The sequence below is a fragment of the Paenibacillus sp. JNUCC32 genome, from assembly GCF_014863545.1.
Classification (GTDB): domain Bacteria; phylum Bacillota; class Bacilli; order Paenibacillales; family Paenibacillaceae; genus Paenibacillus_AQ; species Paenibacillus_AQ lautus_A.
The window spans coordinates 3,171,250-3,400,156 of sequence record NZ_CP062260.1 but is presented as its reverse complement, the minus strand read 5'-3'; the positions used below and the strand labels follow the sequence as shown (position 1 = coordinate 3,400,156).

The window sequence follows — 228,907 nt, the reverse complement described above, 5'->3', positions numbered from 1 at the left end:
ACACCTTCTTCTTGAAATACAGCATGACCACGCTGAGCGTGCAAGTGAGCAGCACGAACAGCAGCATAATAAGCAGCTGGGCGATCATGATGGTCTCGAACACGCCGAACTGGATGACCAGCTGCACGTTGAAGGAGGCATTCGAGAATCCCTCAGTGACCGTAGTCCGCGGCTGTGACAGGCTGAACAAGGAAGCCTTGGCTCCTTCGAGCGGCTTGGCCCCCGCCTCTCCGGCACCTGGGCTCGTAAGGGCGGCTCCTTGGGCATCCACCAGAGAGACGAACCCGTCCTCGCCCAAATCCAGTTCCTGGAGCGGCCGGACCAGGTCGTCTGCGGAGATGAGGCAGATCAAGTAACGGTTGTGATAGGGCACGATGTTGATGACGTAGTGCGTGTCCTGCACAAGGATCGGGTTCCAGTTCGAGTAGAACGTTTCGTATACGTTTTTGGAATCCGTGAGGGAGACGATCTGTTCCTTTAGCTCCTGGAACTCCGTATACGATAGGGACATGGGGGCATAGTTCTGGAAGAAATCCTGATCTTTTAAATAGAAGAAGAAGTTGTATTCCTGGCCATAGTTTTTTTGAAGCTCATTAAACCGTTTATGCACTCTTTCGCTCGACTTAATGTAATCCACGTAATCGGTGCCGGGGGTATCCATGATCTTGACGCTTTCGTCGTTCGCGAGCGTCCAGCCCATATAATGGTTGATATACGAGAAGTCATGATTGATCTGCCGGATGTACAGATTCGCCGTATCCTGCAAATAGCGGGTGGATTGCTGCTTCACGATGAAGATGGAGGCGAAGCTGATCACCAGATCCACCACCAGGGCAAAGATCGAGATGAAGAGCATGATTTTCACATAGTGACGGATGGGATAAGGCTTGTTATTCAGTGCTTTAACCATAGGGATGCCGTGATTCCTTTCAGTTCGCCTATATTATGAAAGCGTTTTTATATCGGTAAGGATATTATAAATGGAAACGTCGAAAAAAACAGGAGCGAACGCTCGGGCATTATCCATAAAGTCCGGATAACACATCGTAAAGTCCGAATACCGGCATGTTTGAGCGGAGGACGCGGGGACGGCGGTGAAATGGACAAGGCAAAGGTCCGGATAGCGCATCATGAGGTCCAAATCATGTCGCCGGATCGCAGTATACTGAAATTGCTTACGTGACATACCGGATTCACGACGACGCGAACAGAAAGGGGAATCGATTTGAAAGCAGGCCAACTGAATAGAACCACACACCCAACCCTCGGGCGGATCGGAAAGAATTGGGGCCTGTATTTGCTGCTGTTGCCTGCGGTAGTGCTGGTTTTGTTGTTTTCTTACGTGCCGATGTACGGCATTTTGATCGCATTCAAGGACTACAGTCCCGCTCTCGGGATTATGGACAGCCCCTGGGCCGGCCTGAAGTATTTCGAGAAGTTTTTTAACTCCTATCAATTCTCGACCACCATCACGAATACGCTGGTCATCAGCTTATACAGCGTTGCGACGTTCCCGATTCCGATCATGCTGGCCTTGATGGTCAATCAAATGCGCCAGAATTGGTTCAAGCGCTTCTTCCAGACCGTAACCTACATGCCGCATTTTATATCGACGGTCGTGATGGTGGGACTCATGCTGATTCTGTTCTCGCCGGGCTCGGGATTGATCGGGAATATCTTCCGGCTCTTCGGTGCGGAAGCGCCGAATCTGATGGGATCGGCCGGCCTGTTCAGCAGCGTGTACGTATGGTCGGACGTGTGGCAGCATACGGGCTGGGACAGCATTATCTATATCGCGGCGTTGTCTGCGGTGAGCCCCAGCTTGTACGAGGCGGCCACCATGGACGGGGCAAGCAGATGGCAAAAAATCCGGTTCATCGACATCCCGATGCTTATGCCAACGGTCGTAACGCTGCTTATTTTGCGGATCGGGAGCTTGCTTGGCGTCGGCTTCGAGAAGGTTTATCTCATGCAAAACAGTCTCAATATTACCTCCAGCGAGGTCATCTCCACGTATGTGTACAAAATCGGGATGCTGAGCAGCCAATACAGCTTCTCGTCGGCCATCAATTTGTTTAATACGGTCATCAATTTTGTTCTGCTGATTCTGGTCAACCAGATTTCGAAAAAATACAGCGAAAACAGTTTGTGGTAACGCAAGAGAGGAAGGGTTCTATGGGCGTAGTGGAAGTAAGAGAGAAGACGGGGCCGCGGCAGAGGCATACCCGATCTTCCGACAGGGTGCTGGAAATCGGCCTGTATGTATTCGCCGTCTTGATGCTGATCGTGCTGATTTACCCGCTGTACTTCATCATCATCGCTTCGTTCAGCGAGCCGGCGGCGGTCGCGAATGGACAGGTATGGCTGTGGCCTAAGGATTTTACGCTGGCAGGCTATCAAGAATTGCTGAAGCACTCTAATATATGGATTGGGTACCGAAATACGATTGTGTATACGATCGTGGGTACAGCCATCGGCCTGGTGGTTAACATATCCGCAGCTTACGCGCTGTCCCGCAAAGACCTCGTGGGCCGCAAGTATATATCGCTGCTCTTTATTTTTACGATGTTCTTTAACGGCGGCTTGATTCCGACCTTCATGACGATCCGCGATTTCCAGCTGTACGATACGTTTCTTGTCATGGTGCTGCCGTTCTCGGTTGCCGCCTTCAACATCATCGTGGCGCGGACCTTTTTCCAGAGCAGCATCCCGGAGGATTTATGGGAGGCGGCACAGCTGGATGGCTGCGGAAATCTCAGATATTTCGTGACCATCGTGATTCCGCTTTCGAAAGCGGTCATCTCGGTCATCGCCTTATGGACGGCCGTGAGTCATTGGAATTCTTATTTCAACGCCCTGATCTATTTAAAAGATACGAACCTGTACCCGCTGCAGCTCATTCTGCGCAATATTCTGGTCACCAACCAGATGCAGTCCGCCATGGGTACCGGGGAAGCCGCGGCCATTGCGCTGCGTCTGGCCAATATTATGCGTTATGCGGTCATTATCGTCGCCACGGTGCCGATCATGTGCATCTACCCGTTTGTGCAAAAGTATTTCAATCAGGGGGTGATGATCGGAGCCGTCAAGTCGTAACACCGCGATGGATTGATGAAAAATAAGTATTGGGGGAATGGTGGAATGGGAACAAACAATGCAAAGAGGAGACATCGCCTCAAGCTGGCTGCCGTCATCATATTGACCGCAATCCTGCTGTTGAACCTGGCGGGCTGCAGCGGCGGCAAGAAGGAGGACGCCAAGCCGAATGCCGAAGCCGCTTTTAACAAAGAAGGCCTGCCGATCGTGAATGAACCGATTACGCTGGACGTGCTGACCGTTCGCTGGGGCAACATGGGGGATACGTTCCTCCAGAACCAGTGGCTCAAGGATTTGGAGAAGGAAACCAACGTCAAAATCAATTGGCAGATCATGTCCTCCAATGATTGGGGCGAGCAAAAATCGATCATGCTGGCGAGCGGTACGCTGCCGGATATCATTTTCGGGGATATCGTATTCAGCGATTCCGATATCGTCAACAACCTGTCGTATTTCCGTCCGCTCGACGACTACATCGATCAATACATGCCGAACCTGAAGGCGGCGCTGGAAGAAACGCCCGAGATGAAAAAGATGAGCACCTTCCCGGACGGGAAAATCTATTCCTTGCCGGCGCGGCTGCCGTCAAGGCCGAAAGCATCGATCCAGCCGATCATCAACAAAGCCTGGCTGGATCAGCTCGGGCTGGACGTTCCGGACAACACGGACGAATTGTATAACGTATTCAAAGCGTTCAAAGAAGGGGATCCGAACGGCAACGGCAAGGCCGACGAAATTCCGGTCAGCGGATCGGGGAACATCAGCATCGATTTGCTGAATCCGTTCGGCATCACCGACATCAACGGAAACAGCATGATGGTCATCGATAACGAGCCCGTGTTCTATCCTGTAACGGAGAACTACAAAGAAGCGATCAAGTGGGCCCATAAGCTGTACGCCGAAGGCCTCATAGACCAAGAGATCTTCACGCAGGACAGCACCATGTCCACGGCAAAACATCAGAACCCGGATGCGGCGCTGATCGGTTTCTCCAACCAATGGGTGCCGGACGCGGTATTCGGAAAATGGAAGGATCAATACATCGCGATTCCATCCATTGCCGGTCCTGACGGAAAACGGTACCAGGGCGGCGAGCCTGAGGGCATGAGCCTGCGCAGAAACGAGTTTCTCATCACCACGTCGAACAAGCATCCGGAAATTTCGGCCCGCTGGGCGGATCAGTTCTACACCAATGAAGCAAGCATCCAGAATTTCTGGGGAGCCATCGGCACGGTGATTCAGAAGAACGACGACGGAACGTTTACGCTCATGAGTCCGCCGGAGGGAACGAGTGCGGATGCCTGGTACTGGGAGCAATCCGTAAGGGATTTCGGTCCCAAGTACGTAAGCCCGAGCTTCGAGAAAAACATCATACTGGATGAGACCACGGGCGACGGGTTGAAGCTGGTCATCGACAAGCTGGGCAGCGATTACGTGACGACGCCGTTCCCGAACGTCATGTACAGCGCCGAAGAATTCCAGGAGCTGCCTACGTTGACTACGGATATCGATGGCTTTGTCGGCACGACCCGCGCAAAATGGATATCCGAAGGCAACATCGATGCGGAATGGGACGCGTACGTCAAGAAGCTGAACGATATGGGACTGGAGCGGCTGGTACAGATCCGCAAGGAAGCTTATCAGCGGTATATCAGCGTCAAATAAGGATTGAGGCCAACGTCATGAGCTGCCCCGCAGATCGAAATGCTGCGGGGCAGCGCGATTTCGAACGGTGACGAAAGGCTTTATTCATACGATCAGCTTCAACGGAGAAACAATCCGAATTCGTAGTGATGAATGTACAACTATAAACCAACAGGAGGCAGCAATCATGGGAAACATCAAAGTCACGGTATGGAATGAATACCGGCATGAGAGACATAATGAACAGGTAGCCGGCATATATCCGAATGGGATTCATCGTGCGATAGCGGATCATCTCGAACAGGTGGAAGGTTTGGAAGCAGCCACCGCCGTACTGGATGAGCCGGATCACGGATTGACCGATGAGCGGTTGGCGAACACGGATGTACTGCTGTGGTGGGGCCATCTGGCACATGACGAGGTCCGCGACGACATCGTCGAGAAGGTTCGGCAGCGGGTGCTGGACGGCATGGGATTGATCGTGCTGCATTCCGGTCACGGCTCCAAAATCTTCTCCAGGCTCCTTGGCACGAACACCGGGATGCTGAAATGGCGCGACGACGGCGAGATCGAGCGTTTATGGGTCGTTGAACCGAGCCATCCGATTGCGCAGGGGCTGGGTGAATATATCGAGATTCCGCGGGAAGAAATGTATGGAGAGCGGTTCGAAATTCCGGCGCCGGATGAGCTTGTGTTCGTCTCCTGGTTTGAAGGCGGGGAAGTGTTCCGAAGCGGGTGTTGTTACAGGCGCGGCAGAGGGAAGCTGTTTTATTTCCGTCCGGGCCACGAAATGTTTCCGGTCTACCACCAGCCCGAAATTCTGCAGGTGATTACCAATGGCGTGTTCTGGGCCGCTCCAGTTGAAGGAGCTAAAACGGCTTACGGGCGGGTGGCGCCCATCGCTCCTGTCGCACAATCCTAATGAGAGACCTAATATGAGGAGTGTTCTAACGATGAATAAATTTCGAATCGGCTTAATCGGTTTGGGCGGGATGGCGCAGGAGCACATCCGCTGGATGAATGCAGAGAATGTCTATCAGTTTGTGGCCGTGAGCGACGTCAACGGGGAAGCGGTGGCCAGAGTGGGCGATCAGCTGGGGATCGAAGAAGGGAAACGCTATACGGATTTCAAGGATTTAATTGATGATCCTGACGTCGATGCCGTCATTTCGGTCACGCCCAACAACGTGCACGCTGATATCATCAGCGCATGCTTGCAAGCCGGCAAGCCTTTTCTGGCGGAAAAACCATTCACGCGAGTCTTCGAAGAAGCCATCTCCTTGCTGGAGCTGTATGAGAAACAGCCCGTTCCCGCCATGATCGGATTTACGTACCGATATACGCCCGCATTTCGTTATGCCAGGGAACTTATCCGTACGGGCAAGCTGGGGACGATCCGTCATTTCTCCATTCAGTATTTGCAGGGGTTTGGCGTGCCGAACCAGCAGGTTCCCTACATGTGGAGATACAACAAAGCCATCACGGGGACGGGAACGCTGGGAGATCTCGGTTCGCATATGATTGATATGGCCCGTTTTCTGTTTGGAGAGTTCGAAGAAATCACGGCCCAGCTACATACCATCATCCCGGAACGCCGGGACCCGGTGACGGGAGCCATGGCCAAGATCGAGGTCGATGATTTTGCCAGCTTCCAGGCCCGGATGACCGATGATATTATGGGCGTATTCCAGACGTCACGCAATGCATTCGGTTCAGGCAATCAGCATGAAGTGTCCATTTATGGCGACCACGGCACAGTCCACGCGAGCACATTGGATCCGGAGCGGGTGGTGTGGATTTGCGAAGAAGAGCCCGGGCAGCTCGCCAGAACGGCAATGGAAGTGCCGCAGCATTGCAAAGTCAAGCAGTATGCCGATTTTGCCGCGATATTGCGGGGAGCGCCTGCCGACGGAGTGCCCGGGTTCATGGACGGATACCGGAATCAAGAGGTGCTGGATGCAGTCGTCAGGTCAAGCGAGACCAAAACGGTGGTTGAGCTGGGCAAATCCATCGGCCAACGGATTCAGAGTTTGTCATAACGTCTTGCCCATCCAAATATAGAGCGCCATCAAACTGAACAGAAACAGGCAGAAGTTAACGCCCACAAACAATCCGCGTTTAACGGGCGAGCGATGGAACTGAAAAGGGGTACGCAGTTCCCCCGTGCCTTCGATCAGGAACAGGATCAGCACCGTGTGAATGATCATATGGCCGATCACTTCTTTGTAACCGAATACAAGGCTTGTCATAATAAAAATGCCGGATACCAGCAGTGCCGTGAACCGGTTCATGATGCCTACGATGAATGCCCATGCCAGTCCGATTTCAACAAAAGCGCTAATCATGACAAAATGCTCAATGGTAAAACCGAAGGTAGGAAGTCCATAGCTGCCCATAACCGTGCAAGCGAGCTCGGGAATGGTCAGCTTTTCCATGGCAAGCCAAGCGAGGGACATGCCTGTGCATATATACAAGACCGGGGCTGCCGATCTTTTGATGGGAGTGCCGCACACAAACAGATAATAAACAATGCCGAGATAGAGCAAATAATCGATGGAATGAAACAGACCGTAGGATAAGGACGCCTGAATATAGAGCAGGAATAGGATGGCGCCGCTCACCGGCAAGGTGCGTTTATAGAGAAGGCACGCTGCGGCTGCGGATAGGCCGAGGATGATCCACATGGAATTGGTTCGGAATTCGGGGGCGAGGTACGAGCCGCTCAGTAGCTGCAGTATCAGCCCGATGGCCAGCCCAATACGCAGAATCACCTCGGTGTGGGGCCTAAGCCTGTGCAGCCATCCGTGGATTCGCACGACGGGCCGCATCTTTCCCAAGGGATCGTGCAATGCGCATGTGAGCAACAAGATCAGCAATGTAAACGCTAACCAAAACAGGAACGTCAGCGTAACGATACGGGGAAAGGGCAGAGGGACCCATTCAAAATTGTCCGTGAACCATTTGACATGAATATAGATGTTGCTAATCTTGGAGAAATGCATTACCATTCAATAAGTTCCTCCCTTAACCAACTCTAGTCACCTATCCAAGATAATACATATTTAACTAAAAAAGTATATTGTTGGATGAATATATCCCTGATAATGATAATATTATCCCTTAGCGAGCATACCTGGGCAGCGTCTGATTTTACAGGCATAACAAACAAGCCGATCCTACCGGATCGGCTTGTTTGTTATGCAACTATTCAATATGCAACTATTCAATATGCAACTATTCAATATGCAACTATTCAATATGCAACTATTCAATATGCAACTATTCAATATGCAACTATTCAATATGCAGCTTGCATGTTCAGGCTGTTAAAGTTCAAGGGGGTTTATCTGATTTCATGAGGTAGAACTCCTTCAACAAACGGTTTGCTATAATGATGTAAGTAAACGGCTTAAGTAAGGGAAAAGGGTGAAAATGATGAATGAAACAGAATACATAAGGGATACACCCGCGAAGATCGGGAAAGGACAAGGAGCGGTGCTTATGCTGCAGGGCACGGCTTCGGATGTTGGCAAGAGCATCGTAACGACAGCACTGTGCCGTATTTTTCTGCAGGATGGTTATCGTACGGCTCCATACAAATCGCAAAATATGGCACTTAACTCCTACGTGACGCTCGATGGCAAGGAGATCGGCAGAGCGCAGGGCGTGCAGGCCGAAGCCTGCGGCATAGCCGCAACAACGGACATGAATCCGATCCTGATCAAGCCGATTAAAGATATGCATTCCCAAATCGTGATCCACGGCGTGCCCGAAATGCAGATGAGCGCGATGGATTACCGGACGGAATTTCTGCCGAAGGCCAAGGGGATTGTATTGGATGCGCTGGACCGGCTCCGGGAGAAGTACGATATCGTGGTCATGGAAGGCGCGGGAAGTCCGGCAGAGATCAATCTCAAGGATCGGGATATCGTGAACATGAATTTGGCTGGATGGGCGGATTCGCCTGTCATTCTGGTTGCGGATATCGACCGCGGTGGCGTGTTCGCCTCGATTGTAGGAACGCTCGAACTCCTGGAGCCCCATGAGGCGGCCAGGGTCAGAGGGTTCATCATCAACAAATTCCGCGGGGATTTGGCGCTGTTGAAGCCGGGACTGGACTGGCTTGAAGAACGGACAGGCATACCGGTGCTTGGCGTCCTTCCTTACATTCAGGACATGCGAATCGAGGCCGAGGATTCCGTAGTGCTGGATGAGCTTCAATATCAAAGACAGGAAAAACGCGACCTTGATATTGTCGTTATCCGGTATCCGCGCATTTCGAATTTTACGGATTTCGATGCGCTTCGCTGGGAGCAGGATGTCGTCGTTCGCTTCGTCCAATCGGTGGATGAGCTCGGCACGCCGGACGTCATCATTTTGCCCGGTACGAAGGATACGATCGGCGATTTGGGGTTCATCCGGGATCGGGGCCTGGCGGAGGCGATTTTAAGGTTGACGCAGACGCGGGATGTGCAGCTGGTTGGCATCTGCGGAGGATATCAAATGCTGGGCGAGCGGTTGTCGGATCCGCATGCGGTGGAAGGCAGCGCCCGGGAAGCGGCGGGACTTGGACTGCTGCCGATGCGGACAGCTTTTTCAAAACAAAAAAAGACCGTTCGCGTAAGAGGGGAATTATCACAGGACCATCCTTTGCAGTTCGTTTTATCGGATGCGAAGGCTCATTCCGCAATAGGGGCCTACGAAATCCATATGGGCGTCACCGAAAGGAGCACGGAGCCTGGCGGATCAGAACACCGAAAATTGTTTTCGATTGAAGCAGATTCCGCGGATTCTTTGGAAGCCGGAGAAGATATTCAAGCACATCCTGAAGGTTTAGCCACCGCCGATGGACGCATCTGGGGGTGTTATCTGCACGGCTTGTTTGACAACGATGCCTTTCGCAGGTCCTGGCTGAACGGCATTCGGGTAAATAAGGGACTGGATGCCATTTGTGAAACGTTCCAAGCGGAAGAACGCAAACTCGCAGAATACGACCGTGTGGCGGACATCGTGCGGAATCATGTGGATATGGAGAAGATTTATGAAATCATCGGCTGTACGCACCGAAAGCCATAGGGAATAGATCCTTTAGTTTGGGCGATAGTGAAGAATAGGAGGATAACACCATGCGGGCGGCATGGTGTTATTTGCGTGGAGAGCGTAAATGGATCAGGTGCTATTTTAGAAAAAAGTTGATTAATTATAGGATAGGGGGGTATACTAATTACAGAAGCGGATGATAAGTCATCTTACAGCATATCCAATGAATGGAGTGATAGCGCATGTTGAATAAGAAGGGTACTGTGCTAACCTTAACGAGCATACTTGCAATTGGATTAATGACATCATGCGATAATGCGAAGCAGGCCCCGGATACAGGCGGCCACGGCCACGGCGGGAACCATAATCAGGAAGCCGTAAATCCGGAAGAGAACGGGCACAGTGGCCACGGAGGCGGGCATGAGACGGCCTCGAACAACTACCAGGCTGAATTTACATGGAATGAACCGGCAAGCGCGGGCACCGAAACAGAGTTAACGATTCAGATTACGGACAACAACGGTGGACCCGTCCAGGAATTTGATGTCAATCATGAGAAGCTGCTGCATCTGATCATCGTGAATCGCGATTTGTCATTTTTCAACCATATCCATCCCGATTACAAGGAGAACGGCGAGTTTACCGTGAACACCACGTTTCCCGCCGGCGGCGAATATAAATTAATTGCGGATTTCGTGCCGAAGGGCGCTGGAGGGAGCACGCTCAGCGAATGGGTTCAGGTGGAGGGAGAAGAAGGAGAACCTTCGGCCATTGAGCCTGACTCCAGCCTGATCAAACAAGTCAACGGCAAGGAAATCGAACTGAGCCTGAGCAATGCCTTATCGAATGAAGAGGTCGTGCTCACCTATCATATTCAGGATGCGCAGACGAAGCAGGGAATCAGCAATCTGGAGCCTTACCTAGGCGCGGTCGGTCATGTTGTCATTCTGTCCGCAGACGCCGAGAAGTACATCCATGTGCATCCTCTTGACGAATCGAGCACCGGTCCCAAAGCGGAGTTTGCGACTACCTTTCCGCATAGCGGCATCTACAAAATCTGGGGACAATTTCAGCATCAAGGTGAGGTGATGACCGTGCCTTTTGTTGTTGAAATCAAATAATTTTTGTTTAAGGAGTGATCGACATGACAGAGCCATTGAAAATCTACACCATACCCACTTGCAGCGATTGCCATCATGCCAAGCGTTACTTCAAGGAGCAGCAGGTTCCGTACACGGAATATGATTGCACGCAGAATCCGGAATATCCGGAAGAAGTGAGACGTCTGACGGGAAAACAGATCGTGCCTACGATCGTTATCGGCGACAACGTATTTATCGGATTTGCCGATAACTTTCAGGAAATCAGGGAATTGATTAAATAAGCTAGGTTCATGGATATAAAAAAAATGAAGCATGGATCGGTCCTCGGCGGATGATCCATGCTTCTTTTGTATGGAGGATAAAGAATCGCTGCGCATGAGTTACCAAAGTTCGACGCAGGTCAGGTCGTACGTCGTCGCCAGTTCCTGCCGATGCCGATAATAGCTCTCTTCTTCCTGTTAAGACGATGGACGCTTACGGATCAGCTCAATCACGCTGGCGAAGTCGTCCCCGCCATAACCTTCCTCTACCCGTCGTTTCATCAGTTCGAAGATCGGCGCGAATGTTTCGGCGCTGACGCCTTGTACCCTGCTGACCTCCCCGATGGTGTCATGAGCGGCTTGCATCGCCAGACTCGCATCCTTGGCGGAATAATCTCCGGTATCGATCTGCTTCGCCATTTCCGGCATGGTGGAGATCATGGCTTGCAGAAACGGAATCAGCAGCGTTGTCGTGAAATCCGCTGCCTTCGTGCCTTCGGAACCCGCAAGCGCCACGGCATGGATGAAGCCGCCGAACATGCCGTACATGCCGCTTAGCAGTGCCAGGTCATTCAGTGGAGCGAGAGCAGGGTCGGAGCCTAAATAGTGACTAGTCCCTAAGCTTTCTAAGACCTGTTTATATGTTTCGTAAGCAGTTTGAGAACCGCTGTAGAGTATGACGGCATGAGGCGTGGCGATCAGGGAAGGCACGGCCATGATGCCGCCATCCAGATATTCGGCGCCGTGGGTCCTCATCCAGGTCCCCATCGTGCGGGCTTCTTCGGGAGTGCCGGTTGTCAGATTTACGACAACCTTGCCGGAAAGCTTCTCCCTCATGGGTTCAAGAATATGGCGGGCGGCATCATAATCAAGTACGCATACAATCAAGAGGGGACTGGCGGCGATGGCATCCGCGATGTTCGTAGTGCCGGAGGCACCCAAGCCTACAAGTTCAGCGGCTTTTTCAGGCGTGCGGTTCCAGACGGTGGTGACATATCCGTTGTTCACGAAGGTGCGGGCCAGTTTGGAGCCCATGGCGCCTAATCCGATCACGGTTACCGGACCAAGGATAGAGCCGTCCGCCTGCGCATCGTAAGGATGATTACCATTAGAAAATTTCTTTGGATTTGTATTCATCGGTATAACCCCTTTCTGGGTTTGGGATGATACCCATCCTAAAGTATGACACTAGTGATAATGTCAAGAGAGACGATGGTCATGAAAATGGATGCTACACCTTATAAAACGTAAATAATCAGGCATTGCGCGTCTAGAATGTTCGTTTTCAAGAGTTTTTTAATGGTAATTCGAAGGTGTAAATAATCAGTAGCGATGTTATTATATGGATTGTGTCTTTTTGCAGCAAATTTTTCGTCCAAGCGCCGATAGCCCATCATAGATTTTTGAAACGATTCCCAATATAATGCGTAACAATACTCACTGCTTTAAATGGAAGGGGTTGTCATCATGGATTATGGAATGAACGTTATTTTGTTTGAAAAAAGACCGGACGGTGAGCTGGTGCAGATTGAAGAGCGGGCATGGACGATGAACATGGTCGCTGCGCTGGAGCACGTGAATTATATCGTCGCGGGCGGCAGGGAATATGAAACGATCGAAGGCAGATTAAACGTGGACACGGGCAAACTGGAGCTTCTGCTCGTTCCGATGCGGAACGATTAATTCTGTCCGAAAGGAGACATCATCTTGAGTAATGAAAAAGACAAAAAAGACCAGCCCGCTTCCAAATGGCTGACGCCGGAAGGCAAACCGATTCGAGTCTTGTCAAGCTCGCTCGGCATCGCCTTGTTGGCGAATGCGTTTCTGGTGTCGGGCGCGGCAGCGAAGGATCTCGCTTCGGAAGCGGTTACCTCATCCGAAGAGCCGCAGCTGGTATCCTGGTCGACGGAAGAAGTAAAGAAGTATTTTGACAAGAACGTGGACTGGAACATCCCGTTCCCTAGCGCAGAAGAATTCGAGGAAGAGCCGGCGGAAGGAGCATCCGCAGGATCAGGCGGGGGAACGACGGTAATCAATAACTATGGCGGCTACAATTCCGGTTTCGGCTGGGATGATCTGCTGCTCTACCACATGCTGTTCAACAACGGCTCCTACTATTCCTCCAGCGGATGGTACAACAATCATCGCGGATATTACGCGAATAACGGCAAGCCTTACAAACCCCGCACGTATTCGAGCGGTACGTTCCAGAACAAACCGGTGGTGAACTCCAATGTCCGTCCCAAGACCTCAACGTCCTCTTCGGGAACGATAACGCGCCGCTCCACATCGTCCAAGTCCGGCGGCATTGGCGGCAATTCCAGCGGCTTCAGCTCCTCGGGTTCGAAATCCAGCTCCAGATCCGGCGGTTTTGGCGGATGAGCCGCGAAAGCGTGTTTACCGTTTCGGGACAGCCTGACCCCAATCGGGATGAGCGGGTATCGAAGCTCGCCGAGCTTGGCTTTACCTGGGCGAATCTGGAAGGGGAAGCCTACTGGATAGACCAAATCGTCACCATACGTCAAGAGACCTATCGCGAGCTGGAAGAAGCCGCTGCGGTACTGTGGGCGACGCTGGACAAAACCGTACGTTACGTCCATCGCAACCATCATATTTACAGCTTGATCGGCATTCCGCCGATTCTGTGGCAGATGCTGGACGAATGTCCGCTGCCGGAGGAAGGGTTGATCAGCCGGTATGCCAGATTTGACTTTGCGATTGCCCATGACGGCAGCATCAAGCTTCTGGAGCTGAATGCGGACACACCCACAGGGTATGTTGAGGCTTCCATTGCAACGCCGTGGATGTGCGCTCAGGCCGGCATCTATTCTCCCAATGAGCGGATGCAAGAGCTGGTGGCACAAGCGTGGGCGGCAGAGCGTCCGGATACGGCCGCATGCATTGCTTACGGCGAACATCTGGAGGACTCCGGCACGATCGAAGCATTGGTCCGGCACAGCGGGCTGGATATCAAGCTGGTGGATTGTCTGGATCTATGGGTGGACGAAGGCATGCTGAAGGACGGAGAAGGCCGGGAGATTCACCGGATGTTTGCTCTTTATCCGAAGGAATGGATGTCCGTCGATGATGGCGGAGATGCGCTTGCCTATGCCATCGAGACGGGGCGACTCCAGCTGTTCAACTCTCCGCACAGCATTCTGCTGCAGTCCAAAGGCTTGCTGGCCGCCATGTGGGGCATGTATGAGCTGGGCCTATTGTTCGATGAGCAAGAACGTGAAGCGATCGTTAAATATATGCTGCCGACATACAACAAACCGGTGTTCTCCGGCAATTTCGTATCAAAGTCGATGTTCGGCCGAGAGGGTGGTTCTGTCAAACTGTACGACCAGACAGGACAAATCGAGGTAGAGGATCAGGATGGATATGATACTAGCGTCATGTTTCCGACGGTCTATCAGAGGAGGGCCGAGCTGGCTCGCGTCGAGACGGCGGAAGGGGAATTTCATTTGCTGACGGGGTTGTTCGTCCTTAATGGTATCCCATGCGGTTTGCTGGGACGGGCGGGCGGTTTGATTACGGGCAATTCGAGCCATTTTATCGCAATGGGAGTGAAATAAATGCAGTTGAAACAAGAGAAAAGGCAGCAAAGCGGTGCTCCGAAGGGAAAGAGGAAACCTCCGGTCGTCCTGGCGGTGCTTATCTTATCCCTTTTGGTTTTAGCGCTGAGCGCATGCTCCGGCGGCAGCTCCACCGTGTTCCATACCGGATCGGAGGAAGTATCTTCAACCTCTAGCCGCGTGCCTTGGGACTATCGCATCATTGAAGGGACCGTCGGCGATTTGATTGGCGGCGACATGACCGTCCTGCCGGATAACGAGCTCCTGCCTAACGATAACAACTATGCTACAGGCGACAAAATTTGGACGCTGCAATTCATGGACGCCGAGCTGACCACGGATGCGAATCAGCGCAACGATATCCGGTTATCGTCCTGGCAGACCATTAAGTCGTTCAAGGATAAAAAGACCGCGGAATCGGATTTGGCCAACCTGAAAGTGACCGTCAAAACCGACGTGAAGCTGGTTGGGGTATATAAAACAACGTACAAGAAAGACACCAGGCATTTTGCCGTCGTTGAGCTGCCGACGGGCAACCGGATCAAGCAGCCGATCGACGAGAAGCGTTATGCCGCAATGGAGAAGAAGGACACGGTTGATGTTGTATTGGAGGAAGTGCATGATTTCGCCGATTACGACTTGGCCTATGCAAAATTTCGGGGGTGGGCGGATTGACGGTCGTCATTAATATTGTTATAAGTGTGATCTGCATTATCGTGCTTCAATTGCTGGGCATGCTGATTTTCAGCTGGATGACCCGGTTTAACGACATGGAAGAGCTGAAGAAAGGTAATGTCGCGGTTGGTCTGGCATTCGGCGGCAAGTTTATGGCAACGGCCATTATTTTGGGCATATCGGCATATACGAATTCATCGATATGGCATATGATACTGTGGTTTGCCGTTGGATATGTATGCTTGATCGTTGCCTATTGGGTATTCGAGCTGGCGACGCCGGGTCTTCGAATTTCCGAGCACCTGCAAAAGGGCAACGTAGCGATCGGCATCCTGCTGGCGATGGTGTTCATCGGCACAGCCTTTGCGATCAGCAGCCTGATCATTTAGGCCGATTTGCACCCATGGGGAGAGGAGCAGGAGCGTGCACTTTTTTCTGAGATTATCTTTGAAAATGATGCGTCTGCGTAAAACAACGATCAGCGTGATCGTGGTGCTGTTTGTGGTGCTTTGCTCGACCCTGGCATTCCTGCTGGAGCCGGAAACGTTTCACCATTGGTTTAACGCCCTTTACTGGGTGCTTACCACGATGGCCACCGTTGGTTATGGCGATTATTATGCAGCTACCGTGCCGGGCAAGATATTAACGATATTCATCTATATCTTCGGTATCGGGCTGCTCAGTTTAGTGATCGGTAAAGTGATCGAATCGTTTGGAAGCATGCAGCGGCAGAGAGGAGCGGGCAGGTTGAACTTTAAGGGCAGCGGCCATGTCATCATTATCAATTGGAGCAAAAAAGCGATGTCCGCGATCGACGAGATTCTGTCGTATTCGCCGCAGTCCGAGATCGTGGTCATCGACGATTCCAGCCGGCATCCCGTGGAGCATCTCGAACAGGTGCATTTTGTAAGCGGCGATCCTGCATCGGATGACGTGCTGATGAGAGCCAACATTCTGGAGGCCAAGTCGGCCATTGTCTTCGCGGACGCCCGGATCGACGAATCGGCGCTGGTGGACGGCAAGTCGCTCCTGATTGTTTCGAGCATCGAGCGGATAGCGCCGGACGTACATACCACGGTGGAGATCATGCAGGAGAAGCATGTGCAGAATTTCCGCCACAATCAAGTAAACGAGTTTGTCCTCTCGCACGATGCCGTTTCCCGATTGGCGGTGCGGGCAGCGCTGCAGGAAGGAAACTCGGATGTGCTGATGCAGCTGCTCAGCCGCCAGCACGGCGACGATATTTACGAAGTGGCATTAAACCCCGCATGGAAGACCTACGGGGATGCATTTCAGGATCTGCTGCGGCAAGGAGCGACGCTGATCTCCGATCGCAGTGACCTCAGCATCAACCGCAAGCTCGATTTGCCGATTCCGCGGGATGCGAGGCTGTATGTGGTTTCGGACGAAGCGACCATGAACCGGATTGCCGGTAAGCTTGTTTGAGGGGCTGCGAACATTTCATTAAAAGACCATGCTGTCTCACGTGAACGGGTGAGGCAGCATTTTTTATTGCGAAGCTGCCAATTACGAATTGACGTTTCGAAATCATATGCGTTAATCTGCTTGTTCCAGGTGGTCGGTGTAAATCGACTGCTTGACCTGCTGGATTCTCGGAAATGACACTTGGGTCAGCGGTCGGATGTCATGGGTAACGGCAGCTGACTCCTCGTTTGAGGGCTGTCGGCAGCCAAAGTATGGGACATCCGTCGCGGATGCATGGATATTTTCCAAAGTGAAAACGCCCCTGTTTAAACAGTGGGCGTTTTTTCCTATGGGCCTCAGATCATGTCTCTTAGCATGTTCACGCTGCTCTTCTCCAGTGCCATGGGAAACAGCTTCACCTTGCCGGGAGCTAACGATCGAACCTCTTCATATACGGCATCAGAGGCATACACCTGATCGGATTGCTCGATCCGCTGCAGCAGGTCTTCCCGATGATCCAGACCGGCCAGGCTGGCACGGACCCCATCGATACCGGCTTCTTGAACGCGGCCGGCCATCCACTGCGCACCTGCCTTCCCCAGGCAGACAAAACTGAGATGGCTGCCAGGTGTCAGCCGGGCAATATCAAGCAGGACCGACGTTTCCGCATTCGCGCCAATAACGAAAGCTTTTTTGTCGTATTTGCTGCACAGGGCTTTGACTTCGGAATCATGATTAAGCGTCGTGACAATGAGGCTCGAATAGTCGAAAGCTTTGAGCAGCGCTTGTTCTCCCGCCAACAAATCCTCCAGAAACACCGTTTTGACTTTCGCGCCCGTAATTTCCTCAATCGCTTTCTGATAGAAGGGGAAATCATGCCCTTTACATTCGATGAACAGAATTCGCCGCTCTGCGTTCAGGACAGGCTCCTGCAGCAGCGTATAGGCAAGGGATGCGGCAAAGAACTCGCTCGCCGGGATATGAAGGGAGCCCAGCTCCTCCGTCGTTCGCTCTGCGAGCTCATGCATCAGCTTTCTGCGATTTCGAAGCTCTTCTACCTGAGGGTTGTTCAGAACCTGCGTTCCTTTGCCTTTATGCATGGAGACGATCCCCTCGTCCTTCAACTGGTTGTACACCAGGTTTACGGTGTTGCGGTTCAGCCCGAGGTTGTCCGCGAGCGCGCCCGCCGGGGGCAGCATATCGAATGGTTCGATCTGTCCAATACCAATCAGCCACTTTAGCTGTTCCTTGACTTGCGTGCTTACATTCATGGGAGCGTGCGGGTCGACTCGAAGCATGAGCTTGTGCGCCATATCGAGACCTTCTTTCCTAGTCAACTAGTAATTTAACTTTACACAATAAACGGAAAATATACAACAAAGGTATTGACATGTATAGTTTTAAATCGTTATTTTATATATAACTAAATAACTAGTTAATTATGAATATGGAGGGTTAATATGAAGGATCAAGCTGATTCTTATTTGCAGAAAATGAAAGGGGGGGCTAGAAGTCCGTTGACCGTTCGTCCCATGAATCTCGCCGTTGGCTTTATCGGGGGTGCCGTTTCGATTGGCTTACTGGCCCTTCTCTCCTCGCTCGCAGGAAGTCCATGGATCATGGCGCCCTTTGGGGCGAGCTGCGTGCTGGCGTTTGCAGTCTGGGATGCGCCGTTATCACAACCAAGAAACCTGGTCGGAGGGCATCTTATTTCCACGCTTACGGGACTTGTCGCGCTGGAGGTCCTGGGTGACGGAATATGGGCCATGGCGATCGGGGTGGGAGCCGCGATCAGCCTGATGGGAATGACCAAGACGACCCATCCTCCCGCCGGCGCAGACCCCTTGGTCGTTATTATGGCTGGCAGCGGCTGGTCATTCCTGTTCACGCCTGTGCTCGTCGGATCGGTCATGATCGTGGTGGTGGCTCTGCTTGTCAATAATGCGGTAAAGGAACGAAGATATCCGACTTTTTGGTGGTGAAGGCAGTTTTTTCTTTGATGAATAAACGGTAATCATGGCAAGTTCTTCAATCTCATATCGTCAACAACAGACCCGGACCGACAATGGACCGGGTCTGATTTATGTTGTCGCACCGCAGATTTGAACATTAACCAAACTAATTTATATAACGCAATGAGGGGAAATCCAAACCGAAATCCCGAAAAATAGGCGATACTTACCACTTGATCCTGGTTATCAAATCTATAGAATATTACACAATCCCGGTACAGGACTCTATTCTCATTTTGGATAAAAGGTTAATATTGCCAAACCTTTACAGAATGCGGTTCTCAGCCGTTTTTTTATACGACTTTGGTATCAAATTTGTCATAACTATGGATAATGATGTAAAAATGACCGGAACTTTAGCAATTTTTTTGCGTTTAACATTACGATTCGCGAAAATTTTCTGAAAATATTCGTAAATCTCGCTGTATCTCACGGATGGGATGAAGTCGTTCGGTTCCAGCCTTGTCAGGGCAAATGCACATTGGTTTCACACAACTAACATCAGGCTGTGAAGTTGTCAATGAACAGGCAGGAAGGAGCAGCGATTTGATTTATCGGGGGAAAATTATGGAAGAAGTTTGTTTTACTTCTTTTTGACTACTATCGAGATCGGAAAAGTTGGTAAAGAAGGAATATGGTATCGGGAGCGCATCGGCTATAGAATGACGAGTATGGCTCAGTCGTCATATGTCGGTGCAGCAACAAGCATGTCAAAGAAAGGGCAGGTGAGCAACGAAGACGATGAGCAGGCGAAAATGGTGGGTGGTCGCAGCATTTTGCACTATAGTGCTTCTCTGCGGTGCCGCTGTAATCTTAGGATATCTACGGCCGTCATTAAAAACGTATGCGGATGCGGACGGCGTGAAAATGAAATTCAAAACAGAGGGAACCTCCTTTCTGGTATATGAGGATGAAGAGGTTTGGAAAGAGGTTTTTGCCAAGGGCGTGAACCTGGGCGCAACCGTACCCGGGCACTTTCCCGGCGAGCTGCCGGCCACCGAGGAAGATTATCTGCGCTGGTTCAAACAGATCGATGATATGGGAGCAAACGTCATTAGGGTCTACACGGTGCATAATCCGGTCTTTTATTCCGCGCTGGTGAAATACAACCGGGATAAAGGCGATGATCCCCTGTACTTCATGCAGGGCATCTGGTCGCCGGAGGAGCAGCTAATCGAGCGTCGGGATGCGTATGACGAAGAAATCGTCCAAACGTTTAAAGCGGAGATCTCGAAGGCTGTCGCTGCAGTTTACGGGGATATCAACGTTGAGCCCAAGCATGGGCAGTCGAGCGGCAAGTATAAGGTCAATGCGGGCAAGTACCTCATGGCCTGGCATGTGGGTACGGAATGGGACCCAGCCATGGTTGATAACACCAACAAGGTACATAAGGGTGTCCCTCAGTATAAGGGGTCCTATTTCTCGGGGACGAAGGACGCAAGTCCCTTCGAGAATTGGCTGGCATCTTTATTGGACTACACGGCTGCCGAGGAGCAGAAGTACGGATGGCAGCATCCGATGACATTTACCAATTGGGTCACGACGGATGTGCTTGAGCATCCGGGGGAACCGCTGTTTGAAGAAGACCTGGTGTCCGTCGATGCAAGGCATGTCGAACCGGTGAACTGGGATGCGGGATATTTTGCGGCATACCATGTGTACCCGTACTATCCGGATTTTTTCCGGACGGACAAAACATTGCAGACCCTTCCCGACGGGGACGGTGGCTACAACACGTACAAAGCCTATTTGCGAAAATTGAAGGCAGAGTTCGAGGATATGCCGATCATGGTTACCGAGTACGGCGTGCCTTCCTCCATCGGTATTTCCCACCACGGTCCTGGAGGGAAGGATCAAGGAGGACATGACGAGGCGGAGCAAGGCGAAGTAAATGTCTCGCTGACCCAGGATATTTACGACGAAGGCTATTCCGGAGCGATCTTGTTCATGTGGCAGGACGAATGGTTCAAGAAAACATGGAACACGATGCCTTTTGAAATACCGGCAGACCGCCGGGCATTCTGGTTGAATGTGCTGACCAACGAAAAGATGTTCGGCGTTCTGGCGATGCAGCCGGGTAAAGCGGAACAAATTACGATCGACGGGGATTTGACCGACTGGGATAAGGTTCCTGAAGGGGAAGTCAAAACCTGGTCCGGTACGGCTCCGGGCGTAAAGAACATGAAGTTGACGCATGACGAGGCTTATCTGTATATCGGCATGGAGCTGGACGAAGCATTTGATCCGAAACGTTCCAAACTCTTCGTCGGAGCGGACACCATCCCTGGCGGCGATATACCGAAGAAAGAGCTGGCGGGACGAACGCTCACCGGCGGGGCTTTGGAAACGTTGATTCAGGTAGGTCAAGAGGACGAATCCCAGGTAACCATAGCGCCATCTTACGATTTCCACAGCCGGCTGTACGGCAAGGAAGGCTATTGGATGCTGCCGGGAGAGGAAGCCAAAGGAACGAAGGACGATCCCGTCGTACCGGACGGCTCGTTCCATTCCTGGAAGCTGGCCATCAGCCTGCTGATGAATCCGCCGGACACCCGATTCTCCCATCCGTTTGTGGATGAGACGGTGGGGACGCTGAAACGGGGAACCAGCGATCCGGAATCTCCGGATTTCAACTCCCTTACGGCATGGCAGTATCAAGACAGCTTCGTCGAGATGAGGATTCCGTGGATGCTTCTAGGATTCGGAGATCCGAGCTCGCTGCAGGTGCTGGACTACGGTCCGCTTCAAGACAAGCGCACGTTCAGCACGACCACGGCGGACGGTATCCGGCTGGTTCCATGGATCACGGAAAGATCCGAGAACACCGGCAAACCAGCTTCAGGATCGGGGCAGTCCATTAATCTGCAGGACATCGAGCCTTATACATGGGAGCTGTGGGAAGCAACCCAATACAGTGAACGCTTGAAGCAAAGCTATTACGATATGCAGGAAATATTCACGCGTCTCCCTGAAACGGGGCGGCAGCCAGATGCTAAATAAAAGGAGGAGCCATCGGAGATGTTTTCAAATTTAGAAATGGCATACGTTTTTGTCTATGTATGCCTCGGCCTGATTGCAGCCGGCATTATCCTGTTGTTCCAAATGAAGATCAAGCATAATGCCATACAAAGAGAAACGGAACGATTTACGGAAAAACACCATGATTACTTTGTGTATGTGCAGAGTCATCTGCATGATGATACCACGCTGGAGCTGCCGCCAGGCAAATTGACGTCGGCCGAACGCCGGGTCATCCAAGCCAAGTTTATGGAGTGGATCGAGCAATTCAAAGGTGACGCCAGAGAGAAGCTCCTGCGTTTGTGCCGGGACGCCGGGTTTGTGGAACAGGAAATTCGGGCATTATCCAGCATGAGGAAAGACCGCCGCATTGAAGCGGTCTACCGCCTCGGCGGGATGCGGGCGGAAGAGGCCGTTCCCCAGCTCCAGCAGCTGATGAACCGGACGAAATACGGTCCGATGACCATCATCATTGCCCGGGCAATTGCCAAGAGCGCGGTTTCGTCCCAGCAGATTCGGGAAATGTTGTCCAAGCTGCTGTCTTACGATAAAGCCATTCACCATATGGCTGCCGATATTTTGCTGGAGACCCGGCTGGATTCGGCCAGCCTCATGCGCAAGCTTCTGGACGATCCCGATCCAGGACTGGTCAAGGTTTCGCTTGTTGCCATGTGGGGACAGGCCATTCCGGCCGTCGTGCCGGCACTCGACCGATTGGTCGGATCCGAGGAGAAGGACGTGCGTGCCGAGGCCGTCAAGCTGTATCTTGGCTCGAACCCGGCCCTGAAGGATGACACTATTGTGGCACTCATGAATGATCATGAGTGGGAAGTGCGGGCGGCAGCGGCGAAAGCGCTCGGACGGCTTCATGCCGCAGGCAGCATTCCGCTCCTGGCTTCAGCCCTGAAGGACGAGAATTGGCATGTGCGGAACAACAGCGCGGAGAGTCTTGCCATGTTGGGAGAACAAGGCTTCGAGACCTTGTGCCAAGCCGCGCTTACAGGAGAAGGTCCAGCCAGGGAAACGGCCCTGTACCGGATCGAACGGATCATGTCCAACGAAGGCGAATACGAGCAAGTGGAGCAAATGGTGGCATTTAATAAAAGAAAACTGGTGTACGATCGTTATTTCGGCGTTCAAACGAACAAACGGATCGGCACGGTTGCAGGAGTAGGAGGAGATTACACTGCTTAGAGATATCCTGCTCACTTACGGGATGGTGGCGATTTATTACGTCATGATCGTTAGCGCGCTTTATTTTGTAATTCTGATGTTTTCTTTCAGAAATATTAAGGATATTTTCAGACGCGCGACGTATTCGAAATACAATACGCTTTCGGGCTCGGAACTGGTACCATCGGTATCCTTGCTGGTCCCGGCCTATAACGAAGAGCTGACGATCGCGGAGAATGTCCGCTGCCTCATGACGCTGAACTATCCAACCTACGAGGTCATCGTCATCAATGACGGATCCTCCGACGAAACGCTGAAGGTGCTGATTGAGGAGTATGGTTTGACACTGCTGCCCAATCCGGAGATCCGAGGCAACATCAGCACGAACAAGGTGCGGGGCATTTATTATAATCCGCAGTACCCGCAGCTATACCTCATCGACAAGGAGAACGGCGGTAAGGCGGATTCCTTGAACGCGGGCATCAACCTGTCCCGTTATCCGCTGATTTCTTCCATCGATGCGGATTCATTGCTGGAGAAGGATGCGCTGATCCGGATGGCCCGGATGTACATGGAGAATCCCGAGGAGACGGTGGCGATCGGCGGCGACGTCCGGATTGCCAATGGCTGCGTGATCGAGAACGGTGAGGTTAAGGACGTATCCTTGCCGCGTCGGATGTGGCCGATGTTTCAATCGATCGAATATTTGAAAGCTTTTCTGGGGGGCCGAATCGGGTGGAGCCATTTCAACGGGCTCATCATCGTCTCCGGGGCCTTCGGTTTGTTCCGGAAAGACTATGTCATTGCGGTTGGCGGCTATCGCGGCGGTTACCCCGGCGAAGATATGAACATCATTATCAAGCTGCACCGCTATATGCTGGAAAATAAAATCAAATACCGCGTTTCCTTTTGTCCGGAAGCGGTGTGCTGGACGCAGGCGCCGGACAGCTACAACATTTTGTCCAATCAGCGCAAGCGTTGGGGACGCGGAAACTTGAAGAACATGATCGAGAACCGGGATATGGTGTTCAATCCGAAATATAAAGTCATGGGCTTGTTGACAATGCCCTACAACGTTATTTTCGAAGCGCTAAACCCTTACTTCAGAATTACGGGCCTTCTGGCTCTGCTTGGATATGTTTTGCTGGATATGACAAATTGGCATGTGCTGGTCGTGTTCGGGCTCGTCAATTTTTTAAGCGGGTACCTGCTCAGTGTGGGAGCCCTCATCCTGGAGGAGATGGCCTTCCGCCGGTATACCAAATTGTCCGACCTGGTGAAAATGCTCCTCTTCTCGGCGCTCAAGTTTGTGGGTTACCATCAGCTTGGCGTGCTGTGGAGAGTACAGGGACATATTCAATATTTGCAAAACAACAATTCATGGGGCACCATGACCCGGCAGAGCTGGAAAGATAAGAACGAGGCGGCTTGACTTCAAGGCCCGGTTCAAATGCAGCATCAAAATATAAAGAGAGGTGGGACTTACTGTTATGTCTCAATCGGCAACATTGCAACGCGTGCAGGCCGTTGATTTTTACGGCCGCGTGGAGGAGGAAGTGAGAGAACATCCCAATGGAACAGCATTGCTGTTTCTGTACTGTGCTGGCAATCCGTCCGGGACGGAGGCTGAGCTGGCGGAGGTTCAGAGCTTTATGGACCAGCTGACCGGCGTAAACGGCGAGGTTCTGCACGACGCCAATACCGGCGTATCGGCTGTTACCCTGCCTGGCTACACGCTGGATGCCGCCCATTATCAGGCACTGCTCCTGAAGCAGCATCTGCAGGGCCGTTTCGAGCAAGCGGACCCGCGTATTACGCTTGCAGCGCTTACGGAAGCGCCGCCTCGGCAGACGTTGAAGCAGATGGCGGAAACCGCCAGGCTCAGCACCTCTTCGGATATTCATATATTTACGCAGGAGGAAGCGGACAGCGGCCAAAACCGCATTCTCATTGTGGACCAAGATGCCACGGTGAGGGAATTTTTACAGATTCGCTTGGCCATGCAGGGTTACGAAACGCTGGAAGCGGTGGATGGTTTGGAGGCACTGGAGCTCATCCCGAAATGGGAGCCGGATCTTGTCCTGACCGAGCTGAACCTGCATGGCATCGACGGCCTGCCGTTCATTCATCATATCCAGCAGCTGGACGTGAAGGAGCCGCCGAAAATTGTCGTGTTAACCGAGAAGCGGGTAGAGCAAACCATCAGCCAATGTTTCCAAAACGGGGTCGATGACTACGTAACCAAACCGTTCTCGCCGGTGGAGCTGGATGCCCGCATCCGACGCTGCCTTCATTAAACACATGGTTATTAAAGCTTTTAGTTAGATGAGATTCAGGATTGATACGTGATTAGTTGAGCTGAAGAGGTTCTTTAATCGCAAGGAAAGAGTTCAACAAACAAGTCTGTCTTTTGGCCGACGAACAAAAGAAATAGACGAATAGACTATACATCCGATGGAGGTTGAATACTTGTGAATGAGGAATATGAAACTTTATTGAGTGCCATTGAAAATAAGAAAGCTGTACTGGGTGTTGTGGGACTAGGTTATGTAGGTTTGCCGCTGGCTGTGGAAATGGTGAAACAAGGATTTACGGTCATCGGCATCGATCTGGATTCCGACAAAATCGACCGCATTTACCGCGGCGAGTCCTACATTACGGACATCTCGTCCGAAGAGCTTGCGGCATGCATGGAGACCGGACGCTTTAAGCCGACAACGGATTACAGCATGATCGCCGTCATTGACGCGGTCAGCATCTGCGTGCCGACGCCGCTTAGCGAGAATCAGGACCCGGATACTTCCTACATTACAATGGTAGTCGATCAGCTCAAACGCTTCATGAAGCCTAATCTGTTAATTACGCTGGAGAGCACGACATATCCGGGAACCACGGAGGAACTGATTCAACAACCGATCGAGAAGCTCGGTTACAAGGTCGGCCAGAACTTCTATCTGTGCTTCTCGCCGGAGCGCGTCGATCCGTCCAACAGCCGCTTTAATACGCGGAACACGCCGAAGGTGATCGGCGGAACGACGGATGCCTGCCTGAAGCTGGGCGAAGCGCTGTACAAACAGTACGTGGAGACGGTTGTACCTGTCAGCAATCCGAAAGTTGCGGAAATGTCGAAGCTGCTGGAAAATACGTTCCGCAGCGTGAATATCGCCTTCGTCAACGAGATGGCGATGATGTGCGACCGTATGGGCATCGATGTATGGGAAGTGATCAATGCGGCGGCCACCAAGCCGTTCGGTTTCATGCCGTTCTATCCGGGGCCAGGCATCGGCGGCCACTGCATCCCGCTGGATCCCATGTACTTATCGTGGAAGGCCAAGGGCTTCCGCTTTTACAGCAAATTCATTGAGCTGGCACAATCCACCAATGACAACATGCCTTACTACGTGATCAACAAAACGGCGACGATTCTGAATGAATATGCCAAATCGATCAAACGCTCCAATATCCTGTTGTTAGGCATGGCCTACAAACCGGACATCAGCGATTTGCGCGAATCCCCGGGCCTCGAAGTTTACGAACAGTTCAAGGAGAACGGCGCTTATGTGGATTACTACGATCCGTATGCCAACAGTTTCGTGGATAAGCAAGGCGAAACGATTCGCAGCGTGGAGTATGATCTCGCGAAATTCAGCCGGTACGATTGCATCGTCCTCATTACGAACCACAGCAATCTGGATTATCATTCGATCGCTTCGGCCGGCGTGCCGATCTTGGACACGCGGAATGCATTTAAAGCGTATGCCGAGCCTCATATTTACAAGATCGGCCATTCTGTTCAGCATGTGCCTGAGCCGGGCGAGGCTGTCTTGATCTGATGAAATGGACGAGAAGACTGAGGCATATCGATGCAAAAGCGAAGTGGATCATCTTGGCTGCCGGCATCTGTCTTTTGCTGCTGATCCTTTTTCTTCTTCCGTCAGGCAAGGTGAATCAAAACAAGGCTACCTGGCTGTGGGATGCAAGTCTGATCCGAAGTGAAACGGAGGAGATTGTAGCCTTTAGCGGCAGGGAAGGCATTACAACGATCTTTTTGCAAATTCAGCAAGAGGTTACGGACGAGGAGTACCGCCATTTCGTGGCTGCGGCACATCGGCAGGGCATCAGCGTCCATGCTTTGAACGGCCACCCCGACTGGGCTTATGAGGAAGGCCGGCAAAAAGGGATGGACCTGCTGGCCTGGCTGGAAGAGTACAACCAGGCTTCCGCCCCCGAGGAGAAATTCGAGGGCGTGCAGTTCGATGTGGAGCCTTACGTGCTTCGCAGGTGGGATCGCGAACAGGAACGGGTGGTGGAAGAATGGAGCGCCAATACGGAAGTCTGGGTCCAGGAGGCCAAGCGTCAGGGTCTCCCGTTCAGTGCCGCGGTTCCGTTCTGGCTTGATTCGATACCTGGACCGAGCCGAGCGGATACCGATTCGTTCAGCCGCTGGATGATCCAAAATACGGATGCGATTGCCGTTATGGCATACCGCGATAGCGGGGAGCAGATGTATGAATTGTCCAAGGAGGAGCTGGAGCAGGCCGACGAACTTGGCAAATCCGTGTGGATCGGCATGGAGCTCGGGGATACGGACGAAGGCGAGCATTTGACCTTTTATTCCAAGAGCGAGCAGGAGATGGAGGACGAAGCCCTGCGCGCCGCCAAGCTTGGCAGCGACCATTCCTCCTTTGCGGGATTGGCCGTCCATCACTATCAGGCCTGGGTCCACAAACGAACCGCGATGGGCGGGGAAGAGCGGTGATATTGCCATAATGGCCTGCCGCCCCTGCTCCGTGTTAAAAGGAAACAACTTCATATCATTCACTCATTCAACGTACCTCCGAAGGTCTCCAAGAGACTTTCGGGGGTATTTTTTTGTCCAAGGAAGGGAAGAGAAATCGGGTCTGCGCGGTATTGTCTAGAAATTGTAGAGAACCGAATTCTATAATGGGAATCATTGAGCGGCAGGCAGAGGAACATGCTTTGAATCAAAAGGCAAACATTGACATAAGGTGGAAGACGATTCCTAAGCTCTTAAATTATTGATTTTTGAAAAAGGTGGAATTTTATGAATTTTTTCAAAAAAGCATAGCAATTACGTCAGGTTGGTGTTAAATTCTAATGGTTTGTTCAGGAGGGGCTCAACAATAAGCCCTGTTTGAAATGTTAAAGGAGTATTCAAATGAAGAGAGTTTCTAGTAGTAACCGAGTGTTTTGCATGCTTTCCCGAATGACCGCTTTGCTGGCGATCCTGGCGTTTTTGGGCGGCTGCGGTTTTTTTGGCGGTAAGGCAGCCTCCAGCGATGAAGCGGGAGGTCCGATAGCGCCTGCTCAAAAGGTGGAGCGGTATACGGGGGAGAAGAGCAGGGAAATTCCGTACGTGTATACGGCCAGGAAGGAATTGGCGCTTACCTTTAACGGCATGGGGGATAAAGCCACCATGACGGCACTGATCGATGAACTCGAAACGTACGGAATCAAGGCGACCTTCTTTCTTCCGGGCATCCGAGTGGCGGAGGAGCCGGACATTGCGGGGGCAATCTTGGCCGGAGGCCATGAAATCGAGAACAATACGCTCAATCAGCTGGATATGAACAAGCTGGATTACGATCAGATCTATAAGGAGATCAAGCTGGCAAACGACGTTATTGAACGGGAGACCGGCGCCCAGCCCCGCTATGTCCGGACGCGTTCGGGCGATTACCCGGAAGATGTGCCGCTGGCGGCAGCGCATCTTGGAATGAAGGCGGTTGTCAGCTATAACATCAATCCGAAGGACCGCGATATGCAGAGTGCCGAAGCCATCGGAGAATACGTGGCGAGGTTCGTCTCCAGAGGCGGCATCATCTCCATGAACACCGACGTCAATCCGGAAGTGGTCTCTTCTATAAAATACATTGCCAAGGCCGTGGACGATATCGGATATCGTCTGGTTACGCTGGATGAGCTGGTGCAGAACGGGGGCGAGCGAAAGCCGCTCGAGCAAATTCCGGGATATGACGCTGCCCGCATCAATCCGGATTATCAACGGGCGAAGTATGAGCTGGTATATCAAGTCGATACCGACAAAAAAGAAGTCGCCCTGACGTTTGACGATTTCGGAAGCGATAAAACGGTGACCCGCATACTCGATATTTTGGCCGAGCATGATGTCAAAGCGACCTTCTTCCTGAGGGCCAAAGGCGTGGAAAGCAATCCGAATTTGGCGCGGGCGATGGTGGAAGGCGGGCATGACGTGGCCAACCATTCCTACAGCCATCCCGTCGTTACATCGCTGACGCCCGAAGAGCTTCAGCAGGATGTCGTCAAGGCGCATCAGGTCATTACCGAAGCCATCCAGCAGCAGCCTGTCATGCTGTTTCGTCCGCCGACCGGCGTGGTCGACGATAAACGGGCCAAAGCGTTGGCGGCAGTCGGTTACCCGGTGATTGCCATGTACGACGTGACGACGCTGGATTGGGATATTTCCAATAGTGCCGACGATATTGTGAACGGGGTTATGACCAAGACGCAGCCGGGAAGCGTCATCTTGCTGCATATGCTGGATGACATTCATACCATTGAGGCGCTGCCGCGCGTGCTGGAAGGCCTCAAGGATAAAGGATACACGTTTGTAAAAATGGCGGACATGATGCAGTTGCAGGACCAGGCCGCAATGGAGATGGAGTAAAATGGAATTATATGAAAACATGCTGGACCGCGTGAATAAATTGGCGGTCGTCGGACTGGGTTATGTCGGACTGCCGCTAGCGGTCGCGTTCTCGAAAAGGCTGGATGTCATCGGCTTTGATCTGAGCGAGGCGAAGGTGTCTCAGTATCGCAGCGGATTCGATGCTACCGGTGAGATCGGAGATGCCCTGCTTGCGGGCAGTGCGGCCGATTTCACCTCGGATCCGGACAAGCTGAAGGAGGCTCGCTGCTTTATCGTGGCCGTTCCGACACCCGTAAAAAGCGGCAATGTGCCGGACCTGAAATTCGTGCGGAATGCCAGCCGTTTGGTCGGCCGCGCCTTGACGCGGGGAGCGGTGGTTGTCTATGAGTCAACGGTCTATCCGGGCGTTACGGAGGAAGTCTGCATTCCGATTCTCGAAGAGGAGTCGGGCCTGCGGCTGGGCGAGGATTTCAAGGTGGGGTATTCCCCGGAACGGATTAACCCCGGAGACCAGGTCCACCGGCTGGAGACCATCGTGAAAATCGTGTCCGGCAATGATCAGGAGGCGCTGGAGACGGTTGCCAGACTGTATGAGCTGATTATCGAGGCAGGCGTTCACCGGGCGGAATCCATCCGGGTGGCGGAAGCGGCAAAGGTCATCGAGAATGCGCAGCGCGACATCAACATTGCCTTTATGAACGAGCTTTCGATGCTGTTCAACCAGATGGACATCGATACGAATGCCGTGCTGCGCGCAGCGGAAACGAAATGGAATTTCCTCCCGTTCCGCCCTGGCCTCGTCGGCGGGCATTGCATCGGAATCGACCCGTATTATCTGACGTATAAGGCCGAGGAAACGGGGTATCATTCCAAGATTATTTTGGCAGGACGGCATATCAATGACGGAATGGGAAAATACGTCGCCCAGCACGTCATTAAACTTGCGATTCGCCAAGGGATAGATCTGATGAAGGCGAAGGTGGCCGTCATGGGCCTTTCGTTCAAGGAGGACTGCCGGGATATCCGCAATTCCAAGGTCATCGATATTATTCGGGAGCTGCAGGATTACGGAATCCGGCCGATGGTGGCGGACCCGCACGTAGACCCGAAGCAGGCTTATGAGGAATACGGCATCGAGCTGTCGGACATGAGCGAGCTGAGCGGAATCCAGATTGCGGTTGTGGCGGTCGCTCACCGGGAGTTCAAGCAGCTCGGGATTGCGGCATTCAAGGAGATGTTCAGTTCGGAACAGGCGAAGCTTCTGATCGACGTGAAGGGAGCTTATCCAAAAACCGAATGCGAAGCCCATGGCTTTCATTATTGGAGTTTGTAAGATAACGATGGGAGAAGGCAATGAGGATTATAAAAAGAAAGCAACCGAAGAGCACCAAGGAAGTGCTAACGCTTCCGCGCACGGACAGGCGGACTCTTTCCTATGTGCCCGATCCGGAGCAGATCCGGATGAACGCGGACCGAAGAGGCAACCGGGCGCAGAAGCCCGGGGAGGATTTGTCCAGCTCTGAGTACGTCAACAAGCTGCGGATGCTCAGCCTGCGTTACGAGGCGGATTTTGAAGTTTTGCTTGTCCCGAACGGGAAAAAGAAAAAAGCCGGGATTAAGGGCGTGGCTGCCGATATTTCGGCCACGGGCCTTCTGCTCAGGCTGCCGGATGACTCTTCAAGCCTCGAAGTCGGCGACAAAGTGAAGGCGCGATTCCGCATCCCGCCGGGGGCTATGCCCGAGGGCTTCGAATCGAGCGTCAGAATCGATGCAGCCGTTGTCCGCAGGGCCCTGAATTCGACGGAAGCCGGCGAAGAGCATCTGCTTGCCTTGGAGTTCGAGAAACCGCTCACGGATTATTTTCAGCGCAAACGGTGGGGGTATTCCGTATATTCCGCCAGCGCATTGCTGTTCATGGCGGTGCTCTTCATCATGCTGATGCGGGCAGAGAGCATCATTTATTTCAAATACAACATGGTGCTGTATTTATACAGCCTGATCGCGGCCCTGTTTCTGCTGACGCGCTACCTGTTCGGAGCGTTGTACCGCGATGTGCCGATCAATCCGGATTATACGCCGGGAGTATCCATTATTATCCCCTGTTTCAATGAAGCAGAATGGATCAAGCGCACGATACTCAGCTGCATGAATCAGGACTATCCCGTAGACAAGCTGGAGGTCATTGTGGTGGATGACCGATCGACGGACCAGTCGGTACAGCAGATCCAAGACATGATCGAGTTGATTCATTCCGAGGCGGAGCGTTACGCTACCCGGGAGCGTTTGTCCTATATGGTGCTGCCCGAGAATGCGGGCAAGCGGGCCGCTCTGGTCAAAGGCGTCGAGATGGCCAAGCATGATCTGGTGGTCTTCGTGGATTCGGACAGCTTCCTGGATCCGACGGCGATTCGCCACCTCGTCCAGCCCTTTCAGGATCCTAAGATGGGCGGCGTTGCCGGACGGACGGACGTCGAGAACAAATATACCAATAACATGACGAAGCTGCAGACCGTCCGTTATTATATCGCCTTTCGGATCATGAAAGCGGCAGAGTCCTGGTTTGACAGCGTGACCTGCCTGTCGGGTCCGTTATCCTGCTATCGGAAAGAGCTGATCGTGCAGCATGCGGACGCTTGGCTGAACCAGAAGTTTCTGGGCAGGCCCGCCACCTTCGGAGACGACCGGAGCATGACGAACTTTATTTTGAAAACGCACCGGACCGCTTACCAGGATTCTGCCATTTGCTCGACGATCGTGCCTTCGCAGATGAAGGTGTTTCTGAAGCAGCAGATGCGGTGGAAGCGCTCCTGGCTGCGCGAATCGCTGCGGGCCGGAAGTTTCATATGGCGCAAAGAGCCGTTTATGGCGTTGTTTTTTTACATAGGCCTGATCGTGCCGATTGCCGCGCCTGTCGTGGTTGCCTACAACCTCATGTACGTGCCGATCGTTCACGGCATTTTCCCGGGGACCTTCCTGATGGGATTGCTGCTGATGGCGCTGCTGATGAGCCTGGCCCACCTGCTGTTCCGGAAGAGCAGACTTTGGGTGTTCGGCTTCGTATTCTGTCTCTTCTATGAATTCGTCCTGTTATGGCAGATGCCGGTGGCTTGGTTTACCTTCTGGAAATCGACGTGGGGGACCCGGGAAACGCCGCAGGATATCGAAGCCAGGGAGAAGAAGGAAGCCCGCAAGCGCAAAGGCAAAAAATTCGGATTACCGTTCTAATCGTGTCAAAGCGGTTGAAGTGAGGATTGAAGTGAGGATGACATATGGCTAAAAAACAAAAAACAGCCCTCAATGTTCGGCGAAAAAATCGCAGGAAAATCATCAAAGTAACGGCACAGGTCATTGTATTGGCCGTTGCAGCCGTCCTGTTGGCCAATGCGATTTTCGATTTTCGAACATATAAGGAGCCGGACAGATCCGCCTGGCGTCAGGATCAGGGCTTTATTGCCCTGTCCTATTTCGGGGTCGGCCGCACCGGGACGTCCAAGCTCGTATCCAAGGCCCAGCTGGATGCCCAGCTGAAGGCCTTATACGAACAGGGCTATACGACGATTTCGCAGCAGGATATCATCGATTATTACAGCCATGGCAAGAAGCTGCCCGACAAGGCGCTGTACCTGTCCTTTGAAGACGGGCGGAATGATTCCGCGCTGTTCGCGCAGCCGCTGCTTGAAAAATATAATTATAAGGCTACCTTTTTGTCCTATGCCAACAAAATGGGCAACAGCGAACGGAAATTTCTGCAGCCGAAGGACATGCTGAAGATGACCCGCACCGGGTATTGGGAGCTTGGGACTAACGGCAACCGGCTGACCTATATCAATATTTTCGATGATGAGGGCCGTTATGTCGGCGTTAAAGACGAGCGCGAGCTGACGGTCAAATCCAACGTGGAATATTACAACCACTATTTGATGGATTTCATCCGCGACGAGAACATGATTCCGCTCGAGAACCGCGCCGAGATGGAAAAGCGGATCCGGGCCGACTATGCGGCAATGGACAAGGTTTACACGGAATCGCTCGGTTACGTTCCGCTCACGTATATGATCATGCACGCCAATGCGCTCGGCGGAGGAATGAATCAGCTTGTGGCGAATGCCAATTCGGATCAGATTCAGAAGCTGTTCGGGATGAATTTCAACCGGGAAGGCGTTGCCTTCAATTCGAAGGATAGCGATCTGTATAATCTGACCCGGGTCCAGCCCGCGCCGTATTGGTCTACCAATCACCTGTTAATGAAGCTGCATAAGGACCAAGGGCAGCCTATGCAGTTTGTACGGGGCGACACGGAGCAGGCTGACAAGTGGGAGCTGCTTGGCGGAGCGGCAGAATTTACGGATAACCGGATGGTGGTCACATCGCCCCCGTCCCAGGCAGGAACCGTGTATTTGAAGGGCAGCGGGGAGCAAGACGTCACCGTCTCGGCCAAAGCGCTCGGCAATGTGGTAGGACGGCAGTCGGTTTATGTCCGTTACGACCGAACGAAGGGTTCGTATCTCAGGCTTCTGCTGGAGAACAACCACGTGGTGGTGGAACAGAAGATAGCGGGCCAAGCTCCCGAGGAGCTGTTCACGTACGCCTTGCCGAAGGTGGCATGGGGCGAAGAGGATCTGCAATTCGATAAGGCTTCGGTCTATACAAAGGAGCAGACGCTGTCCGGAGACCGGGATGATGAGAATGAGTACCCTGTCAACATACTCGGAAATCGGTGGCTGGAGATTTCGGTGAAAGGCGATGCCCTGTCCGTGAGCGTTGATCGGCAGGTGCTTTTGGACCGGCAGCCTGTGGATGCATCGATCGGCGCAGGAGGCGTGGCGCTAGAATCGGAGTATCATGAGCAGAACGAGAAGGATGATATTTACGACGCCGTCTTTGAAGATGTCACGATTATGTCGGCGCCACCGGGTGCCGAACGTAAGCTGCTGTTCACGAACAAGCCGACCGGACTTGCCGGTGTCCTGACCGGCGTGCAGCGAAGCATGAACCGCGCGGTCGACTGGGCTGTCGAGACTTTCTAAAAATTGGGTAGCGTAGGGCGTGAACAACGAATGAAGAATCGCAGGAAGAAATGGGCGGCAGCTGCGGGGGTTGCGGTATTGTGCGCTGCCGTCTCCTTCTGGTGGTTGGAGGATCAAAAGAAGGAGCCATCGATGCTGCCTCAGCCGCTCCAGGCGCAAGTCAAGCTGTCTGCCTGGATTACGGATTGGCAGTGGGAAACGGGCATGACAGATTGGAAGCAGCTTGGTGGTGAGTTTGAAGAAATCAAGCTGTTTGCAGCCTATTTCAATCATAAAGACGAGCTTTACTTGACGTCGGATTTTCGGGAGGCGCTGCCTGCGTTCCTGGAGGCGTCCAAGGAAGGGGAGCCGGCTCGCGGCGTCCTGACGATCGTCAATGATCGTTTCCATCCCGATGGAACGGCCAAACAGAAGGATCCGGAGCTGATATCCCGGCTCGTCGCTACTCCCGAAAGCCGCAGCCAACATATCAGGCAGATTCTGGACATGGCATCCCAGCACGGCTTCGACGGCGTGGAATTGGATTACGAGAAGGTCCGCAAGGAGGATGGGGCCAACCTCTCCGCGCTGTACGAGGAACTGTATGAGCGTCTCCGGGCGGAAGGCTTCTCGCTCCGAATCGTGCTGGAGCCGGGCGTATCCCTGTCATCGCTTAAGCTGCCGGAGGGGCCGGATTATGTCCTGATGGCATACAACCTGTACGGGGGGCATAGCGGACCCGGACCGAAGGCGGATTATGCCATGATCAAGGAGCTGGGGGGCAAACTGCGGCAGCTGCCGGGAGACCATGCCATCGCGCTGTCGGTTGGCGGGTTTGACTGGGCGAAGAATGGCAAGGCGGTTTCTTTAACGGAGAAGCGTGCGGTAGAGCTGGCGCGTGCCAGCCCGGACGAACCGAAGCGGGATCCGGACAGCGGGGCCCTATACTTCGAGTACACGGACGACCAAGGCATCGGGCATACCGTATGGTATGCGGACGGAACGACCCTTGCCGGATGGATGAATGCGGCGGGGGAGGCGGGCATTTCGAAGATTGCGATCTGGCGGCTCGGCGAAATGGATGCCAATACGCTGCAGAAGTTGAGCGAAATTCGACATCAATCCCATCATGAATGATTTGGCATAACCCAAAAGGACACCCCGCGGCTTCAATAAGAAGTCGCTCGGGGTGTCCTTTCACGTATGGGAACATTCGGGGGGCAGTCCGCTCCTCATTCTGTCCGTCCCCATCGAAAGGGGAGTCAATGGATGAGCTTTGAAGCTTTCGCTTTGCGGATCAGCCCGCTGCTGGCCCGGTTGATCGGCTTCTTGAGCACGATCCCGATCACAAGCGCGATCGCCGCGAAGACCAGCATGAGCAGCATATCGCGGATGACGATATCCCACAGGATGCCGCCGACGGCTTCCCGCATCATGCTGATGGCATAGGTGAACGGCAAATACGGATGTAATGCCTGGAAGAACGGCGGCGTCATCTGGATCGGAAAGGTCCCGCCAGCGCCCGCCAGCTGCAGCACGAGCAGAACGATCGCCATCGCTTTTCCGACATTGCCGAACACGGACACCAGCGTATAGACGATCAGCATGAAAACGCAGCTGATCAGCAGCGCAAACAGAATGAACCAGCCGGGGTTCACCACGTAGGTTCCCAGCAAATAAATATCGCCTAGGGTAACGAACAGCGCCTGGAACAGGGCAATGGTCAGAAAGGTGAGATAGCGTCCGAAGTAAACCTCGATGCTGCGGAAGCTTCTCTCCTCATCATGTACGTCAACGGAGAGCAGGGAAACGAGCAGCAGGGCGCCAACCCACAAGGACAAGGTCGTGAAGAAGGGCGACATCGCGGAGCCGTAGTTCGGGATGGGGTACAGGCGATTCTCTTCCAGCGTAACCGGCTCGGCAAAAAACTGGCTCTCGAGCTCGAAATTGTTTTGGAGAAGATCGATGATCTCTTGAATATCCCCTTCCGCTTCCATCTCGCGCAGCCGGTTGGCCAGCTGCGTAATCCGAAGCTCCGCCTCCGGCAGACGATTTTGGGCGAGCTGCACTTCTTGGCCTCCCACTTTGAGCCCTTTCCGTGCATCTTGAAGCAAACGCTGGATGTCGGGGACGCTGGCAAGCGCCTGGGTCAATTCCTGCTGAACGCGCTTGGCCGTATCGGAGCCCTTGGTGAAGGCCTTGCTTATCGCCGGGCCGATTTCGCTGTCGTACCGGCTTAGCAGCGCGTCGGTCAGCCCCGTAATGTCATCGGTCAGCTTCTTCAGCTTATCGATGGAATCCGCAGGAGCTTCCTCCCCCCGTTCCACGGCTTGGGCAATGGTTTGGAGCGCGGCTTGAGCCGAGGTCCATCGTGCCGCAATGTCCTCGAGCTTGGCCGCCGCGGAAGCCGCCGCCGGGGAGATCGAGCCCAGCCGCTTGAACAATTGCCCCAGCCGGGCCGAGGCTTGCGCTGCAGTCTGAGCGCGCTCCTTCGCAGCGGTCAGGCGGCTGGCCAGCTCCTTCGGGTCGATGCCTTTTTGCCCTAGCGCGTCCAGCACTTGCGAAAGCGCTCCGGTGGCTGCACCCAGCACCTCCAAGTCCTGCCGCAGCGCAGGCTCCAGCGATTTCGAGGCCCCTGCGGCCTGATTCGCGAACTCCGCCAGCGCACCGGCCATTTCCTTGCCGTCCGTGGCAATCCCTTCAAGGCGGGGCAGAGCGGCATCGGCCTGCTGAACCAACCGGTTGGCCAGCTTGATATCCTGCTGGGCCGTGCTCACCGCCTCGTTGAGCTCGGGAAAGCTTTTTTCGAGCCGGAACAGCAAGCTTCGTACTTTGTTGATCGCAGGGAGCTGGTTCTCGATCTCGATCCCGAGCGTGTTGAAAATCTCGAAGATGGTGCCGTTGGCGGTTTTGATGAAATTTTTGCTGACTTCCTCCACGACGGCAGATGCCCCCTGGGCCGTCACCTTGGGCGAAATGGCGTTGATTTTTTCGTTCGTGTAATAGAGGATCTGTGCCTTGACGGGCTCATTGGTCAGTACGGTGCCGATCCGGGCGGAGAAGTTCTCCGGAATGACGATAGCGGCATAATCGGTGCCGCGCCGCACCCCCTGTATCGCATTCTCGCTGTCCTCCGTAAACCGCCACCCCAGCTTCTCATTGCGATGCAGGGACTCCACGATTTCTTTGCCCAGGTTAATGGGCTGGTCGCGAAGGGTGGTGCCTTTATCCAGGTTGGCAACGGCAATGGATACACCTGAGGTTTGGCCGTAGGGATCCCAGGAAGCTTCGATGTTAAACCAGGCATATAGAGAAGGAAGGAGGGCAAGACCCCCGATGATAACGGCTGCAGCCCAATTGCGGACGATTCTACGGATATCGGCAGAATATATATGGATAATATTCTTCATGAGCGCTCCTGTCTTGTACGTAGTTGGAGCTAGTATGCCGCCAAATCCGTGCCAAGATACGAAACGAGCCGCTCCTTTATCTCTTCCTTGAGAGAGGGCCGATCGCAGAGCAGGCTGCCTTCATACCCGCGGCACAGATAATGCACCTGCAGCCCTTCCTCGGGGGTACGGCCCTGGCTTTGAATCCGGATGCCGCGCCGCTTCATCTGCTGTTGAATGGACCAGGCGCGTGCCGAAATCCCTTTTTGGATATGCTGCAGATTTAAAATATAGATTTCGGCCATTTTGAGCTTGAGGGTCTTGAGGATTCCAATATCCCGTTCGAGAACAGACTGAAGCAGGTCATGCAGCAGATAATCTTTGATCAGGGCTTCGTCTTCGACCGAAGGCGGAGGAGGAGTGGAAGGTTTCATCATAAGAGACACATCCCCGGACATGAAAAAAATATAAGAACGCACGTTCTATTATATACATGGTATGCCATCCTTATTCGGCCTGCAACCATTAATTTCTGGCATTTGTGATCACCTCAGTGGATTCATGGCGGCATATCGTTTACACTCCTGATAACTGCATTTTTTCTGGAGGAGATTAACCATGATACTGCATAAAGGCGAAATATTGTTCCGGCAAGGGGATAGCGGGGATCATTTATATCACATTCGGAGCGGATTGTTTAAGGTGACCCGTCTGCATGCCAACGGCAATATGGTGCTTTTCAATATTTTATATCCCGGCGAAACGGTACCCCATCACTCGCTGATCAGCCCGAAGGAAACGCATGGAACCGCGATCGCGCTGATTCAGAGCGAAGTGGAGGTAATATCGGCTGAAACTTGGTATCGACAGCTGGAGGAGGATCCGCGAAAACCGCTCGAGGTTGCCAGATTGCTGCAGGAAAAGGTGAGGTTCATGCAGATGAGGCTGGATCACTTAACCGTGGGCGGGCCGGCGGAGCGGCTGGAGCTGCTGATTCAATGGCTGGATGAGTATTCCCAAGGGATACATTTGACCGAATATTTGACTCAGGAAGAGATCGGACAACTGATCGGGGTAAGGAGAGAAACGGTAAACCGGCTGCTGCGGGAGCACGGCAAGCACGTTTAGCCCATATCCCTTTGCCGACGCCTGAACCGGCTTTATACATCGGTTTATAAAACCCTGTACGAGCATGCGCCGGACAAAGCAATGAGTCGATGCACCCTTCACGGCTGATCGATGCTGCCGGAAGGCGCCAAACCCAAAAAGATGCCCCTCTTCTGCAAAAGGGGCATCTTTTTGGGTTTTGAGATACGGTTTAACCTAATATTAACTTTCCAGCGAACCGGCCGGACCAAAGAATTCATAGTGGATCCGGTCAGCAGGCACCTCCATCGCTTTCAAATGGCCGTTCACGGCACGCATGAACGGAACCGGCCCGCAGAAATAGAAGTCGGCTTTCGGATCGACCGTTTTGCGAAGGAACTCCAGATCGATGTAGCCGGTTTGGTGGCAAGTGTCTTCCATTTCCGGCTGTTCATAAATGACGTACGTGCTTAGCTGCGGATGCTTCGAGGCGAGCTCATCGATATGCAGCTTCATTGCATGCTGACTGCCGCATTTGGCCGCATGGATAAAGCTTACTTTCCGTTCCGGCTGATTCAGCAGCACGGATTCCAGCATGGCCACCATCGGAGTCAAACCGACGCCGCCGCTGATCAAGGCAAGCGGAAGATCGGAGTCCGTATCCAGCGTAAAGGTACCGGCCGGAGCCGTGACCTCGAGAACGGTCCCGACCTCTGCATGACGGTGCAGCCAGTTGGAGACGATGCCGGCAGGCTTTCCATCCAGCTCGTCTTCTCGTTTCACCGTAATTCTGTAGTAAGGATGTCCGGGTGCGGACGAGAGGCTGTAATGACGATTATGATAATAGGCTTCGCCCTCAGGTTTTACCCGAAGCGTGATGTATTGGCCGGGCAGATAATCGGAAATTTCCCCGCCGTCCTGCGGTTCCAGATAAAAGGAAGTAATGACGGAGCTTTCCTCCACCTTCCGGTCAATGACGAAATTACGGTATCCGCTCCAGCCGCCGGCTTTGTTTGCGGCTTGCTGGTACATATCCGCCTCGATGCCGATAAAGACATCGGCAATGACGCCATAAGCTTCGGCCCAAGCCTCGATAATTTCGGGCGTTGCGGCATCGCCCAGCACATCCTTCATGGCGCCGAGCAGCGTTTCGCCGACGATCGGATAGTGCTCCGGCAAAATGTTTAATGCCCGGTGCTTGTGTCCGATTTGTTTAACAACCGGGACGATGGCTTCAAGACGGTCGATATGGGCCGCGGCTGCGTATACGGCATTGGCCAGGGCAAAGGGCTGTTTGCCTTCTCTTTGATTCGCATGGTTGAATATGTTAAGAAGTTCCGGGTGATGATGAAACAATTTTTGGTAAAATGCGCTTGTGATTGCCGTGCCGTGGGTTTCCAGAACCGGCACGGTCGATTTAACGACCTCGATCGTACGTTGGCTTAACATGCAGACTCCCCCTTGATTCATATGATACTTAGTCGAGTTGGTGTTCCCTTTAAGTATAGACAGGCGATGGAGGGGCTCTTGTGATTAAGATCACATCGGATTCAGCGAATATGTGAACAACATTTTTACGCGCAGGAGGTTCTTAAAGCTGGATTTTTTACATATTCCATATAGAGATTCCAATTCATTCTAGCCAGCTGTTTAGCTTGTATGCCAACTGTGTTATAATAATGTTAGCACTCTAACTAAAACGAGAAAGGATCAGGATACCATGTGTCCCCGAAGGACGAATCCCCAAAGGACGATTTGGAAACGTTATGATCTCTCATACACATAGCTTCCTTTGTAGAGCGAAGTCGGACGTCTGAAGACAAGGACGGTCTCTACGAAAGGATGGGAACTATGGTTCGAAGGATGAACTCCTCCAGGTTGCCTCAAGGTAGAGATTGGCCTATGTCTGACCAATCTACTACGACAAGAGGGATCCTGTATGAGGAAAAGACAAAACACATTTATCACCATGTCGGCGATGTTGTTCGGAACGTTTTTAATGGCTTTTACGTATTATCACATTAATTTTCACAATCATTTGACCGAAGGCGGCTTTGTCGGCCTTGCGCTGCTTGGCAAATATGCGCTTGATATTCCGCCCGCATTGAGTATGGTCCTTATGGACATACCGGTACTGCTGATTGCCTTGTTCATCAAGGGTCGGAAATTCATATTCAATACCGTTGTTGCGGCGAGCATGTTTACCTTGTTCTACGCATTGATCGAGCGGTATTCCACGCTGGTTATCGATCTGAATCATAACTTGCTGGCAGCCGCGCTGCTGTCCGGATTATTGACGGGCTTTGGAGCCGGCATCGTGCTCCGCTATGGCGGGGCGACAGGCGGTGACGACGTAATCTCCGTACTGTTCAGCGAGTGGAGCGGGCTTAAGGTAGGGACGGTGTTTTTCCTGATGGATGCCGTAGTACTGCTATTATCGCTATTCTATATGCCATTGGTTGAAACCTTATATACTATATTAGCCGTATCGATTGCCGGGCAAGTGATCACCATCACAGTGACATACGGTACCGAGAAAGCGGAAAAGAAACCGGTTCGGAAGGCGGTCCGTGCCCCAAGCACTCCGGTTACTCCGAAAACAGCGCAGCATACCGTTAGCGGCCGTTCGTAATGCGGTCCCAATAAGAGAAGCTCACCCGCATGCAGGGTGAGCTTCTTTCATGTGCTTTAAATCGATTACTTCTCGTCCTTGGGGTGGTTCTCGTCCCACTCCTGTGCCTTGGCGGTGGCGATGGCGATGGCACGTCCCTCATCGTAGTTCTCCTCCAGCAAGGCATTGGCAATTTCCACGGCTTTATTCCTCACCCGGGGCTCCAGATTTTTCATGGATGGCGGATAATCATTTTTGCTCCAAGGCATGGTACGATCCCTCCAATTCAACTGTTCATGGCATGTACTGTATATTACCCCGTGCAACCAAATTGAATAAACGGGTTCAACCGCACAAAAAAATGCATTACCCCTGAGGGGCAATGCATTTGGAAATTTGGATTTATTCGAACAGCTGCAAATACTCGCCGTAGCCTTCCCTCTGCATTTCTTCCTTCGGCACAAACCGGAGCGCAGCGGAATTGATGCAGTAACGGAGCCCGTTCGGTCCGGGCCCGTCGTCGAACACATGGCCGAGGTGAGAGTCGCCTTTTTTGCTTCGTACCTCGGTGCGGACCATCATGTGGGTAAGATCCATTTTTTCCTTGATGTTGTATTCGCGAATCGGACGGGTGAAGCTCGGCCATCCGCAGCCGGCGTCGTATTTGTCCGTAGAACTGAAGAGCGGCTCGCCGGACACGATATCGACGTAAATGCCTTCCCCATGATGGTCCCAATACTCATTGTGGAACGGGGGTTCGGTGGCGTTGTTCTGCGTCACTTCATATTGTATCGGCGTCAGGCGCTGCTTAAGCTCGGCGGTATCCACAGGCTCCGACCAGTGCTGCTCAATGAAATCCTCCCGTCCGGAGCCTTTGCGATAGCGTTTGTAATGGCTCGGATTTTTCTTGTGGTAATCCTGATGGTATTCCTCGGCTTCATAGAAGGTGCTCGCCGGGATGATCGGCGTCACGATCGGTCCGTCGAAACGTCCGCTGGCCGCCACGGCCTGCTTGGATTGCTCCGCAAGCACGCGCTGCTCCTCCGTATGGTAAAAAATAGCGGTGCGGTAGGATGTCCCGCGGTCATGGAATTGTCCGCCCTCATCCGTAGGATCGATTTGCTGCCAGAAAAGCTCGAGCAGCTTCTCATATGGGAAAACTTCCGGGTTATAGGTGATTTGAACGGCCTCATAATGGCCTGTGGTATCGGAGCATACCTCTTCATAGGTTGGATTTTCCTTGTGGCCGCCAGTATAACCGGAAACGACCTTCAGAATGCCCGGCAGCTCGTCAAAAGGAGAGACCATACACCAGAAGCAGCCTCCCGCAAAGGTAGCCAATTCGCTTGGGGTTGAACGATTATTCATATATTATCCCTCCATCGTTTGATAACAATATAAAATGTAAGTCTTATTGTTATTATAATCATTTTGGTCAAGGAAACCAAAATATTGCTCCGATTATGTCGTTCTCCCCTTATACCACCGGAAAGCGGCCATGAACAAAGCGGTTAGCAGCATAAGTCCTGCCGCAACAGCCGCGAAGATGACCGGATGATCGGCCAATCCGCTGCCAAGCCAGGCGTACAGGAGGATGGCTGGAATTTTGCCGATGGCGGAAGCGGCGGTGTACGTCCAGAATGGGATGGAGGCGACGCCGGCATATAAATTGACGGCCATTTGGGGTATCACGGGCAGCAGGCGGGCGAGCAGGATCGACTGAAAGGGGCGCCGTTCGACCGCGGTCGTAAACCTATGTATAGCCGTGTATTTCCCAAGCAGCCGTCTGCCGGACTCCTGGTATAAAGACCGCACAGCCGCATACAGGATGACGGCGGCGATCGTCGTTCCGAACCACGATATGGCTGCCGCCCAGACGGTGCCGTATGCATACCCGAGAATAGCGATGACTACTTTGTAGGGGGCAATGGGAAATAAGGCAAGCAGGGCTGCCAGCAGGATCATGAGGAAGAGCGGGGGATCGCTCTCCAGCCACTCCGTGATATCATGCCTGTATGAAAAAGCAAGTGCCAGTACTGCCGCATATAGGATGGGGATGATCCATCTCTTCATGTAGAATCCTCACTTTGCATCGTTGACTTGAATAGCACCATGATAGCAAAAAAACAGGCATGCTGCCCGTTTTTCGAAGACTCTCGCAATCGATACTATGGAAAAATTTGAATATACAAGCGGTTTTTCGTATGTTATAATATGTCCAACCGAATAGTTCCCAAAGGGGAGTAGCTTCATAAGAAAACCTCTGTCGTGGCCTTATCAAGGATGAACAACCGCGACTTCAACGGTAGGTTTTCTTGCGATATAGAATCTCATGGGCTCTGCCGATGACTTATAAATTCTATATCGTAAGTAAAGTCGTCATTACGGGACTAACCATCCCCGGCTTTATTGGCAACGATGAGTTGTTTAGCGAGACCTTTGCCTGATTGTTTCATGATGAGGTGGAGGTCTATTTTTGCGCCCAAAAAACGCTGTAGACCCTACCGATGAAGGGAACAGCGTTTTTTTGGGTGGAGGACATCGGTAGGTGAAAGCCTAATCAGAACATGAAGAAAGGGTGGGGAATCATGGATTTGCTTTCGATGGAATTTTGGACCGCGCTGCTGTCGATTGTCCTCATTGACCTCGTGCTGGCAGGCGATAATGCTATCGTTATCGGTCTCGCCGCTCGCAATGTCCAGAAAGAGGACCAGAAGAAGGTCATCCTGTGGGGAACCGTCGGTGCGATCATCATACGGATCGTAGCCACGCTGCTCGTTGTCCAGCTCTTGATGATCCCCGGCTTGCGCTTGATCGGCGGCATCGCGCTGCTGTGGATCGCCTACAAGCTGCTGGTCGATGAGAAGCAGCATGAAATTTCCGCGGGCAACCAAATGTGGGCGGCTATCCGTACGATCATCATCGCGGATGCCATGATGGGACTGGATAACGTTCTTGCCGTAGCAGGCGCTGCCGGTGAAAGCTTCATGCTCGTTATTGTCGGACTTGCGATTTCCGTTCCGATCATGGTGTGGGGCAGTACCATTATCCTGAAGCTGACGGATCGCTTCCCGATTATCATCACGATCGGCGCTGCGGTGTTAGCCTGGACCGCATCGAAGATGGTGGTGGAAGAGCCGATGATTCACGGCTGGTTCGCAAATGGCGTCGTGAAGTACGGGTTTGAGGTTATCGTCATTGCCATCGTCATCGGCATCGGAACCTGGATGAAGAAGAAGAATGAGCACAAAGCGAAGAGCAACCCGGTACAGGTAAAGATGGTCGACTAGTTTAAGACTTTGTCTGAACGGGAACCAAGCGGTATAATGTCTTCATGAACGAACAGAGCCCATAAAACCCTGTTCGCATGAGGAGGAGTAATGCATGGAATCTGCGGGGAAGTCCGTAGAAGAACGGATAGCGGAATCGTACCGTCAGGATGAGGATATGATGATCCTCGTATTTGCCCAGTGGTGTGTGAATCACGGTCTGGATCCGGCTGAGCTGTACCGTAAAGCCTATCCGGATCAACCGGACAATGAGCGGTTGACGCGCGTGCTTGAACTGACGGTGCCCAAAGAAGAGGCTGGGGAAATACAGGATCAGACCCTGCTTGGCGTCCTGTCGATGTTCGGTAATGAAGACTTGGCTATCGTTGTTGCCGAGGCAGCGGCCACCCTTGGACCTGACAAGAAGTAACGGAATCATGGAATATCTTACATCCGATTCAAAGAAGGAGCGGGTCGATCAAGGAAAAACCTTGGTCGGCCCGCTTTTTTACCGTGGAAGTATGACCATTAATTGGAGGTTCGGCTGGACATGCGGAATTGCTTAGGCGAAACGCCGAATCGGGAACGGAAAACGCGGTGAAAATAAGTGTAGTTCGCAAAGCCGGAGGTTTCGGCGACATCCTCCAGGGAGAGGGGGCTGAAAACGATCCGTTCCTTTGCCATGCTCAGTCGCACGTCCATGGTGTACTGCATGATGGTGGTGCCGAATGCTTCCTTGAACAGATGGACTGCCCGGGAAACGCTGATGCCGACATGGGCGGCGACATCCTCCAGCTTGAACATGGAGGAGGCATTCTCCTCAATGTAGTTCTTCATGCGGTAGGCGAGATACGTCTTGGGGGTTGTTGACGGCTGCTCCGATAACAGGCGGTCCACCTCAAGGCACAGAATCCGCACGGTGTAATCCGAAATCTCGGGATAAGGATCCGATACGCGCCGCTGCTCGAGCAGAATTTGCCGAAACAGACTCAGGTAACGCTCCTCCAGCGGCACCCTGATTTTGGTCGGGCGTTTCTTGGAATTCCACCACGCGTCCGCCCAAGGCCCTTTGAAAAAAATATGATAATCGCCGCTTTCGATGGTCAATTCACCCAATGCGTTGTATTCGTCATCGATTCGAAGTTCATAAGGCTGTCCGGGCGTGAAGATCAACAGATCCCCTGCCTCGACGAGCGACAGCTTGCCGTCGATTTTGGCGCGGCATTTGCCGTCGGTCTGCCAACGCATCAAATAGGTGTCGAAACCGTCCGCCAGGGACATCTTGAAAGGTTTGCGATGAAATGAGAAATCCGCTGCTACGACTTGGTTGGAAAGATTTGAATCCATTGCTAAAGTCCCCTTTGAAGAATAAGAAAATAATGACCAGATTGTTCATGTTTTAATCATATTCTTCATTTTAAACGAAAGCATAAAAGAATACCATTGTACTAGTCCGAGCACATCTATTGGTTCAAGGAGTGACATCAATGAAAAAAATGAGAGCAGGTATAATTGGCTGCGGAACCATCAGCGGCGTATACTTCACGAACTTGAAAAACAGCCCTTGGGTTGAAATCGTGGCATGTGCCGATCTCATTCCGGACAACGCCAAAGCGAAAGCGGAAGAGTTCAACATCCCGAACGTATACACGGTTGAGGAGATGCTCGCACAGACGGATATTGAATTTATTATTAATTTGACCATTCCGGCCAGCCATGCCAATGTCGATATCGCCTCCCTGGAAGCAGGAAAGCATGTCTATAGTGAAAAACCGCTGGCCATAACCCTTGACGAAGCCCGCCGCGTTCTGAATATCGCGGATCAGAAGGGGCTTCGCGTCGGCTGCGCACCGGATACGTTCCTAGGCTCCGGCGTACAGACGGCCAAAGCGGCCATTGAATCCGGGCTGATCGGCAGACCTGTTGCCGCAACGGCGTTTATGATGGGGGCTGGACCGGAAGCATGGCATCCCAATCCCGAATTTTTTTACGCGTCGGGCGGAGGTCCAATGATGGACATGGGACCTTATTATGTGTCGGCCCTGGTAGAGCTGCTGGGTCCCGCAAGCCGGATCAGCGCATCCACAGGCATCCAGATCCCGGACCGTTCCGTCGGCTCCGGCCCGCTTCAAGGAAAGCCGATCACGGTTCAGACGCCGACGCATTTGGCAGGGACGCTGGATTTTGAGAACGGTGCCATTGCAACCATGATTACCAGTTTCGATATCTTTGGCGGGTCCAATCTGCCCTGGATCGAAATCTACGGCACGCAGGGCAGCCTGAGTCTCGGCGATCCGAACTACTTCAACGGGGAAGTGAAGCTGCGCAAGCACGGCTCCGAGGAATGGGAATTGCTTGAGCCCGCCTTCGAATGCGGGAAGAACGAGCGGGGTCTGGGCATCCATGATATGATCCAATCGATTCATGAGCAGAAGGACCATCGCGTAAGCGGGCGCTTGGCTTATCACGTGCTGGAGATCATGCAGTCCTTTCAGCAGTCTTCGCTGGAGGGCAGGCATATCGTTCTGCAAAGCACGTACCGTTATGGCAAACTTCCGGCACCTCAGCAGGCCGAATCGGCAGAATAGGGAACTGGAAGCCTGGTCCATATTCTTGTAAACTGGTTATGAACAACAGGCAAACCAGCTTCTGACGGATCTGGCAGGATGATGAGCTCTTGCCCGGCGATCCGCATGAAAGCGTTGCACTAATATTGGGACAGCTCCAATAAGATCAACAGTATGGGGAGGAAATGGACATGTCGAACACGTTGAAAATCGGAATTATCGGCTGCGGTGGAATCGCCAACGGCAAGCATATGCCGAGCTTGAAGAAGCAGGCGCAGGCTGAATTGGTCGCTTTTTGCGACATCGTGGAAGAGCGTGCGCAGAAGGCAGCAGCCGAATATGGGGTTGAAGGCGCTAAAGTGTACACGGATTTCAGGGAATTGCTGAAAGACGGCAGCATTGACGTCATCCATGTATGTACGCCGAACGATTCGCACTCCGAAATCACGGTAGCATCCCTGGAAGCCGGCAAGCACGTGATGTGCGAGAAGCCGATGGCAAAAACGGTTTCCGAAGCACAGGCCATGCTGGACGCCGCAAAGCGCACAGGCAAAAAACTGACCATCGGTTATAACAACCGTTTCCGGGACGACAGCATGTATTTGAAGGGGATCTGCGAGGAAGGCGAGCTGGGCGAGATCTACTACGGTAAAGCCTTGGCCATCCGCCGCCGTGCCGTTCCGACTTGGGGCGTATTCCTTGACGAGGAGAAGCAAGGCGGAGGTCCGTTGATCGATATCGGAACCCATGCGCTGGATTTGACCTTGTGGCTGATGGACAATTACAAGCCGAAAAGCGTGCTGGGATCCACGTTCCATAAATTGGGTCAGCGCGAGAATGCGGCGAATGCGTTCGGTCCGTGGGATCCGAAGGAATTCACGGTAGAGGATTCGGCATTCGGATTTATTACGATGGAGAACGGCGCTACGATCGTTCTGGAATCCAGCTGGGCGCTTAACGTCCTGGAGATCGGCGAAGCGAAAGCCGTTCTGGCGGGAACCGAAGGCGGAGCCGACATGAAAGACGGCTTGCGCATCAACGGCGAGAAAATGAGCAGACTGTATGAAACCAAAGTGGATCTGAACGCCGGCGGTGTAGCTTTCTATTCGGGCTCCAAGGAAAACGACTCGGACCGTGAAGCAAGAATGTGGCTTGAAGCGATTATAGAGGATAAGGATCCGGTCGTTAAGCCGGAGCAGGCGTTTGTGGTGACGCAAATCCTGGAAGCGATCTATGAATCGGCGAAGACGGGTAAAGCGGTTTATTTCGACAACTAAATCTTGCAATCAATATGATGACTAAGCCAAACCAGGAGGTTATACAATGAAATTAGGCGTATTTATGGTATTGCTGAGTGGACGTAAACTGGAGGATGCATTGGACTACGTGGCATCCAAGGGCCTTAAAGCAGTTGAAATCGGAACAGGCGGTTATCCCGGAAATGCACATTGCAACCCGGTCGAGCTGCTGGAGAATGAAACCGCGCTGAAAAACTTCAAAAACGCGGTGGAATCCCGCGGGCTGATCATTAGCGCACTGAGCTGCCACGGCAATCCGCTTCATCCGCAAAAGGCAATCGCTAAAGAATTCCATGACACATACGTAAAAACGGTGGAGCTTGCCGAAAAGCTTGAAGTACCTGTTGTCAACACATTCTCCGGCTGCCCAGGCGACCACGAGGATGCCAAATACCCGAACTGGCCGGTAGCGCCTTGGCCTAACGACTATCAAGAGATCCTGACTTGGCAGTGGGATAACAAGGTCATTCCTTATTGGACCGAGTGGGGTAAATTTGCGGCAGACCGCAATGTCAAAATTGGTTTGGAACTGCACGGCGGCTTCTCCGTTCACACGCCGGGCACGCTGCTCCGTTTGCGCGAAGCCGCAGGCGAAGTGATCGGTGCCAACCTGGATCCGAGCCACATGTGGTGGCAAGGGATTGACCCTGTTCAAGCGATTCAAATTTTGGGCCGCGAAGGAGCGATCCACCACTTCCATGCGAAGGATACTAGCATTGATCCGATTAACGTGAACAAACACGGTCTCACGGATATGCAGTCGTATGCGAACATGCTGGATCGCGCTTGGCAGTTCCGCAGCGTAGGTTACGGACACGATGTGAAGGAATGGGCGGATATGATGAGTGCTCTTCGCCTGGTTGGATATGACTATGTCGTGAGCATTGAACATGAAGACGGACTGATGTCCGTTGAAGAAGGCTTCTCCAAAGCGGTGCAAAACCTTCAGCAAGTGCTGATCGAAGAGCCGCTCGGAGAAATGTGGTGGGTCTAACAGCGTAGAGAATAACGAATAAGCAATTAGGGGGAACAGCAACATGCTTAACGTAACCATATGGAATGAATTCGTGCACGAGAAAATCCATGATGAGGTTCGGAGCGTTTATCCGACGGGCATTCACACAGCTTTGGCGGAGGGTCTGCAAAATCCGGATTTCATCATTAGAACGGCAACGCTCGACCAGCCGGAGCATGGATTGACGGACGATGTACTGGATTCAACCGATGTGCTGTTGTGGTGGGGGCATATGGCTCATGACCAGGTAAGTGACGAAATCGTAAGCAAGGTCGTAAAACGCGTGCAGGATGGTATGGGACTGATCGTTCTCCATTCCGGACATTTTTCCAAACCGTTCAAAGCTTTGATGGGCACGAGCTGCGATTTGAAGTGGCGCGAAGCAGGAGAACAGGAAATTATTTGGAGCGTGAATCCGACGCATCCGATTGCGGCGGGAATTACGGGACCGATCATCATCGAGCACGAGGAAATGTACGGGGAGTTCTTTGACATTCCGGCCCCCGATGAGCTGGTATTCGTCAGCAATTTCGAGGGCGGGGAAGTGTTCCGCAGCGGATGCACATTCAAACGCGGGCATGGGAACATTTTTTACTTCCGTCCAGGGCATGAGACCTATCCAACCTACTACAACCCCGAAGTGCTGAAAGTGATCTCCAATGCGATTAACTGGGCTCATTCCACGGCAGGCAAGCAAACGTTCGGCAACAGTCAGCCGGTTCGCGCGCTTCCCGTTTTAGTCTAAGCTATAAACAGCGCATTATCTTAATCATCAACGAACGAGCCGTTCAAGGTACAGTCCTTGTTCGGCTCGTTTTTTTGGTATGTTGGGGCTGCTTTTTCGAAATGTTTTTGCCGGCTGGGGATAGAATATACGTGAATATGGGGTATTGTATGATATAGGAGAGGGGGGCTGTACACATGAACGAAGTACAAAGCGCACCTGTAGATCCCGCAATCATCGCCATATGCCGGGCCAGGCTCGTCCATCAACCCGTTGAGGGCTTCCTGCTCGGAAGGGGAGTCCGCTTTGCGAAAATCATGTTCATCGGGGAAGCGCCCGGGGCTCATGAAGTTTTGGAAGGCAAACCTTTCGTAGGGCAGGCCGGACAAGAGATGAACGCGTACCTGGAACGTCTGAAACTGACGCGGGACCAGGTATATATTACCAGTGCCATGCGAAGCAGGCCCTACAAGGATAAAGTGCTCGTGAGGCCTTCGGGCGAGAATGTCATCAGCCGATCGAATCGCACGCCGACCAAGGCGGAAATTTTGGCGCATGCGCCTTTGCTTGATGAAGAGATCCGATGGGTCCGCCCGGACATCCTGGCACCGATGGGAAATACGGCGCTGCACCGGTTAATCGGAAGCCATGAAACGGTGACGTCGCTGCACGGCAAGCTGATGGAGGGCCCGGTTCAGCAAGCGGCAGATCCGGAAAATCCCGGAGCAGGCTATGTTTTTTCACCGGAGACCTATAAGATATTCCCTCTGTTCCATCCAGCGGCGGTGCTGTATAATAGGAAATTATCCACTTTGATTGAGGACGATTTGGATATTTTGGCTCGGATATTAGGGGGATAAGCGCTGATTTTCTGGGAAAAAGGGGCTAGGAGGTTTTCAGCTTCTCGAAAATATGCTAAAATGAAACATACTTACAATTCGTAAGTTTTCTAGATTTTTGGGTAAGCTTATGAGTTTCTATAAACAAGGTGACTTCGTAAAGAGGTGAAGGGATATGGAAGTTACAAATGTTACGATGTGTCCCCGTTTCGAATCGGCCTTTTCTTTTCTGGGCAAACGGTGGAATGGCTTGATTATTCAAACGCTGATGAGCGGGCCTAAGCGCTTTAAGGATATTTCGAATTTGATTCCGTCCATGAGCGATAAAATGCTCTCCGAGCGGATGAAGGATTTGGAATGCGAAGGCATACTGATTCGTCATGTCTATCCGGAAACTCCGGTACGTATTGAATATGAACTGACTGAAAAAGGCAAAGCACTGCGTCCGGTGATGGAGCAAATTTCATCCTGGGCAGAACAATGGGTCGACAGATGAGTCATCTTAAGACTCCCGTTGACGATTAAACCCTGGCATGAGATATCCTCATTTCAGGGTTTTTTTTCTAACCAGAATGGCTGATTTTTCGTTTCGTCCTGCAAAAATATCCGGACATGCACCAAGCTGACGCACCTTCTATATGATGTAATAATCCAGGCGGCATATCAAGGAGGCGAGCCCATGATCAAGCGAACGAATATCTCCCGGTTCCATTATGGACAAGAGGACATCTCAGAGCTTGAAAACGCTTCATTACAAGTGCTTCATATATTTGAGAAAACCAAGCGGGTGCTGAGCCAGTATGTACCGGAAACACTATGGTCGGCCGTGTGTGGAACAAGCCCAGACGCTGTAGCATCCCTTAGCCAAGACGGCACAGCTCGGGTCGACATGTTCCAGAAGTGGGTCAAGGCTCCCGGCGGATGGAAGTTCATTGGTTATGAAACCGAAACATTGAATTCGTCTTCCGAGCAAAATAAGGGACGGATGGGAAGATTCCTGCATATGATCATCTGGTCGCTCTACGAGAAAATCGTGATGCTGCATCCCTTCCTCGGCAGCGAAGCGTTCTTCGACGGGGAGGAGCTGGACGTGATCGCCCATTATTTTGTGCCTACGTATATTAGTGCCTTACCTTTGGTGCAGCAAGGAAAAGCCTATAAGACCATTCAGGCCGGCATCGTACTGTACCAGGAGCATATCGAGGCGCCTGCCGTCATCATGCAGTCGGAAGGAGGCCTTTTGGAGGGGAATTGGATGACCGGGGTGAACCTGGATGCGGGGGGATTTGCCGGAATTCGTCCCTATTTAAAAGTGCCCGGCGGCGAACGAGCCTATATGGAAGCCGAAATCATATAGCATGCGGCTTTTTAGGATAACCTTGTTCCAATCGGACAGGGTTATTTGGTATTTTTATTTAAATTTTAAAGATCAATGTGAAATAAATCACAAAAATATATGCCTTTACACGATATAATTTACTTGTAAGCAGTGGAATACACGAGCACAAGATCACGTGTTGGGGAGGAATCAAACGATGTCCAATATAAAGAGAGATAAGTTGGTTGTCATTGGCAACGGTATTGCAGGCATAAGCACGGTCGAGCAAATCATTAAATTGGGTGGGAAATTTGACATCACCGTCATTGGACAGGAGCCTCACCCGAACTACAATCGCATTATGCTGTCCTATGTGCTGGAAGGCAGCAAAACCTTGGACGACATTGTATTGAATGACTGGAAATGGTACGAGGACAATCAGATCACCCTGCATACGGGGGTGACCGTCACCGCCATCGACGGGGAGCGCAAGGTAGTGACGGCCGATAACGGATTGACGGTTCCTTATGACAAAGTGATTATAGCTACAGGTTCGAAACCTTTTATATTGCCTGTACCGGGCAGTGATAAAGAGGGAGTTATCGGATTTCGAAACATCGCCGACTGCACGCAGATGCTTCAAGCCGCCAAGGCATACAAGAAAGCGGCCGTCATCGGCGGAGGGCTGCTGGGTCTGGAAGCCGCTAAGGGATTGGTCAGCCTGGGCATGGAGGTGACGGTGGTTCATCTCATGCAGGATTTGATGGAGAGCCAGCTGGATTCCATGGCATCGGGGATGCTGCAAAGGGAGCTGGAGCGGCAGGGCATCCGGTTCTTATTAGGCAAACAAACCACGGAAATCATGGGCGATGAGAGGGTCACGGGGCTGCGGTTCAAAGATGGGGATGAGCTTGAAGCGGAACTCGTGGTCATGGCCGTGGGGATCAGAGCGAACGTTGCTGCCGCCCAAGCGAGCGGTATCGAAGTGAACCGGGGAATCGTAGTCAACGATTATCTTCAGACCTCCTGGCCGGATGTGTATGCGGTCGGCGAATGCTGCGAGCATCGGGGGGCATGCTACGGCCTGGTTGCGCCGTTGTTCGAGCAGGGACAGGTTCTTGCCAAGCATCTCTGCGGCGTGGACGGCCAGCCTTACGAGGGCAGCATCGTATCGACGAAACTGAAAATCAGCGGCGTTGATGTATTCTCCGCAGGAGAATTCATGGAGCAGGCTGAGCACTCGGTGATCGCGGCAAAGGACGATTGGCGCAAGACTTATAAGAAAATCCTGCTGCGCGACAATATCATCGTCGGCGCGATATTGTTCGGGGATGTCAGCGATTCGGCCAGCCTTCAATCCATGATACGCAAAAAGACGGCCATGACCGAGGAGATCTATCAGTCGATCATGGGCACCGAATGTGCAGGGAAAGGAAGCGGCAAGGCCTTCTCGCTGGATAAGATGCCCGACGATGAAATCGTCTGCGGCTGCAACGGCGTAACCAAAAAGGCCATTGTGGATGCCGTGACGCTTCAAGGCCTCACGACGGTGGACGAAATCAAAGCTTGCACGGGAGCGACCCGTTCTTGCGGAGGCTGCAAGCCAGTCGTGGAGCAAATCCTTCAGAGCGTACTGGGCGATGGCTTTAAGACGGCAGGCAAACAAGGCATATGTTCGTGCACCACGCTCGACCGGGACGAAATCGTCGCCGAAATCAGCGCCAAGGGGCTGACTACGACGAAGGAAGTCATGCATGTTCTGAACTTCAGCAACCCTGAGGGCTGCTCGAAATGCCGTCCCGCCATCCATTATTATCTGGCGATGCTGAATCCGGTGACCCATCAGGAGGAGAGGGAGTCCCGCTTCGTCAACGAGCGGATGAACGCCAACATTCAGAAAGACGGCACTTACACGGTAGTGCCAAGAATGTACGGCGGCGTTACCACGCCGGAGGATTTGAAGAAAATTGCGGACGTATCGCTTAAGTACAATGTTAAGGTCGTTAAGGTAACCGGCGGACAGCGACTGGATCTGATCGGCGTGAAGAAGGAAGATCTGCCAAGCGTATGGGAAGAGCTGGATATGCCGTCCGGTTATGCTTATGCCAAATCGCTGCGGACCGTCAAGACCTGCGTAGGCTCCCAATTCTGCCGCTTCGGCACGCAGGATTCGATGGGCATGGGTGCATTCCTCGAGGAGAAATTCGAGCGGCTGGATTTTCCGGCGAAGTTTAAAATGGCGGTCAACGGATGTCCGCGAAATTGTGCCGAATCGTGCACGAAGGACATCGGGATCGTCGGCAATAACGGCGGATGGGAGATATTCGTCGGAGGCAACGGCGGAACGAAGGCACGCCTGGCCGATTCGTACTGTAAAGTGAAAACGGACGAGGAGCTGATCGAGATCTGCGGCGCCTTGATGCAGTACTACCGTGAAACCGGCAAGTACCTCGAGAGAACGTCGGAATGGGTAGAGCGTCTGGGACTGGAACAAATCCGTGCGGCGGTCCTTGATGATGCTAAACAGCGTAAGGAGCTGGTGGAAAGAATTGAGCTGGCCCTGCAGCAAGTGGAAGATCCGTGGAAGAAAGTGCTGAACGACGATAAGCTGCGCAATACGCTGTTCCAGGACGCAAGACCGGTCGGCAGCAAGTAATCGAGGGGGAGAACGGTTCCCCCCTCGGCTGCCGGATTATAGAGAGCTAATTGCTTGGATAGGAATCGAACAAGAGAAGTGGAGGCTGCGCATTATGGAAACCGGAACTTATATCACGGTAGGGAATGAACATGAATTTCTGTCGCAACTCGGAAGGGTGGTCCAAATCGGTGACCGGGAGATTGCCGTCTTCCGGACCTCGGATCATCAATGGTTTGCTTTGGAGAATAAAAGCCCGCATCCAAAAGGAGGTCCGTTAGCCGAAGCCATCGTATCCGGGCATTACATTTACGATCCGTTATACGATTGGAAGATCGAGCTTTCGACAGGGCTTGTGCAGGCTCCGGATAAGGGCCAAGTTCGGATATATCCGGTTCGCGCCGTGGACGGAAAGGTTGAGGTAGGTGTATAAGGCCGTAATAAGCAGCTTCAACAGACGAAACCAAGAGGTGGTAACCCATGTTTAACAATGATGTGGAAGCCGTCGTCAATGCCGCGGTCGCCAAAAAAGAGCAGATGAACAACAACTTGCTGCGCTACATGGTATCGGCCATGCTGGCCGGCGCTTATGTCGGCATTGGGATCGTATTAATCTTTAAGCTGGGCGCGCCGCTGGCAGCCGCCGGTTCGCCTTTCCAGTCCCTCGTCATGGGAGCCGCATTCGGGATTGCGCTCACGTTGGTTGTGTTTGCCGGTTCAGAGCTGTTCACCGGAAATCATATGTTTTTTACGATAAGCACGTTATCCAAACGAACGACGATGGGGGACACGCTGAAAAACTGGGGCCTTGTGTTTATCGGCAATTTGGCGGGAGCGATCCTGCTCAGCTATCTGGTTTACGCTTCCGGCCTGTTCAAAGGGCTGCCGCCCGATCATCTCATCTTCACGGCAGCGGCCAAGAAAATGAACGATCCGTTCATGGAGCTGTTTTTTAGAGGCATATTATGTAACTGGCTTGTATGTCTGGCCCTGTGGATGGGGATTCGGGCCAAAGGAGAAACCACGAAACTGATTTTAATATGGTGGTGCCTGTTTGCCTTCATTGCGACAGGGTATGAGCATAGCGTAGCGAACATGTCGCTTCTGACGCTGGCGACGATATTGCCGGGACATCCCGAGACGGTATCCATCGGCGGCTGGATCAACAACATGGTGCCGGTCACGCTGGGGAATATCATTGGCGGCGGGTTGTTTGTAGGCATGGCTTACTGGTTTATCTCTTCGGGAAAAGGGAACAAGCAAAAGTAAGCTGTGATAGGCGGTGAAACGGAGGAATTCCATCCTTCTAGTTCATTGCCAGAGAAAGTCCAACCTGGTGAATAAACAAAGAAACCGTTCTTGGTTAAATGGTCTGTCATTCGTCCATTCGCCAAGCAACGGTTTCTTTTTTTGTATACGATACAACCATTCCAAGAAATTTGGGACAAAGGCAATGGGAGGAACGATGCGCACACGGAACGTCCCCAAACAGAAATAGTGGGCTCCCCGTCAGATGTAATGTTCTTTTGGGAAATCCGCTTTTTTTGGAGATGTCATCGCTGAAGGGAGCAGGAGGGCAACAGCATAAATAAGCTGTCCTCCTCAGTCATTGAACTGAAAGGACAGCCGTGAGAATCTTGCCTTCCAAATCGTTTACCGATGTTCCACCAGGTCGATCGCACCAAGCACCATATGAGCCAGTCCGAAGCCTAGAATACCGGTTGCAGCGAATTTATACCTGCTGCAAAGCAGAGCGGCACCCGAAGCAGAAACCACGGTTCCAAGAACTGCAGGAATCAAACCTTCACGCATGCTGAGCACTCCCTTTGATTTGGATTGGAAAGACAAGGCTTATTGTAAGCAGATGCCCATATATTATGCACCGAAGGGGCTTTAGGCGGATCAAATCCGGCAGATTTCGTTCGGACACAGCTCGCAGTGGCATATTTCCTGCAGCATCGGCAGATCTTTGATAACAATCATGCCGCCGGCATATTCGATGGCGTCCTTTTTGCGAAGGTCGCTTAGCATCCGGTTCACGCTTTCGCGGGTGGCCCCGATCATGTTCGAAAGATCGGTGTGGGTGATCTTTTTGTTGATGAGAATGGTGCCATCCTCTTGATGCTGCCCGTAGGTATTGCCCAGACGAATCAGCGTCGACGTTAATGCGCCGGGCTTGCCGTACATCATGAGATCACGGAATTTGGTCTGCGTGATGCGGTGGTGTATACCCATCCACTTCATGAAATCAATCGCGAAGTCGCAATGCTGGCAGATCAATAGCTCAAGGTCCTTGTGCTCGATGACCCCGACTACGCTGTCCTCAAGCACCTCTGCCGAAAAACTGTGGTTGTTGCTGAAGAATGGATCGGCTTGCCCGACCATGTCTCCTGGATGGTACATATATAGAATAAGCTCTTTGCCTTCATCCGTCGATTTGGTTAATTTAATTCTTCCTTGTTTAACGAAGTACAGCTTGTCGGCGAAGTCGCCTTCCCAGAACAAATGCGATCCTTCAGGGAGTACCCTTTCCTTCATGGTGACCAGCAGACGGTTGCGGTTTTGTTCCGAGAAGCACTGGGTGTTCCCTAAGTTTTCGATTTCCATTACATGGTCTACAGTTTTCATGGTGGTATCCCCTAACATCCTAAAATTTGATCTGTTTAATCTTTAAATACATTATAACGTGAAAACATTCACTTGTGGGGCGGAACAAGAGGGAAATCATGGCGAATTTTCAAACATTGTGATCTCTTTCACTTGAAAGAGGGAAAAGACAGGTATAAATCACACAGAAAAGATAAATTTTAATATTGTGAAATATTTCACATGATTTAAGGAGCGTCTGTGTTACGATCGAAGCGTAGACAAAAAAGAACATGAACCATGGGAGGATGAGAGATATGGCTGTGAGCAAAGGAACAACGGTTGAAGTGAAGGGACAAACGGCAGCAGAGTACATTCAAGGTCTGATCGACAAGGCGAATCGGGCAAAAGAAAAGTTTATGAAACTCGATCAGGAACAAGTCGACGGAATTGTGCAGGCCATGGCCATGGCCGGACTTGAGAAGCACATGCAGCTGGCGAAAATGGCGGTTGAAGAAACGGGCCGCGGCGTGTATGAAGACAAAATCATCAAAAACCTGTTTGCCACGGAGTATATCCACAACAGCATCAAGTACGACAAAACGGTAGGTATCATCGAAGACAATGCCTATGACAGCTTCCAAAAAATTGCGGAGCCGATCGGGATCATCATGGGGATCACACCGGTAACCAATCCGACCTCGACCACCATATTCAAGGCGCTGATCTCCATCAAAACAAGAAATCCGATCATCTTCGGCTTCCATCCATCCGCGCAGGCATGCAGCAGGGAAGCCGCGCTCATCCTGCGGGACGCCGCCGTGAAACAAGGCGCTCCGGCCGACTGCATCCAGTGGATCGAGGCTCCTTCCATGGATAAAACCAATACACTCATGAACCATCCTGACGTTGCCTGCATTCTGGCTACGGGCGGATCGGCGATGGTCAAAGCAGCATACAGCTGCGGCAAGCCTGCCCTCGGCGTAGGTCCCGGCAACGTGCCGTGCTTCATCGAGAAAAGCGCGGACCTCGATCAAGCGGTGAACGACTTGATTCTATCCAAGACGTTTGATAACGGCATGATCTGCGCATCCGAGCAAGCCGTCATTATAGAGGAGCCGATCTATCATACCGTGAAGAAAAAAATGATCGCCAGCGGCTGTTATTTCGTGAACAAGGAAGAGCTGGCGAAGCTGACTGCGCATGCCATGGTAGCGGATAAATGCGCCGTCAATCCTACCATCGTCGGACAGCCGGCAGCCAAGATTGCCGAGGCTTGCGGCTTTGAGGTACCGGAAAGCACCAAGATCCTGGTCGCCGAGCTGGAGGGAGTCGGTCCTGCTTATCCGTTGTCCGCCGAGAAGCTGAGCCCGGTGCTGGCCTGCTATAAAGTGAAAGATGCGGAAGAGGGCATCGCGCGCGCCGAAGAGATGGTAGCTTTTGGCGGCATGGGCCACTCGTCGGTCATCCACTCGCACAATGAGGACGTCATCCTGAAATTTTCGGATCGTATGAAGACCTGCCGCATCCTGGTCAACCAGCCTTCCTCGCAAGGCGGCATCGGGGATATCTACAACACGAACCTGCCATCGCTGACGCTCGGCTGCGGTTCGTATGGCCGGAATTCCACGTCGTCGAACGTGACGGCCGTCAATCTCATCAACGTGAAAAGGGTGAACCGCAGAACCGTGAATATGCAGTGGTTTAAAGTGCCGGACAAAATTTACTTTGAAAAAGGCTCGACGCAGTATCTCGCCAAAATGCCTGACATCACCCGCGTCGCGATCGTAACCGACCCCATGATGGTGAAGCTGGGATATGTGGAGCGGGTAGAGCATTACCTGCGTCAGCGCAGACTGCCGGTAGCCATCGAGGTGTTCTCGGAAGTCGAGCCGGATCCATCGACAACGACCGTAGAACGGGGTACGGAGATGCTGGAACGGTTTCAGCCGGACTGCATCATCGCCCTCGGCGGCGGATCGCCTATGGATGCCGCAAAAGCGATGTGGCTGTTCTATGAATATCCGGATACGGATTTCAACAACCTGAAGCAAAAATTCATGGATATCCGAAAACGGGTCTATAAATATCCGAAGCTGGGACGAAAGGCGAAATTCGTAGCCATTCCGACAACGTCGGGAACGGGCTCGGAAGTAACTTCGTTTGCCGTCATCACGGACAAAGTGCAGGGAAATACCAAATACCCGCTGGCAGACTATGAGCTGACGCCGGACGTGGCGATCATCGATCCGGAATTCGTGTACACCTTGCCTAAAACGGCGGTGGCCGATACCGGCATGGACGTCCTGACGCATGCGATTGAAGCCTACGTATCGGTGATGGCCAGCGATTACACGGATGGGCTTGCCATCAAAGCCATACAGCTGGTGTTCCAGTATCTTGAGCAATCGGCGCTGACCGGCGACAAACTCGCCCGCGAGAAAATGCATAATGCTTCGACGCTTGCAGGCATGGCCTTTGCGAACGCGTTCCTGGGCATCAACCATAGTCTGGCGCATAAATGGGGCGGACAGTACCATACGGCGCACGGACGGACCAATGCCATACTGATGCCGCACGTCATTCGCTACAATGCCAAGAAGCCGACGAAATTCGCGGCATGGCCGAAGTACACCCACTTCGTGGCCGATGAAAGATATGCCGAGATCGCACGGATTCTTGGACTGCCTGCAAGAACGACGGAGGAGGGCGTAAACAGCCTGATCGCCGCCATCCGCGAGCTGAACAGCAAGCTCGGCATCGAGGAATCGTTCCAGCAGTTGGGCATCGATCCACAGGACTTCGAGAGAAACGTCGAGCATTTGGCGGACCGGGCTTTCGAAGATCAGTGCACGACCAGCAATCCGAAGCTGCCGCTGGTGACAGAGCTTGCAGAAGTATATCGCAACGCCTTCTATGGACGTTTCTAAACAGGAATGGGACAGAAGGCTGATCCTAAATTCCATTAAAAATGGTGGTAGAAGCCAGGGGAGCCCGGAATCAGAGTGATAAAAATCACGGATAACCACAACTTTGTGATTTTTATCACAGATGCTGCGGATCAACAGGACTACAATAAAGGTGTAGCAGAAAGCTGAATCTCAGATCTTTGATATAGAAGCTTGAAGGCACATGGCGGGGCAGAGATGCCATTGATCGTGAAAATAATCACATTTAAGATCTGAGATAGATCAATGTGTGGCCCCGCCAGTCCCTGCAAGCTGCAGCATAATCTAGGAGGGATTCAATATGTCGGTGATTGAAAAAGAAGTTGGCTGGAAAGGTTTTAAATCAGGTAAATGGACCAAGCGCGTTGACGTTAACGATTTTATTGCAGAAAATATTACTCCATATTATGGCTCTGATGATTTCTTGGCGGGACCTACGGACAACACCAAGGCACTGTGGGATATCGTATCGGATTTAACCAAGAAGGAGCGGGATAACGGCGGGGTTTTGGACGTGGATGTCCATACGCCTTCGACCATCACCTCCCACCGGCCCGGCTACTTGGATAAGGATAAAGAACAGATCGTCGGCGTGCAGACCGACGAGCCGTTCAAACGCTCGATTCAGCCTTTCGGGGGCATCCGGATGATGATTGATGCGTGCAACGCATACGGCTTCGAAATGCCGCAGGCGGTTGTGGATATCTTCAACGGCATCCGCAAAACGCATAACCAGGGCGTATTCGATGCCTATACTCCGGAGATGAGAGCAGCGCGCAAAGCCGGGATTATTACGGGGCTTCCCGATGCATACGGCCGCGGCCGCATCATCGGCGACTACCGCAGAGTATCGTTATACGGCGTGGACGCTCTGATCCAGGACAAACTGAGAGAACTCGGCGAGCTTGAAGTGGACGCCATGGACGAGCCGGTGATCCGTCTGCGGGAAGAGCTGTCCGAACAAATGCGCGCCCTCAAGGAACTGAAAGAAATGGCCGGCATGCACGGCTTTGACATTTCCAAACCTGCGAATACGGCGAAGGAAGCATTCCAATGGCTGTATTTCGGTTATTTGGCCGCGATCAAGGAGCAAAACGGCGCTGCCATGTCGCTTGGCCGGGTATCTTCTTTCCTCGATATTTATATCCAGCGGGATTTGGCTGAAGGCATCCTGACGGAAGAGAAAGCCCAGGAGCTGGTGGACCATTTTGTCATGAAGCTGCGGATCGTGAAGTTCCTGCGTACGCCGGATTACAACGAGCTGTTCAGCGGCGATCCGACGTGGGTGACCGAATCCATCGGCGGCATGTCGTTGAACGGTGAAACGAGAGTAACCAAGAACAGCTTCCGTTTCCTGCATACCTTGTACAATCTGGGACCTGCACCGGAACCGAACTTGACGGTGCTGTGGTCGGAGAAGCTTCCGGAGGCCTTCAAAAAATACTGTTCGAAGGTATCGATCGAAACGAGCTCGATCCAATATGAGAATGACGATCTCATGCGTCCGATCTATGGGGACGATTACGGCATCGCCTGCTGCGTATCCGCCATGCGCATCGGGAAGCAGATGCAGTTCTTCGGAGCCAGAGCGAACCTGGCCAAAGCGCTGCTGTATGCAATCAACGGCGGAAAGGATGAGAAATCCGGCGCCCAGGTCGGACCGGAATATCCGGCGATCACCGCTGAGGTTCTGAGTTATGACGAGGTCATGAAGCGCTTCAAGCCGATGATGGAATGGCTCGCGAAGCTCTACATGAATACCCTCAACGTGATTCACTACATGCATGACAAATACAGCTACGAGCGGATTGAAATGGCGCTTCACGACCGCGATATCCTGCGGACGATGGCATGCGGCATAGCGGGCCTGTCCGTAGCAGCGGATTCGCTGAGCGCGATTAAATATGCGAAGGTGAAGCCGGTACGCAATGAGCAAGGGATTGCGGTGGATTTTGAAATCGAAGGCGATTTCCCGTGCTACGGCAACAACGACGACCGCGTGGACGGCATCGCCGTTGAACTGGTCGAGGCCTTCATGAGCATGATCCGCAAGCACAAAGCCTACCGCGATGCCATGCCGACCCAATCGGTGCTCACGATTACGTCGAACGTGGTATACGGCAAGAAGACAGGAACCACGCCGGATGGACGCAAAGCAGGCGAGCCGTTTGCGCCGGGCGCAAACCCGATGCACGGACGCGATAAGAAGGGAGCCCTCGCTTCGCTGACTTCAGTAGCCAAGCTGCCTTATGAGGACAGCCTGGACGGCATCTCGAATACGTTCTCGATCGTGCCGAAAGCCCTGGGCAAAGAAAGCGACATTCGGGTAAACAATCTGGTTGCCATGCTGGACGGATACTTTGGCAGCAAGGCCCACCATTTGAACGTGAACGTGTTTGACCGTGAGCAGCTGATCGATGCGATGGAGCATCCGGAGAATTATCCGCAGTTAACCATCCGGGTATCCGGCTATGCGGTCAACTTCGTCAAACTGACGCGCGAACAGCAGCTCGATGTCATTAACCGTACCTTCCACGGATCGATGTAAGGATGGAAGACAACCATAGCGGATACAGAAAGGATGACGCACCATGCTAAAAGGTCATGTACACTCCATAGAAACGTTCGGAACGGTGGACGGTCCGGGTATCCGCTTTGTGCTCTTCATGCAGGGCTGCCTCCTGAAGTGTCAATACTGCCACAACCCGGATACCTGGGGACTTCATGAAGGACATGAAATGACGGTGGATGACGTCCTCCGAGAGATTGAGCCTTATCTGAGCTACTACCGGTCATCGGGTGGAGGACTCACCGTTTCGGGCGGTGAGCCGACGCTGCAGTATCCTTTTGTCACGGAGCTGTTCAAGGAAGTGAAGCGCCGCTGGAATTTGCATACGACCCTGGACAGCAACGGGTATAACGAGCCGGATAAAATATCGGAATTGCTCGAGCATACCGACTTGGTCCTCCTTGATCTGAAGCATATCAACGACGAGAAGCACATCAAGCTGACAGGCAAGTCCAATGAAAGGACGCTGAAGACCGCCCGCTGGCTGTCCGACCATGGTCGGAACATGTGGATCCGGCACGTCTACGTGCCGGGCATCCATGACAGCGAGGACGATTTGGTGGCGCTCGGTCAATTCATCCGCACGCTGCACGGCGTGGAGAAGTTCGAGATCCTGCCATACCATCAAATGGGCGTGTACAAATGGAAGGAGCTCGGTATGGCCTATCCGTTGGAGGGCGTACCTTCACCGTCCGAGGAAGAAGTCGCACGCGCCTACCGGTTGATTGGCGAAAATCCCGAGAAATAGCCGTCGGCTCTGAACTCATTTTAGTTGTATAATATTAAACATAATATGTTATCATTAGTAACAATAACCTTTCCTCAAAATGGAAGGGTTATTGTTTTTTGTAGAGGATATTATCCCTTGGATAGAAAAATATCGACCTATCGTAAAGTGGAATCGCTTTCTATAATGAAGATGTAAGGAAAGCGCCTATCAATATACAAACACTTCGGGAGGGTCAAAGACAATGAAGAAAAAGGGTCTGGCATTATTCATGTCGCTTTTGTTCGTCTCATCCACGCTTTTGTCTGCATGCGGCGGCGGTGACAAGGCGGCAGAAAAGCCGACAGGCGGCTCGGAAGGAACGGTGAGCAATGAGCCGTTTGAAATCACCATTCGCCATACGCAAGTAGGCGAATCCAAGAAGTTCCGTCTCGCATTGCTGAACGATGTGGTCAGCAAAACCGAAGAAGCGGTGCCCGGGCTTAAAATCAAGCTGGACGCCGTAGACTCTGAAGTGAATCGTAAAGAGAAGCTGAGAGGCGAGATGGCTGCCGGCAAGCCGCCGGAAGTATTCGACGTATTCGGAAGCCCCGATGCAGGCGTATATTCCAAAGAAGGCTTGATGCTCGATTTGACCCCAATCTTGGATGAGCTCGGCATAAAGGACAAATTTACGACACTGGACCCGTTCACGCATGACGGCAAGATCTATGGTTTGCCGATCGGCGGTTCCATCGAAGGTATTTTCTATAACAAGGATTACTTCGCCCAGAAAGGTCTGAGCGTACCGAAAACGTTGGCGGAACTTGAGCAGATCGCCGAAGCCATCAAGGCCGACGGCAAAATTCCGTTCGCGCAATCTTCCAAGGATGCATGGATTCCGCTCATGACCACGAATAACCTGTGGAGTTATTATGCAGGAGCGGAGGTGACTTACGGCTTCAAGACCGGGGAAACCAAATGGACCGATCCGAAAGTCGTGGAAGGCGTGAAGAAACATCAGGAATGGGTGGAGAAAGGGTACTTCAAAAAAGGCGAGCTCGGCTTTGAATACGCGGACATGAGAAATCAAATCATCACCGGGGAAGCCGTCATGATGATGGACGGATCGTGGGCGAACTCCGTATTTAGAGATCCGGCGCAAGCGGGCGACATGGTCGGCAAGATCGGATATTTCAATTTGCCTCCGGTGAATGAAGGCGACCCTGTCATCGTCATGCAGGACGCTAACAACGGATATGGCTTCTCGGCGGCGGTAGCAGAGGATCCTCGCAAGCTTCAAGCGGTTAAAGAATTCATCAAAAACATGTGGACGGATGAAATGCAGCTGCGCGGGCTCAAGGAAGACGGAGTACTGCCGGCGATGAAGATGGATCTGGAAACGATGAATTCCACGTCGGATGATCCGCTGATGCAGGACATTTTCAAAGGCGTCAGCGAAATCAACAAATCCTTCCCTGCCTTCGATGCGCTTGTCCAAGCCGACGTAAACACGGCGCTGAGCATGGGAATCCAGCAGGTGATCGGCGGCGAGCTCGATGCCGAGAAGATGCTGGAGAATGTTCAAGCAGCACAGGAAGCGGCTAATGCTTCAGAGGAATAACTAAAATTCCAGACGAAAGGGCACCACCCGCTAAAGGCATATGGGGGTGCCCTTTCGCCTAAACAACATCAGACATCAATACGGAGGTTACCATGAACAGAGCGCTGAGAAATCCTCTGATTTACATCGTTTTTGTGCTGCCGGCATTCTTGCTGTTTCTGGCTTTTTTCATATATCCCATCTTCACTGCGTTTGACAACAGCTTTACGAGCTGGAACGGCATCTCCAAAGACGTGAAGTACATCGGGCTCGATAACTATGTGACCGCCCTGAATGACGATGCCTTCTGGAAGGCGGTCCGAAACAATGTCTATTTCATACTTTTTTCCTGCTTGATCCAGGTTCCGATCATCGTGGTTTTCTCCCTGCTTATCGCCAACGTCAAACGTTTGAAGGGGCTGTATAAAACAGCGGTTTTCGCACCTTCCATCATGTCGACGGCTGTCATCGGCATTTTGTGGGGATTCATCTACAATCCGGACTTTGGCCTGATGAATGAGATGTTGGGATTGGTTGGCATCGAGCCGATCTACTGGCTGTCGGATCGCAAATGGGCCATGATCGCCATCTTGATTACAAACGCTTGGCAATGGACCGGCTTTTACATTGTGATGGTCCTTGCCGCAATTCTGTCCATTCCCAAGGAGCTTGACGAAGCTGCGGCGATTGACGGAGCGACAGGCGTCCAAAGGGCTACCAAAATCACGCTTCCACTAATAATGCCTATTATCTCCGTTGTGATCATGCTTTCGATTGCGGGAGCCATGAAAGCCGCGGACATTATCCTGGTTATGACCAAGGGCGGGCCGGCCGGCTCCACCGACGTTATGGCAACATATATGATTCGATACGCGATTACGAGTTTCAAGCATGGCTTCGGCAATTCGATCGCCGTGTTGATTTTCCTCTTCACGATTATCGTAACGGTGCTCTACCAGGTGCTGATCGCCAGACGCAACGAAAGGATTGAATACTGATGAGGGCACTAAAGAAACTGATTCCGCACATTTTCCTGATGGCTTATTTGCTCGTCATCCTGTATCCGTTCCTGTTCGTCCTGTTCTCATCCGTGAAGGTGGATAACCAGTCCATTGCAACGAACCCGTTTGGATTGCCAAGCACGTTGGTGTTTGATAACTACGTGAACGCTTGGGTGAGCGCCAAGATCAGCACGTATTTCTGGAACAGCTTATACATCGGCGTGCTGTCGGCCTGCTTATCGATCCTGTTTGCGGCAATGCTGGCTTTTGCCGTGACGCGGATGAGATACAACCGGATCAGCGCGATCATCTTTCAATGTATTTTGATCGGGATGCTGATCCCGAATAACTCCCTCTTGCTGCCGATTTATGGCATCATGAGGCAGCTGGATATTCTGAATACGCATATGGCCCTGATTCTGCCCTATGTTGCCAATGCCATCCCGTTTTCTGTGATTATTCTGGCCGCCTTCATGCGGTCGCTGCCCGGTGAAATCGAGGAAGCCGCGGTCATAGACGGATTGAGGTCCGGAGGCTTGTTTGCTAGAATTATCTTACCTCTGACCGTTCCGGCTATCGTTACCGTGTTCATCATCAATTTCCTGGGTAACTGGAACGAATTCTTGCTTGCTAACTACTTCCTATCGAATGATGAACTGAGAACGCTGCCTGTCGGAATGGTCGGTTTCAGGGACGCTTACAATATGAACTACGCCCAGATGTCGGCGGGGATCGTATTCAGCGTGCTGCCGGTCCTTATCATCTATGCCGTTCTGCAAGAGAAAATCATTGAAGGCGTCACCGCAGGAAGCGTCAAGGGGTAATACGAGGAGCAGGAGCATGCGTATGAATTTGCGGAACAAACTATTCACGGCCTTTTTGGGGCTCATTATTATTCCGTTATTTGTGCTGGGCCTATTTACATTCTTTATTACCTACAACTCGATTGAGGAAAAGTACAGCCAGCAAGCCGAATATTCGCTAAAAGCGATCAGCTACAGCATTTTGAACGTGTTTAAGGAGATGGAGTACGTCACGGATAACGGGATTGCCACCTCCGTCTTCGCAATGGCGCTGAATGCCAAGGATCCTGATGCGCAGAACCTGATTAAGGAATCCAATGCGGACCAGCTGAAATTGAACGACAGGCAGCGAAGCTTTCGCAATCTCCTCTATAATCACCCTGCCATCAGTTATGCGTTTCTATATCATTTCAACAAAGAATCAGCGCCCATTCCGATATTCAGTAAAGAGGATTTCAGGACGCTTCCTTATGAGCAGTTTAAGAACAGTCCCTTGTATGAAGAGGTTGTGAAGCTGAACGGGATTCCCAAATGGCTGGCTCCGCACGAATTTCCGGAACTGACGGGGGCGGATCCGGTGTTTACCCAGATCAGGCTGATAAAAGACGTCACGACGCTCCGCAAGCTGGGAATTCTCGTCGTCCAGATCAAGAGATGGGAGTTCGAGGAAATTTTCCGCAATCTGACGCTCCCTAACAACCTGCAGAACACCTCATTCATGCTGGTCAACAATGAGGGCTTCATTCTGTTTGACCCGCAGAACGGCATGGATGGTCAAAATATTAGTCAATACATGAAGCGTGACGTTGAGTTTAAGCAAGGCTATCAAAGCTTTAAAGCCAAGTTTAACGGCAAAGAAAATATTGTTTCCATTTATCATCTGAACGATTATGGCTGGAATATCGTCTCGGTGACCGATTGGAACTCGCTGTCGCAAGAGGTAACTTCCTTTGCCAAATGGTTTTTTGTCATCATGGGGATCTGTCTGGTTACCGCGATTGTGTTCAACCGCCTGTTCATGAACCGGATTACCGGCACGATTGCCGTCATCGTGCGGTTTATGCGCCGCGTGGAGGATGGGGATTTGAATGCGAGAGTGGAAGAGAAGGGCGAGGATGAGCTTCTGCTGCTGTCGAAAGGGTTCAACAATTTGATGAACCGGATCAACAATCTGTTCGCGCAGATCAAGAAGGAGCAAAGGCAGAAGACCGATGCGGAAATGCGTGTGCTGCAAGCACAGATCAAGCCGCACTTCCTGTTTAACACGTTGGAGTCGATCAATGTCCTTGCGGTCCAGAATGAAGGGCGCAAGGTCAGCGAGATGGTGTACCGGCTTGCCAGCATTTTGCGGATCAGCATACAGGACAAGGAAGAAATTACGCTGGATGAAGAAATCAAGCATCTTCAAAGTTATCTTGAAATTCAAAAGTTTCGGTTCGAGGATCTGTTCGAATACGAAATCGACGTGCCGAAAGAGCTTATGCACAGCCGCATTCTGAAGCTGACGCTGCAGCCCCTGGTGGAGAACAGCATCCAGCATGGCTTTGAGGGAATTTCCTATACGGGATGGATACGCATCTCTGCTTGGAAGGAGCTCGGCAATGTCGTAATCCGGGTGGAGGACAACGGACTCGGCATGACCTCTGAGCAGTTGTCCATGTTCGAGTATATGGTGTCCGAGGATGGCGTATCCGAGCAGACGACGATGCAGAACCTGAAAGTAAACCAGGAACGGCGGGGACTTGGACTACGAAGCGTGGCCGATCGGCTTAGAATTCAGTACGGTCCTTATTATGGGCTGTTCATATGCTCCAGCCGCCCCGGCGGCACCGTTATACAATGCGTCATACCCAATTATGACAGGGGGGAAGGGCAGCATGCTGAAGGCATTATTGGTTGATGATGAGGCTCCCATCCTGAACAATCTCAGCAAGGTTCTGCCTTGGGAAGAGATGGGCATGAAGGTGGTCGGACTTGCCCGCAGCGGGATGGAAGCACTTGAAGTAGCGGATCAGTATAACCCGGATTTGATTCTGTGCGATATCCGGATGCCCGTCATGGACGGGCTGACCTTCATTACGAAGATCCGGGAGAAAGGAAGCCGGGCGGAAATCTTTTTGCTGACGGGTTATCAGGAATTTGAATATGCCCGTGAAGCGATCAAGCTGGGGGTTAAGGATTATATCAGCAAGCCGATTCATTACGGGGAGCTTGAGATGAAGATTCGGGAGATCGGGGAGGAAATCCGCAAGAAGAGGGCGAAAGAAAAGTATTACAATACCGTTTCGCTGATCGACGAGGCTCCGAACCCCGAAGCCGTTAAGAAAATGCCCGAACAATTGGTATCGTCTGCCCTGGAGTACATCAACACCCACATGGGACAGGATTTGGGGATCGAGGAGCTTTCGGAGCATCTGGGAATCAGCTCCAGTTATTTCTGCTTGCTGTTCAAGAATCATGTCGGACTTACCTTCGTGGAGTATTTGACGAGACAGCGGATGGAGGCGGCCAAATTCCTGTTAGTGAACAGCGACAAGAACATTGCACAGATCGGTTCCTTTGTCGGTTATCATGAGCGGCGGTATTTTACCAAGGTATTTCAAAAGGCTACCGGCATGACGCCATCCGAATTCCGGGAAATGTCCGGAGAGCCGAGTCTCTGAGTCTTTGATGGGACGAAAGCAGGCAGATAATCATCAGGATTTCTACTTCCGACTTGCGGGCGTCCTCTAAATTGATAGAAAGTAGGTTTGGAATCAATGAAATGGACGGCAGCAGATTTAACGCTAGAGCAAAAGGTAGGACAAATGTTTATATGCGGCTTCAACGCATTGACGCCGAATGAGCATGCCAACATACTGATCGAACAATTTCAGGTGGGGGGCATCTGCTACTTCCGCCGGAACGTGAAGACGCTGCCTCAACTTGCCGAACTGTCGGCATCCCTGCAGCAGCTCGCTTCGGGCAGCCAACCGTTTCCGCTACTGATCTCGATTGATCAGGAGGGCGGCATGGTCGCGCGAATCGATCATGAAGGCATCAGCCGAATTCCGGGCAATATGGCGCTTGGAGCAGCGGGCAGCGCAGAGGATGCCTACAGGGTGGCGCAAATCGGGGCGCGCGAATTGCGTTCGCTCGGCGTGAACATGAACTTCGCGCCTTGCCTCGACGTCAACAACAATCCGCGCAACCCGGTTATCGGCGTGCGCTCCTTCGGCGAAGATCCCCATGCCGTTGCCGAGCTCGGGACTGCGGCGATTAAGGGTTATCAGGAAGAAGGGGTGTCCGCTACAGCCAAGCACTTCCCGGGTCATGGCGACACCAGCGTAGATTCCCACCTGGGGCGGGCATCCGTACCGCATGATTTGGAACGGCTCCGCAGCGTTGAACTGTTCCCTTTCGCACAAGCGATCAAGGACGGCGTCGATGCCATCATGACGGCTCACGTCAGTTTCCCGGCCATTGAGCCGAGTGATCTGCCTGCAACGCTTTCTCATGCTGTATTAACGGGGCTGCTGAGGGAGGAAATGGGCTTCGAAGGTTTGATCGTGACGGATTGCCTCGAGATGCATGCGATCTCCAAGGAGTACGGCATTCCGGAAGGTGCGATCCGCGCGATCGAAGCAGGTGCGGACTGCGTGCTGGTCAGCCATACGCTGTCGGAGCAGACGGCAGCGATTACGGCGGTCATCGAGGCTGTCCGCGGCGGGAGACTCCCGGTAGAGCTGATCGACAAAGCCGTTGATCGGATTTTGGCGCTCAAACAACGTAATGCGAAACTCGCTGAAGAGCTTCCCGTCCACCCGATTGGCGAGGTTGCCGAAGAGACCAAACAGCTGCTCGCTCAAATCGCAGGCAGGGGAATCACGCTGGTAAAAGACGAAGGGCAGCTGCCTCTTAAGCCGGAGCAGGCGGTTACCGTAATCTGGCCGGAGCTGCTTCAGGCGACCCAGGTCGACGAAGCATGGAGCAAGAGCTACACGCTAGGGGATGCCCTGAGAAGTTACGGCGTGCAGGCGGACGATCTGCGCGTCGGGACGGATATGTCCGACGAAGAGGTAGAGCAGGCCGTTAAAGCCGCGGAAGGATATAAGCAGATCGTGGTGGCTACGTACACCTCTGAGAGCCGTCTTCCGCAAGGTCAGCAGAAGCTTGTAAGCAGGCTGAGCGAGCTTGAGGATGTGACGCTCGTTATCGTCGCAACCCGCAATCCGTACGATATCAATGATCTTCCGCCAGTTCCCGCATATTTGTGCAGCTACGAGAATACGCCTTACTACATGAATGCCGCCGCGGGTGTATTGGTTGGCAAAGTTAGGCCTGAGGGTAAGCTTCCGGTAGGGATCAGCAAGACCTATCCTCTCGGCTGGACCGGTAATCAGGACTATGTCAATAATTAAATAATGGTTGCCCAAACCGGAGTCTTCCTGCCTAGGAATGCTCCGGTTTTCCTATTTTCCAGCCATTTCTGAGCAACTTTTCGGGAAAGTCGGCGTCTAATAGTATGTCCAATAGAGGCAGACAGACTATACTGAGAGTTTTAAAGGAGTAGAGAATGAATTTCAAACGAATCTCGATGATTACAGTCCTTGCCGCGGCCCAAGTATCCATGGCATTTCCCGTGGCAGCTGAATCACCGGATGTTACAGCTCCGGCGCTAAACGGGCAACCGGCGCTGCAGTCCCCGGTGGAAGGACAAGGCCAGGCAAACAGAGAACAACAGACGGACTTGCAGCAAGCGGAGGAAACGCCGGCAACGCCAACAGAAACACCTTCCGATTCAATCGAAGGCACGACCAGCGATCCGAATGCCACACCTTCTGAACCCAATGAACAGCAGGAGGACTCGGCAAGCGATCCTTCCGATAATGAAGTATCTGAGAACGAAGAGGGAAGCCCGGCCGAAAGCAAGCCCGAAGCCGGCATTACCAATGCAGCCGCTAACGAACTGGTGCTGCTGATGAACAGCAATGTGATGTACCATAACGGCAAGCAGTACAAAGCGGGACAGCCGATGGCCGTGAAGCAAGGGGTATCCTATGTCGCCATTCGCGCCATGGTGGAGCGCGCAGGACTTAAGCTGTCTTACGATAATAAGACGAAGGAAACCATTATCATTAAGGATGGCAATGAGCTCCGATTCACGACAGGAAGCAGCAATTATAAAGTCAACGGACAGGTGCGTCCGATGAAAGGCCCTGCCTACCAGAGCAACAACGTGTTTATGGTACCGCTGACCGCGATCACGCAAGCGCTTGATATTCCATACACGGTGAACCAGCCGGAGAAGAAAGTGATTCTCGATCTGTCCGGAATGGGCAGCGGCAGCAACAGCGGCGAACAGCCGGGGGGCAGCAGCGGCGGCGGATCCGGCAGCGAGGTTCCGAACATACCGAACCTCGGTCCGAATGACCTGATCCTGATGATGAACAGCAACAAGATGTATCAGAACGGAAAAGCGTATACCGCCGGACAGCCTATGGCAGTCAAGAATGGCGTATCCTATGTCGCGATTCGATCCCTCGTCGACCGTGTCGGCCTGAGACTGACCTATGACGGCAAGACAAAGGAAACGATTATTATCCGAGGTAACGATGAGCTGCGCTTTAAGACGAACAGCAGCGTATACACGGTGAACGGCGTTCGAAAATCGATGAAGGGACCGGCTTACCAGTCCAATAATACGTTTATGGTGCCGCTGACCAGCATCACGCAAGCGCTGGACATCACCTACCGGGTCGACCAGCCGAACAAGCGGATCATCCTGAGCCTGAGCTCCAAGCCGGTGGCATCCTTTACGGTGCAGCCTGGTGAAATCTTTGCCGGACAAACCAAGGTAACGTACAAGACGAATGCCTATTCGCCGACAGGCCTGGCTATCGTAGACGAGCATTGGGAAGGCCGGGAAGATGTGTTTGACGAGCCTGGCGTGCATACGGTTTCCTATTCGGTACAGGACGCCAGCGGGGAGTGGAGCGATCCGTATATTTTGAGCATTCATGTATCCGCACCGAATACGCCGCCTGTGGCCATGTTCGACACGGATAAACAGCAATACAAGATCGGCGAGAAAATTACGTACATTAACATGAGTTATGACAGCGATCCCGGCGATGAAATTACGTTTAAGTGGGAAAACAACGACCAGGCTTTCTTTACGGCAGGGCCGCATAAAGTGCTGTTGATCGTGACCGATAAGCATGGAGCGACCAGCTCATACGAAAAAATCATCAACGTAACAAGCGAAGTGTTGTATACGCGCGATCAATTCAATCAATTATTTACGGGCATCGGCGACAAATACACGTTTGACGGATCGGCCGTGCCGACATGGAATCTGATGCCGATTACGAGAAGCTCCGAGCCGTACCTGTTGATTCGCAGCAACTCTCCGGAAACCGTCTATCAGGAAGGTATCGTATATCGCGAGATCGGCAATGCCAGCACGCGCTTCATGATTCACCACTTGAATGCAACCGGGAAGAACATGAAGATGTATGTCGTAGCGACCAACATCAACACGATGACGGCGCGTCTGACCACCGAGTATACCGGTTTGGGCGGTCCGATCAACATTCCGACTGCTACGGGGAAAGCGGCTGTGCAGCGCTATCTCGAGTCCATGCAGTCAGCGGATGCATTCAAGACGATTTCGCTCGCCCCTGGCGAAAGCCGGATCATCCTGCAAGATTTGAGCGCGCAAACAATGAAGAATCAGCAGGTGCTGTCCATGTTTGCCGACCTGTATTCGGATTCGCCGATTCGATATGATGTCATCATGATCGATGAAGCCAAGGATCCGATCCAGAAGCTGCCATACCTGAAGCTTCACCCGGCCGATGGCATTCATAACCGGGGAACCTACCCGGACTCGACCCGAATCATTGAATCCTATGATTTGGTAGGCAACACGCCTACGCGTCTTGCGATTGGTGATAAGACAAACGATCCGAACCTGGAAGGGTATGACGGCATTAACGGTTCATATCAATCCAACGCCGGTAACTTCGGCGTTCTGTACAAAATCAAGCTGCACCGCGTAGCACCCAATACGCTGATCACGCTGAATCCGCGCGGAGGCAAATACATGGGCGCGATGATGGTGAACGGAAACATCATTCAGACGCCGAACACCAGCGGTGGTGCGGTATCTGCACCGAATGAAGCCGCCGTTCTCTATCGTACGGGAAATTACGAGCAGACGGTGGAAATTCTGTTTACGGCAGCACCGGGAAGCAGCCTGCCGATCAACATTCTGCTCCAGCCGCTGCCGCAAGTGAAGAACTAATCCTATTTATTCATAAACAACAAGCGGACAGCCCATCAGCCGAAACACGGCCCGGGCTGTCCTTTTTGTTGATTTTTGCCGAGGGAGGGGCAGGTTTATGCCGTCCGTTAGCCTTTCAAGCTCCTGGTTGCTTGGCAGGCGGTTTGCCTGTTCACAACCGCTTTCATTGACGCTGTCATTTTTTTCAGGCATTATAAGGAGAGAGTATCTTCAAGTAGAGGAGGTTATTGCGTATGCTTACGACGGAACAGATCATCGACGCCATGTCGGAACATGGGCTGCGCATTACCGATCAGCGCAAGACGCTTGCCAAATTGTTTGGGGAACATCCTGGATATTTGACGGCCAAGGATGTATACGAATATATGGGCCGGAAGTACAGCGGTTTGAGCTTTGATACGGTATACCGGAATCTTCGGGTATTGTACGAGCTTGGCGTATTGGAGCAAGTCGTGTTCGAGGAAGGCGTCAAGTTCCGGGGACGCTGCAGCGAAGAACACCATCATCATCACATGATCTGCCTGCAGTGCCAGAAGACCTATCCGATTACCTTCTGCCCGATGCAGCTGACCGATGCACCGGACGATTTCCAGGTGGTCCAGCATAAATTCGAAGTGTTCGGATACTGCCGGGATTGCGGCAAGGACAATAACGATAAGGAAACTTCGCAGGCCGGTGGAGGAAATCGGGACAGCCGGGCATGAGCACGGCGCGCAGGGTAGTGAAGGTGCCGATACACTTCTATCGGAAATTCATTTCTCCTCTGAAACCGGCGACTTGCCGCTTCTATCCAACCTGCTCGGCATATGCCTTGGAAGCGATTGAGGTGCATGGTGCGCTGAAGGGCTCCTGGCTGGCTGCTAAGCGGATCGCGAGATGTCATCCGTTTCATCCTGGAGGCATCGATTTGGTCCCGCCGCGCAAGGATAAGATGTCGTCTTCATTGACAGAGGAATAGCGATTTTTGTGGGGTATCATATGGATGATAACCGAAAGCATGCCGCCTGCAGCCAGGGGATGCCTTGGATCGATGCACACCTTGACACGCTGCGGCTCGTTTGATTAAAATGTAAGAAATTATAGGTATATCCGAGGAAGAGATAAGTACGAAAAGCTTGCCTTGAACAGAGAGCCGGAGGAGCTGGAAACCGGTCTTGGCGAATTTCGGAAAATGGTCTTGGAGGATCCGTTTTTGAGCGCTGCAGCCAGTGGCTGCCGTAAAGAAGCGGCGTGAGCCAGCGTTAATGGACGCCGTATGACGGCAGATGAGCCTGTTGCCCGCAAGGGTACGGGGAATTTGGGTGGTAACACGTGAGAATAACTCTCGTCCCATAGGGGCGGGGGTTTTTTGCTGTTTACTGCTGGTTTTCCTAAGGAATCGCTTGATGCGACAATCAATTTCACGGTAAAGGAAGGTTACAATGGCAGACAAAAAGACGTTTTATATTACGACGCCGATCTATTATCCGAGCGACAAGCTGCATATCGGACATGCTTACACAACGGTGGCCGGCGACGCCATGGCCCGCTACAAACGGCTTCGCGGATACGATGTCCGTTATTTGACGGGGACCGATGAGCACGGGCAGAAGATCGAACGCAAAGCGGCAGAGGCCGGAAAAACCCCGCAGCAGTTCGTTGACGACATCGTGGCAGGCATCAAGGATCTGTGGAAAAAGCTGGACATATCGAACGAAGACTTCATTCGTACCACGGAGAAGCGCCACACCACGGTGGTGCAGGAAGTATTCGAACGTCTGCTGAAGCAGGACGACATCTACAAGGGCGAATACGAAGGGTGGTACTGTACGCCTTGCGAGTCGTTCTTCCTGGAACGTCAGCTGGTCAACGGCAATTGTCCGGACTGCGGCCGGCCGGTGGAGCTCGTGAAGGAGGAGAGCTACTTCTTCCGCATGAGCAAGTATGTGGACCGCCTGCTTCAGTATTACGAGGAGAATCCGGATTTCATTCAGCCGGTATCCCGCAAGAACGAGATGATCAACAACTTCATTAAACCGGGTCTTGAGGATCTGGCTGTGTCCCGTACAACCTATGAGTGGGGGGTTAAGGTCAAGAGCGATCCGAAACATGTCATCTACGTGTGGATCGATGCACTCCTGAACTACATCACGGCACTCGGTTACGGTACGGAGGACACCAGCCTGTATGACAAATACTGGCCGGCGGACGTTCACCTGATGAGCAAGGAAATCGTGCGTTTCCATACGATCTATTGGCCGATCATCTTGATGGCGCTCGATGTGCCGCTTCCGAAAAAAGTGTTTGCCCACGGCTGGCTGCTCATGAAGGACGGCAAAATGTCCAAATCCAAAGGGAATGTGGTCGACCCGGTCACGATGATCGACCGGTATGGTCTCGACGCGCTTCGTTATTACTTGCTGCGCGAAGTTCCGTTCGGGGCGGACGGCACGTTTACGCCGGAAAGCTTCGTAGAGCGGGTGAACTCCGACCTCGCCAATGATTTGGGCAACCTGCTGAACCGCACCGTGGCCATGGTCGATAAATACTTCGGCGGGGAGGTTCCGGCTTTCTCGGCAGGCGTAACGCCTTTTGATGCCGCGATCGAGGAAGCGGCCAAGTCCGTTTATGACAAAGTCGAAACTGCCATGGAGAATATGGAGTTCTCGGTTGCGCTGACGGCGATCAGCCAGTTTGTCAGCCGCAGCAACAAATACATCGATGAGACCCAGCCGTGGACGCTGGCCAAAGACGAGAGCAAACGGCATGAGCTTGCTTCCGTTATGAGCCATTTGGTCGAGACGCTGCGGATTGCATCGATCCTGCTGCAGCCGTTCCTGACCCGCACGCCGAAGAAAATGTGGGAACAGCTCGGCTTGGCGGAAGGGGAATTGACAACTTGGGAAAGCGGACGCCAGCTCGGAGCGATACCGGCTGGTACGAAGCTTCAAAAGGGCGAGCCGATCTTCCCTCGCTTGGATGCGGAGCTGGAAGTGGCCTACATCGCTGAAGCGATGACTGGCGGCAAGAAGGCAGCCGAGGAAGAGCCTACGGGTTCGGCGGCAGCTTCGTCCGCAGATAGCGGAGCGGAGCCTGTGGAGCTCAAAGAGGAAATCGGCATCGAGGATTTCGCCAAGGTTGAGCTGCGCGTAGCACAGGTCATCGCCGCCGAGCCGGTCAAGAAAGCGGACAAGCTGCTGAAGCTGCAGCTGGATCTCGGGTTTGAGCAGCGGCAGGTGGTGTCCGGCATTGCGAAGTTCTATACGCCGGAGGAATTGGTGGGACGCAAAGTGATTTGCGTGACAAACCTGAAGCCGGTGAAGCTTAGAGGCGAAATGTCGCAAGGCATGATTTTGGCCGCTTCCTACGGGGATCAGCTCACGCTGGCAACCGTGCCGGAGGGCATGCCAAACGGCGCCATCGTGAAATAAATGACGCCTGCGTTGAATTAAGTTGGATCAGACGGTGTACCCTGTTAAGGGTACGCCGTTATTTTTTTCCTCTAATACGCGGGGTACCTGAGTTCTATATGAAAAACTAATAGTAACTTTTACGATTTGGTTGACAATCACGTCGAACTGCTCTTATAATCTTTTTAGTAAAGTTTACGATTAGTTGAGCGGAGCGAATGTGGGGGAGATGAACATGAACAAGAGAAAGAGCAAGAACAAACTGAACGGCTGGACCTGGAGCGTAACTTCGATGTTGCTGGCGATGCTCATCCTGTCGGGCTGCGGAAGCAAATCCGGCGGAAGCATTGTTGAAGGCAAGGTTAACGTCATTACGACCTTCTATCCAATATATGAATTTACGAAGGAAATCGGCGGAGACGAGGTCAATGTCGTGAATCTTCTGCCAACGGGCGTGGAACCTCATGATTGGACGCCGCGGAGCCAGGATATCGTCAATACCTCCAAGGCTCAGCTGTTTCTTTATAATGGTGCAGGGCTGGAAGGCTGGGCGCCTGGATTCTTAAAGGGTCTCGATAAAGATACGCAAGTGAAACCAGTCATCGTTTCCCAAGGGATCCAACTGATCGACGCCGTGGGGGATGATGGCCACGGGCATGGTGAAGCAGCCCATGAAGAGGAACATGACCACAGTCATGGAAAAGGCGCTGAAGCGCACGACCACAGCCATGAGGAAGGCACCGAAGAAGATCATGCAGGCCATGATCACGAGGAAGAGGCAGCCGAGACGAACACGAATACCCATCATACGGATCCGCATACTTGGGTAAGCCCGAAATCCGCGCTGGTCATGGCAGAAAATATCAAGAACAGCCTGGTCGAGGTCGATCCGGAACATAAGGACGGCTATGAACAGCGCTATGAAGCGTTAAAAGAGAAGCTGGTCAAACTGGATAACGACTTTGCGAGCGAGCTGTCCAAACTGCCGAAAAAAGATATCGTCGTATCCCACCAGGCATTCGGTTATCTATGCCGGGACTACGGTTTGACGCAGCATGCGATTATGGGACTGTCGCCAGACGCCGAGCCGAGAGCGCAGGATATCGTGAACCTGACTAAGACGGTGAAAGAGAAGGAAGTGAAATATATTTTCTTCGAAGAACTCGTATCGGATAAACTGGCCAAAACGCTGGCCAATGAAGCGGGCGCGGAAACCTTGGTGCTGAATCCGGTGGAGGGGCTGACCAAGGAGCAGGCAAGTAGCGGCGAGAATTATTTCACGCTGATGGAGAAAAATTTGCAAAATCTAACGAAGGCTTTACAATAAGGAAGAAGGGGGATCATATCCCCCTCTTCTTTCGTGTTATGAACGTATACGGACTCGTATATTTATTATAGAGAGACTACAGAGAGAAAGGCGGCCTGTTTATGGAGCCGGCAGCGCAGGATTGCCACCAACCTATCGTACAAATCAAGGATGTATCCTTTCATTACCGGGATCAACAGGTGATCAAGGATCTTAATTTCACCATAAAAGAGCGGGACTTCGTTGGCATCGTCGGATCTAACGGCGCGGGTAAAACCACCCTGCTCCGCATGATCGTCGGCTTGCTTCCCGCCGCGGAAGGGACCATTGAACTGTTCGGCCAGCCGATCCGTAAATTCCAGGACTGGGAGCGAATAGGCTATGTTCCGCAAAAAAATGCGTTCAACCCGCTATTCCCTGCCACCGTGCGCGAAGTCGTCATGTCCGGTCTATATAATCGAAAAAAAATGTTTCGCCGTTTGAGCCGCCTGGACCATCAGAAATGCGAGGACGCGCTGGAAGTGATGCGCATTCAGGATATTGCCGATAAACGGATCGGCGCCTTGTCCGGAGGCCAGCAGCAGCGCGTATTCCTTGCTCGCGCGCTGATTAATCGTCCGGATCTGCTTATACTGGACGAGCCGACAATCGGCATTGATGCGGAGACCCAAGCCGGATTCTTTGAATTGATCACCCATATGCATGCCCATCACCATATGACGTTCCTGATGGTCACCCATGATTTGGACATGGTCAAAGACTACCTGGGCGAATCTCCGGTATCGCAAAACGGAAAGATTCAGTTTTTCGTCCGGCATTCCCATGAAATCGAAAACTGCGCGGAAGTGGACTTGCAGCATTCGCTCGTATAATCATAGAAACAAACTTATGGATGCAGGAGAAGGAGACGTTGTCATTGCTTGATATTTTGCTTAGCGATTTTTTCCAGCGGGCGCTGATCGGTGGGGTTCTGATCGGGATTACGGCCCCGCTTATCGGAATATTCCTCGTGCTGCGAAGGCTGTCGATGATCGGCGATACGTTGTCGCACGTCACGATAGCGGGCGTGGCACTCGGATTTTTGATCGAAGTCTACCCGCTTGCCGCAGGATTGGTATTTGCGGTGCTGGCCTCTTTTGCGATTGAGAAGCTGAGAAAGGCCTACAAAAGTTATGCCGAGCTGTCCATCGCCATTATTATGTCGGGCGGCGTTGCGCTGGCCTCGCTGTTTTTCACGCTGGGAATGGGCTATAATACGGATGTCATGAGTTATTTGTTCGGAAGCATCTATACGCTGGATTCCACGGATATTTATATGGTAGGCGGCGTTACCGTCGTTGTCATTGCGGTAGTGGTAATGTTCTTCAAGGAATTTTTCCTGCTCAGCTTCGAGGAGGATGCGGCCAGCGTCAGCGGCCTGCCCGTCAAATGGATGAACATGATCATTACGGTGCTGACGGCGCTTGTCGTAAGCACCGCCATCAAGATTGTGGGCGCGCTTCTGGTCTCCGCATTGCTGACCATTCCGGTAGCGATCAGTTTATTGCTGGCGAGAAGCTTCCGAAGCTCCATCGTATTATCGGTGATCATCTCCGAAATTGCCGTTATCGGGGGACTGATGCTTGCCGGCGTATTTAATTTGGCACCCGGCGCCACCATCGTGCTGCTGCTGATCAGCCTGCTCATCATTACGCTTGTCGGCAAAAAGGGCTTTACGACATAAGGGGGTTCTAAAATCAAATGGCTGATATTAATATCGGCATCGCGTTTGCGGCCGGTTTCGCTTCATTTATATCTCCATGCTGCCTGCCGCTGTACCCGTCCTATTTATCCATTATTACAGGCATGTCGGTCAATGACTTAAAGAACGAACAGAACCGCAAGGAGGTCCGTTTCCGGACCATGACGCACACACTCGCGTTCATCCTTGGGTTTTCTGCTGTTTATTACACTCTCGGTTGGGGGGCAGGCCTGTTCGGGGAGTTTTTCACGGAATACCAGGATTTGATTCGACAGTTATCCGCGCTGCTGATCATCGTGATGGGACTTATGCTTATCGGCATTTTCCAGCCTAAGTTCCTCATGAAGGACCGGAAATTCAATTTTAAATCCAAACCGACCGGATACATAGGAACATTTCTATTTGGTATCGGCTTCGCCGCAGGCTGGTCGCCTTGTGTAGGACCGATTTTGACGGCGATCATCGCGCTTGCAGCTTCCGATCCGGGAACGTGGTTCCCGCTGATCACTTCATATTCGCTCGGGTTTGCAGTGCCGTTTTTCATCCTGGCCTTTTTCATCGGCTCCACCCGCTGGATTCTTAAATATTCAAGCACGCTGATGAAGGTCGGCGGCGTCTTGATGATTCTGATGGGGGTTCTGCTCTTCACGGATCAAATGTACAAGATTACGATTTGGCTGCAAGGCATTACGCCGGAATGGCTTAAATTCTAATGGCGTTGGGTAAGGCTGGTTCAATTCATAGGTCCATATTGACATAGGCCCATATTAGACATGAGGATTGGACCAGGACTTGCCAAGGGGTCTCAAAAACATGTATCATTACTAATGCAGGTAAAACAGTTTTATGGCACGGGTTATGTAATTATAGAAAAGAGGGAATAAGATGCCGACACCTAGCATGGAGGATTATTTGGAGCGCATCTACAAGTTGATCGACGAAAAAGGATATGCGCGCGTTTCGGATATTGCCGAAGGCTTGGAGGTTCACCCCTCATCCGTCACGAAAATGATTCAAAAGCTGGACAAAGACGAATATTTGATCTATGAAAAATATCGTGGTTTGGTTCTGACCAGCAAAGGCAAAAAAATGGGCAAGCGGCTCATGGAACGTCATCATTTGCTTGAGGAATTCCTTGAGATGATCGGTGTACAGGATGAAAACATTTACAGGGACGTTGAAGGAATCGAGCATCACTTGAGCTGGGATTCCATTACGAGAATTGAGACGCTTGTGGAATATTTCAAGCGTGATGAGAATCGACTTCAGGATTTGCGTGACGTTCATAACGAATTAGTCAACGAATCGTAATGTGGCATCTGTCCGCTTGTGACAGATGCTTTTTTAAACTGAACCGTCATATTTACATGGTTATAGTAATAGGTTAGATTACCTGCAAATTTCATATTTTCGGAGGATTAATAGAAATGAAGCTTCGTAGATGGTTGTTGGTGCTGATCATGCTGTTATTGTGTCTCCCGTCGGTGGTCCCAACCGCGCAAGCGAAGGCGGCTCGTATCAGCATTCAGCTGGACGGTGTAAACCTGAACAGTGACGTATCTCCTTACATATTGCCGAAGGTTAACGTAACCATGGTTCCTACGCGGATCATCAGTGAAGGACTTGGCGCTTCGGTCGCTTGGAATCAGAAGTCGAAGACGGTAACAATCGGAAAGGACGGTTCGAGCCTGCAATTGACATCCGGCAAAAAAACCGCCCTCGTGAATGGATCATCGGTAGCACTGGATGCTTCCGTTGAAATCAAGAACGGCCGGGTCATGGTTCCGCTGCGTTTCATCAGCGAGAATCTGGGCGTTCAAGTGGAGTGGAATCAGGCGGCACAGCGCATCTCGCTGTCCACGGGCTCGGTCGTCGTTCCTCCGCCGGTATCAACCGGGGATGAAGTCAGAGGGGCCTGGATATCCACCGTGTTCAATCTGGACTGGCCGAAAACGAAGACCAGCGCGGAACAGCAGCAAGCCTCTTACATCGCCTTGCTGGATTCGCTCCAGGATGTCGGCATCAATACCGTGTACGTGCAGGTACGTCCGGCCGGTGATGCATTGTATCCTTCCACCATGGTACCGTGGTCGAAGGTGTTGACGGGCATTCAAGGTGCCGATCCGGGTTACGACCCGGTTGCTTTCATGGTAGAGGAAACGCACAAACGGAATATGGAATTTCACGCTTGGTTTAATCCATTCCGGGCGAACACCGATATTTTGACGGCATCGCTCCATCCGTCCCATGTTGCGCTAAGCCATCCGGATTGGATCGTGAATACAGGCAAGCAGCTGTACATCAACCCTGGGATTCCGGAAGCCAGGCAGCATATCATCGATACGATCATGGAGGTCGTTAACGGATACGATATTGACGGCATCCATCTGGACGACTACTTCTATCCTTCCAATACGGTCTTTAACGATGACGCGGCATACCGCGAGTTCAATAATGGGGCCTACGCCAATCTGGCGGATTGGCGCCGCGGAAATATCAATGCCTTTGTCCAATCGCTCGGAGAGAGCATTCATCGCGTGAAACCGGACGTCGAATACGGAATCAGCCCTTTCGGCGTATGGCGTAACCAGTCCGTGGATAAGACGGGATCGGATACGAAGGCCGGTGTAACGGCGTATGACAGCATGTATGCCGATGTGCGGACCTGGATCCAGAACGGCTGGATCGATTACGTTGCACCGCAGATCTATTGGAGCATGAGTAATCCGGCAGCCGACTATGATAAGCTGGTGGACTGGTGGGCCGGCGAAGTACAAGGAACCGGCGTAGATCTTCTGATCGGCCATGCCCCCTACAAACTGGGAACCAGCGAAATCGGCTGGCAGAGCGCATCGGAAATCATCAATCAATTGAAGTACAATCAAAACCATGCCGAAGTGAAAGGCAGCATTTTCTTTAGAGCAGAGAATATTTTAAGCAATCCGTTAGGCATTAAAGATCAATTGCAATCATATTATAGATAAATCTGCACGTCCTATAGGTATGAAACATCCCCCGCGCTCATACATAGTCATTAGACCATGTGAGGCGGGGGATTTTTATATGCAGATCAATGCGGTTTTTGAAGGCGGGGGGGTCAAGGGCATCTCGCTTGCCGGGGCTGTCAAGGCGGCGGAGAATGCCGGCATGGTATTCAGCCGCGTTGCCGGAACGTCCTCGGGCTCCATCGTGGCATCCGTGCTGGCAGCTGGTTACCGTGCTGACGAAATCAAGCGCATTATCGAGGAAACGCCCTTTCATTCGTTTCTCCAGAGGGCACCCATTTTTAATACAAAGTTTATCGGTCCTGCCTTGCGGGTCTTGATTAAGAAAGGGCTCTATTCCGGAGAAGCCCTGGAGAATTGGATAAGGGAAATCCTGCTGGCCAAAGGGATATTTACCTTCTCGGACATCCCGGCAGGGAAGCTTTATATCGTGGCATCGGACATCACCAATGGCAGGCTGCTGGTGCTTCCGGATGATCTCCGCCAATACGGGATCAATCCTGCCACCTTTCCGGTAGCCAAGGCTGTGCGCATGAGCTGCAGCATCCCCTATTTTTTTGACCCCGTCATCCTGCGTTTGTTGGGCAGGGCCGCAAAAGGCAAATCGTTCGGCGAGCAATTTGTTTATATCGTGGATGGGGGACTGCTCAGCAACTTCCCCTTATGGCTCTTTGATCGCGAATCGAAGGGTGGGCCTAAGCCCCTGCCGGTGCTGGGCTTTCAGATGGTCGGGAAGAACAGCAACCTGCCTCATCTGATCGAAGGCCCGATCGGGATGTTAACCGCCATGTTCGAGACGATGCTCTCCGCACACGATGAACGTTATATCGAGCAGCAAAACCGAAATCGCACGATCAAAATTCCGACGCTCGGCATCGGCACCACCCATTTTAATCTGACCAAAGAGGAAAGCGAGAATTTATACAATTCCGGTCTGACGGCCGGCACGATGTTTTTCACCCGCTGGAATGCCGAACATTAAAAAAACCGTCCACCCGGCATATGCATGCGCGGGCGGGCGGTTTTTCCGGTTAATGGTATTTAGGAACATCATCGGATGGGTCGGATTTTCCTTTGTGCCCATCGATCACTTGAAACGGATACTGTTTACGTTTAGCCGTTGGGTTGCTTTTGCGTACGGTGCTGTTCTTAGCCGCCGCCAGTTTCGCGGCCGTCCGCTTGGAAGGCTTCACCTTGGGACGTTTGTTAAAACGGCGTGGCGGGAACTTGTAAAGCACATACACGACAGCAACAATAATTAGAGGAATCAATATTCTCATTCTTGATCCAGGGTCTAACAGGAATACCAGTAGCCCTATGGCGGCCAATGTTATCGCCGTCCAAAAAATGATCGCATGCCTTCTCATGGATTATCACCCTTTCGCGGGATCCAGCACACTTCCTGTCACAGATTGGTGAACTGTAACATTCTCGTATTGAGCATCTAACTCACGCATTCTGTTAAAGGATGCGATGGATACTTCAACTTGATCATCAGTAGGTTCCTTCGTCGTCAGAAGCTGCAGCCACAGACCGGGATATCCGAGGAAACGGAGTACCGGCAGGTCCCGCATGGCATTGGTCAATTTCAGGAATTCAAAGGAAACGCCAAGCACGACCGGAAGAAGCGCAATTCTTTGAATGACCCGCTGCGTCATGGTATCCCATGGCACCACCGAGTAGACAACAACGCCGAGCACAATGGTCAGCATCATGAAGCTGCTGCCGCAGCGATAATGCAGCCGCGTATATTTCTGAACGTTCTTCACCGTCAACTCTTCGCCGGCTTCGAATGCGCTGATGACTTTGTGTTCGGCGCCGTGGTACTGAAAGAGCCTTTTTATGACCGGTGTTTGGGAGATCGCCCATAGATACACGAGGAGCAGTATTAATTTAATAACGCCTTCAATCAGGTTATGCACGATATAGTGATCAAATGTATCGCCAAAAAAGAAATCCTCTACAAAAACAGGAACGAGTGTAAACAGCAGCTTGCCGAAAACAAAGGAAAGCACGCTGACGGCGGCCACACCGATAATCATGCTTAAACTCCAGCCGGAGTCTTCTTTCTCTTTCTGCTTCTCGCGTTCTTCGGGCTCCAGCGTATCGTCAGCATAAGCATCGGCAGAGTAATTCAAATGTTTGGAGCCTTTGATAGTAGAATCTATGAGACTGACGATGCCGCGAAGAAGCGGGATCTTCCGCAGCTTCCGAACCCATGCCTTGTCTTCGCGAGGCACCTCGAGAAACTTGATTTCATTATTTTTACGCCGCACGGCCGTCACATTCACATGCTTGCCGCCGAACATAACGCCTTCGATTACAGCTTGGCCTCCATAGCTGATCGGGGTTGACTTATCGGACAACCAGTTCACCCTCCCTGACATGTTATTCGTTCTATGAACTATTGTATCGAATTTTGAAAGTAATTTCTAGTTGGATTAGGGCAGGGGAAGCGGTGCATACTACTTTCAGAGATGAAATGGAGAAACAGCGGGGCTTTTCGATAACCGAAGAAGAGGAGAATCAATCCATGCATGAACATCAATTTCGTAAGCAGAACCAGATAACCAATCCGTTTACGTTTGCCCTGGAGCTAGGCTATTATGCCGGCCTGATCTGGGGGGGCGTGCTTTGGATCTTTTACTGGTTGAGATTCACGAAGGTCGTGCCCGGTTTTTTGCTGGAGCCATTCTTCAAACATGAATTCCTCAAGACCACAGCCGGGCAAATCGCCGGGTGGCTGTCCTTCATCGCCTTTTCCGTCATCGCTTCCCTCATTTATGTTGCCCTGTTCAGGAAGCTGAAGGGCCCATGGCCCGGGATTGCTTACGGAATCGTGTGGTGGGCGGTGCTGTTTGTTGCGCTCAATCCCTGGCTACGGCTGACGGACCCAGTGAAGAAGCTGTCCTGGGATACAAACATTTCGGAGGTTTGTATTTTTATATTATGGGGCCTCTTTATCGGTTATACGATTGCGCAGGAATTCACCGACGAGAAACTGCGTGAACCGAAGAAGCTGACGGGTTAGCCAAGAAAAACTTCTCAACCCGATGCCGCCTATGGTAAAATAGCTTTTGGTTATTTGACGAAAAGGTGGGAAGCCCTATGAAATCCATATGGGTGATAAACGGACCGAACTTAAACCTGCTCGGCTTCCGGGAACCGGGCATTTATGGTTCGCTCAGCCTGCAGGCGATCGAAGATAATTTGCGTAAACAGGCGGATCTCGCCGGTATCGGTATTACCTTCTTTCAGTCTAATCATGAGGGTGCTATCATTGACCGTATTCATGAAGCGATCGGACAGGCTGACGGCATACTTCTTAATCCGGGAGCACTGACTCACTACAGCTACGCTGTGCGTGATGCCATCAGTTCTGCCCGCATTCCGACAGTGGAGGTTCATCTCTCGAACATTCACGCCAGAGAGGAATTTCGTCATACCTCCGTCATAGCGCCTGTGGCTGTCGGACAAATCGCGGGTTTTGGCGCGGCGAGTTACACATTGGGCTTGTCGGCTCTACTGCAAGTCCTGGTCGAGCAAGAAGGGTAGCTCCTATTTCGGGATAAGGGTGAGAGGAGAGTGGTTAGAATGAGTAACAAACGAGTGGTTAAACTGCGCGAACAGCTTCAAGCCAAAGGTTTGACGGCTATGCTGGTTGCAAGCCCGATCAACCGCAGATACTTAACGGGCTTTACCGGTTCAGCCGGATACGTGTTGATCACACGCGATGAGGCCTATCTGTTGACGGATTTCCGCTATATGACGCAAGCACCGCAGCAAGCCGTCGGTTTTAAAGTGGTCGAGCACGGGCCGAAGGTGATGGAGACGGTCAAGGATCTGTTGTCTTCCGAAGGCATCGCATCGCTCGGATTCGAACAGGACCATGTTACATACGGCGTGTTTTCCGCATATTCGGAACAGCTCGCGCCCATCAGCCTGGTGCCGGTTTCGGGCCTTGTAGAAGATTTGCGTATATTCAAGGATGCCGAAGAGTTGAGCATTATGCAGCGGGCAGCGGATTTGGCTGATCAGACGTTCAGCCATGTCCTGACGATTCTGGCTGCCGGCAAAACGGAACGGGAAATCGATCTCGAGATGGAAATGTTCATGCGCAAGCATGGCGCAACCGCGTCTTCCTTCGACACGATCGTTGCTTCCGGCGAGCGTTCGGCGCTTCCTCACGGCGTAGCCAGCGAGCGGGTCATTCAAGGGAACGAATTCGTTACGTTTGATTTCGGCGCGCTGCTGGACGGGTACTGCTCCGATCTCACGAGAACCGTGGCGCTCGGCAGTCCTGATCCGAAGCTGAAGGAGATCTATGATATCGTGCTTGAAGCGCAGCTTCACGCACTGGATCATATTAAACCAGGCATGACGGGACGCGAAGCAGACGCTTTGGCTCGCGATATTATTTCGCGTTACGGATACGGGGAATATTTCGGCCACAGCACGGGGCACGGATTGGGCATGGAAGTTCATGAATCGCCGCGGCTGTCCAAGCTGAGCGATGACGTGCTGCAGCCCGGCATGGTCGTAACGGTGGAGCCGGGCATTTACCTGCCTGGTCTTGGCGGTGTCCGCATCGAAGATGATATCGTCATCACGGAAACGGGCATTCGCATACTGACAAGCTCGTCCAAAGATTACACCGTACTGTAAAAAGGGTTCAAAAAGCAGCCTTGTTGAGCTTATGCTTTAAGAAATTTGTGTACTATATTAAATAGACCGCATCCATAGGAGGGAATCTTAGTGATTTCAGTTAACGATTTTAAAACAGGTTTGACCGTAGAAGTAGATGGCGATATTTTCACCGTATTGGATTTCCAGCATGTTAAGCCGGGTAAAGGCGCCGCTTTCGTACGTTCCAAATTGAAAAACCTTCGCAACGGCAACACCGTGGAGAAGACGTTCCGTGCAGGCGAAACGATTGGCCGCGCCATCATCGACAACCGTGGCGTTCAGTATCTCTATGCCAGCGGTCAAGAGCATGTTTTCATGGACAACGAAACTTACGACCAGTTCAGCTTGACCAGCGAGCAGCTGGAATGGGAGCTTAACTTTCTGAGAGAGAACATGAACGTTAACATTATCAGTTACCAAGGCGAGATCCTCGGGATCAACCTGCCTAACAGCGTCGAGCTGAAGGTCGTTGAGACCGAGCCGGGTATCAAAGGCAACACGGCTACCGGCGCTACGAAGAACGCCAAAGTGGAAACCGGCCTCAATGTACAAGTACCGCTGTTCATTAACGAAGACGATGTGCTTCTGATCGATACACGCGAAGGTAAATACATTTCCCGTGCATAGCATGCAATAAGCGGGACCCTTCAACGATGGACGGGGTGCCAATATCTTCTAAACCAACGCGACTCCTGTACGAATGTACGGGAGTTTTTTGCAATAAGCGGGCTCGGCGTCCTAAGTCTGTTTTCTTTTTGCCTTGAAAAGCCTTGACGGGGTGACTCACTTTCGTATTATACTGTTTTAAAGTGAGAAACCACCTGAGCACTGTTACATACCGATATTAGTGGGGAGTGAAAGAAGCATTGTCACTGTACGTCATGAAATTCGGAGGCAGCTCTGTAGGGGATACAGAACGCATGAAGCGCGTTGCCAGAAGAATTGTAGAGAAACAAGATGAAGGCCATCAATGTGTGGTCGTGGTGTCTGCCATGGGGGATACGACGGACGATTTGATTGACCAGGCAAAGCTGTTAAACGAGAATCCACCGGCACGGGAAATGGATATGCTGATGACCACGGGGGAGCAGATATCCATCTCGCTGCTATCCATGGCGATTCACGGTCTTGGACGCAAGGCAGTGTCCTTGACCGGCTGGCAGGCGGGATTCCGCACGGAAGCCGTCCATGGTAAAGCCCGCATTACAGATATAAAGCCTGAGCGCGTGCACAAAGCGCTTGGCGAAGGAAATGTCGTCATTGTCGCGGGATTCCAGGGCATGTCCGAAGACGGAGAGATTACAACGCTTGGACGCGGGGGCTCAGATACCACCGCGGTAGCTCTTGCGGCTGCCATTCAAGCGGATGTATGTGAAATATATACGGATGTGGACGGGATATACTCCACGGATCCGCGGTTAGTCAAATGCGCGCGGAAACTGAAGGAGATTTCCTATGACGAGATGCTCGAGCTTGCCAATCTTGGCGCGGCTGTTCTTCACCCGCGTGCGGTCGAGTATGCGAAGCATAATCAAGTCAAGCTTGTCGTCAGATCCAGCTTTAATCATAACGAGGGTACGGTTGTTAAGGAGGAAACAAGCATGGAACAAGGTGTGGTTGTCAGCGGAATTGCATTCGACAAGAATGTAGCGAGAATCAGTATTCTGGGCGTAGCCGATACGCCGGGCGTTCTGGCCCAAGTGTTCGGAGAGCTTGCAAAAGAATCGATCGACGTTGATATCATCGTGCAGAGCGGCGTTCAGAACGGCGAAGCGGACTTTTCCTTTACGGTGTCCCTGGCGGATCGGGAGCGTGCGTTGTCCGTGATCGAACACATTCGCGGCAAGCTGCCGTATCGCGATGTTACCTCGGAAGACCATCTTGTGAAAGTATCGATTGTCGGCGCGGGCATGGTCAGCCATCCCGGCGTGGCGGCACAAATGTTTGACGTGATCTCCCGGCAGGGGGTCAGCATCAAAATGGTCAGCACGTCCGAGATCAAAGTATCCTGCGTCATCGAGGGAAGCAATCTCGAAGGGGTCGTGCAGGCGCTTCATACCGCGTACGGACTGGATACGGATCAACAGGCTTCCGTAGGCGGACCGCAGGTTCGCCGATAACAGGATTCAACCGCCATCATCGATATTAATAGAGTTAATCCCGGTCATTTATGACCGGGATTTTTTGTGCTGTCCGAAAGATTCGAAGTTCCTTTCTATGAAATTGAAAAAATAGAGATAAAACGAGAGGGCCCCGCATATTTTTAATCATCACACATGTGAAGAAGGAAGAAGGAAGAGGGAGGATATATCGCATGCTGGACAAGTTTGTCGCAAGTATGGCAACGCTTCGGTTTTTCTCGGGCAGCCTTGAGATCGTCGCGGCCATCATCATGCTGCGCCTGAACCAAGTCGATAAAGCGCTTGCCGTGAATTCGGCATTGGCGTTTACGGGTCCGCTCATTTTGATTTTGACCACAACCATCGGTCTGGTGGGAATGGCAGATAAATTGTCATGGGGGAAGATCGGCTGGATATTGTGCGGCGTCTCCTGTCTCTTATACGGGGTTTTAAAAAAATGATAGATTCGCTGCATATTTTTCAGGTACAAGCATACACATGGGATATGAAGTTCTCTTATTAGAAGATGATCACAAAGGACAACCTGGGGGAAATTGATATGACATTGAATTGGTTAGACCTGTTTCCCGAAACCGTAAAACGCATGCTGCTGAACCTATCGAAAGAGCTTCTCGAACATGTGGAGGAGGTACGGATCCGGGAAGAGCGTCCGCTGGAGATCAATTCGGCGGGCAAGCATCATTTCCTGGACAGGCGAGGCGGACTCACCTTGCGGCCTGAAGAAGCGTATAAGCCGACGCGTGAAGATACCCATAGGCTGTTGGACCTTATCAGCAATCATTCCCTCTACACTATGGAGGAAGAGCTGCGAAAGGGGTTTATCACCATACCAGGGGGCCATCGGGTCGGGCTTACGGGCCGGACGGTGCTGAGCGGCGGCAGGGTGGAGCACATCCGGGATATCAGCGGATTTAATGTCCGGATAGCCAAGGAAATACAGGGAGCGGCGGACGACATCCTTCCTCATCTGCTTGACCGGAAACGGAAAAGGGTGATGCACTCGCTGATCTTATCTCCGCCCCAGCAAGGCAAAACGACGCTGCTCAGAGACCTGGCTAGACAGATCAGCTACGGCAAGTGGGGAAACTCGTCCGTGCATTGGCCGGGAATGAAGGTGGGCATCATCGACGAGCGTTCCGAGATCGCGGGTTGTTTGCGCGGCGTACCCGGATTCGATGTCGGCCCTCGCACGGACGTAATGGATGGCTGTCCGAAAGCCGAAGGGATGATGATGATGATCCGTTCGATGTCTCCGGACGTGCTCATTGTGGACGAGATCGGCCGGCCGGAGGATGCGGAAGCGGTTATTGAGGCTTTGCATGCCGGCATCAGCGTGATTGCAACGGCGCATGGCTCATCCGTTCAGGACATGCGGGGCCGGCCCGCCCTCTCGGGACTTCTGGAGAACCGGATGTTTGAAATGTATGCGGTTCTTAACCGAGCGGGCGACCACCGATCATACAAGCTGTATGACGGAGGCCAGCGAACGCTTCAGACGGCTATCAGCGGCCAGCCGGGAGGTGATGCCTATGCTTAAACTGGTCGGGGCCGTGCTCGTGCTGGGTGCAGGAACCTTAGCCGGATTCTACCAAGCCCAGCAATTCGCAGCAAGACCCAGACAGCTGCGAGAACTTATTCTCGCGCTTCAACGGCTGGAGACGGAAATCAGCTACGGCTTTACGCCGCTGCCCGACGCGCTGGAGCGAATCGGCGTTTCCCTTCGTGAACCGCTCAAATCTTTGTTGGCCACCGCAGCGCTTTACATGAGACCCGATTACGGGTTATCCGCACAAGACAGCATCCGCAAGGCGCTTGGCGAATATTGGAGACGAACCTCGATGAAAAGTGCCGAGCGTGAGGTGTTGGAACAGCTAAGCGGCGTACTTGGCACCAGTGACAGACAGGACCAGATCAAACATATCGCTCTGGCCGTGGGACAGCTCAAGCATGAAGAAGCAGCGGCAAGGGATGACCAGGTCAAATATGAAAAAATGAGCAAGAGTCTGGGACTGCTCATTGGAGCATTGATCGTCATATTGATCTTTTAGCGAGGTGCCAAGGGAAATGAACATTGAAGTGAACGCGATCTTCCAGATTGCCGGTATTGGCATCATCATTGCCATGATTCATACCGTCCTGAAACAGATGGGGAAAGAGGATATGGCGCATTGGGTGACCCTCATCGGGTTCGTGGTTGTATTGTTTATGGTCGTAAGGCTGCTAGACGATTTGCTGAAGGAAATCAAAAGTATTTTTCTATTCCAGTAGGTGGACATTTATGGAAATTATCCAGGTGGTAGGACTCGGCATCATCGCTACCGTGCTGATCTTGATTGTCAAGGAACAGAAACCGCTCTTTGCCTTTCTTCTCGCCGTGGCGACATCGCTCCTCATCTTCCTGTTCCTGATCGGAAAGATCGGTAATGTCATATCCATGCTGGAAGATCTGGCGGAGAATTCCGGCGTTCAGATCATCTATCTGAAGACGGTTCTGAAAATCATCGGAATCGCCTATATCGCGGAGATGGGGGCACAGATCGTTCGAGATGCCGGACAGGAATCGATCGCATCCAAAATAGAACTGGCGGGAAAAGTGCTCATATTGGTGCTCGCTGTACCGATTATCGGGATCATCATCGAGACGGTCCTGAAGCTCCTCCCGGCTTGAAAAAAGGTGGGGCACATGGTGACAGGAGCAACACTTCGAAGAGGCTTGGCCGTGTTTTGCCTACTGATCCCGATGCTGTTGCTGTCCGGATGGTTCTGCGGGACGATCGGTGCGACTGCAGCCGCCAATCCGGCCGATGAGTGGGTCGAGCAGCAGACGCAGCAGCTGCCAACGGATCAGGTCGAGAAATACTGGGAGCGGCTCATGAAGGATTACGGCGGGTTCTTCCCGGATGGCAGGACGCCCTCCCTGATGGATATGCTGCTGCCGGGCGGCGACGGGCTGAGCTTCAAAGGGGTTATGTCCGGTATCGGAAAATATCTGTGGCACGAGGTGCTCTATAACGGCAAGCTGCTGGCGACCATCGTCATGCTGAGCATTATGAGCTTGATTCTAGAGAACCTGCAGACGGCCTTCGAAAAAAGCACCGTGAGCCGGGTAGCCTATACGATCTGTTACATGGTTGTCCTGGTCATCGCGGTCAACAGCTTCAGCATCGCGATCGGATATGCGCGGGACGCCATCACCCAAATGATCGATTTCATGATGGCCATGCTTCCTTTGCTCTTTGCGCTGATGGCCTCGATGGGCAATGTCGTCACCGTCTCGGTGGCCCATCCGCTGGTCATATTCATGGTACATACGGTAGGCACGCTGATCAGCACGATTGTGTTCCCGCTTCTATTCTTCTCGGCTCTGCTGCATCTGGTTAGCTCCTTATCCGAAAAGTACAAGCTGACCCAGCTTGGGAATCTGCTGCGCGGGATCTCGATGGGCGTCCTGGGTGTGCTGCTTACCGTGTTCCTGGGAGTTATCTCCGTTCAAGGGCTGACCAGCTCGGTTACGGATGGCGTAACCATCCGGGCAGCCAAATACGTAACCGGCAATTTCGTTCCGGTAGTCGGCAAGATGTTCGCAGATGCGACGGATACCGTAATCTCGGCTTCGCTGCTAGTTAAGAACTCCATCGGGCTGGCGGGAGTCATCATCATTTTGTTCCTTTGCGCATTTCCTGCGATCAAGATCTTGACGCTTGCCTTGATATATAACGTCGCGGCGGCCGTCATGCAGCCGCTCGGCGATACCCCGATCGGCACCTGCCTCCAGACGATCGGTAAGACGATGCTGTACGTTTTCGCGGCCTTGGCCGCGGTGAGCTTGATGTTCTTTCTCGCCATAACGATACTGCTCACGGCTGCCAACATCACCGTCATGATGAGGTGAGGCAGATGATACGCGGCGCCAAAGCTTAGGAGGTATGACGAATGGACTGGCTTGGAGATTGGCTGAAAAGCGTGATCATGGTGGTTCTCTTTGCGGCCTTCGTTGATTTGATCCTGCCCGGGAAGGCGCTTGAACGCTACGCCAGGCTAGTCCTGAGCTTGTTGATTCTGCTTACGCTGCTCAGTCCCATCATTACATTAATTACGGATCCGCCGGAGAACCAGCTGGCGATGGAACTGGAGCGGCAGGAGAAGGGGCTGCCGGAGGAAATTCAGCTGGAGCATATCATGGCCCAGGCCGAAAAGCTCAAGGATACGCAGCAGAGCCAAAGCCTGCAATGGGCTGGCAACGAATTAGCCAAGGTGATGAAAGAAGAGATCGCGGCTGAAACGGGGGAAGCCGTTCAAGAGGTCAAGGTGGTGCTGGCCGCGGTTGCCGGGCAGGGCAAGGAATATGCCGGCGCTGCGATACGCTCCGTTGACGTAAGGCTGGCTGGGGATGAGCCGGCGGATGCAGAAGTAGGGGAAGACGATAGAAGTCCCATCGGCGTAACGCCGGTGGATTCCGTTCAGGTGAACGTGGATTCCATGGCAGAGGAGAAGGATAGGAAGGCGGCAGTAAAAGAAAACGCAGAGGCAGTCAGCAAAGCTCAGGAAGCCAGAGCAGAACCGGTTCGGGACTACATTAGCCGCAGGTGGGATTTGGAGCCGGAGCTGATCACGATATATGCACCGGGGCAGGATCAGGATAACAAGCTGTAGCGGAGGTGAGGATGATGGGAAATTGGTTGAAGCGGTTGGAGCAGTGGCTTGGCGGAGGAGCCGGCGGTGCTAGGAAGATGCAGACCTTCAGGTGGCTGATCATTCTTGGCCTGATCGGTGTCGCGATCATGCTGTTCAACTCCTTCGTCAATGTCAAGAAGCTGGATCATGAGAATATCGGCCGCGAACCGCCGCCGGACACCGCCGCGGTCTCAACAACCCAGGGGGCTGCGAGCAACAGCGGCGGCGGTGAATTCGAAAGCATCGAGCAGGATTTCGAAATGCGCACCAAGACCATGCTGGAACAGATCGTTGGCGTCGGGTCCGTGGATGTCATGGTGACCGTGGAATCTACTGAAGAACTGGTGGTGCAGCGAAATATGAAGGATACGCAGGAACTCACGGAAGAAACCGATGCCAACGGGGGGAAACGCCATGTCACGAGTTACCAGCGCGACGGCCAGATCGTCACCTATGACTCTTCGGGCGAAGAGACGCCGATCGTCACCAAGAAGATCAAACCTCAGGTCCGCGGCGTGCTCGTCGTAGCCAAGGGGGCCGAGAATGAAGTCGTAAAGAGCTTGATCGTGGATGCGATCCAGCGGGGTCTGAACGTTCCATCTTATCGTATATCCGTTGTCCCACGCAAACAGTAATAAACGAAGTCCTGCGGATGATCCGATCATTCGTGCCACAGGTTTTCAATTAAAGGAGGAAAAGTTCAAATGAATAACAAAAGACAAACCATATGGTTAGTATCCATGCTTAGTTTAATGGTCATCCTGTCCGCCTACTACTTGTTCACGGACGATTCGGGAACGAAAGCGCCGCCGGTTGCCGAGAGCACGCAGGTGGACGGTCAGAAGCCCGGCGCAGGACAGGAAGCCAATGGAACCGCAGGCGACGAGCTGGTTGTGAACGAAGTTCTCGAAGAAGGCACGGACGGAGATTCCGGAGCCAACGAGCAAGGGACCGGAACGACGGATACGGGCGTAACCGGCACGGAGGATCCTGCAGAGGCAACGCAAGGTGAGCAGGATGACCAAGGGAAAGCGGCCGGAGAAGCGGATAAGCCGCAAGAACCGGAAGTGAAGGAATCCACGGATGGAGCCGATAAATCCAAAGACGCCAGCAGCACCGGCAAGGACGAAGCAGAGACTTCCAAGGACACCAGCAGCACGAGCGGCGAAAAATCGGATAAAGAAGTGCTGGAGGAAGTGGCAGCGAACGCAACGTCTGCAATCGCACAGCTGGATTCCTATAAACTGGACCGCGCACAAAAAAATAATAAATTATACGATGAATTAATGACAAAAATCGACAACCATGAAAATAAACCGGAAGAAACAGCGCAAGCTACCCAGCAGCTGAAAGCGGCGGAAGCGAAAGAGGAAGTCATTCTCAGCATCGAGGAAACCCTGCAGCAGCAATTCGGCAACGCCGTAGTAAAGGAAGAGAGCGAGAAATATAATGTGGTCGTTCTGAGCGAGAAACTCGATGCCAAAGGCGCGGCGGACATCGTCAGTCTTGTGATGAAGGAATTGAAGGTTTCGCCGGATAAAGTAACCGTCCAATATGTTGCGCCATAAGCTTGTCCGCAGATTTCAACATAAACCACGGATATACGATAAACCCGAAAGAGTCTAAGGATTGCCTTGGGCTCTTTCTATTTCGCTCGATTGTGATATAATACTCTAAGCTATTGACTGACTGTCCTAAGCAAGGGCTTCCAAGAAAGTGAAGGAGTGAACGTCGATCATGTTTAAATTAAACGAAATTAAGGAACTTATTAAGCTGGTGGATCAAACTTCCGTGCATGAACTGGAGATTGAGAGCGAAGGTACACGCTTATCCATTAAGAAACCCAATGCAGCCGAGGTCGTTAACAACTATCAGGCCGCGCCGCAAGCGTACATACCGGCTCAGCAAGTGATGGCACCGCAGATCGTACAGCCGAATACGGGGAATCAAGCTCCTGCAGCGGCACCTCAGCAGGATTCAGCGGAGGATAGCAACAGCTCATTACATAAAATCGTATCACCGATGGTAGGAACCTTCTACCGTTCCCCATCGCCTGAGGCTGGACCGTTTGTAAGCCCGGGGGACAAGGTGACGGAGAAATCGACGGTCTGCATCATCGAGGCCATGAAGCTGATGAATGAACTGGAAGCAGAGATCAAGGGCGAAATCGTTGAGGTTCTCGCGCAGAACGGTCAGCTTGTAGAATTCGGGCAGCCTCTGTTCCTGGTGAAGCCGGAGTAATATGGAGGGACTCGCCAAGAACGAGAGTCGTATGAGTCCGAAGGAGGTTACTGCATGACATTTCAAAAAGTGCTTATCGCGAACCGCGGAGAGATAGCCGTCCGTATCATCCGGGCTTGCCGGGAGCTTGGCATCGCAACCGTTGCCGTATACTCGGAGCCGGACCGGGAATCTCTTCATGTTCGCTTGGCGGACGAGGCCTATTGCATCGGCCCTACATTATCGAAAGACAGCTATTTGAATTTCACGAATATCATGAGCGTGGCTACGCTGACCGAGTGTGACGCGATTCACCCCGGTTACGGCTTTTTGGCCGAGAACGCGGATTTCGCGGAGATCTGTGAATCCTGCAACATTACCTTTATCGGCCCTTCCGCTGACGCGATCAACCGCATGGGCGACAAGGCGGTGGCGAAGCAAACGATGAAGGATGCGGGGGTTCCGGTTATTCCCGGGTCCGACGGATTGGTCGAGGATCTGGACGAGGCCGTCATGCTCGCACGCGACATCGGTTACCCGGTCATTATCAAAGCGACCGCAGGCGGCGGAGGTAAGGGGATTCGAATCGCCGAGGATGAGGAATCGCTGATCAAACAGATTACGAACGCGCAGCAGGAAGCCCAGAAGGCTTTCGGCAATGCTGGCGTGTATCTTGAAAAATATCTAACCGGCATGAAGCACGTGGAGATTCAGATTATCGCCGATAAACACGGCAACGCCGTGCATCTCGGGGAGCGTGACTGTTCCGTGCAGCGCCGAAGACAGAAGCTGGTTGAAGAAGCTCCTTGTCCGGTGCTAAGTGAAGAGGTACGCAGCCGAATGGGTGAAGCCGCCGTTCGCGCGGCAAAAGCGGTAAACTACTCCGGTGCCGGCACGCTTGAATTTTTGCTGGGCCAGGACGGACAGTTCTACTTCATGGAGATGAACACGCGGATTCAGGTGGAGCATCCGGTAACGGAGATGGTAACCGGCGTGGACCTGATTCAGGAAATGATCTCCGTTGCTGAAGGCAACACGCTTTCCTTCAGTCAAGAGGATGTCGTCATTAACGGCTGGTCTATCGAGTGCCGGATCAATGCCGAGAATCCGGACAAGGGCTTCATGCCTGCACCGGGAACCATTCAATTCTATTTGCCTCCGGGCGGTCCTGGCGTGCGGGTGGACAGCGCGGCATATCCCGGGTACACGATTTCGCCTTATTACGATTCGATGATTGCCAAGCTCATTGTATGGGCGCCGACCCGCGATGAAGCGATCGCGAAGATGAAACGCGCTTTGGCTGAATTCGAGATTGAAGGGATCTATTCGACCATCCCGTTCCATCAGAAACTGCTGAAGCATCCTACCTTCTTGAAGGGCGACTTCGATATTAAGTTTTTGGAAGAAAATGAGATTTAAAACCTTTGGCCAAGTTTGTCATAAACTTGGCCAAATGGTATAGTATGAGTAATAAGAGCGCATGCGTTATGCAGTTCGGGTGCATCCGCTAACTTATTCTGAAAGGTGTGTTGAGACAATGGCGGAAACTTTGCCTACAGAATTTGAACGTACAGATATCGGTGAGATTCAGATTGCACCGGAAGTAATTGAAGTCATCGCCGGACTCGCTACGGTCGAGGTACGCGGTGTTGCGGGGATGAGCGGAGGCTTTGCAGGCGGCATTGCGGAGCTGCTCGGACGCAAGAATTTATCCAAGGGCGTTAAAGTTGAAGTCGGACAACGGGAAGCTGCCGTTGACGTATCCGTCATCGTGGAATATGGCCATCGTCTTCCGGAAGTTGCCGGGGAAATCCAGCGCAACGTGAAACGTTCGATTGAGAATATGACAGGGCTTACGGTGATTGAAGTCAATGTACATATTCATGACGTCCATTTCATGAAATCCGTGGAGAAGACGGAAGAATTGGATTTGGCTCAACGCGTCAAATAGAATAGTTTCAGGCTAGCCCTGGGCAGCGATGTCGAGGGTTTAATCTAATTTAAGGAGGCTGTGCTGAATCGTGGCCAAAATCATGGACAGACTTTTGCTGTTTATCTACAGCTTAAGTATCGGTGTTATATCCGTAGTTGCCATCCTCCTGTTGAGTGGCGCTGTTCCTTACGAATTAACGAATGTTCAGGAACAACGCCTTTTCTGGGCTGGAATTATCGTAGCTGCGGTTTTGTTTTTGCTGAGCATCCGTTTTTTCTACATCTCCGTCAGGCGCGATCGCTCGAACCTGAACTCCATCGATCAGCGAACGGAATTCGGCGATATCCAAATCTCCGTGGAGACGATCGAGAATCTCTGCTTGAAGGCGGCTTCGCGCGTCCGCGGAGTGAAGGATCTGAAATCGCGGATCAAGGTATCCCAGTCGGGTCTTGATATTGCGATTCGCGCCGTGGTTGATGGCGAGGAATCCATTCCTACGCTGACTACCGAAGTGCAGAAGCAGGTGCACGACTTCGTTGAAGATACAACAGGAATACCCGTATCATCCGTATCCGTATATATTGCTAACGTGGTTCAGGCACCAAGCTTCAAGAGCCGCGTGGAATAGAGGTGAGCTTCCCAAATGCCTTGGAAAGAAATATGGGAGAGTCACAGAGGAAGAATTGCCGGGGTGGCCGGCGGGCTTGTGTGCGGACTGATTTATTTATTATCCGGTTTTTGGGATATGCTGTTCTTTGCATTAGTGGTATTTATCGGCTATATATTTGGCAAGCGCAAGGATCTGAAGCAGGGCTCCATCTTCCACTTTCAGGAATGGGGACGTTGGCTTTCCGAGCGCTGGCGGCCGTTTAAATGAACCCTGTGATATGCTTTCTCCGGAAAAAATGCTGAGGACAGGTGTAGTGCGCCTTTTTTGCGGAGAGAGATATTCACAGGTTTTTTTTTGGCGTTTAATTGTTGTCAAGTCTTGACGGCAAATGGATCATACTAATTAGAAAAATGGATTCGGCAGGGTCCACAGGAGGAACATAATGAAAAGACGTGTAGCTAGAGAGATTGTCGTTCAGAGCCTTTACCAGATGGAGATGAACGAAGTCGACAGCATGGAAGCCGTGTCGATGCTGCTCTCCGAAGCGGCCGAAGAGAATGAGACCGAGCGGGTCATTGGCGACGAGGTTCAAATGAAGGAATATGTGCTGCAGCTGGTCAACGGAACATGGGAATCCAAGGATTCGATTGACGATCTCCTCGCTCATTATTTGAAAGGCTGGCAGGTAAGCCGTCTTTCCCGCGTGGATCGTCAAATCCTGCGACTGGCCGTGTACGAGCTGACTTATCGCGATGACGTGCCCGGGAAAGTGGCGGTTAACGAAGCGATCGAACTGTCCAAGCATTTCGGAACCGAGGAATCGGGCAAGTTCGTCAACGGCGTACTGGGCCGGATGATTCAAGAGCTGGATCAAGTCAAGGTGAAGCTGCGTCAGTCCTAAATCTGCACGCATGTTCATGCCCAGCTTGAAACGTAATGATTCAATCATAATGGAGGAGAGATCAGGATGACAGAAGCAACGATTATTAGCGGAAAACAGATTTCGGAAGAAATTCGCAAGGGGATTGCGTTAGAAGTAGAACAATTGTCCAAGCAGAATGTACGTCCTGGTTTGGCTGTTGTACTTGTAGGAGATGATCCGGCTTCGCATGTCTACGTTCGCAACAAGGAGAAAGCGTGCCACGATCTGGGCTTTTATTCCGAGGTGCATCGTCTGCCCGCCGATTCCAGCCAGAACGAAGTGCTCGCGCTTGTGGACAAGCTCAATGCCCAGGAATCCATCCATGGAATACTGGTCCAGCTACCTTTGCCTAAACACATCGAGGAAAAGGCCGTCATCGATGCGATTGCGGTGGAGAAGGACGTGGATGGTTTCCACCCGGTTAATGTGGGTAACCTCGTAATAGGCGATGACAGTCTCCTGCCATGCACGCCGGCCGGCGTGATTGAAATGATCAAGCGGACAGGCATTGAGATTGCAGGCAAACATGCGGTCGTGATCGGGAGATCCAATATCGTCGGCAAACCGGTATCTCTTCTTCTTCAGCGCGAGAACGCGACCGTTACGATGTGCCACTCCAAAACGGGGAATATGGCGGAAATCGCGCGTCAAGCGGACATCCTGGTCGTGGCGATCGGCCGAGCGAACATGATTGATGCCAGCTACGTGAAACCCGGTGCCGTCGTTATCGATGTCGGCATGAACCGCTTGGAGAACGGAAAGCTTGCCGGGGACGTTGACTTTGAGAGCGTGAAGGCAGTGTCCGGCCCGATTACTCCGGTTCCCGGAGGCGTGGGACCGATGACCATCACGATGCTCATGCAGAATACACTGATAGCCGCCAAAAGGCTGAATGGGCTGGCCTGACATGAAGACGGCCGATCCAGGACGAGTATTATCCGTTAAGGATTTAAACCGATATATTCGCATGAAGATGGAAGGCGACTCCAGGCTATCCGACGTATGGATCCGTGGCGAGATATCGAATTTTACCCATCATTCCAGCGGACATATGTACTTTACCTTAAAGGACGAAGGCAGCCGGATCCGTGCGATCATGTTTGCGACTCATAACCAGAGGCTGCCTTTTATCCCCAAGGAAGGGTCGCGAGTCATAGCGAAGGGCAATGTCTCGGTGTATGAACGGGATGGTCAGTACCAATTCTATGCCGTCCAAATGCAGCCGGACGGCATCGGCAGCTTGTATCTCGCTTATGAACAGCTGAAGTCGAAGCTGGAGGAAGAGGGCTTGTTTGCTGCTGATCGCAAGCGGCCGCTGCCGCGCTATCCCAAGACGATCGGCGTGATCACGTCGCCAACGGGGGCTGCCGTGCGGGATATCATGATTACGATCCGGAGGCGCTATCCTCAGGCGAACGCCATTTTGTATCCGGTGCTGGTTCAAGGCAAAGGGGCTGCGCCTTCGATCGTCAAGGCCATTCGGACGATGAACGACATGGCAGAGGCTGATGTGCTAATCGTTGGGCGCGGAGGCGGATCACTGGAAGAACTCTGGGCGTTTAATGAAGAGATCGTTGCAAGGGCCATTTATCAATCCCATATTCCAATCGTTTCGGCCGTCGGGCACGAAACGGATTTTACGATCGCCGATTTTGTCGCGGATCTTCGAGCCGCCACGCCAACGGCCGCAGCGGAACTTGCGGTTCCGAGCAGCGCAGAACTGAGAGGGCAGCTTGCCCAAAGACAGCGCCAGCTGAATCAGGGGTTGCAGCAGCGCCTTCAGCGGAGCCGGGAACGTTTGATATCGCTTCAACGATCCCCGGTCCTGGTACATCCCCGTCGGTATATGCTTCAGCATGCCGAACGGCTGGACATGCTGTCCCAGCGGCTGCAGGGCCACCTGAAATCCAGGCTTTCCCTGGTCCGCCAGCATCAAAAATCGCTGCACCAGGGCCTGATCCGATATAATCCGCGGACTCAAGCGGAGTTCGCCGCCAAAAGGAAAGAGCAGGCCAACCGGCAGTTAATGAATGCGATGCAGTCGATCATGAAGTCCAAGATGTCGCAGCTGCAAACCGAGATGCGTCATCTCGATGCGCTCAGCCCGCTGAAGATCATGTCGAGAGGATACAGTCTCGTGTATGACGAGAAAGAGCAAAAGCTTGTCAAATCGATAGAAGACGTGCAATTAGGTGATTTGGTGAACGTAAGGGTCAACGATGGACAGCTGCAATGTCAAGTGTGGGGAATGAAGGAGGATGAAGAGATTGGCGAATGAAACACTGGAGATCAGCTTCGAAGAAGCGATGGCTCAGCTGGAGACGATAGTTGAGCAGCTGGAAGACGGAGATGTGCCGCTTGAAAAAGCCATCGATTTATTTCAACAGGGCATGAAGCTGTCGCAGATGTGCAGCAAAAAGCTGGAGCAGGTCGAGCAGAAAATCGAAATGATCGTAGAAGAGGGCGGAGAATTGAAGCGGAAGCCATTCGGCGGGACGCTGGATGAGACAGGTGAACTGGGTGAATAACAGACTTACGATCCATCAATATATGAATGAAATTTGTGACAGGCTGGACAGCGAGTTCACGAATCTTTTTCCGTCAGGCTGGAAAGTTCCTGAAACCCTTTCGCGGTCCATGTCGTATTCTTTAATGGCAGGCGGCAAGCGAATGCGTCCGCTGCTTGTCATTGCGGCATGCGAGGCGGGCGGCGGCAGCCGTGAAGCAGCCGTTCCGGTTGCCTGCGCGGTGGAAATGGTCCATACATATTCCCTTATCCACGATGATCTGCCGGCGATGGACGATGATGATTACCGCCGCGGCAAGCCGACGAATCATAAGGTGTTTGGCGAGGCCAGCGCCATTTTGGCGGGGGATGCCTTGCTCACGCATGCTTTTTACAGCGTCGTCCAGGCTGCCCGAAAGCATGGTGTTCCAGCAGAGCGCGTGCTGTCGATCGTGGAGGATCTTGCGGAGTATGCAGGTCCGCGGGGGATGGTAGGCGGTCAGGTGGCCGACATGGAAGGGGAGCAAGGGATCACGACGTTAGAGCAGCTTGAGTATATTCACCTGCACAAGACCAGTGATCTAATCATGTTCTCGCTGATGGCGGGCGGCCATGTTGCCGGGTGCTCCGACTCCCAGATCGAATCCTTGCGTACCTTCGGGCATCATATCGGCCTTGCTTTTCAGATTCAAGATGATATCCTGGATCTCGTCGGGGATGAGTCCAAGCTCGGGAAGCCGGTACAAAGCGATGTGAAGCAGGAAAAGGTGACCTATCCGTACTTCATCGGTTTGGACGCATCGAGGCATGAAGTCGAGCGACTGACGGCAGAAGCCAAGCGGGTCATTTCCGAAGGGAACTTCGCCGACCCTACAAGGCTGCTGGAGATCGCGGATTTCTTGATGGCCCGGGACCACTAAGCGCGCGCTACATGCAAACGGTTTTTTTGTGATATAATGTCTGTTAATGGCTGAATTACTATCGGCTTAGTAACGTAAACTTAATCAAGGAAAGCGGGGAGATTCTTCGTGCTTCTTCCAAATATCAAACAACCAGAACAACTTAAAAATCTATCGGTGGACGAACTCGAGGATTTAGCGGGACAAATCCGTCATTTTCTAATCGAAAAGCTGTCCGTTACCGGTGGCCATCTTGCACCGAATCTGGGAGTGGTTGAACTCACGCTGGCCTTGCACTATTGCTTTGACAGCCCTCGTGACAAGATGATTTTCGATGTGGGCCATCAAGCCTATGTACACAAGATCTTGACCGGACGGATGGATAAATTCGATACGCTCCGCAAATACAAAGGCTTGTGCGGCTTCGTCAAGCGGTCCGAGAGCGAGCATGATGTCTGGGAAGCCGGTCACAGCAGCACCTCGCTGTCTGCCGCAATGGGCATGGCCATGGCCCGGGATCTGAAAGGCGAAGACAATCGGGTTATCGCCATGATCGGGGACGGAGCCCTTACAGGCGGCATGGCGTTTGAAGCGCTAAACCATATCGGCCACGAGCAGAAGAAGCTCATGGTCATCCTGAATGACAATGAAATGTCGATCGCACCGAATGTCGGTGCTATGCATAACTACTTAAGCAAGATCCGTTCGGACCGTTTTTATCTTCGCGCCAAAGACGAAGTGGAGATGGTCTTGAAGAAAATCCCTGCCATCGGCGGCAAACTCGCGAAAACGGCAGAGAAGATGAAGGACAGCCTTAAATATATGATGGTTCCGGGTGTTTTATTCGAGGAACTTGGTTTTACGTATCTCGGGCCTGTGGACGGACATGATCTGAACAAACTGATCGATACATTGAAGCAGGCGGACAATGTGGATGGTCCCGTGCTGATCCATGCCGTAACTACCAAGGGCAAGGGATATCGTCCAGCCGAATCGGATTCGCATAAATGGCACGGAATCACCCCTTATAAGATTGAATCCGGCCAAGTGCTTAAGGCAGTAGGCAATCCGATGTACACGGAAGTGTTCGGACAGACTTTGGTCGAGCTGGGGGAACAGGATAAACGCATCGTCGCCGTTACGCCGGCGATGCCGGGCGGCTCGGGCCTGATCCCGTTCAGCAAGAAATTTCCGGACCGCATGATCGATGTCGGGATTGCCGAGCAGCACGCGGCAACGCTGTGCGCGGCTCTGGCCATGGAAGGCATGAAACCCGTGTTCGCGGTCTATTCCACGTTCATGCAGCGTGCGTACGACCAAATCGTGCATGATATTTGCCGCCATAACGCCAACGTGATGTTTGCGATTGACCGTGCCGGCTTTGTCGGTGCAGACGGCGAAACGCATCAAGGGGTATACGATGTGGCCTTCATGCGTCATATCCCGAATATCGTCATCATGATGCCAAAAGACGAGAATGAGCTTCGTCACATGATGAAGACGGCGCTTGATTATAATGAAGGACCGATTGCTTACCGTTACCCTCGGAACAATGTGCGCGGCGTTCCGATGGACACTGAGCTGGTGCCCATTCCAATCGGAACCTGGGAAGTCGTCCGTCCCGGCGAAGGGTATGCCATCCTGGCTTCGGGTCCGATGGTTCAGCTGGCCGAAGAAGCGGCGGAGCAGCTCAAACGGGAAGGCATTGCGGTAGAAGTCGTGAATGCCCGTTTCCTTAAACCGCTTGACGGAGATATGCTGGGGAATATGGCGAAGACGGGAACGTCGATGCTGGTTCTGGAGGAAACCTCGCAAGCAGGCAGTTTGGGGAGCGCGGTTCTGGAATATTTTGCAGAGCAGGGAATCCATGATGCCGTCGTATCCTTGATGGGGATCGAAGACCGGTTCATCGAGCATGGAAGCATTCCGCAGCAGCGGGAGGAAGTAGGGCTCACGCTGGAAGGGGTTTGCCAGGAAATCCGGAGCCTGAAGAATGCCCGGACCGCCGTACTCGGCAAAAGAAGTTTTATGTCTTAGTAACGATCGGGAGTATAATATGGATTCATCTCAGAAGGAACGAATTGATGTCCTGCTCGTGGAGCAGGGTTATTATGAGAGTCGCGAAAAAGCAAAAGCCGCGATTATGGCGGGTCTGGTCTATGCCGGAACTGAACGGATCGAGAAAGCCGGCATGAAAATTCCGAGGACGTCCGAATTGAAGGTCAAGGGCTCGGTTCATCCTTATGTCAGTCGAGGCGGACTAAAGCTGGAGAAAGCGATTCGTACGTTCGGCCTCGACATGAAGGGACGCACGATGCTGGATATCGGATCATCGACAGGCGGTTTTACGGATTGCGCGCTCCAGCATGGGGCCAGTTATGTGTACGCGATCGACGTTGGTTATAACCAGCTGGATTGGTCGCTGCGTAACGATGAACGCGTATGCGTTATGGAGCGAACGAATTTTCGCTATATGACGCCGGAGGACCTGATCGGTCCTCTGCCTGATTTTGCGAGCATCGATGTTTCATTTATATCGCTCCGCATTATACTGCCGCCTCTCAAGTTGCTGCTAGGTAAACCGGGAGATGTAGCCGCCCTGATCAAACCTCAATTCGAGGCGGGGCGGGAAAAGGTCGGTAAATCCGGGGTGGTTCGGGATCCGAAGGTCCATAAGGACGTTTTAACGCAGGTGCTGACTTTTGCGGACGGCCTTGGATTCAAGCTGAAAAACCTTACGTTCTCTCCGATAACGGGAGGGGAAGGAAATATTGAATTCCTGGCCCACTGGCGATTAGAGCCGGAGGCATCTGAAAGCTCGGAAGAACCGACTCAGGAAGATGGACAAACTTCTGTCCCATTGAGTCAATGGATTGACACCGTCGTCACGCAAGCGGCTCATACATTCACAGGAAACTCATCGAAATGATGGGTTTCTTTTGCTGAAAAAGAGGAATTTATGTTCTCATCCGCGAATACAAAATTCGAGGTGAGAGGATGAATGAGCGTTATGATTGGTTATTAATGATATTGCTTGGTGTCGTCATTGCCTTGCTTATCGGCTATAGGCTGAATCGTTGGCTGATGTCACCATCACCGGACCGGCTGCCGGGCATCCCGATCAATGAGCACATTCCAGATCACCCAGTCATTGGGATGCTTGAACAAGAGGGATATGATGTGGTTGGGGGTAAAGTAAAAATAAACTTGTCGTTTGAAACGGGACATAAGCCCATCTTAAGTCGGTTGTTTATAGATTACGTTGCATCCGACGACAGCGGCGAACTGTACATGGTGAAGCTGGCGCGGGAACGAATGCCGGTGGATTGGACAGGCTCCGGCATTCGCGATCGGTTGATGCCGTTTTTGCTGCTGTATCCCGAGTGTGCGGGCCTCCTCTACATCGACGTAAATGAGGGGACCATTAACCGTTTAAGCATGGATTGGACGGACGAAGAATGGATTGGTCATGATGAATACAACAGTTAATACTCAGGAGGCTCTTTATGAAGGGACAACGCCATATTAAAATCAGGGATATCATTACCCACCAGGATATTGAAACGCAGGATGAGCTTGTGGACGCATTGCGCGCGGAAGGCTTTCAGGTTACTCAGGCTACGATATCACGCGATATTAAAGAATTGCTGCTCATAAAAGTGCCTACGGATGACGGGCGATATAAATACTCCATGCCGACAGATCAGCGGTACAACCCTGTTCAGAAGCTCAAAAGAGCGCTCGTCGACAATTTTGTTTACATTGACCGAACCGGCAATCTTGTGGTCATGAAATGCTTGCCCGGAACAGCCAACTCGGTTGCCGTGCTGCTCGATAACATGGAATGGTCACAGATCATGGGGACCATCTGCGGGGATGACACGATCTTGCTGATTTGCCGTACGGAAGCAGACGGTGAACATGTGGTGTCCCAAATCAAAAATTTCATTTCCTAATCAGGTGTAGTGACATATCGATCATTTTTTTAGCAGTAGCGGAGGTGGTAAACATGTTAAACACGCTATCCATTCGGAACCTGGCTGTCGTAGAAAGCGTGGATGTGCACTTTTATCCCGGATTTCACGTCCTAACGGGGGAAACCGGGGCCGGTAAGTCCATCATCATTGATGCGCTGGGTTTAATTGCCGGCGGCCGCGGCTCGGCTGAGCTGATTCGGTACGGGTGCGACAAAGCGGAGATCGAGGCTCTGTTTGAGCTGCCTGCGGAGCATCCGGTATGGAGTACGCTCAAGAAGCTGGGGGTTGAAGCGGATCCGGAAGAGCACTTGCTTATTCGAAGAGAGCTGACGTCTCAAGGAAAAAGCACGTCGCGTATTAACGGACAGCTGCTGAACCTCAGCATGCTGCGCGAAGTCGGGGAAAAGCTGATTAATATCCATGGACAGCATGAGCATCAAAGCCTGCTGCGTTCAGAGCAGCATATGAGCCTGCTGGACACTTACGGGGATAAGACCATAGGGCCTGCCAAGCGCAAATACCAGGAGCTGTACGGCGAATTCAGCAAAGTGGAGAAAGAGCTTAAGGACCTGCAGGAAACCAGCCAGAAAGCATATCAAATGCTGGATATGTACCGGTTCCAGTTGGAGGAAATCGCGGCTGCCGGGCTGAAAACCGGCGAAGACGAGGCATTGTCCGAAGAAAGAACCAAACTCTCCCACAGCGAGAAAATGATGGATTCCGTAGCGGGAGCCTACGACCTGTTGTACGGATCATCGGGCCTTGAGTCCGTCAGCAGGGCTTTGTCCAGACTTGAGGATGTTTCCGGATACGACGAGAAGGGATTAAAGCCGCTTGTCGAGCAGCTTCAATCCGCTTATTATCAGCTTGAGGATGCGGTCTTCCAGTTAAGGGATTATCGTGACGGCATCGAATTCAATCCCGAACGGCTCAATGAAATTGAGCTCCGTCTAGATATGATCTCCGGTTTGCGCCGAAAATATGGGGATAATGTGGAGCAAATACTGGAATACTACGTGAGAATTCAGCAGGAAACCGATATGCTGGAGAATAAGGACGAATTTATTCAAGCGTTGGAACAGCGCCGTGACGAGTTGTTAAGCGTGCTGCTCGTAAGCGCGAAAGAGCTGAGTCATGCCCGCAAGCAATGCGCGCAAGACTTGGCTAGGCAAGTCGAGGGAGAACTGAAGGATCTTCAAATGGAACGCACCTCGCTGGAAGTCCGCCTGGAATTGCAGCTGGATCCGAACGGCTACGAGTATGAAGGCCAAAAAGTCCGGTTGACGAGACAAGGCATGGATACGGCGGAATTTCTCATCTCCGCGAATCCGGGCGAGCCGCTCCGTCCGCTTGCCAAAATTGCTTCGGGTGGGGAAATGTCCAGAATTATGCTGGCGATGAAGAGTATATTTGCCCGTCATGATCAAATACCGGTCTTAATCTTTGATGAAGTCGACACGGGTGTCAGCGGAAGGGCTGCCCAATCGATTGCCGAGAAGCTGTTTTTGCTGGCCAAAACCTGTCAGGTATTCTCCATTACGCATTTGCCGCAGGTGGCTTGCATGGCGGATCATCAATATTTAATCGAGAAGAAGCTTGAAGCCTCCAGAACGATGACGCAAGTAGAAAACCTGAATGAAGAAGGGCGTGTAAAAGAGCTTGCCCGGATGCTTGGCGGAGTCGAAATTACCGAAAAGACGCTTCATCATGCCCAAGAAATGCTCAATCTGGCGGCAGCGCAAAAGGCTTCCAGAAAGGCTTTGGGTCAATGATTGACAGTTATAAAACCATAAGGGCAGGGTAACTTAAAGGTACGCAATTGGCGACCACCTTTTCGTCAAGCGAAAGAAGAAAAAGGGAGCGTGACAGCCATTGAAGCCCAACCTCAGGAGAAAACTGCTCGGTTTCGTTCTTGCTTTCCTTCTTTGTTTCATTGGAACTGCTGATCCTGTCCAATCTTTTGCCTCATTGCCCGATGAACTGAGATTGATTACCGGTCAGCAGTCCCGACTTGATGTTGCCATGCCTGTGCAAGCCCTCGCTTCAGTTGATCGACCGGATGTCCTGCAGCTAAACGGCTCCCGGGAATCGAAACTTCAAGTATCGTTGAAACAGCCGCTGCAGCTCAATCCCCAGCAAAGCGGAAACGCAGAAGTGACCCTGAAATTATTCGGTACAATTCCTCTGAAGACTGTCCATGTCAAAGTGATGCCGGAACTTAAAGTCATACCGGGAGGCCAAACCATAGGCGTCAAGGTGAAATCCTCCGGTATACTGGTGGTTGGACATCATCTGGTACGGGTTCAAAACGGGGCCAAAGTGTCTCCCGGCGAAGCTGCCGGCCTAAAGCTTGGCGACCTGCTTACAACGATGGATGGAAAGCCGCTTAACGATGTCACGAAGGTTGCCGAGATCGTCGAGAAGGCCGGTAAAGCGAATCGGCCGCTGGACATATCCTTTAAACGGGACGGCAAGGTAATGAAAACTAAGCTGAGTCCCGCCTATGACCAAGAGGATCAAAGCTGGCGCCTTGGCCTGTATATCCGTGATTCCGCAGCAGGCGTAGGGACGCTTACCTTTTATGCGCCTCACCAGAAGGTCTACGGAGCGCTCGGTCATGTCATCACCGACATGAATACTCAGACCCCCATTGATGTTGGAAGCGGCCAGATCGTTCAATCCAACGTCACCTCGATTAGCCGTAGCGAAGAAGGCGAGCCCGGAGAGAAAAGGGCAACCTTCACCAAAGACGGCAAGATTTTAGGCAATGTCGAGCGCAATACCCATTTCGGCATTTTCGGTAAAATGAATCAGCTTCCGGATCACGGACTGTATCAGGAGCCGATTCCCGTTGCTTTTTCCCATGAGGTGAAGGAAGGTCCCGCTGAAATATTAACCGTCGTTGAAGGCCAGGAAGTCGAACGCTTTACGGTGGAGATCGTTCACGTCTCCAAACAGGACGCTCCAGCGACCAAAGGAATGGTGCTGCGCATTACCGATCCAAGGCTGCTTAAGAAAACCGGCGGGATCGTGCAGGGCATGAGCGGCAGTCCCATCGTTCAGGACGGCAAGCTGATTGGAGCGGTAACCCATGTGTTTGTAAACGACCCTAAGTCGGGATATGGGTGCTTTATCGAGTGGATGCTTCAAGATTCCGGCGTACTACAATCTACAGAATCAACACCTCAAAATCTTAAGGCAGGTTAATGCCTTGAGATTTTTTGTCGTAAAAGAACGAAATAGAGATTAATTTGAAACAAAATATTTAATTATAAATCAACTTCAAAAAAAAATAAAGAAAAATAATTTTCGACAGAAGGAATTTAAATAAGCATGTCGAAAACTTTATAAACAGAAAAATGTTCTAAAATAACAACTGATCTGATAAAGGAGGAGCACGAATTGCAAAAGATTGAGGTATTATTGGCAGACGACAACCGTGAATTTACAAACCTGCTCGGCGAATACATTTCGGATCAACAAGATATGGTGGTATCCGGAATCGCTTATAATGGCGAAGAAGTACTGAGCATGATTGAGGAATCCGGAAAAGTACCGGACGTACTGATCCTTGATATTATTATGCCTCATTTGGACGGGCTTGGGGTGCTCGAGCGTTTACGCGACATGAATCTGTCTCCGCAGCCGAAAGTCATTATGCTCACAGCGTTCGGTCAAGAGAATATTACGCAGCGCGCGGTGCAGTTGGGTGCTTCCTATTATATTTTAAAGCCGTTTGACATGGAGGTGCTCGCCAGCCGCATTCGACAGCTCGTGGGTTCGCCGAGCAGCATTTCCTCCGGCACTCCGTTTACAAGCATGAAATCCAATGTGGTTCCTATGGGCAAGGGCAAGAATTTGGACGCGAATATCACTTCCATTATCCATGAAATCGGCGTTCCGGCTCATATCAAGGGATATCAATATCTGCGCGAAGCCATTACCATGGTATACAACAATATCGAAATTCTTGGCGCGATTACCAAAACGCTGTATCCGGCCATCGCTGAGAAGTTCAAAACAACGCCATCCCGAGTGGAGCGGGCGATCCGGCATGCCATTGAAGTGGCTTGGACGCGCGGTAACATCGATTCCATCAGCCACTTGTTCGGCTACACCATTAACATCAGCAAATCCAAGCCGACCAACAGCGAGTTCATTGCCATGGTGGCAGACAAGCTTCGGATCGAGCATAAGGTCTCTTGAAAGGGTAAGGACTAAGAGGAAGGGATTTAGGGACATGGACGTTGCACACCTAAATGTCTACTTGAGCGATTTATTGAAATCACTCCTTTATTGGTTGCGGCTATCGTAACCTGTGAAGGAGTGATTTTATGTTTCAGGACGGAATCCATCAGCACGAACAAACCAGCCGGATCAGCGGCTGGTTTGTTTTTTTTACTAAGATTACATCACCACCCGGTAATCTCCTTCCGGTGCTGCCGTACCATCGATTTCCTCACAGATAATACATTTTGAACTGGATATCCTGAGCATGGTTTCCGAATTTCTTGCCGAATAACGTAGCGCCTCCAACATGCTTCGCGTCTTCCTTGACTTCGATACGAAAGGTCCAGCGATCACATGCCGAATTCAGGTCGTCCACGGAGACGGTTGAGAGTGGATCGCCATCGATATACGTGCCGTGGCTGGTAATCCGAATCGTTTTCAGCAGACCGTATTGGTTGATGTTGTGCGGCCACCATTCAGGCGTATATTTCCCCCGCGTATCCGCAAAATCCCCTGGGCTCGTCCACGTGCCGAGCTCCATTCCGTTCAGGGAAAACGTAATGTCCGATGGCCACACGTCATTGGAAAAAGGAAACTCGGACGATATCTCCAAACTGATTTCGAATTGCTGCAGCTTCTCATCCTTTTGCAGAAAGTTGGCGATGTTGTATTGGATGAACCCCTCGGTAAACCACAGGATTTCCGCATCCACGCGCTTGGGATCCATAAAGTACTTGGGTTCGTCAACCCGTCCGATGAACTCCTTCTCGGTAGCAAGGCCGCACGTAGGCTTCAGGTCATAGTCGGTGTAATGCCCGATCGGCACCGAGGCTTCATAAGAAGCAAAGGAATGGAAGATCTTTTTGGGGAAGTTGATTTCAATGTGATCCACCTTCAGGATCGAAATTTTCTGCTGCCCCGATTTTCCCGGCACCTTCTCTGTCCGGATAATGCCGGCATCTTCTAGTTTTTTAATATGCTTCGTCACGATCGGACTGCTGATTTGAAGCTCCTGCGCCAAATCTTTGATGTTCATTTTGTTTTTGGAGAGCAGCTGAATAATCTTGATGCGAACTTCGCTGGCCAAAGCCTCGTAAACCACAAGCGATGACTTGTCTATTTCCAATTGCATATGACCACTTCTTTCAACAAGTTTTTCAATTATTAACTAATATGCATCATAACACAGGCATTATTAACCTGTATATAAATCTTGGCATTTAAACACACATTTTTTCAACAATATAATTAACAAAAAAGTTAATCAAATATAAAAATGATAACTAAGATTTATATATAAGTTATTGACACCGCTTTCAGCGCGAGTGTATACTGAACCAAAGTTAATCGTTTTCATGATTCTGGCCGGTGAATGATTAACCAAATGATTAGTAATAGGAGGAGAGTTTGTTGAAGAAAAAAATGGGGGTTTCACTGATACTTGCATTGTTAGCGGTAGCGGTACTGGGAGGTTGCGGAAACGGCGACAAGAACACCATTACCTTCTGGACGCCATTGACGGGTGATGACGGGGCTTACATGGATCAGCTCGTTAAGGATTACAATGCCACCAATCCCGAGTATAAAGTGAAGCATGTCATCACTTCCGACATGTATACGAAGATATCCACCGTTATTAATTCCGGCAAAGGCGTTCCCGATCTTTCCATCATCCACGCGGACCGCGTTCCAAGCTTCGTTAAGCAGGGCGTGTTGGAGCCGATGACGGCAGTCATGCAAGCGCAGCCGGAATTGAAAGAGGACAATTATCTGCCGCAGGCCTGGGCAACCGGAAACGTGGAAGGCACCCAATATACGGTACCGCTTGATATCCACAGCAACGCGATGTACTACAACAAAAATCTGCTCAAGAAATACAATGTTGAAAGTTTCCTGGATGACGATGTCGTGACCATCGATGAAATGTTGTCGCTGCAAGGCAAGCTGGATGAGGGCGATTACGTGGTCAATGACGCGCTGTTGGGCTGGGTTGTGTTGGCTCAAATACAGAATCTGGGCGGAGACATCCAGCATGACGGCAAGCCTGCAGTCAATACGGAAGCCATGAAGCAGGCATTTACGGAGATTAAGAAAATAGCCGATGCGGGTTTAATGACACCATTTGGCGAAGACGGCTACCTGATGTTCCAAGCTGGAAACGTTTTATTCTCCACAGACGGCACGTGGAGCTCGACGGCCCATGCCGCGGTTGACGGCCTTGACTTTGGCGTAACCAACATTTATTCGACGAGTGCGGATAAATATACAAACCGAGCATCCTCCCACCTGTTCTCCATGCTGAAGAACGAGAAGAGAACGGATGAAAAAGAGCAGGCCATCGGCCAATTCCTGGAGTTCATTCGCCAACACTCGATCGAGTGGGCAAAAGCGGGTCAGATCGTAGCGAGTAAACAAGTCATTGAGAGTCCGGACTACAATAACTATATTCAATCATTCTTCACGTCCAACGAAAAAGAAATTGAATCCTTGTACATTTACACTTACGAGTACTATCCATATGTTGCCGAGGCCGTAGATACATATGCAGCGGATATTGTGCGGGGCAACGTCGATATCGACGAAACCCTGGCGACGATGCAGAAGTTCGTAGAGGATAAAATCGCAGAAGGCAACAGTGCCGCAAAGTAAATGAAGGCAGAGCCGATTGAAAAAAAGAAAAGCGTCCAAACCTCATGGCGCTTTTCTTTTCCAAAGGAGAAATGAAAGGGTATGAAAAAGAAGTCGCTGACACCTTATTTCTTTGTAGGTCCCCATCTGATTCTATTCATCGTGTTTATTCTATTACCGACCCTATACGGGATCTATGCTTCGTTTACGCAATGGAATCTGATCAATGACCCGGTATGGGTCGGCCTGGCCAACTATAAAACGATTCTGTTTGATGCGGAGTCCACCTTCTATACCCAATTTATGAACGGATTAAAAAATACGTTGATCTTCGTAGTTTTGAGCGTACCGATATTAATCGTTATCCCGTTAATGATCGCGGTGTCGCTCGAACACAAAAAAGTAAAAATGAAAAACGTCATTCAATCCATTCTCTATATTCCCGGATTAATTTCGATCTCTGCAGCGGCACTGATCTGGTCATTGATATTTAACAAGCAGCTTGGGATCACGAACAACGTCTTCGGCTCCGAAACGGTCTGGGCCGCCAACCAGCCTTATGCCTGGCTGATCATTATTGTCATTACGGTTTGGGGCGGAGTCGGTGGAAACATGATCATCTACCGGGCTTCCATCAGCGGAGTATCCAAGGATTTGTACGAGTCGGCCGAGATGGACGGAGCGGGGCCCGTCCGCAGATTTTCGAGCATTACGCTGCCCTCCATTCGTTTCCCGCTGATTTATACCTTTGTCATGACGACCGCCGGAGCTTTCAACGTATTCGGTCAGCCATTAATGATGACGGACGGAGGACCCAGACAGAGCACGACGGTATTGATGATGTATATTCGCCAGCTGGCCTTCGGCCACGGGGAATCCATTGCCGGCATGGCATCCGCGATGGCGGTGCTGCTCGGACTGGTCATTCTGGTCATTTCAGCCTTTCAATATTATGTGATGAACCGAAACGCGTCCTAGCGGCATGTTCTGCTTGCAAACGACGGAAACGATAAAAGGTAGGTGTACTGTGCAATGTCGAACCCGGTAGTACATGAAGCGAACGCGGATACTAAGCTTGCCCGCTCCGGTCCGAAGAAGGCTTCAACCAACATTAGCGTGTCCAAATATATGGCTTATACATTTCTCATCCTGTTGTGCGTGATATGGGCGATTCCGGTCATCTTTGGCATTACCACATCGTTCCGGTCCCAGGCGGAGGTCGTATCCAGCGGTTTCAGTCTGCTGCCCGACAACTGGATATTCGATAATTATGTCACGATCCTGCAAAATACGTCGACGGCCCCGATCCTGCGCTGGTTGATGAACTCCGTCTTTATCGCAACGATGCATACGCTGCTGGTGATCGTGGTCATTTCCATCACCGGCTACGGGTACTCCCGCATGAACTTTAAAGGAAGAGAAACCTTGTTCTTTACTTTGCTGGGGATTTCCTTCTTTCCCGGAGTCGTGAACCTGATTCCGTCCTACAAAATCATAGATGCGCTGGGGTGGGTAAACACCTCATGGGCGATGATTATTCCAGGTTTGGCAGGCATGGGAAACATTTTCTTGGTCAGACAATTCATGATGGGCGTTCCCAAGGATCTGGACGAATCGGCACGCGTGGACGGCGCGGGTGACTTTAGAATCTATTATTCTATCATTTTGCCGCTGATGAAGCCTGTGTTGATTGTATGCGGCCTGTTTTCATTCACCGGTTCCTGGAATGATTTCCTCTGGCCGGTCATCGTGTATACCGACGTGGAGAAGATGCCGGTTACGGCAGGATTGCTGCTGCTGCAGGACATCTACGGCAATTATCGCATGATCGGACAATTGATGGGTTCCGCGATCCTGGCCATCATTCCGACGCTGCTGTTGTTCCTGTTTGCCCAGAAATATTTTGTGCAGTCGATCAACTTAAACGCGGGTATCAAAGGATAGTTTTTTGAAGAGTGGAAATGAAGAGCAAGTAAACCGAAAGCTAACGAAGTCAAACTACAAGGTATAGGAGTCGTCACCATGACTGAATTATATATAAAAAATCCCCTGATCGAGCAGAGGGCAGATCCCTGGATCTATAAACATAGCGATGGTTTTTATTACTTTACCGGTTCCGTGCCGGAATATGACCGGATCGAGCTTAGACGCTCGGAAACGATCCAAGGGCTTGCGGATGCGGAAGGCATAACGATTTGGCGCAAGCATGATTCGGGTTTGATGAGCGCCAATATATGGGCGCCCGAGCTTCATCACATAGAGGGCAAATGGTACGTGTATTACGCAGCGGCCCATACGTCCGAAACGAGGGACGGGTTGTTTGATCACCGCATGTTCGTGTTGGAGAACGCTTCGGCGAACCCGCTGGAAGGGGAATGGGTGGAGAAGGGACAAGTGATCACGAAGTGGGAGTCTTTTGCACTGGACGCAACCACGTTCGAGCATAAGGGGCAACGATATTATGTATGGGCCCAGAAAGATCCGGCCATTCCGGGCAACTCGAATCTCTATATCTCCTTGATGGAAAATCCCTGGACCCTGACAGGGGAACAGGTTTGCATATCGGTTCCCGAATATGATTGGGAGAAGATCGGCTATCTGGTGAATGAAGGAGCCGCCGTCCTGAAGCGAAACGGCCGCATATTCATGACCTATTCGGCAAGCGCCACGGACCATAACTATGCGATGGGCCTGCTGACGGCCGATGAGGACAGCGATTTGCTGGATCCGGGCTCCTGGGTGAAGTCACCTTTACCCGTATTTACGACATCGGAAGCCAATGGCCAATACGGGCCGGGACACAACAGCTTCACGGTCTCCGAGGACGGCCTGCAGGACATCCTGGTTTACCATGCCCGTAGTTACAAGGAGATCGTGGGTGATCCGCTATATGATCCGAACCGCCATGCGCGCGTACAGATCATCCGGTGGAATGAAGACGGTACGCCGAATTTCGGTGTGCCGAGAGCGGATCATGCCATGATATCCGAGTCATGACCTTGAAACCGACCCAGCTTAAATGCTGGGTCGGTTTTTTTAAATTCCGAGGCGGGCGGCTGCATAATATTAAATAGGAGAAAAGAAGGAGTCTGCGATACGGATGGAGAAAAAAGGACAGGAAACCTGTTTGAATGGTTAAGGGTGTAGTAAGAATCGTTTTTATTAACGATATACTTATTTCCTGGTAGGGAGGAATTATAAATGGCAAAGATATTAGTATTGGGCGGAACCCGCTTTTTTGGCAAAAGGCTGGTTAACCGGCTGGTGGCTAACGGCGATGCCGTTACGATTTTGACGCGCGGACAACACCAGGATCCATTCGGGGGTGCCGTTTCGCGGCTTGCCGCGGATCGGAAAGATCCGGAGAGCTTAAAGCAGGCAGTGGGGAGCCAGGATTTTGATATCGTATATGATAATATATGTTATACGCCGGAAGAAGCGGGACAAGCAGCGGATTTATTTGCCGGACGTGTAGGACAATATGTGCTGACCTCCACGTTGTCGGTATATGATTTTGCGGATCATCCGGTGAGGGAAGAAGACTTTGATCCTTACAGATACCCGGTCATGATGAATGAAAGCAGGGACTACAGCTACAAGGAAGGCAAGCGCCAGGCGGAGGCGGTATTGTTCGGTCGCCATAACCTCAATGTAACCGCCGTCCGGCTGCCGATTGTGCTTGGACCGGATGATTACACGCGAAGGCTGCTTTTCCATATTGAACATGCTGCGAGCGGGGAAGCCATTGGTTTGCCGGATCCCGACGCGCAAATCTCGTTTGTGCATGCCGAAGAAGCGGCAGAATTTCTGGAGTGGGCAGGCCGAGTCCATTTGGAAGGCCCGGTTAATGCATGTTCGAGCGGCACGATTTCGGTACGGGAAATGATGGGCTTGATCCAGCAGGAAATCGGGAGGACGGCACCGCTCCAGTCATCGGCGGCACCGGATCACATGTCTCCGTTCGGCATTCCGGGTGATTGGACGATGGATCATGCCAAAGCCGCAGCCGCCGGCTTTAAATTTTGGGATTTGCACGATTGGATGCCGAAATTGATAGCCGAATTGTCCGCCGATTTGAAGGTTCGTTAATGATACGGACGTAGGAAGCATGGGGTTGAAGACGGAAAATAGGGAATTGCCCTGAAAGGAAGATCAGCATGAGCGACAAGATGGAAGCATGGAAAGAGCGTATACAGGAGGCGGAATCCAAGGGAGGTTTATCTCCGGATGCCCTGACGTTAATCCATGCGATGTATGAAGAAATCGAAGCTTTAACGAGACAGAATGTCAATCTGCGGCGAACCGCCCTAAAAGCAGCCTCCAAAGAAACAAGAATGTCGAGTAAATTGAAGGATGCCCTCATGGAATAACAAATTGGGCCAAAAGAAACAAACACCGGGGAGCGCTCCCCGGTGTTTGTTTTGTATGGGTGAATCAGCTTTTGGACGGCGTTCCTGATTTTGTTGCCGGGCGCTTCTTTTTGAATCTCGGACCGACGTAATTCCGTTTGCGGTCGCGGAACAGAATCCAGCCGCCCAGGAAACCGATGCCGATGACGAACAGGGCCAGTCCGCCAAGAAAAGAAAGCCAACCGAAAGCGGGGTTCGCCACGTTGTCGTCCCCATGCACGGCAATATATAGAAAAACCGCATCCTTCATCATCAAGAAACCCTTCATTGCCATAAAACCCGGAATAACCAAAATCAAGATGGCAATAAAGCGGGAAATTAACATTTTCATAGAAGATTCCTTCCTGCGACTGATGTATTAAACTACCGTTTATCATACCTTTTTCATAAAGGGATGTCTATTTCGATTATGGATGACGATTTTGTAATCCGAAAAAAAGAGAGTACAATGAAAGTGTATAACTGGACTTATGATGGAGGTGCCGTTTGTGGCTATAACATGTGATGTAGCAATACTTGGCGGAGGTACCGGTGGATATGTTGCAGCCATCCGTGCAGCCCAGCTCGGTAAAAATGTGGTTATCATCGAGCAGGACAAATTGGGAGGGACCTGCTTGCACCGCGGGTGCATTCCGAGCAAAGCATTGCTTCGAAGCGCCGAGCTTTATGCGGAAATGAAGGATAGCGAGCGCTATGGAATCGAGACGGACGGAGTCCGTCTATCGTTTAACAAAGTGCAGAAACGGAAGGACGGCATTGTGGAGAAGCTGCACCAGGGCGTCCAATATTTGATGCGTAAAAATAAAATCACCGTCGTGCAGGGCAAAGGGAGAGTTATCGGCCCGTCCATTTTCTCTCCGCGCAGCGGGGCCGTAGCGGTTGAGCTTCCGGATGGCGAGATGGAAACCGTGGTTCCCACCCACCTGATCATTGCGACCGGATCGCGTCCGCGTCACTTACCGGGATTAGAGCCTGACGGCATACATATATTGACTAGCGACCATGCGCTTCAGCTGGATGAGCTTCCCTCATCCATGATTATCGTGGGGGGCGGCGTAATCGGCGTGGAATGGGCCTCGATGCTGAATGATTTCGGAGTTCAGGTCACGATTGTGGAAGCTTCATCCCATTTGCTGCCTACGGAGGATGAGGAGATCGGACGCGAGCTGTCGAAGATGCTCAGCGCCAGGGGCGTAGAGGTTATCACGAACATAAAGCTATTAACCGACAGCTGTGAGATCCGGAATCAAAGCGTGTCCATCGCGATCGAGCATAAGGATGACACAAGAACGTTGTCAGCGGACAAGCTGCTGCTCTCTGTCGGAAGAGTGGGCAATACCGAGAATATCGGACTTGAGAATACCGATGTTCGCGTGGAGAACGGCATCATTGCCGTGAACGGGAATATGCAGACAACGGAGCCCCATATTTACGCGATCGGCGATTGCATCGGGGGTCTTCAGCTTGCGCATGCGGCCAGCCATGAAGGGATTGCTGCCGTTAACCATCTGGCAGGCGAGAAGACGGAGGCCTACCGCAGCGAATGGATCCCGCGCTGTATTTACACCCGTCATGAGGTAGCCAGCGTCGGGCTGACGGAGAAGCAGGCGAAAGAACGCGGACATGAGATCAAGATCGGCAGATTCCCGTTTTCGGCGATCGGCAAATCTTTGATCCACGGAACAAAGGAAGGGTTCGTAAAAGTCATTGCCGATCAGAAGACGCAGGATATTCTGGGCGTGCATATGATGGGTCCGCATGTAACCGAGCTCATTGGCGAAGCGGCTCTTGCACAAGTGCTGGATGCGACCCCATGGGAAGTAGGCACGGCGGTCCACGCCCATCCGTCATTATCCGAAATCATCGGCGAAGCGATGCTTGCCGTGGATGGACGAGCGATCGGTTTGTAGGAATGAGGATATTCTTTTGTGGAATCCCTCATTTCTTTTTGCCGAGAAAGGGATTATAATATCATTAAGCCAAGTCTTAGTACCAGGTTTTAATACTTGATCTAATATGCCTCAAACTCAGGTTGCGAGGCGGATCAAGCCTGAAGTCATGGCTCACATAAAGGAGGGATCTCCATGAAAGAACATGAAACGGTTACGGCAAACAACAATAGGCATGAGCAACTTGGACTGACCGACGGACAAGTGCTGGACATGTACAAATATATGGTGCTGGCGCGAAAATTCGATGAGCGCAATCTGCTGCTGCAGCGTGCGGGCAAAATTAATTTTCACGTTTCCGGAATCGGGCAGGAGGCATGTCAGGTTGCTGCTGCCTTTGCCCTCGACAGGGAGAAGGATTATTTTCTACCTTACTACCGCGACTACGGATTCGTATTGGCGGTTGGCATGACGCCTCGGGAATTAATGCTGTCGGCTTTTGCCAAGGCCGAGGATCCGAACAGCGGCGGACGGCAGATGCCGGGCCACTTCGGCAGTAAACGCCTGCGGATCGTGACCGGCTCCAGCCCTGTAACGACCCAGGTTCCGCATGCCGTGGGCATCGCGCTTGCCGCGAAGATGCAGAAGAAGGATTTTGTATCGTTTGTTACGTTTGGCGAAGGCTCGAGCAATCAGGGCGATTTCCATGAAGGCTGCAACTTTGCCGGCGTTCACAAGCTCCCCGTCATTATAATGTGCGAGAATAACCAATACGCCATTTCGGTTCCGCTTCATAAACAGATTAGCGGAAAGGTCAGCGACCGCGCGCTCGGGTACGGTTTTCCGGGTGTTCGAGTGGACGGCAACGACGCTCTGGAAGTTTACGCTGCCGTGAAGGAAGCGCGGGAACGCGCGATCCGAGGGGAAGGACCAACGTTAATCGAATCCATGATGTACCGTTTGTCTCCGCATTCCACATCGGATAATGATTTGGCATACCGGACCAAAGAAGAGGTTGAAGAGAACTGGAAGAAGGACGGCGTCGCCCGTTTCAAGAACTATTTGATCGACTGCGGGCTCTGGGACGAAGCACGCGATCAGGATCTGATCGCGCAGTTAAACCTGGAGATCAAAGAAGCGACGGAATCTGCAGACTTGGCTCCGTTTCCGAAGCCTGAAGATACGCTTCTTCACGTATATGCCGATGCTGAAGGAGGAGCGTAAGAGATGGCGGTAATGGAATATATCGATGCAATACGCCTGGCCATGAAGGAAGAGATGGAGCGTGACGAGTCCGTATTCGTGTTAGGCGAGGACGTCGGCGTCAAAGGCGGCGTGTTTACTACCACCAAGGGCTTGATGGATCAATTCGGCGAAATGAGGGTGCTCGATACCCCGCTCGCGGAATCCGCGATTGCCGGCGTGGCTATTGGTGCAGCCATGTACGGCATGAAGCCGATTGCCGAGATGCAATATTCGGACTTCATGTTCCCGGCAACCAACCAGATTATTAGCGAAGCGGCGAAAATCCGCTATCGTTCCAATAACGATTGGAGCTGCCCCGTCGTGATCCGCGCGCCGATCGGCGGCGGAATATTCGGGGGCTTGTATCATTCCCAGTGCCCGGAATCGGTGTTCTTCGGAACGCCGGGATTGAAAATCGTTGCGCCTTACTCGGCCTATGATGCAAAAGGGCTGCTGAAAGCGGCGATCCGCGACCCGGATCCAGTTCTGTTCTTCGAGAACAAGAAATGCTATAAGCTGATTACCGGCGATGTGCCGGACGACGATTACGTTGTCCCGATCGGCAAAGCGAACCTGCTGCGCGAAGGCTCGGACATTACGGTGATCAGCTACAGCCTGCCGCTGCATTTCGCCATGCAGGCAGCCGAAGAGCTTGAGAAGGAAGAAGGCATCAGCGCGCATGTGCTGGACCTGCGTACCATACAGCCGCTGGACCGGGACGCGATCATCGCCGCAGCCCGGGCTACGGGGAAAGTGCTGATCGTTCACGAGGATAACAAGACCGGCGGCGTTGGCGGGGAAGTATCCGCTATCATTGCAGAGCACTGCTTGTACGATTTGGATGCTCCGATCATGCGCCTGTGCGGTCCGGACGTGCCGGCTATGCCAATCAGTCCGCCGATGGAGAAATTCTTTATGCTTAACAAGGACAAAGTCAAAGAATCCATGCGTCAATTGGCGCTTTATTAAGAACAGGGAGTTGTGAGCATGTCCGAAAATCAGAAATTGACCGATGTTACGATGCCTCAGCTGGCAGAATCCCTTGTATCTGCGACCATTGCCAAGTGGCTGAAGAAGCCCGGGGATTCCATTGAGCAATATGAACCGATTTGTGAAGTGATTACCGATAAAGTCAATGCCGAGATTCCATCCACGCTGGACGGCGTCATGGGCGATATTCTTGCCCAGGAAGGCCAAACCGTCAATGTTGGCGATATTATTTGCCGGATCGCGGTCGCTTCGGGAGAAGGGACCGCGCCTTCGCCCCAACCGGCAGCAGCAGCTTCGGCGAATCCGCAGCAGGGTGCAGGCAGCGAGGAAGGCTCGATGCGTTTCCGATACTCGCCTGCCGTGCAGACTCTGGCCGCGGAACATCAGATCGATCTTTCGAAGGTGCAGGGATCTGGCATGGGCGGAAGAATAACCCGTAAGGACGTATTGGCTTATATCGAAAAAGGGGGAGCAGCCCAAGGCCAAGGCGCTCCTGCCGGATCGGCGTCTTTCCCTAGCGCGCAAGCGCAAAGAGAAGCAGTGCAGCCGAGCGGGTCTTCGCCGTTTCAAGGGCTGCAGCATCAGACGCCTGCAGAACCGTCGCCTCCTCTGGGCACAGCCATTCCGGATGTGCGCCATTCGGGGCTGCATTTGACGGAATCGCCGAAAATTCCGACCATTGAAGTGGAGGGCATGGAAGGCGGAAGATCGGAATACTTCATTGATGTAACGCCGATGCGGAATGCCATTGCCCGAAACATGCGACAAAGCGTTACGGAAATACCGCATGCCTGGACGATGATCGAAGTCGACGTGACCAACATCGTGCTGCTGCGCAATCAATTGAAGGATGAGTTCAAACGCAAGGAAGGGGTTAATTTAACATACCTGGCCTTTTTGCTGAAAGCCGTAGTGAACGCCATTAAAGATTATCCGATCATGAATTCGTTCTGGGCCGTGGATAAAATCGTGGTGAAGCGCGATATCAATCTGTCCTTGGCCGTCGGAACGGAGGATTCCGTGCTGACGCCGGTCATCCACCGTGCCGATCAGAAGAATATCGCGGGTCTTGCGAGAGAGATCGAGGATCTAGCGCGCAAGACACGTGAAGGCAAGCTGAAGCTGGACGATATGCAGGGCGGTACCTTTACGGTTAACAATACGGGGTCCTTCGGCTCGATTCTGTCCTATCCGATCATCAATTATCCGCAGGCTGCGATTCTGACATTTGAATCCATCGTGAAAAAGCCGGTGGTCATCAATGACATGATCGCGGTTCGTTCCATGGCAAACCTGTGTTTGTCCCTGGATCATCGGATTTTGGACGGGGTGATCTGCGGGCGATTCCTCCAGCGCGTCAAAGACAATCTGGAAGGCTACACCCTGGATACGAAGCTCTATTAATCAACGTCTGCTAGCATGATCTGCGGACTGATTCCTCGGAAGAGGTTCGCAGACGTTATTCATATCAAGTCAATCGAAGGGGATTCATCGGTTGGCGGGAACTCTATGAAAGAAGGCGTTAGCACATGAACAAACCGTTAGAAGTATCGTATACGCCGATTGTGGATTACGGCATGGCTTGGGAGCTTCAAAAAAATCATGTTTCCGCCATCGATCAGGGAGAGCGTCACGAGAGTCTGATGCTCCTCCAACATCCTCCGACCTATACGATGGGGTCACAGCGGCATCCGGAGCACCTGCTGCTTAGCAAAGAGGAGTTGGAGAAACAGGGCATCGGCCTGTTTGAAATCGATCGCGGCGGAGATATTACATATCATGGTCCCGGACAGCTTGTCGGGTATCCGCTGTTGCTGCTGGATGGCGGCAAGAATTTGAACCTCCACGGGTTTCTGCGCGACGTGGAGCAGGTCATCATCGATTACTTGGCATCATACGACATCGAAGCAGGCCGAAAACCCGAGTACACCGGTGTATGGGTAGGGGATTCGAAGATCTGCGCCATCGGCGTGAAATTCAACAAATGCCGCCGGCATCGCGGGTTTGTGACAAGCCATGGCTTTGCGTTTAACATTAAATCCGGGATCGCGGATGCGGGATTCTCGGGCATTATTCCATGCGGCATACAGGAATTCGGCGTAACTTCTCTGGAGGATTGCACGGGGCGGAAGTTCGAGGTAGAGGAAGTAGCCCGGGAGATCGTGCCTTACTTCACCCGGGTATTTCCGTATGAGGCTCACTGGCTGTAATAACTTCGCTGCCTAGCGTAGCGTATTGGCGTTAGCGAAGGAACAAAGGCTCCAGGATAACCAGAAGCGTTGATCCGACCATGGCAATCAGCATGAGATAGATCACAATTCGAAACCACTTTTTACGTTGCATTGTGTAACTCCTTTAGAATAAGTTTAATGATGAACATACATGCAGCAGCATCATTTAGTTTAGATATGGATATACAGACATTGTATCGTATCTGCGAAAGAGAGGGAAGTCCAGTGATCTCAGAAGAGCGTATCATTCAAGAGTTTATGGAACTGGTTCAAGTGGATAGCGAAACCAAACATGAAGAAGAGATCTCGAAAGTTCTCCAGCATAAATTTTCAGGTCTCGGCTTCGAAATCATAGAAGACGATGCCAAGGAAAAGACGGGGCACGGAGCAGGCAATCTGATTATTACCTGGAAAGCGGACGAGGCGGCCCAGCATGCGCCTAAGCTGCTTTTTACCTGCCATATGGATACCGTAACACCCGGGAAAGGCATCAAACCGACTCTAGGCGATGACGGTTGGATCCGAAGCGACGGAACGACCATCCTCGGGGCGGACGACAAAGCCGGCATCGCCGCTTTGCTGGAAGGCATTCGGGTCATTCAGGAAAATAACATTCCGCACGGGCAAGTCCAGTTTGTCATTACGGTAGGCGAAGAATCAGGGCTGGTCGGAGCGCGGGCGTTGAATCCCGATGTTTTGGATGCGGATATCGGCTTTGCGCTGGATTCCAACGGGGAGTTAGGTTCGATCGCGGTTGCCGCCCCGACCCAGGCGAAGATCAAAATGATCATTAAAGGCAAGTCTGCCCATGCCGGCGTAAATCCGGAGGACGGCATCAGTGCCATTCAAGTCGCGTCCAAAGCCATTGCCAAAATGAAGCTCGGACGCATCGATAAGGAGACCACGGCTAACATCGGCAAATTCCAGGGCGGAGGCGCTACGAATATCGTGTGCGACTTTGTTCAGATCGATGCCGAAGCACGCAGCATCGTTCAGGAAAAGGTCGATAAGCAAGTGAACGATATGCGTGAAGCGCTCGAAACCACGGTTCGTGAATACAATGCCAATTGCGAGTTCATTAGCGAGATCGTTTATCCGGCCTTCAGTTTCAATGAGCATGACGAGGTCGTCCAGCTTGCGCAGCGAGCCATCGGCGGATTGGGTTTGCCGACCCGTACGTTCCGGTCCGGCGGCGGCAGTGACGCCAATATTTTTAACGGCCTCGGCATTCCAACCGTCAATCTGGCGATTGGATATCAAGACATTCATACCACGCAGGAGCGCATTCAAGCTTCTGATTTGGTAAAGGCGGCGCAGATCGTGGTTGGAATTATCCAGGAAACGGCCAAAGCGTAGTCGATGATGAGGATCAAATAAAGCCCGTTGCGGATGCTCGATGTCCGCTGCGGGCTTTTTGATTCAGCTAATTCAGGAATGACATCGTCGGGGAGGTCTCCACCCTTTTTTGGGCAGGCGTCCAGGTGGTGTGCCAGTTCGTGCTCTCGACAACATGCAATGCGGCATTAATGTTGTCGAGGTATAACTCGATTTCCTTCCTTGCCGATGCAGAGGAATAGCTCTCCTCAAGACGGGCGGAAAGGGAGATCAACGCGGACTGCAAATAACAAGCGGCTTCGCCGAAGCGAGCCTCCGTATGCCCGGGAGAAGCGAGTCTGAGCTGCTCAAGCATGGATGCGGCCTCGTCATAATTACCCAGATCATACAAATGCTCAGCAGCTATGAAACATACCTTGAAGCTGTAGCTGTCTTGATCCTGGAGAGGCAGCGCTTCCAATTGATGCAACTTTGAAATTGCCTGTCCCTTGTAGCCTTCCTCATAAAGAAAACAGATAAGAGCATAATAAGCACGTTCGCCGCTATCGGCAAGCAGATGTTCGGCGATGGAGATCATGCTGAGCGATATGGCGGTGCGAGCTAATTCCAAAGCCTCCGACATGGCGATGAATCGGTCAGGCAGTGAATGTTGGACGCTCCACTCGCAGAGCTGCCGGATTCGGCTTAGCTGAGCCATCTCGGATCCTTGCGGACGCGGCAGTTCCCGCGGCTGACGGGTGGAATCCCGAAGGTAACTGTCTATGAACTGCATGGCTTCAGAGGTTTGACCTGTCATGATGAGGCAAGTCACGTACATGATACAGGTATCGGAATATAAACTTCCCTGCTCAGCAAAGCAGCGGGAGGCAAACGGGTAAGCCCCGATATAATATAAAGACCTGCCAACCATGATATTGGATGCCGGAAAGCTGCTTGTTTCGTCCAAAAGCCGTTCGCATATGGTTTGATCCGGGATTCCTTGCAGAAGCAGGAGTGCGGCCCATTGATTCAGCGCCTCTTGGGCGTGGGCACCGGAATGAAGCACGACGGTTCTGAAAGCCTCCTCGGCCTTGCCGTAGGAACGCATTCGCATGCTTAATAGCCCGTACTCAAGCCAGCTTAAATCGACTTCCTTCCATCCCGAGCTCGTCGTATCGGTTGTTGCGGATTGTGCAGCATCCTTGAAGCTTTTCAGAGCCTTTTCAAGATACCCGCGTTTTTTGTACCATTTTCCGCGCTCATATTCAGTTGAAGGTGGATTTGTAATCGGATCGGTTTCAATAATAGGTAGTTGTCGCATGTCGAAGCCTCCCAATGATATATAACACCCTAATAGGCGAAAAGGTCATGGTCCGTATTCGAAAAAAATAGAAAAAAGTCGAAAAACAGGTCTAAGGCACTAATTTTTCGATCTATTTTCATAAATATTTTTAGAAGACTTAGAAATAATATCCATAATCATCGTTTCCGATCCCCATTGCTGCTGCCATTGCTTCAGCATAATCCGGATCTGCCAGGCCTGTCCTACCAAATGTATCGAATGGTCACCTTTGTAGCTTTTCATGGGCGGCTTCCTTCTTTCTTGGAAATTTTGATATAATACACCTTATGCACTAGCATGGTCCGCCATGCCGTTTTTAAACAAAGGAGGTCATTTTGTGAGCGATATCGGCAGTAAGACCCGTGAAGCATCGGATAAATTGCTGGAAGAAACCACCTTGTCCACCCAATCTATTTTTGAAGGGAAAATCATATCGCTGCAGGTCGATACGGTGACACTGCCCGATGGGCAGACGGCAACCCGTGAGGTTGTCAGGCATCCCGGCGCCGTAGCGGTGCTTGCGTTAAAAGACGATAAAATGCTGGCCGTCAATCAATTTCGTCAGCCTCTTGGGCGCTGTGAGGTTGAAATCCCAGCCGGCAAGCTGGAGCGGGGGGAAGATCCGCTTGAAGCGGCCAAGCGTGAATTGCAGGAGGAAACCGGTTATACGTGCGGCTCGATCCGAAAACTGCATTCCTTCTATACATCTCCGGGGTTTGCCGATGAGATCATTCACTTGTACCTGGCGGAGGATCTGGTCGGAGGCGACATGAACCCCGATGAGGACGAGTTCATAGAGATGATGGAAATCTCGCTGGAAGAGGCGTATTCTCTCATCCAAGAGGAGAGAATCAGCGATGCCAAGACCATTCTCGCCGTCTATGCTTGGAATATGTACAGCTTGACGGGCAAGATCTGATATGCAGCATCCTGATGAGAACGTCTCAGCCGGGAAGCTTCAGTCCTATTACTGCGACATGCATATTCATATCGGTCGCACAAGCAGCGGACAAGCTGTGAAAATAAGCGCAAGCAACAACCTGACCTTTGAAAATATAGCCGTCGAAGCTTCGGAGCGGAAAGGCATTCAGATGATCGGCATCATCGATTGCCATTCTCCTTCGGTGCAGGAAGACATTCTGCAGTGTTTGGACAGCGGCGTCATGCAGGAGATCGACGGGGGCGGAATTGCGTATCGGGATACGGTAATCCTGCTTGGCAGCGAGATTGAAATACGTGAAAGCGGCCGAGGCGCGGCCCATGTGCTGGCTTATTTTCCCGACCTGGGCACGATGCGGGAGTTCACCGGCTGGATGGCGGGATATATGAAAAACGTCCAGCTGAGTTCCCAGCGCATCTATGCCAGTCCGCTGGAGCTGCAGCAAGAGATTACGGCACGCGGCGGGCTGCTGATACCCGCTCATGTCTTTACGCCTCATAAGGGGCTTTACGGCAGCATGGCTGACCGTATGAGCGAGGTGTTCGATCTGAACGGGATCGCGGGCATCGAACTTGGGCTCAGCGCCGATTCCTCGATGGCAGGACGGATTAGCGAGCTGGATGCCTATTCCTTTTTGACTAATTCGGATGCGCATTCCCTCGGGAAGATCGGAAGGGAATACAACCGGATCGACATGGCCAAGCCTTCATTCGCAGAATTTCGGCAGGCGCTTCAGACTAGCAACGGGAGGAGAATCAGTGCGAACTATGGGCTGAATCCCAGACTGGGAAAATACCATCGTACCTACTGCGTGGGATGCGACAGCATTCTGGATGAAGGGAGCGACATTCATGATTTGGTGCGATGCCCTTACTGCGGCAGTACCAAGCTGGTTCAAGGGGTGTTCGACCGAATTTTGAACATCGCTGACCGTACGGAGCCCGTGGTGCCGGAGAGCCGACCTTCGTATCACTACCAGGTTCCGCTAGAGTTCATCCCGGGTCTAGGGAAGTCCTCCATGTCGAAGCTGCTTGACGCCTTCGGCACCGAAATGAATATCCTTCATCAAGCTACGGAAGCGGAGCTGGCGGCCGTTGCCGGCGAGGGACTCGCGGCAAGCATCGTGATGGCCCGGAATGGGACGCTGCCCTTATCGGCTGGCGGCGGAGGCTCTTACGGGAAGGTGCTCCGGTAAATCGGGTCAACTCTTTCAACCAAGCAGGTCATACAAAGCTGACGATTGTCATAGAGTAGAGTAGAGACACAGAAAGGAGACTCTATTCTATGCAATCATTCCGCCAAGCCTTTAAGGATCAGACGATGCTCTATGTGTTTGTAGGCGTCTTGTTTTTAGTGGGCGTGCTGTTTGGAGCGTTGATGGTCAATGCGCTTTCATTGGAGCAGCAGCAGGATATGGCCCGCTATTTAAACCACTTTTTTGTTAACGTGCAGGACGGTGGAGAATCCATGAGTCAGTCTTCTTACTGGAGCATCGCAGCCCTGCATCTGAAATGGATCGGTTTGATATGGATTCTGGGATTGTCCGTCATCGGGCTCCCGGGAATATTGATATTGGATTTTCTAAAAGGGGTTCTCATCGGGTTTACGGTCGGTTATCTGGTGGGACAGTATTCATGGAAAGGTCTGCTGTTCGCCTTGGTCTCGATTGCGCCGCAAAATTTGCTTATCATACCGGTGCTTATGATGTGCAGCGTAGCTGCCATCACCTTCTCGCTCTACATCATCAGGGACCGATTTATCATGAATCGCGGAGGCAGCATGATGAAGCCTTTTGCTTCGTATGCCATGCTGACATTTTTCATGGTCATGCTAACGCTCGGGGTCGCTTCCTTTGAAACCTGGGTAACCCCCGCCATGATGCGCTGGGTTACGCCCATGTTGCTATAATCCGCGAATTTTTCCATAAAGCAAAACCGTTTGACTTTGTTTGTCAAATCCCCCTATAATGAAGGAAGTGAACAATAACGTGCAGTGATTTCCAAGGGGGAGGGAAACGATGGAAGCGCGGATCGACAAAATTAAGCAGCAGCTACAATCCCAAGGATACAAATTAACGCCCCAACGGGAAGCCACGGTAAGCGTATTGTTGGAAAATGAAGACGACCACCTTAGCGCAGAGGATGTATTTATGCTCGTGAAAGAGAAGGCTCCGGAGATCGGTCTGGCAACCGTGTACCGTACCCTAGAGCTGCTCAGTGAGCTTCATGTTGTAGAGAAGATAAATTTTGGCGATGGTGTCGCCCGTTACGACTTGCGGACGGATACTTCGAAGCATCACCATCATCATTTGATATGTACTCAATGTGGAAGCATGGATGAAATACGCGAGGATTGGCTCGGTCCGTTGGAAGAGCGGTTAGAGCGAGAATTCAACTTTACCGTTCATGACCATCGGCTTGATTTCCATGGCATATGCTACCGTTGCAAAGAGAAGGGCAAGAATGACCAGGACAAATCCTAATTTTATATCTTTCAACAAACCGCAGTGATGATCATCACGGCAGCCCTCTACGGCGGTAAGCCGGGAGGGCTTTTTAGATAATTAACTATATTAGGCGGTTCATGCACGCTTATCGTATCGTTCACTTTTAAGCACAAATTATACTTTTACATCATCCAAGTACGTCGATTAGACGTTTTTTTTATTCTTCAGAATAACCGCCGGGCCCAATGGCTGATCGGAGATAAGAGGGATGCCGTCATAATCCTGCAGCTTGTATCATAGGCTTTACGTGAAATGATACCTGCAATACCCGCTTTCAATTGAGCGATCGATGCCATGTGAAAGAGAGGCGCTGCCAGTGATTATATCTATTCGAAAAATAGGCTCACTGATCCGTTTTATTTCGATGTTTGCCGTGTTGACCATGTTTTTTTACTTCGTGCTGGGATGGGTAGGCGATTGGCTAACGCCAGTGGATCCTTACCGTGCGCCTTCGGGACAAGCGGTAAAGGCTTTTCAGCCGGAGAGCACCATGGACTCCCGTTATTCGCCGGCCGAGCGTCTCCGGTTGTATTACTGGTACGGAGAGTGATCGTGCTTGCAAAGGGCCGCGGGAATAGGAGCAAAAGATCATGAAACCATATCTGGACGAATATGTACAATACCTGGAGGACGAGAAGGGACTGTCCCGAAGCACGATAGCATCGTATCGGGCCGACCTTCAAGGATTCCTAGCATTTGCAGCTGAAAGGGAGGTCACCCATCCGCGGGAGGTGAATCGAACGCTGCTCGGGCTGTATGTGGGAAGGTTGAGGCAGCAGGGGAAGGCGGCATCGAGCCTGCTTCGATGCACGGCTTCCCTGCGTTCCTTTTTTCAGTATTTGGTGCGTCAAGCCGTTATTGTACAGGATCCGACTCAGCTGCTGGATAATCCGAAACCGGAACGGAAGCCGCCGAAGTCGCTAACCGTGGAGCAGGTGGACAAGCTGCTGTCGGCTCCCGATTCCGGTACCCCGCAGGGCGCCAGGGACAAAGCGATGCTTGAGCTGCTGTACGCTTCGGGCATCAAGGTCTCGGAATTGGTGAATCTGTCCATCCATGACATCCATTTGGAGATGCGCTTTTTACGCTGCGCGGTTTCCGGTGGGAAGGAGCGTATTCTGCCGATCACCCCCATTGCAGCCGAGAGCGTTGCATTTTATGTGCGAGATATGCGGGACAAGCTGATGCGGGATGCCGGGGAAGACGCGTTATTCCTGAATTCGCTGGGAACGCGCTTGACACGGCAGGGTTTTTGGAAAATTATTAAAAAGTATGGCAAGCTTGCCGATATTGACGAGGACATCACGCCGCATACCCTTCGGCATTCGTTTGCCATGCATTTGCTGGGGAACGGCGCGGACTTGCGTTCGGTTCAGGAGATGCTGGGACACTCGGCATTGTCCACAACCGGCATGTATCAATCTGCCAAGAAAAGCATGAAGGAAGTATACGATCATTATCATCCGAGATCATAGGGCGGACTTACCGGCTCTGGAATCTACAATTTATCATCAGAATAGGAGAGGTATGAATATGAGTTCAGTCCATCAGCAAAGCATTAAGGAAGCAGCGGCATACATACGAGGGCAGAATGGCGTCCAGCCCGAGGTCGGCCTGATTTTGGGTTCGGGGCTCGGCGTGTTGGCGGAATTGATTGAGAATCCGGTTTCGATCGCTTACACGGACATTCCTCATTTTCCCTTATCGACGGTGGAAGGACATGAAGGCGAACTGCTGCTGGGCACGATCCACGACCGGCCTGTCGTCCTGATGAAGGGCCGCTTCCACATGTACGAAGGCTACGGCCCGGAAGTGACGGCTTTTCCGGTACGCGTCATGAAGGAGCTTGGCGTAAAGAGCCTGCTTGTTACCAATGCGGCCGGCGGCATCAACACGTCCTTCGAGCCGGGCGACCTCATGCTGATCTCCGATCATCTGAACATGACAGGAACCAACCCGTTAATCGGGCCTAACGATCCGGCGCTTGGCGTACGCTTTCCGGACATGTCCCAGGCTTACAGCCGTCAACTTCGCCAATTGGCAAAAGAAGTCGCCGTGGGTCAGGGCATCGTGCTGAGAGAAGGCGTTTACGCAGGTTTGCTGGGACCGACTTATGAAACGCCGGCCGAGATTGTCATGCTGCGCACGCTCGGTGCGGACGCGGTAGGCATGTCCACCGTGTCCGAGGTCATCGTAGCAAGGCATGCGGGGCTTGAGGTGCTGGGCATCTCCTGCATCAGCAACATGGCTGCGGGCATACTGGATCAGCCGCTATCCCATGACGAAGTTATGGAAACAGCGGAGAAGGTCCGTGAGAAATTCCTGGCGCTCGTTATGGCCATCATTCCCAAGATGTAATGGTTGTTAGCATGAGGCTGGGCTTTTCGCAGATTTACATCTGCAAGAAGCCCAGCCTCTTTGTTATGTCCTTTTAGATGAATGGCAACAATTTTCCGTAAAATACTGGAATAATTTGTTTTCAACCTGACGACAATGAATAGCAGACCCGCGTACAGCGGGATGCCATTACGAATGTCAGGAGGGGACGGAAGTGAAAAAAGCGTTAATCGCTGGATTCCTGGTTCTAGCCGTGGGATTATCCAGTGCAGCTGTACCAAGTTATGCGGAAGAAAATAGCAAACCCGGCGGAGGATCATCTCAAGAGGAGCTGGCGCCAAGTGCCCGTTCCGCTATATTGCTGGATGCGGATACCGGAACCATTATTTACGAGAAAAACAGCCATGATAAGCTGCCTCCGGCCAGCATCACCAAGGTAATGACGATGCTGCTTACGATGGAAGCCATCGATGAAGGACAATTGAAGTGGACCGATAAGGTGCGCACCAGCGAATATGCGGCATCCATGGGCGGATCCCAGATTTTTCTTGAGCCCGGCGAGGAAATGACCGTGGACGAGATGCTCAAAGGCATTGCCATGGCATCGGGCAATGATGCTTCCGTTGCGATGGCTGAGAAGATTGCCGGCTCGGAAGAAGGCTTCGTGAAAATGATGAACGAGAAAGCGGCGGAGCTCGGAATGAAAGATACGCATTTCGTGAACTGCAACGGACTTCCTGCAGAGAATCATTATACATCAGCCCATGACATAGCGGTCATGAGCAGGGAATTGCTGAAATACGACCAGATCACCAAATATACCGGCGCCTATCAGGATTACTTGCGCAAAGATTCGGAGAAACCCTTCTGGCTGGTCAATACGAACAAGCTGGTGCGGTTCTACACGGGCGCGGACGGATTGAAAACCGGGTATACGTCCGAAGCCAAGTTCTGTTTATCGGCAACGGCCAAACGGGACGGGCTGCGCGCTGTAGCGGTTGTCATGGGGGCTCCGGACACCAAGACGCGGAACAATGAAGTGTCGCGCATGTTTGATTATGCCTTTTCCCAATACACGATGCACTCCATCTATAAGCCTGGCGAAGTGCTCGGCATCGTTAAGGTGCAAAAGGGCAACGTGCCCGAGATCTCGATTCAAGCGGAAAAAGACTACAGCGTGCTTGTCAAGAAAGGCGTAAAGAATCCGGACATCCGTCATGAGATTCAGTTGGATCCGAACGTGAAGGCACCGGTAGCCGCAGGACAAGTCATCGGCAAGCTGTCTGTCTATCAGGGGGAACAGCTCGTGAAGGAGTTCGAGCTGACGTCGCCTGTCGAGGTGGAAAAGGCCGGATTCTGGAAGCTGTTCAAACGGACAACCGGCAAGTTGTTTCATGTAGATTAATGGGAGTTTTCTTCTAGTTTTGTCGTGATGCAGGAATGTCTTTTTCGAATGTAGAAATCCTTGTTCATGTCAGGGAGGAGAGTGAACAAACATGAATCTGCATGTTGATATGGAGCATCACAGGCATGTTCTGATCGTCCGTCTGTCCGGCGAGCTGGATCATCATACGGCCGATCATGTCCGGATGCAGCTGGATGAAGCCATTCAGAGACGTCAAACAGAGCACTTGGTGCTGAGTTTAAAAGACTTGGATTTTATGGACAGCTCAGGGCTGGGAGTCATTCTGGGACGCTATAAATTCATCAAGCAAAAGGGCGGAAAGATGGCGGTGTGCGATGTCAAGCCGCAGGTTTACCGCTTGCTTGACATGTCGGGGCTGTTCAAAATCATGCCGATATACGAGAACGAGGGCACGGCACTCTCGGGTCTGGAGGTAGTGTCATGAGTGAAGGAAGAGCACAGCATAATTTTATGTCGCTGCAGTTTGCCGCTAAGTCGGAAAACGAATCCTTTGCCCGTGTCGCCGTGGCTGCATTCATCTCCCAGATGGATCCCAACATGGATGAGCTGAACGATCTGAAAACGGTGGTTTCCGAGGCCGTCACGAACAGCATCATCCATGGTTACGACAGCGACCCGGAAGGGGTCGTCAAGATTGAAGCCTCGATAGACGGGGATATGATCACGCTGCGCATCGAAGATTCCGGCCACGGGATCGAAGATCTGGAGATGGCGAAGCAGCCGCTGTATACCTCGAAGCCGGAGCTGGAAAGATCCGGCATGGGATTCACCATCATGGAAAATTTCATGGACGAATTCGAAGTGGTCAGCGAACCAGGCAGCGGTACGTCGATCAAAATGAAAAAGAGGATCGAATCTAAGAAAGCTTTATATAATTAGGGGTTGGACAAATGGATGCCGATGTGAAGAAAACTTCGCAGACTTATTTGGACGACGCGGAGGTCAAACGACTCATTGCACTTAGCCAAAGCGGGGATAATGTCGCCCGGGACACGCTCGTCAACTGTAATATTCGTCTTGTCTGGTCTGTCGTTCAACGGTTTATGAACCGGGGGTATGAGCCGGATGATCTGTTTCAGATCGGCTGTATCGGTCTCCTCAAATCCGTGGACAAGTTCGATCTCAGTTATGACGTAAAGTTCTCTACCTATGCCGTACCGATGATTATCGGTGAAATTCAGCGTTTCTTAAGGGACGACGGGACTCTGAAGGTCAGCCGTTCGCTTAAGGAGATGGCCAACAAAGTCAGGAAGAAGCGGGACGAGCTGTCCAAGCAGCTCGATCGTCTTCCCACGGTGAAAGAGGTTGCCGAAGAGCTGGGGGTAACGCCCGAGGAAGTGGTGTTTGCCCAGGAGGCGAACAAACCGCCAACCTCGATTCATGAGACCGTATTTGAAAATGACGGGGATCCCATCACGCTAATGGATCAGATTGCCGATGATTCGCAGGAACGATGGTTTGACAAGCTGGCCTTGAACGAAGCGATAGGGGGCTTGACCGAACGGGAGCGGCTCATTGTATATCTAAGGTACTACCGGGATCAGACGCAGTCGGAAGTTGCCACCCGGCTGGGTATATCCCAGGTGCAGGTATCGCGGCTCGAGAAAAAAATATTGCAGAGCATTCGAAACGAGATCGCGCAGTAGCGGGATCTATACCGTATCCTAAAGCCTGCACAAAGAAAGCGCCGTCCTTCTGGGACGGCGCTTTCTTGCGGAAATAAGACCTTAGCCAATTCAGCGTCTTCCCCCTTTATCTCACTTGACCAACTTTCCCTATAGGGGGCCTGTCTTCTAAGTGAGATGTCGATGGTTGATTAGCTTGTTTTTGTGTATAACGGCCCTGGACGGTCCGGCGATTAAAGAAAGTATGGTAAATCCGAGTAGAAACGATGGCAATTTCCCATACTAACGGTAATTTAGCAGTAAAGGAGTGTTTCGGATGAAGGTTAATCCCACTCCGACGGTGTTTCTGCAGCTGCGGAGCCGAATACGGCTGCCGAGAGACCAGACCGTCAAACTAGGTGATGTCGCCTTCATAGTCTGTGAGCCCGAATGGGAGAAACGGCTCAGAGCCCTGCCGTTGACTCAGCCGAAGGATATCGACGGCAACCGTCTTGTCATGGATCTGATTCAAATCATTCCGAAGATACAAGGGCTGATTCCGGGCGCCCATATTGAACCGATGGGTAACCATCATACCCTGGTGGAGCTTGTCGGTCCGGACAGCAAACGATCCCGACTGTGGTTCCCGCTTATTTGGCTGCTCTTGTTTTTCGGTTCTGCGCTCACCATCATGAACTTTCATGCAGACGTCAACATGCTTGAGGTCCAGATCCGGATTGTCGAAATGGTGACGGGAAAACGAGATGAGCATCCCTATCTGTTCCAGATCGCTTACTCTCTGGGGCTCGGATTCGGCATGACGGTGTTCTTCAATCATTTGTTCAAGAAAAAATGGAATGAAGAACCGACCCCGCTGGAGGTGGAAATGTACCTCTATCAGGAAAATCTGGATCAGTTCGTGGTTGCCGAGGAATACCGGAAAATGAACGCCAGTGCCGATACGACGGGGGAAAAACCATGATGTTGTCCATTCTGCAAGGGGTATTTACCTGTGTTCTCGGCGTTGCCGGAGGCATCGCCGTCGGCGGCGGCGTGATTGCGCTCATCATTGTGCTGGACATCATACCGAGATTGTCCCAGTTGACGGCGACTTACAGCCGGGTGCATTGGTACGAAGGAGCATTGATAACGGGATCCTTCATTGGCACGGTGGCCGATTTCTGGAGATGGTCCGTTCCTTTGGGACCGGTCGTGAGTACCATAATCGGACTGATGTGCGGAATATTTATCGGCATGCTGGCAGCCGCACTGACGGAAGTATTGAATGTCTTGCCGATTCTGGCCAAGCGGCTCCGGCTGAAGGGGTATCTGTTTGGTCTTCTGATGGCCATGGTGGCAGGCAAGGTAGCGGGTTCCCTGTTCGACTGGTTTGTTTACAGCAAGTGACAGTTATGGCTAGGAGGTAGGTTATGGACGAGAAAACAACGCATGGCGGCGAACTGGAGGCCGGGATTCCGATCATTCCTCCATCGGAGATCAAAGCGCTGGAGGAAGAAGCGCTGAAGGAGAAGAGGGAGGCGGAAACCTCCGACAGCACCAAGGAATCCGTTATTTATTGGCAGCAAACGGACGATGTTCCCGCGAAGCTGAGCGTACTGAAAGAAACGCTTAAGGAAGTGATCGGCCTTGGTGTTTCGTTTGACGTGGTATTCCGCGAGATGAACTTTGCCGGCAGAAATGCGGGGCTTCTCTTTCTAAACGGGTTCACCAACGATGTCGTGGTGACGGAAATTTTGACAAGATTGACGTACCTGACGCCAGACGACGTTAACAACCACGCGCTTTCCGAAATCATGAACCGCTATATTCCCCATGTACAGGTGGAGCGGGACACCAGGCTCAGCAAGGTGATTGACGAGGTTCTGTCAGGCCTATGCGCGCTGTTCATCGAGGATGCGCATTCCGCCATCATCCTGGACACCCGGAAATATCCCGTACGGGGACTCGAAGAGCCGGCTGTCGAACGCGTTGTTCGAGGCGCCAGGGACGGGTTTACGGAGACGCTGGTGACGAACGTTAACCTCGTGCGGAGACGGGTTCGTGATCCGGGACTGCATGTGGAGATCATCAAGGTGGGAAGGCGTACGAGAACGGACGTCAGTTTGGTCTTCATCGATGACGTAGCCGACCGTACCCAGGTAGAAGCCATCCGGAAGAAAATCCAGGAAATCGATTTGGAGGGGCTCCCTCTTGGCGACAAGCAGCTGGAGGAAGCGATTGTAAACAAGGGCTGGCACCCCTATCCGCTGGTCCGTTATTCGGAGCGTCCGGACGTGGTCTCTTCCCATCTGCTGGAAGGTCGGATCGTCATTATGGTGGATACTTCGCCGAGTGTGATGATCATGCCGACCACCTTCCTGGATCTCTGTCAGCATGCGGAAGAGAATCGCCAGACCCCGTTTATGGGGACCTATCTTCGCTGGATACGATTTATAGGCATTTTTGCTTCCATGTTCCTGCTCCCTTTGTGGATGCTGCTGGTTGTACATCCTGAATTGAAGCCGCCGGGACTCGATATCATCGGTCCGCAGGAGAATGCGAAAATCCCCATTATTCTGCAGTTTCTGATCGTGGAATTCGGCGTGGATTTGCTCCGTTTGGCCGCGGTTCATACACCGACGCCGCTCGCATCGGCAATGGGCTTGATCGCTGCGATTTTGATCGGCGATATTGCCGTTAAAACCGGATTGTTTGTCAACGAGGTTGTCTTGTATATGGCGGTTGCCTCCATAGGGATGTTTGCGACTCCAAGCTATGAGCTGGGGCTGGCGAACCGGATGGTCAGGCTGGTCCTGCTGCTTGTCACAGCCTTGTTCGGGGTGAAGGGTTTTGTCATCGGGACGACGCTTCTAATTCTGCTTCTGACGACCCACCGTTCCTATAACTCGTCTTATTTATGGCCGTTTATACCATTTAGTGCAAAAGCGATGGGCGAAATTTTATTCCGCAAACCGCTGCTTCTGTCAAGAAGACGCCCGGCTCTCAACAAAACGCGTGACAACACGAAAATGGGCCCGGAAATGAATCCGAGGGGCGAGCACTAACAATAACACAAATGTTGTGTTGAAAAATCCATTTTGATTACCTTCCGTTGTCTGCTATACTGTGAACAATTATTCGATTACCCTATTTTTGAAACAATGGATCGGAGGAATTGTAAGCATGTTTTTACACGGTACAAGCAAGATTAACGATCAGGGGCATTTGGAAATCGGCGGGTGTGACACATCCGATTTGAAAGCTCAATATGGAACACCACTATATATCGTAGACGAGCAGTCGGTTCGCAACCGCTGCCGGGAATACATCGAGGCCTTTAAGGCTTCCGGTTTGAAGTTCCAAGTCGCGTATGCAAGCAAGGCGTTCTGCGTTATGGCCATGTGCCGATTGGCCGACGAGGAAGGCATGTCGCTCGACGTTGTTTCCGACGGAGAGCTGTACACGGCGCTTCAGGCCGGATTCCCGGCGGATCGGATTCATTTCCACGGAAATAATAAGACGCCGGAAGAGATCGAGATGGCGCTGGATGCCGAAATCGGCTGTTTCGTTGTCGATAACGTGATCGAACTGCATATGCTGCAGGCCATCGCTGCCGAGAAGAACCGCAAGGTCAACATTTTGCTTCGCGTGACACCGGGCGTCGAGGCGCATACGCATGAATATATCTCGACAGGACAAACCGATTCCAAGTTCGGCTTTGATATCGGCAACGGCTCTGCGTACGAAGCGGTGCAGCTTGCGGAAGCACAGGCGAATATTCATCTCATGGGCATTCATTCCCACATCGGTTCCCAGATTTTTGAGGTGGAAGGCTTCCAGATGGCTGTTCAGCGCGTAGCTGAATTTGCAGCTTCCGTAAAAGAAGACCTGGGCGTCGTGTTCAAGGTCGTGAACCTGGGCGGCGGATTCGGTATCCGCTACGTGGATGGAGATACGCCGCTTCAAGTATCCCAATATGTAAAAGCGATTACGGATGCGGTAAAGAACCATTTTGCGGGCCTTGGTTCCGAGCTTCCTGAAATTTGGGTGGAACCGGGTCGGAGCATCGTCGGTGACGCAGGTACCACGCTCTACACGGTGGGAACCAGCAAGGATATTCCCGGAGTGCGCAAATATGTTGCCGTCGACGGCGGCATGACGGACAATCCGCGTCCGGCGCTCTACGAGTCGAAATACGAAGCGCTGCTTGCAAACCGGGCTAAAGAAGAGCCGGAAGAAACGGTATCCATTGCCGGCAAGTGCTGCGAGAGCGGAGACATGCTGATTTGGGACCTGGAGCTTCCGAAGGTTGAAACGGGCGATCTGCTGGCGGTGTCCTGCACGGGCGCATACAACTATTCCATGGCCAGCAACTACAACCGGATCCGCAAGCCTGCGGTCGTATTCGTGAAGGATGGGCAAAGCAACCTGGTCGTTCGCCGCGAATCGCTTGCCGATATCATCAGCAACGATGTCGTGCCGGCGGGTGTAACAAAAGAAACCGTTACGAGTTGATAAGACGCCAATGTCTCTGGATAGGAAGAGCCCGCCATAGCCTTCGGCTGCGGTCAGGGCTCTTCGTCCTGCCTTCCGTTGGATATCATCGCGAGGACGGGGACAAGTTCGTTTTGCTTCGAAGCTCAATTCATAGTAAACTATAACTTGCATTGTAAAAAAATCGATAAAAGCGTTTGAGATAACGGAAGGAGATACACACATATGGCAAAAAAAGCGAAGATCACCTTGGAAAACGGCAAAGAGGTTGTGCTCGACCTGTTCGAGAACGATGCACCGAACACGGTAGCTAATTTTGAGAAATTGGCCAACTCCGGCTTCTATAACGGTCTGGTATTTCACCGCGTAATTCCTGGATTCGTCGCTCAAGGCGGATGTCCGCAGGGAACGGGGACCGGCGGACCGGGTTATACCATTAATTGCGAGATCAATCCTAACAAGCACGAGCGCGGAAGCTTGGCCATGGCGCATGCCGGCCGGAACACCGGCGGAAGTCAGTTCTACGTGTGCTACGAGCCGCAGCCTCATTTGGACGGACAACATACCGTATTTGGCAAAGTCGTTGAAGGCATGGAGTATGTGGATGCATTCAAAGGCCGCGACAAAATGGAAAAAGTAGAAGTGTACGAAGCATAATACATTCAGCTTCATGCAAAAACAGGCTCACCCTCAGAGGTGAGCCTGTTTTTTATGGCCGCGGCAAAGGGCGGATTACGCAGGGGCTGGGAACAATCGGCGGAGTTCTTCGGGGACGGGCCGGCTTTTACGTGAGGTTACATCCATCGCCACGCTGGTAACGATGGCATCCGCGCAAAGCTCATGCTGTTCGTTGTATATCCGCTGGGCCATGACGTAACTCGTGCGGCCCATGGATTCGGGTTCCGTCACGACGGTCAGCCGTTCGCCTTGGCCGCACTCCTTGCGGTAATTGATATTAATATTGACGGTGACGGTCTGGACCCCGAGCCGTTTCAGCACATCATACCGCAGATCTCCCGCTTCGTACCATTCCTCCCGACCCCACTCCAGGTATTCGAGGTATTTTGCATTGTTTACATGTCCGTTGACGTCGATCTCCGTGGGACGGACGATAATGTCCAGCGAAGTTTTCATCGTGGCTCGCTCCTTTTCAACTGCTACTTATCTCCTTGCTACCCTACTTAACTGTTCTCCCTTCGGGAAGCATTCTCCTTCAAAAGTCCATGCTAATGACAGCATTAAAGTTATGTGCTTTAAAAAAGTTAGTTGATTTTTCTTGCAATTTTCAAAAGGGGGTGATAAGATTCTTCATAAGATCAAACAATTTCATAGGTTTAATCCTTCGGGGCAGGGTGAAATTCCCTACCGGCGGTGATGAACGCAGTTATTGAGCTTATCGAAGCAGAGTGCTGCGTCTTAGTCCGTGACCCGGATATGAATGTGACGTTACACATCGTATGCGGTGGACCTGGTGCAAATCCGGGACCGACAGTATAGTCTGGATGGGAGAAGGAGTGAGAGACACATAAGCAGCACATGTTATTGTGTCTTTGCGCACAGCGTGACATGCGTTATGTGCAGGTTTTCACATGCGATTCAAAGCTGTGACGGCGTTTTTTTGGTGTCGCCTGTTACGGATTTGGGTCGCTTGTTATACGCGAAATCTGCATTCATGACGGTTATTTATCGTGTCAATGATTAACTTCCATCAAGCCCTGTTAAGGATTCTTCGGAATCTTTGGCCGGGCTTTTTTGTATGAACGTTGGGAAAGGGGCATGTTTAGCATGGATATCGTCAACGATGAATTCTATATGTCACTTGCGCTGGATCTGGCTGAACGTGCGCAGGGCCAAACCGGGATCAACCCGGTAGTCGGCTGCGTCGTCGTTAAGGACGGCGCTCTCGCTGGGGTGGGCACGCATTTGGAACGCGGAACGCCGCATGCCGAGGTTCATGCCCTGAATATGGCCGGGCCGAAAGCGGCAGGCAGTACCGTGTACGTGACATTGGAGCCCTGCAGTCACTACGGCGCTACGCCGCCTTGCAGCGAGAGGCTTATCGCCGAGGGCGTTCGGCGGGTGGTTGTGGCCTGCGAGGACCCGAATCCCCTCGTGGCGGGCAGAGGGATTCAGATGCTGCGCGCAGCGGGAATCGAGGTTGAAACGGGTATCCTTAAAGATCGCGCTCTTCGCCTGAACGAAGCCTTTATTAAATTCATTACGACGGGCCGGCCCTTCGTGACGTTAAAGACGGCGAGCACGCTGGACGGCAAGATCGCATCGAAAACCGGGGACAGCAAGTGGATCTCCAATGAAAAATCCCGGGAGCTTGTGCATACGCTGCGCCATCGCCATCAAGGCATCATGGTCGGCGTGTCTACGGTTATCGCGGATAACCCGAGCCTGACGACTCGGCTTGGCGTTGAGGGGCTCCACCCGGTCAGGATCATCGTGGATTCGAGCCTGAGGATACCGCTCGACAGCCATGTCGTGTCAGACGGATTGGCGCCCACCTGGATCTTGACGACGGAGCAGGCGGATGTTACGAAGCGGTCCGAGTTGGAAGAGCTTGGTGCTCAGGTCATCCCCTGCGGACCTGGACCGCGGGTGGATCTAAAGGGAGCGCTGCTGCAACTGGGACAAAAGGGGGTCGCCTCGATATTGCTGGAAGGCGGCGGTACGCTTAATGGCTCGATGCTGGAGCAGAAGCTGGTGGACCGGCTCATCCAGTTTATCGCCCCCAAAATCATCGGCGGGTATGATGCGCCGGGAAATTACATGTTCAGCGGTTATGAACAGATGAACCAAGCGATTTCGCTGACAGGACTTGAGACCGAAAGACTGGGCGACAATATCTACGTCACCGGCATTCCGGTCTGGAAATAAGCGAGAAAGGAGGGAAGCCTGTGTTTACTGGATTGGTCGAGGAGATCGGCGAGATGCGGCGTATCGGGCGCCAAGGGGAGGCCATGCTGCTGAGCATTTCCGCTAACCGGATTATGGACGATCTGAAGCTGGGCGACAGCGTATCCGTAAATGGCGTCTGCTTGACGGCTACAGCGATCGACAAGGGCGTATTTACGGTTGACGTTATGCCGGAAACCTATAGAAACACGAATCTCAAGGAGCTGCAGCCGGGCGGGAAGGTTAATTTGGAACGGGCGATGGCAGCCGGAGGGAGATTCGGAGGCCATATCGTTCAGGGACACGTGGATGGCATCGGCGTCATTCGGAGCGTAAAGTCCGATCAGAATGCAGTGGTATACGAGATTTCGCCCGCGAATGGGGACGTATTCAAATATATCATTCCGAAAGGCTCGGTCACGCTGGATGGAATCAGCTTGACCGTTGTCAAAACGACGGATTCCTCCTTTACGGTGTCCATCATTCCCCATACGCTGGCGGAGACGGTGCTCGCTTATAAAAAAGCGGGCGACACGATTAATATCGAATGCGACATTTTAGGGAAATATGTAGATCACCTGCTGCATTACGGTTCGGAAGGCGCAGGAAGCAGAAGCGGCACGAAATCGGGGATCAGCAGGGATTACCTCGCCGAGCATGGCTTTGCTTGAGTCGGTTGCTTGCATATAGAGATATCTCCATGAGAAAAAGGAGGAGTAGGGATGGATGAGCGCTTTTCATTTCATACGATCGAAGAGGCGTTATCAGATTTGAAGGAAGGCAAGGTCGTCATCGTTGTTGACGACGAGGACCGCGAGAATGAAGGCGATTTTATCGCATTAGCGGATAAAGCTACCCCCGAGGTCATCAATTTCATGATCACCGAAGGCCGCGGGCTGGTCTGTTTGCCAATGACGCAGACTAGGGCTCAGGAACTCGATCTCAAACCGATGGTGACGCAAAACACGGACTATCATGGAACGGCCTTTACGGTCTCCATTGACCATAAGGACACCACGACGGGCATATCCGCCTATGAACGTTCCATAACCGTCAGCGGCATCTTGGATCCAAATGCATCGGCCGTGGATTTTCGAAGACCGGGCCATATGTTTCCGCTGATTGCCAAAGACGGCGGCGTTCTTCGCCGGGCAGGACATACGGAGGCTGCTGTCGATCTGGCCCGCCTGAGCGGCTCCTATCCGGCAGGCGTCATCTGCGAGGTGATCAAGGAAGACGGCACGATGGCAAGGCTTCCAGACCTGGTGGAGATCGCGAAAAAGCATGATCTGAAGCTGATCAGCATCAAGGATCTGATCCATTACCGCAACGAAAAAGAAAAGCTCGTACAGCGCGAGGTGGCCGTGCGGATGCCCACCGACTACGGCGTGTTTCAGGCCGTAGCCTATACCAATGACGTGGACAACAAAGAGCATGTCGCATTGGTAAAAGGGGAGATCGACCCGAGCGAGCCGGTTCTCGTCCGCGTGCATTCCGAGTGCCTGACAGGGGATGTGTTCCACTCCCATCGCTGCGACTGCGGTCCGCAATTCGAGGCGGCCCTCCGCCAGATCGATGAAGCAGGCAGAGGCGTGCTTCTCTATATGCGCCAGGAGGGGCGGGGCATCGGCTTGATCAACAAGCTGAAAGCCTATAAGCTGCAGGAAGAAGGGCTCGATACCGTCGATGCGAACCTGAAGCTAGGCTTTGCGGCGGATCTGCGCGATTACGGCATCGGAGCCCAGATCCTGAAGGATTTGGGCGTAAGGAAGATCCGCCTGCTGACAAACAATCCGCGTAAAATAAAGGGTCTCGAAGGTTACGGCCTGGAGGTCGTGGAACGGGTCCCGATTCAAATGCCGGAGAACGAGGATAATACGGGCTACCTGCACACCAAGCAAGCGAAGCTCGGTCATATGCTGAAGTTCAATGATATCGAGCAGAACGAGAGCGCTAACTAATCACCAACCAATAAAAGGTCAATCATGGAGGAGGTTTGCATCATGGAATGACCCAGCGAAGAGGGCGGAATGCTGCTGGAGAAGCGCCAGCGGTCGCCTTTAACTCCTGATTTCCACCTTGAATAAATAGTTCATGAAATCGGGAGTTAACAGCGATCGGAAGCAGCAGCCGTCAGCGCAGCGGGCAATAACATCGATGTCATCCCAAATCCATGTTTGACCTTATATAAACTCCAACCCGAAAGGAAGTCATCCAACATGGCAACAATATTTGAAGGTCATTTAGTATCCGAAGGTTTGAAATACGGCATCGTAGTAGGTCGTTTCAACGAATTCATCACCAGCAAGCTGCTTGGCGGCGCACTGGACGCCTTGAAGCGTCACGGCGCACAGGACAACGAAATCGACGTCGCTTGGGTCCCGGGGGCGTTTGAGATTCCGCTCATCGCCCAAAAGATGGCAGAAAGCGGCAAATACGATGCGATCATCACCTTGGGAACCGTCATTCGCGGCTCCACCACGCACTATGATTATGTGTGCAACGAAGTGGCCAAGGGCGTGTCCGCCATTAACCTGAAGACTGGCGTACCAACGATTTTCGGCGTCGTCACGACGGAGAATATCGAACAAGCCGTCGAACGCGCGGGAACGAAGGCAGGCAATAAAGGCTGGGATTCCGCCATGGCGGCCATTGAAATGGCGAACTTGACGAAAAGCCTAAAATAGTGCTTATTTAATGTAGTGCTCTTTTTATAGGGCACTGCATTTTATTTTTGGCGGGAGGATTCACCGTGACCGTATTATACAAGCTGGAAACGTTTGAAGGACCGCTCGATCTGCTGCTGCACTTGATTGATAAAGCGGAAATCGACATCCAGGATATTCCCGTCAGCGAGATTACCGAACAATACATGGCCTATTTGCACAACATGCAGGAGCTGGAGCTGGAAATTACGAGCGAATTTCTGGTGATGGCTGCAACGCTGCTGTCTATAAAGAGCAAGCTATTGCTTCCGAAGCCTCCGGTTATCGAAATGGACGAGTTCGATTTTTTTGAAGAGGATGACATGGATCCGAGAGCGGAACTCATCGCGAAGCTGATCGAATACCGCAAGTACAAAGGAATCGCCCGACATCTGCATGAGAAGGAATGGGAACGCAGCATGATTTACTCCAAGGAAGCGGAGGACCTGACTCCTTACATGCCGGAAGTGGAAGAGAACCCGGTGCAGGGATTACATATCTCGGATTTGATCGCAGCTTTTCAAAAAGCGTTAAGAAAAGCCGTCAAACGGACTTCGTATGCCCGCATCCAGCGGGATGAAATATCGGTTAAGGACCGGATCCGGCAGGTGATGGACGCTCTGGAGCAGGTCGGGCCGGGAGGCCGGATTCTGTTCTCCAAGCTGCTGCACGAGGAAATGGAGCGCCATGAAATCGTGGTGACCTTTCTGGCTATCTTGGAGCTGATGAAGATGAAGCAAATCCTGTGCTACCAAGAGAAATTGTTTGAAGATATCGTCATGGAGTGGAGAGGGGAAGAACGCATTGATGGATTATCCGAAGCTGAAATCGATTATTGAGGGGCTTCTGTTCTTGGCGGGAGAAGAGGGCTTGTCGGTAAAGCAAATTGCTGAAATCACCGAGCAATCGGATGGCCTCGTTGGCGAAGCGCTGGAGGATATGAAGGAAGAATGGGAGCGATATGAACGGGGAATTCAGATCGTGCAGATTGCGGGTAGCTACAAAATTGCGACGCTGGCCGAGCACGCCCCGTATTTCGAACGTCTGGCGTATTCGCCTTCCCGCTCCTCATTGTCGCAAGCCGCGCTCGAGACGCTTTCCATCGTGGCCTATCGGCAGCCGATTACGCGCGTGGAGATTGAAGACATTCGCGGCGTCAAGTCCGAAAGAGCCATCCATACGCTGGTAAGCAAAGGGTTGATTGAAGAAGTCGGACGCGCGGAGGCGATTGGCAGACCGATTCTGTATGGAACGACCAAATCGTTTCTGGATTATTTCGGGCTTGCGAACATCAAGGATTTGCCGGAGCCGTCGCAATTCGAGGATAACGATCATCTGGAAGAGGAAACCCAGCTGCTGTTCGACAAGCTTGACGGACAACAGCTTACGTTTGATGATGTGGAGGAAAGCTAGCCACAATATATTGTATAATGCTTCATTTGAGAAATGGGTCCTGAGCGTGGATAATCCGCGTCCGGGACCTTTTTTTGTCGTTCCGGCATATGAAAGCAGAGGATCGGAGCAGTTTCGCATCATTTGGAGACCCTTTTGCCATACTAAGCCAAGCGGATTACATTTTACTAAGTTCGTTTTGGGGGTTACTTCGTGAGGATATGGATCTTTCTTGCGGTCGGTCTGGTCGTTCTCCTTATCGTATTGCTGATCGTTGTGCTAAGCTCGAAGGTCACGATAAAGCTGGATGTGGTTTTAAGAAAAAATGAATATAAAGTATTGGCGGAAATGAAAATGCTCTTTGGATGGATCACGCGCAAATACGAAGTTCCCTTTCATTTGGCCAACGGGGGCATTGAGTATAAAAAAGAGACCGTTCCCGTGGACGAGGGGACTGCGCTCGGTTCCAAAGAAGACAAAGAAACTTCAAGACGAACCATACGATACAGGGACTATGTGCGGGTTTTGCTGACTACGAAGGGATTTAAAAAGTGGGCAAGGCAAACGATGGCGGCCGTTCATCTCATGGATGTGCGCTGGTCAACCCGGATTGCCTTGGAGCATGCGGCCGATACCGCGGTTGCAACCGGATTGCTTCATGCTGTTAAGCATACCATTATGGGTTGGATGTCGTACCGGCTGATTATGGATGAGCTGCCGGAAATCCAGGTGGTACCGGTCTTTAACGGTCCGCCGCAAATTTCCACAGAGCTTTGCTGCATAGCGAAAATCTCCTGCGGAAAAGCTATGTATGCTGGACTGGTACTTATAGTTCGCGTGTTAAAGGTGAAAGGAGGAGTTAGATCATGGCAGAACACCCTATTCAAGGCTTGATGCAAACGGCTATGGAGAACATCAAGGGAATGGTGGACGTGAATACGATCGTAGGCGACCCCGTGAATACACCTGACGGCAGCGTCATTTTGCCAATCAGTAAGGTGGCGTTTGGTTTCGCAGCGGGCGGGAGCGACTACAACGTTGAAGCAGGCGGCACACACCATAATACCGCTAACGGGACGCATACCGACCATAATGCCCTTCCTTTTGGCGGCGGCAGCGGCGGCGGCGTGTCCATCCGGCCCATAGCTTTCCTGGTCGTGGGTAAAGAAGGCGTGCACATCGTTCCGCTGGACAACCAGACACATCTGTTTGAACGGATTATCGATGCGACCCCGTATTTACTTGATCAAATCCAGTCGATGTTTCAATCGGGAAGCAATGCCGCAGGCAGCACGACGCCTCCCCCGGCATACTGATTGAAGCGGGCAGATCCCTTTCGTTCATAACGGAAGGGATTTTTGCTGCAATGAAATGGACATACCTTCAGCGAGGACGACATATACTTGTACAAGATTTCTGAACACCGGAGGATAAAATGATGAAAATGAAATGGACGAACCGCAAGTCTATGTTATCCATGTTGATCGCCATATGCTGCTTGCTGGTTACGGCTGTCCCTGTACACGCAGATCACGAGCAAGGCCCGTCCAATCATGCACAGGCAGCTGCGCTGATTGACGTGACGTCCGGGAGAATGCTGTACAGCAAGAACGGGGACGAGCGTTTAAGAATCGCCAGCTTGACCAAGATAATGACCGCCATCGTGGCCATTGAACACGGTAAGCTGGATGATCGCGTCAAAGTCTCCAAGAATGCTTTTGCCAAAGAGGGCTCCTCGATCTTCCTGAGGCTTGGAGAGGAGATGACCCTTGAGAATCTGCTGTACGGCTTGATGCTGCGCTCCGGCAACGATGCTGCCACGGCCATTGCGGAGCATGTCGGCGGTACGGAAGAAGGCTTTGTGTTATTGATGAACGAGAAGGCCGCCTCGCTCGGCATGACGAATTCGCATTTTATGAATCCGCATGGACTGGATCACGACGAGCATTACTCGTCAGCGCATGACGTAGCCAAACTGACGGCATATGCCCTCAAGAATCCGGTCTTTAGCGAGATCGTCAAAACCCCTACCAAGAAAGCGCCCAACCCGAATGAAGCATGGGACTACAAATGGGACAACAAAAACAAAATGCTGCGCTTCTACGAAGGGGCGGACGGCGTCAAAACGGGTTACACCAAAAAAGCATTCCGCTGCCTGGTGAGCTCCGCTACTCGTAACGGTCAGCAAATCGCAGCAGTAACGCTGAATGACGGCAACGATTGGAACGACCATTCCAACATGCTGGATTACGGCTTTGCTCATTTTCCACTGAAAAAGGTCACGGAAAAGGGACAGAAAATCCAGGGCTATCCGCTCGTCACGGGCAGTTCCTTCACTTATGCGTTCGCGCATGATGAGGAAGCGCGCCTGGTGAAGAGACTGGTCCTGCATAAAACAAGCACGCCCGACTTGTCTTTTGGGCTGCGGGGGCATATTGAGCTGCTGCTCGATAATGTCAGCATCGGCAAGGTTCCGGTCTACGCGGAAGGAAGCAAACTTCCTGAAGTCCCTGAGGCCTTGCAAAAGTCCAGGAGCGCTCTGGGACCTGTCGGTTCCTTGTCGCTTTGGCAGTCTGCAGGAGAAGTGCTTCGGCATCTGTTCAGGGGCGCACATAACTAGCCTTCGCTAAAGAATCGTGTATTCTCTTAACAGCGGGGCAGCAAAACGGGGGCGAAGAGATGATCAATTTGATTTGGATGGGGATGCTTGTGATCGGCTTTGGTTTTGCGGCCGTCAACGGGAACATCGACAGCGTCACGAAAGCCGCATTCGACGGAGCCCAAACGGGCGTTACCGTCTCCTTCGGTCTTATCAGCATACTGGTATTCTGGCTTGGCATGATGCGGCTCGCAGAGGACGCGGGTCTCCTGAAAAAAGTGGCCAGGCTGCTGGGGCCGGTTGTCCGCTTCCTGTTCCCGGATGTACCGAAAAACCATCCCGCAATGGGATACATATTGTCCAATATGAGCGCGAATTTGTTCGGTCTGGGCAATGCGGCGACTCCGATGGGAATCAAAGCGATGCAGGAGCTTCAGAAATTGAATCCGGATAAGGAAACGGCGTCTGCCGCGATGTGCACGCTCCTGGCGTTAAACACGGCCAGCATTACGCTGATACCGACAACGCTAATCGCGATCCGGCTTAATTATGAATCTGCCAATCCTTCGGAAATCGTCGGAACCACGCTATTGGCCACTGCGATTGCGACGGCCGCAGCTATTATCGCCGACCGTTGGTATCGCAGACGAACGATGCGCCGCCAGAAGCCGCCCGGAATCGGTACAGGCCTGAACCCGGACGTGAAGGGGTGATGAGTCTTGCTGTCTTGGATTAATATCGTTTCCGCCTGGTCAATACCCATTATTATCGCATTTATTCCTCTTTATGCTTATACGCGCAAAGTGCCCGTATACGAATCGTTTGTGGACGGAGCCAAGGACGGCTTCTCCACGGCGATCGGAATCATTCCGCATTTGGTCGGCATGATGGTAGCCATAAGCGTATTCCGCTCTTCCGGCGCCCTGGAGTTTTTTGTCGGTTGGACGGGCCCTTTTCTGCAATCGCTCGGCGTACCGAGCGAGATACTGCCTTTGGGAATATTACGGCCGCTGACAGGTACGGGCTCCCTCGCTTACACAACGGAGCTGATCCGCGCATACGGACCGGATTCGATGATCGGCCGAATCGCTTCGACCATACAGGGAAGCACGGACACAACCTTGTACGTGTTGACCGTCTATTTTGGCGCCGTGGGCATCCGCAATGGCCGCTATGCGTTGAAGGTCGGACTGTTCTCCGATTTGGTCGGGTTTATTGCGGCGATTGCCGTTTGCTTGCTGGTGTTCGGTTAATTGATTTCACGGACGACTGTCAGAAAGCCAAAAGCAAGGCATATAGTAAGAAGGTGCGTTTTTTCAATGTAACAGGACGTATGCCTATACCCTTGATTCCGCCATGTCATATACTGCTGCAATCACAATTTGTAGTAGGGGTGATGGAATGGAAATCGAGGGTTTTGTTATTCATCATACGGTGTGCGCGCAGGAACCGCGGAACTGGGATTTTAAGATCCATCCGGACGGCTCCGTGTCCGCTGCTTCCGTGCTGGTCCAACCGGGACAGATCCACATCTGTCTGGAAGGCGACTTCAATGCCAGCTACGAGTCGATGACGCTGGACCAGAAAACGCAGCTGTTTACCGCCAGCAAAATCATTTTGGAGCTGTCCAGACTCCATGATATTTCCCCCCTGTACCTATTTCCCCACTCCGACTCCTGCCCAGGGGCACATTTTCCATGGAACGCGCTTGTGATTTATCCTGTCGATGGTTATCATTAGGAATGAGGTGACCTAACGAACATGGAGAGATTACAGAAAATTATGGCACAGGCCGGAGTCGCTTCCCGCCGCAAGTGCGAGGAATTGATTCTTGAGGGCAAGGTGCAGGTAAACGGGGAGACCGTTACCGAGCTCGGCACGAAGGCCGATCCAGCCCAGGATATCATTACGGTTTCAGGCAAACCGATTAAGAATGAGAAAAAGGTATATGTCATGCTGAATAAGCCGAAGGGAGTCATTACAAGCGCTTCTGATCCCGAAGGCCGTAAAATTGTATCGGATTATCTCAAAGGCATTAAAGAGCGGGTATACCCGATTGGACGTTTGGACTACGATACGGAGGGGCTTTTGCTCCTGACCAACGACGGGGAGTTTGCCAATCTGCTCAGCCACCCCAAATACCATGTGCCCAAGACTTATTTGGCTACCGTGAAAGGGGTGCCCCACGGCACCGAGCTGGACAAGCTTCGACAAGGGATTATGCTGGAGGACGGAATGACGTCTCCTGCGGAAGTGGAATATAAGGACGTGGATCCGGACAATAAACAATCCGTTATTTCGATCACGATTCATGAAGGCCGCAACCGTCAAGTGAGAAGAATGTTCGAAGCGATTTCCCATCCGGTATTGAGATTGAAGCGGATATCTTACGGGGATCTGCTGCTGCAAAATTTAAAGCGGGGCCTGTACCGCCATTTGACGGCGGACGAAATCAACCAGCTCCTGCAAATGGCGAAAGCCGCAAAGCCGGGCGGGAAACCGAAGAAAAAACGTTAAACCCGACACATAATATTCAAAATGGCGAGCGGCGTTTATGACAAATTTCGTTATAATTGTTCATAGGATGTTCACACCCGTAGTATGCGATATGATGAATGTCATAGAAAGGAAGCTGCTGCTTTATGGGCAAATCTAAGAAAAGCGTACAGATTGTTATTCTGCTTGCCATCATCCTGATCGGAGTGTACGCCGTTGCAACCGTTGTATTCGGCTCTGATGAGGTTCCCAAAGTAGGGCAAAAGGCAGCGGATTTCGAACTTCTAGGCATGGATGGCAACGTACATACCATGAGTGAATACGAAGGCAAGGCCAGGGTTATTAATTTCTGGGGCACCTACTGTCCGCCGTGCGTGCGGGAAATGCCGGCACTTCAAGCCCAGTGGGAAAAATGGAGCAGCCAGGGCGTTGAGATCATCGGAATCAATGTGGGCGAAAACAAAATGACCGTGGAGAATTTTGTTGCTCAAACCGGCGTGAAATTCCCCATCCTGATGGATCCCAAGCGGAACGCTGTTGCCAGCTTCGGAGTTGGGCCTATGCCAACCACCTTTTTTGTTACGGCCTCCGGCAAGATTGACCATATTCGCATAGGCGAACTGGATTTGAACACCCTTGACAAACAAATTGAACAGTTGGTGAATGCGAAATGAGTCAAGGTTCCAAGCCTTTGATCCAGAATACGAAGTGTGATTGTGGACACCAGAATCCAACGGGGACGGTCCTCTGCGAGGCTTGCGGCAAGCCGCTGACCGAGGAAGCGGAGGCCCAGCCGATTCTGGAAATGCGGTATGACGGCGTTGCCCGTCGATCGCAGAAAGAAAATCCCGGTATTATCGATCGGGTATGGAATTTCTTCTCTTCGGTAAAAGTAGCAATATATCTCATATTGCTAACCTTGATCGGCTCCTCGCTGGGGACCATCTTTCCGCAGGAGAGCACATTCCTTAACATTGACCCCTCTGTCTACTACAAAGAGGAGTACGGACAGCTGGGGCATATTTATTACTTGCTCGGGCTGTCACATACATATACGTCTTGGTGGTTCGTTCTGCTGCTCGTCATGATCGGCGCATCGCTTGTCATTTGCAGTCTTGACCGTGTCCTGCCGCTCTACAAAGCGCTCAGCAGACAACGGATACCGAAGCATATGTCCTTCCTTACCCGGCAGAAGGTGGTATACCAAGGACAAGTCCAAGTGGACGGGGCCGACTGGGTTGAACGGATTAAACCGGTCATTAAGAAAAAGGGCTATCGCGTTCGAACGGACGGCGGAACGCTTCTGGCTGAGAAGCAACGGTTCAGCCGCTGGGGCCCCTATGTTCTTCACATCGGCCTGATTATCTTCCTTCTTGCTGTTTTGGGACGGAACCTGCCGGGACTGCATATGGACGAGCATATGGCCTTTCCTCAGGATGAGCCGGTGCACATCAAGAACACCAGCTACTATTTATTGAACGACGGCTTTAAGGTTGAATTCTATACCGAAGACGATATGCCTGAAGAATTCAAAGGCAAGAACAAGGTGCTGCCGAAGGAATTCCAAACCCAGGCCATCCTGTATATGTGCGAGGCCAATTGCGACGATCTCGATAAAGAGCCTCAGCTCGTGGAATTGACGCGCCATAACATCGAGGTGAACCATCCGCTCAATTACAAAGGGTTAAAGGCTTATCAATTCGATTATGATCTGACCCCGATTCTCCGTACGGTTTCGCCGGTGCTGATTGACAGCAAGAGCGGTAAGGAATACGGCAAAATCACGCTGTCCATCAACGATCCCCAAAGAGAGTATAAGGCAGGGGAATATACGTTAACGCTTACACAGTCCTTCACCGATTTTGGGCTGGGCGATAACGGCAAGCCGGTCAACCTGTCACCTAACCCGAATGCGCCTGCATTCTTATTTCTGATTAAGGGACCTGATCTGCCGAAGGAAGGCGTTCAGTACTTCTACTTCCCTAAACAGATCGATAAGGAACGCTTCAATCAGGAAGCGATCAATGCGCAGCTGGCGGGTGGCGAGGCACTCGTAAAACTGGATGTGCTCAGCATGGACGATGTGGACTTTTCGGAATCGACGACTTATCTGAATATTCGTGTGGATAAAGCCATGCCGTTCATTTGGGTTGGTTGTTTCATTGGTATGATCGGCCTGGTCATGGGCTTTTATTTCACCCATCGCCGGATCTGGCTGCGTATTGATAACGGAACGCTGACGCTGGGCGCGCATACGAACAAGAACTGGTTTGGACTTCGCAAGGAGATCTCCGGAATCCTCAAGCAAATGAATATCGAAGTCGATGAAAAGTCATTGGAGAATAACAGGGGGACTAAGCATGAATCTAATTGATTTCAGCGGCGACGCATTTATCGTTGCCTTTACCTTATACTGCGTGGCATTTATCATGTACGCACTTGCCGTCATGGGACGCCGGTTCCGCAAACGCGACCCGGAAGCCCATTTGGCGAAGTGGGGCAAGATCGCATTTGTTACGACAACGATCGGTTTGATCGGACACTTGCTGTACTTCTTTACTAGATGGGCGGGCTCGGGGCATGTGCCGGTCAGCAATATGTATGAGTTCATGTCCTTCTTGTCGATGGCAATCATGATTGCCTTCCTCGTACTTTATTTTATCTACAAAAAATCGCTGCTCGGATTGTTTGCACTGCCGCTGGCAATCCTGATCATGGCCTATGCCGCCGTGTTCCCGCAGCAGGTGCAGCCGCTCATTCCTTCGCTTCAGTCCTATTGGCTGGGTATCCACGTTACATTGGCGGCACTGGGGGATGCGTTTTTTGCGGTCGGCTTTATTGCCGGCTTGATGCATCTGCTCCGGACCGTTAACTTTGGCGGAACGGACAAGGGCTCGCGCAGGGAACAGCGCTGGCTTGAGCTCGTCATGTTTGCCATCGTGGTGCTGCTCGGATTTATTTTGTCGGTGTACAGCTTCCGTGCAGGCGGTTACCAGGCGGAGTTTAACCAGACATTGGTTGACCCGAAGACAGAAAATAGTACAATAGTAAAAGTGGAATATAACATGCCTCCGCTAATCGCGCCTTACCAGAGCGAGACCGAGAGCATGCAGTCCTTCTTGGGCATGAAATCCCCGCTCATGGAAGCTCCGTCCTGGATGCACGGCGTGAATGCAGGACGTAAGCTGAACACGGTGGTATGGTCGCTGGTCACCGGATTGATCCTTTACGGATTGCTCCGCCTGATCCTGCGCAAACCGCTGGCTAAATTCATTCAGCCCGCACTCCATCGACTGGATCCCGATGATCTGGACGAAATCAGTTATCGAGCCATCGCGATCGGCTTCCCTGTATTTACGCTTGGCGGTCTCATCTTTGCCATGATCTGGGCAGAGATCGCATGGGGCCGGTTCTGGGGCTGGGATCCGAAGGAAGTATGGGCGCTTATTACTTGGTTGTTCTACAGCGTGTACCTTCATCTCCGGCTATCGCGCGGCTGGCAGGGCAAATATTCGTCCTGGCTGTCCGTTATCGGCTTTATCGTGGTCATGTTCACGCTGGTCGGCGTCAACTTGATTATCGCGGGTCTGCATTCCTATGCAGGCACCGACTAATGGCAATTGAATAGATGTCAATTAACAATCAGAAGGGCCCTTTCTTAATCAAGAGGGCCACTTCTGATTTTCCCTATAAAAACGAAGGAGTTGGCTGCCAATGTCTGAGCACGGAAATCGCATTCTTGTTGTTGATGATGAGGAACGGATTCGCCGTTTGTTGAAAATGTATCTGGAGAAGGAAGGATATGAAATCGAGGAGGCGGAGGATGGGGAGACCGCTCTTCGCAAAGCAAGCTCGGAGGATTACGGGCTCGTTATTCTGGATGTCATGCTGCCCGGCATGGACGGCGTTGAAGTATGCACCCGCCTTCGTCAGGTAAAGTCTACGCCGATCCTGATGCTGACCGCCAAAGGCGAGGAGATTAACCGGGTCCAGGGATTCGAGGTGGGCGCCGACGATTATGTGGTGAAACCGTTCAGTCCTCGCGAGGTGATCTATCGCGTTAAAGCCATATTGCGCCGTTCGTCCGCCACGGCTTATCTGAGCAAGGAGCCGAATCCAAGCAACAGCATCGTATTCCCTCATTTGATCATTGAACACGATGCCCACCGCGTGACGGCCGGCGGGCATGAGATCAGCCTGACGCCGAAGGAGTACGAACTTCTGCACTATTTGGCCTCATCCCCGGACAAAGTGTTCTCGCGGGAAGAGCTGCTGAAGGATGTTTGGAATTACGAGTTTTTTGGCGATCTTCGCACGGTCGATACCCATGTGAAGCGTCTGCGCGAAAAATTGAATAAGGTATCCACGGAGTCCGCAGCGATGATTACGACCGTATGGGGAGTAGGCTACAAGCTGGAGGTACCGAAGTAACGTGAGTTTTTGGAGATCACTTGTCGGCAAGCTGTGGATTACGATAACCTGTTTGGTCGCGTGCGTACTGCTGACGCTCGGTTTATTCTTGCTCCCTTATATCGATACCACCTTCGCGAATTCGGATGCCATCAAGCGTTTATTTACTTATGTGGCCATTATCGGCTTTTCGATGACCACCTTTTTCGGGTTGTTCCTGCTGACGAAAATTACGCAGCCCATGCAGCAGCTCATTGAGGCAGCCAACGATATCCGTAAAGGGAAATACGGCACGCGGTTGAACCTTGTGACGAGTGATGAGATCGGCGAGCTGGCCAATACGTTTAACCATATGGCAGCGGAGCTGGAAACGAACATCCGCAATTTGAACCACGAGAAGGAGCACCTGTCCAGCGTGCTGAGAAGCATGAGCGACGCCGTGATTACGTTTGACAATCACGGGCAGGTCATCCTGGTGAACCCGCCGGGATTGGAAATCATGAAGACCTGGAAAGGGCTGCAGTGGGACGATGAGCTTCAGGGCGGAGGCTGGGCGGCCGATGTCATGCCAAAACCGCTCAGCGAGTTATATTACGCCACCGTCAACGAAGGCAAGGACCAAAGCGCCGATCTGCATGTGAAGCAGGGAATCTGGTCAGCCCATATGGCCCCCTTGTATTCGGATGACGTGATCCGCGGAGCCGTCGTGGTGTTAAGGGACATAACCGAACAGGTTACATTAGAAAAAATGCGGACGGACTTCATTGCCAACGTGTCGCACGAAATACGGACGCCGCTGTCCATGATGCAGGGTTACAGCGAAGCGCTATTGGACGGCATGGCAGCTTCACCCGAAGAGAGCAGGGAGCTTATACAGGTCATTCATGAGGAATCCCTGCGGATGGGGCGTCTGGTGAAGGATCTGCTTGATTTAACGCGCATGGAGGCAGGGCATGCCGAGTTATCCCTGCGGGAGATGGATGCAGGCGAATTATGCGAGCGGGTATTCCGGAAATTTGCGGTTCGTGCCAAAGAGCGGGATATCGATCTTCAGCTGAACAAGCTCCATTCGAATCTTCAGCTCGAAGCGGCGGATGAAGACAAGCTTGAACAGGTGCTGACCAATTTGCTGGATAACGCTTTCCGTCATACACCTTCAGGCAAGAAAATTCAAATTACGGCAGACCGGATCGCCTTATCGAACACGGAGGCGCTCCAGGTGAAGGTTTGCGACCAGGGAGTCGGCATTCCGCCGGAAGACCTGCCTTTTGTATTCGAACGATTCTACAAGGCCGATAAGGCGCGTGTGCGGGGGGAGACGGTGGGAACCGGCATTGGCCTTGCCATCGTGAAAAATATCGTGACCGCGCACCACGGAACGATCAACGCGACAAGCGAAGTGGGGAAAGGCACCGTGTTTACGATGACGATCCCGACAAAAGCGGCAGAATCCTAGGGAATGCCCGCGCAAAAGACAAAACACGCTCGCAAGGAGCGTGTTTTTTTGTTGAAATAAAGGGGTTAATCTTGTTCTACGTGGAACAATGATTAACCCCTTGGATTAAAGCTTAGCCTAGCGCGATTTGCTGCGCCGTGTTGAGTTCCGACAAGCCGGTAAGCTTGATCAGAACGTCCTTAGGAACGTCTTTATCCACCGTCAGCAGCATGATGGCCTCGCCGCCGATCACTTTACGTCCCACCTGCATGGAGGCGATGTTGACATCGTTCTCGCCGAGCAGGGTTCCGACACGTCCGATAATGCCCGGTTTATCGTTGTGGGAGATCAGAATCAGATGGCCTTCCGGTGAGATATCGACAGGGAATTTATCCAGACGTACGATTCGTTCGCCGTATCCCAGAAGAAGCGTACCCGCAACGATTCGTTCCAGGCCGTTTTGCGTTTTCAGCGTAACGGTAACGAGATTGGTGAAGTCTTTGGTTTTTGGCGTCTGCGACACAACGACATGCAAATCGCGGCTCTTCGCCAAATGCATGGAGTTAACAATGTTCACTTCGCTTCCGAGGTGGCGTTCCAGCACGCCCTTAACGATGTAGCGGGTCAGGGCCTGCGTATCGACTTCAGCCAGCTCGCCTGCATAGTCGACGTGAATCTCCTTTACCGCGTGTGCGGTGATCTGGGCCGCTACACTGCCCAATTTCTCGCCGAGCGAGAAGTAAGGCTGCAGCTTGTTCATGACGCTTGCGGCTACAAGCGGGAAGTTGACCGCATTCTTAAACGGCTCGTTGCGCAGGATATGCAGCACTTGCTCGGAAACGTCGATCGCAACGTTCTCCTGGGCTTCAATAGTGGATGCACCCAGATGCGGAGTGACGATAACCTTCGGATGGTTAAGGAACGGATGATCGCTTTCAGGCGGCTCATGTTCGAATACGTCAAATGCGGCTCCGGCTACAATGCCTTCATCGATGGCTTCCACGAGCGCGCGCTCGTCAATGATGCCGCCACGGGCACAGTTCACGATGCGCATGCCGCGTTTCATGACCTCGAATTGCGGTCTGGCGATCATGTGGCGCGTCTCCGGCGTAAGCGGAGTATGAACCGTGATGAAGTCTGCGTTCCGGATAATGTTATCCACGGAGGAAAGCTTCACGCCCAGTTTATCCGCACGTTCTTCCGTCAGGAACGGATCGAAGGCCAGAATGTTCATGCCGAAAGCCTTGGCGCGTTTAGCCACCTCGCTGCCGATCCGTCCCATGCCCATAACGCCCAGCGTTTTGTTGCGAAGCTCTACGCCGAGGAAGGATTTGCGATCCCAGGTTCCGCCTACCGTTTTGGCATAAGCTTGAGGGATGTGGCGGGCGAGGGCAATCATCATAGCAAACGTATGCTCTGCCGTCGTGATCGTGTTGCCGTCAGGTGCATTGATGACAACGATCCCGCGCTTTGTTGCCGCTTCAAGATCAATGTTGTCCACGCCTACGCCGGCACGGCCAACCACCTTGAGATTGGTTCCTGCATTCATGATGCGTTCTGTAACGCGGGTCTGACTCCGAACGAGGAGTCCGTCGTATTCACCGATAATGGCAGTGAGCTCGTCTTCGCTAAGCCCGGTTTTTTTGTCTACCTGCACATCGGCGGCGTCCATTAACTGCTGGATCCCCAAATCGCTGATCGGATCCGATACCAATACTTTAAACATGGTTTCTCTTCCTCCTTAAAATCCACTATAAAATGCGGTACTGCAATATTGAATAAGGATTACGCTTAGCGCGCGCTCCGTTATACACCAGAGATTCCGATAAAGCTGCAAGAGGTCTATACAGGTTTGACGCGGTGTCGTGGCAAAGAGACAGGAACATAAAAAACTCTCAATCCGCATACTACCTCCGTAGTAAGGGACGAGAGTTATTCGTGGTGCCACCCTTATTCGCTGCCAAGATGCGGCAGCCTCAAGCGGTCTGTTCAGACCATGATTGGTAACGGATATCATCCGATTTGCGCCTACTCCAAGTTTCAGCGAAATATCTCAGGAACGCTCAAGAATACTTTACGCCACCGATTTGCACCAACCATCGGCTCTCTGAGGACGTTACGGTTTCTCTTTTCCGTCATCGGTTTTCACAGATTAATTTTTTCATAATGTATCATGGCTCTAACATTGTGTCAATAGGTGTTTATTTAGGCTAACCGCCTAGGAGCAGGGGAAGAAACGAGGGATAGCCTTGAATGTCATGCCGTTAATTTGCTATGATGCATATGCCCGCCTATGATTAAATTATACTAATATTACTGTGGTTGTACACGAAGATATCTTAAAAATCAAGATGAAAGACAGGCCCATCTTCTATGAAAAAATTTAAAATACGCGTTAAAAGAATCGAAGCCCACCAGTTGAACGATCGGCTGCTGCTCATCAATCTGTATCTTACGCAAGCGTTGACGCTTATCGTCGGTTTGATCTGGATTTTGTTTCAGAACCGGAATCCGTTCGGATTATTTGTTTTTCCGAAGGAAATCGAGTTTGTTTATTGGGGTCTGGGACTTGCTGCAGCGATGCTGGCAGTCGACTTTGTATTGTCCCGGTTTGTGTCGGAGGATAGCATGGACGACGGCGGGATCAATGAAATGCTGTTCAGGAAAAGGCCGGTTTGGCATATATTCGTTATCGCCCTGATCGTGTCCATCTGCGAGGAATTATTGTTTCGCGGAGCGATACAGCATGCGTTCGGACCGTATTGGACAAGCATCTTGTTCGCGCTGATCCATGTCCGATATTTAAAGCATTGGCTGCCGACTGGATGGGTTTTCTTGAGCAGTTACGGTCTGGGCTACGTCTATATACAAACGGGTACCATTTGGGCGCCAATTCTGTGCCATTTTCTGATAGATTTCATATCGGGAATGTTGATACGGTTTCGGAGGAAAGAGGAACATGAACGAGCTTAGCAGAATGCAACGACATCAGGGCCGAAATAAAGGCCGGAAGAACAAGTCATCGGCTCAATCCGAAAAAAGAGCGGCGGAAAAGCCGCTGCAGGCAGGAGGGAATCGGAGTCGATCTAAATCCCAAGCTCCCGCAAGCACTGCGGTACCGAAGCCGCGGGGCGGCAGCGCGGCGGATGGATTAAGCCGGTCCAGATCGACAAGGTCAAACCAGAATCCGATAGAGGAAGAGGTTTCGGCGCCTAAACGAACGAATACATATTCCTCCTATCGCGTAAGAATGAGCAAGTGGTTTGTGAACTCATTAATTGTCATCTTCATATTGTTAATGGTAGGTCTTCTGTGGTGGGGACTTATCGGAGCGCCTCCATTAAGGGAATTGTTAAAGGAGATATTATGAGTGTGTTGATGTGGATAGCGGGTGCTGCGGCACTCGGTGCAGGCGCAATCGGCTGGATGAGGGCTGAAGCCCAGGGCTATAGGCTGCGTGAAGAGGAAGTGGTATCCGAGCGTATTCCGCGGTCGTTTGACGGGTTTCGGATGCTGTTCATCACCGACATACATCGCAGACAACTGTCTGAAGAGAAGCTATTATCCAATATATCATCGGTGGATTGCGTGCTCCTGGGCGGAGATATTACCGAAAAAGGGGTGCCCTTTGAGCGGTTGAGATATAACATGTCGGTTTTGGCCCGCCTCGCCCCCGTGTATGCCGTACTGGGAAATCACGACCTGTATGCAGGCAAGGACGCCGTTCGCAAGGTATTGCGGGATAGCGGGGTCATTCTGCTGAATGACAAGACCGTCAAGTTGAAGCGGGATGACGAATGCCTTGTCCTTAGCGGAATTAGGCAGCCGGCAAGCAGGAAACATCCGTATACGAAATTCCGGGGAAATGCTGCGGAGGACCAGTATCACATCATTCTGGTGCACGATCCGATATGGCTCAAAGGCAAGGAAGAAACGCACGGGGACCTCCTGCTGGCAGGACATACCCATGGAGGACAGATTGTGCTGCCGATTGCCGGAGCGGTTCGTCTGGAGCGTTTTTACAAGAATTTTAAATCCGGATGGTATACGCTGCCGAGGAAGGCAGGAGAGCCTATCCACTCCTCCAGGCTGCTGATCAGCCGGGGGTTCGGCACTTCCCATATTCCGCTGCGCTTGAAATGTCCGGCGGAATATCATGTGATTACATTACGCAAAAAACCTTAATTCGATCGTCGGATGTTTGACGGCAGAATTAAGGTTTTTCCGGTTTTTCGGGTTATCTTATTTTAGGCTCGATCCATTGCGGATCCACGAATCCATACCCTTTGGCCTCGAGCTTGGTCAGCAAAGTGTCCAGGGCTTCGGCAGTCCACGGAAGCTCATGCATCAGAATATTGCTGCCGGGATGAAGCTGCTCGAGCACGTTGCTCACAACGGCATCGGGTTTGTTTTTGTTTTTGCTTTCCCAATCCAGGGAACCGTTGGACCAAGTCATAAACAGCAGGTCATGCTCCAGCGCGACTTCCTTGACGGTATCTCCGCCGGAGCCGAACGGAGGCCGGAAAAACTTCGGTTCCGCTCCCGTCGCTTCCTTAACGATCTTCTGGACGTCCCCGATCTGTTTCTCGACCTTCTGTTTGCTTTCCTTTTTCAGGTCGATATGATCCCAGGAATGATTGCCGATGACTTGACCGCGGTCATGGATCAGCTTCAGCAGTTCGGGATGCTCCTTCGCGCGGTATCCGTTCACGAAGAAAATGGCTTTGGCTTCATGCTTGTCGAGCGTATCGATCATGCGGTTGATCATTTTTTCATCCTTGGGACCGTCGTCAAAAGTGAGCAGCACCACCTTTTCGGGTACGGATTCATCGTTTGGTACGATTCGGTACACCTTATTCATGTGGTATTTCGGTTCGGACGGAGCCTCGGCTTCCGGATCCTTGACGGCCTCTTCGGACGGGTCCGGGGAATCCGGGGATTTACTCGAGCTCGTGCTGGACGGGTCTTCAGGCTTGACCTGTTCGGCCGAAGGATCGGTGCTTTCTTTCGCAGGGGACACCTGCCCGGTGGATTCGTTTTGCTGCGTCGTCTGGGTATTACCGCCTTCCATAGCCGCGCCTTGCTTCTGAGCGGCGCCGTTGCTGCCGCATGCACTGAGCATCAGGCAGCAGGCCAACAGAAGGACTGTTCGTGTTCTAACCATGATTCCATCTCACTTTCCTGTATTTATGTAGCATGAGTTCCTGGCGGTGCGAGAACAATAAACTCGAGTTTATCATAGAAGGAGGTATCATTTGTGAAGACTTCGTCATTTCTATATGGTGTCATTATCGGTGCCGTTGCATCCCGGATGATTTCCCGGAAAAACGGCATGTTCTTCTCCTCGATGATGAAAGACGCGAATCTTGGCCGGTTTGCGAATACCGCGATGAGTAAAATTCAAGGCAACAAGAGCCAGTTTAGCGGCTCCGGCCGAGAAAGCGTGTCTCCCAGTCCAGGCCGACATGATTCCACTCATTCCAATGGAACTGCAGGGGTACAGGCATCGACTCATTCGAAGGCTGCCAACCTGAAGCAGGTCAAGGATTTCATCCGAAACAACCCTGATGTGAAGACCGAAGTCGAACAGATTTTGAAAGAGACCCACACCGTCATACCGGGTTTGTAAACGGCATCAACCTTTTTGAATCATTCTCGGGGAACGGCCTCACGAATCCCTGTGAATGATTCTTTTTTCTTCAGCTACATATTTACGTGCATTTGTGGGTATTAAATGATAAAATCAATTATATAAAACCATTTTTATCACGTCATAATCCAGACATCATAATTTGTTATAAACTTTTGTTTACGTAAGGAGGATCCTGTCATGAAAATAGAGCGTTTGAGTCAAGATAAGATACGGATTTTCCTCACGTTTGACGATCTGAGTGAGCGTGGGATCCAGAAGGAAGAGATGTGGCAGGAAATACCGAAAGTTTATGACCTGTTTACGGAGATGATGGATCAGGCATACAGTGAACTCGGATTTGATGCCACCGGACCTCTTGCCGTTGAGGTGTTTGCACTGCCTGCCCAGGGCATGGTGGTTATTGTGACGAGAGGGAAATACGATCATCATTTCGGCGGCTTGTCCGAAGAAGATATGCCGGACGAGATTTATGAAATGGAAGTAACGCTGGATCAAAGTGATACCATCGTCTATGTTTTTCAGGATTTTGAAGTGCTCATTGAAGCATCGCATATGTTGAAGGACCTTGTAGGCGGAGCGGGCAAGCTCTATCACTATATGGATAAATGGTTTTTGTACTTCGAGCCCGAGGAATTGGATAGCGAGAAGCTGCCGGCTATAATTGCCATGCTGGCCGAGTTTGGCGAATCCTCTTCGGTGACGGAGGCTGTGCTGGAGGAATACGGGAAGAAAGTGATGCCTCAGCAGGCGGTTGAGGTTATCTGTACACACTTCCAGCGTCAGCATTAATCAATGTGGGCGTGCGTGCCGGACTTCAGGCCCGCAACTAACGGAAGGGGAATTTCAGTGCTGGTGTTCTCGATCATTGCGTCAGCTTTGGCGCCGGGACTCGCATTGCTCACGTATTTTTACCTGAAGGACAGGTATGATCAAGAACCCCTGCACATGGTGATCAAAGTGTTCATGCTAGGGGTTCTGATCGTTTTCCCGGTCATGATTTTGCAGCGGGGAATGATACTATGGCTTGGCGACAATCCGGTAGTCAACTCACTGTTCGTTTCGGCGGGCGTTGAGGAATTTTTAAAATGGTTCGTGATGTATCATATTATTTTTAACCATACGGAATTTGACGAGCCTTATGACGGCATACTATATGCAGTGGCGATATCGCTGGGATTTGCTACGGTAGAGAATTTACTTTACGCTTGGTACAGCCAGGCAGCCTTCGGCCCGATGTTCATGCGGGCGCTGCTGCCCGTTTCGGGTCACGCAATGTTTGGCGTTATCATGGGATACTACATGGGACATGCGAGGTTCACGGAAGGGAAACGAAGAAGATTCTTCCTCGTGCTGTCCATGGTTCTGCCTTGGATGTGGCATGGTCTTTATGACCTGATTCTGAATTTGCTGACCCACACATGGGTATGGTTTATCGTTCCGCTAATGGTTCTGCTGTGGTATGGCGGCATGGGCAAAATCTCCAGAGCGAACAACCGCTCTCCTTTCCGTTTCATTAACCGGGAGGAAGAGGTTAATACGTAACAAATCAGGGCACACTTCATTCTATAGACCTTGGCTGACAGCCAGGGAATCATAGAAAGGGAGGTGCCTTTTTTGCGTGTAAAAGTGAAAATTCTTTGCAAGGATTGCGGTGAGCGATTCGTATTGCGCGGAAAGAAGGAGCAGGGCCGGATCGAAACCGGATTTAAGCAGTGCCTGTGCAACAACCGGGATCACTTCGATATTGAGGAAGATTTCTAATTGATGAAGGAATGATCCAGGGATGCATAAGACTTCTTTCTTCTAGTCAAACTAACGGCAGTGAGTAGAAGAAAGGAGACTATCGCATCATGTACAAACGATTAAGCGCTATTCTGTTTCCTGTAGCCACCATATTATTGATCGGGGCTCTGGTTTGGGGATATCAAGAAAATAAAGAAAAGAACGCCATATTGATTAACGCCGAGAACCAGTACCAACGGGCTTTCCATGACTTGTCGTACAATATGGACAGGATTCATGCCGAGCTCGGCAATACGCTTGCGGTCAGCTCGACTTCCCAAGGGATGCACCGGAAGGGTCTTATGAATGTATGGCGCTTGACCAGCCAGGCGCAGAACGAAATCAGCCAACTGCCGCTAACGCTGCTTCCGTTCAACAAAACCGAAGAGTTCCTGTCCCGGATATCGAATTTTGCCTACAAAACGGGCGTGCGCGATTTAACGAAGGAACCGCTTAGCGAGAATGAGGTCAAAACGTTGAAATCGTTATACGCCAACTCTGGCGAAATCACGAAGGATTTGCAGCATGTGCAGAACAAGGTCATCGCTAACAGTCTGCGCTGGATGGACGTAGAAACGGCCTTGGCTACGAATAAAGTCGAAGATAACTCGATTATTGACGGATTCAAAACGGTGGATAAAAAAGTAGAGGCTTACCCTGAGCTTGATTGGGGACCATCGGTAAGCAGCATTTACGACAGACGTTCCGTGAAGCAGCTGGCAGGCATGCCGGTCTCGGAGGAGGATGTGAAGCGCAAAGCGCTGAAATTCTCCGACACGGGCAATCAAGCCAACGTACAAGTGACGAAGAACGGTAGCGGTACCGAGTGGGTATCCTACACGGCCAAAGTCAAACACCCGAAAGGCCATATGCTCAGCATGGATTTCACCGAAAAAGGCGGCCAGCTGATCTCCTACACGGATGAACGGAATGTCGGCGCCAAGAGAGCATCCGTTCAGGATGCCATCGACAAAGCCCAGCAATTCCTGACGAAAAAAGGCTATTCCGACATGACGGTCGTATCGGCCGACCAATACGATAACCTGGCCAACTTCTCTTTTGTGCGCGAAGAAGACGGCGTGCTGATATATCCTGAGAAAATCACCGTGCGCTCGGCCATGGATAACGGTGAGGTCATCGGATTTCAGGCGAGCGACTTTGTTTACGAGCACCAGGTGAAGCGCGATATCCCGCAGCCGAAGCTCAGCCTCGCCGAAGCGGAGAAGGTTTTGAACCCTGAATTCAAGGTGCTCTACCACCGCAAGGCCTTAATCAAAAACGACCGTTCCGAAGATGTGCTGTGTTATGAGTTCGGCGGACGCATCAACGGCTCCCAGTACCGGATTTACATTAATGCGGATACGGGCCTGGAGGAAACGGTCGAGGTCGTTAAGGATGCGCAGGCAGGAATTAAATAGCCGTTTCTTGATGCCATATAAGCCGGTTCAGGCGATTTCCTGAATCGGCTTTTTGCTTACGGAGAACTGCTGCAGAGCAGCCAGTATAGTGTCTAAGGAATACATCTGTATCCCGGGGAGAGACATGAATCGACCGGATTCGAAGATTTTATCCCATGGTCCCGCTCATCCCGTGATATAATGGAAAATAATGATTATGATGAATTAGTGGGTGAGCGCATTGTATCCAAAGATCAACGACGTCCTCTATATCCAGTTGGATACGGGGGATGAGAAGGAAGCCAGCATTGTTTACAAATCCCGCATTTCCGACATGGATGACGAATCGATGTATATGGAGGTTCCGCTTCAGGAAGGAACGGGCAGGCTGAAGAAGCTGTATATTGGGGACGAGCTTTCCGCTTATTTTTTGACGGAGGGCGGAGTCAAGAACTTCTTCAATTCCTATGTCCTGAGTCACCATGAAGACGTTATACGCCTGGTTCGCATCAAAAAGCCGGAGCCGGATCAGATCACGAAGGTGCAGAGAAGGAGCTTTCTAAGGGTACAAGCCGAGCTCGAGTTAGCGGTGATGGCCAAAGACGGCACGCGGTTGCTGACCAAAACCGATGATGTCGGCGGAGGAGGGGTATCCTTTTACCTGGAACCCGACAAATCGTTCGCGGAAGGGAGCTTGTTAAGCTGCTGGATCCTTATTCCGTTCAAGAACGGATCGGTGGAGCATGTCCCTCTTGAAGGCGAAGTTGTCAGGGTCAAGCAGCTGCCAGGCAATCGAAGCATCGTCATGCTGAAGTTTAATCAGATCGTAGATATGGAACGTCAGAAACTGATCCGTTATTGCTTTGAGCGCCAGTTTGATTTTCGCAACCGTTGATGCATAAAATGGACAAGCCGGTGGCACACTAGCGGAAAATTTTGTGTCGGAAGGACCGTGTGCTTATGTCCCAGTCATCTAACGATCAAAATCAGCTGCGGCGAAAAACTAGGCAGGATCCCATGCCCGACGATAAAGGACAAGCTCTTCATGACCGATACGGTCAAGTGCTGCTTAAGCTGCTGATAGGGCTCGCATTCGCTTTGGTGATCGTCCAGCTGCTATTGCATTATGAACCAAGCCGGCCCTACCTTTCGCCGATTCAGCAGATGGAGGGCGTTCCCGTTAATGAGCCAAATGTAAACGATTGGATGGGAGAAAACACCCCTTCTCTTTTGCATCGCTCTAGCTAGTGTGGTATAATTTTCACGTCGCAGGCGGGCGCCTGCTTTTTTCTTGAAATATAAGATCGTGCCTTGTTTATCTCGGACTTTCTTGTATATTTTCACTAGAGGAACGGTGATCCCGTCCCTGATCGGATGGTAAGCCCTTTCGATTTCGAGGTATATGTTTGAGGAGGAATGCCCCGTTGGTTATGCAGGGGACAGGTTATCGCGACAGAATCAATATTGCCATCGACGGTCCGGCAGGCGCGGGCAAAAGCACGGTAGCGCGTATGGTAGCCAGCAGGCTGCAGTACATCTACGTGGATACCGGCGCCATGTACAGGGCAGTCACCTGGTTCATGCTGAACCAAGGGATTTCTCCGGAAAATCCCGAAAAAGTGCTTCAACATGCACAAAACATGGTGATTGAATTAAAACCGCATGAAAATGGTCAAATGGTTTGGCTGAACGGGGAAGACGTCACGCCATATATTCGTTCACATCAGGTTAGTGCAGTGGTATCCCAATATGCACGAATCGAAGGTTTGCGAATAAAGCTTGTCCGTTTACAGCAGCAAATGGCACTGGATAAGGGCGTTGTCATGGATGGACGCGACATCGGCACGACGGTTTTGCCGGATGCCGAGGTGAAGATTTTCATGACGGCCAGTGTCAAGGAACGTGCGCTCCGCCGCTTCCATGAGTTAAGTGATGAAGGCATAACGCTGGAACAATTGGAAAGAGATATCGCAGAACGCGACAGGCTGGACCAGGAACGTGAAGTGTCCCCGCTCCGATGCGCAGAGGATGCCATCATACTGGATACGACGCATATGGATATCAATCAGGTTGTCGAAGCGATTCTTTCATATTGCGAAACTTAATGGGGATGGGGAGAAATAGGCATGATTTACGTTTTTTGCAGAGCGGTGGTCCGCGGTTTGTTCGCTATTCTCTACAGATTCGAATCTGTCGGCGTACATAACATACCTTCGGAAGGCGGCGTGCTAATCTGCAGCAATCACATTAGCGTACGAGATCCGATTTCTGTCGGCATTCACGTCAAGCGCCAAGTGAAGTTCATGGCCAAAGCCGAGCTGTTCAACATTCCGGTGTTCGGATGGCTGGTTCGTCAGCTTGGGGCCTTTCCGGTTAAGCGCGGGGGCGTAAGTAAAGATTCCATCAAAACCGCTCTTACGATCTTGCGTTCGGGCGAGATTATGGGAATCTTCCCTGAAGGCACGCGCAATTCGGATGCAACCGCGGCGAAACGTGGCGCGGCAAGCTTCGCTCTCCGCAGTGGGGCAACGGTCGTACCGGCTGCCATCATTGGAGACTACAAGCCGTTCCGAAAGGTAAAAATCATCTACGGCGCACCCGTGGATCTGTCCCGGTTCGAAGGTGACAAGTCACCGGAGGCACTGGATGGGGCAACCGAATTGATCATGGCCAAGATTCACGAAATGCGAGCCAGCGGCAAACCAACCGAGAACTGATTTATTCGCTCCATGCATAAAAAGCATGGGAAGGTTGGAAAGATACTACAGCAATTATGTTTTGAACTTCGCGAATGCGAGTTTAAATAAATGGGGTTTGAATTGAGGAGGTTATTTGACATGTCGGAAGAAACAAGAAATCAAGAGGCTGCTGAAAACCAAGAGCAGCTGGACCAAATCGTATCCTTGAAAAAAGGGGACACCGTGAAAGGGACGATCGTCAAACTGGAGGACAACCAAGCTTACGTAAGCATTGGATATAAATATGACGGCGTAATTCCTGTTCGCGAACTGTCTTCTGTACAGCTTGATAATGCATCGGATGCGGTTCAGGTTGGCCAAGAGGTAGAGTGCAAGGTCGTTAGCATCAACGACGACAAGGAAAGCCTGGTTCTTTCCAAGCGCGCGATCGACACCGAGAATTCTTGGGATGAGCTTGAGAAGCATTTTGCGGATCAGGACGTATTCGAAGTAACGGTGGCCGACGTGGTTAAAGGCGGACTTGTAGCCGATGTCGGCGCACGCGGCTTTATTCCTGCTTCCATGGTCGAGCGTCATTTCGTTGAAGACTTCAGCGACTACAAAGGCCGCACGCTTCGCGTAAAAGTGAAAGAGCTGGACCGCGAGAACAACAAAGTGATTCTTTCCCAGAAGGACGTTCTGGAAGAAGAGTTCGAAGCGAACAAACAAAAAGTGATGTCCGAGCTTCAAGACGGACAAGTGCTGGAAGGCACGGTGCAACGCCTCACGCAATTCGGCGCATTCGTTGACGTTGGCGGCGTGGACGGTTTGGTTCACGTATCCGAGATCGCTTGGAGCCATGTTGACAAGCCATCCGATGTATTGTCCGAAGGCGATCAAGTGCGCGTGAAAGTGCTGAAAGTGGATCCTGAAAAAGGCAAAATCAGCCTCAGCATCAAAGCGGCTGCTCCGGGTCCTTGGGAAACAGCTGGCGAGCAATTCAACACGGGCGACATCGTAACGGGCGTCGTAAAACGTCTGGTTACTTTCGGAGCTTTCGTTGAATTGGCACCAGGCGTAGAAGGTTTGGTTCATATCTCCCAAATCTCCCACAAGCATATCGGTACTCCGCAAGAAGTACTGAAGGAAGGCCAAGAAGTTCAGGTTAAAGTACTTGACATCAACACTTCCGAGCAGCGTATCAGCCTGAGCATCAAAGAAACCGAAGAAGCGCCAGCTCAAGCTCCGCGAGCTGAAAAACCGTCCAAAGGTCCTAAAATCGACCTGAAAGACAACCCGAACGTTTCTTTGAACAACCAAGGCATGAGCGTTACGCTTGGCGAGCGTTTCGGCGATAAGCTGAGCAAATTCAAGTAAGCCCGGGAACAGTTTTGTTCGGTCTATTGACCTATCATAACGAAGTCGGCGAACCCAGAAATCTGGGTTCGCCATTTGTTTTTTTAGGGGACGAACGTTTACGGATGTTGTAACATGGGGTAGAGCATAATAGAAATGCAGATGAAAGGTTAGCCAATTGTAACGTTTTTTGCTATGATGATAATCGTAAGAATTGACAGGAGGAGTGACTATGGCAAGACCCGTAGTGGCTATCGTCGGAAGGCCTAACGTCGGTAAATCCACCATATTTAACCGATTGATCGGCGACAGATTAGCCATCGTTGAAGATAAACCGGGGATTACCCGTGACCGGATTTACGGCAGTGCCGAATGGAACGGTAAAGCGTTCAGTGTCATCGATACAGGCGGTATCGAAATCGACGGCGATGACATGATTTTGAAATCCATACGCATGCAAGCCGAGCTTGCGATTGAAGAAGCGGATGTCATCGTATTTATGTGCGATGCGAAGACGGGGGTTACCCAATCGGACGAGGAAGTTGCACAGATTCTGTTCCGTTCCGGTAAACCTGTCATACTCAGCGTAAACAAAGTGGATAATTTGAAGCGCGCTGATGATATCTATGAGTTCTATTCCCTCGGATTTGGCGATCCTGTCGGGATATCAGGCAGCCACGGCACAGGGATCGGCGACCTCTTGGACGTTGTCGTCGAGAACCTGCCGGAACTGGAAGACGACGAATATGACGAGGATGTTATTCGTGTCGCCTTGATCGGCAGACCGAATGTGGGCAAATCTTCCCTCGTCAATGCCATTCTGGGAGAAGAGCGCGTCATTGTCAGTGACGTTGCGGGCACGACCCGCGATGCGATCGATACGCCATTCGAGAAAGACGGGCAGCGGTATGTCCTCATCGATACGGCAGGCATGCGCAAACGCGGAAAAGTGTATGAAACCACCGAGAAATACAGCGTCATGCGTGCCATGCGGGCCATCGAGCGGGCGGATGTCGTTCTCGTGCTCATCAACGGGGAAGAAGGCATTATCGAGCAGGACAAGCATATCGCCGGTTATGCTTATGAGGCCGGTAAAGCGTCTTTATTTGTCGTCAACAAATGGGATATGGTCGAGAAAGACGACAAGACGATGCAGCAGTTCGAGAAAAAGATCCGGGACCATTTCCTGTTCATGACCTATGCGCCGGTCGTATTCTTGTCGGCCAAGACGAAGCAGCGCCTGCAGAAGCTGCTCCCTGTCGTTAAACATGTGGCCGATCAGCATTCCCTTCGCGTGCAGACGCATTTGCTTAACGATGTCATATCCGATGCGATTGCGATCAACCCGCCTCCAACGGATAAGGGAAGAAGATTGCGCATTAACTATTCAACACAGGTGGCGGTCAAGCCGCCGACCATGGTCGTATTCGTCAACGATCCGGAATTGATGCACTTCTCATATGAGCGTTACCTTGAGAACAAGATTCGGGCCGCTTTTGACTTTGAAGGTACACCCATCAGGATATTTACTCGAAGAAAGTCTGATGAGAGTTAGGGGAGAATAGCTTGATTCTGGAGATCGTAGCGATTGTAGTTTGTTATTTACTTGGTTCGGTAAGCTTTAGCGTACTGCTTGCCAAAATCCTGAAAGGGATCGACATTCGTCAGCATGGCAGCGGGAACGCCGGGGCAACCAATACCCTTCGCGTCCTGGGAAAAGGACCTGCCATTCTGGTATTGGCTTTGGATGTAATTAAGGGCATCGCTGCGGTTTGGATCGGACGATGGCTCGGGGGAGACAATGCGTGGCTGCCGGGGTTATGCGGCATTGCCGCCATCATCGGTCATAATTGGCCTCTTTACTTCCGCTTTCGAGGCGGCAAAGGAATTGCAACCGCCATTGGGGTGCTTGCTACGCTCTGCTTCATTCCAGCGCTTATAGCAGGCATTATCGCCATTCTATCCATTGTTTTTACCCGTTATGTATCTTTGGGTTCCCTTATTTTTGTAGTGCTTACCCCTGTTTTCCTCTTGATCGCGGATTATTCCTGGCCGATCTTTTGGACAAGCTTGATCATATGCGTATTCGCCTTCTGGCGTCATCGCTCGAACATCGTGAAGCTTGTACAGGGACGTGAAAACAAGCTTGGTTCCGGAAAAGGAAAGGACAAAGGAGGGAAGCGCGTTGTCTGACAAAGTCGCTGTTCTGGTGGCAGGCAGTTGGGGAACCGCTTTGGCAAGTGTTCTCGCTTCGAATGATCTGGATGTTGTCGTCTGGACGAGAACGGAGGAACAGACCCGTGAAATTAACGAACTGCATACCAACAACCGTTATTTGCCCGGGGTGGAGTTATCTTCGAACATTCGCGCCACGACCGATATGGAAGAGGCGGTCTCTTCGGCTGCTGCCGTGGTTATCGTTGCACCATCGTCCGCGATGCGGGAGGTTTCGGGCCAGCTGAAGCAGTATTGGAGCGAAGATATGCTGGTGATTCACGCAACCAAAGGATTCGAGATTGAATCCCTGAAGCGGATGTCGACCGTCATATCCGAAGAGCTGGGCTGCGAGGAAGGCCGCGTAGTCGTACTATCAGGACCCAGCCATGCGGAGGAAGTGGTGAGACGCTGCCCTACAACGGTCGTTGTGGCATCCTTGGACGCCAAGGCCGCCGCCGCCGCCCAGGATCTGTTTATGAACACGTATTTCAGAGTGTACACGAACCGGGATATGATCGGCGTGGAATTGGCCGGAGCGCTGAAGAATATTATCGCTTTGGGCGCCGGCATGTCCGACGGATTGGGCTTCGGCGACAACGCCAAGGCGGCGCTTATTACGAGGGGATTGGCAGAAATTTTGCGAATCGGCATGGAGATGGGCGCGAATCCGCTGACGTTTGCCGGGCTTGCCGGGATCGGCGACCTCGTGGTTACCGCTACGAGCCAGCACAGCCGGAACTGGCGTGCAGGCTCGATGCTTGGGCAGGGCAAGAAGCTTGATGAGGTTCTCGCATCCATGGGGATGGTGGTGGAAGGAATACGCACGACCAAAGCCGCGCATGCCATTTCCGAGAAATACGGGGTGCAGATGCCGATTGCCGACCAGCTGTACCATGTGTTGTTTAAAGACCGGAATCCCCGCGTCGCCGTGGAAGCCTTAATGGGCCGGGACCCCAAGACCGAGATGGAAATGATGCCGCTCGAGACTTGGGAGCAATGGCACACCTAGCTTATTCACCATTCCGAGGATTGACTCATATATTGATGTGAGGATGTCGGAGGAGGGGTGGAAATGAGCAAAAGCTTTCACAAGGATGTACTGAATGCGATTAACAAGAAAAGCGGTAAGAAAATTTCTTCAGGGGCTGTCAATAAGCTGGCTAGCACGGTTAAGCCGTCTACTATGCAAAATGAAGCCCAGCTCCGCCAGCTGATCAAGCAGGTATCTGCTATGGCGAACATACCTGTCAGCGAGGACACGATTCAGGAAATTGTCGGAGCGGTGAAGAAGAGCGGCATGAATCCGAGCAATATGGAAGCCTTGATGAAAATGATGATGAACAAATAAGATATGCTGATCATGAACAAAAGACGCATCCTTTGCGGGAATGCGGCTTTTGTTCTTTTTTTCGCCATACTCAGGGTGAGGCACTATCATTTTCGTGATATAATAGGTTGAATAATTTGAAGAGAGATTGGAGAGTTTCGTGACATGGATCCGATGCAAAAGATGTGGCTGTCCCTTGTCGCATTATTGATTATGGCGCTGTCCGTCATCGTGGTTACGCTTGCGCGAAGCAAGACCAAAGGTTTTCTGCGCGGCACGCTATCGTTTGTGGCCTTTATGATGATGATTTTCGGTTTTATTATCGGACTGGCTTCCATCATTTAATATGGGAAGCCGCTTCCGGGATGATACGGTAAAGGGGTGCAGCATGACGCTGAATGATCTGCCGGAATTGGAGAAGGCGTTAGCTACCGCCATTCACAAACTGAATCAGGCGCCTGTCGCTTGGCTGCTGGGTGGAAGCTGCTGCTTGCTCCTTCAGGGCGTAGAATTAGGCAAGCCGCCGAGGGATATCGATATTTACGCCGATGCAGGGGGGATTCAGCCGCTGCATGAGACGCTGGCCCTTCTGGCAGCAGACGCTCCCCGGCTGGATCAGGAAGGGATATATTCTTCCATTCTGAGCCACTATGAATTAGAGAAAGTCCCGATTGAACTTGTAGGCGGATTTGAAGTGAATTCGGAGGGTTCCTCCTATCGCGTTGAAATCGATCAATTGCTCTATCCTGCAGCGCCAGCGCGCCACATACGGGACGTCACGGTACGGCTGATGCCGTTATCCCACGAACTGGTGTTTAATGTGCTTCGAGACAGACCGGATCGTTACGATGCCATTGCGGAGACGATGTTGAGGGATATGAACCAACATTTGCCCCTGCTTCAGCGGTTGTTAAGCCGAAATCGGTTGAGCGAGGAACATCGGATGGTATTGAAGCGATTAATCGGACTACAGACATAGCACGGTAATCGAACCGGCAGCATGGAAGAGCGGGTACATAAGAAAAGGAGCGGTTTGCCGTTGGAGTACGAGGTATTATTTCTGCCGGATCAGAAGAAGGTCAAGGTTCGTCCGAACACGAATGTGCTGGATGCCTCGCGTCGTGCCGGTGTACGCATTCCGACCCGTTGCGGAGGCAAAGCAGGCTGTCTGATGTGCAAGATCCTGGTACCGGATGAGGAACGCGGACATTGCTCTGCTCCTGAGACCAAGGAAATCAGGAAGCTGGGAACGTCGATGATGGAACAAGGCTACCGGTTATCCTGCCAGACGAGGATTACGAGCCATTTGAAGGTGATAATCCCTGAGGATCCCCTTAAAGCCGCGATACGCAAGCAGTTGGAGGCAGCGAGGAACCGGGAGTCCGATGACTTTATTTAAAGCGCGAGTTCAAAAAGATCGGTTTTCAGCACCGAGGCCTATGCCTCCGATGTGCGTTTTTTCAAAACGCTTCAGTTGAGTGAAGCTAGGGACGTCAGGAGCGGAGCGTACATAGTTTGTACGTGAGCACCTGAAATGTTTCCGCAGGAAACATACTTCGAAAGCATTTGCCTTGGCCCGGCTGAATTCAAGATTCGATGCCGAGTGGCTTCTTGATTCACTTCGTGTTAGATATAGGATTTATAAGTTATCAACGGAGTTGATGAAATTCTATATCGCAAGAAAACCTACTTCTGAATCGCGGTCGCTCAGCCTTGAATTTGCCTCGATTGGTTTTCTTATCAAAATCGGACTTTTTGAACAACCTCTTAAAGCGAAGGATGATGTTAGTTGAGTATGAACACTTGGATGACCCAAGCGGCTGGCCGTACGAAGCGGATGTCTGCCGTCTTAGTCCTGGTGCTGTTTCCAATGTTGCTGACAGGTTGTCTATATCCTGACGAGAAGCTGCAGGAGAACAAGGTTTCCTATAGGGAAAGTGTCAAACGGATTCAGTCGGCCGTGGACGATTTTTATCAAGAGCAAGGAATTCTGCCGATCATTACGGCAGGCGCGGAAATTCCGAAGTATGAGAAATACCGGGTCGATTTGGATCAGCTGAAGGGCCGAGGATATATCGACCAAATTCCGGATACGGCTTTCGAGAAAGGCGGCAGCGGTTATTTTCTCATTATTAATGAGGAAACCGAACCGACCGTGAAGGTCATGGACTTAACAACGGCTCAGAAGGTGAATGACGTTCAGCGAGCCGTGAATCTGTACAAAATGGCGAATGACAACGCCCTTCCGGCAGGGGAAGCCCTCTACCCGGGTTATACGGCGGTGGATTTGTCGAAAACCGAGGCCAAATCCCTTAAGTTAATGAGTGTATACTCGGGCCAGGAAATGCCTTTTATGATGGATGAAGAGGGCACGGTGTACGCCGATTATGCCTTTGATATTATGCAGGCTATCCAGAAAAACGGCTCCGAGCCCAAAGAAGGAGAGGATTTACGGGTGTTTCTGGAGAAGGAATCCTATTATGTACCCGTAAAATCCGTACCCTATGCATGGAAGGACGGGCAGCCTGTGGCTCAGCCCCTATCCTAAACCCGTACCCGCCGATATCGGCGGGTATTTTTTTGGTCCCGCCTGGTTGCCGGTTTCTGCCTGAAGAATGAGGTACGGCAGCCATAAGGCGGGTCTACTTTTTTATCCTCGAGTCTCTTCTTCGATCGTTTTTTCGAATAGGGCTGAATCTCTTTGGAATATCTAGTAAAGTCCGCGCATATTCATAATCTGAAAGAGTAGTGCGGGCAAGAGCCGGTTGCCCACATCATGAGGCACTAGAAAGCGTCTGAATGGCGTGACAGCGCGAAGACAGACCGTGCCCCGAGCGGTGGTTTTTCTTGCGGTATTCGATTGCGTGTCTGGCAGTTGCAGGCATATTCGATATCTTAAAAAAAACTGGACGGACTTTAAGGGGCAACCGTCATATTTTTGAACCCGGTACATATGATGTTACTAGTCCAAATGCATGTACGAGTTACGCCGCTTTGCCGTTTCCATCCAAACTCATGGAATACCGGCGGCGGGATGCTGGCGACATTGTAAAGGCTGCTCATCTGTTGCAATGGCTTTGGCTATGAGTGGAACACGAAGCGGATGCTCTTAAAGCATTTTTCCTTCGGAGTAATTTGAGGAGGGGATCTCTTTTGGAAAAAGTGGACATTTTTAAGGACATTGCCGAACGGACCGGAGGGGACATTTACTTAGGTGTTGTCGGTGCCGTCCGTACGGGAAAATCAACTTTCATCAAGCGGTTTATGGAGACGGTTGTTCTCCCGAACATTACGAACGAGGCGGATCGAGTAAGAGCTGTCGATGAGCTGCCTCAAAGTGCTGCAGGGAAAACGATCATGACGACCGAGCCGAAATTCGTGCCGAACAACGCGGTACAAATCAAGGTTACGGATGGCCTTGAGGTCAACGTAAGATTGGTCGATTGTGTTGGTTATGCCGTTGAAGGCGCCAAGGGTTACGAGGACGAGAATGGCCCGAGAATGATCTCGACGCCATGGTTCGAAGAGCCGATTCCGTTCCAGGAAGCGGCCGAAATCGGAACCCGCAAAGTCATTCAGGAGCACTCCACGCTTGGCGTCGTTGTCACGACGGACGGAAGCATTGCGGAGATCCCGCGAAGCTCTTATGTTGAGGCCGAGGAGCGCGTCATCGAGGAACTGAAGGAAGTCGGCAAGCCGTTTGTTGTTGTCATTAACTCGACGCGTCCCCGCAGCGAAGAAGCCCTTCAGCTGCGCAATGAGCTGGCAGAGAAATACGACATTCCGGTCATGACGCTGAGTGCGGCCACCATGACCGATGATGACGTGACCGGTGTGCTTCGTGAGGTATTGTATGAGTTCCCGGTGCATGAAGTGAATGTCAATCTGCCTAGCTGGGTTATGGTGCTTAACGAGAACCACTGGCTCCGCAGCAACTATGAAAACTCGGTGAGAGATACCGTGAAAGATATCCGCCGTCTGCGTGACGTGGATCGTGTGGTTAGCCAGTTCATGGAATATGATTTCATCAACCACGCCGGACTCAGCGGCATGAATATGGGTCAGGGCGTTGCCGAGATCGACCTCTTCGCGCCTGACGAACTGTATGACCGGATCTTGATGGAGGTCGTGGGTGTCGAGATCCGAGGCAAGGATCATCTGCTGCAGCTGATGCAGGAGTTCTCCCATGCCAAACGGGAATACGACCGCTTCGCCGAAGCGCTTGAGATGGTCAAAACGACGGGGTACGGCATCGCCGCTCCTTCCCTGGCCGAGATGGCGCTTGATGAGCCTGAGCTCATCCGTCAAGGCACCCGCTTCGGGGTAAGATTGAAAGCGACCGCGCCATCCATTCATATGATTCGGGTGGACGTGGAATCCGAGTTCTCGCCGATCATCGGCACGGAGAAGCAGAGCGAGGAGCTTGTGCGCTACCTGATGCAGGACTTCGAGAACGATCCGATCAAAATTTGGGAATCCGACATATTCGGACGCTCGCTGCACTCGATCGTCCGTGAAGGAATCCAAGGAAAAATCGCGATGATGCCGGACAATGCCAGATACAAATTGCAGGAAACCTTGGGTCGCATCATTAACGAAGGCTCCGGCGGTTTGATCGCAATCATTCTTTAAGTGGGCGCCGAAACGGTGTTGAAAATGCAGTCGCTAACGGGTCGAAAGTCCCGATTAGCGGCTGTTTTTCATGTTTTCTTTGACCCAGCAAAGCAAAACGCTTGAAATTATGAGATGGCTGTATTACTATAAATTTGTTCCGCGTCATGCATTCTAAACGCGAGATAGGGGTAAAATACCCGATTGCACGTATAATTTGCGGTAAAACGGAAACAGTGAATAGCAAGTGGAGCACATTCCTTGTTAGGGAGGTGAAAGAATGAATAAATCGGATCTGATTACACAAGTAGCTGAATCTACTGAGCTTTCCAAGAAAGATGCAACTAAAGCGGTTGATGCCGTTTTCGATGCAATCTCCGAAGCATTGCAAAGTGGAGACAAGGTACAACTGGTCGGTTTTGGCAACTTCGAGGTTCGCGAGCGTTCCGCACGGAAAGGCCGCAACCCGCAAACAGGTGAAGAAATCGAAATCCCTGCGAGCAAAATTCCTGCATTTAAACCTGGTAAAGCGCTCAAAGACGGAATCAAATAAAGATTTCTACATATTACCTAAGAGCACAGGTCGTGAATTCGTTCACGGCCTTTTCTTTTAGGCTTACGGCGAGGAGGCCTGGAAAATGGAGAACGTTCAGAACGGCGATTATTTTATTGTCAAAGCACTGGACCATGGCGTGCAGGTAATCGGTCTTACCCGCGGTCAGGATACCCGCTTTCATCATACCGAGAAGCTGGACAAAGGCGAAGTCATCATCGCCCAGTTCACGGATCATACGTCCGCGGTGAAAATACGCGGCAAAGCCGAGATCATGACCAAGCACGGGAAGATCGAATCCGGCATCTGAGGAAAATCATCATATAGAAAAAGCCCCGCCATTTCGGTGGGGCTTTTTTGTATTTCGAGTTTATTCGTGCGGAATGTGTGTTAACAAATTGTTAAAGGCACTTGCCGCTTTGTCGAACAATGAATATACTAGCGGGAATGGAATGAATAAAAATGCGAAAGGATGATTGCAGAAATCATGGCGAAACAATACAGAGACGGACAGTATATTGTGGTCCCTGAAAATCCGGTATCCATGTTTTTGTTCAACAGTACGCGCTCGGCGTGGATATGGCTGCTGGTCAGGCTGTATCTCGGTTACGCGTGGTTAACGTCGGGCTTGAAAAAGCTGACGGCCGAAGCCTGGACGGGAAGCGAAGCCGGAGCGGCCATTAAGGGCTTTGTCGGCGGCGCGCTGGCAAAAGCGGAAGAAGGAAAGGACGTAACCGGATGGTATGCTTCTTTCCTAGAGGGGTTTGTGCTTCCCAATGCCAAGCTGTTTGCCTATATGGTGGCCTTCGGCGAGGTACTGGTAGGACTCGGGCTGATTTTGGGCCTGCTGACCGGTATTGCCGCGTTTTTCGGCGGATTAATGAATGCCAGCTTTTTATTCGCGGGCACGGTAAGCTCCAATCCGTTGTTGTTTATTTTGGCGACATGGCTGGTGCTGGCCTGGAAAGTCGCGGGCTGGTACGGCTTGGACCGCTGGGCGCTGCCGCTGCTGGGTACGCCTTGGAGCCGCAAGCGCAAGGATAAGGATATTCCGGAACAAGTTTGATCCTGCCCAAAAGTAACATTCGTCACTTTCATCACGCGTTTGTCAAGTACAATTCGAACAGACCGCGGCCATGAAATCCTTTAATCTGAAATCAGATCAATATGGATAAAGGATGATGGTCATGGGAATCCGTGCTTTTTTTAAACTGGTGGAAATTCAGACGAAGGTTGCCAGCATGATCCCGTTCCTGTTCGGAACCTTGTATGCGCTGTTTCGTTTTCAGCAGTTCAATGGGTATCATTTTGCCCTGATGCTCGCATCATTGCTGTCGTTTGATATGGCAACAACGGCGATCAATAATTATTACGATTACAAAAAAGCGATTAAAAAGAACGGCTTCGGTTACGAGCAGCATAATGCCATCGTACGTTATAACCTGAAAGAGCCGGCGGTTGTGTCCGTCATCGCTCTGCTGCTGCTGACGGCCGTCGGATCCGGCATAGCGCTGTTCCTGTCCACTGGCTGGTTAATTCTGCTGCTTGGCGGAATGTCCTTCGCGGTAGGGATATTATATTCGTTCGGACCGATTCCGATTTCGCGGATGCCGCTAGGCGAGCTGTTCTCCGGATTGTTCATGGGGTTTGTCATCATCTTCATCTCGGCTTGGATCCATGCTGAGGGCAGCCATCTGGCGGTTATGGATATTCAAGGGAGCGTCCTCTCCCTTCAGGTGAACCTGCCCGAGGTGCTGCTGCTGCTGGTCGTGTCATTGCCGGCCATTCTCGGGATTGCCAACATCATGCTGGCCAATAACATCTGCGACATGGATGAGGATTTGGAGAACAGACGGTATACGCTGCCGGTATATATCGGCTTCAAGCATTCGCTGAGACTGTTCCGGGTTCTATACTGCCTTGCTTATCTGGACTTGGCGGCTCTTCTTCTGATGAAGGTGCACCCTGTGCTGGTTCTGCTGGTGTTCGTCACCATTGTCCCGGTATATAAAAAAGGAGCCGCATTCACCGCACATCCATCCAAAGAGAAAACCTTCGTGATCGCGGTGCAAAATTTCGTGGTCATGAATTTGGCCAGGATCGCGGCGCTGGCTGTGGCCGTGACATTGACCTCGCTTTCGCTTTTCTAACCGAATCCCGTTCGTTTTACCAGAAGCAGGCATAGCCTGCTTTTTTTCTTTATACAATGAGGTATGGACTTCAGAGGAGCGGAAGAAACTAGGAACAGAGGAGGTTTCGGTCATGAAGCATTGGCAATCCGTACAAGCGGTACTCTTGCCTGCGGCGATTGCATTCATCCTGCTTGGCCTGTTGATGGGGCTCCAATCGCAAGCTCGTTATAAGGTAGGCGCTGTACCCGCGGCGGTGCCTTATCACAGCCGCGAATTAAGCGATGCCGGCTTAGTGGATTCCCTGATGAGTCTACCTCTGAATCTGCAGATAAGCCGGGCGGACTATGAAGAAGGCGCTTTGACGCTGGATATCAAATTGAGCGATGCCGCGGAGACGGCCTCCGAGGTTTACGAGGACATCGCCAGCATTATGTCCTATTCGTTCGATGGCACGGATAATGTGAGGCAGCTGTATCTCAGGGTGGTTGCCATCGATCGCTGGGGAGGAAAACGATATATGCTGCTGGCCTCGAATATGAACAGGGAAGCATGGGATTCACGCTATGCGGAAGTCCTAACCCAGCTGGAGGACGAGGATGTGCCGCCTTCCGTCGCTGCTGCCCTGAACCTGACCTTTACGAATCTTTGGCCAAAGCAGTTCAGCGGCCCTGGAAAGGGGTAAAATAGTAGATGACAGGGCATGTACGTGCCCTGAACATGTGTTATAATAGATTGGATTGTGGGCTCAATTGGACAAAAGAACATCAAGTGCACGGAGGCTGAGAATGAAACCGTATCGCGTACCAGAACTGGCAGAGAAATATATAAACTATGATATGATTCAGAACCACACGGAACTTCCGGGTTTTCCGGATGCCCGTGTTCATTTGTTATACATATTTTTAATGGATTCGGGACGGAATATTGCCGGACACGAAGAATTGTACGCGCTGGTTACCTCACTGGTTCAGGTGGGACTCGATACGCATGAAAGCATCGACGTTACGGAAGGCAATCAAGGAGAGGCAATGATGCGATCCCGGCAGCTGAAAGTGCTCGCAGGGGATTACTTCAGCAGCCGTTTTTATCAGCTCCTGGCCCTGAAGGGCGAAATTGCCGTCATCTCGCTTCTGAGCAAAGCGGTTAGCGAAGTGAACGTGATGAAGATGAGATTATACGGCAAAATGAAAAAAAACCTGCTGCCTTCTGAAGAATATCTACAGCTAACGGTACAGCTGAATATGCAGCTGTTTCTTTCTTTTACTCCGCTGCTTGAGGTGTCCGTGCAAGAAACATGGGAGAAGCTGCTCAAGGAAATTACGGAATGTGAAACGCTTGTGCAGGAGATGGAACGCTGTGCGACGCCTGACATCGGCAGATGCGGCTACGCGTACTGGCATCTGATCGAGTCGGGAAGCGACGAGGAACGGAAAATGCTGGTGGGCAGAAAAACGGATATGAAGGATTGGCGGAAGCTGATTCTGAAGCATAAGGCTTCGGAGAAGCTGCTGGACAAGCTCCGGGAATCCGTCAGCGCCGTACAGCAGCTGCTGGGAGGCCGCGTGGGCGAGAGCCCGTACGCCGGTGTGCTGGACCCGTTTCTGAAACGGCTCAGCACATATCGGTCCGTCGTAAGTGAAGGGTAGGGGGATGCAGTGGATAATCAAACAACCAAGTTAGACGCAATCAAGCATGACGGCAAAAATCCGAAAGAGCAGTACGTCCATTCCGTCTTCGAAAGCATATCGGGCAAATACGACCTGATGAACGACATTCTCAGCTTTCGAAGACATAAAGCCTGGCGCAAGTATACGATGAAAAAGATGAACATGCGCCATGGCGATACGGCCATCGACCTATGCTGCGGAACTTGCGACTGGACGATTAGCATGGCCCAGGCAAGTGAATCCGGACACATAGTCGGACTCGACTTCAGTGAGGGGATGCTGAACGTCGGCCGGGAGAAGGTTGCCAAGCATGGACTCGAACCACAGATCGAGCTGGTTCAGGGAAACGCCATGAGCCTGCCGTTCGAAGATAACCAATTCGATTACGCGACGATCGGTTTCGGTCTTCGCAATGTGCCGGATTACATGCAGGTTCTGCATGAGATGAAACGCGTGGTTAAGCCCGGCGGGATGGTGGTATGTCTCGAACTGTCCAAGCCGACTTGGCAGCCGTTCAAAGGCATTTATTATTTTTATTTCCAACAAGTGCTGCCTCGGATGGGGAAACTGGTAGCCAAGCGTTATGAGCAGTATAAATGGCTGCCCGAATCGCTGGCTTTGTTCCCGGGACGAGAGGAGTTAGCCGAAGCTTTCCGTCAGACCGGACTTCAACAGGTTCAGGCCTTTCCCTTGACTGGTGGCATAGCAGCCTTACATATTGGGATCAAGGAGAATCTGGATGTTTAAGAAAATAGGAACTTATCTTGAAATGATTAAAGTGGAGCATACGCTGTTTGCTCTGCCTTTCGCTTTTATGGGGGCGATTCTAGGATCGGCCGTCGTGTTTGACCGATTACCGTCCTGGGGAGATATCGGTTGGATCTTTCTTGCCATGTTCGGTGCGCGAAGCGCAGCTTTCGGACTCAACCGGCTCACCGACCAACATATCGATGCCAAGAACCCCCGCACGGCTAATCGCGCCATTCCGGCAGGCCTGCTGAAGCCGCTGGAGGTCATCATATTTATTATTCTGTCTTTCGCCGTGTTTTTCTGGGCTACTTACATGCTGGACCCGTTTGCTTTCCGTTTGCTGCCTATCGCTATTTTCATGCTTATCATTTATTCCTTTACCAAACGGTTCACATGGCTTTGCCATCTGGTGCTCGGGCTTACAACGGCGCTTGCACCGCTGGGCGGATGGGTTGCGGTAACCGGTCAAATCGACTGGAAGGCGATGGTGTTTTATATCGCGCTTGCGTTTTGGACAGGCGGATTTGATATCGTTTATGCATGCCAAGACGAGAAGTTTGATGCAAAAGAAAGGCTGTACTCGATTCCTTCCCGGTTCGGCCTGCACAAAGCGCTCTGGTTCGCTCGCGGGTTCCACGTCGTTACGGCTGTCGGTTTTATCGTTCTTTTCTTTGTAACGCCGGTGGGCTGGTGGTATTTGGCGGGCATGGTGATCGCTTGCGGAATTTTGTTCTACCAGCACTACATCTTGTCGCCAAATGATATGAGCCGCCTGCAAACCGCGTTCTTTACCATGAACAGTACGCTGAGCATCATTCTGTTCGTATTCACTCTCATTGATTTGGTGGTGCGTTATATCTGATGAAATCCATGCGCAGAAAGAGCTGGGTTGTCGGCATTACGGGGGCCAGCGGCAGCATATACGGGGTTCGTCTAACGGAGACCCTGCTCTCGCTGGGCTACGATGTGCAATTGATTATCTCTAATGCGGGCTGGCGCGTGCTGAAGGAGGAAATGGGCTTTCAGGCGGGCAACCGCGAGGAAGTGCTGGCCGAGAAATTCGGCGGTTTCGAGGGGAACGTGATATACCATCCGATCTCCGACATCGGAGCTACGATTGCCAGCGGCTCTTACCTGGTGGAAGGCATGATTATCATGCCATGCTCGATGGGCACGTTATCCTCAGTGGCGCACGGATCTTCCGATAACCTGATGGGCCGCGCCGCCGACGTCATGATGAAGGAGGGCCGTCCCCTGGTGCTTGTCCCGAGAGAAACGCCGCTGCATGCCATTCACCTGGAGAACATGCTGACGCTGGCCAAGCTTGGGGTCAAAATCATTCCGGCGATGCCAGCCTTCTATCACGGACCGAAAACGATTGATGATATCGTCCATTTTCTGGTCGGCAAGGTATTGGACAGCTTACGCATCGAACATGAATTGTACACCAGATGGGGTGACTAGCAACAACAATGGTTCAGGCATTAACCTGTGCTGCGATTTGATGAACGACAACAGGAAGGGTTACGCTTAAATTTCAAGTTCGCATCAGAGCTTGGCCTGCTGAAATCGCAAGGTAGCGCCGGAGTTATGGAATGAGAATCTAAGCATACGGGTGAAGAGATGAAACGATTTGACATATTCGGAACATTAAAAAAAGATATGGACGTTATCGAGAGGGAGCTCTACCTCAGCGTCGAAGGCGACAGTCCCGAGCTGACAGAGACTTCCCTGCATCTGCTTAGAGCAGGCGGCAAGCGCCTCCGTCCCGTTTTTGTCCTGATGGGCGGCAAATTCGGCGACTATGACATTGATAAGCTGAAGCATGTGGCCGTGCCGCTGGAGCTGATCCACAGCGCTTCCCTCGTTCATGACGACGTGATTGACGATGCGGACACGCGGCGCGGCAAACCCACGGTGAAGGCCAAGTGGGACAACCGGATCGCCATGTATACCGGCGATTATATTTATGGCAAGGCGCTCCAGTTGACGACTCACCTGAAACAGCCTGAAATTCATCAGATTCTGGCCAAGGCCATGGTTGAGATGTCCATTGGCGAAATGGAGCAGATACGTGATTTCTTTAATACCGAACAGGACGTCAGAAGATATCTTCTCCGCATCCGCCGCAAGACGTCGCTCCTGATTGCCGTCAGCTGCCAGCTCGGCGCGTTGGCTGCGGATGCGGACCGCAAGGTGGCCAACAGCCTGTATCGATTCGGATATAATGTCGGCATGGCATTTCAGATTCAGGACGATCTCCTGGATCTGTGCGGGACGGAGAAGCAGATTGGCAAGCCCCCGGGGAGCGATATGAGACAGGGAAACATTACGCTGCCCGTCATTTTCGCTCTCGAGGACAGCCAGCGGAGAGAGCCGCTGCTGCAGGAGCTGGAACGGATTCATGCACTAAATGGCCAGTGCGATGTATCGGGCGCCGTAAAGCTTGTAACCTCAAGCGAAGGCATATCGAGATCCGAGGCGCTGGCTGATCGGTATATAGGTAAAGCATTGGCTGCATTGGATACGCTGCCTGACATCAAGACCAAAAAACAGCTTAGAGATATCGCAAATTTTATTACAAAGCGGTCATATTAGCCTTACCCATGAGGTTGCTTTCTGTTAAAATACGGGTACAAACATGTAACATCACCTGAGCATGGAATGAAGGTTCAATTGTTCAATTACCTAGGATGAGGGGAAGCGTGATGAGGCCTATGGAACGTACTTTTTTAATGATTAAACCCGATGGTGTGCAGCGTGGGCTGATCGGCCGAATCGTCGGCCGTTTGGAGGATAAAGGATTCAAGCTGGTTGCGGGCAAGTTTATGCAGATTTCGGACGAGCTGGCCAAGCGCCATTATGCGGAACATGAAGGCAAGGATTTTTTCGATAACCTGGTAGGGTTCATCACGTCCGGACCGGTGTTTGCGATGGTTTGGGAAGGTGACGACATCATCGCTTTGTCTCGCCAGGTCATCGGCAAAACGAATGTGAAGGATGCGCTGCCAGGTACGATACGCGGGGATTTTTCAGCCCATACGCCGCATAATCTGATTCACGGATCGGATTCGCCTGAAAGCGCGCAGCGCGAGATCGCCAATTTTTTTGATGATCGGGAATTGGTTGAGTACAACAAGACGCTGTCCCCTTGGCTGTAAGCGAAGCGGGAAGCGGAATAATCTGATTAACAGGATGATACGATGACGGAACATGAACCAGTACTGGAGGATCCCGATTATATCGGCTTTGTTCGCAGCATCGAGCGAAGCACGGGGATCAACCTTGCCGATTACAAGGAAGCGCAGATGAAGCGAAGGCTGACGACGCTGCGCATGAAGAAGGGGTTTGAAACCTTTTCGGCCTTTTACGATGCGATGATGAAGGACAAGCCGCTCTTTCATGAGTTTTTGGACCGGATGACAATTAACGTCTCGGAGTTTTGGCGCAACCCGAACCGGTGGGAAGTGCTCCGGGACAAAATATTGCCGGAGCTGGCCAAGCAGAATCCCGGGGTGTTGAAGGTTTGGAGCGCTGCCTGCTCGACCGGCGAAGAGCCCTATACGCTTGCCATGATCCTGGCGGAACAAAACATGCTGGGCCGGGCGCGCATCATGGCGACCGATATCGACGACGGTGCGTTACATAAAGCGAAGGAAGGCCTGTATGTCGAGAGGTCACTCAAGGACGTCCCTTCCGGAGTAGCCGCCCGCTATTTTAAGGAAGAGGGCTCGCTGTATCGATTCAGCGAGAACTTGAAGAAGGAGGTCTCCTTCCACAAGCAGAATCTGCTTACGGACCGGTTCGAAGCCGGGCATGATCTGATTGTCTGCCGGAACGTGATGATTTATTTCACGGAAGGGGCCAAGCACAAGCTGTATCAGAAATTTGCCGCGAGCCTGAAGCCGGGCGGGTTTCTGTTTGTGGGCAGCACCGAACAGATCTTTAATCCGGGGCAGTACGGCCTGGAAAGCAACGAGACCTTTTTCTACCGTAAAATTCAATAGAGACGGCAGTCTTAACGCATAAAGCGCTTTTCAATCCGCAGGATGAGAGGCGCTTTTGCTCGTTTGTCGACATTCTTGTCAAAGCGTTAGACCTATACTATAATGAGCAGAAGATGTTCACGGAGTTTAGCGGTTTAACGCTTAAAAGCCTAAAGGGGGAAAAGCATCATGAGCTTACGGTTTTTAACCGCTGGGGAGACGCACGGACCTCAGCTGACAACTATAATCGAAGGGCTTCCAAGCAACTTGGAGCTTGATTTCGACGCACTGAACTTTCAGCTCCATCGTAGACAGAAGGGGTACGGCCGGGGACGCCGCATGCAGATCGAGAAGGATACCGCGCAAATCCTTGGCGGTGTGCGCCACGGCTATACAACCGGTGCGCCGCTCGCGCTGGTCGTCCAGAATAACGATTGGAAGCATTGGCAGAACATTATGAACGTGGAGCCGATTGAGGGCAACGACGAGGCGAAGAGACGGGTTCATCGTCCAAGACCGGGTCATGCCGACCTGAACGGCGGATTGAAGTACAACCTGAAGGATCTGCGTAACGTGCTGGAACGCTCCAGCGCCCGTGAAACCACGGTCCGCGTTGCCGTTGGCGCTATCGCCAGACAATTCCTGGCGCAGTTTGGCGTCAAAGTGGCTGGCCAGGTCATCCGGATCGGCGAAATCGAGGCTCCCCCGCACAATCTTTCGATCGATGAGCTGATCGAGCGTACGGAAGCTTCTTCGGTTCGCGTGGTAGACGAAGAGACCGAGAAGAAGATGGAAGCCTACATAGACGAGATCAAAAAAGAAGGCGACTCCATCGGCGGCATCGTGGAATGCATCATCGAAGGATTGCCGGTCGGATTGGGCAGCCATGTCCAATATGACCGCAAGCTGGATGGACGCATCGCGCAGGGCGTGATGTCGATTAACGCTTTTAAGGGCGTTGAGGTAGGCATCGGATTCGAAGCAGGCGAGCTGCGCGGCTCCCAGGTGCATGACGAGATTATGTACAGCGAGGAGCGCGGATACCACCGTGCGACCAACCGCCTGGGCGGATTCGAGGGCGGGATGACAAACGGCATGCCGATCGTCGTGCGCGGCGTCATGAAGCCGATTCCGACGCTGTACAAGCCGCTTCAAAGCGTGGATATCGACACGAAGGAAGCTTTTACGGCTCAGGTTGAACGCTCGGATGCCTGTGCGGTTCCGGCAGCAAGCGTCGTGATGGAGCACGTTGTGACCTGGGAGGTAGCTAAGGCGTTCCTTGAGAAGTTCGGCGGCGATTCGATGGAGGAAATCCATGCGAATTACCAAAACTACCTGAAACAGCTGGAGAACTACTGATATGAGGACATTACATGTGGAACTGGGAGAGCGTTCCTATCCGATTTATATCGGTGCGGGGATATTGAATACCCTTGGCGAGCTGAGCGCGAAGCATGGCATAACCCGCAAGAGCCCGCATCTGATCGTAACGGATGATCAAGTGGCGCCTCACTATTTGGCGCAAGTGGAGGAGCAGCTGAAATCGGAAGGGTACACGGTCATATCCCATATCGTCCCTTCCGGCGAGTCCTCCAAGTCGCTACAGGTCTATGAAGAGGTTATGACCACGGCCATCAACGGCAAGCTGGACCGCAGCTCGGCTGTCTTCGCGCTGGGCGGAGGCGTTGTGGGCGATTTGGCCGGATTCGTTGCGGCGACATACATGCGCGGCGTGACGTTTGTTCAGATCCCGACCACGATCCTTGCCCATGACAGCAGCGTAGGCGGCAAAGTGGCGGTGAACCATCCTCTGGCCAAAAATATGATCGGCGCTTTTCATCAGCCCGTCATGGTGGTTTATGACGTGAATACGCTGATGTCGCTCCCGGCGCGCGAGGTGTCTTCAGGCCTTGCGGAAATGGTGAAGCATGGCTTGATCCTGGACCGGGATTTTGCCTATTGGTGCCGGGAGAACGGCTCCAAGCTGCTGAGCCTGGAACCGGAAGCTTTGATCTACGGCCTGGAGCGCGGCTGCGCGATCAAGGCGGACGTGGTATCCCAGGATGAGCGGGAAGGCGGCCTGCGCGCCATTCTTAATCTGGGGCATACCATTGGCCATGCCATCGAAGCCGTTGGCGGTTACGGCCGATTCTTGCACGGCGAGGCGATTGCAATCGGCATGGCGGGATCGGCCCGACTTGCTGAGAAGCTTGGCAGACCTGCGGATCTGCACGAAGAGACGGTGAGCATGCTGAAGGCGGTGAATCTGCCGGTAATCTTGCCGGATGACGTCTCGGTCGATCGCATCATGGATGCCATGCAGCATGATAAGAAGTTCGCCGAGGGGCAAATGGTATTTATCGTTCCGGAATCCATCGGTTCCGTCAGCATCGTTAAGGATGTACCGGTAGAAGCTGTTCGATCCGTGGTCGAACAGTTGAAGGGAGAGGGATAGTTCATGATGAATCGGGGAATCCGGGGGGCGACAACCGTCACCCGCAACGATGAGCAGGAGATCGTACAGGAGACGCTGCGTCTGCTGGAAGAGATGGTGAGACGCAACGAGCTACAGCCTGAATATATCAGCAACATATGGATTACGATGACGCAGGATTTGGATGCAACGTTCCCGGCCAAGGCGATACGCCAGCTGGAGGGCTGGGATCTCGTCCCTTTGATGTGTTCGGTTGAAATCCCCGTTCAGGGCAGTTTGCCGCGCTGCATCCGGTTTATGGTGCAGGTCAATACGGACAAAAGCCAGAGCGAGATCAAGCATGTGTATTTGAACGAAGCCAAGCGGCTGCGTCCGGATTTATCGGGCTCCAACGCTTGATATTGAAAATTAGGGTTGCGGTAACACGGCATTATCCTGTATAGTGATATCAGAATAGCTGAGTAGAGTTAGGTTTTACAGATGAGTTGAGTTGAGAAGAGCTGAGGCATTTTAGGGAGTAACATCATCGGGTTTTAGGATACACTTGATTTCATGATGAATCTTACGGCATGTTCGTACGGCCGGTTACAGGTCTATTTCTTGTATCCGTTCCATGGAACGTCAGCGCTGTAGGTTGTCGATGAACGGGTTGAATGTCCTTTGACCGCGCTCTTTTTTCATAGACTTATTCTGAACGTTAACCTCTACTTCGGTAGAGGTTTTTTTGTTGTATACATTCATTAAGGAGGGATTGACATGGCGAATCCATCAATGGAGCAAGTGGTGGCAATGGCAGGTGATTACAACCTGATTCCGGTAGCGATCAGACTGTTAGCCGATATGGAAACCCCGATTCGCATTTTTCAGCGCTATGCGGAGCGGAAACGGGCATTTTTACTAGAGAGCGTTGAGGGCGGCGTACAGTGGGCACGGTATTCGTTCATCGGAACAGACCCCTTCTTAATGATAACGGGTAAAAAAGGAAAGATCGAGATTGAAAAGAACGGGGAACGTTCCTTGCTGGAAGGCAAGCCCGTCGAGGAGCTCAAAGCGCTGCTGCGTACGTACCGCAGCCCGCAGCTGAAGGAGATGCCTCCTTTTACCGGAGGGGCCATCGGATTTTTTGGATATGATCTGCTTCAATATTACGAGAAGCTGCCTGCACACGCGATGGATGATCTCGGGATGGATGATATCCGGTTCATGTTTTGCGATCAAGTCATTGTCTTCGACCGCGTGAAGCAGCAGATCATGCTGGTCGGCAACGTGCACGTGAAACCCGGAGATTCGGACGACACCATCCGTCAGACCTATATGGATGTATGCCGTACCCTGGAAGCGGCGGCCGAACAGCTGCAGGATCAGGGGCCGCGGGAGAACGTGAACTCCAGAGGCATCCCGGCCGATGTCGACATGGGCGATATTAAATCCAACATGACCAAAGAGAAGTATCTCTCCAATGTGGAGCAAGCGAAGGAATATATTCGTGCAGGCGACATTTTTCAAGTTGTGTTGTCCCAGCGCTTCCATATCGAGACCGAAGTATCGCCGCTTCACGTCTACCGGGTGCTGAGAACGATGAATCCTTCGCCGTACATGTATTATCTCAAAATGGACGACGACATTATCGTGGGAACGTCTCCTGAAGCCTTGGTGAAGGTGGATGGACGAAGGCTGGAAACAAGACCGATCGCGGGCACAAGGCCGAGGGGCAGCAACGAAGCCGAAGACCAGGCGCTGGCGGATGATCTGCTGCAGGACGAGAAGGAACGCGCGGAGCATTTGATGCTGGTGGATCTCGGCCGCAACGATCTGGGCCGCGTATCGGAGTTCGGCACGGTGAAATGCGATACGTTCATGGAGATTGAAAAATACTCCCACGTGATGCATATGGTATCCAGCGTATCCGGCCAGCTGAGCGAGAATAAGGATTTCTTTGATGCTTTTCTGTCCTGTTTGCCGGCAGGAACGGTATCCGGAGCTCCGAAACTGCGGGCAATGGAGATCATTGCCGAATTGGAGCGGGAAGCGAGAGGCGCATATGCCGGGGCTATCGGTTATCTGGGCTTTGGAGGCAATATGGATTCCTGCATTACGATCCGCACGATCATTTTTCGCCAGGGCAAAGCTTATGTTCAGGCAGGGGCCGGAATCGTATGGGACTCGGTTCCCGAGAAGGAGTATGAGGAAACCATGAATAAAGCCAAAGGGATGCTGAAGGCGATCCGCGTCGCGGAAGCGATGTTTCCGTCCAGCACGGGGGCCAACGACTTAATCAATCAGGATTATCTGTATCAATATACACCTTAACATGAAGGAGGAGATCGTAATGAACGTGATGGAGACGATGCAATCCAGCCTTTCAAAGCTGATCGGCGGTCAGGATCTGAGCCGGGACGAGGCCCGCGGGGTGATGCAGACGATAATGGAAGGCCATGCGACCCATTCTCAAATCGGCGCGCTGCTGACGGCCTTAAGAATGAAGGGAGAAACCGTAGAAGAGATAACCGGTTTTGCCGAAGCGATGAGAGGCGCGGGCGGACGTGTCGTTACCGAGCGGAACCAGCTGCTCGATACATGCGGCACCGGAGGATCCGGCATTCACAAGTTTAACATTTCTACCGTATCCGCCATTATCTCCTCCTCGGTTTCGGTCAGAGTGGCCAAACACGGCAACCGATCGGCATCGGGCCGGGCGGGCAGCGCCGATGTGCTGGAAGCGCTTGGCGTCAATATCCACTTGACCGCAGAACAAGCCACAGCCTGCCTGAACGATATCGGAATCTGCTTCCTGTTTGCCCAAATTTATCATCCGTCAATGAAACATGCGGCTGCTCCTCGCAAAGAGCTCGGGGTCCGGACCGTATTTAACATGCTGGGGCCACTGACGAACCCGGCGGGCGCGGACCGGCAGATGCTCGGGATATACGATATGAACAAAACGGAAACCATTGCGCAGGTCCTCAAAGAGCTCGGTTTGAAGCGAGCCATGGTAGTGACCAGCCACGATGGGCTGGATGAAATCAGCGTCTCGGCGCCTACCCGGGTATCGGAGCTCCGGGGCGGAGAAGTCCGCACTTATGATATCCACCCCCATGATTTGGGGCTGTCGGTTCATCCGATGAACGATATCCTGGGCGGCGATGCACAAGAGAATGCGGCCATCATCGGCTCGGTACTGCGCGGAGAACGCAGTGCTTATCGGGACATCGTGCTTGCCAATGCCGGTGCCTGCATCTATGTATCGGGACTTGCGGATAGTTTGGCCGAAGGCGTGCAGCGTGCAGCGGGAGCGATTGATTCCGGGCTGGCGCAGTCCAAGTTGGAGCAGCTGATCTCAAGAACGGGGGAAATGAGTTATGTATCTTGATCGAATCGTAGAAACGAAACGCAATGAGGTTGCACAGCTGCGAGAAACGTTCAGCATCTCGGAAGCAGAGAGGCAAATAGCGGATTTGCCTCCGACTCTCGGGTTTGAGAAGGCGTTGTCCATGGGACGCAAACGCAGCATGGGGTTAATTGCCGAGGTCAAAAAGGCTTCGCCCTCCAAAGGGTTGATTCGTCCCGACTTTGACCCGGTTATGATCGCCAAGGCTTACGAAGCAGCCGATGCCGATTGTCTGTCCGTGCTGACGGATAAGGACTACTTTCAGGGAAGCGGAGAATATCTGCAAGCGGTAAGGGCGGCCGTCAACATCCCGCTGCTGCGCAAAGATTTCATTATCGACGAGACTCAGATTTACGAAGCGCGCCTGCTGGGTGCGGACGCCGTTCTCTTGATTGCGAGCATCCTTGCGCCGCAGCGTATAGCGGAGTTCATTGACGTTGCAGGCTCGATCGGGTTGGATTGCCTGATTGAGGTTCACGACGGGCAAGAGCTGGAATCGGTACTCGGACTGGGAACGGCCCGTCTGATCGGGATTAACAACCGTAATCTGCGGACCTTTGAAACCTCATTGCAGACAACGGCAGATATCGCGGCGCAGGTTCCGCAGGAAGTGACGCTGATCAGCGAAAGCGGAATATCGAGCCCGGCCGACATTTCCTACTTGCATTATGTGGGAGCACACGGGGTTCTGGTCGGGGAACATTTCATGCGCCAACAGGACGTGTTCCGTGCTGTGAACGATCTGATGGGACCGCTGCCGATAGCTGCAGACATGGAATAAAGGGGACATTCGATGATGAGTACGGCTCTAAAAATATGTGGACTTCAAAGCGTTGAAGTGCTAAAATCTATGATAAACTTACCTGTGGATTATATCGGATTCGTATTTGCCAAGAGCCGGCGGCGGGTAACGCCGCAGCAGGCTGCGCAGCTGGTGCAAGTATTGCGGGAATGGGAGCATGACAAGATTCCCGCTGCTGTCGGCGTCTTGGTTAACCCTGATTTGAGCGAGCTCGCAGAGCTTCTTCAAGAAACAGCGCTTGACGTCGTGCAGCTGCATGGTCAGGAATCGCCGCAATTTTGCCGGGAAGTGAAGGAGCGCTTCCCGGTTTCCGTTTTTAAGGCGGTATCGATCGGAAGTGACCGTCCGGAAGCGGAACGTCTGTCGGCACTGGATTCGTATGCGGGCTGCATCGACGGACTGCTGATCGACACCTATGATCCGGTGTACGGCGGAGGGTCGGGCAAGACGTTTGCCTGGGATCTGATCCCGGCGTACCAGCAATGGGCTGAACGGCAAGGGATTCCCTTGTTTGTAGCCGGCGGGCTCGATCCGGATAATGTTGCTCATTTGATCGGCCAGTACGCTCCGTACGGGGTGGATGTATCCAGCGGCGTAGAGAGCGAGCCTGGCGTGAAGGATATAAACAAAGTGACCGCATTTGTAGAAAGGGTGAAGGGGAAATGACACAGCTTCCTGACCGTAATGGACGTTTCGGGGTGTTTGGAGGCCGGTTCGTGCCGGAAACACTGATGAACGCTTTAATAGAGCTTGAGCAAGAATATAATCGTTTTTCGGAGGATCCTGCTTTTAAAGAGGAGATCGCCTATTTGCTGAAACAGTATTCCGGAAGGGAAACGCCGCTTTATTACGCGGAGCGGCTCAGCCAACATCTCGGCAAGGCTAAAATTTACCTGAAGCGCGAGGATTTGAACCATACCGGCGCGCACAAAATCAACAACGCCATTGCACAAGGCGTGTTAGCCAAGCGCATGGGCAAAGGCAAGGTCATTGCCGAAACGGGTGCCGGACAGCATGGCGTAGCGACCGCGACGGTAGCCGCTCTGCTGGGTCTTGAATGCAAGGTATTTATGGGCGAAGAAGATACCAAACGGCAGCAGTTGAACGTATTCCGCATGAAAATGCTCGGTGCCGAAGTGATTCCGGTCACGTCGGGAAGCCGAACGCTGAAAGATGCCGGCAACGAGGCGCTTCGCTACTGGGTCAGCAACGTCGAGGATACCTTTTATGTGCTGGGCTCCGCTGTAGGGCCGCATCCGTATCCTATGATGGTGCGGAATTTCCAGCGCATTATCGGTGACGAGACCCGGAGGCAGATACTGGAGACGGAAGGAAGGCTTCCAAACGTCATTCTTGCGCCGATCGGGGGCGGTAGCAATGCGATCGGCATGTTCTATCCGTTCCTTGAAGACAAGGAAGTCGGTTTGATCGGCGTCGAAGCGGCAGGCAAGGGAGTGGATACCGATTTTCATGCGGCTACGATGTCCAAGGGGACACAAGGCGTATTCCAAGGCTCGATGAGTTATTTGCTGCAGGACGAGTACGGACAAGTACAGGAGGCGCATTCCATTTCAGCCGGCCTTGATTATCCCGGGGTTGGTCCGGAGCATTCCTATTTAAAAGACATTGAACGCGTGCAGTACGTACCGATAACCGACCAAGAGGCGCTCGATGCCCTGCAGCTGCTATGCCGCACGGAAGGCATTATTCCTGCCCTGGAATCCGCGCACGCCGTAGCGCAAGCCGTAAAGATGGCATCTACGTGGACCGAGAACGATATCGTCGTGATTAATTTATCCGGTCGCGGCGACAAGGACGTGGAGTCCATCATGGCTTACACGGGAGGGAAAACCGAATGAACCGAATCGATCAGACCTTTGCGTCGTTGAAGCAACAAAACAAGACCGCCATGATCCCTTATCTCACCGTCGGGGATCCGGATGTGAAGTCGACGCTGGATATCATCCATGAGCTTGAAATCGCGGGAGCCGACATTATTGAACTCGGCGTTCCTTATTCGGATCCCCTTGCCGACGGACCGGTCATCCAGCGGGCTTCCGAGCGCGCGCTGAAGGGCAAGGTGACCATTCGCACTTGCATGGAAACCGCGCGCCTGGCAAGAGAGCGGGGCAGCAAGCTGCCGTTCATCCTGTTCACGTATTACAATCCGGTACTGCAAACCGGACTGGACGTTTTCTTCGAGGAAGTGGTAAGGCACGACATCAGCGGCTTGATCATTCCCGATCTTCCGGTGGAGGAATCCGAGGAGGTTCGGAAACGCGCCCACGCGGCGGGAGTTCATCTGATTCCGCTGGTGGCTCCTACCTCCCATGAGCGGATCGCGAGCATCGCTTCGGAAGCGACCGGCTTTGTGTACTGCGTATCCTCCCTTGGCGTGACGGGCGAGCGCACCGATTTTTACGCGGGGGTGGAGTCTTTTCTTGAGACGGTAAGGCAGTACAGCAGCGTGCCGATCGCGATCGGCTTTGGCATTTCATCCAGTGAGCAGGTGGCCAGATTCTCAAAAATCTGCGACGGCGTCGTTGTCGGCAGCGCGATTGTGCGTCAGATTGAATCGACCATTCCTCTGCTGGAGAAGGAAGAAACAAGACAGCAGGGACTTTTGCAAATCAGGGAGTTTGTGGCACAATTAAAAGGATAGTGTTGTCCATAGCAGTTATGAAAGGTGAGGCGAATATCGTATGAAACCGAAAGCGCAAATTGTTAATCTTCCCGTATATCAGCCCGGGAAACCGATCGAAGAAGTCAAAAAGGAATTAGGGCTTGATGTTGTCATTAAACTGGCCTCCAACGAGAATCCGTACGGCTGCTCGCCGCGCGCAACCGAAGCGATTACCGCCGAACTGGGAACGCTCAGCCTGTATCCGGACGGAAGTGCGGCCGATTTAACGGCTGAGCTTGCTGGCCAGCTGGGAATTGAACGCAATCAGATTATTTTCGGCTGCGGATCCGATGAAATCATTGCCCTCATTATCCGGGCATTCCTGCAACCGGGGGATGAAACCATCATGGCGGATCAGACCTTCTCGGTGTATAAAACGAACGCGGATATCGAAGGTGCGACATGCATCGAGGTGCCGCTGGTGGACGGTAAGCACGATTTGCCGGGCATGGCCAAAGCCGTTTCGGACAAAACCAAAATCGTGTGGGTGTGCAATCCGAATAATCCGACCGGAACCATCGTTTCCGAAAGCGAGCTGGTTTCCTTCCTGGATGAAGTCCCGGCCCAAGTAATGGTTGTGCTTGATGAAGCTTATTATGAATATGTAACGGACGCTTCGTACCCGGACAGCATCAAGTTAATGGAGCATTATCCGAATCTGGTCATCCTGCGTACCTTCTCCAAAATATACGGCTTGGCCGCCCTCCGGATCGGCTACGGCATCGGGCAGCAGGAAGTCATTTCCTTGATCAATCGGGTACGTGAGCCGTTTAATACGGGACGCCTGGCTCAAGTAGCGGCGAAGGCAGCCCTGAAAGATCAGGAGTTCGTAGCGAAATGCCGTCAATTGAATGCCGACGGGATCCATTACGTGCAAGGTGAATTTGATCGTCTTGGACTATCTTATTTTCCTGCGAACGGTAACTTCATTATGGTGGATGTGAAGAAGCCAGGCACCGAAGTATTTAAGTCGCTGCTTAGCAAAGGCATTATCGTACGGCCTGGATTTGAACTGTATCCGAACTATATTCGCGTAACCGTAGGCTCCGAAGAACAGAATAAGGCTTTTATCGGCGCTTTGGAACAAGTGCTGAGCGAAGTGAATGCGCCAGCCTGATCGAATGACACAACAATAATCGCAGCTTGAAACGAGTGAGAGAGAACATGACAATGCAAATTTCCATATTCGGCGTCGGCTTGATCGGCGGTTCGTTAGCTTTAAACTTCAAAGGAAAACCTGGCATAACCGTTACCGGTTATGCCCACACCCAAGAATATGCCGACCAGGTCATTGCTAAGGGCGTCGTTGATAAGGTTACGCTTTCGGTAGAAGAAGCTGCCCAAAACGCGGACGTCATTTTTTTATGCGTTCCCGTAGGCAGTCTTGAGATGTACATGAAACGTTTGAGCGAAATGCAGCTGAAACCGGGATGCATTATTACGGATGTTGGCAGCACCAAAGCAAGCATTGCCGAATGCGCGTCCCAGCTTGCCCTTAAGGATGCTTATTTCATCGGCGGTCATCCGATGGCGGGCTCGGAGCGATCCGGTGTTGGAGCTGCCTCCACCGTATTGTTCGAGAATGCCTATTACGTGCTTACTCCGCCGGACGATGTCCCTCAGGATAAGCTGAACGTGCTTGTAGAGCTTTTGTCTCACACGCGTGCCCATATTGTAAAGGTAGAGCCGAGACTTCACGATGAGATCGTTGGAGCGATCAGCCATCTGCCCCATGTGATCGCAGTGGCGTTAGTCAATCAGATCAGCTCCTATAATGACGATAATCCGTTGTACCGCACCTTGGCCGCAGGGGGCTTTCGGGATATAACCCGCATCGCTTCCAGCGACCCGGTCGTATGGCGGGACATTCTATTAAACAATCGCAGGGTCATGCTGACGCTGCTGCAAGACTGGAATGAAGGGATCCGGCGATTCATGGATATGCTGGAGTCGAAGGACGGTGCTGCGATCGAAGAGGCTTTCCGCATGGCAGGGGAATTCCGCAGCGTACTGCCAGAACGGCGCAAGGGCATGATCGTGTCCCAATTTGATCTGTATTTGGACGTGCCTGACCATCCGGGCATCATCGGCCGCATTGCGACGGAGCTCGGGACGAACAGCATCAACCTCAGCAACATGCAGATTATCGAGAGTCGGGAAGATGTGCCGGGCGTGATGAGGCTTTCCTTCCGCAATGAAATCGAACAGGAGCGGGCTAAAGAGCTGTTGTTATCGCAAGGACACTCGGTGTATCAGTAATTTTCCGGTTGTTTTTAAACAACCGGAAATAAATGCGTTTTCAGTGTTGACAAAATGAAAACGTATACATATAATAAAAGTACAGTATGGTTTCTCTCCACTCCTATCCAAAATATTGCACTTTGTGCAACCGCCTTCAATGATGAAGGCGGATTTTTTTTGCCGATTTTCCTATCCGTGGAAAACCTTCTGCCACAAACCTGAACTTTTCTCCAATATGTGCTATAATGCTAGAGTGCTAGTGTAGAAGATTTGGGGAAATTGCCAAATACATAGAATAGTCAGACAACATGAGGCGTAACTATATATGGTTTGACGGTACTTTTGCACAAATCCTTGATTTTCCTCATGAAGGTGGAAATGACAAGGAATGGGCACCGGTGGGTGAAGGAGGAACGAAAAATCATATGACGGATTCCCAACTAATCCAAGAAATTAAGCAAGGCAATACCGAACTTTATTCCGAATTAATGAGGCGTTATCAGAGAAAAATATTGGCATTTGTCTATCATATGTTAAAAAGCTCGCACATGGAGCTAATGGCTGAAGATTTATGCTCGGAAACGTTCTACAAGGCTTTCCGGAGCCTGCATTCCTTCCGGGAAGTGGATGCATCCTTCTCGACTTGGCTCTACACCATTGCGCGCAACACCGTGCTGAGCGAACTTCGCAAGCATCGTAGCGGCACATTGCCCTTGGAGGAGAGCGGGGTCGTACCAGTGGCGCCGCTGGAGGTCGCCCCGGAGCAGGCGATCCTGCGCAGTGAACGAGTACATATGGTAAGGGAAGCGATTAACAATTTACCGGAGAAACAGAGATCTGCGCTGATTCTTCGGGAGTATGATCAACTGGATTACCAGGAAATCGCAGATATTTTAGGTCAAAGCGTCAGTTCGGTTAAGTCACTGTTGTTCCGGGCCCGCGGCAGCGTCAAAATTCAGCTCGAACCCTATTTTTATGAGCCGGTTTTTGAGGATCTGAGAGGGATGAAGAACAGATGACTTGCAATGAAGCCCAAGAGCTGATGGAAACGGTCTGGGATTTACCGGACAACGATCTGCGGCGACAACGGCTGATTGCACATGTTCAAACCTGTAGCTCATGTGCAGCGGAGTACGAAATGTGGGTGGAAAGCCAGAACATGGTTCAAGCCCTGGAGCATGAGATTCCCGACATGGACGCTGAACAGATCAACCGCAACGTGATGGACCGCATTTATCGCGATTTTCCCTGGCTGGTGGAGGAAACGTCCAAGAGCCGGGCGGTAAGCCGGGTGTTCCGGAAGCGGCTGACGCTGATGATTGCCGGTTTTCTGGCCTTGTTCGTTTGCAGCTTTGTTTATTTTGCAGCGACGGGCAATCAACCGGATCCGGTTCCGGAAGCCGTAACGACAGGGATTATCCCTACAGGCGTAGCGGATACGGCCCAAGGCTTGAATACCAAGGACGATTACAACATCCCAAAAACCAACAGCGGCATTATTGATCCTTTTGTGGTTGATATGAGTCCCACTCAGCCAGAATACTGGATGATACTTTCCCTTTTGGGAATCGGATGCGCTTTGTTTTTCCTAAAAAGATTAAATCGGGTCAGAAGATAAAATATGGATAGGATGGAGGAGAGGCGGCATGCAGATCGGCTTGGTTCGCCATGGATTAACGGATTGGAACGCTCTAGGCAAAATCCAAGGCCAAACGGACATACCACTGAATGAGGAAGGCCGTCGTCAAGCGCGTTTGCTTGGGGAAAGGCTTCTGCAGGAGCATTACCGATGGGACTTCGCGATCAGCAGCGGGCTCTCCCGCGCAGAAGAAACCGCGAAAATCATTTCGTCCATGCTGAACATTCCCTTGGCGCCGCCGGATAACCGCTTGCGTGAGCGCAAGTACGGTCAGGTGGAAGGCTTGACAGCGGAAGAGCGTGAAACCCGGTTCGGTGCCGATTGGCACATGTTGGATCTGGGCCAGGAAACGGATCTGGAGCTTCAGTCCAGAGGGCTTGTCTTTCTCGATGATATGTGGCATAAACATCCGGAAGCCAATATTCTTGTTGTCAGTCATGGCGGTTTTTTAGCGCAGTTATACAAGCTGGTGTGCCGTGGCGCCCTGAGCGAACGGATCGGCAATCTGTCGCTCACCGTCCTGGAGAGAAAAGAGGATGACTGGTCTCCCTTGCTGTTTAACTGTACCAAGCATCTGTTGACGAACCAATCGTAAATATGAGCGTGTATTAGTAGAAGGAGCCTTCCGTCGGGAAGGCTCCTTCTTAATGTTGGATAGGTTGACGTTTACACTTCGGCTATTAAAATAAACCGGTGCTGCTGGACCTCGAAGTAACCATTGGTCCGGATCATCCGGTGAATTTGATGTAAAGGCTCGATATAGCGCCCCACCTTAAAATCAGGAATCTGCCAGGGAATCGCTATCAAATAATAAACCAGTGCGCCGATGTCGTAAAATCGCTGCGGTAAAAAGTCTTCGCGGCTGAAGGTAATCTTGAACCCGTGATCCTGCAGCTCTTGGGCCGCTATGGCCAGGTTCCAATGAGCGAACTCTTCATTCAGCGGAACGCCAAGCGATTCGTTAATCCCATAACAATCGGTTCCGCCGGATTGCTGGGTTACAAACACCCCGCGATCGTTCAATATTCTTCTTACTTCCGCTGCCGAATAGGATTCATGCTGATTGATGATCAGGTCAAAATAACGATCCTTTAAAGGAAGCGAGGAATCTTCTTCAAAGTAGACAACGTTTACGCCCAGCGGCTCGAGTCTTTGCTTTGCAATCTGAACGTTCGGTTTGTACCCTTCGGTGGCATAAACGGATTTCGGGAGCGGCTGCAGGGAGGATAAGAATTCTCCTCCTCCCGTACCCATGTCCAGCATCGTATCGGCATTTCGCATCAAAGGGAGCACCACGCTGCCCAAAGACCAGGGGAGAGCGTGGGACTGCATGCGGCCTGAAGCGGTAATACGCGAAAAATCCCATCCCGAAAAATGGTGATCCATGTTTTGAATGAACTTTAAAAATTCAGCATCTTTTATCATCTCTGCATAACCTCCAAGTCATTTATCATGAATAAGTTTCTTCATATAAAACGCTCTTAAGGGAGGTCCGCGGATTCGATTCGCACCAAGTTATATTTCGTGTTCCGGCGTTCTTATCATGATGATCCTCCTGTATGGATGGAATCAGCCCGTCTTAAAAAAGCTGGGCTTCATTTTGTATTCGTTATAAAAACATCAAGTGCGGTTTCCTGTAACCGTTTGTATGTATTCTATCATTTAATAAGAGAGCATAGTCATTTCTATATAGAAATAATCAAAAAATATTTCATCAAACCGACGAGCATCAGGTATCAAAAGTCCGAAACCTTCCCATAATGGTTGTAAAACGGCGAGGCGATGGAAGATGAATCTAGCGGATATGCTCACATATGCCGATATTGGACAGCTTAGCAATATAGCGAATCACTATGATTGTGACGCTAAGCGGAATTCGAAGCACGAATTGATCCAGAGCATCCTTTCCAAGCTCGGGCGAAGAGAGTTTTTCGAGGAGCAGGTCAGCAGCTTGTCACCGAGCGATTTGCGTTTTCTGAACAATCTGGTCTTTGACACTCGAACAGGCTACAGCCTGGAAGAACTGACGGCCGCCATCCGTCATACGGCGGATTTGGAGGAGAAAGAAGATAAAGCCTCTTCAAACAAGAAGGCAGCTGCCGCCAAAACGGAAAGTCCGCGGGAGGCGGTCGCGCGTTATCGCCGGAGCGGCTGGCTGTTTAACGGTTTTACCCATTCCACCAAGTATTTGTTTCAAGTGCCCTCGGATTTGAAGGAGCGGTTCCGCGATGTGCTGCGGGAGCGGCTTCATCAAAATCTGCAGCGATTGCCGCATGATCCGGAAGCATACCGGGATGAGCAGGGACTAGCCGCGGAAGATCTCAAGCTGATTCTTAAATATGTAGGCGGGCACGATATCGAGCTGAACCAGGAAGGATTCATGTACAGGCGAAATCAGCAGCAGCTCATGAGTACGCTGCATATTTCGGAGCCGTTGATTACCAAAGGAGCGTGGCGGTTCGGGTATGGCCGTTCCTGCATTGAATATCCCGACCGATTTGCGCTGCTGTACGATTATGCCTACGCCAAAAAATGGATCAGGGAAAACCACGCCCGGTTGATCCTGAGTGAAACCGGAGCCTCGTTTCTTGAGGAAGGAAATCAAGTTAGCGTGATACAGATATTCCGCTTTTGGTTAAGACTGTATAAAGGCGCAATTCCCAATATATCTTCTCTTGTTTACTGGATAAGTCAGTGCGCAAGAGATTGGGTCACGGCAGCCTCGCTTTACGAATCGCTGGGCTGGCTAATCCGTCCTTTCTATTATGATAGTCCGCAAAACATCTTGGAGCAGCGGATTATCCGCATGCTGATGCATTTGGGGATGCTCAGAATAGGGGAGAGCCAGAGCATGGGAACATCATACAAAATGACCGCGCTTGGATTGAAGGCAGCGGAAGCCGGCATACATATCAGCGATTCGAATGATGATCTGATCCTCTAGCATGGTTGTTTGGACAAGTTCGCAGCAGCCGTAAATATGTTGGAAGTTAAGCAATTAAAGGGAAAGAATATAAGCTATACGCAAATTTAGTTTGGAGGTGCATCCTAATGGATAAGATGAAGGTTACTTACGAGGTTATGTTAGGTCTGGCGGCCGAAATGGTGTGGGACGAGGCATTGCGCAAGCATCGGAGCGAAGAGCTGTACAAGGAAATCGACGAAGCGCTGGCTTCCGGCGACGAAGTGGCTTTCCGAACCCTGACGGATGAACTGAGGACTTTGAATTGAAGAAATGCTTTATCGCATTTCTTCTTTTTTTTGCCTAACCTGCCCTTTCACTCGTATAATGAAGACAAAATCATGATGAGTGAGCAGAAAGGAATGTATCTTGCATGAAATTTAGTGAAGTGGACGAGCAGTCGTGGCCGGAGCTGAAACCTTATTTTGATACCTGCCTGATTCCGTTTACCGGACTTTCGGGTACGGAAACGCCATGGGAGGCGACAGCCGCGCTGGAACGGCTCCGGGATTTTATGGATATGGCAGAAATTCCGTTTAAGGGAAGATTGGTTACATATCCTGCCGTACAATATGGAAATACTGAAGATATGAAGCTTCTAAATGAAGTTTGTCACAATGTCAAATCCATCGGCTTTAAGTTCGTGGTGGTCATGACAGCCGATTCCGAGCTCTCTATAGAGGATGTGCCCGAAAGCACGCTTGTCCTGTCGCGGCGCAGGCTGGAAGGCAGTGACTCGATCCCTATGCCTGCCATCGTATCAGGACAGATCAGCGAAATGTGGCAGCAGGAAAGCCGTGTTGAATTGTGACAAAAAACCAACAATTTATGAAAGGGCTATTGGAAGCGAACCCAAATTTGGGATTCAAATTCTTGACGGTCTTGGGTGCCTAAGATATTATTAGTATGTCCTAGTAAGTCGTGTGATTTTAATCATTGATGACACTTAAGAACGGTTGACAAAGGGGGTTGAACACAGAATGAGCAGCAACCACAATGACGAGCATGAAGAATCGCACAATCCACCCCGACAGAAAGAGATGTCCCGCAGACAATTTCTTACATACACGTTGGGCGGTGCCACAGCTTATATGGCTGCTGGAGTAGTTTTGCCAATGCTCCGCTTTGCCGTTGATCCGATTCTTCAAAATAAGGAAGAAGGGTCTTTTGTAAAAGTCGCGGAAGAGAGCAAAATTACCAACGATCCACAGGAATTCCATTTCGAGCTCAAACAGCAGGACGGCTGGTACAACAGTACAGCTACTTTGACGGCGTGGATTCGTAAGAACGATCAAGGTGAAATTGTAGCGCTTTCACCGATTTGTAAGCATTTGGGATGCCTTGTTGGATGGAATAACAACAAGAATTTCCCGGATGAATACCACTGCCCTTGCCACGGTGCGCGTTATACACCGGACGGTAAGAACCTGGCAGTCGCGCCGAAGCCGCTTGACCAGTACGAGACGAAAATCGAGAACGGCTGGATTTACCTCGGCGCCATCGTGCCAAATACCGTAGTTAAATAGGAGGCGTAGATTCAGATGTTGAAGAATGTCTACAACTGGATTGATGAACGTCTCGATATCACGCCGATTTGGAGAGACGTTGCAGACCACGAGGTACCGGAACACGTAAACCCGGCGCATCATTTCTCCGCGTTTGTGTACTGTTTCGGCGGCTTGACGTTTTTTATCACAGTCATCCAGATTCTGTCGGGAATGTTCCTGACGATGTATTACGTACCGGATATCATAAACGCTTACAACAGTGTCGAGTACCTGCAAACACAGGTTGCCTTCGGACAGATTGTCCGCGGCATGCACCACTGGGGCGCAAGCTTGGTAATCGTTATGATGTTCCTGCATACGATGCGCGTGTTCTTCACCGGCTCTTACAAAGCGCCGCGTGAAATGAACTGGGTCGTTGGTATGCTCATTTTCTTTGTTATGCTCGGCCTTGGTTTGACAGGCTACCTGCTGCCATGGGATAACAAAGCTTACTTCGCTACAAAAGTTACACTGGAGATTGCGAACTCCGTACCTTGGCTTGGACCTATCATTAAAGAATTGCTGCAAGGCGGTACGATCGTAGGTGCCGAAACGCTGACGCGTTTCTTCGCTATTCACGTATTCTTCCTTCCGGCTGTCCTTCTTGCCTTATTGGTAGGACACTTTATCATGATCCGCAGACAAGGTATTTCCGGTCCACTATAAGAAGAAGGGAGGCGCATATTTATGGCACATGGTCATAAATCTGATGAAAAAGTAGTTTATGTCGGCGATTCGCGTGTGAAAAAAGGCAGCGGTTGGGTTACGCCGCCGGATTACACCGCATATCCCGGCAAATCAGAAGCGTTCATTCCTAACTTCTTGTTGAAGGAATGGATGGTTGGTGTAGTTGTATTGGTCGGTTTCCTTGTTCTGACCATCTCGGAACCGGCACCGCTTGGTTATCCGGCGGATCCGGGGGCTTCGGTCATTCCGATGCCGGACTGGTACTTCCTGTTCCTGTATGAATATTTGAAGCTTCCGTACGCATCCGGTGATTATGTGGTACTCGGCACGATTGGCGTTTCCGGCGTGGCCTTTGGCTCATTGCTCCTGGTTCCGTTCCTGGATACAGGGAAAGAGCGGAGGTTCTACAAGAGACCTATCACTTCGGCGCTTATGATTCTGTCGTTGTTTGCCGTCATCTATCTGACCAATGCTGCATGGACGCATTATCAGCATGAACTGGAAGCTACAGGCCAGAAGCCGGAGCATATTCAGCGGGAAGAAGAAGCTCACGAGAAGCGTGCCGCTGGTCTGCCAACAACCAGCGGCAAGCAGCCTGAAGACAGCATCGTAGCGATTGTGGATAAGGATAATCCTGCAATGGAGACCTTTAAAACGGCTACTTGTATCTCCTGTCATGCTGCAGATTTGAAAGGGGCATCCGGACCGTCGCTGCGCGGCGTCGGTGACACCCATACAAAAGAAGAGATTGTGGCGATCATCGAAAATGGCCAAGGCAGCATGCCGGCTATGAAAGAAACGGCACTCTCTGCTGGAGTTACTGAAGAACAACTCGACCAGCTGGCGGATTGGCTCGCAAGCCAAAAAGCAGAAGCGGCTGCAGAGTAGCATGCATTAAAGAACCTGACCGTATTACGGTCAGGTTCTTTTTTAAATGCGTACATAGATGAAATATGTCCCTGGTTTAGGTATAATCGGCATTAGTCTAAAGAATACAGGAACAGGATTGGAGGACCGAGTTTGTCAATTTCGTTTTTATGGAGCCGGGAATTTCTAAGCAAGCGATCGATTCTCTGGCTGCTGCTCGTATGCAACGTACTTGGAACGATCTATGGATACATATGGTACGGCGCTCAAATGGCCGATACGGTGGAACATGGCTACATATGGCAGGTCGTATTCGTGCCGGACAGCCCGACGGCCAGTTTGTTTTTCAGTTTGGCGCTTTTGCTGCTTCTCTACCCGCCTCGGAGCCTCGGCGGCGCGTTGTTTCAGCAATTCATAGAGGCACTGGCAGTCGTCACATCCGTGAAGTATGGCATATGGGCCGTTGTTATGATATTTGCCGGACAAGCCCAAGGAGATGTGCTGGCATGGCAGGATTGGATGCTTGTCGCTTCGCACACGGCGATGGCAGTAGAAGCCTTGCTGTTCGTCCGATTGTTTCATTACCGCTGGACAGCCCTAACCGGGGCCATTGCCTGGACGCTGCTGAACGACACCGTCGATTATACATATGGCGTGTTTCCGTGGCTGCCCGGTCCGTTATATGATGACCTGCCAGCCGTCCAGCTGTTCACTTATCTATTGACGCTCTTCAGCGGTTTCGCCGGCTGGATCTTCATGAAATACGGGAATCCCAAGCAACGCTAGCCGTTTCGCCGGCACGGTTCTATGAGCATCCCTTCTGCCATACATATACGGTAGGAGGGATGTCCCATGTTACGAATCTTTCCGAAGCTCCTTCTGTGCCTGTCCGCACTGCTTCTGCTGGTTACCGCAGGCTGGGGTAATCCCATATGGGCTAGCCCGGCGGCAAACGGACAGTCGGAGTCTTCGCCCGCTGCATCCATTCAGGCCAAAGCGCTGAACAAGGAGGTGGAGCAGTTATACCGCCATGTGGAGGAAGGCAATGTACAAGCCGTGTTAGAGGATATTCGCCGGGTATCCGGGCTGTTTGAGGCTTCCTCATTTCAAGGATTGACCGGCGTCGAGGGGATCCACGCGTTGGCTGAGAGCATTCTGGAGATGAAAGAAGCTACGGCACGGGCGACGCAGGAGCCCCAGCACTGGATGGTGTCCGCCGGCAAGCTCCGAATGGCAGCGGATAGCCTGATCCATGCCAGGGATGCGTTATGGCATCAATATTACAAGGTCATACGCGAAGACCTGAGAGTCATGGGACAGTATGCGCAGCAGCACGATCAGGCTGGCATGAGACGAGCCTACGACAGCCTGAGCGAGCATTATGAGCTCATCCGTCCTTCCGTTGTCATTCAGCGCAAGCCCGAGGATGTCAACATGATGGAATCCTGGATTTCCTATGCAGGGGGGCTGGTGGCATCCGGAGACGCGGCGCAAGTGGAGAAAGTGGTCCCGCAGGGCGAGGAAATGATGAATATGTTATTCGGCAAGAAAAAAGACGAGCCTGCGCTTGCTCCGCTGGGAGAGGTTAAAGAGCCATGGACTTGGCAGCTGGTCATAGCCGCTTTTATTTTGGCGGCATTAACGTTTGCAGGGTACCGCAAATACCGCGGCCAGCTGTACAGCGCAAAGCCGATGTTCCCCCGAAAGTAGTCGAATATCCATCATGGTCCGAATAGCCCGGTGCAAACCGGGCTATTCCTCTTTAAAACCTTCCCCGTGCACGTCATTGACATCATTAATGATAATAAAAGCCCGAGGGTCCAAGGATTTGGCGATTCCCGTAAGGCGGCGAATTTCCTGCCTCGATACGACGCAGTATACCATATGCTTGGCTTGCATGGAGTAGGCGCCGATAGCCGGGATCAGCGTGACCCCACGATCCATTTCCGTGGATATGCGATTTGCGATATCAGGCGCACGGTCACTGATGATGGTGAAGGCTTTGGCGGCATAAGCCCCTTCCTGTATGAAATCGATCACCTTGGAAGCGATGAACACGGCGACCAGGGTATACAATATGCGCTCGAGCGGGATAAAGAATAAGGATAGACCGATAATCAAAATATCGAGGGATAAAATGATTTGGCCCATGCTGAAGCCGAATTTCCGGTTGATGATTCTGGCAATGATGTCGGAGCCGCCAGTCGTCCCGCCGAACCGGAAAACGATGCCGAGCCCGGCCCCCAATGTCACCCCCGCATAAAGCGCAGCCAGAATATAATCATGCTCGGTGTGAAAAGGCACGACATACCCGCGGTCGATCAGTAATTCGAACAGCCACAGAAACAGGGTTAAGGAAGCGATGCCGAGACCTGTATAGACAGACTGGCGTTTGCCGAGTATTTTCATTCCGACCAGGAACAGCGGGATATTCAATGCCATGGTTGAAATGGACGGCGATATGTTAAAGGCGTAATTTAGCAGTACGGTAATGCCGGTGACCCCACCCTCCATGAGTTCATTCGGAATGATGAAATACAGCAGTCCGAATGCGTATATGGCGGAACCGGCGATGATCGGAATGATTGTTTGCAGCTGATGGAGCAACTTGGACGTTTTCATAAGACCCCTCGCATTTCCAATAGTGGATATTTCCGATTGTCTGCAGATTGCTTCGCACCTGTCTAGTATGCGCCGATATGGTTTCAGCAATAAAAAATTATTTGTTTTCAAATCCGCTTTACGATAACATAGGTTTAAAACCAATCGCTCGTATGAGAGAAGACTGCCCCAGCTTGAAGGTTACAAGCTGAGGCTGACTGTGCAGTGAAGGGAGTTAAGAGTCTTGGGAAAATCAATGGCTGAAATGCAGCAGGAAGTCGATCGATACATATCACAATTCAAGGAAGGTTATTTCAGTCCTTTATCCATGATGGCCCGAATGTCGGAAGAAGTGGGGGAACTCGCCCGAGAGGTTAATCATCAGTTCGGCGAGAAGCCGAAAAAAGCGGATGAAGCGGAAAATTCCATCGAAATGGAGCTCGGAGATATATTGTTTATTACGATCTGTTTTGCCAATTCCCTCGGCATCGATCTCGCGGAAGCGCATGATAAAGTGATGCATAAATTTTCTACGCGCGATGCCGATCGTTGGACGAAAATAAACACCGATTAGGCAGCTGCTACATATGCTGTACCAAACCCGCTGTGGGGAGGGACAGCCCGTGAAACCTGAAAGTTATATACAAAAAGCATATCGATGCATACTTCAAAATGATTTCGAAGAAGCGTTGCGTTGGTTTGAGCAAGCGATCATCGCGAATCCGGGAGATGCCGAAGTGCATTATCGGTGCTCCATTACCTACGGCAGAAGCAACAAGCTGGAGATGGCGATTACGCATGCGGAGGAAGCCGTCAGGCTGCAGCCGGACAAACCGGAATATGCTCTTCATTTACAGCATATCAAGGCTGCGGAGCTGGTGCAGCGAGCAAGAAAAATGGTGGAAAACCGCAAGGATGTGACCAAGGCTGAATTGTATCAAGCCGTTGGACATCTGAAATCCGCCGTAGCCATGGACCCTTTGTATGCTCAGGCTTATGTATGGCTTGCTCTTGTTTACAGTGAACTCGATGAGCATGCGCTCGCCATTACCACGCTTAAAGAGGTAATTTCGTTGTACCCGCAGGAGAGCGGGCTGCAGCATATTATGGAGGAACTCAAACAGCGCTTGAAATCATATATGCAGGATACAGCATCGGATGGAAAGTGAGGATATGTAACATGGCAAACAAATGGACAGTTGCGGTCGTCGGTGCCGGCGGCCGTATGGGTAAAGAAGTAGTGAAGCTTGTATTGGGCGACGAGGAACTGGAACTGGTTGCTGCCGTCGGTTTGTCGGATGCGGGTGCCGATGCAGGAACGTTGGTAGGTCTGCCTGCTTGCGGCATTACGGTGACATCGGATCTGGAGATGGCGCTTGTCGAGTCCAAACCGGACGTCATGGTTGATTTTACGGCGCCTCAATTTGCATACAGCAATACGGCGTTGGCCATCAAGCACGGCGTTCGCCCGATCATGGGCACGACCGGCTTCACGCCGGAGCAAATCGAAGAGCTGGACAAGCAATGCACGGAACAGAACATTGGCGGTTTGATCGCGCCGAACTTTTCCATCGGAGCCATTCTGATGATGAAATTTGCAGCCCAGGCGGCCAAATATTTGCCTCACGTTGAAATTATCGAAACCCATGGCGACCAGAAGCTGGATGCTCCGTCCGGAACATCGATCAAAACAGCGGAAATGATTGCGGCGAACCGCGAGGAGATTCGTCAAGGCAATCCGAAGGAAGAGGAAGTCATTGAAGGGGCAAGGGGCGGGTATTACAACGGCTTCCGAATTCACAGCGTTCGTCTGCCGGGCGTTTTTGCCCAGCAGGAGGTCATTTTTGGCGGTTACGGTCAAAGCCTAAAGATCCGACATGATTCGTATGAACGTGCAGCTTATATGCCGGGCGTGAAAATGGCTATAGAGAAGGTAATGGGCTACACCGGATTGGTCTATGGATTTGATCATTTTATTGACTAACATAGGGGAGAAATTACTATGAATATTGCATTTATCGCGCATGACCGCAAAAAAGAGGAAATGGTCAATTTCGTTATCGCTTATGAAAATGTATTCGAAGATCATAAATTATACTCGACTGGAACGACGGGAACCCGGATTATGGAGCAAACCAAACTCAGCATTCACCGTTTTGCCTCGGGACCGCTGGGCGGCGATCAGCAGATCGGAGCTCTTGTGGCGGACAATGAGATGGACCTGATTATTTTTCTTCGGGATCCGTTGATGGCACAGCCTCATGAACCGGACATCAATGCACTCCTCCGTTTGTGCGACGTGCAGGGAATACCGCTTGCTACCAATGTGGCGACGGCTGAGATTCTCGTCAAGGCGCTGGACCGCGGCGATTTTGCATGGCGCGAACTCGTTCATAAATATAAACCGGGTGTGGATAGCTGATGAACACCAAACTGGACATATTAATCTTCGGAGCACATGCAGACGATGCCGAGATCGGAATGGCAGGAACGATTGCAAAGCATACGGCAGCTGGGCTGTCGGTCGGGATCTGCGATCTCACGCAGGCGGAAATGTCGTCGAACGGCACCGTCGATCTTCGCAAGCAGGAGGCAGAGCGAGCTGCCGGTATTTTGGATCTCAAGGTCCGAACGAATCTGGGGCTGCCGGATCGCGGTTTGTTCGTGACGCTGGAGCATATTGAAAGGGTAACGGCCGAAATTCGCAAGTTTTCTCCTTCTATTGTATTTGCTCCCTACTGGGAGGATCGCCATCCGGACCATGTCGCTTGCAGCCGGTTGGTTGAGGAAGCGGTATTCAATGCCAAGCTTCGCCGATACATGCCCGAGCAGCCGCCGGTTAAGGTGGACGAGCTTTATTTTTATTTCATAAACGATATCGGAAGAACGGATTTGGTCGTTGACGTTACGGAGCATTACGGCGTTAAGGAGCAGGCCTTGTCTTGTTACCGTTCCCAGTTCGAGAAGGCTGAAGAAGATGCAGTCTCAACCCCGTTGACCGAGGGGTACATCGAGCGTGTGCGGGCCAGGGATTCACTGCTTGGAGCGCGCAGGCTTATTCCTTATGCAGAGGGCTTTGCTTGTAAAAGTCCGTATGTTGTTCATCTATTCGGCCCCAAGCAGGCATAATATATAGAGGCGTACATAAAGGAGGCCTGACATGAATCAACAACCATTAAAAATCGGCATTACCTGTTACCCATCGCTCGGCGGGTCAGGAGTCGTGGCGACCGAGCTGGGCAAACTCCTCGCGGAGCAAGGCCACCAGGTTCATTTTATCGCGCACAGCATTCCGTTCCGATTAGGAACTTTCCATAAAAATATTTTTTATCATGAAGTTGAAGTAAACGACTATTATGTGTTTCGTTATCCCCCATATGACCTTTCGCTGGCAACCAAAATGGCTCAGGTGGCAAAAATGCAGCAGCTTGACGTGCTTCATGTGCACTATGCCGTGCCGCATGCCGTATGTGCCTTCTTGGCCAAGCAGATGGTCGGAGATCAGCTGAAAGTCGTTACGACGCTCCACGGAACCGATATTACGGTGCTGGCGCAGGACGAGTCGCTGAAGGATTTGATCCGGCTTGCCATTAATGAAAGTGATGCCGTTACCGCCGTTTCTCAGGATCTTATTCGTGAGACGCGGGAGCTGCTGGATATAAGCCGTGACATCGACCTTACCTATAATTTCGTGGATCCGCGGGTGTATTATCCGCGTGATTCGAGATCGCTGCGTAATGATTATGCCGATCCGAACGAAAAAATCATGATGCATATTTCCAACTTCCGTCCCGTGAAACGGGTAGGCGACGTATTGGAAATATTCGCCCAGGTGCAGGAGCAGATACCCGCTAAACTGCTGTTAGTCGGGGAAGGGCCAGAGCTTCCGAAGATCCAATGCCGGATCAATGAGCTGGGGCTTGGCAGCAAGGTGCATTTTCTCGGCAAACAAGACGAGATTGCCCATGTGATCTCGATGGCGGACGTGCTTCTGCTCCCATCCGAGAAAGAAAGCTTTGGCCTGGTCGCCCTGGAAGCAATGGCGTGCGGAGTGCCAACGGTCGGATCCACGGCAGGCGGCATTCCCGAGCTGGTTACCCATGGGGAAACCGGGTATCTGGCTCCAATCGGAGACACGCATTCGATGGCTCAGCACGTGCTTGAAATATGTAAGGATGAAGCCCTTAGCGAACGGCTGCGCAAGGCATGCCTGCAGCGCTCCAAAACGATGTTCTGCAATGAATTGATACGGGGCAAGTACGAGGAAATCTATTACCGAGTATTGGGACGGGAGGTTAGCGAGCTGAAGCCGGTTTGCGGCTAAGCTCGACCCTCTCGTTGTTTTTCGGATAAAAGGAACGGGAAACTATGGCAGATATGTATAATTCGATTCGATGGCGCAACGCGGACCCCGACATGGCCGAGCGGAGTGCGGATGTGATCCGCACTCTGCTTCGGCATGGACATGAAGCGTATTGGGTCGGAGGCTGTGTCCGTGATGAATACATGGGGCGCAGGGTCAGCGACATGGATATTACCACCTCGGCCTTGCCGGAAGTCACCTGTTCCGTCTTCCCCAAAGTAATTCCAACTGGAATCAAGCACGGAACCGTGACGGTGCTGATGGAAGGCCAGTCTTTTGAAGTGACGACATATCGGGTGGAGAGCGGTTATGAGGACCATCGTCATCCGACGGAGGTCGCTTTCGTCGGGGAAGTGAAGGAAGATTTGAGGCGTCGCGACTTCACCATGAACGCAATGGCCAGAGGAATTGACGGTTCCTGGGTTGACCCCTTCGGCGGACGAGAGGATATTGACCGGAAGGTGATTCGCTGCGTGGGCGATGCCCGTGTTCGTTTTCGCGAAGATGCCCTGCGCATGGTGCGCTGCATCCGTTTTGCCTCCGTGTTCGGTTTCTCCATCGCACTCCGTACATGGAGAGGGATCCTCTCGGAGAGAGACACCTTAGGATGGATTGCGATGGAACGCATCCGCAGCGAATTCGAGAAAATTCTGGCTGGGCCGTCCCCGCTGCGCGGATTGGAGATGTTTGTCCGGAGCGGACTGCATTCCCGGATGAAAGCGCCCTTTCCCTATACCACGCATGATAGGAAGACGATCGAAGCCATGGAGCGGATTGAACCGGACCATGCGACGATCCGTTGGTCCTTGCTCCTGCTCGGATGCGGCATTACAGCTCAGCAAGCAGAGGAGCTGCTGCGATCATGGACCTTCTCCAATAAGCAGCGTGAATCCATCGTGAAACTGCTCTCGCTGCATGAATCCTATCTGCAGCAACCGAATGCGGGCGATGCCGAAAGCAGCAGGCTTAAGTGGATCAGTCTAGTCCTTGCCTACGGGGTCGAGGCAGCCCAAGGATGGCTGGAAATGCAAACGGCTTTGCATCACGCGGGAGCGTCTTCTGCTCCGCTGACCTTCATCCGGCAGCTTGACGTGTGGCTGCAGGATCTCCGGATCCGCAGCTTGAAGGATTTGGCCATCACCGGCAGCGAATTGCTTGAGACGCTGGGCAGACGCGGAGGCCCATGGCTTGGGGAACTTCTTGGGCTGCTGCTGGGGAAAGCGGCGGCAGGTTTGATTAACAACGATAAGGAATCGTTGATTGAAGAAGCAAAGCGGGTGGTAATTCATAATGAAGGATCATGATCAAGACAACGCACTTCTGAAAATGTTCCAGGAGAATGCCGGTCAGTTTCTGTCCGGGGAAGAGATTAGCCGAAAATTGTCCATCAGCCGGACGGCCGTATGGAAGCAGATCAATAAGCTTCGGAATGCAGGGTATGATTTCGAGGCCGTTCCGCGGCTTGGCTACCGCATGTTGGACGAGCCGGACCGACTGAGCGGGGATCAACTGACAGCGGGCATGACCAGTCGGTACTTCGGCAAATCGATCAAGCTGCTGGACAAAACGACGTCAACTCAGGAGGATGCCCGGCAGTTGGCGGAAGAAGGGGCAGCCGAAGGCACGCTTGTCATCTCGGAAGAGCAGACGGGCGGCCGGGGCAGAATGGGAAGGAAATTTCATTCCCCGAGAGGCAAAGGCATATGGATGAGCCTGGTGCTCAGGCCGAAGCAGCCGCTGCATCTAACCCAGCAGCTTACCTTATTGACAGGCGTGGCGGTATGCCGCGCCATCGCTAAATCCGCCGGCGTGCAAACCGACATCAAATGGCCGAACGATATTCTGTATCAGGGCAAAAAGGTTTGCGGCATTCTGCTGGAGTCCGCAACCGAAGATGAAAGAGTACGTTACTGCATTGCCGGCATCGGAATCAGCGCGAATCTGAAAGAAGCGGATTTTCCGGAGGAATTGCGGAACGTTGCGACGTCGATTCGGATCGCCGGCGGGAAAACCGTCAACCGGACATCGCTGATCCAGTCCATCATGTCGGAGATGGAGGTTTTATACGAATTGTACAACGAGCAGGGCTTCGAGCCCGTAGCCTCGCTCTGGGAAGCTTTATCCGGAACGGTGGGCCGCGAGGTTCAAGTACAGACGGCCCGTGACCGTTTTAGCGGGATTGCGACGGGACTCAACCAGGACGGCGCTCTGCTGGTCCGCAACCAGCATGATGAACTCGTTCCCGTGTATTCGGGCGATATTCTTTTTAATACCAGGTAAATGAAACATGGTGAAATCGGAGCTGGAATTTGATATACTACAACTATAGAGGCGGTATCGCCATGAGCGAATTGCACTCTGCAGCAAATGGGAATTATGATTTAGAACACCTTCATAACTGTTATGCCGGTTACGTTGGATTCTGCTCTGAGCCGAAAGGACCGAGACAGAAGGGACGATCGCGAGTGACTCTTTTTTGCCTTTCGGACTTTTTAGCAAGTACGTGCTAAAAGGTTTTTTTTATTGTGTCTAACTACATCACACAGGGAGGCTGTGTCACAATGGCAGGCAAACAACCACTGAACATCGTGAAATTGAAGAACATGAAGAAGAAGGGCGTACCGATCACGATGCTGACCGCGTACGATTATCCTTCCGCCAAGCTGGCGGAAGAAGCGGATATTGATATGATACTGGTGGGCGATTCCCTCGGCAATGTCGTGCTGGGTTATAACTCCACGATTCCCGTTACGCTGGACGACATGGTGTACCATACGCGCGCCGTCGCTCGCGGAGCCGAGGATACGTTCATCGTAGCGGATATGCCGTTCATGACTTATCATGGAGGCATCGATGAAAGCTTGCGCGGCGTGCGGCGATTGATGCAGGAAGGTCATGCGCATGCCGTAAAAATGGAGGGCGGCGAAGAAATCGCCGATACCGTAAAACGGATCGTACAATCCGGAGTCCCGGTGCTGGGCCATATCGGGCTGACGCCTCAGTCGGTAAACCAGATCGGCGGATACCGGATTCAAGGCAAGGATGCCCAAGACGCGCAGCGGCTCATGAACGATGCGAAGGCGCTTGAAGCGGCCGGCGCATTTGCTATCGTGTTGGAGCTGGTTACGGAAGAAGCGGCTGCTGACATATCCAAAGCGCTGAGCATCCCGACCATTGGCATCGGCGCCGGTCGTTATTGTGACGGCCAAGTGCTGGTATTCCATGATATATTGAAATACGCGTCCCCTTATCGGGACAAACGCTTCGTGAAAACCTACGCCGATGTCGGCTCCGTTATCCGCGAGGGTATCACGCAGTATGTGAAGGAAGTGAAGGACCGCGCATTCCCGGCCGAGGAGCATGTGTTCAAGACGGAGAACAATGCCGGTTCCGAAACGACAACGGCATTATATGGAAGCCAAAAGGAAAAGGTGGGCACGACATCATGAAAGTGATTCGCAGCATTGCGGATTTAAGATCTGAGCTTCGGAATCGGCTGGAGTCCGGCAGAGGACCGGTAGGTCTCGTGCCTACGATGGGTTATTTGCATGAAGGACACGCCAGCCTGATGCGCAAGGCGCGGGAAATGTCAGGCACGGTGGTCAGCAGCATCTTTGTCAATCCGATTCAGTTCGGACCGGGCGAGGATTATGAAACTTATCCTCGGGATGAAGCGCGTGACCTGGCCTTGGCGGAATCCGAAGGGGTGGACGTGGTATTCATTCCTGCGGTAGAGGAAATGTACCCTCAGCCGACCAAAACCAAAATTGCCGTAGCGGAAATTACGTCATTGTTGTGCGGGGCCTCCCGCCCCGGACATTTTGACGGTGTCACCACGGTTGTGAATAAATTGTTCAATATCGTAAAGCCCGACTATGCCTTCTTCGGGATGAAGGATGCCCAGCAGGTGGCCGTCATAGAACAAATGGTACGGGATTTGAATATGGATGTGACCATCGTGCCATGTCCGATCATTCGCGAATCCGACGGCCTTGCCCTAAGCTCGCGCAACGTGTATCTGAAGCCGGAAGAGCGGGAACAGGCGCTTGTGCTGTCGGGCTCGCTGCGGACGGCTCAGGAGGCAATCCGGCAGGGACAAGCGACGACGGCAGGAGAGATCCGCGCTCATCTTCGGGATTATATATCCCGCTCTCCGCTCGCTGATATCGATTACGCGGAATTGCTCACCTTCCCGGAGCTTGCGCCCGTGGAAGATTCATACCGCATTGTGGATGAAGACAGAACCGTCATCATGGCGCTGGCCGTGCGTTTTGGCCGCACCCGTCTCATTGACAATGCATTACTTCAACCAAAAGTAGGGGGATCCCATGTTTAGAACGATGATGAAATCCAAAATCCACCGCGCAACGGTGACGGAAGCCAATCTGAACTATGTGGGCAGCATTACCATTGATGAGGATCTAATGGAGGCTGCAGACCTTCTGGAGAATGAAAAAGTTCAAATCGTGAACAATAACAACGGCGCCCGTCTGGAAACGTACGTAATCAAAGGCGAGCGCGGCAGCGGCGTCATTTGCTTGAACGGAGCAGCCGCACGTCTTGTACAGCCCGGCGACAACGTCATTATCATTTCTTATGCCATGATGTCCAAAGAGGAATACGACCATCACACCCCGACGGTCGTGATCGTCGACGAATCGAATAAGCCGGTTACGACGGAGTATCGCGAAGTTCACGCCGCCATTCTCTGAAGAACCAAAATGTGTCGGGACCCTAAAGGGATGAAAAGACCGTCTTCTACAGAAAATGAGTTCAGGTCGACGCACTGATCTCATTTTTCCGCTAAGGGTGGGATGCAGCTATGTTTCAACATGTATTCGCCGAAATGAACAACATGTTAGATGAAATTGTGAAGCATTACCCTTCTGCTCAAGGTCCCCAAAAACAGGCGCTGGTACAAAACTGGAACATGCTCAAAAGCATGAGCGAGGGCATTATCGAGGAGTGGCTGCATTTTGAAGAAAAAATGGCCATCTTCCGCGAGAGTGCAGCGTCACCTCCGGTTTTTCCGCCGACCGAAGCGCCTGAATTGCAGCTGGATGCGTTCGTTCGCGGTCAAGGTTACTACAAGCTGTTGATGTTCCAGCCGGCCATACAGCAGTTTGAGGCAGCCGCTGCGGTATTTCCGGACAGCCTTCTGATCAAGTTGTACATTGCCATGTCCCATCTGTATTTGGGGCAAACCGCCCAAGCATCCGACGTACTGATCTCCATCCTGCCCCTGGCTGACAACAGAAAGCTTCGGGCGATGATCTACAATGCGCTTGGATGCATCGAGGTGTTGAATGGACAGCAAGCAAAGGCCGAGGAACATTTTGCGCTGGCAATTCATAGCGATCCGACGCTTCCCGACCCCATGATCAACCTGGAGGTCTGCAAGCAGAATCGCGGTGAGCTCCAGTACGGCAGCCAATTGATCTCTTTGCTGTAGAAATCAAGCCACAACAAGAAGCGATGCCAGAGCTCACCTTGAGACTTTGGCATCGCTTTTTGCGTACGGGAGCGGTACAGAAAGCCAGGGGATTTTTTACCCGGAATGTTCAAAACCCGCAACTTCTGGTATGCTGTTAATTAGTCTGGAGGAAAGGGATTTTATCGAAATGAAATTTGCCGTATTGGATTTTGAAACCACGGGCAACCAGTCTGCAGATGAAATCATTCAGGTTGGACTGGCCATCATCGAAGAGGATCGAAGCATATCCCGCGTATACGGCACCTATGTCAATCCCGGGATTCCGATCCCTCCTTTTATTACCGGTTTGACCGGCATTTCCGACAGTGATGTAGCGGATGCTCCGTCATTGGAAGAAATGATGATGGAGCTTGTGCCCATGCTCGACGATGTCGTATTGGTTGGACATAACGTCGCTTTTGATTTTAACTTTTTGCAAAACGCGCTCGATCGCTGCGGCTATTTACCGTTCAGCGGCCGTATTCTAGATACGATGCACTTCTTAAAAATATGCTTTCCCTCGCTCCCGTCCTACCAGCTCGGGATGGTGTCCTCTCATTTCGGCCTGGAGCATGACCGTCCGCACCAGGCGGACAGCGATGCGCTTGCCACAGCCTATGCGCTGCTGAAATGTTTGGAGGAGATCGACGAGCTTCCGCTGCTCACCATTCAGCGTTTAAGCGACCTGTTTGCCGACGAGGACAGCGATTTGGCCTGGTTCTTTGACGGCATTCGTTCCGACAGGGAGCACCGAGCCGTACAAGTGGGAGACACCCATACGTACTACCGCCAGTTTGCCTTGGCGGTGGATGATTGGAACGATATAGCACCTGTCAGGGATGAGACGGAGCCCAACCCCTTGGCCGATGTAAGCTTCGAGCAATACATGAACGATGTTCGTGAACGCCTGAAGGAAACGCTGCCTCATTACGAGAGCAGGGATGCCCAGGACATGATGTTCCAGGAAGTGATGCAGGCGCTGGATGACAATAAACATCTATTGATCGAAGCGGGCACGGGAACCGGCAAATCCCTTGGATATTTGCTGCCGTCGATCTATCAAAGCGTGAAGCAGGAACAGAAGGTTATGGTGAGCACGCATACGATCAACCTTCAAGAACAGCTGCGTGACCGGGATATTCCCCTGCTCACCCAGGTTGTTCCTTTTCCTTTTAAGGCGGCCATTTTCAAGGGCAGGGGACATTATTTGTGTTTGAGAAAATTTGAACATAAAATAAATAGAAGAGATTTTCATTCCCCGAAGGAAGACGTAATCACGGCGGCCCAGATGCTGGTCTGGCTGACCCAGACGGAGAACGGGGATGATGAAGAGCTAAACCTTGGCGGACGCGGAGGGGATTTCTGGGAGACCATCTCCAGCGATTCGGATTCTTGCCTCGGACGCGCCTGTCCTTGGTTCCGCAAATGCTACTATCACAGGGCCAAGCATGAAGCAGGCATCGCGGATGTCGTCATTACGAACCATTCGAAGCTGTTCACCGACGTGAAGGCGAATCATCAGCTGCTGCCAAGCTATGAGCGCCTCGTCATCGACGAAGCGCATCATCTTGAGGATGTCGCCGGCAAGCACCTTGGCTTGCAGATGAAGTATTTTTCGGTGGTCCATACCTTGACCCGCATGTACAAAGACAGCCGAAGCGGGCAGCTCCCGGCTCTGCGCCAGCTGCTGCAAGCTTCGCCGCACGAGAAGGCAGTCGAATGGTCTTCCGTCATCGACCGTTTGTATCCGGACCTCATTACCGCAAAAGAGAACTGGGATCGGCTCAGCGATCAATTGTTCGGACTGCTTCCGGAACGCGGAGACGCTTCTCCGGGAGATGCCGGCCAATTCTCGCTCCGCCTGTCCCCGCTTAAGAAGCCGAAGGATTGGGATTCGATGGCCGAACTGGAGCATCAAATTCATCTGACGCTGGGCGATGTCGTGCGCAAGGGCGATAAACTGATCGCCGAAATGAAGGAAGATTTGGATGACTACAGCGCGGACAGCCTGTTAACCGACCTATCGGGCCTATTTAAGGACCTGGCCTCGCATCGCGAAGACCTGCGCTCCTTCATGGCCCTGAACGATGAGGGCACGGTATACTGGATGGAGGCGAACGGCAATTTCCGCAGCAAATCGCTGCAGTTGTATGCCGTGCCCGTCGACGTGAGCGCTCATCTGAAGGAATTGTTTTTTGACAAGAAACAAAGCGTGATTCTGACATCGGCGACCTTGTCGGTGGACAAATCGTTTCAGTTCATGATCGAAAACCTGGGTCTTCAGGAAGCGGCTGAAGCGGGGAACCTGAACACGGTTCAGCTCCCGTCCCCGTTTAATTACAGGGAACAAGCCCTTCTTGTCGTGCCGCGCGATTTTCCGAGCGTGAAGGGATCGGTTGGGGATGCACTCTTTGTGAATACGCTCGTGAAGTCTTTGGCCGATACGGCCGTCGCTACGCATGGCCGCATGCTCGTCCTGTTCACTTCGTACCGGATGCTGCGCCAGGTGCACGAGCCGCTGAAAGAAGCGCTGGCATCAAGCGACATCACGGTATTGGGACAAGGTATGGACGGAACCAGCCGTACCAAGTTAATCCGAAGATTTCAGGACAGCAGCGCTTCCGTGCTGCTGGGCACCAGCTCCTTCTGGGAAGGGGTAGACATCCCGGGCGAGGCGCTGACTTGTCTTGCCATCGTCCGGCTTCCGTTCCAGCCGCCGAATCACCCCTTGGTCGAGGCCAAGAGCGAACTGCTGCAGCAGCAGAAGAAGAATCCCTTCATGAAGCTTTCGGTTCCGCAAGCGGTCATTCGTTTCAAACAGGGGTTTGGGCGTCTGGTGCGAACAGCACAAGATAAAGGGATCGTGATCGTGTACGATACGCGGGTCATTGAATCCTATTACGGGAAGTATTTCTTATATTCCTTGCCGGGGCCGAAGATGGAGCATATGCCGACAGAGGGGATCGTTCCCCGAATTTCGGAATGGCTGCAGGAAGAGGCAAGCGCGGGAAACCAAGCGGAATAAAGTGAAACCAAGCACGATCAACAAAAAAAGATGTAGTTATTAACCTATTATTAGGGGGAGCATGCATGAAATCGGAAAAAATTTCGGAAGCCGTGGTCCGCAGATTACCTGTATACTTGCGCTATTTGAATGAGCTTCAGAAGAGGGAGGTTTCCACGGTTTCCTCCCAGGAGCTGGGACAGAAGCTGGACCTCAATCCTGCTCAAATTCGTAAGGACCTGGCGTATTTCGGTGATTTTGGACGGAAAGGGATCGGATATGATGTTTCTTATCTGATCGAGAAGATTCGCCAGATTCTGAAGCTGGACCAGAAGATCAATGTCGCATTGGTCGGGGCCGGTAATCTTGGACATGCATTATCGAATTACAATGCATTCCTGAAGGATAATATGAAGATTGTGGCGATTTTCGATTCGTATTCTCCCAAAGTTGGTATGAAAATTAACAATTTGGTCGTACAGCCGATGGAAGAGCTGGAGAAGACGGTTCATGAGCACGGCATTCGAATCGGGATTATTACCGTTCCGGATTTCGAAGCGCAGAACGTAGCGAATCAGCTTATCGCCTCAGGGATCGAGGCGATTCTGAACTTTGCGCCAACCATCCTGAAAGCCCCAGCCCATATCCGGATTCATACGGCTGATTTTACAACGGATTTGCAAAGTTTGGCCTATTATTTGGATAACGGCAAGGAGGATGCAGCACATGACAACAACGAAGTGGATGGTTAAGAACGGAACGTTTGCAGTACTGGAGGAAAGCCAATCCGTGCTTCGCGGATACCTGGTGGTTGAGAACGACCGGATCACGTACCTGGGCGAAGAGGAGCCCGTCGTGGAAGAGGGGACAGAGATTATCGACGGAACCCATCTGTTCTTCCTGCCCGGATTGGTGAACACGCATGGACATGCCGCCATGTCGCTTCTTCGCGGCTATGGGGACGATCTGGCGCTGCAGGTATGGCTTCAGGAAAAAATGTGGCCGATGGAAGCCAAATTCACGTCACACGACGTATATTGGGGCACATCGCTCTCCGTGCTGGAGATGATCAAGGGCGGAACCACGACGTTTGTGGATATGTATGACCATATGGATCAGGTCGCGAAGGTTGTCCAGGACTCGGGAATGCGCGGCGTCCTGACGCGCGGCGTAATCGGTTTATGCCCGCCCGAGGTACAGCAGCAGAAGCTGGATGAGGCGGTGGCATTCGCGAAGGATTGGCATGGCAAGGCTGACGGCAGAATTACGACGATGATCTCGCCGCACGCGCCTTATACCTGCCCGCCGGATTTCATCGAAAAATTCGTTCAAGCATCCCATGACTTGAACCTGCCTTTGCATACCCATATGTCCGAAACGGAAACTGAAGTGGCTCAGAATGTTAAGGACTACGGGCTTCGCCCCGTTGCCCATTTGGAGAAGCTGGGCATGTTCTCCCGTCCTACGCTCCTTGCCCATGCCGTTCATCTGACCGATGAGGAAATCGAAGTCTTGGCCAAGCATCAAGTAGCCGTATCGCATAATCCCGGAAGCAATTTGAAGCTTGCCAGCGGAGTCGCCCGCGTACCTGCGCTGCTGAAAGCCGGCGTAACGGTGTCGCTCGGTACCGACGGACCTGCTAGCAACAATAACCTGGATATGTTCGAAGAGATGCGGCTGGCTGCCCTGATCCATAAAGGAGTAAGCGGGGATCCGACGGCCATTCCGGCCTCCGAAGCGCTCCGAATGGGCACGGTATACGGAGCCAAGTCCGCTTTCCTTGAGGATATCGGTATGCTCGCGGTTGGGATGAAAGCCGATATGATCGCATTGAATACGGATCAGGCGCATTTCCTTCCACGGACCGACTATATTTCTCACGCGATCTACTCTGCCAGCGCGAAGGATGTAGAGCATGTATGGGTTGACGGCAAGCAGGTGGTGAAGAATGGCGCGAGCCTTACTCTCGACGAGGAACGCATCCGCCGGGAAGCGCAGCGTGCATTTGAGCGTCTTACAACCCTCTAGGGAATAATCAAGGGGAGCGAGGAAGACGGATTTGAAGAAAAAAACGAAGTGGATATTGCTGAGCGTGTCCGGCGTCCTGCTATTATTGCTTGGCCTACAGCTCTATTATTCCTATGTTATGAAAGATACGTGGAATGAAGAAAGAATGGCGATCCTTGCAGCGAAACAGCATGGCCAATTGGTCTCGTCCGACAAGACCTATAAATCGGTATGGGGCGAGGACAATAACTATTGGGTGGTCAGCGGGAAAGATAAAGACAATCAAGACCGCATGGTCTGGGTGAAGTTTACGGACGATAACGTTCCTGTTGAAGGGACAGATGCCGTTCAGTCGGTGTTATTGAATACGGGCATGTCAGAGGCCGTGATGCGGGACCAGATCCGTAACGAAATGCCGGGTGCGGTCATCAAGCGATTGCTGCCGGGAATGTATGAAGGCGAGTATGCCTGGCAGCTGCAATATGAAAACAACGGTCAGCGCGGCTACAGATTCTATCGTTTTCAAGACGGAAACGCCATCGGAAATGATATTATTCTTCCTAATCAATAAGAAAACAAATGAAAGGCGTCCCCTCATAGGGATGCCTCTTTGGCACATAAACATGTAAGCGCATACAGAAATAAATTGGTAAAACTGTTCTAAATATTTTCACAGACAAGCATGAAAAAGTATATAAGATGTGATATACTCGTACTTGTACGAATTGAGCAGATCAATTACATGCCTCACCATATATCGTTGTTATATGTATTATTGTGCTGCAATTGCTTTACAAAATTTCATATCGAAATTGAAGGAGGAACTTCATGAAACTGCGCATTGTACCTATCATGCTGACTGTCGTGATCTCAGCATCGGTCCTCTTTGGCGGTTGGTTTCTGTATCGGCAGATGGCTTTGCAGAATCCGCTCGCAACTGTTGTGTCACAATACGATGGCGTGAAAAGTTCTCATATAGATATTAAACAGGATACCGTGACTTTGAATCTTGATTTGGCTCCGGATGCGAATTTACAAGGTTTGGTTCAGCATATTAAGCAGGAAGGCAAGTCCGTGATCGGGAAGCGGGAATTGAGAATCCAGGTGGAGGACCATTCCTCGGAAGCATTGGATCAATGGTGGGAGCAAGCGATGCTGTCGGTTGCCGAAGCGATGGACAATAAGCAGTATACCGATATTCAATCATCGCTCGAGCAGCTGGCTGCCCAGTCGCCGAATTTGAAAGCAAAAGCAACGATCGATGACACCAATGTCTATGTCAGCTTGTCGGACGGCAAGTCTGGTAAATTTATAATCTTGCCGCGTCAACCTGGCAAAATGGAGGTGTGGAACCATGCCTAAATTAGCAAAAGAAATCATGTTAGGCTTCATTCCGGTTTTGTTGGTATTCCTTGTGTTTGTCGGCGTGAACATCGTGCCTCTCTTAATAGCGGCAGGACTCGTAGGCGGCTTGCTGTTTATAGCCAAGATGAAGGGCGGCATCGCGGTTGGTGCCGGAAATGAGCGAAAGCGGAAGAAGAGCGGGCCGGCCAAGCTGACGTTCGAGGAAATCGGCGGGCAGGATAACGCTAAGCAGGAGCTGCGGGAAGCATTGGATTTTCTGATTCGTC

General features: G+C 51.8%; 236 protein-coding genes, 1 riboswitch and 1 other annotated feature (2 of these 238 running past the window's edge). Of the genes, 211 read left to right on the top strand and 25 right to left on the bottom strand.

Annotation, left to right across the window (positions count from 1 at the left end):
• A protein-coding gene (locus JNUCC32_RS15310; protein ID WP_096773180.1) for a sensor histidine kinase crosses the window boundary here: on the bottom strand, positions 1 to 910 show its 5' portion. The gene continues 830 nt to the left of window position 1, outside the view; only the first 910 of its 1,740 coding nucleotides appear in the window; it begins with the start codon at positions 908 to 910; the stop codon falls past the left edge of the window.
• Positions 911 to 1,225: 315 nt separating this feature from the next.
• On the opposite strand from JNUCC32_RS15310, the gene JNUCC32_RS15305 reads away from it, so the two are divergent.
• The 5 genes from JNUCC32_RS15305 to JNUCC32_RS15285 all read left to right on the top strand — a co-directional run bounded on the left by JNUCC32_RS15305 (position 1,226) and on the right by JNUCC32_RS15285 (position 6,779).
• Complete coding sequence (locus JNUCC32_RS15305; RefSeq protein WP_096773181.1) at positions 1,226 to 2,155, top strand: ABC transporter permease; 930 nt, start codon at positions 1,226 to 1,228, stop codon at positions 2,153 to 2,155.
• A gap of 20 nt (positions 2,156 to 2,175) precedes the next feature.
• Entirely contained in the window at positions 2,176 to 3,096 is a 921-nt protein-coding gene (locus JNUCC32_RS15300; RefSeq protein ID WP_192572532.1) for a carbohydrate ABC transporter permease, read from the top strand.
• A gap of 45 nt (positions 3,097 to 3,141) precedes the next feature.
• A complete protein-coding gene (locus tag JNUCC32_RS15295; protein WP_192572531.1) occupies positions 3,142 to 4,761 on the top strand; it encodes an extracellular solute-binding protein in 1,620 nt (539 codons plus the stop codon).
• Between the two features lie 166 nt (positions 4,762 to 4,927).
• Complete coding sequence (locus JNUCC32_RS15290; protein ID WP_096773184.1) at positions 4,928 to 5,662, top strand: ThuA domain-containing protein; 735 nt, start codon at positions 4,928 to 4,930, stop codon at positions 5,660 to 5,662.
• A gap of 31 nt (positions 5,663 to 5,693) precedes the next feature.
• Positions 5,694 to 6,779 (top strand): Gfo/Idh/MocA family protein, encoded by a 1,086-nt coding sequence (locus tag JNUCC32_RS15285; RefSeq protein WP_192572530.1) that lies wholly within the window; start codon positions 5,694 to 5,696, stop codon positions 6,777 to 6,779.
• Here the strand turns inward: JNUCC32_RS15285 and JNUCC32_RS15280 are convergent.
• Entirely contained in the window at positions 6,774 to 7,748 is a 975-nt protein-coding gene (locus JNUCC32_RS15280; RefSeq protein ID WP_192572529.1) for a hypothetical protein, read from the bottom strand. The genes JNUCC32_RS15285 and JNUCC32_RS15280 overlap by 6 nt on opposite strands.
• Before the next feature lie 427 nt (positions 7,749 to 8,175).
• On the opposite strand from JNUCC32_RS15280, the gene JNUCC32_RS15275 reads away from it, so the two are divergent.
• The 3 genes from JNUCC32_RS15275 to JNUCC32_RS15265 all read left to right on the top strand — a co-directional run bounded on the left by JNUCC32_RS15275 (position 8,176) and on the right by JNUCC32_RS15265 (position 11,164).
• Positions 8,176 to 9,816, top strand: a complete 1,641-nt coding sequence (locus tag JNUCC32_RS15275; RefSeq protein ID WP_267132982.1) for a cobyric acid synthase — start codon at positions 8,176 to 8,178, stop codon at positions 9,814 to 9,816.
• A 206-nt stretch (positions 9,817 to 10,022) separates the two neighbouring features.
• The gene (locus JNUCC32_RS15270) at positions 10,023 to 10,901 is read left to right on the top strand and encodes a DUF8832 domain-containing protein (protein ID WP_192572528.1); all 879 of its coding nucleotides are present in this window, start codon (positions 10,023 to 10,025) and stop codon (positions 10,899 to 10,901) included.
• Positions 10,902 to 10,924: 23 nt separating this feature from the next.
• On the top strand, positions 10,925 to 11,164 hold the full coding sequence (locus JNUCC32_RS15265) for a glutaredoxin family protein (protein WP_036665795.1): 240 nt from the start codon (positions 10,925 to 10,927) through the stop codon (positions 11,162 to 11,164).
• A gap of 177 nt (positions 11,165 to 11,341) precedes the next feature.
• Here the strand turns inward: JNUCC32_RS15265 and JNUCC32_RS15260 are convergent, their stop codons facing one another.
• Entirely contained in the window at positions 11,342 to 12,280 is a 939-nt protein-coding gene (locus JNUCC32_RS15260) for an NAD(P)-dependent oxidoreductase (protein WP_192572527.1), read from the bottom strand.
• Positions 12,281 to 12,610: 330 nt separating this feature from the next.
• On the opposite strand from JNUCC32_RS15260, the gene JNUCC32_RS15255 reads away from it, so the two are divergent.
• From JNUCC32_RS15255 to JNUCC32_RS15230, 6 genes are read left to right on the top strand one after another with little or no spacing between them, the layout of a single operon-like run.
• Positions 12,611 to 12,826, top strand: a complete 216-nt coding sequence (locus JNUCC32_RS15255) for a hypothetical protein (RefSeq protein ID WP_015734394.1) — start codon at positions 12,611 to 12,613, stop codon at positions 12,824 to 12,826.
• A 24-nt stretch (positions 12,827 to 12,850) separates the two neighbouring features.
• Positions 12,851 to 13,525, top strand: coding sequence for a hypothetical protein (locus JNUCC32_RS15250; protein ID WP_009592614.1), 675 nt, complete (start codon positions 12,851 to 12,853; stop codon positions 13,523 to 13,525).
• On the top strand, positions 13,522 to 14,721 hold the full coding sequence (locus JNUCC32_RS15245; protein WP_096773192.1) for a glutathionylspermidine synthase family protein: 1,200 nt from the start codon (positions 13,522 to 13,524) through the stop codon (positions 14,719 to 14,721). The genes JNUCC32_RS15250 and JNUCC32_RS15245 overlap by 4 nt, the downstream gene beginning before the upstream one ends.
• Positions 14,722 to 15,396 carry a hypothetical protein gene (locus JNUCC32_RS15240; RefSeq protein WP_096773193.1) on the top strand — a complete coding sequence of 225 codons (675 nt, stop codon included), beginning with the start codon at positions 14,722 to 14,724 and terminating at the stop codon, positions 15,394 to 15,396.
• Complete coding sequence (locus tag JNUCC32_RS15235) at positions 15,393 to 15,785, top strand: DUF350 domain-containing protein (protein ID WP_009592598.1); 393 nt, start codon at positions 15,393 to 15,395, stop codon at positions 15,783 to 15,785. The genes JNUCC32_RS15240 and JNUCC32_RS15235 overlap by 4 nt, the downstream gene beginning before the upstream one ends.
• A 34-nt stretch (positions 15,786 to 15,819) precedes the next feature.
• Positions 15,820 to 16,842, top strand: coding sequence for a potassium channel family protein (locus JNUCC32_RS15230; protein WP_145035469.1), 1,023 nt, complete (start codon positions 15,820 to 15,822; stop codon positions 16,840 to 16,842).
• A gap of 335 nt (positions 16,843 to 17,177) precedes the next feature.
• Here JNUCC32_RS15230 and JNUCC32_RS15225 read toward each other — a convergent pair whose 3' ends face one another.
• A complete protein-coding gene (locus tag JNUCC32_RS15225) occupies positions 17,178 to 18,134 on the bottom strand; it encodes a GntR family transcriptional regulator (protein ID WP_192572526.1) in 957 nt (318 codons plus the stop codon).
• Positions 18,135 to 18,281: 147 nt separating this feature from the next.
• Between JNUCC32_RS15225 and JNUCC32_RS15220 the strand changes: the two genes are divergently transcribed.
• The 12 genes from JNUCC32_RS15220 (at position 18,282) to JNUCC32_RS15165 (ending at position 35,816) form a co-directional block, all read left to right on the top strand.
• Entirely contained in the window at positions 18,282 to 18,803 is a 522-nt protein-coding gene (locus JNUCC32_RS15220; protein WP_192572525.1) for an HPP family protein, read from the top strand.
• A gap of 771 nt (positions 18,804 to 19,574) precedes the next feature.
• Entirely contained in the window at positions 19,575 to 21,833 is a 2,259-nt protein-coding gene (locus JNUCC32_RS15215) for a hypothetical protein (RefSeq protein WP_192572524.1), read from the top strand.
• Between the two features lie 18 nt (positions 21,834 to 21,851).
• Positions 21,852 to 23,045, top strand: a complete 1,194-nt coding sequence (locus tag JNUCC32_RS15210; protein ID WP_015734402.1) for a HEAT repeat domain-containing protein — start codon at positions 21,852 to 21,854, stop codon at positions 23,043 to 23,045.
• Positions 23,046 to 23,088: 43 nt separating this feature from the next.
• A complete protein-coding gene (locus JNUCC32_RS15205; protein ID WP_176502381.1) occupies positions 23,089 to 24,456 on the top strand; it encodes a glycosyltransferase family 2 protein in 1,368 nt (455 codons plus the stop codon).
• Positions 24,457 to 24,514: 58 nt separating this feature from the next.
• Complete coding sequence (locus JNUCC32_RS15200; RefSeq protein ID WP_096773198.1) at positions 24,515 to 25,321, top strand: response regulator transcription factor; 807 nt, start codon at positions 24,515 to 24,517, stop codon at positions 25,319 to 25,321.
• A gap of 174 nt (positions 25,322 to 25,495) precedes the next feature.
• Positions 25,496 to 26,857 (top strand): nucleotide sugar dehydrogenase, encoded by a 1,362-nt coding sequence (locus tag JNUCC32_RS15195; protein ID WP_015734405.1) that lies wholly within the window; start codon positions 25,496 to 25,498, stop codon positions 26,855 to 26,857.
• Entirely contained in the window at positions 26,857 to 27,783 is a 927-nt protein-coding gene (locus tag JNUCC32_RS15190) for a hypothetical protein (protein ID WP_096773199.1), read from the top strand. The genes JNUCC32_RS15195 and JNUCC32_RS15190 overlap by 1 nt, the downstream gene beginning before the upstream one ends.
• Positions 27,784 to 28,203: 420 nt before the next feature.
• Positions 28,204 to 29,691, top strand: a complete 1,488-nt coding sequence (locus tag JNUCC32_RS15185; protein ID WP_192572523.1) for a polysaccharide deacetylase family protein — start codon at positions 28,204 to 28,206, stop codon at positions 29,689 to 29,691.
• Position 29,692: 1 nt separating this feature from the next.
• Positions 29,693 to 31,006, top strand: a complete 1,314-nt coding sequence (locus tag JNUCC32_RS15180; protein WP_192572522.1) for a nucleotide sugar dehydrogenase — start codon at positions 29,693 to 29,695, stop codon at positions 31,004 to 31,006.
• A gap of 20 nt (positions 31,007 to 31,026) precedes the next feature.
• Complete coding sequence (locus JNUCC32_RS15175) at positions 31,027 to 32,898, top strand: glycosyltransferase family 2 protein (RefSeq protein ID WP_192572521.1); 1,872 nt, start codon at positions 31,027 to 31,029, stop codon at positions 32,896 to 32,898.
• Positions 32,899 to 32,942: 44 nt separating this feature from the next.
• Positions 32,943 to 34,700, top strand: a complete 1,758-nt coding sequence (locus tag JNUCC32_RS15170; RefSeq protein WP_192572520.1) for a polysaccharide deacetylase family protein — start codon at positions 32,943 to 32,945, stop codon at positions 34,698 to 34,700.
• A gap of 30 nt (positions 34,701 to 34,730) precedes the next feature.
• The gene (locus JNUCC32_RS15165) at positions 34,731 to 35,816 is read left to right on the top strand and encodes a glycosyl hydrolase family 18 protein (protein WP_192572519.1); all 1,086 of its coding nucleotides are present in this window, start codon (positions 34,731 to 34,733) and stop codon (positions 35,814 to 35,816) included.
• A gap of 125 nt (positions 35,817 to 35,941) precedes the next feature.
• On the opposite strand, the gene JNUCC32_RS15160 is transcribed toward JNUCC32_RS15165, so the two are convergent.
• Positions 35,942 to 38,089 (bottom strand): YhgE/Pip domain-containing protein, encoded by a 2,148-nt coding sequence (locus tag JNUCC32_RS15160; RefSeq protein WP_192572518.1) that lies wholly within the window; start codon positions 38,087 to 38,089, stop codon positions 35,942 to 35,944.
• 29 nt (positions 38,090 to 38,118) lie between these two features.
• The gene (locus JNUCC32_RS15155; RefSeq protein WP_015734413.1) at positions 38,119 to 38,505 is read right to left on the bottom strand and encodes a YhjD family protein; all 387 of its coding nucleotides are present in this window, start codon (positions 38,503 to 38,505) and stop codon (positions 38,119 to 38,121) included.
• Between the two features lie 181 nt (positions 38,506 to 38,686).
• Between JNUCC32_RS15155 and JNUCC32_RS15150 the strand changes: the two genes are divergently transcribed.
• Positions 38,687 to 39,196, top strand: a complete 510-nt coding sequence (locus tag JNUCC32_RS15150) for a Crp/Fnr family transcriptional regulator (RefSeq protein WP_096773206.1) — start codon at positions 38,687 to 38,689, stop codon at positions 39,194 to 39,196.
• 201 nt (positions 39,197 to 39,397) lie between these two features.
• Here the strand turns inward: JNUCC32_RS15150 and hmpA are convergent, their stop codons facing one another.
• Positions 39,398 to 40,603, bottom strand: coding sequence for an NO-inducible flavohemoprotein (hmpA, locus tag JNUCC32_RS15145; protein WP_192572517.1), 1,206 nt, complete (start codon positions 40,601 to 40,603; stop codon positions 39,398 to 39,400).
• 490 nt (positions 40,604 to 41,093) lie between these two features.
• Here hmpA and JNUCC32_RS15140 point away from each other — a divergent pair, with 490 nt between their 5' ends.
• Complete coding sequence (locus JNUCC32_RS15140) at positions 41,094 to 41,786, top strand: YitT family protein (protein ID WP_009592920.1); 693 nt, start codon at positions 41,094 to 41,096, stop codon at positions 41,784 to 41,786.
• Between the two features lie 65 nt (positions 41,787 to 41,851).
• Here JNUCC32_RS15140 and JNUCC32_RS15135 read toward each other — a convergent pair whose 3' ends face one another.
• The 3 genes from JNUCC32_RS15135 to JNUCC32_RS15125 form a co-directional block, all read right to left on the bottom strand.
• Positions 41,852 to 42,034 (bottom strand): DUF2188 domain-containing protein, encoded by a 183-nt coding sequence (locus JNUCC32_RS15135; RefSeq protein ID WP_015734417.1) that lies wholly within the window; start codon positions 42,032 to 42,034, stop codon positions 41,852 to 41,854.
• A gap of 133 nt (positions 42,035 to 42,167) precedes the next feature.
• Positions 42,168 to 43,133 (bottom strand): peptide-methionine (S)-S-oxide reductase MsrA, encoded by a 966-nt coding sequence (msrA, locus tag JNUCC32_RS15130; RefSeq protein WP_096773208.1) that lies wholly within the window; start codon positions 43,131 to 43,133, stop codon positions 42,168 to 42,170.
• A 93-nt stretch (positions 43,134 to 43,226) separates the two neighbouring features.
• The gene (locus tag JNUCC32_RS15125; protein ID WP_015734419.1) at positions 43,227 to 43,838 is read right to left on the bottom strand and encodes a TVP38/TMEM64 family protein; all 612 of its coding nucleotides are present in this window, start codon (positions 43,836 to 43,838) and stop codon (positions 43,227 to 43,229) included.
• 515 nt (positions 43,839 to 44,353) lie between these two features.
• Between JNUCC32_RS15125 and JNUCC32_RS15120 the strand changes: the two genes are divergently transcribed.
• Entirely contained in the window at positions 44,354 to 45,055 is a 702-nt protein-coding gene (locus JNUCC32_RS15120) for a TerC family protein (protein ID WP_015734420.1), read from the top strand.
• Between the two features lie 94 nt (positions 45,056 to 45,149).
• On the top strand, positions 45,150 to 45,464 hold the full coding sequence (locus JNUCC32_RS15115; protein WP_192572516.1) for a hypothetical protein: 315 nt from the start codon (positions 45,150 to 45,152) through the stop codon (positions 45,462 to 45,464).
• A 98-nt stretch (positions 45,465 to 45,562) separates the two neighbouring features.
• Here the strand turns inward: JNUCC32_RS15115 and JNUCC32_RS15110 are convergent, their stop codons facing one another.
• Positions 45,563 to 46,381: an AraC family transcriptional regulator gene (locus tag JNUCC32_RS15110; protein ID WP_090911011.1), complete on the bottom strand. Its 819-nt coding sequence runs from the start codon at positions 46,379 to 46,381 to the stop codon at positions 45,563 to 45,565.
• Between the two features lie 140 nt (positions 46,382 to 46,521).
• Here JNUCC32_RS15110 and JNUCC32_RS15105 point away from each other — a divergent pair, with 140 nt between their 5' ends.
• The 10 genes from JNUCC32_RS15105 (at position 46,522) to JNUCC32_RS15060 (ending at position 56,699) form a co-directional block, all read left to right on the top strand.
• Positions 46,522 to 47,622, top strand: a complete 1,101-nt coding sequence (locus tag JNUCC32_RS15105) for a Gfo/Idh/MocA family protein (RefSeq protein ID WP_009592824.1) — start codon at positions 46,522 to 46,524, stop codon at positions 47,620 to 47,622.
• A 170-nt stretch (positions 47,623 to 47,792) separates the two neighbouring features.
• The gene (locus tag JNUCC32_RS15100) at positions 47,793 to 48,878 is read left to right on the top strand and encodes a Gfo/Idh/MocA family protein (RefSeq protein ID WP_015734422.1); all 1,086 of its coding nucleotides are present in this window, start codon (positions 47,793 to 47,795) and stop codon (positions 48,876 to 48,878) included.
• 46 nt (positions 48,879 to 48,924) lie between these two features.
• On the top strand, positions 48,925 to 49,893 hold the full coding sequence (locus JNUCC32_RS15095) for a sugar phosphate isomerase/epimerase family protein (protein WP_009592834.1): 969 nt from the start codon (positions 48,925 to 48,927) through the stop codon (positions 49,891 to 49,893).
• A 43-nt stretch (positions 49,894 to 49,936) separates the two neighbouring features.
• Positions 49,937 to 50,659: a ThuA domain-containing protein gene (locus JNUCC32_RS15090; protein ID WP_009592827.1), complete on the top strand. Its 723-nt coding sequence runs from the start codon at positions 49,937 to 49,939 to the stop codon at positions 50,657 to 50,659.
• A gap of 176 nt (positions 50,660 to 50,835) precedes the next feature.
• Positions 50,836 to 51,498 carry a uracil-DNA glycosylase gene (locus JNUCC32_RS15085; protein WP_192572515.1) on the top strand — a complete coding sequence of 221 codons (663 nt, stop codon included), beginning with the start codon at positions 50,836 to 50,838 and terminating at the stop codon, positions 51,496 to 51,498.
• Between the two features lie 154 nt (positions 51,499 to 51,652).
• Complete coding sequence (locus JNUCC32_RS15080) at positions 51,653 to 51,973, top strand: winged helix-turn-helix transcriptional regulator (protein ID WP_009592832.1); 321 nt, start codon at positions 51,653 to 51,655, stop codon at positions 51,971 to 51,973.
• A gap of 183 nt (positions 51,974 to 52,156) precedes the next feature.
• Positions 52,157 to 52,834, top strand: coding sequence for a hypothetical protein (locus JNUCC32_RS15075; protein WP_192572514.1), 678 nt, complete (start codon positions 52,157 to 52,159; stop codon positions 52,832 to 52,834).
• Positions 52,835 to 53,012: 178 nt separating this feature from the next.
• Positions 53,013 to 55,451 (top strand): nitrite reductase large subunit NirB, encoded by a 2,439-nt coding sequence (gene nirB / locus JNUCC32_RS15070; RefSeq protein WP_192572513.1) that lies wholly within the window; start codon positions 53,013 to 53,015, stop codon positions 55,449 to 55,451.
• A gap of 94 nt (positions 55,452 to 55,545) precedes the next feature.
• A complete protein-coding gene (nirD, locus tag JNUCC32_RS15065; RefSeq protein ID WP_009595012.1) occupies positions 55,546 to 55,863 on the top strand; it encodes a nitrite reductase small subunit NirD in 318 nt (105 codons plus the stop codon).
• Between the two features lie 47 nt (positions 55,864 to 55,910).
• Positions 55,911 to 56,699, top strand: coding sequence for a formate/nitrite transporter family protein (locus JNUCC32_RS15060; RefSeq protein WP_192572512.1), 789 nt, complete (start codon positions 55,911 to 55,913; stop codon positions 56,697 to 56,699).
• A 384-nt stretch (positions 56,700 to 57,083) separates the two neighbouring features.
• Here JNUCC32_RS15060 and JNUCC32_RS15055 read toward each other — a convergent pair whose 3' ends face one another.
• Together JNUCC32_RS15055 and JNUCC32_RS15050 are read right to left on the bottom strand one after the other, a co-directional pair.
• On the bottom strand, positions 57,084 to 57,242 hold the full coding sequence (locus tag JNUCC32_RS15055; protein ID WP_009595014.1) for a hypothetical protein: 159 nt from the start codon (positions 57,240 to 57,242) through the stop codon (positions 57,084 to 57,086).
• Between the two features lie 90 nt (positions 57,243 to 57,332).
• On the bottom strand, positions 57,333 to 58,058 hold the full coding sequence (locus JNUCC32_RS15050) for a Crp/Fnr family transcriptional regulator (RefSeq protein WP_009595016.1): 726 nt from the start codon (positions 58,056 to 58,058) through the stop codon (positions 57,333 to 57,335).
• Between the two features lie 275 nt (positions 58,059 to 58,333).
• Here JNUCC32_RS15050 and adhE point away from each other — a divergent pair, with 275 nt between their 5' ends.
• The 20 genes from adhE to JNUCC32_RS14950 all read left to right on the top strand — a co-directional run bounded on the left by adhE (position 58,334) and on the right by JNUCC32_RS14950 (position 85,357).
• Entirely contained in the window at positions 58,334 to 60,946 is a 2,613-nt protein-coding gene (gene adhE, locus JNUCC32_RS15045) for a bifunctional acetaldehyde-CoA/alcohol dehydrogenase (protein WP_192572511.1), read from the top strand.
• A gap of 319 nt (positions 60,947 to 61,265) precedes the next feature.
• Entirely contained in the window at positions 61,266 to 63,512 is a 2,247-nt protein-coding gene (gene pflB / locus JNUCC32_RS15040; protein ID WP_192572510.1) for a formate C-acetyltransferase, read from the top strand.
• A 43-nt stretch (positions 63,513 to 63,555) separates the two neighbouring features.
• Positions 63,556 to 64,281 carry a pyruvate formate-lyase-activating protein gene (gene pflA, locus JNUCC32_RS15035; RefSeq protein ID WP_192572509.1) on the top strand — a complete coding sequence of 242 codons (726 nt, stop codon included), beginning with the start codon at positions 63,556 to 63,558 and terminating at the stop codon, positions 64,279 to 64,281.
• 223 nt (positions 64,282 to 64,504) lie between these two features.
• Positions 64,505 to 65,863 (top strand): ABC transporter substrate-binding protein, encoded by a 1,359-nt coding sequence (locus tag JNUCC32_RS15030; RefSeq protein WP_192572508.1) that lies wholly within the window; start codon positions 64,505 to 64,507, stop codon positions 65,861 to 65,863.
• Between the two features lie 92 nt (positions 65,864 to 65,955).
• Positions 65,956 to 66,840: a carbohydrate ABC transporter permease gene (locus JNUCC32_RS15025; RefSeq protein WP_015734432.1), complete on the top strand. Its 885-nt coding sequence runs from the start codon at positions 65,956 to 65,958 to the stop codon at positions 66,838 to 66,840.
• Entirely contained in the window at positions 66,840 to 67,667 is an 828-nt protein-coding gene (locus JNUCC32_RS15020) for a carbohydrate ABC transporter permease (RefSeq protein WP_015734433.1), read from the top strand. Before JNUCC32_RS15025 ends, JNUCC32_RS15020 begins: the two co-directional genes overlap by 1 nt.
• Positions 67,668 to 67,689: 22 nt before the next feature.
• Positions 67,690 to 69,546: a cache domain-containing sensor histidine kinase gene (locus JNUCC32_RS15015; protein ID WP_090910995.1), complete on the top strand. Its 1,857-nt coding sequence runs from the start codon at positions 67,690 to 67,692 to the stop codon at positions 69,544 to 69,546.
• The gene (locus tag JNUCC32_RS15010) at positions 69,524 to 70,309 is read left to right on the top strand and encodes a response regulator transcription factor (protein ID WP_192572507.1); all 786 of its coding nucleotides are present in this window, start codon (positions 69,524 to 69,526) and stop codon (positions 70,307 to 70,309) included. Before JNUCC32_RS15015 ends, JNUCC32_RS15010 begins: the two co-directional genes overlap by 23 nt.
• A 96-nt stretch (positions 70,310 to 70,405) precedes the next feature.
• Complete coding sequence (locus JNUCC32_RS15005; protein WP_192572506.1) at positions 70,406 to 72,046, top strand: glycoside hydrolase family 3 protein; 1,641 nt, start codon at positions 70,406 to 70,408, stop codon at positions 72,044 to 72,046.
• A gap of 155 nt (positions 72,047 to 72,201) precedes the next feature.
• Positions 72,202 to 74,934, top strand: a complete 2,733-nt coding sequence (locus JNUCC32_RS15000) for a copper amine oxidase N-terminal domain-containing protein (RefSeq protein WP_192572505.1) — start codon at positions 72,202 to 72,204, stop codon at positions 74,932 to 74,934.
• 233 nt (positions 74,935 to 75,167) lie between these two features.
• A complete protein-coding gene (locus JNUCC32_RS14995; RefSeq protein WP_009595022.1) occupies positions 75,168 to 75,638 on the top strand; it encodes a Fur family transcriptional regulator in 471 nt (156 codons plus the stop codon).
• A complete protein-coding gene (gene yidD, locus JNUCC32_RS14990) occupies positions 75,635 to 75,892 on the top strand; it encodes a membrane protein insertion efficiency factor YidD (protein WP_096773220.1) in 258 nt (85 codons plus the stop codon). The genes JNUCC32_RS14995 and yidD overlap by 4 nt, the downstream gene beginning before the upstream one ends.
• A 463-nt stretch (positions 75,893 to 76,355) precedes the next feature.
• Positions 76,356 to 78,344, top strand: a complete 1,989-nt coding sequence (gene metG / locus JNUCC32_RS14985; protein WP_096773221.1) for a methionine--tRNA ligase — start codon at positions 76,356 to 76,358, stop codon at positions 78,342 to 78,344.
• Positions 78,345 to 78,558: 214 nt separating this feature from the next.
• Entirely contained in the window at positions 78,559 to 79,650 is a 1,092-nt protein-coding gene (locus JNUCC32_RS14980; RefSeq protein WP_192572504.1) for a metal ABC transporter solute-binding protein, Zn/Mn family, read from the top strand.
• 101 nt (positions 79,651 to 79,751) lie between these two features.
• Positions 79,752 to 80,501 carry a metal ABC transporter ATP-binding protein gene (locus tag JNUCC32_RS14975; RefSeq protein WP_036665754.1) on the top strand — a complete coding sequence of 250 codons (750 nt, stop codon included), beginning with the start codon at positions 79,752 to 79,754 and terminating at the stop codon, positions 80,499 to 80,501.
• 20 nt (positions 80,502 to 80,521) lie between these two features.
• Positions 80,522 to 81,352 (top strand): metal ABC transporter permease, encoded by an 831-nt coding sequence (locus JNUCC32_RS14970; RefSeq protein ID WP_175495141.1) that lies wholly within the window; start codon positions 80,522 to 80,524, stop codon positions 81,350 to 81,352.
• A 17-nt stretch (positions 81,353 to 81,369) separates the two neighbouring features.
• Complete coding sequence (locus tag JNUCC32_RS14965) at positions 81,370 to 82,083, top strand: cytochrome c biogenesis CcdA family protein (RefSeq protein WP_009591263.1); 714 nt, start codon at positions 81,370 to 81,372, stop codon at positions 82,081 to 82,083.
• Between the two features lie 172 nt (positions 82,084 to 82,255).
• A complete protein-coding gene (gene mntR / locus JNUCC32_RS14960; RefSeq protein ID WP_009591262.1) occupies positions 82,256 to 82,681 on the top strand; it encodes a transcriptional regulator MntR in 426 nt (141 codons plus the stop codon).
• 116 nt (positions 82,682 to 82,797) lie between these two features.
• A complete protein-coding gene (locus JNUCC32_RS14955; protein WP_096773223.1) occupies positions 82,798 to 84,354 on the top strand; it encodes a family 10 glycosylhydrolase in 1,557 nt (518 codons plus the stop codon).
• A 79-nt stretch (positions 84,355 to 84,433) separates the two neighbouring features.
• Positions 84,434 to 85,357, top strand: a complete 924-nt coding sequence (locus tag JNUCC32_RS14950; RefSeq protein ID WP_015734444.1) for a patatin-like phospholipase family protein — start codon at positions 84,434 to 84,436, stop codon at positions 85,355 to 85,357.
• A gap of 49 nt (positions 85,358 to 85,406) precedes the next feature.
• On the opposite strand, the gene JNUCC32_RS14945 is transcribed toward JNUCC32_RS14950, so the two are convergent.
• Together JNUCC32_RS14945 and JNUCC32_RS14940 are read right to left on the bottom strand one after the other, a co-directional pair.
• Positions 85,407 to 85,742, bottom strand: coding sequence for a hypothetical protein (locus JNUCC32_RS14945; RefSeq protein ID WP_009591231.1), 336 nt, complete (start codon positions 85,740 to 85,742; stop codon positions 85,407 to 85,409).
• Positions 85,743 to 85,748: 6 nt separating this feature from the next.
• The gene (locus JNUCC32_RS14940; RefSeq protein WP_009591233.1) at positions 85,749 to 86,741 is read right to left on the bottom strand and encodes a DUF1385 domain-containing protein; all 993 of its coding nucleotides are present in this window, start codon (positions 86,739 to 86,741) and stop codon (positions 85,749 to 85,751) included.
• A 167-nt stretch (positions 86,742 to 86,908) separates the two neighbouring features.
• Between JNUCC32_RS14940 and JNUCC32_RS14935 the strand changes: the two genes are divergently transcribed.
• From JNUCC32_RS14935 to spo0A, 31 genes are all read left to right on the top strand, one after another.
• Positions 86,909 to 87,406, top strand: coding sequence for a YqhR family membrane protein (locus tag JNUCC32_RS14935; protein ID WP_009591249.1), 498 nt, complete (start codon positions 86,909 to 86,911; stop codon positions 87,404 to 87,406).
• Positions 87,407 to 87,483: 77 nt separating this feature from the next.
• On the top strand, positions 87,484 to 87,930 hold the full coding sequence (aroQ, locus tag JNUCC32_RS14930) for a type II 3-dehydroquinate dehydratase (protein WP_009591244.1): 447 nt from the start codon (positions 87,484 to 87,486) through the stop codon (positions 87,928 to 87,930).
• A 39-nt stretch (positions 87,931 to 87,969) separates the two neighbouring features.
• On the top strand, positions 87,970 to 89,040 hold the full coding sequence (locus tag JNUCC32_RS14925; RefSeq protein ID WP_096773225.1) for a M24 family metallopeptidase: 1,071 nt from the start codon (positions 87,970 to 87,972) through the stop codon (positions 89,038 to 89,040).
• Positions 89,041 to 89,130: 90 nt separating this feature from the next.
• Positions 89,131 to 89,688, top strand: a complete 558-nt coding sequence (gene efp / locus JNUCC32_RS14920; protein WP_009591242.1) for an elongation factor P — start codon at positions 89,131 to 89,133, stop codon at positions 89,686 to 89,688.
• Positions 89,689 to 89,927: 239 nt separating this feature from the next.
• Entirely contained in the window at positions 89,928 to 91,181 is a 1,254-nt protein-coding gene (locus tag JNUCC32_RS14915; RefSeq protein WP_192572503.1) for an aspartate kinase, read from the top strand.
• Between the two features lie 194 nt (positions 91,182 to 91,375).
• Positions 91,376 to 91,642 (top strand): YqhV family protein, encoded by a 267-nt coding sequence (locus JNUCC32_RS14910; protein WP_096773226.1) that lies wholly within the window; start codon positions 91,376 to 91,378, stop codon positions 91,640 to 91,642.
• Positions 91,643 to 91,740: 98 nt separating this feature from the next.
• A complete protein-coding gene (gene spoIIIAA / locus JNUCC32_RS14905; RefSeq protein WP_096773227.1) occupies positions 91,741 to 92,739 on the top strand; it encodes a stage III sporulation protein AA in 999 nt (332 codons plus the stop codon).
• Positions 92,732 to 93,250 carry a stage III sporulation protein SpoIIIAB gene (gene spoIIIAB, locus JNUCC32_RS14900; protein ID WP_096773228.1) on the top strand — a complete coding sequence of 173 codons (519 nt, stop codon included), beginning with the start codon at positions 92,732 to 92,734 and terminating at the stop codon, positions 93,248 to 93,250. Before spoIIIAA ends, spoIIIAB begins: the two co-directional genes overlap by 8 nt.
• Before the next feature lie 16 nt (positions 93,251 to 93,266).
• Positions 93,267 to 93,470: a stage III sporulation protein AC gene (spoIIIAC, locus tag JNUCC32_RS14895; RefSeq protein WP_007129715.1), complete on the top strand. Its 204-nt coding sequence runs from the start codon at positions 93,267 to 93,269 to the stop codon at positions 93,468 to 93,470.
• Positions 93,471 to 93,480: 10 nt separating this feature from the next.
• Positions 93,481 to 93,870: a stage III sporulation protein AD gene (spoIIIAD, locus tag JNUCC32_RS14890; protein ID WP_009591272.1), complete on the top strand. Its 390-nt coding sequence runs from the start codon at positions 93,481 to 93,483 to the stop codon at positions 93,868 to 93,870.
• A 15-nt stretch (positions 93,871 to 93,885) separates the two neighbouring features.
• Entirely contained in the window at positions 93,886 to 95,094 is a 1,209-nt protein-coding gene (spoIIIAE, locus tag JNUCC32_RS14885) for a stage III sporulation protein AE (RefSeq protein ID WP_192572502.1), read from the top strand.
• Positions 95,095 to 95,135: 41 nt separating this feature from the next.
• Entirely contained in the window at positions 95,136 to 95,855 is a 720-nt protein-coding gene (spoIIIAF, locus tag JNUCC32_RS14880; RefSeq protein WP_192572501.1) for a stage III sporulation protein AF, read from the top strand.
• A 14-nt stretch (positions 95,856 to 95,869) separates the two neighbouring features.
• Positions 95,870 to 96,511, top strand: a complete 642-nt coding sequence (spoIIIAG, locus tag JNUCC32_RS14875) for a stage III sporulation protein AG (protein ID WP_192572677.1) — start codon at positions 95,870 to 95,872, stop codon at positions 96,509 to 96,511.
• Positions 96,512 to 96,580: 69 nt separating this feature from the next.
• Positions 96,581 to 97,444, top strand: coding sequence for a SpoIIIAH-like family protein (locus tag JNUCC32_RS14870; RefSeq protein ID WP_096773232.1), 864 nt, complete (start codon positions 96,581 to 96,583; stop codon positions 97,442 to 97,444).
• 169 nt (positions 97,445 to 97,613) lie between these two features.
• The gene (accB, locus tag JNUCC32_RS14865) at positions 97,614 to 98,117 is read left to right on the top strand and encodes an acetyl-CoA carboxylase biotin carboxyl carrier protein (protein ID WP_009591273.1); all 504 of its coding nucleotides are present in this window, start codon (positions 97,614 to 97,616) and stop codon (positions 98,115 to 98,117) included.
• A 54-nt stretch (positions 98,118 to 98,171) separates the two neighbouring features.
• On the top strand, positions 98,172 to 99,515 hold the full coding sequence (gene accC / locus JNUCC32_RS14860) for an acetyl-CoA carboxylase biotin carboxylase subunit (RefSeq protein WP_015734455.1): 1,344 nt from the start codon (positions 98,172 to 98,174) through the stop codon (positions 99,513 to 99,515).
• Between the two features lie 118 nt (positions 99,516 to 99,633).
• Complete coding sequence (locus tag JNUCC32_RS14855; RefSeq protein ID WP_009591235.1) at positions 99,634 to 100,047, top strand: Asp23/Gls24 family envelope stress response protein; 414 nt, start codon at positions 99,634 to 99,636, stop codon at positions 100,045 to 100,047.
• A gap of 70 nt (positions 100,048 to 100,117) precedes the next feature.
• A complete protein-coding gene (amaP, locus tag JNUCC32_RS14850) occupies positions 100,118 to 100,657 on the top strand; it encodes an alkaline shock response membrane anchor protein AmaP (RefSeq protein WP_009591270.1) in 540 nt (179 codons plus the stop codon).
• Between the two features lie 15 nt (positions 100,658 to 100,672).
• Entirely contained in the window at positions 100,673 to 100,906 is a 234-nt protein-coding gene (locus JNUCC32_RS14845; RefSeq protein WP_192572500.1) for a DUF2273 domain-containing protein, read from the top strand.
• A gap of 175 nt (positions 100,907 to 101,081) precedes the next feature.
• Positions 101,082 to 101,540: a transcription antitermination factor NusB gene (nusB, locus tag JNUCC32_RS14840; RefSeq protein ID WP_096773233.1), complete on the top strand. Its 459-nt coding sequence runs from the start codon at positions 101,082 to 101,084 to the stop codon at positions 101,538 to 101,540.
• Between the two features lie 66 nt (positions 101,541 to 101,606).
• Entirely contained in the window at positions 101,607 to 102,467 is an 861-nt protein-coding gene (gene folD / locus JNUCC32_RS14835; protein WP_015734456.1) for a bifunctional methylenetetrahydrofolate dehydrogenase/methenyltetrahydrofolate cyclohydrolase FolD, read from the top strand.
• A 1-nt stretch (position 102,468) separates the two neighbouring features.
• Entirely contained in the window at positions 102,469 to 103,839 is a 1,371-nt protein-coding gene (gene xseA, locus JNUCC32_RS14830) for an exodeoxyribonuclease VII large subunit (protein ID WP_192572499.1), read from the top strand.
• Positions 103,829 to 104,089, top strand: coding sequence for an exodeoxyribonuclease VII small subunit (gene xseB, locus JNUCC32_RS14825; RefSeq protein WP_009591232.1), 261 nt, complete (start codon positions 103,829 to 103,831; stop codon positions 104,087 to 104,089). The genes xseA and xseB overlap by 11 nt, the downstream gene beginning before the upstream one ends.
• Before the next feature lie 22 nt (positions 104,090 to 104,111).
• Positions 104,112 to 104,987: a polyprenyl synthetase family protein gene (locus JNUCC32_RS14820; protein ID WP_374705875.1), complete on the top strand. Its 876-nt coding sequence runs from the start codon at positions 104,112 to 104,114 to the stop codon at positions 104,985 to 104,987.
• A gap of 108 nt (positions 104,988 to 105,095) precedes the next feature.
• Entirely contained in the window at positions 105,096 to 107,003 is a 1,908-nt protein-coding gene (gene dxs, locus JNUCC32_RS14815; RefSeq protein ID WP_192572497.1) for a 1-deoxy-D-xylulose-5-phosphate synthase, read from the top strand.
• Between the two features lie 19 nt (positions 107,004 to 107,022).
• Positions 107,023 to 107,895 carry a TlyA family RNA methyltransferase gene (locus JNUCC32_RS14810; protein WP_192572496.1) on the top strand — a complete coding sequence of 291 codons (873 nt, stop codon included), beginning with the start codon at positions 107,023 to 107,025 and terminating at the stop codon, positions 107,893 to 107,895.
• A 68-nt stretch (positions 107,896 to 107,963) separates the two neighbouring features.
• Positions 107,964 to 108,455: a hypothetical protein gene (locus tag JNUCC32_RS14805; RefSeq protein WP_015734461.1), complete on the top strand. Its 492-nt coding sequence runs from the start codon at positions 107,964 to 107,966 to the stop codon at positions 108,453 to 108,455.
• A gap of 17 nt (positions 108,456 to 108,472) precedes the next feature.
• Positions 108,473 to 108,922 carry a transcriptional regulator AhrC/ArgR gene (gene ahrC, locus JNUCC32_RS14800; protein ID WP_015734462.1) on the top strand — a complete coding sequence of 150 codons (450 nt, stop codon included), beginning with the start codon at positions 108,473 to 108,475 and terminating at the stop codon, positions 108,920 to 108,922.
• 53 nt (positions 108,923 to 108,975) lie between these two features.
• Positions 108,976 to 110,715, top strand: a complete 1,740-nt coding sequence (recN, locus tag JNUCC32_RS14795) for a DNA repair protein RecN (RefSeq protein ID WP_015734463.1) — start codon at positions 108,976 to 108,978, stop codon at positions 110,713 to 110,715.
• A 100-nt stretch (positions 110,716 to 110,815) separates the two neighbouring features.
• Positions 110,816 to 112,150 (top strand): SpoIVB peptidase, encoded by a 1,335-nt coding sequence (spoIVB, locus tag JNUCC32_RS14790; RefSeq protein ID WP_015734464.1) that lies wholly within the window; start codon positions 110,816 to 110,818, stop codon positions 112,148 to 112,150.
• Between the two features lie 195 nt (positions 112,151 to 112,345).
• Positions 112,346 to 113,149: a sporulation transcription factor Spo0A gene (gene spo0A / locus JNUCC32_RS14785; protein WP_009591253.1), complete on the top strand. Its 804-nt coding sequence runs from the start codon at positions 112,346 to 112,348 to the stop codon at positions 113,147 to 113,149.
• A gap of 253 nt (positions 113,150 to 113,402) precedes the next feature.
• Here the strand turns inward: spo0A and JNUCC32_RS14780 are convergent, their stop codons facing one another.
• Positions 113,403 to 114,305, bottom strand: a complete 903-nt coding sequence (locus JNUCC32_RS14780) for an ArsR/SmtB family transcription factor (protein WP_015734465.1) — start codon at positions 114,303 to 114,305, stop codon at positions 113,403 to 113,405.
• Positions 114,306 to 114,580: 275 nt separating this feature from the next.
• Here JNUCC32_RS14780 and JNUCC32_RS14775 point away from each other — a divergent pair, with 275 nt between their 5' ends.
• The 6 genes from JNUCC32_RS14775 to JNUCC32_RS14750 all read left to right on the top strand — a co-directional run bounded on the left by JNUCC32_RS14775 (position 114,581) and on the right by JNUCC32_RS14750 (position 120,171).
• Positions 114,581 to 115,822, top strand: a complete 1,242-nt coding sequence (locus tag JNUCC32_RS14775) for an extracellular solute-binding protein (RefSeq protein WP_192572495.1) — start codon at positions 114,581 to 114,583, stop codon at positions 115,820 to 115,822.
• Positions 115,823 to 115,903: 81 nt separating this feature from the next.
• Positions 115,904 to 116,779, top strand: coding sequence for a carbohydrate ABC transporter permease (locus JNUCC32_RS14770; protein WP_096773238.1), 876 nt, complete (start codon positions 115,904 to 115,906; stop codon positions 116,777 to 116,779).
• A gap of 54 nt (positions 116,780 to 116,833) precedes the next feature.
• Positions 116,834 to 117,745 (top strand): carbohydrate ABC transporter permease, encoded by a 912-nt coding sequence (locus tag JNUCC32_RS14765; RefSeq protein ID WP_192572494.1) that lies wholly within the window; start codon positions 116,834 to 116,836, stop codon positions 117,743 to 117,745.
• A gap of 78 nt (positions 117,746 to 117,823) precedes the next feature.
• Positions 117,824 to 118,798: a glycoside hydrolase family 43 protein gene (locus JNUCC32_RS14760; protein WP_192572493.1), complete on the top strand. Its 975-nt coding sequence runs from the start codon at positions 117,824 to 117,826 to the stop codon at positions 118,796 to 118,798.
• A gap of 204 nt (positions 118,799 to 119,002) precedes the next feature.
• Positions 119,003 to 119,890: an NAD-dependent epimerase/dehydratase family protein gene (locus tag JNUCC32_RS14755; protein WP_096773241.1), complete on the top strand. Its 888-nt coding sequence runs from the start codon at positions 119,003 to 119,005 to the stop codon at positions 119,888 to 119,890.
• Between the two features lie 68 nt (positions 119,891 to 119,958).
• Entirely contained in the window at positions 119,959 to 120,171 is a 213-nt protein-coding gene (locus JNUCC32_RS14750; protein ID WP_192572492.1) for a hypothetical protein, read from the top strand.
• A 64-nt stretch (positions 120,172 to 120,235) separates the two neighbouring features.
• On the opposite strand, the gene JNUCC32_RS14745 is transcribed toward JNUCC32_RS14750, so the two are convergent.
• Entirely contained in the window at positions 120,236 to 120,541 is a 306-nt protein-coding gene (locus JNUCC32_RS14745) for a DUF2627 domain-containing protein (RefSeq protein ID WP_009595214.1), read from the bottom strand.
• 157 nt (positions 120,542 to 120,698) lie between these two features.
• On the opposite strand from JNUCC32_RS14745, the gene lpdA reads away from it, so the two are divergent.
• The 5 genes from lpdA (at position 120,699) to lipB (ending at position 126,544) form a co-directional block, all read left to right on the top strand.
• Complete coding sequence (gene lpdA / locus JNUCC32_RS14740) at positions 120,699 to 122,120, top strand: dihydrolipoyl dehydrogenase (RefSeq protein ID WP_192572491.1); 1,422 nt, start codon at positions 120,699 to 120,701, stop codon at positions 122,118 to 122,120.
• A gap of 174 nt (positions 122,121 to 122,294) precedes the next feature.
• Complete coding sequence (locus JNUCC32_RS14735) at positions 122,295 to 123,323, top strand: thiamine pyrophosphate-dependent dehydrogenase E1 component subunit alpha (RefSeq protein WP_015734473.1); 1,029 nt, start codon at positions 122,295 to 122,297, stop codon at positions 123,321 to 123,323.
• Positions 123,324 to 123,326: 3 nt separating this feature from the next.
• Entirely contained in the window at positions 123,327 to 124,313 is a 987-nt protein-coding gene (locus JNUCC32_RS14730) for an alpha-ketoacid dehydrogenase subunit beta (protein WP_015734474.1), read from the top strand.
• Between the two features lie 18 nt (positions 124,314 to 124,331).
• Entirely contained in the window at positions 124,332 to 125,738 is a 1,407-nt protein-coding gene (locus JNUCC32_RS14725) for a dihydrolipoamide acetyltransferase family protein (RefSeq protein ID WP_096773245.1), read from the top strand.
• A 125-nt stretch (positions 125,739 to 125,863) separates the two neighbouring features.
• The gene (gene lipB, locus JNUCC32_RS14720) at positions 125,864 to 126,544 is read left to right on the top strand and encodes a lipoyl(octanoyl) transferase LipB (protein ID WP_096773246.1); all 681 of its coding nucleotides are present in this window, start codon (positions 125,864 to 125,866) and stop codon (positions 126,542 to 126,544) included.
• Between the two features lie 31 nt (positions 126,545 to 126,575).
• Here the strand turns inward: lipB and prli42 are convergent, their stop codons facing one another.
• On the bottom strand, positions 126,576 to 126,677 hold the full coding sequence (prli42, locus tag JNUCC32_RS14715; RefSeq protein ID WP_015734477.1) for a stressosome-associated protein Prli42: 102 nt from the start codon (positions 126,675 to 126,677) through the stop codon (positions 126,576 to 126,578).
• A 113-nt stretch (positions 126,678 to 126,790) separates the two neighbouring features.
• On the opposite strand from prli42, the gene JNUCC32_RS14710 reads away from it, so the two are divergent.
• Positions 126,791 to 127,921, top strand: coding sequence for a tripeptidase T (locus JNUCC32_RS14710; RefSeq protein WP_090910956.1), 1,131 nt, complete (start codon positions 126,791 to 126,793; stop codon positions 127,919 to 127,921).
• A gap of 67 nt (positions 127,922 to 127,988) precedes the next feature.
• On the opposite strand, the gene JNUCC32_RS14705 is transcribed toward JNUCC32_RS14710, so the two are convergent.
• Entirely contained in the window at positions 127,989 to 129,200 is a 1,212-nt protein-coding gene (locus tag JNUCC32_RS14705) for a tetratricopeptide repeat protein (RefSeq protein ID WP_192572490.1), read from the bottom strand.
• 99 nt (positions 129,201 to 129,299) lie between these two features.
• The gene (mciZ, locus tag JNUCC32_RS14700) at positions 129,300 to 129,464 is read right to left on the bottom strand and encodes a Z-ring formation inhibitor MciZ (RefSeq protein ID WP_096773248.1); all 165 of its coding nucleotides are present in this window, start codon (positions 129,462 to 129,464) and stop codon (positions 129,300 to 129,302) included.
• Between the two features lie 94 nt (positions 129,465 to 129,558).
• On the opposite strand from mciZ, the gene JNUCC32_RS14695 reads away from it, so the two are divergent.
• The 16 genes from JNUCC32_RS14695 (at position 129,559) to JNUCC32_RS14620 (ending at position 143,185) form a co-directional block, all read left to right on the top strand.
• Positions 129,559 to 130,140, top strand: coding sequence for an NUDIX domain-containing protein (locus JNUCC32_RS14695; protein ID WP_009595101.1), 582 nt, complete (start codon positions 129,559 to 129,561; stop codon positions 130,138 to 130,140).
• Position 130,141: 1 nt separating this feature from the next.
• Entirely contained in the window at positions 130,142 to 131,356 is a 1,215-nt protein-coding gene (locus tag JNUCC32_RS14690) for an endonuclease Q family protein (RefSeq protein ID WP_192572489.1), read from the top strand.
• A gap of 89 nt (positions 131,357 to 131,445) precedes the next feature.
• On the top strand, positions 131,446 to 132,069 hold the full coding sequence (spoIIM, locus tag JNUCC32_RS14685) for a stage II sporulation protein M (RefSeq protein WP_096773250.1): 624 nt from the start codon (positions 131,446 to 131,448) through the stop codon (positions 132,067 to 132,069).
• A gap of 109 nt (positions 132,070 to 132,178) precedes the next feature.
• Positions 132,179 to 132,643, top strand: a complete 465-nt coding sequence (locus JNUCC32_RS14680; protein WP_006209405.1) for a ferric iron uptake transcriptional regulator — start codon at positions 132,179 to 132,181, stop codon at positions 132,641 to 132,643.
• Positions 132,644 to 132,983: 340 nt separating this feature from the next.
• Positions 132,984 to 133,217, top strand: a complete 234-nt coding sequence (locus JNUCC32_RS14675; RefSeq protein ID WP_009595237.1) for a YqzK family protein — start codon at positions 132,984 to 132,986, stop codon at positions 133,215 to 133,217.
• A 40-nt stretch (positions 133,218 to 133,257) separates the two neighbouring features.
• Complete coding sequence (locus JNUCC32_RS14670; protein WP_145035528.1) at positions 133,258 to 134,142, top strand: site-specific tyrosine recombinase; 885 nt, start codon at positions 133,258 to 133,260, stop codon at positions 134,140 to 134,142.
• A gap of 58 nt (positions 134,143 to 134,200) precedes the next feature.
• Positions 134,201 to 135,025 carry a purine-nucleoside phosphorylase gene (locus tag JNUCC32_RS14665; protein WP_192572488.1) on the top strand — a complete coding sequence of 275 codons (825 nt, stop codon included), beginning with the start codon at positions 134,201 to 134,203 and terminating at the stop codon, positions 135,023 to 135,025.
• A 193-nt stretch (positions 135,026 to 135,218) separates the two neighbouring features.
• Positions 135,219 to 136,409 (top strand): D-alanyl-D-alanine carboxypeptidase family protein, encoded by a 1,191-nt coding sequence (locus tag JNUCC32_RS14660; protein WP_096773253.1) that lies wholly within the window; start codon positions 135,219 to 135,221, stop codon positions 136,407 to 136,409.
• Between the two features lie 91 nt (positions 136,410 to 136,500).
• Positions 136,501 to 136,854 carry an anti-sigma F factor antagonist gene (spoIIAA, locus tag JNUCC32_RS14655; RefSeq protein ID WP_009595152.1) on the top strand — a complete coding sequence of 118 codons (354 nt, stop codon included), beginning with the start codon at positions 136,501 to 136,503 and terminating at the stop codon, positions 136,852 to 136,854.
• Entirely contained in the window at positions 136,851 to 137,309 is a 459-nt protein-coding gene (gene spoIIAB, locus JNUCC32_RS14650) for an anti-sigma F factor (protein WP_090910947.1), read from the top strand. Before spoIIAA ends, spoIIAB begins: the two co-directional genes overlap by 4 nt.
• An 11-nt stretch (positions 137,310 to 137,320) precedes the next feature.
• Entirely contained in the window at positions 137,321 to 138,076 is a 756-nt protein-coding gene (gene sigF / locus JNUCC32_RS14645) for an RNA polymerase sporulation sigma factor SigF (RefSeq protein WP_009595135.1), read from the top strand.
• Positions 138,077 to 138,371: 295 nt separating this feature from the next.
• Positions 138,372 to 139,016 carry a stage V sporulation protein AA gene (locus JNUCC32_RS14640; RefSeq protein ID WP_015734486.1) on the top strand — a complete coding sequence of 215 codons (645 nt, stop codon included), beginning with the start codon at positions 138,372 to 138,374 and terminating at the stop codon, positions 139,014 to 139,016.
• Entirely contained in the window at positions 139,013 to 139,441 is a 429-nt protein-coding gene (locus JNUCC32_RS14635) for a stage V sporulation protein AB (protein WP_192572487.1), read from the top strand. The genes JNUCC32_RS14640 and JNUCC32_RS14635 overlap by 4 nt, the downstream gene beginning before the upstream one ends.
• Before the next feature lie 23 nt (positions 139,442 to 139,464).
• A complete protein-coding gene (locus tag JNUCC32_RS14630) occupies positions 139,465 to 141,099 on the top strand; it encodes a spore germination protein (protein WP_192572486.1) in 1,635 nt (544 codons plus the stop codon).
• A 118-nt stretch (positions 141,100 to 141,217) separates the two neighbouring features.
• The gene (lysA, locus tag JNUCC32_RS14625) at positions 141,218 to 142,549 is read left to right on the top strand and encodes a diaminopimelate decarboxylase (RefSeq protein ID WP_192572485.1); all 1,332 of its coding nucleotides are present in this window, start codon (positions 141,218 to 141,220) and stop codon (positions 142,547 to 142,549) included.
• A 204-nt stretch (positions 142,550 to 142,753) separates the two neighbouring features.
• The gene (locus tag JNUCC32_RS14620; RefSeq protein ID WP_009595227.1) at positions 142,754 to 143,185 is read left to right on the top strand and encodes a peptidylprolyl isomerase; all 432 of its coding nucleotides are present in this window, start codon (positions 142,754 to 142,756) and stop codon (positions 143,183 to 143,185) included.
• Between the two features lie 75 nt (positions 143,186 to 143,260).
• Here JNUCC32_RS14620 and JNUCC32_RS14615 read toward each other — a convergent pair whose 3' ends face one another.
• Positions 143,261 to 143,662, bottom strand: coding sequence for an acyl-CoA thioesterase (locus JNUCC32_RS14615; protein ID WP_192572484.1), 402 nt, complete (start codon positions 143,660 to 143,662; stop codon positions 143,261 to 143,263).
• Between the two features lie 200 nt (positions 143,663 to 143,862).
• Positions 143,863 to 144,046, top strand: a riboswitch (FMN riboswitch).
• Between the two features lie 267 nt (positions 144,047 to 144,313).
• Between JNUCC32_RS14615 and ribD the strand changes: the two genes are divergently transcribed.
• The 18 genes from ribD (at position 144,314) to JNUCC32_RS14525 (ending at position 160,490) form a co-directional block, all read left to right on the top strand.
• Positions 144,314 to 145,414 carry a bifunctional diaminohydroxyphosphoribosylaminopyrimidine deaminase/5-amino-6-(5-phosphoribosylamino)uracil reductase RibD gene (gene ribD / locus JNUCC32_RS14610; RefSeq protein ID WP_096773257.1) on the top strand — a complete coding sequence of 367 codons (1,101 nt, stop codon included), beginning with the start codon at positions 144,314 to 144,316 and terminating at the stop codon, positions 145,412 to 145,414.
• 20 nt (positions 145,415 to 145,434) lie between these two features.
• A complete protein-coding gene (gene ribE, locus JNUCC32_RS14605) occupies positions 145,435 to 146,103 on the top strand; it encodes a riboflavin synthase (protein ID WP_096773258.1) in 669 nt (222 codons plus the stop codon).
• 51 nt (positions 146,104 to 146,154) lie between these two features.
• Positions 146,155 to 147,393, top strand: coding sequence for a bifunctional 3,4-dihydroxy-2-butanone-4-phosphate synthase/GTP cyclohydrolase II (locus JNUCC32_RS14600; RefSeq protein ID WP_192572483.1), 1,239 nt, complete (start codon positions 146,155 to 146,157; stop codon positions 147,391 to 147,393).
• A gap of 258 nt (positions 147,394 to 147,651) precedes the next feature.
• The gene (gene ribH, locus JNUCC32_RS14595) at positions 147,652 to 148,119 is read left to right on the top strand and encodes a 6,7-dimethyl-8-ribityllumazine synthase (RefSeq protein ID WP_009595158.1); all 468 of its coding nucleotides are present in this window, start codon (positions 147,652 to 147,654) and stop codon (positions 148,117 to 148,119) included.
• Positions 148,120 to 148,184: 65 nt separating this feature from the next.
• Entirely contained in the window at positions 148,185 to 148,976 is a 792-nt protein-coding gene (locus JNUCC32_RS14590; protein ID WP_096773259.1) for a segregation and condensation protein A, read from the top strand.
• On the top strand, positions 148,945 to 149,550 hold the full coding sequence (scpB, locus tag JNUCC32_RS14585) for an SMC-Scp complex subunit ScpB (protein WP_090910937.1): 606 nt from the start codon (positions 148,945 to 148,947) through the stop codon (positions 149,548 to 149,550). Before JNUCC32_RS14590 ends, scpB begins: the two co-directional genes overlap by 32 nt.
• 192 nt (positions 149,551 to 149,742) lie before the next feature.
• Entirely contained in the window at positions 149,743 to 150,423 is a 681-nt protein-coding gene (locus tag JNUCC32_RS14580; RefSeq protein WP_192572482.1) for a DUF2953 domain-containing protein, read from the top strand.
• Entirely contained in the window at positions 150,396 to 150,845 is a 450-nt protein-coding gene (gene ytfJ, locus JNUCC32_RS14575; RefSeq protein ID WP_009595256.1) for a GerW family sporulation protein, read from the top strand. Before JNUCC32_RS14580 ends, ytfJ begins: the two co-directional genes overlap by 28 nt.
• A 119-nt stretch (positions 150,846 to 150,964) precedes the next feature.
• The gene (locus JNUCC32_RS14570; RefSeq protein WP_192572481.1) at positions 150,965 to 152,149 is read left to right on the top strand and encodes a D-alanyl-D-alanine carboxypeptidase family protein; all 1,185 of its coding nucleotides are present in this window, start codon (positions 150,965 to 150,967) and stop codon (positions 152,147 to 152,149) included.
• 59 nt (positions 152,150 to 152,208) lie between these two features.
• Positions 152,209 to 152,841: a nucleoside recognition domain-containing protein gene (locus JNUCC32_RS14565; protein WP_096773262.1), complete on the top strand. Its 633-nt coding sequence runs from the start codon at positions 152,209 to 152,211 to the stop codon at positions 152,839 to 152,841.
• A gap of 6 nt (positions 152,842 to 152,847) precedes the next feature.
• On the top strand, positions 152,848 to 153,381 hold the full coding sequence (locus JNUCC32_RS14560; protein WP_015734499.1) for a spore maturation protein: 534 nt from the start codon (positions 152,848 to 152,850) through the stop codon (positions 153,379 to 153,381).
• A 148-nt stretch (positions 153,382 to 153,529) separates the two neighbouring features.
• On the top strand, positions 153,530 to 153,868 hold the full coding sequence (locus tag JNUCC32_RS14555; RefSeq protein ID WP_192572480.1) for an N-acetylmuramoyl-L-alanine amidase: 339 nt from the start codon (positions 153,530 to 153,532) through the stop codon (positions 153,866 to 153,868).
• 21 nt (positions 153,869 to 153,889) lie between these two features.
• Positions 153,890 to 154,645 (top strand): pseudouridine synthase, encoded by a 756-nt coding sequence (locus tag JNUCC32_RS14550; protein ID WP_009595165.1) that lies wholly within the window; start codon positions 153,890 to 153,892, stop codon positions 154,643 to 154,645.
• A gap of 125 nt (positions 154,646 to 154,770) precedes the next feature.
• Positions 154,771 to 155,298: a redoxin domain-containing protein gene (locus JNUCC32_RS14545; RefSeq protein WP_009595122.1), complete on the top strand. Its 528-nt coding sequence runs from the start codon at positions 154,771 to 154,773 to the stop codon at positions 155,296 to 155,298.
• A complete protein-coding gene (resB, locus tag JNUCC32_RS14540; RefSeq protein WP_192572479.1) occupies positions 155,295 to 156,998 on the top strand; it encodes a cytochrome c biogenesis protein ResB in 1,704 nt (567 codons plus the stop codon). The genes JNUCC32_RS14545 and resB overlap by 4 nt, the downstream gene beginning before the upstream one ends.
• The gene (gene ccsB / locus JNUCC32_RS14535) at positions 156,985 to 158,238 is read left to right on the top strand and encodes a c-type cytochrome biogenesis protein CcsB (RefSeq protein WP_015734502.1); all 1,254 of its coding nucleotides are present in this window, start codon (positions 156,985 to 156,987) and stop codon (positions 158,236 to 158,238) included. Before resB ends, ccsB begins: the two co-directional genes overlap by 14 nt.
• A 100-nt stretch (positions 158,239 to 158,338) precedes the next feature.
• Positions 158,339 to 159,055 carry a response regulator transcription factor gene (locus JNUCC32_RS14530; RefSeq protein WP_036665717.1) on the top strand — a complete coding sequence of 239 codons (717 nt, stop codon included), beginning with the start codon at positions 158,339 to 158,341 and terminating at the stop codon, positions 159,053 to 159,055.
• A gap of 1 nt (position 159,056) precedes the next feature.
• A complete protein-coding gene (locus JNUCC32_RS14525; RefSeq protein WP_015734503.1) occupies positions 159,057 to 160,490 on the top strand; it encodes an ATP-binding protein in 1,434 nt (477 codons plus the stop codon).
• A gap of 112 nt (positions 160,491 to 160,602) precedes the next feature.
• On the opposite strand, the gene serA is transcribed toward JNUCC32_RS14525, so the two are convergent.
• Positions 160,603 to 162,195, bottom strand: coding sequence for a phosphoglycerate dehydrogenase (gene serA, locus JNUCC32_RS14520; RefSeq protein WP_192572478.1), 1,593 nt, complete (start codon positions 162,193 to 162,195; stop codon positions 160,603 to 160,605).
• Between the two features lie 192 nt (positions 162,196 to 162,387).
• Positions 162,388 to 162,617: a binding site (T-box leader), on the bottom strand.
• Positions 162,618 to 162,842: 225 nt separating this feature from the next.
• Here serA and JNUCC32_RS14515 point away from each other — a divergent pair.
• Genes JNUCC32_RS14515 through JNUCC32_RS14505 form a run of 3 tightly spaced genes read left to right on the top strand, consistent with a single transcriptional unit; the run spans position 162,843 to position 164,654 of the window.
• Positions 162,843 to 163,442 (top strand): CPBP family intramembrane glutamic endopeptidase, encoded by a 600-nt coding sequence (locus JNUCC32_RS14515; RefSeq protein WP_015734505.1) that lies wholly within the window; start codon positions 162,843 to 162,845, stop codon positions 163,440 to 163,442.
• Entirely contained in the window at positions 163,429 to 163,839 is a 411-nt protein-coding gene (locus JNUCC32_RS14510) for a hypothetical protein (protein WP_096773267.1), read from the top strand. Before JNUCC32_RS14515 ends, JNUCC32_RS14510 begins: the two co-directional genes overlap by 14 nt.
• Positions 163,836 to 164,654, top strand: coding sequence for a metallophosphoesterase (locus tag JNUCC32_RS14505; protein WP_192572477.1), 819 nt, complete (start codon positions 163,836 to 163,838; stop codon positions 164,652 to 164,654). The genes JNUCC32_RS14510 and JNUCC32_RS14505 overlap by 4 nt, the downstream gene beginning before the upstream one ends.
• A 52-nt stretch (positions 164,655 to 164,706) precedes the next feature.
• Here the strand turns inward: JNUCC32_RS14505 and JNUCC32_RS14500 are convergent, their stop codons facing one another.
• Positions 164,707 to 165,633: a polysaccharide deacetylase family protein gene (locus JNUCC32_RS14500; protein WP_192572476.1), complete on the bottom strand. Its 927-nt coding sequence runs from the start codon at positions 165,631 to 165,633 to the stop codon at positions 164,707 to 164,709.
• 93 nt (positions 165,634 to 165,726) lie between these two features.
• On the opposite strand from JNUCC32_RS14500, the gene JNUCC32_RS14495 reads away from it, so the two are divergent.
• The 45 genes from JNUCC32_RS14495 (at position 165,727) to JNUCC32_RS14275 (ending at position 204,360) form a co-directional block, all read left to right on the top strand.
• Positions 165,727 to 166,098, top strand: a complete 372-nt coding sequence (locus tag JNUCC32_RS14495) for a hypothetical protein (RefSeq protein WP_096773270.1) — start codon at positions 165,727 to 165,729, stop codon at positions 166,096 to 166,098.
• A gap of 201 nt (positions 166,099 to 166,299) precedes the next feature.
• Positions 166,300 to 166,911 carry a genetic competence negative regulator gene (locus tag JNUCC32_RS14490; RefSeq protein ID WP_015734510.1) on the top strand — a complete coding sequence of 204 codons (612 nt, stop codon included), beginning with the start codon at positions 166,300 to 166,302 and terminating at the stop codon, positions 166,909 to 166,911.
• A 57-nt stretch (positions 166,912 to 166,968) separates the two neighbouring features.
• Positions 166,969 to 167,664 carry a glutamic-type intramembrane protease PrsW gene (gene prsW / locus JNUCC32_RS14485; protein ID WP_090911039.1) on the top strand — a complete coding sequence of 232 codons (696 nt, stop codon included), beginning with the start codon at positions 166,969 to 166,971 and terminating at the stop codon, positions 167,662 to 167,664.
• Between the two features lie 72 nt (positions 167,665 to 167,736).
• Complete coding sequence (locus JNUCC32_RS14480; RefSeq protein WP_009595221.1) at positions 167,737 to 167,883, top strand: hypothetical protein; 147 nt, start codon at positions 167,737 to 167,739, stop codon at positions 167,881 to 167,883.
• Positions 167,884 to 167,972: 89 nt separating this feature from the next.
• Positions 167,973 to 169,322, top strand: a complete 1,350-nt coding sequence (gene ypeB / locus JNUCC32_RS14475; protein ID WP_096773271.1) for a germination protein YpeB — start codon at positions 167,973 to 167,975, stop codon at positions 169,320 to 169,322.
• A 211-nt stretch (positions 169,323 to 169,533) separates the two neighbouring features.
• Complete coding sequence (locus JNUCC32_RS14470; RefSeq protein WP_228468963.1) at positions 169,534 to 170,196, top strand: flagellar brake protein; 663 nt, start codon at positions 169,534 to 169,536, stop codon at positions 170,194 to 170,196.
• Positions 170,197 to 170,261: 65 nt separating this feature from the next.
• Complete coding sequence (locus tag JNUCC32_RS14465) at positions 170,262 to 170,549, top strand: DUF5359 family protein (RefSeq protein ID WP_192572475.1); 288 nt, start codon at positions 170,262 to 170,264, stop codon at positions 170,547 to 170,549.
• Positions 170,550 to 170,725: 176 nt separating this feature from the next.
• A complete protein-coding gene (cmk, locus tag JNUCC32_RS14460; protein WP_015734516.1) occupies positions 170,726 to 171,406 on the top strand; it encodes a (d)CMP kinase in 681 nt (226 codons plus the stop codon).
• Positions 171,407 to 171,427: 21 nt separating this feature from the next.
• Positions 171,428 to 172,018, top strand: a complete 591-nt coding sequence (locus tag JNUCC32_RS14455) for a lysophospholipid acyltransferase family protein (protein WP_096773273.1) — start codon at positions 171,428 to 171,430, stop codon at positions 172,016 to 172,018.
• 120 nt (positions 172,019 to 172,138) lie between these two features.
• Positions 172,139 to 173,356: a 30S ribosomal protein S1 gene (gene rpsA / locus JNUCC32_RS14450; RefSeq protein ID WP_015734518.1), complete on the top strand. Its 1,218-nt coding sequence runs from the start codon at positions 172,139 to 172,141 to the stop codon at positions 173,354 to 173,356.
• Between the two features lie 211 nt (positions 173,357 to 173,567).
• Positions 173,568 to 174,890 carry a ribosome biogenesis GTPase Der gene (gene der / locus JNUCC32_RS14445; protein ID WP_009595099.1) on the top strand — a complete coding sequence of 441 codons (1,323 nt, stop codon included), beginning with the start codon at positions 173,568 to 173,570 and terminating at the stop codon, positions 174,888 to 174,890.
• 11 nt (positions 174,891 to 174,901) lie between these two features.
• Positions 174,902 to 175,528 (top strand): glycerol-3-phosphate 1-O-acyltransferase PlsY, encoded by a 627-nt coding sequence (gene plsY, locus JNUCC32_RS14440; protein ID WP_009595194.1) that lies wholly within the window; start codon positions 174,902 to 174,904, stop codon positions 175,526 to 175,528.
• Positions 175,521 to 176,561 (top strand): NAD(P)H-dependent glycerol-3-phosphate dehydrogenase, encoded by a 1,041-nt coding sequence (locus JNUCC32_RS14435; protein WP_015734520.1) that lies wholly within the window; start codon positions 175,521 to 175,523, stop codon positions 176,559 to 176,561. Before plsY ends, JNUCC32_RS14435 begins: the two co-directional genes overlap by 8 nt.
• Before the next feature lie 63 nt (positions 176,562 to 176,624).
• The gene (locus JNUCC32_RS14430) at positions 176,625 to 176,900 is read left to right on the top strand and encodes a stage VI sporulation protein F (protein ID WP_009595189.1); all 276 of its coding nucleotides are present in this window, start codon (positions 176,625 to 176,627) and stop codon (positions 176,898 to 176,900) included.
• Between the two features lie 144 nt (positions 176,901 to 177,044).
• Positions 177,045 to 177,224, top strand: coding sequence for a DUF2768 family protein (locus tag JNUCC32_RS14425; RefSeq protein ID WP_006209457.1), 180 nt, complete (start codon positions 177,045 to 177,047; stop codon positions 177,222 to 177,224).
• Positions 177,225 to 177,267: 43 nt separating this feature from the next.
• Positions 177,268 to 177,858: a hypothetical protein gene (locus JNUCC32_RS14420; protein ID WP_192572474.1), complete on the top strand. Its 591-nt coding sequence runs from the start codon at positions 177,268 to 177,270 to the stop codon at positions 177,856 to 177,858.
• Between the two features lie 60 nt (positions 177,859 to 177,918).
• Complete coding sequence (locus tag JNUCC32_RS14415; RefSeq protein WP_009595225.1) at positions 177,919 to 178,278, top strand: 2Fe-2S iron-sulfur cluster-binding protein; 360 nt, start codon at positions 177,919 to 177,921, stop codon at positions 178,276 to 178,278.
• A 396-nt stretch (positions 178,279 to 178,674) separates the two neighbouring features.
• Positions 178,675 to 179,427: a hypothetical protein gene (locus JNUCC32_RS14410; protein ID WP_096773276.1), complete on the top strand. Its 753-nt coding sequence runs from the start codon at positions 178,675 to 178,677 to the stop codon at positions 179,425 to 179,427.
• A 605-nt stretch (positions 179,428 to 180,032) separates the two neighbouring features.
• The gene (gene spoIVA / locus JNUCC32_RS14405; RefSeq protein WP_009595160.1) at positions 180,033 to 181,511 is read left to right on the top strand and encodes a stage IV sporulation protein A; all 1,479 of its coding nucleotides are present in this window, start codon (positions 180,033 to 180,035) and stop codon (positions 181,509 to 181,511) included.
• Positions 181,512 to 181,770: 259 nt separating this feature from the next.
• Positions 181,771 to 182,043 carry an HU family DNA-binding protein gene (locus JNUCC32_RS14400; protein WP_006209463.1) on the top strand — a complete coding sequence of 91 codons (273 nt, stop codon included), beginning with the start codon at positions 181,771 to 181,773 and terminating at the stop codon, positions 182,041 to 182,043.
• Positions 182,044 to 182,128: 85 nt separating this feature from the next.
• Positions 182,129 to 182,353 (top strand): trp RNA-binding attenuation protein MtrB, encoded by a 225-nt coding sequence (gene mtrB, locus JNUCC32_RS14395; protein ID WP_009595134.1) that lies wholly within the window; start codon positions 182,129 to 182,131, stop codon positions 182,351 to 182,353.
• 177 nt (positions 182,354 to 182,530) lie between these two features.
• Positions 182,531 to 183,109 (top strand): DoxX family membrane protein, encoded by a 579-nt coding sequence (locus JNUCC32_RS14390; RefSeq protein WP_096773277.1) that lies wholly within the window; start codon positions 182,531 to 182,533, stop codon positions 183,107 to 183,109.
• 121 nt (positions 183,110 to 183,230) lie between these two features.
• Positions 183,231 to 184,193: a prenyltransferase gene (locus JNUCC32_RS14385; protein ID WP_096773278.1), complete on the top strand. Its 963-nt coding sequence runs from the start codon at positions 183,231 to 183,233 to the stop codon at positions 184,191 to 184,193.
• 112 nt (positions 184,194 to 184,305) lie between these two features.
• Complete coding sequence (locus JNUCC32_RS14380) at positions 184,306 to 184,857, top strand: hypothetical protein (RefSeq protein ID WP_192572473.1); 552 nt, start codon at positions 184,306 to 184,308, stop codon at positions 184,855 to 184,857.
• A gap of 103 nt (positions 184,858 to 184,960) precedes the next feature.
• A complete protein-coding gene (locus tag JNUCC32_RS14375; RefSeq protein ID WP_015734527.1) occupies positions 184,961 to 185,821 on the top strand; it encodes a heptaprenyl diphosphate synthase component 1 in 861 nt (286 codons plus the stop codon).
• A gap of 9 nt (positions 185,822 to 185,830) precedes the next feature.
• Positions 185,831 to 186,589 (top strand): demethylmenaquinone methyltransferase, encoded by a 759-nt coding sequence (locus tag JNUCC32_RS14370; RefSeq protein ID WP_096773280.1) that lies wholly within the window; start codon positions 185,831 to 185,833, stop codon positions 186,587 to 186,589.
• On the top strand, positions 186,582 to 187,454 hold the full coding sequence (locus JNUCC32_RS14365) for a UbiA-like polyprenyltransferase (RefSeq protein WP_009595147.1): 873 nt from the start codon (positions 186,582 to 186,584) through the stop codon (positions 187,452 to 187,454). Before JNUCC32_RS14370 ends, JNUCC32_RS14365 begins: the two co-directional genes overlap by 8 nt.
• Positions 187,454 to 188,056 (top strand): UbiX family flavin prenyltransferase, encoded by a 603-nt coding sequence (locus tag JNUCC32_RS14360; RefSeq protein ID WP_015734528.1) that lies wholly within the window; start codon positions 187,454 to 187,456, stop codon positions 188,054 to 188,056. The genes JNUCC32_RS14365 and JNUCC32_RS14360 overlap by 1 nt, the downstream gene beginning before the upstream one ends.
• A gap of 159 nt (positions 188,057 to 188,215) precedes the next feature.
• Entirely contained in the window at positions 188,216 to 189,190 is a 975-nt protein-coding gene (locus tag JNUCC32_RS14355) for a polyprenyl synthetase family protein (protein ID WP_009595187.1), read from the top strand.
• A gap of 119 nt (positions 189,191 to 189,309) precedes the next feature.
• The gene (gene ndk / locus JNUCC32_RS14350) at positions 189,310 to 189,753 is read left to right on the top strand and encodes a nucleoside-diphosphate kinase (RefSeq protein WP_009595207.1); all 444 of its coding nucleotides are present in this window, start codon (positions 189,310 to 189,312) and stop codon (positions 189,751 to 189,753) included.
• 42 nt (positions 189,754 to 189,795) lie between these two features.
• Positions 189,796 to 190,599, top strand: coding sequence for a CheR family methyltransferase (locus JNUCC32_RS14345; RefSeq protein WP_015734531.1), 804 nt, complete (start codon positions 189,796 to 189,798; stop codon positions 190,597 to 190,599).
• A 168-nt stretch (positions 190,600 to 190,767) separates the two neighbouring features.
• Complete coding sequence (aroC, locus tag JNUCC32_RS14340; RefSeq protein WP_015734532.1) at positions 190,768 to 191,937, top strand: chorismate synthase; 1,170 nt, start codon at positions 190,768 to 190,770, stop codon at positions 191,935 to 191,937.
• Position 191,938: 1 nt separating this feature from the next.
• Entirely contained in the window at positions 191,939 to 193,033 is a 1,095-nt protein-coding gene (gene aroB, locus JNUCC32_RS14335) for a 3-dehydroquinate synthase (protein WP_015734533.1), read from the top strand.
• A 3-nt stretch (positions 193,034 to 193,036) separates the two neighbouring features.
• Positions 193,037 to 193,411, top strand: coding sequence for a chorismate mutase (gene aroH, locus JNUCC32_RS14330; RefSeq protein ID WP_009595253.1), 375 nt, complete (start codon positions 193,037 to 193,039; stop codon positions 193,409 to 193,411).
• A 357-nt stretch (positions 193,412 to 193,768) separates the two neighbouring features.
• Complete coding sequence (gene trpE, locus JNUCC32_RS14325; RefSeq protein ID WP_192572472.1) at positions 193,769 to 195,322, top strand: anthranilate synthase component I; 1,554 nt, start codon at positions 193,769 to 193,771, stop codon at positions 195,320 to 195,322.
• A 19-nt stretch (positions 195,323 to 195,341) separates the two neighbouring features.
• Complete coding sequence (gene trpD, locus JNUCC32_RS14320; RefSeq protein ID WP_096773283.1) at positions 195,342 to 196,382, top strand: anthranilate phosphoribosyltransferase; 1,041 nt, start codon at positions 195,342 to 195,344, stop codon at positions 196,380 to 196,382.
• Positions 196,372 to 197,181, top strand: a complete 810-nt coding sequence (trpC, locus tag JNUCC32_RS14315) for an indole-3-glycerol phosphate synthase TrpC (protein ID WP_036665632.1) — start codon at positions 196,372 to 196,374, stop codon at positions 197,179 to 197,181. Before trpD ends, trpC begins: the two co-directional genes overlap by 11 nt.
• A gap of 12 nt (positions 197,182 to 197,193) precedes the next feature.
• A complete protein-coding gene (locus JNUCC32_RS14310; RefSeq protein ID WP_096773285.1) occupies positions 197,194 to 197,868 on the top strand; it encodes a phosphoribosylanthranilate isomerase in 675 nt (224 codons plus the stop codon).
• Positions 197,865 to 199,061, top strand: a complete 1,197-nt coding sequence (gene trpB / locus JNUCC32_RS14305) for a tryptophan synthase subunit beta (RefSeq protein ID WP_015734538.1) — start codon at positions 197,865 to 197,867, stop codon at positions 199,059 to 199,061. The genes JNUCC32_RS14310 and trpB overlap by 4 nt, the downstream gene beginning before the upstream one ends.
• A complete protein-coding gene (gene trpA, locus JNUCC32_RS14300) occupies positions 199,058 to 199,864 on the top strand; it encodes a tryptophan synthase subunit alpha (protein WP_096773286.1) in 807 nt (268 codons plus the stop codon). The genes trpB and trpA overlap by 4 nt, the downstream gene beginning before the upstream one ends.
• Before the next feature lie 40 nt (positions 199,865 to 199,904).
• Entirely contained in the window at positions 199,905 to 201,002 is a 1,098-nt protein-coding gene (gene hisC, locus JNUCC32_RS14295) for a histidinol-phosphate transaminase (RefSeq protein WP_192572471.1), read from the top strand.
• A gap of 53 nt (positions 201,003 to 201,055) precedes the next feature.
• Complete coding sequence (locus JNUCC32_RS14290) at positions 201,056 to 202,144, top strand: prephenate dehydrogenase (protein WP_186326437.1); 1,089 nt, start codon at positions 201,056 to 201,058, stop codon at positions 202,142 to 202,144.
• 407 nt (positions 202,145 to 202,551) lie between these two features.
• Positions 202,552 to 203,145: an RNA polymerase sigma factor gene (locus JNUCC32_RS14285; RefSeq protein ID WP_015734542.1), complete on the top strand. Its 594-nt coding sequence runs from the start codon at positions 202,552 to 202,554 to the stop codon at positions 203,143 to 203,145.
• Entirely contained in the window at positions 203,142 to 203,744 is a 603-nt protein-coding gene (locus JNUCC32_RS14280; protein ID WP_192572470.1) for an anti-sigma factor family protein, read from the top strand. The genes JNUCC32_RS14285 and JNUCC32_RS14280 overlap by 4 nt, the downstream gene beginning before the upstream one ends.
• 28 nt (positions 203,745 to 203,772) lie before the next feature.
• Entirely contained in the window at positions 203,773 to 204,360 is a 588-nt protein-coding gene (locus tag JNUCC32_RS14275; RefSeq protein WP_096773290.1) for a histidine phosphatase family protein, read from the top strand.
• 71 nt (positions 204,361 to 204,431) lie between these two features.
• On the opposite strand, the gene JNUCC32_RS14270 is transcribed toward JNUCC32_RS14275, so the two are convergent.
• Positions 204,432 to 205,190 carry a class I SAM-dependent methyltransferase gene (locus JNUCC32_RS14270; RefSeq protein ID WP_192572469.1) on the bottom strand — a complete coding sequence of 253 codons (759 nt, stop codon included), beginning with the start codon at positions 205,188 to 205,190 and terminating at the stop codon, positions 204,432 to 204,434.
• A 364-nt stretch (positions 205,191 to 205,554) separates the two neighbouring features.
• On the opposite strand from JNUCC32_RS14270, the gene JNUCC32_RS14265 reads away from it, so the two are divergent.
• The 8 genes from JNUCC32_RS14265 to JNUCC32_RS14230 all read left to right on the top strand — a co-directional run bounded on the left by JNUCC32_RS14265 (position 205,555) and on the right by JNUCC32_RS14230 (position 211,538).
• A complete protein-coding gene (locus JNUCC32_RS14265) occupies positions 205,555 to 206,709 on the top strand; it encodes a hypothetical protein (protein ID WP_192572468.1) in 1,155 nt (384 codons plus the stop codon).
• 107 nt (positions 206,710 to 206,816) lie between these two features.
• Positions 206,817 to 206,996, top strand: a complete 180-nt coding sequence (locus JNUCC32_RS14260; RefSeq protein ID WP_009595190.1) for an IDEAL domain-containing protein — start codon at positions 206,817 to 206,819, stop codon at positions 206,994 to 206,996.
• A 104-nt stretch (positions 206,997 to 207,100) separates the two neighbouring features.
• On the top strand, positions 207,101 to 207,538 hold the full coding sequence (locus tag JNUCC32_RS14255; protein WP_192572467.1) for a DUF2487 family protein: 438 nt from the start codon (positions 207,101 to 207,103) through the stop codon (positions 207,536 to 207,538).
• Positions 207,539 to 207,707: 169 nt separating this feature from the next.
• Positions 207,708 to 208,253, top strand: a complete 546-nt coding sequence (locus tag JNUCC32_RS14250) for a Rieske (2Fe-2S) protein (protein ID WP_015734548.1) — start codon at positions 207,708 to 207,710, stop codon at positions 208,251 to 208,253.
• Positions 208,254 to 208,268: 15 nt separating this feature from the next.
• Positions 208,269 to 208,940 (top strand): menaquinol-cytochrome c reductase cytochrome b subunit, encoded by a 672-nt coding sequence (qcrB, locus tag JNUCC32_RS14245; protein WP_006209500.1) that lies wholly within the window; start codon positions 208,269 to 208,271, stop codon positions 208,938 to 208,940.
• A gap of 21 nt (positions 208,941 to 208,961) precedes the next feature.
• Positions 208,962 to 209,849, top strand: a complete 888-nt coding sequence (locus JNUCC32_RS14240; protein ID WP_009595210.1) for a menaquinol-cytochrome c reductase cytochrome b/c subunit — start codon at positions 208,962 to 208,964, stop codon at positions 209,847 to 209,849.
• A gap of 132 nt (positions 209,850 to 209,981) precedes the next feature.
• On the top strand, positions 209,982 to 210,614 hold the full coding sequence (locus tag JNUCC32_RS14235; RefSeq protein WP_015734550.1) for a DUF1405 domain-containing protein: 633 nt from the start codon (positions 209,982 to 209,984) through the stop codon (positions 210,612 to 210,614).
• Positions 210,615 to 210,680: 66 nt separating this feature from the next.
• Entirely contained in the window at positions 210,681 to 211,538 is an 858-nt protein-coding gene (locus JNUCC32_RS14230; protein ID WP_015734551.1) for a sporulation protein YpjB, read from the top strand.
• A gap of 42 nt (positions 211,539 to 211,580) precedes the next feature.
• On the opposite strand, the gene JNUCC32_RS14225 is transcribed toward JNUCC32_RS14230, so the two are convergent.
• A complete protein-coding gene (locus JNUCC32_RS14225) occupies positions 211,581 to 212,450 on the bottom strand; it encodes a YitT family protein (RefSeq protein ID WP_015734552.1) in 870 nt (289 codons plus the stop codon).
• 223 nt (positions 212,451 to 212,673) lie between these two features.
• Between JNUCC32_RS14225 and JNUCC32_RS14220 the strand changes: the two genes are divergently transcribed.
• The 18 genes from JNUCC32_RS14220 to JNUCC32_RS14135 form a co-directional block, all read left to right on the top strand.
• Complete coding sequence (locus JNUCC32_RS14220) at positions 212,674 to 213,003, top strand: nucleotide pyrophosphohydrolase (protein ID WP_015734553.1); 330 nt, start codon at positions 212,674 to 212,676, stop codon at positions 213,001 to 213,003.
• A 49-nt stretch (positions 213,004 to 213,052) separates the two neighbouring features.
• Entirely contained in the window at positions 213,053 to 213,598 is a 546-nt protein-coding gene (locus JNUCC32_RS14215) for a tetratricopeptide repeat protein (RefSeq protein ID WP_009595137.1), read from the top strand.
• 11 nt (positions 213,599 to 213,609) lie between these two features.
• Positions 213,610 to 214,413: a 4-hydroxy-tetrahydrodipicolinate reductase gene (gene dapB / locus JNUCC32_RS14210; RefSeq protein WP_009595251.1), complete on the top strand. Its 804-nt coding sequence runs from the start codon at positions 213,610 to 213,612 to the stop codon at positions 214,411 to 214,413.
• An 18-nt stretch (positions 214,414 to 214,431) separates the two neighbouring features.
• Complete coding sequence (gene mgsA / locus JNUCC32_RS14205; RefSeq protein WP_015734554.1) at positions 214,432 to 214,851, top strand: methylglyoxal synthase; 420 nt, start codon at positions 214,432 to 214,434, stop codon at positions 214,849 to 214,851.
• Positions 214,851 to 215,558, top strand: coding sequence for a bacillithiol biosynthesis deacetylase BshB1 (gene bshB1 / locus JNUCC32_RS14200; RefSeq protein WP_192572466.1), 708 nt, complete (start codon positions 214,851 to 214,853; stop codon positions 215,556 to 215,558). The genes mgsA and bshB1 overlap by 1 nt, the downstream gene beginning before the upstream one ends.
• Before the next feature lie 31 nt (positions 215,559 to 215,589).
• Positions 215,590 to 216,753 (top strand): N-acetyl-alpha-D-glucosaminyl L-malate synthase BshA, encoded by a 1,164-nt coding sequence (gene bshA, locus JNUCC32_RS14195; protein ID WP_192572465.1) that lies wholly within the window; start codon positions 215,590 to 215,592, stop codon positions 216,751 to 216,753.
• A 44-nt stretch (positions 216,754 to 216,797) separates the two neighbouring features.
• A complete protein-coding gene (locus JNUCC32_RS14190) occupies positions 216,798 to 218,096 on the top strand; it encodes a CCA tRNA nucleotidyltransferase (protein ID WP_192572464.1) in 1,299 nt (432 codons plus the stop codon).
• On the top strand, positions 218,083 to 219,072 hold the full coding sequence (locus tag JNUCC32_RS14185; RefSeq protein ID WP_192572463.1) for a biotin--[acetyl-CoA-carboxylase] ligase: 990 nt from the start codon (positions 218,083 to 218,085) through the stop codon (positions 219,070 to 219,072). The genes JNUCC32_RS14190 and JNUCC32_RS14185 overlap by 14 nt, the downstream gene beginning before the upstream one ends.
• Positions 219,073 to 219,353: 281 nt before the next feature.
• Positions 219,354 to 220,241 (top strand): 3-methyl-2-oxobutanoate hydroxymethyltransferase, encoded by an 888-nt coding sequence (gene panB, locus JNUCC32_RS14180; RefSeq protein ID WP_015734559.1) that lies wholly within the window; start codon positions 219,354 to 219,356, stop codon positions 220,239 to 220,241.
• Complete coding sequence (panC, locus tag JNUCC32_RS14175; RefSeq protein ID WP_192572462.1) at positions 220,238 to 221,128, top strand: pantoate--beta-alanine ligase; 891 nt, start codon at positions 220,238 to 220,240, stop codon at positions 221,126 to 221,128. The genes panB and panC overlap by 4 nt, the downstream gene beginning before the upstream one ends.
• On the top strand, positions 221,121 to 221,504 hold the full coding sequence (gene panD / locus JNUCC32_RS14170; RefSeq protein WP_015734561.1) for an aspartate 1-decarboxylase: 384 nt from the start codon (positions 221,121 to 221,123) through the stop codon (positions 221,502 to 221,504). The genes panC and panD overlap by 8 nt, the downstream gene beginning before the upstream one ends.
• A gap of 110 nt (positions 221,505 to 221,614) precedes the next feature.
• On the top strand, positions 221,615 to 222,244 hold the full coding sequence (locus JNUCC32_RS14165; protein WP_009595155.1) for a hypothetical protein: 630 nt from the start codon (positions 221,615 to 221,617) through the stop codon (positions 222,242 to 222,244).
• 169 nt (positions 222,245 to 222,413) lie between these two features.
• Complete coding sequence (gene dinG, locus JNUCC32_RS14160) at positions 222,414 to 225,290, top strand: ATP-dependent DNA helicase DinG (protein WP_192572461.1); 2,877 nt, start codon at positions 222,414 to 222,416, stop codon at positions 225,288 to 225,290.
• A gap of 65 nt (positions 225,291 to 225,355) precedes the next feature.
• Positions 225,356 to 226,021 (top strand): redox-sensing transcriptional repressor Rex, encoded by a 666-nt coding sequence (locus JNUCC32_RS14155; protein ID WP_009595150.1) that lies wholly within the window; start codon positions 225,356 to 225,358, stop codon positions 226,019 to 226,021.
• Entirely contained in the window at positions 225,996 to 227,297 is a 1,302-nt protein-coding gene (locus JNUCC32_RS14150) for an amidohydrolase (protein WP_192572460.1), read from the top strand. Before JNUCC32_RS14155 ends, JNUCC32_RS14150 begins: the two co-directional genes overlap by 26 nt.
• Before the next feature lie 31 nt (positions 227,298 to 227,328).
• On the top strand, positions 227,329 to 227,847 hold the full coding sequence (locus JNUCC32_RS14145; RefSeq protein ID WP_192572459.1) for a cell wall elongation regulator TseB-like domain-containing protein: 519 nt from the start codon (positions 227,329 to 227,331) through the stop codon (positions 227,845 to 227,847).
• 257 nt (positions 227,848 to 228,104) lie between these two features.
• Positions 228,105 to 228,638 carry a hypothetical protein gene (locus tag JNUCC32_RS14140; protein WP_009595224.1) on the top strand — a complete coding sequence of 178 codons (534 nt, stop codon included), beginning with the start codon at positions 228,105 to 228,107 and terminating at the stop codon, positions 228,636 to 228,638.
• Positions 228,631 to 228,907, top strand: partial view of an AAA family ATPase gene (locus JNUCC32_RS14135; protein ID WP_015734565.1) — the start only. 1,226 nt of this gene lie beyond the right edge of the window; the window shows 277 of its 1,503 coding nt (coding positions 1-277); its start codon is at positions 228,631 to 228,633; the stop codon falls past the right edge of the window. Before JNUCC32_RS14140 ends, JNUCC32_RS14135 begins: the two co-directional genes overlap by 8 nt.

Excerpts from the sequence above, each read along its gene's own strand:
- JNUCC32_RS15300 (WP_192572532.1), top strand. The coding sequence starts at position 2,176 with ATGGGCGTAGTGGAAGTAAGAGAGAAGACGGGGCCGCGGCAGAGGCAT.
- JNUCC32_RS15295 (WP_192572531.1), top strand. The coding sequence starts at position 3,142 with ATGGGAACAAACAATGCAAAGAGGAGACATCGCCTCAAGCTGGCTGCC.
- JNUCC32_RS15290 (WP_096773184.1), top strand. The coding sequence starts at position 4,928 with ATGGGAAACATCAAAGTCACGGTATGGAATGAATACCGGCATGAGAGA.
- JNUCC32_RS15285 (WP_192572530.1), top strand. The coding sequence starts at position 5,694 with ATGAATAAATTTCGAATCGGCTTAATCGGTTTGGGCGGGATGGCGCAG.
- JNUCC32_RS15280 (WP_192572529.1), bottom strand. The coding sequence starts at position 7,748 with ATGGTAATGCATTTCTCCAAGATTAGCAACATCTATATTCATGTCAAA.
- JNUCC32_RS15275 (WP_267132982.1), top strand. The coding sequence starts at position 8,176 with ATGAATGAAACAGAATACATAAGGGATACACCCGCGAAGATCGGGAAA.
- JNUCC32_RS15270 (WP_192572528.1), top strand. The coding sequence starts at position 10,023 with ATGTTGAATAAGAAGGGTACTGTGCTAACCTTAACGAGCATACTTGCA.
- JNUCC32_RS15265 (WP_036665795.1), top strand. The coding sequence starts at position 10,925 with ATGACAGAGCCATTGAAAATCTACACCATACCCACTTGCAGCGATTGC.
- JNUCC32_RS15260 (WP_192572527.1), bottom strand. The coding sequence starts at position 12,280 with ATGAATACAAATCCAAAGAAATTTTCTAATGGTAATCATCCTTACGAT.
- JNUCC32_RS15255 (WP_015734394.1), top strand. The coding sequence starts at position 12,611 with ATGGATTATGGAATGAACGTTATTTTGTTTGAAAAAAGACCGGACGGT.
- JNUCC32_RS15245 (WP_096773192.1), top strand. The coding sequence starts at position 13,522 with ATGAGCCGCGAAAGCGTGTTTACCGTTTCGGGACAGCCTGACCCCAAT.
- JNUCC32_RS15240 (WP_096773193.1), top strand. The coding sequence starts at position 14,722 with ATGCAGTTGAAACAAGAGAAAAGGCAGCAAAGCGGTGCTCCGAAGGGA.
- JNUCC32_RS15225 (WP_192572526.1), bottom strand. The coding sequence starts at position 18,134 with ATGGCGCACAAGCTCATGCTTCGAGTCGACCCGCACGCTCCCATGAAT.
- JNUCC32_RS15220 (WP_192572525.1), top strand. The coding sequence starts at position 18,282 with ATGAAGGATCAAGCTGATTCTTATTTGCAGAAAATGAAAGGGGGGGCT.
- JNUCC32_RS15215 (WP_192572524.1), top strand. The coding sequence starts at position 19,575 with ATGAGCAGGCGAAAATGGTGGGTGGTCGCAGCATTTTGCACTATAGTG.
- JNUCC32_RS15210 (WP_015734402.1), top strand. The coding sequence starts at position 21,852 with ATGTTTTCAAATTTAGAAATGGCATACGTTTTTGTCTATGTATGCCTC.
- JNUCC32_RS15205 (WP_176502381.1), top strand. The coding sequence starts at position 23,089 with ATGATCGTTAGCGCGCTTTATTTTGTAATTCTGATGTTTTCTTTCAGA.
- JNUCC32_RS15200 (WP_096773198.1), top strand. The coding sequence starts at position 24,515 with ATGTCTCAATCGGCAACATTGCAACGCGTGCAGGCCGTTGATTTTTAC.
- JNUCC32_RS15190 (WP_096773199.1), top strand. The coding sequence starts at position 26,857 with ATGAAATGGACGAGAAGACTGAGGCATATCGATGCAAAAGCGAAGTGG.
- JNUCC32_RS15185 (WP_192572523.1), top strand. The coding sequence starts at position 28,204 with ATGAAGAGAGTTTCTAGTAGTAACCGAGTGTTTTGCATGCTTTCCCGA.
- JNUCC32_RS15180 (WP_192572522.1), top strand. The coding sequence starts at position 29,693 with ATGGAATTATATGAAAACATGCTGGACCGCGTGAATAAATTGGCGGTC.
- JNUCC32_RS15175 (WP_192572521.1), top strand. The coding sequence starts at position 31,027 with ATGAGGATTATAAAAAGAAAGCAACCGAAGAGCACCAAGGAAGTGCTA.
- JNUCC32_RS15170 (WP_192572520.1), top strand. The coding sequence starts at position 32,943 with ATGGCTAAAAAACAAAAAACAGCCCTCAATGTTCGGCGAAAAAATCGC.
- JNUCC32_RS15165 (WP_192572519.1), top strand. The coding sequence starts at position 34,731 with ATGAAGAATCGCAGGAAGAAATGGGCGGCAGCTGCGGGGGTTGCGGTA.
- JNUCC32_RS15160 (WP_192572518.1), bottom strand. The coding sequence starts at position 38,089 with ATGAAGAATATTATCCATATATATTCTGCCGATATCCGTAGAATCGTC.
- JNUCC32_RS15155 (WP_015734413.1), bottom strand. The coding sequence starts at position 38,505 with ATGATGAAACCTTCCACTCCTCCTCCGCCTTCGGTCGAAGACGAAGCC.
- JNUCC32_RS15150 (WP_096773206.1), top strand. The coding sequence starts at position 38,687 with ATGATACTGCATAAAGGCGAAATATTGTTCCGGCAAGGGGATAGCGGG.
- hmpA (WP_192572517.1), bottom strand. The coding sequence starts at position 40,603 with ATGTTAAGCCAACGTACGATCGAGGTCGTTAAATCGACCGTGCCGGTT.
- JNUCC32_RS15140 (WP_009592920.1), top strand. The coding sequence starts at position 41,094 with ATGAGGAAAAGACAAAACACATTTATCACCATGTCGGCGATGTTGTTC.
- JNUCC32_RS15135 (WP_015734417.1), bottom strand. The coding sequence starts at position 42,034 with ATGCCTTGGAGCAAAAATGATTATCCGCCATCCATGAAAAATCTGGAG.
- msrA (WP_096773208.1), bottom strand. The coding sequence starts at position 43,133 with ATGAATAATCGTTCAACCCCAAGCGAATTGGCTACCTTTGCGGGAGGC.
- JNUCC32_RS15125 (WP_015734419.1), bottom strand. The coding sequence starts at position 43,838 with ATGAAGAGATGGATCATCCCCATCCTATATGCGGCAGTACTGGCACTT.
- JNUCC32_RS15120 (WP_015734420.1), top strand. The coding sequence starts at position 44,354 with ATGGATTTGCTTTCGATGGAATTTTGGACCGCGCTGCTGTCGATTGTC.
- JNUCC32_RS15115 (WP_192572516.1), top strand. The coding sequence starts at position 45,150 with ATGGAATCTGCGGGGAAGTCCGTAGAAGAACGGATAGCGGAATCGTAC.
- JNUCC32_RS15110 (WP_090911011.1), bottom strand. The coding sequence starts at position 46,381 with ATGGATTCAAATCTTTCCAACCAAGTCGTAGCAGCGGATTTCTCATTT.
- JNUCC32_RS15105 (WP_009592824.1), top strand. The coding sequence starts at position 46,522 with ATGAAAAAAATGAGAGCAGGTATAATTGGCTGCGGAACCATCAGCGGC.
- JNUCC32_RS15100 (WP_015734422.1), top strand. The coding sequence starts at position 47,793 with ATGTCGAACACGTTGAAAATCGGAATTATCGGCTGCGGTGGAATCGCC.
- JNUCC32_RS15095 (WP_009592834.1), top strand. The coding sequence starts at position 48,925 with ATGAAATTAGGCGTATTTATGGTATTGCTGAGTGGACGTAAACTGGAG.
- JNUCC32_RS15090 (WP_009592827.1), top strand. The coding sequence starts at position 49,937 with ATGCTTAACGTAACCATATGGAATGAATTCGTGCACGAGAAAATCCAT.
- JNUCC32_RS15085 (WP_192572515.1), top strand. The coding sequence starts at position 50,836 with ATGAACGAAGTACAAAGCGCACCTGTAGATCCCGCAATCATCGCCATA.
- JNUCC32_RS15080 (WP_009592832.1), top strand. The coding sequence starts at position 51,653 with ATGGAAGTTACAAATGTTACGATGTGTCCCCGTTTCGAATCGGCCTTT.
- JNUCC32_RS15075 (WP_192572514.1), top strand. The coding sequence starts at position 52,157 with ATGATCAAGCGAACGAATATCTCCCGGTTCCATTATGGACAAGAGGAC.
- nirB (WP_192572513.1), top strand. The coding sequence starts at position 53,013 with ATGTCCAATATAAAGAGAGATAAGTTGGTTGTCATTGGCAACGGTATT.
- nirD (WP_009595012.1), top strand. The coding sequence starts at position 55,546 with ATGGAAACCGGAACTTATATCACGGTAGGGAATGAACATGAATTTCTG.
- JNUCC32_RS15060 (WP_192572512.1), top strand. The coding sequence starts at position 55,911 with ATGTTTAACAATGATGTGGAAGCCGTCGTCAATGCCGCGGTCGCCAAA.
- JNUCC32_RS15055 (WP_009595014.1), bottom strand. The coding sequence starts at position 57,242 with ATGCGTGAAGGTTTGATTCCTGCAGTTCTTGGAACCGTGGTTTCTGCT.
- JNUCC32_RS15050 (WP_009595016.1), bottom strand. The coding sequence starts at position 58,058 with ATGAAAACTGTAGACCATGTAATGGAAATCGAAAACTTAGGGAACACC.
- adhE (WP_192572511.1), top strand. The coding sequence starts at position 58,334 with ATGGCTGTGAGCAAAGGAACAACGGTTGAAGTGAAGGGACAAACGGCA.
- pflB (WP_192572510.1), top strand. The coding sequence starts at position 61,266 with ATGTCGGTGATTGAAAAAGAAGTTGGCTGGAAAGGTTTTAAATCAGGT.
- pflA (WP_192572509.1), top strand. The coding sequence starts at position 63,556 with ATGCTAAAAGGTCATGTACACTCCATAGAAACGTTCGGAACGGTGGAC.
- JNUCC32_RS15030 (WP_192572508.1), top strand. The coding sequence starts at position 64,505 with ATGAAGAAAAAGGGTCTGGCATTATTCATGTCGCTTTTGTTCGTCTCA.
- JNUCC32_RS15025 (WP_015734432.1), top strand. The coding sequence starts at position 65,956 with ATGAACAGAGCGCTGAGAAATCCTCTGATTTACATCGTTTTTGTGCTG.
- JNUCC32_RS15020 (WP_015734433.1), top strand. The coding sequence starts at position 66,840 with ATGAGGGCACTAAAGAAACTGATTCCGCACATTTTCCTGATGGCTTAT.
- JNUCC32_RS15015 (WP_090910995.1), top strand. The coding sequence starts at position 67,690 with ATGAATTTGCGGAACAAACTATTCACGGCCTTTTTGGGGCTCATTATT.
- JNUCC32_RS15010 (WP_192572507.1), top strand. The coding sequence starts at position 69,524 with ATGCTGAAGGCATTATTGGTTGATGATGAGGCTCCCATCCTGAACAAT.
- JNUCC32_RS15005 (WP_192572506.1), top strand. The coding sequence starts at position 70,406 with ATGAAATGGACGGCAGCAGATTTAACGCTAGAGCAAAAGGTAGGACAA.
- JNUCC32_RS15000 (WP_192572505.1), top strand. The coding sequence starts at position 72,202 with ATGAATTTCAAACGAATCTCGATGATTACAGTCCTTGCCGCGGCCCAA.
- JNUCC32_RS14995 (WP_009595022.1), top strand. The coding sequence starts at position 75,168 with ATGCTTACGACGGAACAGATCATCGACGCCATGTCGGAACATGGGCTG.
- yidD (WP_096773220.1), top strand. The coding sequence starts at position 75,635 with ATGAGCACGGCGCGCAGGGTAGTGAAGGTGCCGATACACTTCTATCGG.
- metG (WP_096773221.1), top strand. The coding sequence starts at position 76,356 with ATGGCAGACAAAAAGACGTTTTATATTACGACGCCGATCTATTATCCG.
- JNUCC32_RS14980 (WP_192572504.1), top strand. The coding sequence starts at position 78,559 with ATGAACAAGAGAAAGAGCAAGAACAAACTGAACGGCTGGACCTGGAGC.
- JNUCC32_RS14975 (WP_036665754.1), top strand. The coding sequence starts at position 79,752 with ATGGAGCCGGCAGCGCAGGATTGCCACCAACCTATCGTACAAATCAAG.
- JNUCC32_RS14970 (WP_175495141.1), top strand. The coding sequence starts at position 80,522 with ATGCAGGAGAAGGAGACGTTGTCATTGCTTGATATTTTGCTTAGCGAT.
- JNUCC32_RS14965 (WP_009591263.1), top strand. The coding sequence starts at position 81,370 with ATGGCTGATATTAATATCGGCATCGCGTTTGCGGCCGGTTTCGCTTCA.
- mntR (WP_009591262.1), top strand. The coding sequence starts at position 82,256 with ATGCCGACACCTAGCATGGAGGATTATTTGGAGCGCATCTACAAGTTG.
- JNUCC32_RS14955 (WP_096773223.1), top strand. The coding sequence starts at position 82,798 with ATGAAGCTTCGTAGATGGTTGTTGGTGCTGATCATGCTGTTATTGTGT.
- JNUCC32_RS14950 (WP_015734444.1), top strand. The coding sequence starts at position 84,434 with ATGCAGATCAATGCGGTTTTTGAAGGCGGGGGGGTCAAGGGCATCTCG.
- JNUCC32_RS14945 (WP_009591231.1), bottom strand. The coding sequence starts at position 85,742 with ATGAGAAGGCATGCGATCATTTTTTGGACGGCGATAACATTGGCCGCC.
- JNUCC32_RS14935 (WP_009591249.1), top strand. The coding sequence starts at position 86,909 with ATGCATGAACATCAATTTCGTAAGCAGAACCAGATAACCAATCCGTTT.
- aroQ (WP_009591244.1), top strand. The coding sequence starts at position 87,484 with ATGAAATCCATATGGGTGATAAACGGACCGAACTTAAACCTGCTCGGC.
- JNUCC32_RS14925 (WP_096773225.1), top strand. The coding sequence starts at position 87,970 with ATGAGTAACAAACGAGTGGTTAAACTGCGCGAACAGCTTCAAGCCAAA.
- JNUCC32_RS14910 (WP_096773226.1), top strand. The coding sequence starts at position 91,376 with ATGCTGGACAAGTTTGTCGCAAGTATGGCAACGCTTCGGTTTTTCTCG.
- spoIIIAA (WP_096773227.1), top strand. The coding sequence starts at position 91,741 with ATGACATTGAATTGGTTAGACCTGTTTCCCGAAACCGTAAAACGCATG.
- spoIIIAB (WP_096773228.1), top strand. The coding sequence starts at position 92,732 with ATGCTTAAACTGGTCGGGGCCGTGCTCGTGCTGGGTGCAGGAACCTTA.
- spoIIIAC (WP_007129715.1), top strand. The coding sequence starts at position 93,267 with ATGAACATTGAAGTGAACGCGATCTTCCAGATTGCCGGTATTGGCATC.
- spoIIIAD (WP_009591272.1), top strand. The coding sequence starts at position 93,481 with ATGGAAATTATCCAGGTGGTAGGACTCGGCATCATCGCTACCGTGCTG.
- spoIIIAE (WP_192572502.1), top strand. The coding sequence starts at position 93,886 with ATGGTGACAGGAGCAACACTTCGAAGAGGCTTGGCCGTGTTTTGCCTA.
- spoIIIAF (WP_192572501.1), top strand. The coding sequence starts at position 95,136 with ATGGACTGGCTTGGAGATTGGCTGAAAAGCGTGATCATGGTGGTTCTC.
- spoIIIAG (WP_192572677.1), top strand. The coding sequence starts at position 95,870 with ATGGGAAATTGGTTGAAGCGGTTGGAGCAGTGGCTTGGCGGAGGAGCC.
- JNUCC32_RS14870 (WP_096773232.1), top strand. The coding sequence starts at position 96,581 with ATGAATAACAAAAGACAAACCATATGGTTAGTATCCATGCTTAGTTTA.
- accB (WP_009591273.1), top strand. The coding sequence starts at position 97,614 with ATGTTTAAATTAAACGAAATTAAGGAACTTATTAAGCTGGTGGATCAA.
- accC (WP_015734455.1), top strand. The coding sequence starts at position 98,172 with ATGACATTTCAAAAAGTGCTTATCGCGAACCGCGGAGAGATAGCCGTC.
- JNUCC32_RS14855 (WP_009591235.1), top strand. The coding sequence starts at position 99,634 with ATGGCGGAAACTTTGCCTACAGAATTTGAACGTACAGATATCGGTGAG.
- JNUCC32_RS14845 (WP_192572500.1), top strand. The coding sequence starts at position 100,673 with ATGCCTTGGAAAGAAATATGGGAGAGTCACAGAGGAAGAATTGCCGGG.
- nusB (WP_096773233.1), top strand. The coding sequence starts at position 101,082 with ATGAAAAGACGTGTAGCTAGAGAGATTGTCGTTCAGAGCCTTTACCAG.
- folD (WP_015734456.1), top strand. The coding sequence starts at position 101,607 with ATGACAGAAGCAACGATTATTAGCGGAAAACAGATTTCGGAAGAAATT.
- xseA (WP_192572499.1), top strand. The coding sequence starts at position 102,469 with ATGAAGACGGCCGATCCAGGACGAGTATTATCCGTTAAGGATTTAAAC.
- JNUCC32_RS14820 (WP_374705875.1), top strand. The coding sequence starts at position 104,112 with ATGAATGAAATTTGTGACAGGCTGGACAGCGAGTTCACGAATCTTTTT.
- JNUCC32_RS14810 (WP_192572496.1), top strand. The coding sequence starts at position 107,023 with ATGGATTCATCTCAGAAGGAACGAATTGATGTCCTGCTCGTGGAGCAG.
- JNUCC32_RS14805 (WP_015734461.1), top strand. The coding sequence starts at position 107,964 with ATGAATGAGCGTTATGATTGGTTATTAATGATATTGCTTGGTGTCGTC.
- ahrC (WP_015734462.1), top strand. The coding sequence starts at position 108,473 with ATGAAGGGACAACGCCATATTAAAATCAGGGATATCATTACCCACCAG.
- recN (WP_015734463.1), top strand. The coding sequence starts at position 108,976 with ATGTTAAACACGCTATCCATTCGGAACCTGGCTGTCGTAGAAAGCGTG.
- JNUCC32_RS14780 (WP_015734465.1), bottom strand. The coding sequence starts at position 114,305 with ATGCAATTGGAAATAGACAAGTCATCGCTTGTGGTTTACGAGGCTTTG.
- JNUCC32_RS14770 (WP_096773238.1), top strand. The coding sequence starts at position 115,904 with ATGAAAAAGAAGTCGCTGACACCTTATTTCTTTGTAGGTCCCCATCTG.
- JNUCC32_RS14765 (WP_192572494.1), top strand. The coding sequence starts at position 116,834 with ATGTCGAACCCGGTAGTACATGAAGCGAACGCGGATACTAAGCTTGCC.
- JNUCC32_RS14760 (WP_192572493.1), top strand. The coding sequence starts at position 117,824 with ATGACTGAATTATATATAAAAAATCCCCTGATCGAGCAGAGGGCAGAT.
- JNUCC32_RS14755 (WP_096773241.1), top strand. The coding sequence starts at position 119,003 with ATGGCAAAGATATTAGTATTGGGCGGAACCCGCTTTTTTGGCAAAAGG.
- JNUCC32_RS14750 (WP_192572492.1), top strand. The coding sequence starts at position 119,959 with ATGAGCGACAAGATGGAAGCATGGAAAGAGCGTATACAGGAGGCGGAA.
- JNUCC32_RS14745 (WP_009595214.1), bottom strand. The coding sequence starts at position 120,541 with ATGAAAATGTTAATTTCCCGCTTTATTGCCATCTTGATTTTGGTTATT.
- JNUCC32_RS14735 (WP_015734473.1), top strand. The coding sequence starts at position 122,295 with ATGAAAGAACATGAAACGGTTACGGCAAACAACAATAGGCATGAGCAA.
- JNUCC32_RS14730 (WP_015734474.1), top strand. The coding sequence starts at position 123,327 with ATGGCGGTAATGGAATATATCGATGCAATACGCCTGGCCATGAAGGAA.
- JNUCC32_RS14725 (WP_096773245.1), top strand. The coding sequence starts at position 124,332 with ATGTCCGAAAATCAGAAATTGACCGATGTTACGATGCCTCAGCTGGCA.
- lipB (WP_096773246.1), top strand. The coding sequence starts at position 125,864 with ATGAACAAACCGTTAGAAGTATCGTATACGCCGATTGTGGATTACGGC.
- prli42 (WP_015734477.1), bottom strand. The coding sequence starts at position 126,677 with ATGCAACGTAAAAAGTGGTTTCGAATTGTGATCTATCTCATGCTGATT.
- JNUCC32_RS14705 (WP_192572490.1), bottom strand. The coding sequence starts at position 129,200 with ATGCGACAACTACCTATTATTGAAACCGATCCGATTACAAATCCACCT.
- mciZ (WP_096773248.1), bottom strand. The coding sequence starts at position 129,464 with ATGAAAAGCTACAAAGGTGACCATTCGATACATTTGGTAGGACAGGCC.
- JNUCC32_RS14690 (WP_192572489.1), top strand. The coding sequence starts at position 130,142 with ATGCAGCATCCTGATGAGAACGTCTCAGCCGGGAAGCTTCAGTCCTAT.
- spoIIM (WP_096773250.1), top strand. The coding sequence starts at position 131,446 with ATGCAATCATTCCGCCAAGCCTTTAAGGATCAGACGATGCTCTATGTG.
- JNUCC32_RS14680 (WP_006209405.1), top strand. The coding sequence starts at position 132,179 with ATGGAAGCGCGGATCGACAAAATTAAGCAGCAGCTACAATCCCAAGGA.
- JNUCC32_RS14670 (WP_145035528.1), top strand. The coding sequence starts at position 133,258 with ATGAAACCATATCTGGACGAATATGTACAATACCTGGAGGACGAGAAG.
- JNUCC32_RS14665 (WP_192572488.1), top strand. The coding sequence starts at position 134,201 with ATGAGTTCAGTCCATCAGCAAAGCATTAAGGAAGCAGCGGCATACATA.
- spoIIAA (WP_009595152.1), top strand. The coding sequence starts at position 136,501 with ATGAATCTGCATGTTGATATGGAGCATCACAGGCATGTTCTGATCGTC.
- spoIIAB (WP_090910947.1), top strand. The coding sequence starts at position 136,851 with ATGAGTGAAGGAAGAGCACAGCATAATTTTATGTCGCTGCAGTTTGCC.
- sigF (WP_009595135.1), top strand. The coding sequence starts at position 137,321 with ATGGATGCCGATGTGAAGAAAACTTCGCAGACTTATTTGGACGACGCG.
- JNUCC32_RS14640 (WP_015734486.1), top strand. The coding sequence starts at position 138,372 with ATGAAGGTTAATCCCACTCCGACGGTGTTTCTGCAGCTGCGGAGCCGA.
- JNUCC32_RS14635 (WP_192572487.1), top strand. The coding sequence starts at position 139,013 with ATGATGTTGTCCATTCTGCAAGGGGTATTTACCTGTGTTCTCGGCGTT.
- JNUCC32_RS14630 (WP_192572486.1), top strand. The coding sequence starts at position 139,465 with ATGGACGAGAAAACAACGCATGGCGGCGAACTGGAGGCCGGGATTCCG.
- lysA (WP_192572485.1), top strand. The coding sequence starts at position 141,218 with ATGTTTTTACACGGTACAAGCAAGATTAACGATCAGGGGCATTTGGAA.
- JNUCC32_RS14620 (WP_009595227.1), top strand. The coding sequence starts at position 142,754 with ATGGCAAAAAAAGCGAAGATCACCTTGGAAAACGGCAAAGAGGTTGTG.
- JNUCC32_RS14615 (WP_192572484.1), bottom strand. The coding sequence starts at position 143,662 with ATGAAAACTTCGCTGGACATTATCGTCCGTCCCACGGAGATCGACGTC.
- ribD (WP_096773257.1), top strand. The coding sequence starts at position 144,314 with ATGGATATCGTCAACGATGAATTCTATATGTCACTTGCGCTGGATCTG.
- JNUCC32_RS14600 (WP_192572483.1), top strand. The coding sequence starts at position 146,155 with ATGGATGAGCGCTTTTCATTTCATACGATCGAAGAGGCGTTATCAGAT.
- ribH (WP_009595158.1), top strand. The coding sequence starts at position 147,652 with ATGGCAACAATATTTGAAGGTCATTTAGTATCCGAAGGTTTGAAATAC.
- scpB (WP_090910937.1), top strand. The coding sequence starts at position 148,945 with ATGGATTATCCGAAGCTGAAATCGATTATTGAGGGGCTTCTGTTCTTG.
- ytfJ (WP_009595256.1), top strand. The coding sequence starts at position 150,396 with ATGGCAGAACACCCTATTCAAGGCTTGATGCAAACGGCTATGGAGAAC.
- JNUCC32_RS14570 (WP_192572481.1), top strand. The coding sequence starts at position 150,965 with ATGATGAAAATGAAATGGACGAACCGCAAGTCTATGTTATCCATGTTG.
- JNUCC32_RS14565 (WP_096773262.1), top strand. The coding sequence starts at position 152,209 with ATGATCAATTTGATTTGGATGGGGATGCTTGTGATCGGCTTTGGTTTT.
- JNUCC32_RS14555 (WP_192572480.1), top strand. The coding sequence starts at position 153,530 with ATGGAAATCGAGGGTTTTGTTATTCATCATACGGTGTGCGCGCAGGAA.
- JNUCC32_RS14550 (WP_009595165.1), top strand. The coding sequence starts at position 153,890 with ATGGAGAGATTACAGAAAATTATGGCACAGGCCGGAGTCGCTTCCCGC.
- JNUCC32_RS14545 (WP_009595122.1), top strand. The coding sequence starts at position 154,771 with ATGGGCAAATCTAAGAAAAGCGTACAGATTGTTATTCTGCTTGCCATC.
- resB (WP_192572479.1), top strand. The coding sequence starts at position 155,295 with ATGAGTCAAGGTTCCAAGCCTTTGATCCAGAATACGAAGTGTGATTGT.
- ccsB (WP_015734502.1), top strand. The coding sequence starts at position 156,985 with ATGAATCTAATTGATTTCAGCGGCGACGCATTTATCGTTGCCTTTACC.
- JNUCC32_RS14530 (WP_036665717.1), top strand. The coding sequence starts at position 158,339 with ATGTCTGAGCACGGAAATCGCATTCTTGTTGTTGATGATGAGGAACGG.
- serA (WP_192572478.1), bottom strand. The coding sequence starts at position 162,195 with ATGTTTAAAGTATTGGTATCGGATCCGATCAGCGATTTGGGGATCCAG.
- JNUCC32_RS14515 (WP_015734505.1), top strand. The coding sequence starts at position 162,843 with ATGAAAAAATTTAAAATACGCGTTAAAAGAATCGAAGCCCACCAGTTG.
- JNUCC32_RS14510 (WP_096773267.1), top strand. The coding sequence starts at position 163,429 with ATGAACGAGCTTAGCAGAATGCAACGACATCAGGGCCGAAATAAAGGC.
- JNUCC32_RS14505 (WP_192572477.1), top strand. The coding sequence starts at position 163,836 with ATGAGTGTGTTGATGTGGATAGCGGGTGCTGCGGCACTCGGTGCAGGC.
- JNUCC32_RS14500 (WP_192572476.1), bottom strand. The coding sequence starts at position 165,633 with ATGGTTAGAACACGAACAGTCCTTCTGTTGGCCTGCTGCCTGATGCTC.
- JNUCC32_RS14490 (WP_015734510.1), top strand. The coding sequence starts at position 166,300 with ATGAAAATAGAGCGTTTGAGTCAAGATAAGATACGGATTTTCCTCACG.
- ypeB (WP_096773271.1), top strand. The coding sequence starts at position 167,973 with ATGTACAAACGATTAAGCGCTATTCTGTTTCCTGTAGCCACCATATTA.
- JNUCC32_RS14465 (WP_192572475.1), top strand. The coding sequence starts at position 170,262 with ATGTCCCAGTCATCTAACGATCAAAATCAGCTGCGGCGAAAAACTAGG.
- JNUCC32_RS14455 (WP_096773273.1), top strand. The coding sequence starts at position 171,428 with ATGATTTACGTTTTTTGCAGAGCGGTGGTCCGCGGTTTGTTCGCTATT.
- rpsA (WP_015734518.1), top strand. The coding sequence starts at position 172,139 with ATGTCGGAAGAAACAAGAAATCAAGAGGCTGCTGAAAACCAAGAGCAG.
- der (WP_009595099.1), top strand. The coding sequence starts at position 173,568 with ATGGCAAGACCCGTAGTGGCTATCGTCGGAAGGCCTAACGTCGGTAAA.
- JNUCC32_RS14430 (WP_009595189.1), top strand. The coding sequence starts at position 176,625 with ATGAGCAAAAGCTTTCACAAGGATGTACTGAATGCGATTAACAAGAAA.
- JNUCC32_RS14425 (WP_006209457.1), top strand. The coding sequence starts at position 177,045 with ATGGATCCGATGCAAAAGATGTGGCTGTCCCTTGTCGCATTATTGATT.
- JNUCC32_RS14420 (WP_192572474.1), top strand. The coding sequence starts at position 177,268 with ATGACGCTGAATGATCTGCCGGAATTGGAGAAGGCGTTAGCTACCGCC.
- JNUCC32_RS14410 (WP_096773276.1), top strand. The coding sequence starts at position 178,675 with ATGAACACTTGGATGACCCAAGCGGCTGGCCGTACGAAGCGGATGTCT.
- JNUCC32_RS14400 (WP_006209463.1), top strand. The coding sequence starts at position 181,771 with ATGAATAAATCGGATCTGATTACACAAGTAGCTGAATCTACTGAGCTT.
- mtrB (WP_009595134.1), top strand. The coding sequence starts at position 182,129 with ATGGAGAACGTTCAGAACGGCGATTATTTTATTGTCAAAGCACTGGAC.
- JNUCC32_RS14390 (WP_096773277.1), top strand. The coding sequence starts at position 182,531 with ATGGCGAAACAATACAGAGACGGACAGTATATTGTGGTCCCTGAAAAT.
- JNUCC32_RS14385 (WP_096773278.1), top strand. The coding sequence starts at position 183,231 with ATGGGAATCCGTGCTTTTTTTAAACTGGTGGAAATTCAGACGAAGGTT.
- JNUCC32_RS14380 (WP_192572473.1), top strand. The coding sequence starts at position 184,306 with ATGAAGCATTGGCAATCCGTACAAGCGGTACTCTTGCCTGCGGCGATT.
- JNUCC32_RS14375 (WP_015734527.1), top strand. The coding sequence starts at position 184,961 with ATGAAACCGTATCGCGTACCAGAACTGGCAGAGAAATATATAAACTAT.
- JNUCC32_RS14365 (WP_009595147.1), top strand. The coding sequence starts at position 186,582 with ATGTTTAAGAAAATAGGAACTTATCTTGAAATGATTAAAGTGGAGCAT.
- JNUCC32_RS14360 (WP_015734528.1), top strand. The coding sequence starts at position 187,454 with ATGAAATCCATGCGCAGAAAGAGCTGGGTTGTCGGCATTACGGGGGCC.
- JNUCC32_RS14355 (WP_009595187.1), top strand. The coding sequence starts at position 188,216 with ATGAAACGATTTGACATATTCGGAACATTAAAAAAAGATATGGACGTT.
- ndk (WP_009595207.1), top strand. The coding sequence starts at position 189,310 with ATGGAACGTACTTTTTTAATGATTAAACCCGATGGTGTGCAGCGTGGG.
- JNUCC32_RS14345 (WP_015734531.1), top strand. The coding sequence starts at position 189,796 with ATGACGGAACATGAACCAGTACTGGAGGATCCCGATTATATCGGCTTT.
- aroC (WP_015734532.1), top strand. The coding sequence starts at position 190,768 with ATGAGCTTACGGTTTTTAACCGCTGGGGAGACGCACGGACCTCAGCTG.
- aroB (WP_015734533.1), top strand. The coding sequence starts at position 191,939 with ATGAGGACATTACATGTGGAACTGGGAGAGCGTTCCTATCCGATTTAT.
- aroH (WP_009595253.1), top strand. The coding sequence starts at position 193,037 with ATGATGAATCGGGGAATCCGGGGGGCGACAACCGTCACCCGCAACGAT.
- trpE (WP_192572472.1), top strand. The coding sequence starts at position 193,769 with ATGGCGAATCCATCAATGGAGCAAGTGGTGGCAATGGCAGGTGATTAC.
- trpD (WP_096773283.1), top strand. The coding sequence starts at position 195,342 with ATGAACGTGATGGAGACGATGCAATCCAGCCTTTCAAAGCTGATCGGC.
- trpC (WP_036665632.1), top strand. The coding sequence starts at position 196,372 with ATGTATCTTGATCGAATCGTAGAAACGAAACGCAATGAGGTTGCACAG.
- JNUCC32_RS14310 (WP_096773285.1), top strand. The coding sequence starts at position 197,194 with ATGATGAGTACGGCTCTAAAAATATGTGGACTTCAAAGCGTTGAAGTG.
- trpB (WP_015734538.1), top strand. The coding sequence starts at position 197,865 with ATGACACAGCTTCCTGACCGTAATGGACGTTTCGGGGTGTTTGGAGGC.
- trpA (WP_096773286.1), top strand. The coding sequence starts at position 199,058 with ATGAACCGAATCGATCAGACCTTTGCGTCGTTGAAGCAACAAAACAAG.
- hisC (WP_192572471.1), top strand. The coding sequence starts at position 199,905 with ATGAAACCGAAAGCGCAAATTGTTAATCTTCCCGTATATCAGCCCGGG.
- JNUCC32_RS14290 (WP_186326437.1), top strand. The coding sequence starts at position 201,056 with ATGCAAATTTCCATATTCGGCGTCGGCTTGATCGGCGGTTCGTTAGCT.
- JNUCC32_RS14285 (WP_015734542.1), top strand. The coding sequence starts at position 202,552 with ATGACGGATTCCCAACTAATCCAAGAAATTAAGCAAGGCAATACCGAA.
- JNUCC32_RS14280 (WP_192572470.1), top strand. The coding sequence starts at position 203,142 with ATGACTTGCAATGAAGCCCAAGAGCTGATGGAAACGGTCTGGGATTTA.
- JNUCC32_RS14275 (WP_096773290.1), top strand. The coding sequence starts at position 203,773 with ATGCAGATCGGCTTGGTTCGCCATGGATTAACGGATTGGAACGCTCTA.
- JNUCC32_RS14270 (WP_192572469.1), bottom strand. The coding sequence starts at position 205,190 with ATGATAAAAGATGCTGAATTTTTAAAGTTCATTCAAAACATGGATCAC.
- JNUCC32_RS14265 (WP_192572468.1), top strand. The coding sequence starts at position 205,555 with ATGAATCTAGCGGATATGCTCACATATGCCGATATTGGACAGCTTAGC.
- JNUCC32_RS14260 (WP_009595190.1), top strand. The coding sequence starts at position 206,817 with ATGGATAAGATGAAGGTTACTTACGAGGTTATGTTAGGTCTGGCGGCC.
- JNUCC32_RS14255 (WP_192572467.1), top strand. The coding sequence starts at position 207,101 with ATGAAATTTAGTGAAGTGGACGAGCAGTCGTGGCCGGAGCTGAAACCT.
- JNUCC32_RS14250 (WP_015734548.1), top strand. The coding sequence starts at position 207,708 with ATGAGCAGCAACCACAATGACGAGCATGAAGAATCGCACAATCCACCC.
- qcrB (WP_006209500.1), top strand. The coding sequence starts at position 208,269 with ATGTTGAAGAATGTCTACAACTGGATTGATGAACGTCTCGATATCACG.
- JNUCC32_RS14240 (WP_009595210.1), top strand. The coding sequence starts at position 208,962 with ATGGCACATGGTCATAAATCTGATGAAAAAGTAGTTTATGTCGGCGAT.
- JNUCC32_RS14230 (WP_015734551.1), top strand. The coding sequence starts at position 210,681 with ATGTTACGAATCTTTCCGAAGCTCCTTCTGTGCCTGTCCGCACTGCTT.
- JNUCC32_RS14225 (WP_015734552.1), bottom strand. The coding sequence starts at position 212,450 with ATGAAAACGTCCAAGTTGCTCCATCAGCTGCAAACAATCATTCCGATC.
- dapB (WP_009595251.1), top strand. The coding sequence starts at position 213,610 with ATGGCAAACAAATGGACAGTTGCGGTCGTCGGTGCCGGCGGCCGTATG.
- mgsA (WP_015734554.1), top strand. The coding sequence starts at position 214,432 with ATGAATATTGCATTTATCGCGCATGACCGCAAAAAAGAGGAAATGGTC.
- bshB1 (WP_192572466.1), top strand. The coding sequence starts at position 214,851 with ATGAACACCAAACTGGACATATTAATCTTCGGAGCACATGCAGACGAT.
- bshA (WP_192572465.1), top strand. The coding sequence starts at position 215,590 with ATGAATCAACAACCATTAAAAATCGGCATTACCTGTTACCCATCGCTC.
- JNUCC32_RS14190 (WP_192572464.1), top strand. The coding sequence starts at position 216,798 with ATGGCAGATATGTATAATTCGATTCGATGGCGCAACGCGGACCCCGAC.
- JNUCC32_RS14185 (WP_192572463.1), top strand. The coding sequence starts at position 218,083 with ATGAAGGATCATGATCAAGACAACGCACTTCTGAAAATGTTCCAGGAG.
- panB (WP_015734559.1), top strand. The coding sequence starts at position 219,354 with ATGGCAGGCAAACAACCACTGAACATCGTGAAATTGAAGAACATGAAG.
- panC (WP_192572462.1), top strand. The coding sequence starts at position 220,238 with ATGAAAGTGATTCGCAGCATTGCGGATTTAAGATCTGAGCTTCGGAAT.
- panD (WP_015734561.1), top strand. The coding sequence starts at position 221,121 with ATGTTTAGAACGATGATGAAATCCAAAATCCACCGCGCAACGGTGACG.
- JNUCC32_RS14165 (WP_009595155.1), top strand. The coding sequence starts at position 221,615 with ATGTTTCAACATGTATTCGCCGAAATGAACAACATGTTAGATGAAATT.
- dinG (WP_192572461.1), top strand. The coding sequence starts at position 222,414 with ATGAAATTTGCCGTATTGGATTTTGAAACCACGGGCAACCAGTCTGCA.
- JNUCC32_RS14155 (WP_009595150.1), top strand. The coding sequence starts at position 225,356 with ATGAAATCGGAAAAAATTTCGGAAGCCGTGGTCCGCAGATTACCTGTA.
- JNUCC32_RS14150 (WP_192572460.1), top strand. The coding sequence starts at position 225,996 with ATGACAACAACGAAGTGGATGGTTAAGAACGGAACGTTTGCAGTACTG.
- JNUCC32_RS14140 (WP_009595224.1), top strand. The coding sequence starts at position 228,105 with ATGAAACTGCGCATTGTACCTATCATGCTGACTGTCGTGATCTCAGCA.